We start from the raw sequence: 230,686 nt of genomic DNA on the forward strand, positions 1-230,686 counted from the left end.
TGGGCATGGTTTTAGAGAACTTACTCCAGATAATGTAAAGGATATACATGAGTTTGGAGGTACCATATTAGGTTCGTCCCGTGGTGCCCAAAGTGTGCCCGAAATGGTAGACACCCTAGTGAATAACAATATAAATATGCTTTTTACGATTGGAGGCGACGGTACCTTAAAAGGAGCGGAAGCCCTGGGTAGGGAAATTGAAAAAAGAGAACTGGCGATTGGTGTTATTGGAATACCAAAAACCATTGACAACGATGTAAACCTCATTGATAAGTCCTTTGGATTTGAGACCGCATTTGATGTGGCAACCCCAATACTTAGGGATGCCCATAATGAAGCAACTGGCGCCTATAACGGTATTTCCATCGTAAAATTGATGGGGCGCGATAGCGGTTTTATTGCAGCTTCGGCAGCACTTTCCATGCCCGTTGTAAACTTTGTATTGATCCCCGAAATGGATTTTGAACTCGATGGCCCTGACGGTTTTTTGGAAGCACTTAAGAGGCGTTTGGATACTAAACACCATGCAGTAATTGTAGTAGCGGAAGGAGCGGGGCAACACTTGTTTAAATCCAATAAGGAAATTAAGGATGCCTCCGGGAATGTATTGCATAAGGACATTGGACTACTGTTGAAGGAAAAAATAAGCCAGTATTTTAAAACCAACGAACAAAGCGTTACCATAAAATATATAGACCCAAGCTACATAATCCGCAGTGCCCCGGCTAATGCCAATGACAGTATTTTTTGCAGTCGACTGGCACATTTGGCGGTACACGGGGCCATGGCAGGTAAAACGAGGTTTGTGGTAGGTATGTTGAACGGGCAGTTTGTTAATCTACCCATCAGAGAAGTTACCCATGAACGCCGAAAGGTAGATATGGAAGGCGAATTCTGGTTCTCCGTGAGAGAAAGCACCGGGCAACTATTTACCATGTAGGTAGTTATCAATAAGAATGGATTACCAGAATGGTAGAAATAATAAGGGCCATAATGCAGGTAGCCAGTAAAAGAACAGCTAACACAGAGCCCACCCGAAAAGATGTTTTTGAACTGGTAGCAGCAGTGGTTATATAGTAATGGAATAGTTTGGCCAGATATAGGAAAATAAGCCAACTACTCAGATAAATATAGAATCGGTGATGCGTTTGGATACCAATACTACGTATAATATTTTCCGAAAACCTGGTAACTTCCGGAAAAATAAGGAACAAGGCGAGTGGGCAAATAACGCAGACGAGTGATCGTGATATTCTTTCCAAAGCTTGCATAATAACTACAAAAGGTATTAAGAGCGAAAATGTACTATAATAAAAGATACGAATATTCTTATAAATAAGACGTTAGAATTTTGTTAACCTTTCAAAAGGGCATAACTCTGTTGAGCCATTTCTAACTCTTCGTTGGTTGGGATTACCAGTATTTTTACTTTACTCAGATCATGATCTATTTCCAAAACATTGGCTGTGCGCCCTTTATTTTTTTTAAGATCGATTTTTAGACCCAAGGCATCCATATCGGTACAGACCATAGCACGCAATAAGCTGGAATTTTCGCCAATTCCGGCGGTAAATATTAGCGCGTCTACCCCGTTCATGGCCGCAACATATGCACCAATGTATTTTTTTATACGGTAGGCTGTCATTTCGAGTGCCAATTGGCAATCTAGGTTTCCTTCTTCCGCTTTTGCCTGTATATCCCTAAGATCGGAATACCCGGTAATGCCCAAAAGACCACTTTGTTTTTGTATCATGTTTTGGACGTCTGGGGATGGCAGCCCTAGCGTATCCATTAAATAGAATAGCACCGACTGATCTATATCACCACTACGTGTGCCCATAATTAATCCGTTGGAAGGTCCAAACCCAAGGGAGTGATCTATACTTTTACCTGCTTTAATGGCAGTAATACTGCACCCATTACCCAGGTGAATGCTTATTAGTTTCCCATGTTTAAGCTTTAAATGGTCCATAGCTACCTTGGAAACATACTCGTGGCTGGTTCCATGAAATCCATAAACCCGTATATGATGTTGCTCGGACAAGGTCTTAGGAATGGCGTATGTATACGCTTTTTCTGGTAGGGTGGTATGAAAAGCAGTATCGAAAATAGCTATTTGTACGGCTTTTGGAAAAATATCCGAAGCCACTTTAATCCCCTTGGCATTGGCCGGGTTGTGCAAAGGGGCCAGAGCGGATAAACGTTCAATTTCCGATAGCACCACCGCATCTATGATCGTAGGTTTATTAAAGGTGTTACCTCCATGCACCACCCTGTGGACTACTGCCTTAATATCCTCTGGATGGGAAATAAGTTTGTTTTCTGGGTTCTTCAATATCTTGGTAATGTGGTGCAGACCATCTTCATGATTGGATAAATGGACTGTTTCGGATACCGATTGGCCTTTAATTGTCCAGTGTACCTTTGTGTTGGGCGTCCCTATACGTTCTACCAGTCCCTTGCAGGCCACCTCGGCCGATGGCATGTGGATAAGTTGGAATTTAATGGAAGAACTTCCCGAATTTATGACCAGAATTTGCATGGTATGGGTTTGTATTAACTTTCCTGTGCCTGTATGGCGGTTACAATTACCGTATTAAAAATATCGTCTACCGTGCATCCCCTGCTTAAATCGTTTACCGGTTTATTGAGACCTTGCAACATGGGCCCAATGGCTATGGCTCCCGTCTCCCTTTGTACGGCCTTATAGGTATTGTTACCGGTATTTAGATCAGGGAAAATAAGTACGGATGCTTGTCCTGCTACTTGAGAATCTGGTAATTTACTTTTACCTACCAAGGGATCCACTGCGGCATCGTATTGTATTGGGCCCTCAATTTGCAGGTGAGGGCATTTTTCTTTTACCAATTTGGTAGCTGTCCTAACTTTATCCACATCTTCTCCTTTTCCAGAACTACCCGAGGAATAAGATAGCATGGCGATTTTTGGTTCTATACCAAATCGCTCTGCCGAAATTGCCGAAGAAATAGCTATTTCTGCAAGTTGTTCTGCCGAAGGGTTGGGGTTAATGGCACAATCCCCAAAAACAGATACCCGATCTTCCAGACACATAAAAAATACAGAGGACACTACAGAAGTGCCCGGTTTGGTCTTAACAAATTGCAAAGCAGGTCTAATGGTATGTTGTGTGGTGTGAATTGCTCCAGAAACCATACCGTCCGCATCTCCCTTGTAGACCATCATGGTTCCAAAATAGGACACATCTTGCATCATATCCTTCGCCATATCCATATTTACACCTTTATGTTTGCGAAGTTCAAAGAACGTATTTGCATAGGAATGAAACAGATCCGATTCGGTAGGGTTTATAATCTGTAATGCAGAAATGTCCAGACCCATTTTCATCGCTTTTTTTTCAATTCGTTCCCTGCTTCCAAGAAGGGTGATGTTCACGATACCCAAATTATTAAGCTCTGTAGCCGCTTCCAAAATACGATCGTCCTCACCTTCCGGAAGTACAATCCGTTTTTTTTCTTGGGCCGCACGCTGTACCAAATTGTATTGGAACATTCTAGGTGTAGTGCCTTTGCTTTCAAACGTCATTAGGCGTTCTAAAAGCTGTTCCGCATCCACATAGGTATTGAAAAGAGAAATGGAGGTTACTATTTTCTGTTTGCTTTTGGCATAAATTTTCGATTTTATATTGCCCACGGCATTAGTGGCATCAAAAGTTCCCTGAGTTACCGAAATTATCGGAATCCTGGTTTCAAAACCTTCCAACAATCTGATTATGGAAGGTTCGGGGAGAATACCCCCGGTAAGCACTATACCAGAAATTGAAGGATAGCTGTCGGACAAATTGGCCTGTAACGCCCCAAGGATAATATCCGAGCGATCACCTGGGGTAATAACGAGGCTATTTTCTCGTAAGTGGGTTAAATAATTGTGTAATTGCATGGCCCCCACACCGAAACTACCTGTTTGGTTGTCCAAATTTTCCTTTCCGAAAAGTACTTTGCCTCCTAGGGCCCGGAGTATTTCATTTAGGGTAGGGTGGGCCAGGTCTTTTACCCTGGGTATGGAAGAAACCAGGGTTTTGTCCTTAAGCTCCTTCACCAGCCTATCGTTCACCAAATTTACATTTTCTGGCCTTACCTTATTTGCTACTACCCCTAGGACTTCTATGCCTTTCTGCATATAGGTGTTTACCGCCGATTCCAAGTTACCACAAAACTCTTCCAAAGTTTTTCCTTTGGCATTATCTACCAAGATTACAGGAATACCCAAGTTTTTGGCAATATCTATGTTCAGATCAAATTCGATAATACTGCCATCGCTAGAGAAATCGCTGCCTTCTACCAAAATAAAATCGAACCGGGCTTCGAGCTTCTTGTACTTTGCTATAATGGCATCGAGGATATCGCCCTGTCTATCATCATTAAAAAGATCAACGACTTCACTTTGTGTAAGGGCAAAGGCTTCTTCTGGCCTTATATCAAGATCAAAATGTGAAATTACCGTATTGATATGATTATCAATTTCACCAACTTCCACGTCGTCTATAACCGGTCTAAAATAACCCACCTTTGCCATTTTCCCTAAAAGCAATTGCATAAGTCCTAGTACCACCAAAGATTTACCACTGTGCGATTCCAGTGTTGCGATGTAGAGCGATTTTGTCATATTGCGATAAGCATATTGTTGCGTCTGTATAGGCGTTTACCTATTGTTTGTTGTGGGTTTAAAAGTATTAAAAAATACCCGCAACGCTATGGGTAAAAGTCATAATTTAAAAAGAAAATAGTAGATGAAATGGTTACTCCAAAAACATGAATATGGTGGGGTTCAATACCTATGTGGCCCCTAGATTACGTTTAAAAGTACTAACGGATTTATAAATTGAACAGTGCCAATGAAATATCCATATTATATTTCCCAATACATCTTTAATGGTTAAATCAAAAAATACTTCATCATGAAAAAACACGTGTTAGTCTTAATCGGAATCCTTGGTTTTAGCTTTGCGAACAGTCAAACCATAAAAGATTTGGATTTTCTTATTGGTAGCTGGGAAGTTACCGAAACCGTTTTCCCTGGTACAGAAAAGGAATATGAAGAAAAAGGAACCAGGAACTGCGAATACTATCTAAACGGTAGTTTTATTAAATGCGAATCGAGTACGGTGGTGTCCAAAAGCGGTAAAGAACGTAAGTATGTATACTTAATTAATTATGATGAAAAAGAGAAATGGTATTGGGTAACCTCACTAGCTCACGATTTTCCATTACACGGTCAGCACAAATGGTTTTTGTTTCCCGAAAAGAAGATGATTCATGCCATATCACCTGTCAATGTAATTCCAGATAAGTTCTTTAGGGGTACTATTTCTTACAAGAATCCCAATCGATTGGTATGGGAAGGCTGGTCTAGTAAATATGATAGGGAGAAAGAGTGGCGACAGATATTTAGCGATGTCGCCGTGAGAACGAAGCAATAAATAGGGAAGTGATCACCATACTACAATAATTTAATAATTATGACTAACTTATAGCTGCCTAATATGCAGCATAATGAGAGATATCACAAAAAAATATACCAATGGAGAGCTTACCGTAGTATGGAAGCCAAAGACCTGTATCCATTCTACCATTTGTTTTCAGGGGCTACCTCAGGTATTCAACCCCAATAACAGGCCTTGGACAAATGTGGAAGGGGCCAGTACCAAAGAAATAGCCGATCAAATAGATAAATGCCCTTCGGGAGCGTTGAGTTACTATTACAATGATAAACCAGAGGCAGAAAAGGAAGTGGCTAGGGAAACCATAGTGGAAGTATCCCTGAATGGTCCACTGCTGGTTTTCGGTAATATTACCCTTAAGGATAGCGACGGAAACGAAACTAAAAAGAGTAAGGTAACGGCCCTTTGCCGATGTGGGGCCTCCGAAAACAAACCCTATTGCGACGGAAAGCATCAGAAAATCGGTTTTAAAGGATAAGAATGGACAAGGGAATGTTGCTCTTATACAAAACACTACAGATTTAAAAATATCCTTTGCTACTTGGAATACTCCAGATAAGAGCTGCTAACATTTTTATATTCAAATAATTGTGGGCCGCCGCTTCTTTTGGCCAAAACTTTTATTAAATTTAGTGTTTACACAAAAACCCACACATTGATGACTACAAAAACAAAGTATCTTATTTTAGGATTAGGATTGGTTTTATTTTTGGGAATAGCATGGACAAGTACTATTCCGGTTACTGAGGACCAGGACGAGTTTATTTTTGGCGACCTCTTACCTGATGCTCCCGAGCTTGCCAACCGGGGTGACTATGGCGTTGGTGTACAAACCCTAAACCTGGTACACAAAGATCAATTAGATATATTGAACATTAAAGAAGGAAAGGCCCCTGTTTATGATAGGCCACTGACCTTGGAAGTATGGTACCCCGCAACCATCCCTGAAGGGAAAGCGCAAATAGAAGTGTATACCCAGGTTTTGGGGAGAGCCGGACCAGAAGGAAGACCTTTGATTCCATTTACGTTTAAAGGGCGGTCTCTGCGCGATGCAGAAGTGCTTAAATCCGAAGCTAAGTACCCGTTGGTAATCTTATCGCACGGTTATTTGGGCTCTAGAATTTTGTTTACCTATTTGGCCGAAAATTTGGCCTCCAAAGGCTATGTGGTGGTTTCCATAGACCACACGGACTCTACCTATAAAGATGCTGCAAACTTTACCAGCACCTTGGTGAACCGATCTTTAGATCAGTTGTTTGTACTCAATGAGATAGATAGATTAGGCCAGGAGGGAAGCAACAGCTTTTTGTCTGGTATCGTGGATGCTTCCAATACAGGACTTGTAGGATATTCCATGGGGGGATATGGTGGACTAAATACTTGTGGGGCAGGATATAGTGCAGGGGCTACAGGATTTTTTAAATCGCTTACCGGAGGTAGTGATGCACTAGATCAACGCGGTAATGCCCATGCGAATTACAGAAGCACCGTAGATCCAAGGATAAAAGCCTTTGTAGCATTGGCGCCATGGGGGATGGCCAGACAGGTATGGGATGCTGAAGGCCTTGCGGGGTTAAAGACACCCACCCTATTCGTTTCTGGCAGCGAGGATGATATCTCCATGTATGAAACCGGTGTTAAGGCAATTTACGAAGGTGCCGTAAACAGTGATCGTTATTTACTTACCTATATCAATGCACGTCACAATGTAGCTCCAAACCCACCTGCTAACGCCACCATGCGCGACGGATTGGATATTGATGAATACCTTAGGTATGCCGATTCTGTTTGGGACATGAGAAGAATTAATAATATAAACCAGCATTTTATAACCGCTTTCTTTGGAATGCACCTTAAATCCTTGGATTACCTTCCGTATCTAGATGTAAAGGAAGATGCCATCACCGGGGAATGGAAAGGTTTTAAACCCAGAACCTCCATCGGAATGGAAATGAGGCATGCCAGTGCGGCAGAATAGCATAGCAATGATTAAAGTATAAGTTTAACACACTATGAAGAGAAGAGACTTTTTGGTAGGTACAGGCGCCGTAATGCTTTCCGCGGCATCCTATGGCCGTATTTTAGGTGCTAATGACAGATTGGGAATAGCCTTGGTAGGATCCGGAAGAAGGGGGAGATGGGTGTTGCATAAGATGTTGGCGACCGACCGGATAAACGCAGTTACCATGTGCGATGTGTGGGGTGAACAGATGCAGCGCACAAAAGACCAATTGGGTATTACCAAAATTAAAAAGTCTTACGATTTAGATGAAGTGTTGGAAGATAAAAACATAGATGCCGTAGTACTGGCCACTCCCGATCATCTGCACCAATCCTATGCCGCACGTATTTTGGCAGCCAACAAACATTTGTATTTAGAAAAACCGGTTACGCTGCACTATGAAGAAGGGGCACCTTTGAAAAAAGCGGTAAACGATAGCAAGGTTGTTTGCCAAACAGGCACGCAACAGCGAAGCGGAGAACTTTACCAACGTGTTAAAGAAGAGTTTTTTGGTAGTTCCAAAAGACTGGGCGATGTGATATTCGTTCGTGCCGTTTGGAGCGATTTTGGCTGGCAACGCCGTGCAATAACCCCTAGGTCTAAACCAAAGAATTTTGAATGGGACACTTTTTTAGGGCCAAGTGAAAAAATTCCTTACGATTGGGCCAGGTACGATGCTTGGCGAAACTACAAGGAATACGGTACCGGAATTTTATCGGACCTGCTAACACATTGGGGCGATGTGGCACAATGGATGATGGACGATGCCAACCCGTTGGATGCAGTAACCACAGGAGGTATTTATCATTTAAAGGATGGTAGGAGCAATCCCGATACCGTAAATTCGATTATTCGTTATAAAGGTGGATGGAACTTTACATTTGAATGCTCGGTAATGCCTGTTAAGAACACACACGATTCGGTCTTGTTCCACGGTACCGAAGGCAAGTTAGAACTATTTAGGGCCGGCTATATTTATACGCCACACAACGGAGAACCAGAAACGGTAACTACAACGGAGAGTTTGGATACGGCTCATGTAAACAACTTTTTTGACGCTATTACCCGCGGAAAGCCTACCACGGCACCCATTGAAATAGGATTGGAAGCTATTAGACCTTCGCATTTGGCAGCTTCGGCCTACTGGACCGGCAAGCGCGTAAAATTCAATGAAGACCATTCCAAAATAATACCCATGTAGCGGTTAGTCCCTAAGAAATTCAATGCCAAACTTTACTTTTTGGATATTTGGGATGTGCCTTTAAGTTTCTCAGTTGCTTAAGATGCCTGTCTGTATGGGCTATTCCCGTCAGTAGTAGTTGATGTAGATCCCTGACCTCTCCAATTTTCAGATTAGCGATGTCCTTATCCCCAACCGGACTTCTAAATGTAAATTGTTTTCTAAAATCTGTAGAAGTTAGCTCAACCAATTTGGTAAGCTCCGATCGTGCCTTAAAAAAAGCCTTTTCAGCATCGGTACCCGTGCAAAATTTACCCTTGGGTTGTAAAAACCATCGGGCAGTACCTGCAATGGTATCTGTGGCGTATTTGGTAAAATGTGCATCTTTTCCTTCGGTAATCGTCCTAAAATGAAGTAGTTGTGGTGTATTGGAGATTACGGAAATTTCCCGGTAATGAAGCTGGTTCTGCATCTCCAAATGTTCTATAATCTCTAGAATGGACCAACGGTCTGGACTTTCCCTAAAAGTCCATTGATCTTCCTTTAAATCCTTTAATTCTAGTCTTATGGCCTTGGTAGTCCTGTTCAATTCGGAAATAACAAGATCCCTGTCTTTGGATGTCCACCATGGAAGTGCAGTGGTTTCATCCTTTGATGGATTATGCCCGCAACCGTAAAAAATAATCAGGCAGATTCCAAATGCCATGATTACTCTTTTTACCTTACATTTTGCATGTGCCATATGCCAGTTATTTGGAATAAATTTAATCCAATAAATTGAGAATCAGTATCAAAATAAAATCCCCGAGGTTTAAGTCCGGTTATCGATAATGACCATTTCTGGCAAATAATATGATCTTTTTATCGAAATTTTGTGAAATTTATAGCCAGGAAGCCAAAAATAGGGCGCTGTCAGCAGAAAATTTAAAATGCAAATCCTATCTTTGTATTGGTTATTAGAAGTCTCCCCACCAAAAACATGGTTATTTGAGCACCTTAATAAATTCATAATATTGGTTCCAAGATCGATAAAATGGTTTTATTTTTCTAAAACCAACAAACAAAATAGTAATTAAAATTATCGAATGGCAAAATCCCAACAAACCTTCAATAAGAGTGAAAAAGAAAAGAAACGCTTAAAGAGACGGGAAGACAAACAAAAGAAAAAAGAGGCTCGTAAGGCCGAAGCAAAAGAAAAGGGTGGAGGAATACAGTTCGCCTATGTTGATCATGAAGGCAATTTAACCGATACCCCGCCAGACCCATCCAAGAAAATAAAAGTAGATGCAGAGAGCATAGTACTTGGTATTCCAAAAAAAGAGGAAGGCGACGTAGAGGAGTTTGATCCGGTACGAAAAGGTAAAGTTTCTTTTTTCGACCATTCCAAAGGTTTTGGATTCATCATTGATTCTGAAAATAACGAGAAGTATTTTACACACGTAAGCGGGCTTATCGATGAAATAGCTGAAAATGATAATGTGTCCTTTGAACTCGAAAAAGGCACACGCGGTATGAATGCTGTTCGTGTTAAGCAAATATAGCAGACTACATTTTTTCTGGTTTTTTATGTTTCGGCACCTAAAATCAAAGGTGCATAACTAAAGACCGTTGGGGGTTATTTTCTTTCTAGTTCCTTAATTTTCTCAATTTCAATTTACTTTTTATTTGACCGCATACCCGCGGCCTGTATTGGTATTGACCTAATTTCTCGTAGGCGATTATCAAAAAACTATTACATCGCACAAGTTTTTTAAGAAGCTCACATCTAAATAAAAAACAAAGCGAAGTATAGCATGGCAGATAACAAATTGAAAATACTCTTGTGCAGTGTTACCCTGGGGACCCTTATGTCTTGCAATATGCATGGACAATCCGGTAACAAGGACAAAGGCAAACAAAAACCGCGCAGTATTGCAGAACTTTTTGAACACATGGATACCGATGAGGACGGTAAACTTTCCAAAAAGGAAGTAAAAGGCCCTTTAAAAAGAGATTTTGCCAAGATAGATATCAATGAAGACGGATTTCTTTCCAAGGAGGAAATAAAGAAAGCACCAAAACCAGATCGAAAGGGGCATGGAAAACCTGGGCATAAATAAACAAATTGATAAATCATATCATGAAAAAGAATAGTATAGTAACCAGAACATTACCCGTGGGATTCTTGGGATGTGCAATACTTTTAGGCTTTATGGCCTGTAGCAATGATGAGGACGATGATTCGGCAATGGGCATAAACGATGATGACGTTGAGGTATCAGAATTACATTTGGCATTTGCCGCCTTTGATACCGAGAATACGGATATTTACTTGGATGGCGCCAATGTGGTTATAGAAACCAATGGATTGCCCAACCACACTACCCCTTACTGGGGAGAAGGTAATGCATTGTATGTTGCACCCACTGTAGCCACGGGGCTTACGCCTAGCCTTATTCCCAACTACGACGGATCTAATACCCTGTCTGTATCCGCAAATCCGGAACTTGCCAGTTCTTCCACAGCTACCAATCTGGGTGCTATTGGAATATCGGTAAGTGGAGCTGCAATTTTCAATGATCAGGAAGGCAACGGTGCGTTAGGTGATGCCATTGCTAGTTTGGATTATAGTGGCGGACATATTGGTCCGGCAGAGTATCATTACCATTTGGAACCCACTGCATTTTCTGAAGATGACGATATGCTAATAGGTATTTTGGCTGATGGTTTTTTTATCTATGGCAGAAAATGTAATTCCACAGGAACGTATCCTACGGATTTGGATGAGTCTGGCGGACATACCAGCACTACACAGTATACTACAGAAGCAGAATATCATTATCATATAGAAAATGAATTATATCTTAATGCCTATTACATTATTTTTCCGGGAGATTATCAAGGCACGCCTAGCAACATCAATTAAGTTGGTCCCGCTAATGCTGTTGTTTGTCTGCGGTTGTACAAACCTCCCTGATAACACATTGCGTGTAGCAAAAAAATCGCTAGTACTACATCCTACTGAGGGAAAATGGTACTACAATGAACTTCCTTTTAGCGGGGAGGCGGTTGTTTTTTATCCAAATGGCCTAATGGCAGAAATTGTACGCTATAAAGGAGGAAAAAAAGATGGGATGTCCCAAAAATGGTTCGAAGACGGATCTAAGCAGCGAGAGGCCACTTATTGTAGTAATAGGTTGCAAGGGGTGGTTAAATCCTGGTGGCCCAATTGTGTACTGAGTGCAAAATCTTACTATAGCAATGGGATTCGGCAGGGCATTCAGAGCAAATGGTACCCAAACGGGCAATTATCCAGACAAAACCGTATTGTAGACGGAAAGGAAGAAGGATTGCAGCAGGCTTGGCGAAGAAATGGAAAGCTTTACGCCAATTATGAAGCCAAAAATGGGAGGGTCTTTGGTTTAAAACGGTCTAATCTATGTTATGCCTTGAAAGATGAAATTGTACAACGTTAAGATTTGGATGCTGATACTTATTTGGGCCTTCATGGCCTTAAATTGCAAGCAATCTAGAGAACCGGTAAAGGAACGTACAAGTAGAACCGAGGTGCTTCCGTATTATAACGAGGCATCTTTTAGTCCTCATTGGTTTTCTAAAAATAGCGATTCCATAAACGCATTGCATCGTATTCCAAGATTTCGACTCATCAATCAGCTCGGGGATACTATCACTGAAGAGACCTTTGCCGACAAAATTTATGTTGTGGATTTCTTCTTTACATCTTGCCCGGGTATTTGTCCTAAAATGACTTCCAATATGGCATTGATACAGGAAGCCTTTAAGAAGGACAATGGTGTGCTGCTGCTGTCCCATTCAGTGACCCCGGAGATAGATTCCGTCCCTATATTAAGAAACTATGGAGAAGATAAAGGAGTGCAGCCCAATAAATGGCACTTGGCAACGGGAGAAAGAAAACAAATATATGATCTTGGTCGCTATGCCTATTTTGTTGAGGAAGATTTAGGCATTACAAAAGATGAGAACGATTTTTTGCATACTGAAAATTTTATATTGATAGATAAAAGTAAACACATTAGAGGTATTTACAATGGTCTTAACAAGACTGCCATTTCACAATTGATAGCAGATATAAAAACGTTGCAAAAGGAAACTACCCTAAAATAATCGCGTAAAAATTGTAGGCCCCAAATCTGTTCTTTATCCTTTCCGAAACGGAGCTGACCAAGCGATATGCGCATTTCTGCTGTTCAGCCCAAACCATCGATTTGTGTTTTAACATACCAAATGGGGTTCCAACTGTCGTCCCAAGTTTCGCCGTTGTTAGAAATTGGCTCATCACTTTCAAAACCATCATGCCTAGAAAAGACGATACCCAAGCCATGCTTTGTTGAAAAAAAAGCCATGGATTCGTATTATGTAATAGTATGCTATCAAAAAAGGGGATATTTTAGATACCTGAATAAAGATGATCAGTTAATATAGATTATGGCCTTAAAGGTGGTAGAATTATTTGCGGGAGTAGGGGGTTTTAGAATTGGGCTGGAAGGTTATCCCAGAAGAAAAGATTGTAATTACGAAGTAATCTGGAGCAACCAATGGGAGCCTAGTACCAAAAAGCAACAGGCAAGCCGGATATATAAAAACCGTTGGCCACAAGCCGAACATAGTGTAGAGAACATTGCTGATGTGGTAGAAAACAAATGGCATACCATTCCGGATCATGACCTGCTGGTAGGTGGGTTTCCATGTCAGGATTATTCCGTGGCCACAAGTCTAAAAAATTCCGAAGGACTAATCGGTAAAAAAGGCGTATTATGGTGGAGTATAGAGGCCATTCTAAGAAAAAAAGTGAACAAACCCAAGTATTTGCTTTTAGAAAATGTAGATCGCCTTTTAAAATCTCCATCTAAACAGCGTGGGCGCGACTTTGCCGTTATGCTGGCTTCCCTCAACAATTTGGGTTACGCCGTGGAATGGCGCGTAATAAATGCCGCTGAATATGGAATGCCACAACGCAGAAGACGGATTTTTATACTGGCCTACCACCAAGATTCCGGACTATACAATAGGATGGTCCAAACCACTGAGAAAGAAAATTGGTTGCAAACCGATGGGGTTTTTGCACATGCTTTTCAGATAAAGACTTTTAACGATAACAGTTACCAAGGTACCTTGGAAGAGGATCTTGCAGCGGTATCCGCTACTTTTAATCTGGGAGGTAAGGCAAGCCCTTTTTTAAATAGTGGTCTTATGTATAAGGGCACCTATGTAACCAACAAAAGTTTTCCCGATTATACCGGGCCGCGTACTACCTTAGGAGATATTTTGCTTGAGGAATCGTTGGTGCCGGAATCTTTTTTTATTCGGGATGAGGACATTCATAGTCCCAAAGGATGGAAATATCTTAAAGGTGCCAAAAACGAAGCCCGATACAACAAAAAGTTAGATTTCCACTACACTTACATAGAGGGTGGTATGGTGTTCCCTGAAGCGCTGGACAATGCATCGCGTACAATTATTACCAAGGAAGGGGGGAAGACCCCCACAAGATTTAAGCATGTGGTGCAGCAGGGAGGAAGGCTTAGACGATTAACCCCGATAGAGTTGGAACGTTTAAATATGTTTCCGGATAATCACACCGAATTAAATGGGGTATCGGCCACCAAAAGAGCCTTTCTAATGGGCAATGCCTTGGTTGTTGGCATAATAGATCGATTGGGAAAAATCCTTGATCAACAAATACATCAGAAAACACATACCCTTCATAGAGAAGATGGTTTGTAATGCATTCTATGCTAAGCAAGAGCAAGGACTAGGTACTTAAAACTTAAAAGGGACCTTAGTACAAAACTGGGTTTAATGGCGTGTTGATTACCTCTCCAATATTTGCGCCGGGGCACCAGGTATTCCAATCATTCATTTGACCATCATTGGAGGGTTCTTTTAGTTTCATGTCCCGATCCATATAAATGATGGTCATCACCTTTCGCATTTGTTCTGTGCTATTGGCACCGGCCCTATGAAATACCCACCCCGAGTGAAAACTGATTTCACCAATTTCAAAAGGTTCAATAACGTGGGTATAGTCGGTTACCTTCAATCGTTTTTGTATTTGCGCCTCACTTTCATCGCTAATGGCAAGTTCCCTGCCATCCATTATTTTGTGGCTCCCCGCACTAAACTCCAAAGGGCCCATATTTAAAGGGGTTGCCTGTAAGGGAATCCAAGCCGTTATAGTTTTGTCGGTTTCCAATGGCCAATAGTATTGATCGGCATGCCAGGGGGTAATACCACCTCCGGCTTCTTTAAAAAGGGCCTGGTCATGATAAAGTCGTACACCATCTACTTGCATTAAATCCGCAGCTATTTTGGCAATGCGTTTGCTGAACACAAACTCTTTAATAGCCTCATCTTTTGTCCATAAATTAAACAACTGCAAAAAGGCCTTCCCATAGGTATCGCGTTGCTCCATAGGCACTTCTTCGCTATTTAATTCGTTTACCTTGTCAGAAATTATGGTATTGTAATGGGCAAGAGTATCCTTATCCAAAACTTGTTTTAGTTTAATATACCTATTCTTTTGGTAGAATTTAATTTCTGCTTCGGAGACCGTATATTCTTGATCCAAATTTAAACCTTTCATGAAGTCTATAATTTAATTAGTACTAAACTACATGTGAAAATTGATTTACAATTACCCAATTTTAACCAAAAACATGCATATACTATCATGATAACATATTTTATGGTATATTTTGGGGTAAAATAAGATATTTTTGAAACCAGAATTAGAAATTATACCGCTATTACAACAAGATCATTCCTTTAATTTTTTTAAGGTCAATGAAGATCGGTTAGAGCCAAAATGGCATTACCATCCAGAATTGGAGCTTACTTTAATCAATAGAGGTACTGGTACTCGTTTTGTAGGTGATAGTATTGCGCAGTATTATGATATGGATTTAGTACTATTGGGCGAAAACCTACCACATCATTGGGTGTCTCATAATGATGGTGGAAACAATCCTCAGGAAGCTGCAGTTTTTCAGTTCAACAAACAAACCTTATATAGGCTGCCGGAGTGTAGGCAATTTTCAGATTTGTTCCAAAAGGCCAATTTTGGGTTGCAGTATTTGGCGCCCAAAAAAGAACTGTTAGATCTGATGCTCTCTTTTGATGAATACCAGGGCATAGAACAAGTTAGTGTTTTGCTCAAAATCTTACATGTGTTGATGTTCGATGAGAACTATCAGAAACTCTCCACTATCGATTACAATACAAAACAGATAAACAATCGGCATGAGACCAAAATATCCAGGACCACCAAATATGTACTGGAGAATTTGGATAAATCCCTGAGCGTTGAAAAAATGGCGCAGTATACCAATCTTACCCCGGAATCTTTTTGTAGGTGGTTTAAAAAATCTTTTGGGAATACCTTTGTTACTTTTTTAAATACGGCAAGGGTAGAAAAAGCTTGTCAGTACCTATTGCAAACTGATTGGAATATTTCTGAAATAGCATTTCTTACAGGTTTTGAAAGTGTAGGGCATTTTAACAGGACCTTTAAAAAAATTAAAGGGAGAAGTCCTAGGGAGTTTATCCAGGGATTTAATAAAATGAGCCATCTCTAATATTTGTACCGTCATGAAATGCTATAAAAAAACTTCCCTGGAGTTTTCCAAGGAAGTTTTGAAATTAATTAAACAATCCAATATCAGTGGCTAGGTGGACTCAGAAGATCTAATACTTCTTGTGGCAACAAAACCTTATCAATAATATGTACTATGCCGTTACTGGCTTCATTATCCGGGCCTACAATGTCGGCATTGTCGTTGGTTTTATCCTTTATACGAATTGGATGGCCCGGAATGGCTTCAAAGGATTCGCCCTGTAGGGTAAAAATCTCGGTATGACTGGTAAGATCTCCCGAAGCAACTGCAATACCGGGCACCACATGATAGCTAAGTACTTTGGCCAATAGTTCTTTTTCTGCTTGCGTATCAAAATCGGCCAGACTGTGGAAATCATCACCCAAGGCGTCCAACAATTCTACAAAAGCGTGGTTGGTAGGTGCAAAGACAGTAAAGGGTCCATTACCTCCCAAGGTTGCTACAAAGCCTGCGTCGGCTTGTATTAGGGCAGCCACCAAAAGATCCAAATCACTTACCGACTGTGCCAACTGCACAATATTCGGTGTTGGTGGATTAAGGATATCCAATACCTCTTGCGGCAACAGTACTTTGTTGATAATATGCACCACACCGTTGCTAGCTTCATTATCTGGGCCTACCACTTCGGCGGGTGTATGTGTGGCATCTTCAATAAAGACTCCTCCGCTTAGACTTACCGTAACATTTTCGCCTTGTTCCGTGGTAATTTGTTGTCCATTGCTTAAGTCGGTGGAAAAGGCTGCAATACCTGATACTACATGATAAGTGAGTACTTTTACCAAGAGCTCTTTTTCGGCCGGGGTATCAAAATCCGCTAGGCTATGAAAGTCATCTCCCAGAGCGTGTAGCAAATCTGTAAAGGCGGCATTGGTAGGTGCAAATACGGTAAAGGGCCCCATTCCGGATAGTGTTTCAACCAAACCGGCATCGGCCGTGCCCAATGCTTCTACCAAAAGGCTGAGATCGTCGGTGGCAACGGCAATATCCACAATTGTTCCCAGGCTCATCGCAGCCAAAAGATCTAATACCTCTTGTGGCAACAGTACTTTGTTGACAATATGCACCACACCGTTGCTAGCTTCATTATCTGGGCCTACCACTTCAGCGGGCATATCCGTAGCATCTTTAATAAAGACACCACCGGTAAGGGCAACGCTTACGTTTTCGCCCTGCTCTGTGGTTATCTCCTGACCTTCGCTCAGATCAGTAGAAAAAGCTGCAGTACCGGCCACAACATGATAGGTAAGTACTTTTACCAAAAGCTCTTTTTCGCCCGGGCTATCAAAGTCGGCCAGACTAGTGTAGTCATCGCCTAACGCATCTAAAAGCGCTACAAATGCTGCATTGGTAGGCGCAAAGACGGTAAATGGTCCGTCCCCACCCAACAGTTGTACAAGACCTGCATCTGCGGTACCCAATGCATCAACCAACAAACTAAGGTCGTCCGTAGCTACAGCCAGTTCCACAATATTTTTAAGAGCCAAACTGGCTACAAAGTCGATGGCAGATTGCGGTAATAGTACCTTATCAATTGTATGTGCTACCCCATTGGAAGCCATAATATCCGTACCTGTAATATTAGCATCTGTGTCGGAAGCATCACCGATGACAAACGTTTCTCCAGAAGCAATAACCTCCAAGGAGTTATCGGGTAGGGCAGTTGGTACCGTTCCGGCTCCTAAATCGGCTTCCAATACTTTAACCGGCAATACGTGGTAGAGAAGAATATCTTTCAATAGTTGTATTTCGGCTTCCTCATCAAAATCGTCTAAACTGTTGTAGTTATCTCCCAATACTCCGAGAAGGGCTATAAAAGCGTCGTCTGTGGGGGCAAAGACTGTAAACGGCCCTTCGCCCTTAAGTGTGTCTACAAGACCGGCCTTTATAACTGCAGCCTCTAGCAAGGATAGACTTTCTGTATTGATAACGACATCTACCAGGTCATCCCCATCGCTATCATTTAGGGCATCAATAATTTCTTGTGGCAATAATACTTTGTTTATGGCATGCACTACTCCGTTGCTGGTCTCTACATTGGCAAGTACTACTTCGGCATCAACATCGGTTGCATCTTGTATAAACACACCACCTTCTAAATTTACCGTTAGTTTTTCCCCTTGCACTGTAGTAAGTTCTTGCCCATCACTTAGATCGGAAGAAGTGGCTGCGATATCCGGAATAACATGATACTTAAGAATAGTGGCGAGTATGGCCCTATCTGCCTCATCGTCAAAATCTTCGAGAGTACTATAATCGTCCAGGGATGCCAAAAGGGCATTAAAGGCATCATTGGTAGGAGCAAATACTGTAAAAGGTCCTTCACCGCTTAGGGTGCCAATAAGGTTAGAGGCATCACTTACATCTGCAGCGGTAAGGGCTGCTACAAGACTAGAGAGCAAATCTGTATCCTGTGCCGTTTCTACAATGTTTTTCTGGGATTCTTTTGCTGATCCGGCATCGTCGTCATTGTTTTCGCAAGACAAAACGAAAAGCGAAAAAACACTTAAGAGCAAGACGCTCTTCATGTGGAGAATTTTTTTCATAGTGTTCAGTTTTAATGTTGAAAATTGTTTTATAAATAAAAGTATTAAATCAACAATAAAACAAACACCTCTTGATTTAAAATATATCCATTTTCATCAATATAGTAGGTTTTAATTGATTATTAGACTCTTTTATGACAATAAAGTCGAAATGTCAATGGTTTTGTTGACTTTTCATAAAAGATAAGTATAAAGTAAATTGGTTGCGTTTGTTTAATCTTTTTTAATAATATTTTAACAAAAGATTATTTGAATACACCTTAGAATGACAAACAAATTCTTGATATCTAGTATGAATTGTAAGTAAGAGTATGGAGTATTGACTACAGTTTTACCAAAGGTTGTACTTCTCCTTCCGTTAAACCTTTCAAAACTATATCCCCGATGCGTACCCGTACCAATCGGAGTGTAGGAAAACCAACGGCAGCCGTCATTTTGCGTACTTGTCTAAACTTGCCCTCTTTTAATGTAATACTAATCCAACTGTTAGGGCGATGGCGACCTAGGCGTAACTGCGGACTTGGTGGCGGTAGGGCAGGGGAAGTGGTCAATTTGGTCACAGTACAAGGTTTGGTCTTATATTTTTTGCCTTCAAAACCGATGGTCACCCCAGCGCTCAACAACCTTATGGCCTCGGGTGTAATAACCCCATCCAATTGTACATGGTACTCTTTTTCAGTACCGTTACGGTTTATGGCATCACTAAGTTTCCCGTCCGTGGTAAGTAATAATAATCCTTCAGATTTTTCATCTAGCCTACCTATGGGCATAGTTCCCGTGGGAAAGTTGTGCATAGTACTTAAAAACTTTTTTTTACGCACTTCTCTTGCATCGTTGGAACTTAACTGGCTGAGTACGCCGTAAGGTTTGTAACATTTAAAATGTAAGTGCACAATGGTCGTTTATGGACGCAAAGGTAAACAACCGCGTATTAATCTTTAATTATAACGCTATGGCGCGCTTTCCCTTTTGCCACTTATACAGTATACACTACCAATTATACATATTTTCTTACCATGCGGTTGGATATATCCTATTTTGGAAGTGTCAATCAATCAAAATGCGATCAGCTACCCCATAATCCTTTGCCATCCAAAGCAAATCGTTAACTCTAAATACCTTCCAGTATGTCTGTAATGCGAGTGCTAAAGCAGCTTTTACGTGCCCTATTGGCGCTGATCGTGCTTTTTTGTCTTGCACAGTGCAGAACTGGCAAGGAACCCAGTGCCTTTGACCAAAGTATAAGCTCTCATTTTGGTGACATGCATTTTTCCAAGGTAAATTTTAAGACAAATGGCAGTGTAAAATCTTTGGGGTATACTTACCATGAAGGACAGGGCAGTATACATGATAGGAAAGGCAAATCCTTTGGCTACAAGTGGGCTGCAGTAGGCCTAATTAAAAATGGTTTGCTGGCAGTGTATATTGGTACGGAACGTATGGAAAAAGGTACCGATGTGCTGCTTACCCAAGAGGAGGTGCGCAAGGTAATAGACCTGTGCACCGATAAGACAGACCGTGACGAAATCTGGGACTGCCTAGACCGTGTCATTGCCAAAGCAATTTCGGACTGCGAACTTAGTTTTGTTAAAGCCCCCTGTTTAGAAAACTGTTGGTGGGATAGCAATGCATGCAAAGATTTGCCAGATTGATCTTTAACAATTACAATTAGCAATTAGCAATGAACAATGAACAGTTGATTGTGAGCAGTTAACTATTACCTCAATGGAGATACTACTTAAGTGAAACGGGGCAGAAAGTAAACGAAAATTTTTAGGTGAAAATGGTAACAAACCAAAAAAAGGAATATCTTTTGGGTGCGGATGTTGCCTACAAAAATGCTACGATGAAATTGCTTAAGTCCATAAATTATTGGCGCCTTCTAGAACCTATTTTATTGGGCTCTGTAGCCAATATGGTTGTCAATTTTGTTTTTGACCCCTCCAATCCCGATTTCATTCTGAAAGAATTTTTAGTAGCCATTGCCTTTTCCGTTCCCATTACAGAACTGTATCGGCTTATAGATTTGCGGCTCGAAAAGAAATATAGTTGGACAATAAGCCCCAAAAAACGCTTTGGTTATAACCTGCTATATCTTACCCTTGCCCTCCTCTTTACCATTAATGTACTTGGCAATGCCTATATCGTAATCATTGGGGATGATTTCTACACCTGGCAAGAACTACTTACCATAAACCTGATCACTTTTTTTGTTGCCCTGCTACTTACCTTGGTAAAATGGACGACCCATTTCTATAAAAAATGGAAACTGACCGCTATGGATTTAGATAAATCCGACCAAAAGTTCAACGAGTTATCATCTAAACTGGACCCTAAATCGCATTCCATTAAACTTTTAAGGAAAAACGATGAGTACATTTCACAAGTAAAGGATATCCGCATGGCGAAAAGCGAGTTTGGGGTAGTAAAAGTATTTATGGTCAATGGCGAATTTTATATTTTTCACGGTACGCTCAGTAAATTGGCTTCGCTTTTACCAGAGGAATTATTTTTTCCGGTTACCCGTAGCCTTATTATACATCACCAAATAATAATTTCCATAGCATCTTCAACTTATGGAAAAGTATCCGTAAAGGTCGAAGAAATGGATATTGATATTTCCAATGTTACGGTCAGTAGACCCAAAGCTTCTACATTTCGGAAGTGGTATCATAGCACTTTAACCCTAAATTGATAGCAACTTACTGTTTTTGATCTCCCCTGGCTTTAAAAAATGAGGGATGTAAATTTTCTTTGTGGAACATCATTTAAAAATTGAACACATGAAAATTGCACACAAAAATTTTATCAAAATCACTTTATTGGTATTGTTGGGCGGTCAGTTCCCCCTTCTCGCTCAAGAAGCTCCACACCGCAAGTTGCGGACCATACAGAAGTTTATGGACGATGCCACGGCAAAAAACCTTACTGGTCTTGCGGTTTACATTAAAGGCCCAAAATATGGCGAATGGGTAGGCGTATCGGGTTATTCGGATCTGGAAAATAAGGTACCCCTTAAGCCCAATGATATTTTTGGTCTGGCCAGCATCGGTAAAACGTATAATGCGGTAGCCATACTTAAGATGGTTGACAAAGGCAAATTAAACCTGGATGATAGGATACGAAAATACTTGCCCAAGGAGATTATAGACAATATACCCAATGCCAATGTTGTAACCGTTAGGCACTTGTTAGGCCATACCAGTGGCTTTAAAAATTACAACCGCGACCCCAAGTTAAACGAACTTTACCTTACCGGAAACTTAAAGCTAGATACTTTAAGCCATATGAATGTACTCCGTAGATACGGATACGGACCTGCCCAGGAACCGGATGTACTGGGAGTGTACAATTATAGCAGTACCAATTACTTACTGTTGAGTATGATAATGGACAGCATAGTACCACAAGGGCATGCTACTTATCTACGCCAAAACATTATAGCCCAATATGGTTTAAAAGATACATACTACAAAGAAACCCCACCAAAGCGATTGGTAAATCATTATGGAGATATAAATCAGGATAATATCATTGAAAACCTGTCAGCTGAGACCATAGAGACCACAAATTGGTACAGTGGGGATGATGGCGTGTACGCTCCAATTTCAGAAGCAGCTCATTTTATGGAAAAACTGTTTGCCGGCGAAATTCTTAGCGAAGAAATTTTAAAGGAAATGACCACGCCAGACAATGATAAGGATCCGGACTATGGCTTAGGTATAATGATCGATAAATCGTTTCCATATAAATTGCTTATGGGCCACTCTGGCAGGGGTATAGGCATTACTACAGACCTCTATTATTTTCCAAAACAACAAATGACCATTGGTATTTTCTGCAATACCGGTCTCCGTTCTGCCGGACCGGCCTTTAAAAAGACTTATTATAAGATGCGTACGAAGCTTATCAAAAAATTGTTTTTGCTCTAGTTTAGTCGAAGCCGAAGGCTCATCGTTTTACTAAAACGTAAGGCGGTGGGCACTAGGCTATATAGTTGTGTTACCTAGTTTTACTAGGTTGATGGTAAATACTCGTTTAGAACAAACTACGGATACTACGAACTAAAATCCTCTTCGAAACTTGAAATAAAATCGTGGATATATTTTTTATTTCGATGTGCCTGTTTCACCACCAGGTAGTGCTTACGTTTAAGTCCGTGTTTCCCTATTCGTTTAAAAACCAGATCTTCGGACAACTTAAATGATTTTAACTGCCATTTGGGTGCACACATAATACCCATATTGGCAGCAACCATTTCCAATGTAATTTCGGTAAAGGGTATTGCTGAGATTTTTTTAGGGTTTATTTTATTGGGTCGAAGTAAATGCTCATAGACCGAAACACCTTCTAATGGAAAAGAATTGATCAGCAAATGAACCGAAGCAAAATGGCTGGCATCCAGATACTCCAGGTCGTTCAACTTATTTTCTCGATGCATTATAGCTAGTATTTCATCCTCAAAAACCTCTATGTCCGATAATTCCTCAGATGCCGGCTTCGTGGTCATTAAGGCAATATCTATATCGCCCGACAATACTTGGGAAATGGTCTGATGCGTTGCTCCAAGGCTAAGATCTATTTCAATTTCTGGATAGAGAATAGCCATCTTTTGGATAAAGGCGGGGATAGTATGGAAAAAAGACTGGCATTCTGCACTTAATTTTATGGTTCCCTTGGAACCCTCCTTTATATTCTTAATAGTGCTGAAGCCTTCATCTATGGTACTAAAGAGTTTGTTTGCCAGCTTATAAAGTTCGCTACCTTCCTGGGTAAGCTCCCATTTGTTCCTTGTTCTATGGAAAACCTTAAAACCCAACCGCTCCTCTAGCTCGCGTAGCTGGTGACTAAGTGCCGATTGCGTTAAAAACAAACGTTCGGAAGAGTTGGCTATGCTGCCCTCTTCGGCAATGGTCTTTATGAGCCTAAAATATTTTAATTCCATAAGGCAAAGATACAAACCAGACCCTAAGTTGTAGTTGAAGTTTTCTCAACTAAGCCCTCAATTTTTCGCATATATGTCGTTTTACCGTGTAAAACTGGGTCCTCCCAGCAATACGGATACCCAGTGTGAAATCTTCTCATAGAACAGCTCAAAGAAGCTCAATTTTAAAAATTGTGCAGGCCCTGGCCTCCCAATACATTTGTTCCCAGAATTCAAAATTTCAAAACTAATCATGCATTTAAGGAAGATAATAGTAGCAGTAGGATTTGCATTAATGAGCGTTCTAGGATACACCCAAGAATCTGTTGGTATTGTAAAAAGAGTCTATACAACCCAACAAATAGGTAACGGGGAACTTCCTGTCATTGACGGGAAATTGGATGAGGTTGTCTGGAATACTGGAGATTGGGCCACGGATTTTATACAACGCGAACCCGATGAAAATGCAAACCCGACCGAGCAAACCAAATTTAAGATTCTTTATGATGCCAAATTCCTGTATGTTGCCTTTAGCTGTTTAGATACCCAACCCAACGGCGTAGTACGTAGGATGAGCAGGAGGGACGGTTTTGAGGGTGACTTGGTAACTTTGATATTGGATAGTTTTCACGATCTACGATCGGCTTTTTCCCTTACCATAACGGCAGCGGGAGTAAAAGGCGATAAGGTACTTTCTCTTAATGGTACCGTGGAAGACCTTACTTGGAACCCCATATGGTATGCAAAAAGTAGCAGAAGTAAAGAAGGTTGGACGGGCGAAATGAAGGTTCCACTGAGTCAATTGCGTTTTGGAGCCGCTAAAGATCAGGTATGGGGCCTTCAAGTGGTTCGTAACTATTTTCGGAACAACGAAACTTCGGTATGGCAAAGGGTTCCCTTGGATGCCTCGGGTTGGATAAGTGAGTTTGGTCAGTTGCATGGACTTAAAAATCTTAGGGCACAAAAGCAATTTGAAATTCAACCTTTTGCGGTAACCGCTTTGGAAACTTTTGAGAAAGAACCCTTAAATTCCTATAAAAATGCAAATGTGACCACCATAAATGCCGGAATAGACGGTAAAATTGGGATCACCAACGACCTAACGTTGGATTTTACGGTAAATCCCGATTTTGGACAGGTGGAGGCCGACCCGGCCGCAATAGCGCTAGACGGATTTCAACTTTTTTTTGAGGAACAGCGGCCTTTCTTTGTAGAAAATAAAAACATCTTCGACTACCAATTTTCCGCACCAATAATAGGCGGACCGTTTAGTAGTGACAACCTCTTTTATTCTAGACGAATAGGTAGAACACCGCAAGGTTCCGTACAAGGCATGGAAGGCCAGTTCGTTGATATCCCCGAGCGTACCACCATTCTAGGTGCTGTAAAATTCAGCGGAAAAACAAAGAACGGTCTCTCGGTTGCGGTAATGGAGACCGTAACTTCTGCTGAACGCGCCAGAATATCCGTCGATGGAAATGAGCGCAAAGAAATAGTTGAACCGCTTACCAACTATTTTATTGGTAGGGTTCAACAAGACTTTAACAACAAGAATACCTTTTTTGGAGGAATTATTACATCAACAAATAGAAGGCTTACGGATAATGTTGACTTTTTACATAAATCTGCCCAAACTGCCGGTCTGGATTTTATGCATCAATGGCAAGGTCGCACTTGGTATCTGGGAGCCAATATGGTAGTGAGCCATGTAAAAGGCAGTGCCGAGGCTATTCTAAATACGCAAACATCCATTACCCATTTATTTCAGCGGGTAGATGCAGATCATGTAGACGTAGATGACGAAAGAACATCGCTTACCGGAACCGGGGGTGATGTAAGGTTTGGCAAGGCGGGGAAGGGACATATAAAATTTGAGACAGGCCTTACCTGGCGTTCCCCGGAATTGGAACTTAACGATGTGGGCTTTTTACGAGAAGCGGATGACATCCAAAACTACGCGGGAATAACTTATAATTCTGTAGGGCCCTTTGGAATTTTCAGAAAGGCATCAGTAGGGTATAAGCATTGGCGGGCGTGGGATTTTGAGGGTAACTTTAATTATTTTGATTGGGATATTGAGGCCAATGGCATCTTTAATAATAACTGGAGCGCTACCCTAGGATGGTTCTCCCAACCACATATCTATTCCAAATCGCTACTAAGGGGAGGTCCTAGATTGTATCTGCCCGAGCAATATGGAGCTTGGTGGGCACTGGGCTCAGATAGTACAAAAAGACTCTTTTTTAATTGGGATGGATGGACAAAAACCGGTGATACGGATAGTTATTTTCTATTGGAAAATGGTATTAGAGTTACCTGGCAACCTTTAGATCAATTACAGATTTCCCTAGCTCCCCGATATTCGGCAATTAGACATCGAATACAATACAACGAGACGGTAAACTTCAATAATGAACAGTTATATATTATGTCGCGTTTAGATCAGGATACCTTTAGCATGGCTTTCCGATTAAACTATACCATAAACCCAAACCTGTCCATACAGTATTATGCCGAACCCTTTGTTACTACGGCCAGATATACTGATTTTGGTAAGGTGGTTGAACCTTTGGCTACCGTACAAAATGAGCAATTGGCTTTCTATAACCAACAACAACTGGCTCGTACCAATGAACAGGATAGGTTTTTAGTAGACGAAAACCAAAATGGTTTGGTAGATTATAGTTTTAGCAATCCAGATTTTTCCTTCGCCCAGTTTCGGTCAAATTTGGTAGTACGTTTTGAGTACAAACCGGGCTCCGAAATATTTTTGGTATGGGCACAGGATGTCGCGGACTTTGGCATGCCAAACGGAGGGGTTATAAACAGTTTTAGGGAGCAAATTTTTAATAAGCAAGCACGTAATACATTTTTAATCAAAGCTACCTATCGTTTCTTTTGAACGTTTGTGGCCAAAAACAAAAAGACATGAAGACAATTGGATTAATAGGAGGAATGGGTTGGCAATCGTCCAAGCTTTATTATGAGTATATCAACCAACAGACCAATGCACTTTTAGGCAGATCGCATATTGCCAAAAGCATTATGGTAACTGTTGATTTTGATGAAATAGAACAATTGACCGTTAAAGGGGACTGGGAAGCCATTGGCGCAATAATGAAAAAATCCGCACAGCAATTGGAGCGCGCAGGGGCAGACATTGTAGTGCTTTGCACTAATCTTATCCATTTGGTAAGCGATTACATAAAAGAAAATGTAAACATTCCCTTTTTACATATTGCCGAGGCTACCGGAGAGAAAATACAAGCACAAGGACTTAAAAAAGTAGCCCTGTTAGGAACAAAGTTTACAATGGAAATGGATTTCTATACCAAGATACTTAAGGAAGTCTATGGGGTGGAGGTAGTGATACCCGAGGAAGCGGATAGACAGATTATCCATACCATGATCTACACCGAGTTATTGAAAGGCCAATTTTCGGAATCCTCAAAACAAACCATTAAGGATATCATAATCAAATTACAAAAACAAGGGGCACAAGGGGTGGTTATGGCCTGTACGGAACTTTCAATTTTGGTACCGGACGGTGAAGTTACCTTACCCACCTTTGATACCGGGAAGATCCACGCGCATAAGGCAGTGGCATGGGCCAATGAACGATGAACAATTAACAGTTATCAGTTAGCAATTAGCAATGGACAATTAGCAGTTAACAGTTAACAATAAACAATTAACAATTAACAATTAGCAGTTAACAATAAACAATAAGCAATGAACAATAAGCAGTCAGCAATTAACCAAGATTATGTTACAGACTAAATATATAAACAACAGCTACAAAATAATTTTGAGGTTTCTTAATTGGTACATTGGGTTATTTACTAGGTTACTTTTCCCAGAGGGCGCCAATGGGCACATAGTGTTTCACAAATAAGAAGGGAAGTAAATAGTGTTCAGTGCACGCTATAAACCAAACACTACCTACTTTCAACCAATAACTGGTACTACATCAACCTTTCCCCAGTAAATCCGTACTGATCCCATTTGGGCAGTGGATGAAAAGCAGCGGCCTGTACATCCCTGAACAAACGTTCCAATTCGTTCTTTTTATAAAAACTTTGACCACCCATTGTCTCCATGGCCAAACTTACGGTTTCCTTACACAGTTCCGCTACATTGGTCTTAAGACTTAATATATTTACGGAATTGTCCTTTTCTATGGAAAAATCGAAATTATTGGTAATGGTACACATGGCCTCCCATTGTGTTTGCGCAGCTAGCAAACGGTTGTATAACCGACCAATGCAATATTTTAGATGTCCTTGATCTCTTGATCCCTTTTTTGCCTTTGCTAGAGTAATTTCAACAGCACGTTCCGCAATACCTACGTAGACCGACATAATAAGCGGCATGGCGACCGTTAAGACTACGTTCCATACCGGATGAAATTCATCCCTATTGCGTTCTAAGGAAATAGCCGTTTGTGGAACAAAGACCTTGTCAAAAGAAAGTCCGTGGGAACCCGTTCCTCGCATGCCCAAAACGTCCCAGTCTTCCATTACCGACACTCCAGGAGTTTTTGTAGGTACAGAAAAATGCAAAACTTTCCATTCTCCCTTCTCGTTACAATAAGGCGCACTGGTAATGGCCACATCGCCGCCGATAGATTGACTGGCAAAATGCTTTTGAGCGCTTAAGAGGTAACCACCTTCCACTTGGCGCAGTTCCCCATTGGAGCCCAACCAATCCCTTGCGCCTGTACTTACCAGTACAAGTTGTTCATCTGCAACACGCATAAGCATTTCCATACCTACGCCTTTCTTCTTATACTTCCAAACCGCTGCGGCTACTAAATGCTGATGCATAGAAAATGCCAAGGCTGTAGAGCCACAGGCATGCGCCAGACTTTTTAGGAGTAGGCACATTTCTTCATAAGTCATACCCAAACCTCCCAATTCTTCCGGTACCATGGCCGAAAAAAGACGATGTTTTTTTAGGACGCTGTAGTTCTCAATTACAAAACTCCCAGACGCGTCATGTTGTGCGGCTCGCTTGCGAAAGGCTATTTGTAATTCTGTGATGGTTTTGTTCGAAATTTTTTTTGTCTGTTCTAAAACTTCCATACTGTTTATGATTTATTGGTTATGTATTTATTTATTAGGTTTATCTGTAATTACGTCTATGGTAATTGGCAGTGTTTTTATTAAGGTTTGATAGATGATGCAACTCTTTTTGGATCCTTGTATCAATGTATTCAGTACTTTTTTGTTAAGACCCTTCGCAGCTACTTCCAACTCAACATGCATGGATTGAAAACCTACCGGAGTAGTAAGATCTATCCTCAGTGTTCCCCGTACATCTACCAAGGCCGATACCCGCACCCTGGTATAGGTAAGGGTAATATCGAACCGATTGGCGATCATTCTTAGGGTACTTTCTAAACAAGATGCCAGTGTAGCACAGAGCATATCGCCAGGATTGGGATGGTCATGATCTCCGCCCACAGCGCTATGAACACCAACCCTAAAGGGTACCTGTAATTCTTTGTTTATAGTGACCGTGGTTCTAAAAGGGTCATGAAGGTCCTTACCCAATACCTCGGCACAATCCGTAATCATGGCCAATTTGGGATCTTTCAGATATTGCTCGTTCAGTTTGGACTGTCTTAAGTATACCGGTGTTCTGTTATGGAGGATATTTGCTTTTCTCAGCAACCTCTTGGTTAAAAATAGTGTATTGGACATATCGCTTGTTTTAAATCAACAAAGCAAAACTATAGCGATTGTTTTTGGGCGTATGTGTTCCCAGGACCAAAAAATGTGCTACTAGGTCCGAATGACTTTAGGTCTAGTGGTACTTATGAAAAGGATAAGTTAATTAGCGGAAGATTTAAACTGATTTGGGGTAAGTTTAAAATGATTTTTAAATGATTTGATGAAGTGAGAGCTATTTTTAAAACCGCTCTCATAACAAACCTGGTTTACATTTAGTTCCGTGCTTCTTAAAAGTGTTTTAGCATAGCTGAGCCTTTTATCAATTAGCCATTTAGCGGGGGTTGTACCGAAATGACTCTTAAAATCGCGTTTAAAACTAGAGAGGCTCCTTCCACAAAGTTTTGCAAAGGCAGATATGGGAAGATCGTACTGAAAATTCCTATCCATCACATATTGCATACTGCTCTTCACAGATTGCCCAATGTTTCTAATCATAGTTTGAAACTCTTTGTTCCGTGGATTAAGGGTAATATTAAAGAGAAGTTCCTTAAACTTAATTTCCACAAGGTTCTGGGGTATGGATTCACCCAATTTCAAATAATTGAAGATGCTGTTTACCAAAGTTTCGAAATAGTGATCGGTATGTATCAGCGTTACATTACTTTCGGTACTCACCGCAGACTCATTGTCCGTTCCCAATAGGTTTTCCGCAATGAAATCCTTAATGAAGTCGTCGTTCATAAAAAACAACATTACACAATAATCGTTGTCCATGTATTGTTTGGTGGTGTATACGCCCTTTTTTACAAAGATCGCTTTGCCTTCCGTTAAGCTATACGTCTTTCCTGGGGTGATCCAATCCTTTTTGCCACTGATTACGTAGGTGATTAAGTGCGATTCTGTCCATAGTTGAAACTCTTCAACATTTAGCGGGCATTTATATTCTACCAACAAGAAATTGTTTCCTATCCGCTTATTGAATTTAGGATGCCGTTTAAAGTATTCGTAGATGTCAACGATCATGCTCTGGTGTGATTTTACGAAACAGAATCCAAGGAACTATCTGGATATTCATTATATCAAATATAATAATCCTTTCTGTTAGATGGTGGTCACTACCATGCAAAGTTGCTTCTCAAATTAGGCAATTACCGGCGTCTGCCATATAGGTCCAAAGTGTACAATAAACCAAGGTTAACCGTGGTCCATGATCTTTGATCCAATTCTACCGTGGTATAAGAAAGATTTACTTCGGTAGTTGTACCGAACAAATAGCCGAGCAGCGGCCTATAGTAAAGCCCTCCGTCATTGCCATCATTAATACCAAATGCATAACCACCTTCTATCCCAATAGAAAATGAGTTGGAAGGCCATATCCTGGCCGAAGCGGCCGTTGGTGCAAACTGTACGTCGGGTAGATCAACCAATACTGTTCCTGTCTGAAACGTTTCATGGAATCCCTATATGTAACTGGCCATTACGCCTAGGTCCACAACTTCTCCCAAGGCCCACATATGACCTATTTCCACGCCTACAACTACACCAACTTCATCATTAAAGTCATTGAACGGTAGCCCTCCCTGAATACCGAACTTAAGCCCTTCTTGGGCAAATAAACCAGTAGCGAATACACTTAGGGCAATGGTTAAAATAATATGTCTCATGGGTATGGGGTTTGGTTTGGTAAGCCAAAACTAAAATCTTCCTTGAAATAGCGATCATTTTTGTTGCAAAACAGGGCAAAAAGGTTGTGGAAAGGCAAATTGGGTATTTTTTGTATGGATTATAAGTACGGTTTATAAACACTAATTAACGTGGCTTTAAGCTAATTTTCCATCCGTCCTTATTATTTTTGACCCGTTATTTAATCTTATAAAAACCCTAAAGCACATTAGTAATGGCTAAAATTGTACTCCTATTTTTATTTGCGATCATAAACCAAACCCTCCTATTTGGGCAAGATAATGTTTTGTGGAAGTTTAAAACCGATGGTCGTGTATACTCCTCCGCGCTTCTTGTAGACAACGTTGTATATTTTGGAAGCGCAGATCATAATTTTTACGCTTTGTCCAAAGATTCGGGCAAAGAGCTATGGCGATTTAAAACCGAAGGAGCACTACACTCTTCAGCCGCTAGCTATCAGAACATGGTCTATTTTGGCAGTGCTGATGGGCATTTGTACGCCTTGCATAAGAATACCGGTAAATTAATATGGAAGTTTAAATCCGAAGGAGAAAAAAACTATGACCTCTGGGATTATTACCTGTCCTCACCATCGGTGGCCAATGGTACGGTCTTTTGGGGTAGCGGTGACGGCAACCTATACGCTATTGATGCCACTAGCGGAAACCAAAAATGGAAATACCAAACCGGCGATGTTGTGCATGCATCCCCTACAATTAATGGCAATAGGGTATACTTTGGAAGTTTCGACGGGTTCTTTTATGCGTTCGATAAGGGCAACGGAGCTGTCATTTGGAAATTTAATACTATTGGTGACTTACTTTCCCAAAGGAGAGGTTCAGAAGGCGGCTTTAATAGATGATGGTATTGTTTATTTTGGGAGTAGGGATTACAATATTTATGCTTTGGATGCGACTACAGGTACAGGAAACTGGAATATGAAAGAGCCTGGCGGGTGGGTAATTGCTACACCAACGGTTTACAAAGAGAATGTATACTTTGGTACGTCCGATGGACACGCTTTTTATGCAATGAACAAAAAATCGGGGAAGTTGTTATGGAAGACTCCACTTGCCATGAGAGCTTATGGGGCCGCCACCGTGGATAACGATATCATTTACTTTGGAACGTTCGACGGAAAACTTCTGGGGCTGGATTACGCTTCGGGTAAAGTGAAATGGGAATTCCAAACCGATAAAAGCAAACAGAATTACCACACTATATATGACGAAACCGGTCATTTTAAAAAAGGATTTCAGCTCTATGGTCCTAATTATTTGGCCACTGAGAAAAAAATTCATGCTTTGGGATCCATTTTATCTACCCCGGTAATTAAGGAGAAGGTTGTTTATTTTGGAAGTTCCGATGGCAACTATTATGCGGTGAAACTGAATTAAAATCGAAGCTACCCTAATTCAGGATATCAAATCTGTGGGTATATTTTACCGTAAAAATTTGATTGTTAAGAGCATCAATGAGGTCATCGTCCTTTACCACATTAAATACTACAAAAAGACCTGTATTTGCGTTTTGCAGCCATCCGAAGCGAGCATTTACTGAAGTAATGTTAGATACGTTGTTCCGCTGAATAAGACTCTGTACAAACATTCTAGGGGTAAACGAATAGGAAAGTCTTAGACCACTTACAAAGGCGGTTAGGTCTCCTGTTGGTAGCTTTATATCGCTATGGCTAAAAGTAAGGGAAGTATTAAACCTGTCGCCAATTCTATATCTTGCTGTGCCGCTGTTGGTAATTCTGTCGCCATTAAAATAACCACCAATAATGGTACGGGTATCCAGGGAAAAAGCATTGTTGGGGTTGGTTATTAAGATAAACTGTAGTTCCTGGTTCTTATAGTTGCCAACGGGTACGGTTACATCAGAAATATCAAAGTCTTCCAATACGCGCTCTGTGGTAAAATTAATTCCGGTATGGATCTCAAAACCACTTTTAAATTCCCAATGGTTGTCTATATGTAAAAATCCGGTGATCAGTTCATCATCAAAATTCCAATAGCCCCTATAGGAAACATGGGGGCGAATTTCGAGCAGGTTGCCCATATTTTTTACCCGATGTGCCTTTAGAATTAGAAATTCGGGCTTTTTAAACTCGGTGCGTTGTAAAAAACCTACCTCGGGGTTAAACCCACCGCCAACTTCGGTATACCCGGCCCTAAGGTCCCAACCATTCCAATTGTAATTTCCTAAAATCTTAAAAGCATGGTCTTTTTCCTCAATGCCCGGCGTAACGCTCTTTGCTACAAAACCATTTACTTCTGCTTTGTTTCCTATACCCCAGGTACCATCCATGGCAAAAACCCTATTGTAATCGTCTTCGGTGTCCCCTAATCCGGCCCTATTGATGAACATGCCCCCCAATGAGGAACGGGTACCCTGAAAATCGTGATTGGCCCGCACTACGGAATAATTATTTTTTTCAATGCTGGCTTCTTCCACATCGTCCGTAAACATACTTAAAAGTCCAACATTGGTATTGCCCACCTTTCCGGAGAGGCGTGCCCCACCAATTATAGGTACAAGGTCTCCATCGTTACCAATACCTATTCGTCGACTAAAAAACAGATCCACTTCTCCCGGGCTGCCCACGCTAAACTGTCCGGCATTCTCTAAAAAGAAGGCTCTTTTCTCAGGAAAAAAAAGATTAAAACGATCTAGATTTACCTGCTGGTCATCTACTTCCACTTGTGCAAAATCTGTGTTATACGTAAGATCTAGGGTTAAACTAGGGGTAATGCTATATTTTATATCGGCACCCACTTCAACATTGGTGTCGGTATCTGTTGGGGAAACCGCCTTGTTGTTCACTACCTGGGTCAACGCATAGGGAATCAACTTTAAATTGCCCGGATTTTTAAGGTTCAGACCATTTAATTTCCCTGCTAACGACAGCCGTTTCATATCAAAACCCAGTGGGAGGGAAGTCCAATACGAAGTTTCAGTATTCTTACTTATGTTTCTCCTAAAATTAAGCCCCCATGTTTTGTTTTCACCAGCTGCAAAGCGCAAAGAGCGCAAGGGAATGGCAAACTCGGCACTCCAGCCATAATCACCCAGCTGGGTTCTTACCGTCCAGGAAGCATCCCAATTTAGATTGGTACCCCCAATAACCCCGCCTTGCTGACGGTTGGTGTTAAAATTTCCTTTCCCTTCATTATCAATTTGTGCATCGTATTCCATTCCCTGGGCATTGGTCCCAAAAAGAAACCCATTTTGCTGATCGTTATAGGTATCTATGATAAAGAGGAAGCTGTCCTCGTCATTTAAATCGGCATCGCGTCTAGAATCCGATACTACAATTTTCCCAGGTTCACTGTCATAGCACACAACGGCAACATAAAAAGTGGTTTTGGTATAGGCAACGCGGATTATTGTTTTTTCCGAAACTGCTTGTCCATAATTTGGTCTAATTTGCACTAAATTATCTACTGACGGTACCTTTTCCCATAGAGCTTCTTTCAATATCTCCCCATCGACCTTCGGGTTTTCCGAAAGCTCGGTTATTTGGTATTGAGGTTTAACATTAGTACTGTTGTCAGTGTCTGATACTTGTCCGTAAGCAATGGAATGGAAAACAAGGAGGGTCGGTAAAAATACTCCAATAATTCTGATGTTCATATAGAGGTCAGTCTAATTTTTATCCCATAAATATACGTATTTAGAAATTGCGTTTCCAAAGTATAATCCTTTTGTAAAGAAATCGGTTATGCAGCTATCAATACCCATTAATTTTGTGAATAATACGGTCTTGGGGCTCACCGGATTGGCATGCATGGTTGTGGCATTAAAAAAATAATTTATCTTCATGCCCATATAAGTCTAGAGGAACTAGCATGTAAATTGTTATAAAGGCAAGTAAAGGATAATGGATAGAAGAAATTTTGTGAAACAGTCTGGTTTGCTTATGGCCGGTACTTTAGTTCCCTTTTCGGGTTTTGCTATGAATCGTACAAATAAATATAAGATGGGATTGCAGCTCTTTACCATCCGGGACGCCATGGAGCGAGACCCGATAGGTAGTTTAAAGACTGTACGGGCATTGGGGTATGAAGATCTGGAAATCTATGGTTATGATGGGGAAAATGGTACCTATTATGGTTTTAAATCGGCAGAGTTCAAACAAATTTTGGATGATCATCAATTAACCACTTCTAGTGGGCATTACGGCCTTTTTGAGTATTTTGACAAGTCGGACGAAGCCCTGGAACGCTATGTGGACCAATGTATAGCAGGAGCAAAAATTTTGAATCAACGCTATATTACATGGCCCTGGCTGGCTCCTAACTTTAGAACACTGGAGAACTTTAAAATATTATCCCAAAAGCTGAATACTATAGGAGAGCAAGTAAACAAGGCGGGCCTTGGTTTTGCTTATCACAATCATGGCTTTGAGTTCGAAGATCTGGGTGGGGAAACCGGTTATGATATTATTCTGAGGGAAACAGACCCTTCTTTGGTTAAATTTCAAATCGATTTCTATTGGGTGATGCACTCGGCAAAACAAAGCCCGGCAAAATTTATAGCAGACCAACCGGGGCGTTATGTGATGTGGCATATAAAGGACATGGATAAAATTACAAGGGATTATACAGAATTGGGCAATGGATCTATTGACTATAATGATATTTTGCCCCACGCAGAACGTTCTGGTCTGGAATATTATTTTTTGGAACAAGGTGGTAATTTTGCCAAAGACTCTTTGCAGAGTATTACCGATAGCGCGGCCTATTTTAAAGAAAACCTTCAGAAGTATTTATAATAGGAGGTATGTGACTGCAATTTTATAATTAATTCCCCAAATGCAACATCATTTTTTTTAGCAAAGTAGCCAGTGTCTCGTTTTCCTCTTTATTAAATATTGCTATAGCCTCACTGGCCTCATTAAATCTTGTTTCAATCGCCTTATCTATTATCTTCAGGCCTTTTTTGGTTAATCCGGCGCGCTTTATGCGACCGTCGCTTGGATCCTGGGCGCGGTATATTAGACCTAACTTCATCAATCTGTCCAACAGGGCCGTCATGGCGCCCGAAGTAATTAAAACCGATTGCATTAGCTGGGTCGGTGTAAGTTCAAAAGGCTTCCCAGAGCGTCTTAAAGTGGCTAGGACATCTAGATCTGTATAATGGATATTACTGTCTTGTAAGGCTAAACTGGCCCGTTTTTCCAATATTTTGCCCATCTTTAGGATACGGCCCACTACCAACATGGGCGAAGCATTCAAATCTGGCCGCTCCTCTTTCCATTCAAGCACCAGGGTATCCAATAAATCCGTTGTTTCTTCTTTCATGCTAAATAGGAGATTTTAGAAAGCAAATAAAACTAGTAAAAATATCTTGATTTAAAGATAAGTTTGTATTATTGTACTATATATCTTTATGTAAAGATATATCAATCAATCAAAAATAATCAATATCATGTTCAGTCCAACATATCGGCGCAGCATAACCATAATCGGTATTACGATGCTGCTTCTGTTTACCGCCTGTTCCGGAAAACAAACACGGTCCAATCTTGTAAATACCACAGAATCTACTAGCCTTGCGGTAGAAAATGAAAAAGCCAAAACACTGGCTCGGGAGATTCTCAAAACATATATGCAATCGGAAAATAGCCCACCCGGACTTTCCATTGCAATAAGTAAGGGTGGCAATATAGTTTTTGCGGAGGGGTTTGGTTATGCCAATATGGCTCTAAAGGAACCTGTGACGGTTGATACCAAATTTCGTGCGGCATCGGTTTCAAAGCTAATGACCGCCACGGCCATTGCCAGACTGATGCAGGAAGATAAGATTAATTTGGATGTACCGATACAAGACTATGTACCGACTTTTCCGGAAAAAACCTACCCAATTACACCTCGTCAAATTGCTGGTCATATAGGGGGTATTCCGCATTATTCTCCTGGAGATCTTATAGAGGACAGGTTTTACGGTTCCATAAACGAATCGTTGAAAGTTTTTGCCCATCAAGACCTCCTCTTTGAACCGGGTACGGAATATAACTATTCCACTCATGGATACACCTTGCTCTCCGGTGCTGTAGAGGGTGTTGCTGGTATTTCTTTCTTGGATTATTTGGAAGGCCATATTTTTAAACCATTAAAAATGATAGCTACAGGCCCGGATCTAAGAAATGCCAAAGTTGAAAACATGACCGAGTTGTATGCCATAGACCAATCTGGCAATAAATCAAAAGTGGAAAAACCAGAAGACCCAAGTTACAAATGGGGTGCCGGGGGTATGGTATCTACCCCAACCGATCTTGTGCAACTGGGCAATGGCTATTTAAACGGTTTTATAGACAAGGAAACGGTAAAGGAAATGTTTCGAAGTCAGCAGCTAAAATCTGGGGAAGAAACGGGTGTTGGCATTGGGTGGCGGAGAAATTGGGATCCTTTTGGCAGGGAAATATTTGAGCATGCAGGTTGGATGCAAGGTACACGGAGTATAGTTAGTGTTTTTCCCCAACAGCAGTTGTCCATTGCCATTATGTGCAATACGCAACGCCCTTATCAGGTAGAGGAAATGGCCCATATTTTGGCTTTTCCCTTTATAAAAAACGATGTTGCCAACGTCCAACCGAGCGGTGAAGCACAAGTAATTGTTACTTACGAAAATGATGAAAATCAAACTAAAGGTAAAGGTACCCTTGTCCTAGATGGTAAAAAGGGCCATGTTGTTTTTAAAACTGAAGACTCCCAGACCGAAACCTATCCGCTGATTTATTTGGAAGCTGGTAATTTATATGCCATGATAACCCCTGATGGCATATTATTTACCCAAATAGATTTGAATGAAAATGGAATTATGGGGAAAGTGATACGATATGCCAGAAGTCCACAACTTACCCCACCTAAGTTTGACAATGCATTTATTACATTTGAAGGGCCGTTTAATGGCAATTAACAATCTAGGATAATGATACTTGGAAAAGCTATGAAAAACTGGTATGATATAGAGAATATAGAAGATGTAGATTCTCCTTCAATTGTGTTGTATGAAGAAAATCTAATGTACAACCTTCACGAAATACTAGCCATGGCAGGGGGAGAGGTTAGTATGCTGATGCCACACGTCAAAACCAATAAAATGCCCAAGGTAATTGGCCTTATGATATCGTTAGGTGTAAAGAATTTTAAGGCATCAACGATTGCCGAAGCGGAGATTGCAGCAAAAGAAGGCGCAGATGGTGTGCTGATAGCCCATCAGTTGGTTGGACCAAAAATTAAACGTTTTGGGGCCTTAACAAAACGTTTTCCAAATACCTGCTTCACCACAATAATAGATAATTTAGATTCGGCCAAAAGAATGAATGACGAGGCGATTGAGCAGAACGTCATCATAGGTATTTACATAGATATTAATAGTGGAATGAACCGATCCGGTATTGAACTTGGTTTACAATTGGATGAACTTATAATACAAATAAATAATCTTAACAATCTTAATTTAAGTGGGTTACATGTATATGATGGGCATTTGCGAGATCCTGATTTTCAAAAACGAAAAGATCAGATTGAAAGTGGTCTACAACCCATTACCGTTCTTTTCCAAACCTTGAAGAAGGCCAATCCAAACTTGCACTTAATTTGTGGTGGAACACCTTCGTTTACCTCACATATCCATGAAGCGGACCGTATCAGTAGTCCGGGTACCTGTTTGTTTTGGGATTGGGGTTATAACGAAAAGTTAACCGAACAAGACTTTAAATATGCAGCCTTGTTAATATGCAGGGTTATTTCTAAACCTACTGCGGGAATTGTTACCATAGATTTGGGCCACAAATCAGTAGCTTCAGAGAACCCCATTCACCAAAGGGTAAAGTTTTTAAATCTGGATGACTATCAATTACTTTCGCAAAGCGAAGAACATGGAGTCCTTAAAGTGGCCAATTGGGAGCAACTATCCGTAGGCGATGTGTTTTACGGGGTTCCCTATCATATTTGTCCTACCATTAATCTGCATGATGAAGTTTCCGTTATCCGTAACAACAAAAAAATGGATACTTGGAACATCACCGCTAGGAGAAGAAAAATATCGGTGTAGATATGCAACAAGGTGCTATAGTCGTTTGGTTGGAAGAATGAAGGCAAGTTTTCAACCTTACAAATCTATTCAAAACCAAAGGCCGTTAGCACCCCTAATAGCAATTTATCTTAAGTTCATTTTTAAATGGGGGAAAGGGCGTAGTGCTGAGTCCTAGCGACGAAAAATGCTCATTTTCTTTCTGTTTGATACGTTCAATTTCGGATAGGTCCTGGGTGCCAAGACCATCCCTAAAAATATACATGTCATGATTCTGACAGTTTAGCTTGTCCAATCTACCGTTCAATTTGATCCTCCAAAAATCCTTTAGCAATTCTCCATCGGAAATGCTAAAGTAGAATTGATGGATTTCCCCTAGGGCGCATACGGGTTTAAATATTTTTGTCAACTTTTCGGAATTGAACATGCGCACAACCCGATCTCGGGCAAATTTTGGATGATTAATGTCGAAAATATAATTGATACCCTTCCATGCTTCTCTTAGAGACAACCACCTTTTTCCTTTACTGTCGGACAAAGAATCGTATTTAGCTGTAATGGCATCGATTTCTGTATTGGTAATATCCGGAAGACGTAGGTTTGTATAATACCCCTTAGAGTTAAGTAAATTCAGTAATTTTCTTTTGTAAACTGCCTCCAGTCGTGCTAGTCCTATAGATGATTTTTCCTTTTCAAACTGCTCAATAATCCATTCATCCGACATTTCCGTAAGCATTTGCGTATTGGGATCTTTGTCTTCATTTTTGGATAGCATGGTGATAAGTTTCCAATCTTGGGATAAAGAGAAATAGGGAAATCTTACTTCATTTTCAGATGCGTAGCTTTTTACCCTCAACGGATTAATGGCCTTTACTTTATAGGCTCCATTGGGCCAGTTCATGAAAAGTCGAACCTCATAACTTCCCGCGTTGCTTGGTGCATACATCTTTGTATGCCCTTCGTTATCCATCCATTGGGCATCCAAATAGTCCGATGGAGATTGGTCGGGTCGTGCAAGCGCTACCCAAAAGTTTTTTGCCTGCGTCATATCCTTAATTGAAACGGTAATAGGCTCGTTAGACTCAAAATCAGCTTTGTTCAAGGCAAGACTTTGACTGTTACCCGCATTAAAAGTTAAAGTAAATAATAGCGATACTAAAAGTGGTGTGGTGTGGTTCATTATGTTATTCTGTATATCTATTGATTGAAACGGAGCGACCTTCATATAGCTGAAAACTTCCCTTAGACCCGCCATTTGGTATATTGCTAGAGAGAATTTCAAAGTAATACATCCCAGGTTGTAATTCCATAGTACTATTTTTTGTATGGGTAAGGCTATATCCTCCTATTTTTTCTCCTTTATCATTTAAGCGAAAAATCCGCACAGGAACATTAATAGTCTGCTCTTGGGCATTTGCAAGTCTCATTTGCAGACGTCCAAAACCATCAACGATAACATTGGTTTTTTTGCCTTCAAATACTTCAACAATTCTTTTTTCCCAAAAAGGTGTAGCAACGCTAATTGAATAGATACCGGGCCTCAAATTCATGATTCCCCCAGCTGAAAACAGCTCATATTTACCCTGTACCTCTCCATCAATCACCTGATTTACTCTGATAACAGGACGAATCTCTTCGTTGGTACTGTTTAATACTTTTATATGTAGCCCACCGAACCCTTCAAAAGTAACAGTAGTAGTTTTACCTTCTTGTAACACAAAGGAGCCCCATTCTGGAAAAGCTTTACGTAATTGATAATCATAGTTCCCAGGGGCGATGTCCTTATGACTATTTACAGACATTAAATCGTACCCTCGTTGTCTTTCCCCATTGTTCACTTTCATTAAATATATAATCTGTGAAATGGGCTCTCCATCATATCCATATGCTTCAACAAAAAGCCTACCCATTCCGGCAGCGATCTCATCAAGATTCTTTTCACTGTCATAATTCAGGGTAAAGGAGTAATTTTTGTCAAACCCACTTTGATATTTTTTCCATCCATCAATGCTTCCATCCGCTAACTGGTTTAAGGTGGTAACGGAGCTTGGATCCCCATCCAAGGTAGCTAGGCCATCGCTAAATGCAGCAAACCATAAATCAACTTTTTTGTTACCCTTGCCATTATCCGGGGCGAAATCGGTAGCGTTCAGTTTTGCAGTATACGTAGTCCCCTTTTGTTCAATACGATCAAAAGGCAGTTCTTTTCCATCCAATTTAAACTTGTATCCACCACCGACCACTGCTTTGTTAAAGCGAACCTGAGCACGAATCTGTTTGCTTTTTCCTTGAACAATGGGAATGGAAATGTTGTTCTTTTCGCCAAAGATGTTTTTAAATTCCCTATACCCTATATTGTTTCTCTCATCCAGCAATTTTATCAAGCCATCACGTAGGGCATTTATTTTTGCCTGTTCCATGATAATTTTAGTACGCAAATTTCTACGCATATTAATGACCCCGAGATAACGGATTTCAACAAATGCCTGATCGATGGCTGTCTGCAAACGTGCCTGGTCCATTGCGCTTAGCGTAACACTTTTTACCGCATTTACAGTTAAGGTTTCTAGAACTCCCGTTAATAGGTTATTGGTGTTTAAGTCTTTAATGGTCTTTACCTTGTCTGCTTTCATACTTTTAAAGACATTAAATCCATTATCAAAAAAACTCGGTGCCCCGTTTCTAATTAAAGACCTGTATTGATTCCGATTTTTTAGCAAATCGCCCCCATTAAAAGCGTAAATATCTAGCCATTGTGCTGGTTTCTTATGTATATTTTTAGCACTTCCCCATAAAAGTAAGTTTAAAAGACTTCGTGTACCCTTTTCTTTAGATAGTCTCACCAAGGTTTTTTGTATAGCGGTTTCTGCACAAATTCCGTAAAATATACTTACCGCTTCCTTAAGGGCATCACCCTTCATATTCTCGTACAATAAACTGCCTGCATTTCCATAATTTAGATAATGCATGTATCTGGCCCTATCTGTTAGCTGCGCCTTGCCAGTTTCTGCAGCTTGTGATCTAAGATCAATAAGCTCTTGCGGTAGTTTTGAATCGTGTACTTTCCTGTCTTCATAATTGTGCACAAATTCGCCTCCGGAAATTAGGGCTGTAAAATCCCTTACCCCATCCCACGCCTCGGGTGTGCGGTAAAGTGCCTCAAAAATAACGGTTGCTCCGGGGCTTGAAGAAGTAAATGAAGAAAGAAGTATATCTGCATACTCCATCAATGCTTCCGAAGCTAATTGTGCTACCTTAAGATCTAACCCATAAAGATTTAAGTCTTGCCACTCTTCCTCAACACCTTTTAACAAGCCTTCGCTTTCAATTAGCAAGCGCTCCATATCATCTATTGCGGCAATATGTTCATCAATGGCCTTTATACCCTGTTCAATTTGTACATCTGAACTTTTTAAATGCTCAAAGGGTTCCCATTTCCCATTAAAAATAAGTTCGTTCCCTTGGAATAATTTTACTTCTTCAATAAATGGGGGTTGAAAATGGGGTTCGTGTATTGCTCTAGATTGCTGGTGTTGGTTTAATAGTTTGGCAATAGTGTTTTCATTGCCAGATTTCCTATTCCACGCCTTGTTAACAGTGTCTTGCGCTACGCTCAATTTCGCTTTTTGTTTTAATGCAATGTCATTTAGAGGAAATAAACTTTTGGATATTTCTTGTATCTCCTTTTCCCGTGCTACCCGTTCAAATGCTGTTTCATTTTCTGGGACAAGGTCTAATGCTACCCTTTTATTAAAGACTTTTGCAAAAGCATTCCAGGCTTTAAGCTCTTCAATGGCAATTGGAGCCATTTTTAAAATTGCTTCTTTGTACTGCTGATTAAGGAGCGGCCGTTTACTTTTTAGTTCTTCAACCCGTTTTAACAGTAAATTTTGATCTTTGGCAAATTCGTTGAAGCTATTGTATGTTGGCCGATTGGAATATTGAGCAAAGGTAAACTGGCCAGCAAACAAAAATGCGATGCCCAGAAAACAGGATAGTCTGGTCATAATCCTATGCGTATAGTGATTAAAAGGTTTAGTGCTTAATTTAAGCATCTATCAAGATAATAAAAAGTAAACAATATTTCTTAAAAAAGATAATCCCGGCCGCTGATAGGTTTACAGATACCCATAAACAAAATTCAACTATGATAACTCTTTTTAAACTCCAAAGGCGTGCTATTCGTTTTTAGCTTAAACACTCTAGAGAAATAGGCATAATCTTCATAACCTAAAATTTCAGAAATACTGGCCAAAGAATTTTCAGAATGTACTATAAGTCGTTTTGCCTCCAGTAAAATACGTTCATTTATAAGCTCTGTAGTTGTTTTGTTCAAGGTTGTTCTTACAATTCTATTTAGATGTTTGGAAGTAACATTTAAGCTTTCTGCATAAAACTTCGCCGATTTCTCGGTCTTATAATATCTTTCGATTTTATTTTCCAATGCATCCAAAGTATTGAGGTAGGTAGAAGATAACATCTTTTTTTGTGGTTCAAAGCCAGCATAAAATCGTGTTAACTCAATGTATGCCAGATTAACAAGACTCGCCAATTTTTGTTTTTTATATACCAGACTTTCGTTATACTCCGTATTAATTTCCTTAAAACGAGACGCTACGGCCCGGAGGTTATCCGGCCCTAACAGAAGATTGGGCGGATTTTTATAAGAATAAAAAAATGGAAATTGAACAAGCTTTTTATTGGAGAAATACAGCTCGTAAAAATTTTGTGTATGAAAGAAAATATAACCTTCTGGGGTGCTATTAAAATTCCAAGAATGGGTTTGTCCTGGTTTTAAGAAAAATACACTTCCTGGTGTTACGGGATACGCGCTAAAATCTATTTCGTGTAAGCCCGAACCTTTAGTGAAAAGCACGCAGAGAAAGAAGTTATGCCTATGAGGCTTATGGACAATTTCTTTGTTTTTCGCCAAATGAGGAGCTAAGTTGTTGGAATAAAAGTCCGCTAGGGACTCCTCTTGCTCAAACTGCTCTATATTTAAAATAGGTATGCTCTTCATAAAACACATTAATGTCCTAAAAGTACAAAAAATGGAGAAAAATCTATAAGTAGACTACCCTTATAAAACACGTACTTTGCAATTAAACAATTGCCGCCCGTTTTATGGGAATGGTAGAGGAATAAAAGACGTGAATATTACAACTAAACTTAAAGTTGTTATTGAGTTTGTTTTTTGTTGACTACACCAATTGTACATAACTAAAAAGTGAATCATGAAATTTTTAAAGGGTTCTAAAATTTACAGCATATTTACAGGTCACTGTCCTGTTTGTCATACGGAAAGCATGTATTCGGAGGCCAATCCGTATAAAATTTCAAGCACTTTAAAAATGAACGAACGATGCAGTAATTGTAATACAAAATACAAAATAGAGCCCTCATTTTTTTATGGGGCCATGTACGTAAGCTACCCGGTTGGACTTTCATTTGCCATAGCCGCTTTCGTTATTTCTTACTTGCTTTTAGACCTAAGTTTAATAACCACCTATGGTATCATCGTTGTAGTAATGGTTATTGCACTACCCATAATTCTTAGAATTTCTAGAAATATTTGGATCAACTTTTTTATGAGCTATAGAAGTCCCGAATTGGAGAAGATGCCTGGCGCAATAAAGGAATAGGCCACACCATTTATTTGCTACCCTGCCAAACAGCTATATCCACAGTTTATTATTGTAAAAACTATTTCATGACGTAGTAGTCGCTATTGATGCGGATTCTTGTTATAGGACTATTTTGAATATATTTAGTGCCACTACGGTATTAGTAGCCTTAACAACACATCTTAATAGGAGTACTATGTTTGAATATTTGGAAAAGATAAACACACTTGTACACAAGTTGGCCACAACGCAACGAAAACAGCTATTGGAAGCTTCAAGATTGGTAGCCAATGTAATCGAGAATGATAAAATTGTGCATACCCTAGGTACAGGTCATTCCCAGATGGTAGCCATGGAATTGTTCGGTAGGGCTTCTAACATTGCCAATGTAAATGCTATAATGGACGATATGGTATTATTGGCAGGTGGTGCCAGAAAATCGGCAGAAGTGGAACAAATAAGCGGATTGGCAGAATTACTGTGGGACAAATATACATTTGATAGGTCGGACCTCATTATTATAATTTCCAATTCTGGCCGAAACGCAATACCCATAGAAATGGCCTTAAAAGCAAAAGAGATGGGCCTTACCGTAATTGCCATTACCTCCTTGGCCCAATCAAAAAAATATCCGTCGAGGCATGCCAGTGGTAAAAAGTTGTATGAGTTGGCAGACTTGGTCATAGACAATTGCGTACCCTCCGGTGATGGCGTACTTACCATAGGCAACAAACAGATTGGCCCGGCGTCTTCCATATTGGGAATCATGATTATGAACATGATCTCTGCAGAAGCCGTTAAGCTTAGCACGGAAAGTGGGGTAGACGCCCAGGTTTTCCAAAGTCAGAATATAGATGGTTCCGAAAACGAGGCCATTTACCAACGGTTTGAATCTCGTATTAAGCATTTTTAACTTAAGCATTAGTGCATGGTATCTTAAATAAACAATTGTTATTTTTGAAGTGCTATGGGCAGTTGATATCAATAAAATAATCGCTGTAAAACAAAATTGAAATGAAATTCATACATTATCTTATAGTAAGTCTCATAGTGGTATCATGTAATCCAATTGATAAAACCAAGGATTTGGACAAGGAAGCGATTATTGAAGAAGTAGGTGTTGTTTTAAATAAGTATCATAAAGATGTTGCCAAAGATGGACTAAGTGCAGAATTTAAGTACTTGGATAAATCTGTGGATTTCTTTTGGGTACCCCCGGGGTACAGCTCGGCCTTGTCCTACGATTCGGTTAGAACTATTCTGGAAAAAAATGCAAAAGCCTTTCAATCCGTTAAATTGCATTGGGATCACCTACAAGTAAATCCCCTGTCCAATGAAATAGTAAATTACTCCGGAATTGTGGGGGGTGTTATGATAGATACGGCCGGCACCTCATTAAATGTATCAATTTTAGAATCTGGCACTATTATAAAACGAAAGAATGGATGGAAGCTATTGAGTGGTCAGTCTAGGGTTCTAAACACAGATGCGGAAAATTAGACCATGGCCAAAACCTAAATTTGTACACTATGCGGAATTTTTTTAAGAACACAAACTTCAGAAAGGAGTTAAAGAATTTTTACCGCCGCGAGGTTCGGGGGTTTAACAAACTCTTAGGGGCAAAAGAAAAAGAGGGCCGTTGCGGGGAGGTATAAAATAGAAACAGCTAAGGCTGATATTTGATTTAAAAACACGCAAAGGACACTAAAACTACGTATTTTGAATACACCTAAAATTTTCCTTTCCATATTTTTGGTAGTGCTGTGGATTGGTAGTCTACAGTGCCAGACATCCATTATGTCTTTTAATATTAGATATGACAATCCCCAAGATGGCAAAAACGATTGGGACAGCAGAAAAGATGAAGTTGCTGGGTTGATAGCCAAATATAAGCCCGATTTTTTGGGAGTTCAAGAAGCATTAAAGAACCAAATGTTTTTTTTGGATAACAAGCTTGCTCATTACACCTATACGGGTGTTGGTAGGGACGATGGCAAGGAAAAAGGTGAATATGCGGCCATATTTTTTAACAATTCAAAGTTTGACCTGATTGAAACAAAAACCTATTGGTTATCGGAGACCCCAAATAAGCCTTCCATTGGTTGGGATGCCGCAATACCGAGAGTGGTGACCTTTGGTACGTTCTCCAGCAAAAATACCAACGAACTATTCTACGTACTCAATTGCCATTATGATCATATGGGTAAGGAGGCCCGTACCATGTCTTCCAAGCTTATAGTAAGTTTGCTGCAAGAACTGGATATAACCAGTAAAAAAATTATAGTAATGGGCGATTTCAACAGTAAGCCCAGCGGCAAACCAATACGGATTTTAAGATCAAAACTACACGATGCGTATAAGGACGCCAAACAAAACAGAAAAGGGCCAAAAGGAACTTTTAACGGTTTTGACCCTACCGTTACCCCAAAAAATAGAATAGATTACGTCTTCACTAAAAACCTAACTGTTTTGGAGTATACCGCTATTGAGGATAAGCGTAAGAATAGGCTTTGTGTGTCGGATCATTTGCCCGTTTTGGTAAAAGTGGGCGAAGAATAAGGACAATAGCCAAAAACCAATTATTTAATACCATATAAGATCGATGAGTTTGGAAAAGAACAAAGAAAGTGCAATTGCGTTTTACAAAATGGCCTATGAAGGAAACCCTAGAAAAGCAGTAGCGCAGTATATTGGGGAAGATTACATACAACACAATCCGGATGTAGCGGATGGTACCGAAGGGTTTATCACCTATTTTGATAGGATGCAAAAAGAGTACCCAAATAAATCCATTGCCTTCGTTAGATGTATTGCCGAGGGCGATTTAGTGGCCCTGCATACGCACCAGACATGGCCTGGAAATGATGAATATGTTACCATGGACTTTTTTCGGTTCGATGCGAATGGAAAAATATGCGAGCATTGGGATGCCATCCAACAAATCCCTAAAAAATCTGCAAATCCGAATACAATGTATTGATACCAAATTTTAAGGACCTACCGGAAAGTAAGTATCCCTACAATTATTGGTTTATAAATTCTCCTTTGTCATTGGCCACGGTCATTCCCCATTCGGCAAGGGATGTTAAGACCGCAGCTAAACTTTCCCCAAACGGGGTAAGGGCATATTCTACTTTCAGAGGTGGTTTTAGCGCGTATACTTTTCTGGAAATGAGCCCGTCTTTTTCTAATTGTTTAAGCTGTAAGCTTAGTGTACGCTCGGTAATTGTGGAAATCAACTTTCGAAGCTCATTGTATCGTTTTTTACCGTCTATCAAATAAACCAAAATTACGCTCTTCCATTTACCTCCAATTAATTCCATGGCTATACTTGTGGTGCAGGAAAACAACTTATCGTTATATCTTATCAGTCTTTTCTCGTGTTTTTTAGCCATACTATCATCTTATCTAAAAGCAAATTTAGCATACAAGCACATAGTATACAACTATACTTTTTATAGTTAATTTAACAATTTTTAATGATTTGATAATCAGATATATAACATTTATAACATGATTTTTTGTGCTACTATCCAATTTGACCGTTATTGCCTGTTGGTAAAACTCTAATTACTTTTGTTACTATACTTTTGATAGTTTATTGATAAAACTAAAATTAAAATCATGAAAGCGATATTATTAGAGCAGGCAGGTAGTGTTGAAAACCTCATTGCCAAAGAAATAGAAAAACCGATGCCGGGCGATAATGAAGTGTTGGTAGCCGTAAAAGCCATTAGCGTTAATCCGGTAGATTACAAGGTTAGGGCTAACGAAGATGTACTTAAGATGATATATGGCGAGCAAAAACCGGTTGTATTGGGTTGGGATATTGCCGGGACGGTAATTGCCGTGGGCAACAAGGTAACCCAATTTAAAATTGATGATCGTGTTTTTGGGATGGTTAACTTTCCGGGGGCGGCAAATGCCTATGCCGAATTGGTGGCTGCTCCCCAAGATCATCTAGCAAAAATACCATCCACGGTTTCATTTGAAGATGCAGCCGCCACTACCTTGGCAGCATTAACGGCCTTACAGGTACTGCAACCTAGAATTAAAAAAAATGATCGTGTGCTTATACATTCCGGCTCAGGAGGGGTTGGACATTTTGCCATTCAAATTGCCAAATCTATGGGCGCTTATGTAATTACCACCAGTTCGGCCAAAAACAAAGATTTTGTAATTGCTTTGGGTGCCAACGAGCATATAGACTATAGGGCGCAAGCGTTTCAAGATGTCGTTTCGGACGTAGATTTTGTTTTTGACATGTTCAATGGCGAGATATTGTTGCACTCTGTTAAAGTAGTAAAAGATGGTGGGTCAATTGTTTCAATACCCACGCCGGTATTTTCCAAGGAAGTCTTAGATTTGGCTAAAACCCGCAATGTGAGTATTTCAAACCTAATGGTACATTCAAATGGCAATGATATGAATACCCTTAAAGCACTATTGGAAAACGGTGCTGTGAAACCGCACGTTTCGCAAACCTTTCCATTTGATGAAATGGCCAAAGCCCATCAGCAGTTAGAAGGTGGTAGAACTATTGGAAAAGTAATCGTTACGCTATAATATAAAACTAAATAAATTTGAAAATCAGTATGAAAAACGATCAATTGACAATTGTAGCAAAAATTTTGGCAAAAGAAGAAAAAAGAGCGTTGGTAAAGTCGGAGCTCCTAAAACTAATAATGCCTACCAGGGCCGAAGAAGGCTGTATCAATTACGATCTTCATCAAGATAATGAGAACCCCAACCTATTCCTTTTCCATGAAAACTGGGAAAGCAGGGAACTCTGGCAAGCGCATATGAACAATCCCAACTTGGCGGCATACATGAAAGCTACAGACGGTGCTGTTGAGGAATTCTCCTTAAATGAGATGACCCCCATAGGTTAAAACATAGCTGCAGCACAGGGGGCGGTAAGGCTACAAACGTATTACATAGTAAGACGTACCGTCCTTTTCTCTCTGCATGTTTCCCTGGTTTATTGTTATATCATGAGTACTTGGGCAACTATCTGAAACACATCTATTTTCTTCACAATTTTTCCGCGTAATTAGCGGCAGATCAGCGCCGCATTTTTCTATATACCAAGAGATTATCCAGATTTTATAAAGTAAATCCTGTGCTGAATAGGCAAGATAACAGTTCAATACCCTTTAGCGACGATTGAACATAAAGTCGTTTCTTTTTCTACCTATGCACTGCATATTTGGTCAACAGTAATAAAATTAACCTATAAAATTAGACCAATATGACACCAACAGCTGTATTTTCCTTAGTCGGGATGATCACTATGCCCATGTGGATCTTAATGATCTTCTTGCCCAAATGGAAAGCCACCCGATTCTTAATAGATTTTAAAATAATCCCCTTACTACTATCTGCCGTATATGCCATTTACATTTTTATAGCAATGCAAATAGGAGGGGGGATGGATTTTGGTAGCCTTGCCTCGGTAATGGCATTGTTTACGGAAGAAAATGCGGTCTTGGCCGGTTGGGTGCATTACCTGGCCTTCGATTTACTCATTGGGATGTGGATTTTGGATGAAAATAAAAAGTTAGGCATCCACCAGTTATTGATCGCTCCCTGTCTTTTTGCAACGTTTATGCTTGGGCCAATTGGCTTTCTGCTCTTCATGATCATGAGAACCATCAAACAAAGACAATCATGAGATACGTAAAACACATATTTAGCACGGTAAAAGAAGAAAGCCCACAACTTTATTGGATTGTACTGCTCAATTTTATTGGTGCTCTTGCATGCATCATAGGGCTTTTTGTCGATGACAGAACCCTTATGGGGGTAAATGTTTGGATTAAACCCTTGAAATTTTTACTGTCAACGGGTATCTATATGCTAACGGTAGGCTATCTACTAAGCTTGTATCCATATTCTAGAAGAAAGAAAAAAATAATCTATAATATTGTGTCCTGGACGCTATTGGTAGAAGTAGGTATCATCGTATACCAAGCATCGCGGGGAGTGCATTCGCATTACAATATAACCACCCCTATGGATGCACTGCTCTATTTAATGATGGGAGTGCTCATAGGGATAAATGTAGTACTTATGGTTTTGTTTATCGTCGACACCATAAGACTGAAGTTAAATATCCCCAAATCCGTACAGTGGGCTATATTAATGGGTTGGCTGGTTGTACTTTTTGGTAGTTGGGTAGGCGGCCAGATGATTGGTCAGATGGCTCATAACGTAGGGGTGGCCGATGGTGGTGCGGGTCTACCCTTGGTAAATTGGAGTACCATTGCCGGAGATCTGCGGGTAGCACATTTTTTCGCATTGCATGGAATACAAATAATTCCGTTATTCGCTCTTGGGTTGTCTAAAAACTGGATTGCCAAACACCCCAAGCAGGTTCTTGTGGTAACTGTTTTTGGACTGTTATATGCCGCTTGGATAGGATTCACCTTCTATCAGGCGAAGCAAGGAATGCCACTTATTGAATTATAATTTAACCATAATGCTGATCAACAAGAAGAATCGTATTAAATATCTGGGTTTTGATGACTCTTGGTTCATTGTAATTGGCATTTTAATTCTAAGTTTTACTACCGACTATCTTTTCAATAACAATTCGTTTGCCCGCTATCCTTTTTTAATTGCGTTGCTCAACTGGAGCGTATCCTTGTTCTTTTCTATCTGCGATTGGTTTATAATACGCGCAATAATGATAAGGTTGCGGAAAAGGTATCCAACTTTTAAGGATGATGCAAAGCGTATTGTGTTGTTTTTCCTCACCATAGTGATTACTGTGGTCTTGGTAGATTTAGCCGGAGGTGCCTTACTGGCTTATATTTTTGGTGATGACTACAATCATGTTCAAAAAACCAAAATATTAGTACCTATTATTTTGATCAGTACCATGACCATGGCCATTTATGAAGCGGTTTATTATTACTCGCGACTTAAAAAATCGATCAGGGAAGAAGAACAGGCCAAGCAAATGATCGTACAAACACAATTGGATACGCTGAGAAACCAGGCCCAACCCCATTTTTTGTTCAATACCCTGAATACGCTGCGCGATATTATAGATCAGAATTCCAAGGAAGATGCCAAAGTTTTTGTAGACAAATTATCGGACGTATACCGTTTTATACTGGAGTCCGGAAACGCTAATCTAATAGCACTACGTGATGAATTGCGGTTTGCCAAGGCTTACGCCCACATACAATCGGAACGCTTTGGGGATAACCTAAAAATGGAATGGAACATTCCGGAAACTTCGCTAGACTCCATGATTGTACCGATGAGCCTACAACTCTTATTGGAAAATGCTATAAAGCACAATGTAATTTCCAAGGCAAAACCTTTGGTGATCACCGTTAGCGTAAAGAATAATAGCCTGGTAGTGGCTAACAAGATACAACCCAAATCTACACAGATACCCTCAACACAGGTAGGGTTAAAGAATATTGAAAAACGGTATACGCTTATTTCAAGTAAATCCGTTGATATACGCAATGACGGAAACCGATTTGTTGTTTCCCTACCCTTATTAAAATTATCCGATCAAAAGAACAACTATGCAGGTACTGATCATTGAAGATGAGTCGCGAGCGGCAAATCAGCTCCAAAAAATGTTAAAAACGTGTGGTTTTGAGTATCAATTATTAGGAATCATCGATACTGTGGAAGATGCGGTGCTTTGGTTTCAAAAAAATACGGCTCCTGATCTTGTGTTTATGGATATCCAATTGGCCGATGGACTCAGTTTTGAGATATTTCAAAAGATAGACGTTGAAGCACCCATTATTTTTACAACAGCCTTTGACACTTATGCCATCCAGGCTTTTAAAGTAAATAGTATCGATTATTTGCTAAAGCCGATTCAGCAAGAAGAATTATTAGGCGCCTTGGACAAGTTTGCCAAGTCTAATAAACCACCAATGGTAGCCCCGGAAGTTTTAAAACAACTGCTCAATAGCCTGCAACCAACCAGTAAACGCAACGGTGTATTGGTAAAAGAGGGTAGTGGTTTTGTTCAAGTCAAAATTTCAGATTTCCTATATTTTTATTCGGAGGAAAGTATCACTTTTGGGGTAACTGCCAGCAAACGCCATATTATTGATGAGACCATAGATCAATTATATAGTTCGCTAGATCAAGACCTGTTCTACAAAATTAATCGCGGACAGCTAATCGCCAAGAGTTCAATTCAAAAAATCGAACCTTATTTTAATCATCGGGTAAAACTTTCCGTCTCAAACCCGCGAGATCAAGATTTTGTAGTCAGCAGACAAAAGACCAGTGATTTTAAAGCATGGTTAAACAGCTAATGGTTAGGATTATGCCTGAGACAGATTAAACAAAATTGGGTTTCTATGGTATAATCTTTTAGCGTACTTTTAATACCATCATTATTGATTATACCCAGGAGTCCCACGGCTTGTTTTATTAAATTAGAAATCAAAGAACCCACATAGATGAATAAAATTGGAACAAGACTAGTTTTAGCCATAGCTATACTAGCCCTATTTTTCTCTTGTAAAGAAACTACCAAACAGGTTGAAAAAAAGGCCGTGAAACCAAATATCCTTATGGTAATGGTAGACCAAATGCGTTTCGATAGGTTTGGGGCCATGGGAGATACTATAGTAAAAACACCAAATATAGACGCTTTGCTACAAGACGGCCTGCTCTTTAAAAATACCTATTGCCCGTCTCCCGTTTGCGCGCCATCCCGCGCTTCGGTTAAAACCGGAATATTTCCACCAGGGAATGGTATGGTCACCAATTGGGTACCCTTTAAAGAAAAAGTAGCCGGCACAACCAGTATTGATCAATATTTGCTTACTGAGCGACTTAAATCACAGGGTTACAACACTGGCCTGGTAGGAAAGCTACACTTTGTCCCGGCAGCCGATGAATTTGGGTTTGACTTTAAGGCCCTCAATGATGCACCTTACTCGGTGTATGCGGATGATGATAAAAACTCGGACTATGTTAAATGGTTACAAACCAATCATTTTAAGCATAATGAAAAAGACATCGTAGCAACTTTTGACAGGGACGAAAACTATTACCCGGACAGCATCTATAAGTTTATTATGGGTAGCGGTTGGAGGACCAAGGAACAGCATGATATTCCTTGGACTGCACAAGAATCCATGGACTTTATTGAGAACAGTAGTCCAGACAAACCGTTTTTTCTGTTTACCTCTTTTTTTGGCCCCCATCAGCCATATTTGGCCCCTACACCATGGGATACCATGTACAACCCTGATGATATGGTGCTTGGACCAAGGTTTTATAGCGATATGGAAAGTAGCCCCATATTTACAATGAGTCCTTTTGGAAAGTTATCAAAAAAATTACGCACTTCATGGGACGAACGTAAGTACAAGGAAGTACTAGCGGCCTATTATGGTCAAATAAGTATGATAGATCATTATTTGGGAAAAATGTTCGATCAATTAAAAGAAAAAGGGCTTTGGGAAAACACTTGGATTGTTTTTCTAGCGGATCATGGCGATTTTAATACCGCTTATGGCACTTTTTTTAAGGGAGAGATGTACGACGTAAGTGCAAAAATCCCATTGCTTATAAAGCCTGCAGCAGGGTATGGAAAGAAAGGGATACGCGAAGAATTGGTAAATTCCCTCGATGTATATGGTACCCTTTTAGATGTAGCCGGAGATAAAGAATGGGCGGACCTTCCCCAAATGGAATCTAGAAGCCTCCTCCCCATAATTAGGGAAGGAAATACTGCTTCCGAATGGGAAAACAAGGTGTATTCCATTATTGGGGAAGACCCTAACAAAAACCTATGTATGTTACGGTTGGGCCCGTTAAAAATGATCCGTAAGGCCATATCCGAAGAGCAGGCCATATATGAACTGTACGATTTTGACCAAGATCCGCTCGAAACCCAAAATGTATTTGATGATCCAAACTATGCAGAAGTTCAGCAAAAACTAAAAACTGAACTGGACGCTTGGTGGAAAAAGCAAGGTGAACGGTACCCTAAAGAACTGGATAAATCTTTTCAGGTACAATAGATTTCCACTTATTCCAAAATGGATTGCACCCCATTTTCCAAGGCCGCAAGTGCTTTGATCTCTTCTTCGCCAAGACTTCTATTATAGATAGAAAGGTCATCCATAAGTCCGATGTAACTTAATCCCAAATAGATATTAGATTGATCCAATTGCCATGTAAGAGGATCGGTGATATTAGACCTAACCCCTTTCAGTTCCCCGTTCATATAAAGGGAAGCTTCGCCGTTCTCGGTATTCAATCCTGAAAAGTTAATAAGGATATGTGTCCATTCCCCTTTTGCGAATGGAGGTTCGCTTACGGGCGCCAATTGCGGAAGAATAAGATCGTTTTCATCCTCTAGCCCTTCGGGATTCCAGATATCTCGGTCCCCGATAACGCCCAATCTAAAATCTCTGGGGTTTTCCTGTGTAAAATCTACCCAAATAGACGCATCGTTATAGCTAACATCGGTAATCTGAATTGGGTCGCAATATCCGGGTTCTAGATCGGTAGCAGGATCTAGGCTTAACCAAAAAGAAATGGCACCGTTCCAATTGGTGGTACCATAGGCTATGTTTTTTTCACTCGGATAGTAAATGTATCCTTCACTACGTTCCGTAAACTGTAGCGCATGCCCGTATTTACCTTTTCCTTCTTGTCGGCTAATATCGGGTTTATGCAGGCCAACCTGCGCAGAATCGAGGACCTTTCTATCAGACACGGTATACATATGGGCATCGCCAAGAGCAAAATCGGCATCTATTCCCTTATCAAAAGAAGCATAGAACGTTAGCGCTTCTTTTAAATCGGTATTTACTGTAGGTGTTTCAACCACTTCCTTTTTAGGGGTTTTCTCTTTGCAAGAGATTATGGTAATTGCACATACGAGCAAGATAAAGGATATTACGTTTGGCTTAGACATGATTATTTGTTTTAGAGCAGTAGAAGGTACTAATTATAAGTTTGTTTTTTAAATGGTCATGAAATTTTAAGACCATTTTAGGAATCTCCAGGTGATGTATGGCAGCAGCGATCTAAAGTCTTTAAAAAATATTCTCCCAACCACGCTTGGAGCGGATGTTACCAATTTCACCCATATCACCACAGAAAATAGTGGTCATTACATTCAGGTAGAAGAACCGCAATTGGTTTTGGATGCCATTACCACTTTGTTGGATTGATTGTATAAAGCACTACGCTCTGGCAATTTGTTATAGCGTAGTGCTAAAAACCGATACCTTTTCTGTCCTCTTTTTGGATAACGGGAAAATGGGTCAATGCATTTAATATATCTTCTTGTTCTATGCGGATAAGCGATTCATTGCTGATATCCGTCAGGGTAGAAATACGATTTGCCTGGGACTCCACAACCTTTTCAAATACGTTTCTTACCGTTCTCCCATTGCCAAAATGTTTATCCCGGTTTAGATAGATTTGCTCAAAAAATGAGGATAATGTCGGAATTCCGGCCTCGCTAATTTGATAGTTGTTGTTGGAGCAAAATAGCTGGAATATTTGCATTAATTCGGTGGGAGAATAATCGCCAAAATCCATATAACGGTTAAAACGGGATTGAAGGCCCGAGTTGGATTTTATAAATTTGTCCATATCTTGCTTATAACCTGCTACCACTACTATGAGCCGATCTCTATCATCCTCCATTCTTTTTAAGAGGGTGGCAATGGCCTCACTACCAAAATCGTTACCTCCACCCGAGGAGTTTAAGGTATAGGCCTCATCTATAAAAAGTACGCCGTTTAGTGCAGAATCTATTACTTCATTGGTTTTCGGTGCAGTCTGCCCAACATACTGCCCTATAAGGTGAGATCGGTCAACTTCAATGACATGTCCTTTGCCTATGATGCCCATAGCCCTGAAAATTCTTCCCAGCAAGCGGGCCACGGTAGTCTTACCCGTACCCGGAGGGCCCTGAAATACTAAGTGCAAGGACAATTTGGTAGATGACATCCCTTGTTGGGACCTCATTTTCTCTACCTTGATGAAATTGATGAGCACATTTATTTCTTTTTTTATGTTATCGAGTCCAATAAGCTTTTCCAAATCGGCAAGTACGTCTTCCAAAGATTCCTCACTAGCTTCTTGAAAAACGTCGGCCAGGGCGTTATCAACATCTTTTAGGGTGAGACTAGAAAGCACATCATCCGGGATGTGCCCATAATCGGACAGTCTAATGGACTGGGCCTGTAAAATACGCTCAAAAGAGTTCCTAACCGTTCTGGCATTGCCGAAGGTATCGTCCTTGGTTTCGTATAGATATTTGTAATACCGAAACAATTTTTGTTCGGCATCGCCATGTACGTTCATGGAATTGTTGTTACAGAACAACTTAAATATTTCAAGCAGTTCATTGGGATTGTAATCGTGAAAGTTAAAATAACGATTGAATCGCGAGCGCAGCCCAGGATTGGCTTCCAAAAAGTTTTGCATGGGTTCTGGATATCCAGCTACGATGACCATTAACTTATCACGATCGTCCTCCATACGTTTCAAAAGAGTATCTATGGCTTCCGCTCCGTAATCACTACCATCCGATTTACTTAAGGTATACGCCTCATCTATAAAAAGTATTCCGCCAATGGCCTGATCTATCAGTTCATTGGTCTTTGGTGCGGTTTGACCAACAAATGAGGCCACCAATTGCGAACGGTCTACTTCTACTACGTGCCCGCTAGATAATATCCCTAGGGCATGATAAATTTTCCCTAACAACCGAGCTACGGTAGTTTTACCTGTCCCTGGGGGGCCTAAGAATACCGTATGCATGCTTATGGGGTTCTTGGTAAGGCCTTTTTCGCGTCTTAGTTTTTCAATTTTTGTGTATTTGGTAAGGGTTTCAATATCATTTTTAATATTGGCTAGACCAATCATGGCGTTTACCTCTTTCATCACCTCATCTAGGGAAGGTTTGTCGGACATATCTAGTTCATCCCCATGTTTTTCTTTTTCTGCTTGGGCGGCGGATAGGTTGCCGGTAAAGGTCTGATTGTTGGGGTTTAGGTCCACAGCTTTTTGAAAGTGGGAGACCGCTTTTGTAAAACCGTATAATTTGAAATAGCAGAAACCGAGTTGATTGTGGACTTCCTCTTCCTCTGGAACCAACTCCAACGCTTTTAGGTAATGACCAATGGCTTTCTTGTAATCTTCCTGCTTAAAATATAAAAACGCCAGATCCTTGTTTGCCGCAAAATGGGAAGCATTCATTTTCAACGCTTTTTCATAAGCGGACAAGGCATGTTTAAAATCTCCTTTGTCCCTGTACGAATTGCCCAGTGCATTTGCGGCATCCACATATTTTGGATCTAGCTCCAGAGCTTTTTGATAATATTCTATGGATGCGTCGTAGGCCCTTTGTGCATGATAAGCAGTAGCAAGGTTATAATTGCCCTTTGGATCGTTGGGTAGCTTTTCCAGGTATTTATTAAAAAAGGTAATGGCCGTACTGTAGTCTTGTTGGTTATAGGCGTTCATTGCCTGCTGGTTAAGTGCCATAGCTTCTTGGACCACTTCGGCGGACATGCCTTGATATACCTTCGCATTCGCCAAGGCTATTTGAACGTTGGTTTTATAGATTTCATTGTTGGGATCCAAATCACTGGCCTTTTGAAAAAACTCTGCGGCCAAAGCGTACTGATGATTTGCATAATAGCAACTGCCCAAGTTGTTACGGGTCTCCGCATCTTCTTTTAGGGCCAAAGCTTGTTCAAAAGCATCAATGGCTTCTTTGTAATGTTTGATCTGGGTATAGGCGTTGCCCAATAAATTTAGTGCCGAGGTATTGGTAGGATCCAACTCCAGTGCCCGTTTTATTTTGGGTATACACTCTTCATGGCGTCCAAGGTTAAAAAGCGCATTGCCCAGGTTAAAAGTAATAATGGCATCAGTGGGGTTCAATGCAACGGCCCTTTGATAGTATTCCAATGCTTCCTGATATTTGGATTGACTAAAAAAGTCGGTCCCTTTCTGGTTTAAATCATTGGCTTCCTTATGCGCGCCTATTTGTTCCGGGCTAAGTTGGTTCTGCGCTTTAGCGTAGTCAAGATTTTGTTTATAGAAGGTATTGGTAGGATCAATGGTCATGGCCCTTTCAAAGACCACCACCGCTTTATCGAAGATGTTTAGCCTTGTATAGCAACAACCAAGGTCGTTGAAGGTATTGGCATTGTTGGTATCTATTCCCAAGGCAAATGAATAGGCCTCCACGGCATCATTGTCATTGCCATTGGCTACATGGCTCCCAGCTAAATTTCTAAAAAAAACCGGATCCTTGGGGTTTTCTTGCGTAGCTTTTTGATAGTAGAAAATGGCCTGATCATACTCTTTGTTCCGGTGGTACGAATTCCCTTTTTCATTATATTGAAGCGATCGTAGTTTGGCGGGGTTCAAGGCAAAATTATCTTGAGACTCTTTGGTAGTCTTTAAGTTACTATGATAAAGGGGTTCTGCCGGATTCAGTTCCGCGGCCTTTGCAAAATATTCGGCCGCCTTGCCAAACTCGAATAATTTAAAATACGCATTTGCCAACTCATTGTATGTTTCTGGTTTGGGAGATAGCAGTGCTGCTTTTTCATAATACTCCACGCACTTGGTGTAAATCTGTTTTTTAGTATGTATAACACCCATATAATGATACGTATCCCCATCGCTTGGCTCTAAAGCAATACTTTTTTGGTAACACTCCAAGGCCTCATCGTCCTTATGGGTTTCAAAATATAAATTGCCCAAGGATTTAAGCGCGGAGACGTAATTTGGATTTAGCTCAAGAGCTTTTTGAAAATTACTAACTGCCTCGGGATATGCCTTTTTCATGTGGTAGCAAGAACCAAGATTGCTAAAACATGCCGGGTTGGAGGGGTCTTGGGCAGCAGCTTGGGAGAAGTACGTGATGGCCTCATCGTAATTCCCCGCATTAAAACTGCTAATGCCTTTGCTTATCAAATCGTTTGTCACTGGTGGGTAGTTTAGTTTTCAATGTACAAAATTTGAAGGTTTGATGGGAATCCTTAATAGATTTTTCTTGAAAAAAGGTAATGAAATTGGAGATGGGGTGGTAACGGATTTTTGATAATTATACTTATATTGGGAATATGATAACACGTAGGGCGTTTATGGGGGTTTGCACCTTGTCTTTGGTTTATTTGCCGGTTTTAGGATGTGTCAGCAAGGAGAATGATACGGATGTCGGTTGGTTCCTTTCCCAAACCGAAGTTATGGCCGTAGGACGGTCCTATCATCAAAATTTATTTTTATCCCTTGATAACGATACCGTACTCATCAATGGTTGGATATTGACCCTTGCCGAAGCGGAAGTATGTAAAAAAATATATCTTGAAAGTGCATAGGGATCTCGCCACCTTACCCGATCAGAATACCGTAACCTGCGACTTGTGTATTGTTGGGGCAGGGGCTGCGGGCATCAGCATGGCCATAGATTGGCTCAAGGCCGGAAAAAAAGTGATCCTGTTGGAAGCCGGAGGTTTTGAATTTGATGTAGAAACACAGGCGCTGAACAACGGTACCAACATAGGGCAACGTTACTATGCCCTACCTGCGACCCGACTTCGATTTTTCGGTGGAACTACCATGCATTGGGGCGGTTACTGCACCCCTTTGGATCCCATCGATTTTGAAACAAGACCGTATGTGCCCCATTCGGGATGGCCCATAAGCTATAAAGAATTCGCTTCCTTTTTACCGGCAGCCAGTAAAATGGTGGAAATTGATGATGAAACCTGGAATCTTGATACCTATATCGCCGACAAAGAAAATTATGTGCCGCTAGATTTGGACCCATCCGTGTTCTACTCCAAATTGTTCAAATTTTCGCCGCCTACGCGATTTGGGGAAAAGTACAGAAAGGCCCTTGTGGAGTCGACCTCCGTTACCGTCTATACACATGCGAACCTTACCGACATCGTATTAAACGAGGCGGGGCAGCAAGTAAAAAAAGTGCGGGCCAAAAGTCTAAACGGTAATACACTCACCGTAAATGCGGATCACTATGTGCTGGCCATGGGGGCCATTCAGAATGCACGTATGCTGTTGGCGAATAACAAACAGCATAAGCAGGGTATAGGTAATCATAACGATCTGGTAGGGCGTTACTTTATGGAGCACCCCGAAGTCAAGGCCGGACAAATCTTTCTAAAAAAGCCACAATCTATGAAATTGTATTTTTTCGATTATTTAAAGATCAAAATGTACAGCGAATTGGCCATAGCGGAAGAAGCGCAGCGGGCGCACGGTCTATTGAATGTAACTGCGGCGCTATCCCCAAAAGAACTTTCAGGGGACTGGGCATGGATCAACACCTTACCCAGAGAAGGAAAAAAGAGTTATGATTTCTGGATGAAATCCGAAAAAAAAGTGCTGGCAAGGCCTCCGAGCGATGTTGATACGAGAAAATACCGTACCTATCAGATGCAGATACGGATGGAACAATCCCCCAACCCCAATTCTAGGATTACCTTGGATAGTAAAAAAGATAGACTCGGTATTCCCGAACCTGTACTCAATTGGCAACTGACATCATTAGAGCGAAATTCCATAAAAGGTATGTATACCGTTTTGGGCAAAGAATTGATACGGTCCGGTATTGGTAGGCTACATGCTCCGGATTGGGTGTTTGATACCTCGCTGCAATGGCCCGATACCCTTGGTGGGGGGTGGCATCATATGGGGACCACCCGCATGCACAACGACCCTAAAAAAGGAGTTGTGGATGCCAATTGTACCGTACATGGCATAAACAACTTGCATATAGCGGGATCCTCTTGTTTTACCACCGCAGGATCTGCCAACCCTACCTTGTCACTAATTGCATTAACGTTACGACTAAGCAAACATCTAAAACAACATTTATAACTTAAAAGTCATTTATCAACTTAACCAATTTCTCAATAGTCTCATTAAAATGGGAAAAGCAATATAGATCTGCATCACCCGTAGTCCAATTGTCTAATCGTCACTTGCTTTAGCAGTATCTTCTGTTTCAACTGTTTTAGCCGTAAATATAATTTGCGCGCTAGCAGATACCGAAGAATTTGGAACTTTTTGGTTTCCCTTGTCCAAAAAAGAAGCCATTAATACATATTTACCCGCGCTATTGTCTTTAAGATGGTCTTTAAACGTAAGGGTTCCGGATAGCGGTAATAAATCTTCCTTCAACTGTTTATCTGGGTTCATTGCTAGGATGTAATCTATTATTTGTCCTATTTCCGCTATTTCCAATTGCGGGTGGGCAGACATCAATGATTCTCCCCATACCCCTGAGCCTCCTTTAATGACCCTATCAATCAGATAATCTTTGTCCTCTGTGGTATACCTTTCGGCAATCTCCAGATAACTGGGACCATTTACTTGTTCGTTAATTGCATGGCACGCCCTACAATCGGTTTCGTCCATGATCTTTTTTCCTTCTGGAACCACATTTTGTTGGTGTCCTATAGTAGCTTTTATAAGGTCTTCACCTTCGGGGATATAGCTAAAGGTAACTTTTACCCGATCATGGGCAATGGATCCGTTTTCAGAATCACCGTCTTCCGTATCGGTAACCCTAACCGTATAGGCCACCTTTTTATTATCAGTATACAGGGTGTCCTTGGGCTGTATTTCTATCCGAAGTTGTGGGGCGTTATTACCTGCCAATATTTTAGTATCGGTCACCGCCGTGTTCCCAAATTGGTCCATAACCTTTAATTGTACCGTGTAGGTACCGGCTTCCGTGAACGTATGGGTCATATCCAAGGTTCTGGATACCACTTCGGAACTGTTCGCCAGCGACCACTCGTATTTTAAGGGATCCCCATCATAATCTTCAGATGCTGCTCCGGAAAATTCCACAGTAAGCGGAACGGCCCCAATTTCTTTATCCACCGTTATTCTAGCAACGGGGTTGCGGTTTCCGGCTATATAGGAAATTTTGCTCAAGCGGGCATCCAAATTTCTGGAATTCCATTTTTGTCCGTATTCCAAAGTATACAAGTTGCCATCCGAGCCAAATATCATATCCATGGGATGCGAAAATTCGGTATTGGGCATAAAGGGATCTGCTTTTACATAGTTTTGATCTTCATCCAAAGTCACTACATAGATCCAATCGCGCATCCATTCATATACAAAAAGTTTGTTTTCGAAATATTGGGGAAATATGTTCTCACCGGCATCGGGAAATTCAGAAGAATGGAAAACCGGCCCACCCATTGGGTTAACGCCTCCCTCTCCCAACCAGGGAAATTCTTCGGAACGGTCGTAGGAATACCAAATAAGCGATTCTTGTGCTGGCGGGAGCTTTTTAATACCAGTGTTATTGGGTGAATCATTGATTATTTGATCTGGAATAAATTTTGGTCCTGATTTTTGGGTTACAAAATCATAATCGTTGTATTGTTGGTTATTGCCACGGAGGTAGGGCCATCCCCAGAATCCGGCCTTTCTCGCCTGATCGAACTCTCCCATGCCTTTAGGTCCACGATTGGGATCGCCTGTACCGGCATCGGGGCCTACATCGCCCCAATAGACATAACCCGTTTTATAATCAATGGAAAATCTAAAGGGATTGCGGCATCCCATAATATATATTTCAGGTCTGGTATTAGGAGTGCCAGCTGCAAATAGATTCCCTTCGGGTATGGAGTAGGTACCATCGTCCTTAGGTTTTATCCGTAATATTTTACCTCTTAGATCATTGGTGTTGGCCGCAGATTTCTGGGCATCCCATAACGCCCTTCCTTCACGTTCATCAATAGGGGCGAAGCCCTGCGACTCAAAGGGGTTGGTATTGTCACCGGTTGCAATGAACAAGTTGCCGTCCGGACCAAACTCCAAAGCACCACCACTATGGCAACATTCTCGTATCAAAGGAATTTTAACAAGGATCTTCTCCGAATTTAAATCCAGAGTATCGTCCTTAAGTGTAAACCTGGATATATATTGTTCTGCTACATCTCCTGGAGCGGAATAGAAAAGATATATCCAGTGGTTCTTTTCATAGTTGGGATCAACCGCTAGTCCCAATAATCCATCCTCATTCCCATAAAACAAATCCAATTTGGAAATTTCCTTAGTGGTAGAAGTTGAGAAATCATATAATTTGAGTCTCCCCCGTCTTTCTATGAACAAGATTCCCCTACCAGGCAATTCGGCCAATTCCATGGGTTCGTCCAGATTAAAATCCAATACTTTTTTAACGAATCTGTTTTCGGGAGGTACCCTATCTGTTTTTGCCCTTTTATAATTGCGCGGACCGTTGCCCATCGCATAATTGATTCCGGCCTCCAGATGGCCTAGAAATGTTGTATCGGCATAGGTCTCCTCTGTGTGCCCCATAGCGGTATAAAAAGACCTGCCACCATCATACTCATGATACCAAGAAATAGGGTGGAGCTCCCCATTTTTACCTCCTTCATAGGAGCTTTCATCAATTTCTATCAGTACGTTGATATCATTATTTATGCTTTTAAAATTATACCACTCATCTTCCTTTACCCAAACACTGTCTAGCATTTTTGTGGTAACATGGTCTCCATTAACTACATTTAGGGTAGCAGTTTGTATTTTGGGATGGTCTTCGAAATAGGCCCCCACCAATTTGTTGAACCATGGCCAATCGAACTCGGTATCCGTAGCCGCATGTACACCAACAAAACCACCACCCGCTTGTATATAGCGCTCAAAATCGGCCTGTTGTACAGCGTCCAGGATATCCCCTGTAGTATTTAAGAAGACCACGGCATCATAATTCTTCAAGGAATCCTCTACCATATAGGCCACATCTTCGGTAGCAACTACCTTAAAGCCGTTTTTGATACCCAAATTTTTAAGGGCCATCAACCCGGCCTCGATAGATCCATGCCTAAACCCAGCAGTTTTGCTCAGTACCAATACTTCTTTTTCGTTTTTACCACAGGAAATTAATACGGTGAATGCCAAGAGCGCCGCAACAAATTTTATTGAATTCATTCTAAAGATCAATTTTCTAATTGTTATTGTTTAAAGTGGGATATGTTTTATAGCTAAAATTATGCATTTATACCTTTCTATCTGTTTACAATTGACCAGTGAAATATTTTATACAAAACTGGTATTGATAAAGTATGCTATGGTAGCTATTCCTTAACTTGAAATCCAAATTATCATACCCCATATTTTGAAGGTAAAAGGGCAATATTGCATTAGGTTTGATGGAAGATATAAAATTAGTTACTTTTCACTTCCATTTCAACAAATAATTTCAATGAAACAGAGCATACAAGAAATTCAACCATACAGAGCGGGCGGAATAGTATATCACGCCGATAAATGTTTGCCTTTGGTAGATGCTGCAAATCGCAAGAAGATCAAAGCTAAAATGTTGTCTAGGCATACCTATCCGGGAGATAGGTTAGACGATAATACCTTAGGGCTAAACAGTATTGGTTACTGGGATGCGCACGAACCGCAAGATTGGGGATTGGATTGGCACAGAAATGAAGGCATTGAGTTCCATTTTTTAGAATCGGGTACCATGCCGTATTCCCAGGAAAACAGGGAAGAAATCTTAAAGCCAGATTATTTAACCATTACAAGGCCTTGGGAAGTACATAAGGTTGGTAACCCTTATGTTGGCATGGGTAAATTTTATTGGGTAATAATAGATTTGGGGGTGCGTAGGCCCCACCAAGCCTGGACATGGCCAGATTGGATTACATTAACACCCAACGATTTGCGTAGATTGACCACCATATTAAGACAAAACGAAAAGTCTATTTTAAAAACCAACAAAGAGGTCCGGAATTGTTTCATCAACATTGGTAAGGCCCTGGATCAGGATAAATTGGGCAGCAATACATCAAAAATAAGGGTACTTATCAATTATTTGCTGATATTGATACTCGATTTGTTGAATACAGACGATATTGTATTGAACGAGTCCCTTACAGAAAGTTCTAGAAGTGTAAACTTCTTTTTAAAAGAGCTGGAAAACAGCCTTGCGGAAAATTGGAACATAGACTTAATGTCGCATTCGGCAGGGGTAGGGGTGACCAGATTTACTTATCACTGCAAGCAGCTTACAAACCTAACACCTATGCGCTATTTGATGATGAGGCGCGTGGAAATGTCCAAAAAAATACTGTTGGAAAGCGGGGATTTCACCATAACGGAGGTAGCCTACCAATGTGGTTTTACTACAGGTCAATATTTTTCCTCGGTATTTAAAAAACACGAAAAATGTACCCCAAATCAGTATAGAAAAAAAAACTTAAATTAGGGTATTCGCAGTAGCGCTCACTATTTTTTGGCGATGTAATTCTCTTTTATAAAAGTAACATCCTCAATTTTTTTCCACTCCGTGGGTCTTTCAAAATCTTGACCGGATTTTAGCACTAATGCATTGGGATAGTGGTCTTTGATGTATTTCCAATTCACATCTTCCCATTTACTTTTATCCATTTCTAGTAGTTTAACATCTTTAAGAGGTCCAGATACCGCCTTTCCAATTAGTGGCCACCATAGGCTTTCCGTTTCTCTATCCCAAAACACAAAACCATCCAAGCCATTCCATACATCCTCATCATAGTAGGTATACCCACTTAGGGCAAATGTTAACTCAATGTCGCCATAATTACGTTCATAAATGGCACCTAAATCGGCCAGTATGCAATAAACGGCCATAATTGGCTGTCCGTTCAATACATCATTTACAATTTCGTGATGTGTAAGATCTTCTACAGAGTAGGCTTTAATGTCCTTCCCGGAATAAGCCAATAAAAAACGAGTGCTATCTGCCCATATTTTATCCGCTTCCCTAACGGAGGTGAATTCCGGTTTTAATAACGCTGGGAATTTCTCCCTACCAATGCCATAATGAAACTGTTCATCCTTAAGCGAATATCCGCTGATATCAAAATGTTGATTTTTATTTTCTCCTCCATAAAGCATTTTTTTACCATCACTTTCAAAGAATTTGCCATTTTCAAGTGCAACCGGACGTTTCTTTTTTACAATTTCCTTCTTAACCTTGGGCGCTTCTGCTTGCACGTTTTCACTTTTTTGCTGTTTGCATCCAAGGAATACTACTATTGCCAATAAAAAAAAGGGTGTTTTCATAATGTTATCTATTATGTTTGCCAATGACCTACTAAACGCAGTTCCATGATTTTTAAGGAAATATAGCGAAATCTTGTAACTATATGTCTATTGAAGTACTGCTTGTTTTGACGGATTTTCTCCAAGAAGGCGGTTTTATGGTCTGTATAAACTCTTATTAGGCAACTGTTCGTGGATAGTAAACTTCGCATGGTGTAGGAACATAAGATTCAATATATCCATTTCAATAAAAATGCAACATTATTGATTGCGATTTCAAACGAGTACCAAAATACGATTACACTTCACCTTTAAAAACATATCACTTTACCATTTTTTAATAAAAGTTTACCCGATCGTGGCTCAATTTGTTTGTTGCTTTGGCAAAAACAAAACCAGTTATGGAAAGTTCAACTTTTAAAATAAAACGAATGAAATTAACGAAATACATCCTTTTAATAATGGTGTTGGTTCTTAACTTTAGCTGTGACCCATACGATGATACTTATAAACCCGTACACCCCAATGCGGTAAACTTCCAAAATGTTTTGGATGAGTATACGTCTAATGGAATTCCAGGACTTTCGGCCGTAGTGGTTGCTCCAGATGGTATCTGGGCGGGTGCTTCTGGTTATTCCAATTTAGAGGACAACACTCCAATGTCTATCAATAATGAAGTGTATTCAGCCAGTATTGGAAAGACCTATTGCGCTGTTGCAACACTTTTGCTCGTTCAGGATGGATTGATAGCTTTGGACGACCCTATTTCAAATCATATCCCCAGTGCCATACTTCTGGGATTTGAAAATACCGATTCAATAACCGTAAGACAGTTACTAAATCATACGGGAGGTTTAACGAATTTTGATTGGAACGAAGCTTTTGTAAATGATGTCTTAACCGATCCTTTAAGCATAAAATCATCGGATCTATTAGATTACGAAAGAGGAAACGCCTTTTATGCTCCCCCCGGAACCGATTTTAACTATTCTTCTACCGGGTACGAATTGTTGACGGCATTAGTGGAGGAGGTGACAGGCGATCACTCCAAGTTTTATAGCGAAAGAATTTTTACACCATTAAACCTCCAACACACCTATTACAAAAATGAATCGGAATATCCGCAAACCAACAATTTGGTTCATTCCTATTTTGATCAATTTGATACGCTGCAAATAGAAGATGTGTCTGAAATTCAAAACCATCTTACCAATATTTTTACGGGATCCGATGGTATAATTGCAACGCCTAGGGACTATTATAAATTCTTAAAAGGAATTATGACCGGTTCTTTGTTATCTGACGAACTGAAAGCCGAAATGCTAGATTTTGTACCTCTTGGCGGTGACGACTATATCGGCTATGGCTTAGGGGTATGGCAAAGAGATGTTGGCTATGGTATTGCAATTGGACACGATGGTGATGCCATTGGCGCGGGAGCGGATATGTGGTATTTCCCTGATCATGACATTTACATTGTTACCGCTACAAATATTGGAACAGTTTTGCAGGATACCGAACTAGGTAGAATGTACAACGAGTCTTTTTTGATTGCAATGATTACGGCCATTTTCGAATAATGCATCAAGCTATCGATAAAATAAAAAATATGAATTCCTTAAAAAAGCAAACCTTGAAATCACCTATAAAAAATGCCTTACTATTATTCTTTATCTGTTCTAGTATTTTAGCACAAATGCAAGATAAGGAGCTAACAGATTTTCAAACCACCTTTCCTGATTTCGTCTCCAAAAAAATGAAAAAACATAATGTTATCGGGGCAAATGTTACGGTGGTTATGGAAAATGAGGTGATTATGGACAAAGGATTCGGTTTCTCCGATTTGGAGACCAGAACATCAGCTAATTCCAATACCCAATACCCCATTGGATCTGTCTCTAAAGTCGTTACATCAACAACAGTTCTTAAATTGTATTCTGAAGGTATTATTGATATTGATAAACCCTATGTTTATTATGTCACGGATTTTGAAATGAAAAAGCACTTTGCGGGTCCTATCGATTTTACGGTAAGGCATCTGCTGACACATTATGCCGGTATGCCCAGATTAAGGGCCAAAGGGTTCCTTAAAAAAGAATATCTGCCGCTGGACAGCCTTTTACACAATAGTCGTGATGAATATCTTATCGCCCCATCGGGTAAAGTATATCAGTATTCGGACTGGGGAGTAGATCTATTGGCTTTGTTGGTACAGCGGGTCACAAAAACACCCTATGAAGAATACGTGTTACACCATATATTTAAACCATTGGGCATGAACAATTCGGGCTTTGGCCCTACAACCACTAAAGGATATTTGAACGGAGAGATAAGAGAAACGTACAAATACAGTTACCCTGGCTCGGACGGGGTTTTGTCCACAACCTCCGATTTGGCCAAATTATGTCAACTCTATTTTCCTAATCACCAAGATGGTACTGCATCTTTCTTAAAACCGGAAATTGTAAAGGAAGCCCTGACACATCAATTTGTTAATGCCCCAATGGCCTACAATACAACTATTGGGATAATGTGGGAAATTCAGCCATTTGGTGGTTTTAATAGGGTAAAAAAAGCAGGAATCCACGAACCTTTTTACACATATGTATTTTTCATTCCGGAGAATGGCTCAGCGGTAATTGTCTGCAGTAATTCCAATTCTTCAAGCAAACTACATTGGGATGTTTGGTCCGAAACATTTGACTTTTTATCCAAAAGATATAAATGGAAAGGTAGTTTTCCCACCATAAAAAGAAGATCGGGCAGAACCACTTTGACCGCTACCCAGATGAAGGAATTGGAAGGTACCTATAGTACCAACATAGGGATTTTGAATTTGAAAGCCAATGGCAAAAAGTTTGATGTGGCGCTTAGTCAGGATAATCGAAAGGGAATTGCTACCACACGTGAAGAAAACGTCCTTAAATTGTCTGTCAAAGCGATGGGCATTAAAATTCATGCCATGGATATTTTTTGGGATAAAGTAGGTGATGAGCTTGTTTTAGGTGAGCAATATGAAAGTGGAGTAAGAAAGATTGCCGGATCAAAAATCGAAAGTAAACAGATTCCCGATACGTGGAAAAAAGCCGTTGGAGATTATGAGGTGGTCAACTATGACGAAACTGAATACAAAACAATAGATAAGGTAAAATTGCTTATTAATGCGTTTGGTGTTTTGGAAATTAAGGTACATACATCCTATCCAAGTGAAATAAATTTTCAACAAGGATTATCGCCCAAATCAGATACTATGGCAATAATCCCTGGGTATAATTTTGCCTTTTTTGGAGGGGAAACTGTTGAACTATTGAAAAAAAATGGAGCATATCGGTTAAAACTATCGGGTTACGAGCTTCAAAAAATAACAGATTAAACTAAAATGTCCATACATTTTTTTGATGATAAGAATAAAGGGAAGACGTTGGAGGCACAAGAGCTGCTTTTTAGAAAGCCCTATACCTGGCTCATTACCTTTTCAATAACCACCCTCAATTTTTTAATTACTTATAATCTAAAGAATATAGGTATCCAATATCTGTATTTCTATGTACTAGACATAATAACTACCTATATAATTATAGAGTTCTACGCCCTGGGAGTAAAGGTTTTAAACAAAAAGATTCCATTACACCAAGATTTTGTAAAAAGGGTCACCTATCAGCTTACCCTGCATACTTTAAGCGTAGTTATTTTCAGCATATTGCTTAATGAGTTGTTGGATTACATATTTTTTAATGGAGAAAGACTTTCCCTGTCCTTTAACTTTTATACACAAGATACGGTATTGGCCCTGGTGTTTATATTGTTTTTTCACTGCCTTTATCTGGGATTGTATTTGTTGTCGACAAAAAGAATAGCAAAGGAAGAAAAATCGCCAAAAGTTAAGGTAATCCAGGGAATGTCCTTTAAACTAATGGATTTGAAAGAGATTCTTTGTGTTTATACTTCTTTGGGAACTACTTATGTAGTAAATGATCACAATAAAAAGTTTGTCTTGGAAAAAACCTTGGGTGAATTTGAAGAGATGAGTTCAGGCCGTTTTTTTAGGGCCAATCGGCAATTTATAGTGTCCTTGGCCATTATCGATTCCTTTAAAAGTGCTGAGAACGGCAAAGTGGAAGTTTTTCTTAACGCCGGCACCGTGGCTGACCTATCGGGAAGTATTTTCGTAAGTAGAAGTAAAGCCTCTTCATTTAGAGCTTGGATTAACGCACATCGACAATAACATTATTGCAAGCAATCATTTCATTTGGGTACAACAACTAAAGGTATAAGTGGATGAATCGACGTTAGAGCTAGATAGCTCCAAACGGGAATTGCAACAAAGTCAAAAAATCATGATATATTATTGAAAGACATTAAATCAACACAATTAAATCACAATTAGCCAAAATTGAACAGAACAGACCCTGGAATACTTATATGCCCCCCGACTTGCCCAATGTCTTGTGGCATTATCTTAACCTAAAGTCTCCTTCACGTATTTTACGCTTTTAGCGATTAACTATTTTTCATTGATTCTTTTGCCTTCAACAAAGGTCCAATATCCATTGGGTGGTAGATAGTCTGCTCTGAAAATAGACTCGCATAAAAAATAATAAAACGAAAAATAAAGTTTATGCATATAATTTTATACATTTTGGCAATGGATATAAAATAGACGCTCTCGGTAATGAAACTAAAATAGTGTCGAAGATTATATTCGAAGTTGGAAATCCGTTAAAACAAAAACATACTAACAAACAACGAAGTTAAACCAAAGTTCAAATTAAGGATGAACAGAACAAATTCGAAACAATGAAAACTAAAGAGATCATTCAAAGAAAACACTTTATATCTGTTAGTAGATTCACGTTGGCATCAATTTTCATATTAATTGCATTATCGGTTAAAGCACAAGATAACATTGCAACTAAATTAGGTTATGCTGCTGATGCAAAACTGCTAATTATTCATGCCGATGACTTAGGTGTGTCTCATTCTGAAAACATGGCTTCTATCGAGGCCATAGAAAATGGTTCTGTAAATTCAGCAAGTGTTATGATGCCTACACCGTGGGTATTAGAAGTTGCGAACTACGCCAAAAAAAATGCCACAACACATGATTTTGGTTTGCACCTGGTTTTATCTTCAGAATGGAAAAATTATAGATGGGGACCTGTTAGTTCCATCGAAAAAGTCCCCAGTTTAATTAATGAATTTGGATATTTTCATGAAGGATGTATACCAACCCTGAATCTTGACGAAGTAGCGATCGAATTAAAGGCACAAATTGACAGGGCGTATTCCATGGGATTGGAACCTACTCACTTAGATAGCCATATGGGCTGCTTGTTTCAGTCCGAAGAACTACTAGAAGTTTATTTTAAAATGGGGAAACTATATAAGTTACCAGTTCTTGCAACCAAACAAGCTGTTCCTGAAGAGCTTCTTAAAAAGTATGATCTACCAATTTTATTGGACGAGGTTTTAACTATTAGGCCAGAAGAATACCTTAAGGGACCAGAAGATTATTATATTAATGCGATTAAAAATTTAAAACCCGGTTTGTCCACTTTCTTGATTCATACAGCTTATGATAATGATGAAATGAAAGGTATGAATATTGATCATCCCGACTGGGGTAATGAATGGAGACAGAAAGATTTTGATTTTTTTACAAGTGATACCTGTAAAAATACTCTTAAAGAGGAAAATATTATACTGGTTACTTGGCGACAAATTAAAGATGCGTTTTATTCAAAATAAGGAGTTCTTGACAGGCTAAACCTAAAACACAAAATGTTCTATAATAATTGCATTTTTTATAGGATTGCTACATAACACTTGATGGGTATAAAAGGATAGAAGCGGGTAATGATTTAAATCTTGACTCCGAAAAAATTGGTAAAATAGGACTATGGGCAGGATTGGGACGGAGGCGTATTTTTCAAATTTAAAGGCTAATGAAAGATAATTGGGGAATGCGATGAAGTTTCAAATATTCATATTCCTACTTATATTGTTTAAAGAATATCAAAATATAAATGCAACAAAATAGCACAAAACGCGGTGTTAGTAGAAATTACAATAAGGAAATAATGATGTCTTTTCAAAAAAAAAGCATAATAACTTCATTTCACTACCAATTTATTGTCCAGTCACTGCAAAATATAGTTTTAGCGGTATTTATATTTTGTTTTTCTTTATTTTGAATCTTGAAAATTTTGTATGCATAATCAAAGTTTAATAAATCTAATTATTAAAAAAAATGCAAAAAAGCATTAGGTTCCCAGCTACTATCTCCTTTGTTTATTCTCTTTTATTACTTGTTTTAATTCTAATTTCATGTAAGAGGATTGAGTACAAAGTAATAGATGATATTGCTATATCAAATGAAAACGAAGAATCTGATTGGCTTGCTTATGGAAGAACACATAGCGAAACACGTTTCAGTCCAATAGACCAAGTAAAAGTTGGGAATGTAAATAAGCTAAAAGTTGATTGGTACATGGATTTATCAGGGGATGTTGGATTAGTATCTACACCCTTGGTTGTCAATGGCGTAATGTATTTTACGGGCACAATGAATATAGTAAGAGCTGTGAATGCTGTTACAGGAGATTTAATTTGGAAATTTGATCCGGAAGTTGGAAAAGCAATTCGAGGGAAAAGACAAGCTGGGTGGATTCATAATAGAGGCCTTTCTTTTTATAAAGGAAAAGTCTTTGGAGCTACCTGGGATGGACGATTATTTGCTCTTGAAGCAGAAACAGGCAGGAAATTATGGATGGTTGAGACTTTCGACCCCAAGCGCCCTCTTTATATTACGGGAGCACCTAAAGCTTTTAAGGGGAAGGTTTTAATAGGTAATGGGGGAACGGAAGCTGGACCTTCAAGGGGGTTTGTAATAGCATTTGATGCCGAAACAGGAAAAGAAGCATGGAAATTTTATATAGTACCAGGTGATCCGAAAAAAGGATTTGAGAATGAAGCAATGGAAATGGCAGCCGAAACCTGGAAGGGTGAATGGTGGAAACATGGCGGAGGTGGAAATGCATGGCATGGTTTTACCTATGATCCTGATCTTGACGTATTGTATATTGGTACTGGAAACGGCTCGCCATGGAATCAAAAAATTAGAAGCCCTGGTGGAGGCGATAATCTTTTTCTTTGTTCTATTGTAGCCCTTAATCCTGATACGGGAAAATATTTGTGGCATTATCAGACTACACCAGGAGAAAGTTGGGATTACAATTCTACTCAGGATATTGTTTTAGCAGACTTAACTATTAATAATGAGAAAATAAAAGCAATCTTACATGCGCCCAAAAACGGTTTTTTTTATGTTATAAATCGAGCTAATGGAAAGTTAATTTCTGCGAAACCTTACGTTGAAACAAGTTGGGCTAGCCATATTGACTTAAATACCGGGAGACCTGTTGAAGCAGAAAATATTAGATATGAAAAAGGCCCTGCATATATAACTCCAGGAGCTAATGGCGCTCATATTTGGCAAGCAATGTCTTATAACCCAAAAACAGGATTGGTATATATACCTGCTCTACATGAAGGCTTTATATACTCAGATCACACTATTGATATTAAAAAGTGGCAATCAGTAGATTTTCGTGGTGGTACCGGAGTGAGATTATATCTGCCAGAAAACCCGCCAGGAGATTATCCACCAGTAAAACCACCAAAAGATTATCCAGCGTCATTAATTGCTTGGGATCCAATCAAACAGGAAGAAGCGTGGTCAATACCTCAAGATAAATTTTGGAACGGAGGAGCTTTAACCACTGCAGGAAATTTGGTTTTTCAGGGCAGATCCGATGGCATTTTACTTGCCTATAACGCTGAAAATGGTAATATTCTTTGGGAGTTTGACGCCGGATTAGGAATTTCTGCTCCTCCTATTACATATAAAATAGAAGGGAAACAATATATTTCGGTTTTAGTAGGTTGGGGCGGTGTATATGCAGGAGTAGGAGGGAAAGACGCCTATGACATGGGCTGGTCATATGGAGTACATACACGTAGATTAATTACTTTCTCACTTGAAGGTAAAGCGAAGATACCAAAGCAACCCAAACCTTTTTTTCCTAAACCATTGTCTATTCCAAGTTTTAGTGTAGATGAAGATCGTGCTGCTAAAGGAGCAAAATTATATTATGGTTATTCCTGTAGTGGATGCCACGGAGGTAGTGGTATATCAGGAGGTATGGCACCAGATCTTCGAGCGTCTCTTATTTGCATTGATTCAGTAGCTTTCAAATCAGTTGTAAAGCATGGCATAAAATTAGATGAAGGAATGCCCAATTATGAAAAATTGACCGATGAAGATTTACTCAATTTAAGGCACTATATAAGGCACATTGCAAATAATAGTATAATAGCAGAAAGTAAAACAACGGAATAACGTTTCTTAGGTTTGCTACTCCTTCTAACAATAAACGATTAAAACTTTTTTAAATGAAGCAAACAATGCTGCAAGCTGACAGGCAGGTGTAACTTGAGCTTTGGTACGGCCTAATGAAAAAGGTCTAGTAGACTTTTTGAAGTAGGGGAGAGGTGATGCGTTGGCATGTTTGTACCATAATTCCTAAAAAAATTCTCCTAAAGATATTCTCAAAAAAAGGTAATGGACCACGCTTAACCCGAAGCGACGTCCCGATAGCTATCGGTAGGAGGGAAGGCAATACCGTGCCTGCAGGCAGGTGTGTGGAATGGTTTTAACATCACTTTTAATACCCCATAGTAAACCAAAATTTGTATAATAAGTGCATTTTTTGTAGGATTGCTACATAACACTCGATGGGTACGAAACGATAGAAGCGGGTAATGATTTAACAAATGCTATCAAACCTTTGAAACAATGGTCGTTAAATTGGTCTAAAATTTTTATACAGGAGTAACAAAAGCATAGTAATGAACCTTATTTATAAAGTATGAAATATTTAAAATTACTGTTATTAGTATATGTCTTATTTACTTCTTGCAAGGATCGGATACATACAGAAGATCAATCATTAGATCTATTGGAAAAAAGCACTAAGGGTATAAACATTGTAAAAAAATCTTTGGAGTTACATGGCCACCTTACAGACTCCTTGCTTCAAATTGGGATTGCTATTGTAGCCGAAGATGGTATTCATAGAGGTCAATCATTAGTCTCTGAACCTCCATTTGAAAGATACAAACTAGAAACAGAATTTTACATAGATAGAAAAAATAAGCTCGAGGTAAGTATTAATAAAAACAGGTTTGCAGGATTTGATTTTATCTACATTGCAGTTTCAGATCAAGATTCTGTAATTGGGTATGATTATAATACTAAAACATATGAAAAAACATCTTCTGTAAGATTTAATCGATTTAGATATTTCCCTCAAAGCTATTTAACAGAATGTTTAAAAACCCCTTCAAGTATAACATACGATGGTATTGTTAATGAACAAGGGATTGAGTATCAAGTAATTTCGTCATATTTTAATGGTTATAAGAGAAATTTATATATAGATACAGAAACAGGACTGCTAAATAAAGTAGAAACACTTCGGAATTATGAACCTTATGGAGATGGAGTCCAAACAATCACTTTTAGTGATTACTTAGATGTTAAACAACTAAAATTACCCACTAAAGTGAGCTCCGGAGGTTATTATGGTGTATGGGAAGACGTTGTAAATCACTTTAATATTGTTATTAAAGACTTGGATGAAAACAACATAAAAGGACATAAGAGCATGGAAGACTATACTTCTTCAGATTACTCTTATAGATTATATTCGGAGGTTAAGAAAGTATCAAACAACATTTATTTAATTGAAAATATAACTGATTCTAAATCTCAATGGTCATATAATATACTTTTTGTAGAATTAGAAAACTCCGTGTTGGTTGCGGAAGCTCCTGTTAATAATGATATTAGTAAGGAGGCAATTGATAAGATAAAAGAAGTTATACCAAATAAACCTATAAAATACTTAATTCAAAGTCATCATCATAACGATCATTGGGGCGGAATTAGAGAGTATATGAGTTTAGGGGTCGAAATAATATCTACACCGTATAATTCGGATTTGCTAAAAAGAATAGCCAACACTCCATTTAATTTAAAACCTGATAGTCAATCTAAAAACAACAAAATACCTGACATTCAAATAGTTGACAACGAGTTAAAGATCAGCGATAAGAATTTAAATATTGAAATCTATAACATTGGCCCTACAGATCATTCCAATGAGATGTTAATAATGTATTTTCCAAATGAGAAAGTTTTATGGCAAGCCGATATGATTAATTTTGGAGAATGGTCTTTAGATAATACATTAAAAAAACAGCTAATGGATAAAATTAGTGCATTGAATTTAGAAGTAGAAACAATACTAGGGTTGCATGGGAAAATACTAAGTGATAAAGAATTAAATAAAATTATTGTTAACGACTAAATTATTACTATTTCAAGATTCATCACCTCATAAAACTTTAGTTCATTGCTTGTCTATTGATTTTTAAAGGAATTCATGAATCTTAAATGAAATTTCACTAACGCATAATCTCATTTTTCGATTTAGCTAAAACAATCCTCCTACGTTTTACTTGGGCGGACAGGCTAAATTTTTCTGTTTAAGTGCCGTACGTATACTTAAAACCCTCTATATTGGGATTCCAAATATTGATTGGCCTCTTCTTCGGCAAACCTTGCCTTTTCACTGTCCCAGTGTAGCGTTTTATTGGGAAAACGCCCCGCTATAACGCCTAAAAGAATGGTCTCGGTCAAACGTGCGGCATATTCAAAAGGAGCGGTACATTTGTCCTTGCCCAAACAGGCATCAATAAACTGGTGATAGTGCTTAGGTCCTTCACTGGTATAGTTTCTTACGGGATCTCCCAAATTCTGCTTGGCAATTTCTTTGGAAATATCCACATATTTGCCCCTTACAATTTTTCTTGGCAGCTGCATAAAATGAGGCAAAAGCAAGCGTCCTTTTGTCCCCACGAACATAGCGCCCTGCTCTGGTAATTGGCCCTCTGAAGCAACGCCAGCATCCAAGGAATTGTTGTTTTTTATAGTCTGTTTCTTAATGCCCGCGGTCTTTGCTCCTGGAAGCACCAAATCTTCATGGGCAGGGGGCATTCCTGGGCCATCGTACCAAATCCACTTTAATGATTTACCTGTGTGTTCGGTTCCTGGAAATTCGTATGTAACCGTATTGTTTTCCGGATACCCATAACCGTTCGGTTCACGGCATTTATTTATAATGGTCCTAGGGACATCCAGATTCAATGCATTATAAGGCGTGTCAAAAATATGAACGCCCATATCGCCCAAAGTACCACATCCATAATCCATCAGTTTTCTCCAGTTCCCTGGATGGTAGTATCCTTCCTTGTAAGGGCGCTTTGCCGAAGTACCCAACCAAAGGTTCCAGTCCAACTGTGCGGGTACAGGGTCTTCCCCTTCTGGCTCATCACCATTGTATCCCCATGATTTTGGGCTCCACGCATGAACCGTGTGTACTTTTCCGATGATACCATCCTGTATCAATAAGGTGGCTAATTTATAATCGTAGAAAGAATGTACCTGTATGCCCATTTGGGTGATTAGACCTTTATCTTGAGCCATTTTCTTCATGGCTCTGGATTCAGAAACATAATGGGTCAAGGGTTTTTGGCAATACACATGCTTATCCTTTTCCATGGCCATCAACGAGGCAGGGGCATGGGTATGGTCTGGTGTGGAAACGATTACCGCATCAATTTGATCGGCCATCTCATCCAACATCACGCGGTAGTCAAAAAACACTCGGGCCTTGGAATGTTTCTTTCGTGCCGAGGATAAGTTGATCGCGTCAACATCACAAAGCGCCACTACGTCAACTTGCGGGTGCGATGAAATATCATTAAGGTCCGCAGCTCCCATATTGGCCACCCCAATATGAGCTGTTCTTATTCTGCCTTCTGGCTTTATTGCTCTTAATTTTTCATTGGCACTAAGAACGGAAGGTGCGGCCAATAAACCGAGGGCGCCTACACCACTTTTCTTTAAAAAATCCCTCCTATCTTGATTTGACGTCTTCTTACTCATACTATTATGTTATAAATTATTTTTTCGAAGGTAATTCTTTGATTTTAATATTTCTAAACCAAATAGGACTTGCATGGTCTTGTAATGCAATAAAGCCCTTTTTGAATTTTCCATAATCGGGGGCATTGTCCCACTTTCCAGAGTTTTTCTTTTTGTTCCATTCCTCTGACCATGGTTGAAACTCCAACAACTTTTTACCATTGAGCCAATGCTCCACTTTTTCTGGGGTGAAGACAATTTTAGAGGAATTCCATTCCCCTACGGGATTCAATACCTTTTGGGATTCATCAGCAACGTGCATCGCATAGTCCGCACCGGTTTTCTGCCAGTCTTGCAACAATTCTGGATGTTCGGCCCCAAACTGGGAGTTATATTCGGTCAAATCATGAATTTTGGCATAGTTTTCATCATCGATAAGCTGATATTCCGGAGACACTACCGGCGGACCACCATAACCTTCCTTTACGTGGTAAAAGATGCCACTATTGCCACCTTCAGGCAATTTCCATTCTAGATAAAGCTCAAAATTATCGAACTCCTTAGCGCCATAAATAATATCCTTGCCTCCTTTATAATCCTGCTCCAGTCCCAACTCAGTATCAAAGGTCAACGTGCCATCCTTGATGGTCCATCCTGGGGGTAAAGTTTCACCACCATAGGCCCTCCAACCATCGGTGCTGGTCCCATCAAAAAGATAGATCCATTCTTCAGATTGTGGCTTTACTTCTTCCGCCGTGTCTTCTTGGGTTGCGGTCTTTTGCACTTTCTTGCAAGAACCGATGATTACAAACGATATCAGAATCGCGATTTTCTTCATAGTTTTTGTTATTCAATTGGTTATACTTATTTGTATGTTTTTCGTTAAAAGCTATTGCAGATAGGTTTTGAACATCTGCTTTTTGTTCAATTTCAGTTGAACGAATTTATAAATTAATTCTATTATCATCAATCACTGTTTATTTTATTGGCCAAAAGTTTATTGGTTCTTTTTGATTTTTGACGAGCAATTATTTTTAAAGAATTATTGTTAACAGCAAAATACTTTGGTTCATATTCATATAACCAATCTCGATCTACCTCGTCGGAGACAGGTTTTTTGGTTTTAAAATCTCTGTGTAAGTTTTTAGATTGAAGTTTAAAGAAATCCATAGTACTCATAATATAATCCTTTGTTTCAAAGATTATTATCCAAGAGATTGCGCGTTTGTATACTGTTGTCGGATAATAAGCCTTGAAGGTTTATATTATCAATTATGGTGGATGAAATCTTTGCACAAACGAGCAGGCATACCATAAACACCTGACTAAATTTAAACATTTTGTTCTAATTATTTCCGGACAGAATTTTTTTATCAACAACTAGAACGTTCTGCATAGAACAAGTGTATAGAAATTTTAAAGCGTGGATTTGCGCCAAGAGAAATTTTGTACTCTTGTGGCAAGCTGATGAGAATACTGTAGAAAAAAATTTTGCACACATTTCCTCAAATACTCAAATTTTGAATGAATCTAAAGGGCTAGCTTTTATATGGCGTTGGCCGAGCGGCTATTTTACTTACGGATTTCCGTAATTGATTACTTGTTAATTTTTCATATATTTAATTTCATTTAATCTCAGCTTGGTAGATGCTTGATTAGTCGTACCATGCGTAGATTATTTTTCAAAAAATAAACGTAAACATGCTCACGGAAATAATTAACGGACTTATTAAATTATTAGGGCCTATAGCTACGCTTTCAAAAGATAAACGAGAATTGAAAGACTCTGCTCTAAGAGCGATTTCTAATGCTCTAGATGAAACTTTTCTTTATTACAGAGATATTAATAATGGTAAAGCAAGAAACTTAGAGCGTGAAGCCTTATTAGTGAAATACTGGTCTGCTGCTTCAATTCCAATTAGACATCTAGATGAGGAACTTTCAATTATTTGTAACCAAAAGGCTGAGTATTGGCTAAATCCTGAGGAGTATAATAGAGAAGATATTGCGGAACTTGGAATAGGTTTGGACAGCGTAAGAGATGCATATAGGAAAATATTAGACCCATATTACTCAACTTTTAAAACGCGTAAAAAGAATTAAAACGAGGCAACAAAATGAATTAAAAATCTCATTGCGATTGTCAGTTCAAATCATATCTTTGGTTCTTAACAAAACCAACTAAATCAACTGCTTTTATTGTTGATTCATCGCAAATGAAAATAGCGTATAAGACCGAAAAAGGAATTTTTTACAATGGAACAATTGAAAAGGCTCTGGATTCTAAGAAATTTGACAAGTATAAAGGCAAGGTAAATTTGATTTTTACGAGCCCTCCGTTTCCATTAAATAGAAAGAAAAAATATGGTAATCTTCAAGGTGAAGAATACATCAAATGGCTGTCGGAATTAGCACCGTTATTTGGAGATTGTCTAGCTGAGGATGGCTCAATTGTTATGGAGGTCGGAAATTCATGGGAACCTGGGGTTCCTGTTATGTCCACGTTAGCTCTCAAATCTCTTTTGGAATTTCTTGAAAAAGGTGGGCTGCACCTTTGCCAGCAATTTGTTTGGAATAATCCTGCCAAACTACCAAGTCCAGCTCAATGGGTAAATGTCAAGAGAAATAGAGTAAAAGATTCGTTTACCTATTTCTGGTGGATGAGCAAAACGCCTTATCCAAAAGCAGATAATCGAAAGGTATTAGTTGAATATAGCAAGTCTATGAAGAATCTGTTAAAAAACAAAAAGTATAATTCAGGTAACAGACCTTCGGAACACAATATTGGTGAAAAATCGTTTTTGAAAAACAATAAGGGTGCTATACCTTCAAATGTAATTACAGCAGCCAATACACAATCAAACACCATGTATCAGAAATATTGTAAAAAGAATAATTTACAACCGCATCCAGCAAGAATGCCGGCTTCTTTGCCAGAGTTTTTTATTAAGTTTCTGACTGATGAAAATGATTTAATTCTCGACCCGTTTGGTGGCAGCAACACCACAGGCATGGTAGCTGAGGAGCTTAATAGGAACTGGATTTCAGTGGAACCAAATGAAGATTATATTCTAGGTTCAAAAGGACGATTTAAATCCTAATTCTTTTGTAATAAAAATGGGGAAAGTTTCAAAAATTTGGGCAACATCGGAAAACCTTTGGTATGAAGAGCTAAAAGTCATACACCCTTACAGGGAATATCAGTATGATAGAATGATTCAATTACATTTAAAAACTTTATTCCCAGAATACCATGCTGTGCCTTATAATAGAAAAATTACTCAAAAAGGATTTGCCAAAGGCAGTAAACCAGACTTCGCCTTAATTAGAAAAGATTTTAAAGAGTGGTGGATAATTGAAGTTGAACGAATTGAAGACAAACTTAGTCATGTTCACAAGCAGATTGTTGACTTCATAAATGGAGATTATAATTCCTTTTCGGAAGCTAAGTATCTCGCCGAGAACTGCAGCCTAAACTACAAAGATATCTACCAGGCCACTCAAAATAACCCTAAGGTTATGCTAATTGTGGATGACATGAATTCTAAATGGCACGATGCTTTCAAGGAGTTAGATACTACTAATTGTATTTTGAAAGTTTATAAAAACAACAAAGGTTTAGAGCTTTATAGTATTAGCGGGGATTATCCATACATTTATGAAGAAGAATCACATTGTCATTTTGCGGATGCAATGAACAATTTATTACAAGTAACAAATCCGAATGTTCTGACAATTGAAATTGAAGACAAACCTATGAGTGGGTTAAAGAATAAGCTAAAGAAAGCTATAAAGAAGGCTAAAGACTACTGGCAATCTGAAGAAAGTAGCGATGATGCTAATACTTTTTCCATAACTTATAAAGGGCAAAATAGTGAGTGGAAGAAGATAGAAGATACTGGCAAGGTATATTTGCAACCAATTGGTCCAATTGCAGCCAGAGCAAATGACAGTTTTATGTTGAAAAGACTAAGTAGAAAAAAATTCATACTAGAAGATAATTAAAAATGGAGGTAAAATTTGGATCCGAAATAATACAATCCTATAAGAGGTTATCTTATACGGCATGGTATGCATTAGCAGAATTTGTTGATAATTCTACAGAAGCTTATTTACGAAACGAGGATGTACTCAAGCCAATATTTGCTGAAGAAAATACAAGTCTCAAAATTTCGATTGTTTATGATTCCGGTAACGGTCAAATTGTTATTTCAGATAATTCGATTGGTATGTCAAAAACGGATCTGGAAACGGCACTAATAGTTGGGAAAAGACCTGCCTATGATAAAGGACGTTCACGATATGGTCTAGGTATGAAGACCGCTGCGTGTTGGTTAGGAAATGTATGGCATATAAAGACAAAGAAATTTGGTGAAACAGTCGAGCATAATGCAACAATAGATGTTGCTAAAATAGCTCAGGAGAATACGGACGTAAACTATGAGCCAATTGAAGGAAAGGATGCTAATGAGCATTATACGGTTATAGTTATTGAACAATTGAATAGGGGTCTAGGAGGTCGGACCAAAGGAAAGATTAAAAACTTTTTAAGGTCTATGTACAGAAAAGACTTTGCCAATTACGGTTTGAAAATAAGCTGGCAAAACGAGCTACTAGAATGGGACTCAGAGAAAATGATTTTCAGCAAGTTATATGAAAATCATGAAGGAGAGAAAATGAAAAAAGATATTAGTTTCAAAATTGGCGAAGACGAAAACGAAAAAGAAGTCACAGGATGGGTAGGTGTTTTTGCAAAAGGAAGTAGGAGAGATGCAGGATTTTCCATAATACAAAACAACAGAGTTATTAAGGGATGGCCAGATTCATATCGACCAGAAACTCTATATGGTGAAGGAGGAAGAAATGATTTAGTAAACCAGAGATTGGTCGGTGAAATTCATTTGGATGATTTTGCGGTAAGCCACACTAAAGATGAGATAATATTCTTGAACAATGAGCAAGAGGAATTAGAAGAGATTTTATTTGAAAAATGTGCAGATTATAAAAACTTTGCGCTGGAATACAGAAAATATTTGGATGATGAAAGAACCCCAACTGTTGACGATAGTACTAGAGCTCTAAATGAATTTGAAAAAGAAATTACATCAGGTGAATTTCAGGATAAAATCATTGGAATGGCAATTCCTGAAAAAAGTCTAATTCAAAAAGTGAAGCTTAATCTTGTTCAAGCCGTTACAAAAAGAATTCCTGCTTCGCTTAAAGCAAAAGTAGACGGCTTAGACATTCTTATATACATGGATTCTCAATTATCTGCAAATGACCCATATGTTTTAATTGAGTCAACGCAAAGTGATAAAAGAGTAATTATTATAATTAATGAGGCACATCCGCATTGGATGTACTTAAAAGGTTCGGACAGTATTCTAAATTTTATTAGACATTGTACATATGATGGTGTTTCTGAATGGAAAGCTAATTTTAAAGTTGGCAGATTAGACCCAGATACGATAAAGCACATTAAAGATGGTCTTTTAAGAGTTCCTCTCGAAATGGAAAAGCATCAAGAATAGTACTGTACTTATTACTGTCTTGATTGGCCTAAGAGGATTTTGGTAAAACAATAGGCGAGGGGAGCGGCCATATTTTAGGGGGCTGGTTACTATTTTTCTTTGTAATTGAAAAGGTGCTTTTACGTTAAAACAGTCTTAAGAGTTACAATGGATCCTAAAATATAGCGACTGAGCCGTACAACTTGTCCGCCATTTGGAGGATTGTTTCTAAAATTATCTACGTGACAAAAGAAATTACCTAGTGGGTGATTGCTTTTGGCGGCGAGATGAAGCGTCTGCCTTTATAGCGCCAACGTGCCGGCTCGCTCCTCGCTAAAAATGTACTTTGGGTATATTTTCTTTACGCTCGGCCGTGTTTCTTTTTTATCAAGAAAAAAGAAAGGAATATTCAATTCTTCATCAGTATTTTTTATCTAAAAGGTAACAATCAAATAAAACATCACCAAAAACACCCATTTCAAAGACTTGCTCGCAAATAGCCAATTTTGTCTCTGAGTCAAATCTCGTTTGATCCATTTTTTCTTCATCAGCAATGTAATCTATCCACATTCTTAAATCAATTATATCTTGATTTTCGTATAGAATTTTTACAATTTTCAAATCGGTCTCAGAAGCTTTAATTAAATCGGTCCACTTTCTAAACCCTGCCATTTGTGCAATCGCGTGTTGGGCTTTCATTAAAGTCAAGTTTTCTTCATCAAGATTGTAATCGTAAATAACTAATTCGATATCGAAATGCTTTGGCTCATATTCATATGACAATTCACCAAATTCATTGTTAATGATAAGTTTTCTAGTTTTAAAATCTCTGTGTAAGTTTTTAGATTGAAGTTTAAAGAAATCAATAGTATCCATAATATAATCCTTTGTTCCAAAGATTATTATCCAAGAGGTTGTGCATTCGTATACTTTTTTCGGATAATAAGCCTTGAGGGTTTATATTATCAATTATGGTGGATGAAATCTTTGCACGAATGAGCAGGCATACCATAAACACCTGATTAAATTTAAACATTTTGTTCTAATTATTTCCAGATGGAATTTTTTTTTTATCCACAACTAGAACGTTATGCATAGAACAAGTGTATAGAAATTTTGAAGCGTGGATTTGAGCTAGGGAAAGTTTTATACTCTTGCGGCAAGCTGACGAGAATCTCGTAGAAAAAAAATTTGCATACATTTCCTCGAATACGAGAATTTTGAATGAATCTAAAAGGCTAGCTTTTAAATGGCGTTGGCCGAGCAGCCATTTTACATAGCGACAAATTATGGTACAAATGCGTAGCATTCACGAACACCCGTAAAATAATTTGTACGTGAGTAAATGCAAACATGCGGCGAAGCCGATTTCTTAAGAAAGTTTGATGACCCCGTGCCATGGTTTTAATAAAAGCTACTAGTGAAGATGTATTTTCTGTCAACAAAACTTATTGTCAATATCCGTAATTTGTTTTTACATAATATCTGACGATATGGTTCTAAAGATTACATATCTGATATTATATAAAATAGCCATGACGGGGCTATACACAAATTACGGGTAGGTTTGTTCCATAATTTATATTATGTAAAATAGAAATTTTAAGAACCCACACAGCAGCCATCCTCTACCAATTAAACCAATGTGTAAATTTTAAGGTAAGCGACCAGTCCTTTCCCGTATTAGGATCTAACAATTGCGTATTGGTATACACCAAAAATAAATCCGAAGCGGGCTTATAACGCCATTGAAAACGCGAATTAAGGTTAAAGTTTTTAGACTGCTCGTTGTACTGAAATAAGTTGGCAAAAAACAGTTTATTGGTAAATGTAATATCCACTTCGGAACCAATCAGCCAAAATTCGGTAGTATTCCAAGGTGCCGGTAAACGGATATGGTTATAGCTTAGGTTTCCGCTGATACTTACATAGGGTTGAAACCGATACCCCAACTCACTGCTGATGTTTAGGCGTTCGCCATCGGAATAATACCCGCCATAGCGCCCACCCACCGTATAAGTAAACATACTTTGGGGTTTGGAGGCATATTCAAATCTAACCGCATTCCAATGGTGTTTTGTTCCCGTAGCTAGGGAATCCTTGCCCGATTGTGTAGGATCAAAAGGTGCCAATAGTTCTACATATTCGTCCGTTAACCCTACTTCAAAACTGCTCCTATTGCGGAAACTAAACAGGTATTCCAACGTACTTAGGTTATCGGTACGCTCTAGTTTTTCATTAAAAAAATAGGTAGTGGTCACTTTTGGGCCGTGGCTAAGCAGTTTACCGTCTTCCTGCTTTGGAAAAAAAGTGTGCCCTAAAAAGGAATTTACATTCACATAGGCATTTCGGGGTACAAAACCCACTTCTGCCCTGTACGACTCCCCTACGGACTGTTCTTGTACCCTCCAGTTCCATCTTCGGCTCTTATACTCCAAATGCGCCGCTTGGGTAACGCCATTATCACCAATACGACTGGGAGAAAAAGATTTAAGGAAAAAGGCCTTACCCGTCCATAGATTATTAAAAGAAGCCAAATTATACTCTATTCCTACGTTGCGATTGAACTTTGGGAATACGGTACGCAACGAATCCGCTTCTTGCGGATACCGTAACGATTCTTTATTAACGAACATTAGCCCTATACTAGATCGACTAAACATTTTACGTTGTAAGGAAAGCACGGCAAAATTCTGGTTGGGTAGCCCTATATCCTCTATACTTTCCGTTTGCATATCCATGAGTCCCACGCGCCATTTCTCGTTCAAATTACCGCTTAGTCGCGCCCCAGCACGTATGGGCACCCCCAGCCCTATGCGTCTAGAGAAAAATGGACGGATGGTAGGATATCCAAAATTGCCGAACAAATCCCCGTTTTCCAGGAAAAACTGCCGCCTTTCGGGAAAAAACAACTCAAATCGGTCTAAATTGGTAACCTGCCTATCTACTTCTACCTGAGAAAAATCGGGGTTTACCGTCAGGTCCAGGTTTAACGAAGAGCTAAGACTTACTTTAACATCGCCTCCCACTTTTTTCTGGGTGTCGGTTTCCTTTTCAGAGCCTCCGGTAACACCGCCCAATACATACGGAATTACAGAAATATTGGTCCTTGGTGCCGGTGGTGGTGCATCCCAGACCAATACCCCGGTATACGCCAAGGACGCCGTAGGGAATTGCCTGGGGATGGGTGTCCAACTCGATTTCTCACTCGATTTTAGGTCGAGCCGACTGAAATTTATCCCCCACTCCATAACACCTGCTTTGTAACGGATAGATTTAAAGGGAATGGCCATTTCAACCACCCATTTGTCCGGGTCGCGTTTCACCTTAGAAATCCATTTATTGTCCCAATTTAGGTCTACACGGCCCCCTTCAAACATGGTACCATCCCATTGCGCCCCAGCGGCATTGGAACCAAACGAAAAACCCGTGGTCTGGTTGTTGAAAGGATCCATAAAAAGTAAAAAGTTATCGTTCTTACCAAAGGAAAAATCGCGCCGTAACGATTCTACATAATACTTACCGGGCACACTGTTATAAAAAGTAGCGGCCAAATAGATGTTTTTGGTATCGTAAGTCATACGTATTTCGGAACGCTCCTCTGCCTTTCCGGTATCCATGGGCAATACCATAAAAAAATCATCGGCCACATCGGTTTGTTGCCAGGCCATCTCATCTACTATACCATCTATAACTACCGGATGCGCCGTTTTTCGGATATGGTATTGGAAGGCTTCGTTCTTTTTTTGGGCAGTGGCAGTAAAGATGCCTAGGCCGATGGCGAAAATTAAGATGCTGCTTTTTATCATTCCTCTTTCTCCCTTAAAGCAATAGAGAAACGGGCTTTACTATTTTGGTAATGACACATCAATATGGCATGGGTTTGTTTAAAAAGAAGGTTGAAAGTACAGTTTTAGCTCGTAATGTGCAATATCTGAACAAAATGTTGCCGTATCGTTGTAAAAAGAAGTTTCCGATACCACTTTTGTTACTTAACAGCAAGCAGCGTTATATCCGTACACGCATTCTTTACCAATAGATTACCTTCAAAATATAAAGTACATTGAATTTTTACCGTAGAATTGAAATTAGAATCATAGGTTTCTTCATAATTCTTGATACAAGGGCCGTTTAAAACTACCCTCCCCTGTTCTATATTTAGTTTGGTGCCCAAGGATTTTTCCAATACATAGGTCTCTACATCGCGACCCATATGAATTCTAAAATTACCGTCCTCTTTGGAAAAACCCAATATCCCTATATGCGCCCCTGCCGCAAATTCCCAGGCCGCACATACCGAGTCTACAGTAACCGTGCCTGCCTCATAGCTTTTTAGCAATGCCAGCCTTCTGGCATCTTCCTCTACAAATTGTTCCTTATTATCCATTTCCACGGCTTCTTCTTGCTGTGCCCCTACCCGTACACAAATCAATAGCAAGAAAAAACAGAATAGGCGATTAATATTGGTTATGTGCATATGTCTTTTTTATAATTATATCCATTTACAGGTGATTGCAGGTACTTTACCAAAACTCCCACCATTTTTTATTTTTTAGCGTAGCCCCTTGTATGGGCAAAAGGTTAAACTGTCCCCCATTTTTACGTACCTCCCACTCCCCCTTGGGGTTGTCGGATTCACTTGGTGCCCGGTTATTACTCAACATAAAAAAAGTACCCCCATCAAAGGCCACATTATTGGCAACTACGGTATACTCATTGGCCACGGTACGGTAATTCTGTTCCGCCATGGTCTTATACAATTTAGTTCCAAAACCCAATTTATTGGGATCATAACCCGCATTGGTAATCATGGAATTTTCCTTGGTAACGGCTGATTTTAATACGTTGCTAAGGTTGGGATCTACACTGGTTACCTTAGATACCCAAATGCCCGTGGGTTTGCTGTTAAAATTAAATATCCAAACGTATCTGGCATTGTTTACGGCACTCATGGCGGTTGGTTTATGTTTATCAATTTAGCCCATTATTGCCCATTTTGCAAGCAAAAGTTAAACAAAATACCAGATTAATTGGTTGTAAGTGATTTATTATGAGATAAATAACGTAGTGAAAGATATGGTCTACGTTCTTATGATGGCATTCATAGCTTCCAAGAAATCGTCCTTCCTAGTTCTGGAAATGCTCGCTGTATGATCGTTACTCATAAGAATATAACCGCCGTCCGATTTCACAAATTTCTTCACCTGTTTTAAATTGATCAGAAAGCTGTTGTGTACCCGCATAAAAAATTGCTCTAGCAAAAGACCCTCGTACTCCTTTAGATGTTTGCTTACCAGGAGTTGTGTCTTATCCTTAAGCACAAAATTGGTATAGGAACCATTGGCCTTGCAATAAACGATGTCAGCTACGTTTATAAATTCGAAGCCATCCGAAGTAGCAAGACAAATTTTGTTAAGTTTTGGTTTTTCTTGCCTTAGGTTCTGCATTAAAGTTTCTAACTGTTCCTTATAGACATCCTGGTTCTTTTTAACCCTAGCTTTTTCAACGGCACTTTGCAGTTCCTCCAAATCTATAGGTTTCAGCAAATAATCCAAAGAACTAAACTTTACCGCTTTTATGGCATATTGCTCAAAGGCCGTTGTAAATATTACTTCAAAATGTATATTGGGCAGTTGCATCAACACATCGAACCCTGTACCAGTTTGTAGCTCAATGTCTAAAAAAACAACATCCGGGTCGGTATTTGTTATGGTAGCTACGGCTTCATTTACGGTGGCTGCTGTTGCTACAACACTTACGTCGGTACAGAACTCCTCCAATAGGTTTTTTAGGGTTTCCCTGCTATGTTTTTCATCCTCTACAATAACGGCTCTTAAACTCATGTGCTACTAATTTATATCGGTATTCTAATCATTACCAGGGTGCCCAAAGACTGCCCCTTCGCGTCTATTTTATCTCGTATTTCTATGCTTTTATTGGTAGTATCTTCTGCAGGCTTCAATACCCTTAATCGTTCTTCGGTAACTTCTACCCCTCTAGATCGGTGTATGGAGGTATTTTTGTGGGTTACCTCCCGCCCTACTCCATTATCATCAACCTCACAGAGGATTTGGTCGCCCTCTTTTTTATAGCTTATCTTAAGTCTTTTGTCGTTCCCCGGTTTATTCAGGAGGCCATGTAAAATAGCGTTCTCTACGAAGGGCTGTACCAGTAGTGCTGGGACTTCTATCGCTTCTGGATCTATACTTTCGTCTACACTGAGCTCATAGTTGAAGACGCCATCGAACCGCAGCGATTCCAATTCCAAATAGTCGTTCAACATTTTAATCTCATCTGTCAGCAATACGTTGGTTTCTATGGATCCTTCCAAAATATTCCGGATCAGCCTACTAAATCTAGTTAAATATTTTAAGGCCGATACCTTATTGTCCGAGGTTATTAAATGTTGGATGGAACCTAAGGAGTTAAAAATAAAGTGCGGGTTGATCTGTGCTCGCAACGCTCTAGTTTTATTGGTAAAGGCTTCTTTCTGAAAGTGAAGTTTTTGGTTCTGCTCCAAGAAAATCTTATAGGCCAGTCCATAAGCAAAAACAATAATATCAATGGTACAGCCCACCATAAGATAATACCGACTCTTTAAATCTAACAAGCCCGATCCGGCGCTTAAATAAAAGTGGATAATGGTACCCAGTACAAAAAAAGAACCGCCAAAAATTATAAATTTCGGTAAAACATCCTTCCCGTAGATTGCCAAATAGATTAGTCCAAGGACCGATGATGATAACAATATCACCCGCTCTAAGTTTATGATATAGATATGTCCGATAAAGAAATTGTTATAGACGAATGTAGTATCCAATACCAAAATGATGATCTGTAGCAGTAGCATAAATTTTAGAAGCTTATGCAACAGCGGGTAATCTTTCTTTGTGCTGATATAATAGATTACAAATATGATATAGGCCGAATTTACAATCATTTGAACCCCCTCATAAAACCAATATTTCAAAAGCAGATTATTGCCCAGAAGAAGGTCGTATAAGCCTAATTCATAACCACTTAACAACACCAATAACCAAAATACATATATAGAATAGAAAAGGAATTCGAGCTTTTTTAAATAGAAGAAAATGGCTAACGTAAGTAAGGCCATAATGATACATATCCCTGCAAATATGTACATGGGCAGTGTGGCCCATGCATCTGCTTGTGAGGTATAGTTTTTGGCCAAGAGATGTCCCGTTTTGGACGTATAACCAAAGTTCCATTTTGTAGGGAGTTCCATGGAAATTACCCGTTGTACTTTCAGATATAGGAAACGATCGTTAAAGAGTGTTTTGGTAGCTATAGGTGTTTGTGATAGGCCTCCTATTAACTGAACCTCCTGGCTATCCTGAAATTGTCCTACAGTTTTTTCAACAATTTTATTGTTCTCGGTATAAAAAACGGAGGCAAAACCAAAATTGGAGAACTGAAGATACCAAAGACTGTCTTTTTTTAAGTGGTTATGTGCATCCTTAAAATCTAATCGCACCCAATAGGTATCTCTAGGATGGGTCTTGTCCTTCAAAGTGGTAGCACTCTTAAATAAAGAATCGGATCGCAATAGCGTATTAATAGAAAGGGTATCGCTTTTGCTCTTATAAACGGTAAAGGGAATGGCAGTGTCTTTAACCTCCAAGGGGCCTTGGGCACTGGCCATAAAAACTGTGGTTATGACCAAAAATAAAAGTAAGGGTATATTCTTTAAATAGGGAGACATATCTTAAAACAAGTTAGGTAAATTTAAGGATATGGTACCATCATTTTTATCCGGATGCTTTCCAAAGGTCACTTTCTTCGTTATACCATAGTTTTTTGCCTTGTTTAGCAGGCGTATTTGGTGCTGCCATTGCACAATACGCTCCCTATACTCTGGTAAATACATTGCGTTTTTCTTTATTGTGGATCCATAATTGTAAGCAATATCCACACGCACATTACAATCATTTACCTCAAAGAATGCTTTTATAAGATGATTTTTAGGCTGATGGTATATGGCATGTTCAATGATATTCTCAAATAATGTCTGAAGCACAAAGGCCGGAATTCTTGCCCCAGATTGTGCTGCCTTTTCATTAAAGTGGATCTGATAATCGAAGCGATGGTTATAGCGCAGTTTCTGGAGTTTTAAGTATCCCTGTAACATGGCCACTTCATCCTTTAGAAATACAGTATCTTTTTCTAGATGTTTTAGGTAAAACCGAATCAGTTTGCTAAAAATTGAAAAGTAATCCAAAGCCGATTTTTTGTTTCCCGTTGTAATAAAATATTGAATGGCATTAAGGGCATTAAAAACAAAATGGGGATTCATTTGCGACCGAAAAGCTTTTAGTTTTAGCGCTATGGCCTCTTGCTTTATTCTAAGCAAGTTTTCTTGTTCGTCTTTTAATAATCTATCGGCGCGTATGTTTTCTAGCTTAATGGAGCAAAGTGAAGCTATGGCGCTCAATATGCGTAAATGCTGATGGGTAAAGAAATCTTTTTCTGGATGCTCACAGTCAATTACACCATAAACCACACTGTCTGTGGCAATAGGAACCGCAATTTCCGATAACCTATTTTCATCATCAACCAGATAACGTCTGTCCTTGCTTGTATCTTTTACAATTTCGCTTTTCCCGTTTTGGGCAACATATCCTGTAATCCCCTCTCCTATCGGAATTTTCATGGGATTGACAATCTTATAGCTCTCAGGATTTTTAGTGCCAAAGGCTGCTTTTTGTATTAGAAATTCCTTTTCGTCATCCAATAAATACACCACGCAGTCTACAAAGCCCAATTTGGCAATACAGTTTTTAACCAAATCCCACAACAAACTGTCCTCATCTTTTTTGTTTAAAATCGATTTTGAAAAATAGATCAAAACTTCTTCAAAGGTATAATCGGTCGTTGTGTGTTCTAACATGATATATTTTTTTTATTTATAATTGAAAAACCACATTGCCGCAGAACAATACCGGTCAATGTGGTTTTCTACCCTACCAATTAACCTAACCCAAATCTGCTAGATTCGTAATCAATATTTCTATTCTAAGAAAGGAAAGTGCTCCTACAGTTTCGTGTGCCATAACCTGAAAGACACCAGTTCTGCCATCGTCTGTCTTAAAGAAGTATCGCACTCCCGGTGTTCCTATATTTATGGCTTTTTCCTCATTATCATTGTAGGTTAGCGCGTTAAACTTACTTTTTATGTTGTGGGCATCATAAATACCGTATTCAGAATCCAGGGCTAGTTCATAGGGAGCATCATTGGCCGGTTTAAATTTAGTACTGGATTTTTCTGTAAAGTCGGCCACCATTTCTTGTAAGAATACCGCATTGGGAGATGCCAGATTAAACCCGTCATCTTTGGTAAAACTAAAAACTGCGGCCAAAAGTTTGCCAGAATCCTTGGCTTGCGTATAGTTTACCGCTTCCACGGCTGTACCGTCTATATACAGGTAAAATGGTCTGGTTTCACTACCATCGTATGGGGTAATGCTTTCCAAAATAACCTCAGTTTTAAGCATAGGTACTTCAACCAATGCATTTGCAAAATCCAAAGTGGCCGTATTGTTGTTCTTATCGGTAACAACGGCATTAAAACTTATCTTATGGTCTACATCGGTATTATTAAGAATATAGTTTAGATTATAGGTATGGGCGGTACTGTTATCAACATAATCTGGATGCTGTGCATCTATAGTTTCATATTCCGCCAATACGCCGTCGGTGATCTTGTTAATTACCAATGATTTAAAACCATCCGGAGCGGTCGCTTTTACCGCATGGGTCAAAGCTCCGTTTTCAGGGTTGTCCACAATACCAAAAAAGGTATCCGAATTGCCATTTACCAAGGTAAGGGAAGGAGGATTTTCGGTTACTACCACTTCTAAGGGAACTTCGGTTGGGGAGTCGTCCTTACTACAGCTAAGGACCAACATAAAGAGAATAAAATAAATACTACTTTTTTTCATGATTTCTTGTTTTATAAAATTTGATAGGATAAACGTACGTCGTTATAGATGGGGAAGAATGCGCGGATTGATGGATGGTACAATAGAGTTTATGGATTGCAATTTGTGAGTGGATCAATACAGTATTGGCCGCTGAAGGTTGGTAGCCTACGGGCGAAACGATCGTATTAGGAGTATTTGCATAAACAGGCAAAAGGCATTTCTACAAATTAACCCAATACAACCATCTATGCCAAAAAGGGAACCAAATGTACATTGCTCGACTAAACTTTTTAAAGTATAAATACATTTACGAGCAGTTGGGGCATATACTCTTATTTAAACAATTGAGGTACCCCACAAAGCATTTAAAACTTTTAAACTTTAATAATCGTATGACGACAATTATCAGTATTACCTTAATCTTGAATCTTTTTTTCTGTGGAGCTACCATGTTATTCCTACTACACGGCATGTATTACGAAAAGATTAGAAATATCCTAAAATTTACCATGAGCAGGGAAAAACTTTAAGCGGTTTGGAAATGGTCCCAGCTATGGTTTTTTTATTGTTCTCCTAGAAAATAGCCATAAGAAGCAATAAAAGACCTGCTTGTCTTAAACCCTGACATTTGTCATGTTATTTAGCAAAGGTCCCTGCTACCTTTGTTCTCATGAAAAACTATGTAGTTCTTCTCGTTGCGCTCACCATGCTGATAAGGCCCCTATGGCCAGTAGCGGAATACGTAATGAACTATGACTACATTGTTAACGTACTCTGCGAGAACAAAGACAAGCCCCAATTGCAATGTGATGGTAAGTGTTATTTGGCCAAACAGTTGGCAAAAGCTTCCGAACATAACGAAGAAAATCCCTTTGGAGAAAAGCAATCCAAGACCGAGGTACAACACCCTGTCTTTTTTCAGTCGTTATTATCCATTCATTTTGAAGCTTCATTTTTGCATGATTCCCAAAACAATTACAATACCACTCCCCTCTTAATTTCCTCGCTTTTTAGCACAGATATTTCCGAACCACCCGAGTTGGGCTAATTCTATTTTTTGTACCCACTTTTCTGTAAGGATACCGTTGTATTCCGGAACGTGTGTACCCTAAAAACTTTTGAATTGGTCTAAAACAGAAACCGATGAAAACCAAATTTAAGGTTGGCTGCCGTTTTAAGAAAAAATGGTGCCTAAAAAAGAAGTCCCTTTTCTTTGTAGTATTATGCCTTGCACTACCCTACTGGTATGGGTATGGACAAGAGCTTAAGGTAGATCCTATAACCGATTCCATTCTTCCCGTACATCTCGAAGAGGTAATCGTTATTTCTTCCTTTAAAAATGTATTGGAACACAAATCCCATTACAAACCACTCTCTACCATAGATGAGTATTTGGAGTCCTCTAAAAAGGTGAATATGATTAAACGGGGTGCCTATGCGTGGGAACCCATTTTAAACGATATGACCGCGGAACGGTTGTCCATCACTATTGACGGTATGCGCATTTTTGGCGCTTGTACCGATAGAATGGACCCCATAACCTCCTACGTGGATGTATCCAACCTATCCGATATACATGTGGCATGCGGTCAGCAAGGGGCCGAACATGGTGCAACCATTGGCGGTGCCATCGACATGCGTTTGGAAAAGAGCAATTTTACACCCATGGGCTGGTTAGGTTCTTTTGAAACCGGAGGCGAAACCAATAATGCCACGACTATTGTTGGCGGTGAACTAAATTATTCGGACGAACATTTTTATTTGGACTCGGATATCATTTATCGCAAGGCCGAAAACTATGTTGCCGGAGGTGGTGAAGAGGTTGCCTTTTCGCAATTTGAAAAATATAACCTTTCTGTAAATGCTGGCCATAAAGTGTCCGATGGTCAGCAGCTACTGGCCAGTTTTATATTTGACGAAGCCCGGGACGTTGGGTATCCGGCTTTAACCATGGACGTATCCCTGGCCCGAGCATTCATAGGATCCGTAAGCTGGGTACAGGCAGATTTTTTGGGCGATTTTGAAAATTGGGAGACCAAAGTATATGCCAATTCCATTACCCATGTTATGGATGATAGCAAACGCCCTGATGTGCCCATTAGAATGGACATGCCAGGATGGAGCGATACCTATGGCTACTTTTCACAGGCGAAATTGAAGTGGAATAAGCATTCTTTTTTAGTGAAGCTGGACGGTTTTTACAACCGTTCCCTTGCTGAAATGACCATGTATCCGAACAACCCCAACGAACGGGAAATGTTTATGCTTACCTGGCCCGATGTGCGCACTTTAAATTCGGGATTCTTTGTTAAGGATGTAATCGATTTTAAAACAAGTTCCTTACAATTATCCACACGGATGGCGATACAAGCTTTTAATATAGCGGATGAATTTGGACTTAACAGTTTACGGATTTTTTATCCGGAAATGACCCAACGCCAAACTCGTTTTCTAAAAAGTGTTTCGGCACAGTACCATAAGAACCTGAAAACCATTCACTTTAAGGGCGGACTTTCTTATGGTGACCGTACCCCAACAGTATCCGAAGGTTTTGGTTTTTACCTCTTCAACAGCTTTGATAACCACAATTATATTGGTGATCCCGATCTAAAAAACGAAAAAGCCATAGAAGTCAATGCCAAGATAACCGTACCGTTTAAAAAGTTGAGTCTTGGTCTGGAAGGCAATTACTTCCATACCATGGATTATATCATAGGGGAAGTAAATCCGAACCTGAGTGTTATGACCATTGGGGCAGACGGGGTTAAGGTTTACCAAAATTTGGACTATGCCAATTTGTACAATATCAGCTTGGATGCCGAATATACCATTACCCCCGAGCTTAGTTGGACAGGACTTGTCTCCTATCATCGGGGTACCGATCAGGATAATCGTAACCTACCCTTCATAAGCCCCTTGGCCTACAATGCTGCCCTACAATATACCCAAAGTAGATTTTCGGGCACTTTGAGCTTAAGCGGTGCTGCGGATCAGGTGAATTTTAATCCGGTATTTGGCGAAGACCGTACCGATGCCTATACGGTACTCTCACTGTCTTTGGGAAAGACTTTTTCTTTCAATAACGATGACGTCTACGTAAAAGCGGGTGTTGAGAATATCTTCGACACCTACTACTCTACCTATTCCGATTGGAACAATATTCCCCGCATGGGCCGTAATTTTTACATGACCGTGTCCTATGCCATTAATTAAATCGATAAAACAACAAAAATCAATACAAATGAAAACTATAAAAATAATACTAGCAGCATGTATCCTAGCCTTTGGCTTTAGTTCGTGCAACGATGATTCGGACGACCCAATTATTATAGACGAAAACCCGCTTGCGGAGTTCGCTATGCTTGCCACGCTTACGGCCAACAACCATAGTGTAGAGGTATATTCGGAACAGCAGCAATTTACCATAGGGTATAATGAACTCTTTCTTCGTATTAAGGACGAGGTGACCGATAGTTACCTTACCAATGCCGATATAAGTTGGACACCAATTATGCACATGACCGAAATGATGCATTCTTGCCCAAAGTCGGCCCTTTCCAAGACCGAAGACGCAACGGTATACAAAGGATTTACGGTTTTTCAAATGCCAGGAAATACCGAAGAATATTGGGAATTGGGTTTAGAATATACGGTTGATGGACAGACTTACAATGTTAGCGAACGTATTGAGGTAAAGGCTCCGGCCGATGGAAAGAAACGTGTAAATGTGTTTACGGGCGCTGACGATATCCGTTATGTTTTGGCCATGATGCCCCTAAATGCAGAAGTTGCAGTAAACGATTATTCGGCCTTACTCTTTAGGATGGAAAACATGATGATGTTCCCCGAGGTAGCAAATTACAAGATCAAAATAGATCCGCGTATGCCCGGTATGGGTAACCATAGTTCACCAAGTAACGAAGATCTTACCTATGATACATCTTCCAAAACCTACACCGGTAAGTTATCCTTGACCATGACAGGCTATTGGAAAATCAACCTAAAAATTGAAAATGAAAATGGAGATGTATTAAAAGGAGAAGATGTAACCGAAGAAAACGAGAGCAGCAGTTTGTTTTTTGAAATTGAATTTTAAAAGTAAACTAAATTTTTATTCATTGTTTCCGAGGGGCCTCCTTTTAGGGGGCCTTTCCCATACTATAAGCCCGCCTCCCTCCTATAGATATCTTCCACTTTTTTAAGGTATTCCTTGGAGATAGACCCAAAAAGTAAGTAAGACACTTCTAGCACTAGCTTTTTTAGCAAGTTTCTTTTTTTCAAGGAGTTGATAATAGCTTCGGAGAGTATCTGCTGATCAAAGCCCTGCCACTCACCGGTAACCCGGAACAAATTGTAGCGGAGTACGGGGAAGAGTTCATATTTATTGATTCTTTTTACATCGTCCAATGTATAAGGGCTATTGCGAATTATGCGTGCGGCCAGCTTAAAATCGCGATCCTGGGGTTCTGTATCCAAATAAAAATCGGATAATATCCTCCAGATGGTTCTACGGTGTTTGTAGACATCGGCCTTGCCATTATTGGAATCTCTATTCTCTTTTAAGTCTATCATTTTACCCAATTGCAAATTATTTCGAAGAAACAATGTTTAAGATAGCGTCATTAAAAACAGCTTCGTTAATAGTATCGTAAGCCGAAAGCGTGTTATTTAGGGTGGGTTCCACTATTTTTTGACCATACCTAGAAGCCGTGCAACTGCACAAATAACAGGTAGCGAAAAGGAGGTAGGTAGGTAATAAGTAGGTTTTCATAACTAAGATTTGAGACGCATTGTAATTTTGGTAATACGTGGGTTATTTTCATTACCAACCATTACCAATTGTTAGGACACATATTTTCTGAAAAAGTCACATTGTATGGTAAGTTTTGAGTTATAGCTTACCTAGTATGAAGAATTTTAATCCACAAGAGGTGTCCTATCTGTCCGCATCCTGAAATTTAATTCCAGAGAGTCCCCTTTCTTTAAAGAAAAGGGTTCGGTAGTTATAACTTCGAGTCCGATATGTCTTGCCGAAAACTTATAGTTGCCCTCTTCCAACGAACAAATAAAACGGCCATTAGGACCAGTCCAATAAACAGAATCCCCTATTACAATAGCAGCATTGGGTAGCACGCTGTCTATGGAGGTGTCGTATACAACACCAGACACCACTATCTTTGATAAACTTCCAGACCTGAATTTTTTACTTGAATACTCTGCTGTTCTACAACTGGATATCATGCTTATTGTAAGGAACAAACCTATTAATACAAAATTAATTTTCATGTTTTGTTATTTGAATCAGCACCCTGCTTTTTTTCCTTTTTGTTTTCTACGAATACTATTTAAATCCTTCCCCGTAAGTTCAATGGCCAAACGGTTAAGAATCCTTTTTTTATCAACCTCTCTTAATTTTCTGAAGTAACTTGTCGAAGTGAGGCCTCCCCAAGCCAAATCTTTATAAACTTGTTTGTCATTTTTTAATCCTTTACTTCTAACGTATAGCTCTTTGACACATATTTTCTGAAAAAGTCACTTTATCATGCATATTTAAAATTCCTTCACAAAATTGTCATAAAACTATTATTGATGTACCACGGATCATAAAAAGGGGTTAATTTTGCGGGATGCTAAAAAAGAAACTTCGCCAGTTCGAGTTTGTGACCCTAATGGCATCCTTAATGTCGATCGTGGCACTTGCTATTGATGCCTTGCTGCCCGCTTTGGATATTATTGGCATTTCTGTTGGTTCTATAAGCGCCATAGACAATCAGATGCTTATTACCATGATCTTTTTGGGCTTGGGAATTGGACCCTTGGTCTTTGGGCCGATATCGGATAGCATAGGAAGAAAACCTGTGGTTTATATGGGTTTTGGACTCTTCATCGTGGCCAGTTTTATCTGTATCTATGCCAATAGCCTGGAGATGATGGTTGTAGGTCGCATTCTACAGGGCATTGGTCTTTCTGCGCCCCGTACCATCAGTATTGCAATGATCAGGGATATTTATGAGGGCGATTATATGGCCCGTATCATGTCTTTTGTAACCGTGGTCTTTATTTTGGTTCCGATTATTGCTCCTGCAGTGGGTAAGTTTATCTTGGATCAGTACAATTGGCAGGCTATTTTTTATGTGCAACTCTTTTTTGGGGTTTTGGTCTCCATATGGTTTTGGAAGCGACAACCGGAAACCCTTGCCTTGGAAAAGCGAGAGAAATTTACCTCGCACATTTTTATTGACGGCCTTAAAGAACTCATGAAATATAGAGTTACCATTGCATATACCCTTATATCTGGTTTTATCGTCGGATCTTTTTTGGTGTACCTGAGCACTTCGCAGCAGATCTTTGAACAACAATATAACTTAAAAGAAGAGTTTCCCTATATTTTTGCTGCCTTGGCTATTTCCATAGGCTCTGCAACTTTCTTGAATGGTACCTTGGTTTTAAAATACGGTATGGAGCGCTTAATTACCACCTCCCTATTCGCTTTCTTTGGTATTTCACTTCTATACATCATTTTATATTACAACAGTCCCAATCCAAGTATTTGGGTATTGCTTACCTTTTTTGGTCTCCAGTTTTTTGCCATAGGTTTCCTTTTTGGCAATTTGCGTGCCATGGCCATGCATCCCGTTGGTCACATTGCTGGCATCGCTGCGGCCATTACAGGTTTTGTATCTACCATTATGGCCGTACCAATAAGCACTTTTATTGGCCATTATGTTGTAGACAGTTCGCTTCCCCTATTTATTGGTTTCTTGGTCTGCGCTTCTATTTCCATAGGTATTTGGGCCTACCTTAAGCTATCGGTTAAGAAGGCACCGGTGCAAATGGTTTAGGTAACCGCTCTATATTGTACTTACTTTTTTGTTTGTTTAAGTAGTTTTTTCGTTCTCGCTACAGTTCGTATTTTTATGGTGCTAACCAAAACCAAGAAACATGCTTACCAAAAAAAGATACTCGATCAAGGATATGGCCCGATGGACCCGTTGGGAGTCGTTATTATTCTTTGCCTTTGCTACACTCGTTACCGTAGGCTATAACATTTTTGGGTTTACTTTCCTAAACGTACCCTGGACACCCGTTGCCCTTATTGGTACTGCTGTAGCCTTTATGATCGGTTTTCAGAACAATTCGGCCTATGGTCGTATTTGGGAAGCACGCAAGATTTGGGGCGGTATTGTAAATGCTTCGCGTAGTTGGGGAATGAAAACCAAAGATATGGTCACCAACGAGTATACAGAGATCCCCGTAGATAAAGAAGAACTGGAGGAACATAAAAAAGTATTGGTCCATAGGCACATTGCCTGGCTAACAGCTTTGAGGCATGCCATGCGGCAACCGCGTAAGTGGGAAGTATTTGAAGAGAGCCATACCAACCGGGAATGGGCAAATGTTATTCATATTCAGGAGAAAGAAAATACCTTATCCGATGAGTTAACGGAGCATATTAGCCCTTCTGAGAAGGCCTATGTACTGGAAAAGAAAAATGTGCCCGCTGCCCTACTCTATTTGCAGTCCACGCATTTACGAAGTTTAAAGGAACGTGGCCTGGTTTGGGAATTTTCGTTTTTGGAATTGGAAAACCTGTTGCAAGAATTTTTTACACTACAAGGGAAATCGGAACGTATTAAAAATTTCCCCTACCCACGGCAGTATGCCACATTATCATATGTTTTTGTTTGGATCTTCCTTATTTTGCTTCCGTTCGGGATTGTTCCGGAGTTTGCAAAGATCGCATTGAGCCTAAATGAAAGTTTTCCGGTGCTTGCCCCTTATTTTGGATGGGTCGCCATTCCATTTTGTGTATCTGTTTCCTGGGTTTTCCATACTATGGAGCGTATTGGACGAGTTGGCGAAAATCCGTTTGAAGGTTCTGCGAACGACGTGCCTATCTCCACTATTTCTCGCGGAATAGAAATTGATTTACGTCAGCTTATGGATGAAGACCCACAGACGATACCAGAGCCGTTTCCGGAACAGCACAACGTACAAATGTAAAGAGGTTTCTAGATTACCAACTATTTTATATTGGCTTCCAATACGGTAAAATCTATGGTAGCCCTAGCATCCGTTGCTTCCCAGAAATTAAGGGCATTGCCCCAACTGGCATCTGGTTCTGCTTGACGAGAAAAGTTTTCCAAATCGGAATGGGTGGCATCAATCTTGTCTTGTTCAATAGTTTCTGGGGAAATTAGAACGGTTAACGCTTTGAAGTTTTTTTGCGAGTTTTCCACGTTAGGCACTCGTGCCCCATGTTGTGCAACAATGTCCGCCGCCGTTATTGTTTCTATAGCATCTGCCGTAAACTCACCAAAAGTTGCTCCTGCAACCGGGTTTACTGCCAGCTGTACAGGTTCTATGTCGTCTGCTCCTATCAATCCCATAATGTATAATTCAACATTGCCATATGGTACCGTATTTCCACCATTGGCGAAAGTACCAAAACCATCACCACCATTTAACCTTCCTCTATAGGTATCGTTCCCCAGGGAAACAAGTTCATCAAACCCACCCAGTTGTCCACCCGTGCTAGCATACCCCCAGTGACCACCTACCGTGGTATCCAAAAAACCATGGTTACCCCATGAATGGGCAATTTCATGCAAAAAGGGACCTTGTCTAATGTATTCTGAACGTGGCATATAAATAATACTCTTTAATCTACCCGAAGAACCATAGGTAGCCGTATTATCAAAAATGGGTGCTCCAATACCCATCACGTCATTTTTAATAAAACTAGACCTACCAAAGAAAAGTCCATCCGGATGACTTGTTTCTACAGACAGGATGATGATAAGGTCGTAATCGTCCTCTATATATTGATATATCTTTTGGGTAACCAGGGCTAGATCGCCCTCCCCACCGATAAATTTGGAATACTCTTCCTGTGATAGTACCATACCCAGTGTTGTTCTGGCACCATCCAATATAAAGCCCGACTCAAACGTAACACCGGCAGCGGGTGGTTCGCCCATATCACCAGTTGTATCATCCATATCCGTTTCTTCAGATTGTGGAATACCGTTTTCAACTTCGGAAATGGCGTCCTTACTACAAGACAGTATAAGGGTGAATAGTAATAATAGAATAAATGGCGTATATAAAGAAGTACTTCTTATTAAAGCAGGTTTCATGGGGTTCTTTTTAGCAATGTGTACTTATATAACTCTTCGGGTTTCATTTTATTTTTAAATACTGTCAATATTCGATTATCGGTAGAATAGTGAAAAGATCTACCCCCTATTTTACCTTTTTTTCAACTAAGAAAAGGCTGAAAAATAAAGAGTGCCGAAGAAAATTTGAAAAAAAATGATTTTTTTTAAATTTTCTTGAGTTTCGTTTAAATATCTGATTATTAATATGTTACATTCATTTTTTACTTCTTTTATGGCCTCCAAATTGTTAAATATTGCTTAAAACGGTACTATTCATAACATAGTACTGTAACAAAATTATAACTGTGGCGTCTATTGAGTGTAGATAAGAAACAAAAGATGATACGACGAAACAAAAATCAGAGGAGCACAAACCACATTTTAGGTTTTGGTTGGAGCGTAACAGACAACTCCAGGACTCCAAGCCGTATTAAAAAATTACAAGAAACAAGAAACAGTTATCAGTTAGCAATTAACAACAACATTTAAAAACTTAGAAATCATGAGAGCATCAATCCTTGAAACACCGACAGAAACAAAGAAATTTTCATTCTTTTCAAGCTTTAAAAACAGCAAACGAATTCGCTGGGAAGCACACAGACATTACAGGTAAGCAATTAGCAATAAACAGTTAGCAATTAGCAATTAGCAATTAGCAATTAGCAATTAGCAATTTACAGTTATCAATAAACAATTAACAACATTTAAAACCAAGAAATCATGAGAGCAACGATCACAAAAACACCGACAGAGTCCAAAACATTTTCATTCTTTTCCAGTTTCAAGAGCAGTAAGCGCGTTAGCTGGTCCGGACATAGGAATTACAGGTAAGCAATTTACATTTGGCAATAAACAATTAGCAATTAACAGTTAGCAATAAACAATTAACAACAACATTTAAAAACCAAGAAATCATGAGAGCAACGATCACAAAAACACCGACAGAGTCCAAAACATTTTCATTCTTTTCCAGCTTCAAGAGCAGTAAGCGCGTTAGCTGGTCCGGACATAGGAATTACAGGTAAGCAATTTACAGTTAGCAATTAGCAATTAACAGTTAGCAATAAACAATTTACAGTTATCAATAAACACTTAACAACAACATTTAAAAACCAAGAAATCATGAGAGCAACGATCACAAAAACACCGACAGAGTCCAAAACATTTTCATTCTTTTCCAGTTTCAAGAGCAGTAAGCGCGTTAGCTGGTCCGGACATAGGAATTACAGGTAAGTAATTTACAGTTGGCAATTAACAATTAGCAATTAACAGTTAGCAATAAACAATTAACAACAACATTTAAAAACCAAGAAATTATGAGAGCAACGATCACAAAAACACCGACAGAGTCCAAAACATTTTCATTCTTTTCCAGCTTCAAGAGCAGTAAGCGCGTTAGCTGGTCCGGACATAGGAATTACAGGTAAGCAATTTACAGAGTAAGCAATTTACAGAGTAAGCAATTTACAGAGTAAGCAATTAGCAATTTACAGTTGGCAATAAACAATTAGCAATAAACAATCCCACCAGTCACGTTAATCTTCATCAATCATCAATCATCAATCAAAAAGGGAGATAGGCTTCAAAAGCTTGTCTCCTTTTTTTTCGGACTTTTAGGTTACTCCAAATCTTCCGGGGGTCCAATTTCCCCCATATAGGTTATGCTACTTCTACTGCTACTTGTAAGGGAAATTGTGGTATTGCCCCCTCCGCTAATAGTAAGGATTAAATCATAATGTTCTTGCTTGTTTTCCGCATTGAATTTTATGATAATCCTGCGTTTTTTATCATCTTCTACTACCTCGTAATTTTTAGGTGCTCCCATAAACTTTACTCCTCCACTTTCACCAAAACCCCCACCGGTAAATCGGACCCCAAAATAAGGCAAATAAGCATCTACCCTACCCTCGGAAATTTTTAGATGGTTGGGGTTACCAATTAAAGTTATCCTTGGACCGGAGATAGGGTTGGCCCATTCCCCTACAAAGGTAAAGACCCCTGAGGCCACTAGTTCCTTAACTTCTTCATAAGCTTTTAATGCTTTTTCTTCCCGGAGTGCTTTTCTCTCGGCCTTGCTTTGGGCGGTCAATGTATTGGCCCCTACAAGGAGCAACACAAAAATAACGGCTAATTTTTTCATGTGATCGAGTTTTAATAGTGTGCAAAATCCAACACGCTTTTGGTTTTTAACTGTTGGGTGCAACAGCTACAAGAATCCACATTTTTTTATTTTTCTCGTGGTTCCATATTCCAAAATCTTTAACTTCTTGGTCTATTGAAAAACCTGCTTCTTTCAATTCCCTTTTTACGTACTTCATGGATAGGGTATGGGCACCTACTTGCTGACTCCGAGGCTTACCGGCCATATGAGCCTTCAGTTTCTCCAGGATAAGAATACGGCCATTGGGTTTAAGCGATTTTTTAATATGTCCCAATATTTGCATATAATCATCCATCTCGTGATACGTATCCATCACAATAACAACATCCAAAGATTTAGCTGGCAGTTTTGGATTGTCATAATCTCCATGGATTACGTTTACATTATTTATATCCGATGAGGAAAGGTGTTCTTTTAGTCTTTTGAGTCGGTCTTCCCGAACGTCCACGGCGTATACTTTGCCAGTTTCACCCACCTGCTCTGAAAGACGCAGGCTAAGATATCCCTCATGGCAACCTACATCGGCGACCTGACTTCCCTTTTCCACTCCGGCCAGATCGTAAATTTTAGCAAGATGCATCCATTGGTCCCTATCTGCCCAATCTACTTTTGTGTATTGCGCTGTTCCAAAAAAAGGAAGTGCTATAAAAACGGCAAATAGGGAGTAATGTAGCATTAGCTTCATACTCCCTAAGTTATTAAAATAGCCGTTATGTATACCTTAAAGTTCTCTTAAACTATTTTTAGTCCATAAGTCCTTGGCCTTCTATCCACGGTGCACCCGCTGCCCTTAAATCGCTTTCCAATTTTGGCAGCACAGATTTAACAACAGTACTAAGCCTACCCTTTATTTCTTCGAGCTGTGCTTTGGCCCGCGCAAAGGCGGCCTTATGAGTAGCCGTAGGACCGTAAGTAGATGACGTAAGTGCACTTGTTGCAATAAAGGAACCATCTTGTGGCGAAAGATCATTGCGTTCGCCTATTTCATTTTTCGCATGGTTACCATTGAGTTCCTTATCTATATCCAATAATTGTTCCCTGGCACTATGAATGCTATTAGATAGCGCATTGGTAGGATTGGATGCTTTGTCCAAGGCCCGTTGCATAGCGGCAACTTCCAATAGTTTTTGTGCAACCACACTGTTAGATGCTGTAAGATCTTGCTGAAAGGCCTGAAATTCTTCCCGGAAACGATCAATTTCGTCATGAGGCGCTCCTTCCAAAGCTCCTTTGGCCAAGGGTACTACCTTAAAAGGTTTTGGTTGTCCAAGCTGGGTAATTTGTCCGTTTACTCTCTTGGAAAGTGTTACGGTATAATCGCCAGGAGTTGCCAACAGATCGGTGCTAAAATAGCTATCCTCATTTACGGGTTCTAATTTTTCGCCGCTTCTATCGGGGTGATTAAGTTTCCAATTAACCCTATTGAAACCTTTTTTATTGGTTCCCAAAATGGTATTCACCACCTGACCCTTACTATTCCTTATGGTAAGCAAAACGGCGGAAGAATCTTGTCTTGTCTCCGCTTCCAGGGCCTCCCATCCAGGAAATGGTACCTGACTGTTTTGTTTCACCAAGTTCTTTTCTTTGTCTTGTCTTACATCCTTCAGGGATTTTAGCTTTTCCGATAAAAAATATGTAAAAACAGCTCCATAAGGAGGATTCTTTGCTTTGTAGTCATTATCGCCCTGTCCGTATACTCCGCCCTTCTGCACATACCAATAAGCAGGTTTAACGTTAAAAAGTGTAGCTTCGGACTTAAGCATATCCGATGTAAATTCCCGGATAGGCGTCATATCGTCCAAAACATAAAAACCTCTGCCAAAAGAGGCGGCTACCAAGTCGTTTTCCCTGCGCTGAATGGTAATGTCCCTTATCGCAATTGTTGGCATACCACCTTTGAGTTGTATCCAATTACTACCACCGTTATTGGTAAAATAAACACCAAATTCCGTTGCTGCAAAAAGGAGGTTTTTTTTAACATGATCTTGTACCAACCTCCATGTAAGCAAGCGTGTAGGTAGGTTACCATTAATGGAAGACCATGTTCTGCCTTTGTCATTACTTTTTATAAGATATGGTTTAAAGTCTCCATATTTATGATTGTCCAGAGCTGCATATACCGTATTGGCATCAAACAAATCGGCACGGATATCATTGACAAAGGCCGTGGAAGGAATCCCTTTTATACTGCCTACTTCCAATTTTCTCCATGTATTTCCGCCATCTTCTGTAGTTTGGATAATACCGTCATCGGTACCGGCATATATTAGACCTTCTTGTTTTGGAGATTCTGCCAAGGAAGTTATGGTATTGTACACGGACATCGCCACAACGTCCCATGCATTGTCCCAACTTTGTTGCTGCCCCATTATAGGTAAGGCCAAGCGTTCCTGATTTCTGGTAAGGTCGTTGGAAATAGCGGTCCAAGCATCACCTCTATTCTCCGATTTCCAAACTCGGTAAGAAGCAAAATACAATCTTTTGGGGTTATGTGGGCTAACCAAAATGGGTGCATCCCAATTGAACCTTTCGTGAGGATCCCCTGCTTTTGGTTGCGGTTGTATAAATACGGTTTCACCTGTGGTCTGATCCACTCTCCATAGCCATCCTTGTTGAAATTCGCCATAAGTAATATCAGGATTACCGGGTTCTACGGCCGATTGGTGACCATCTGCTCCCAAGGTTATCCACCAATCGGAATTGCGGATACCCACTTCACTTCTGGTACGGGAAGGCCCACCATGGGAACCATTGTCCTGCGTACCTCCATAGATGTTATAAAAAGGTGCAGAATCGTCCACAGCAACTTTATAGTACTGGGTTAAGGGCAAATTGGACACATAACGCCATTTTTTTGTAAGATCGAAAGTTTCATAGATACCTCCATCCGTACCAAACATCATATAGTTGGGATCGTTCTTTTTAAAAGCTAAGGCATGACTATCCACGTGCTTATTCTCCTCATTCATAAAAACAAATGTCTTACCGTGGTCATCCGAAATCTGTACGGTATTGCTCATCAAAATCAGTTTTCCATCGTGGTGAGGTGAGGCGTATAGTTCTTGATAATAATGTGGTCCTGTACCCCCTGAAACGGCATCGGACTGCTTTTTCCACGAGATACCGCCATTGGTGGACATAAAAACGCCCCCTTTTGTTCTATCCAATTCAATGGCTGCGTAAATTACTTCAGGATTAAAATGTGAGATGGCCAGACCAGTTTTTCCAAGGTTGGATTTTGGAATGCCCTCGGTAAGTTTTTGCCAGGTTTCCCCTCCATCTGTACTTTTATGCAAGCCAGATCCAGGTCCACCACCTAAATAGGCCGCTACTGTTCGGTGTCTTTGCCAAGTTGCCGCATAGAGGACATCTGGGTTTTTTGGATTGATAACCAGATCGGTAACACCCGTCCACTGGTTATCCCCAAGGGTTTTATTCCAAGTGTTACCTCCATCTGTGGATTTGTATAGGCCACGTTCGCCGCCTTTGCTCCATAACGGTCCTTGTACTGCCGCCCAAATGATATTGGAGTTTTCTGGATGTATTATTATTTTGGAAATATGTTCGGATTTTTTAAGACCCTTGTTTTTCCAGGTTTTTCCATCGTCATAACTAACATAGATGCCATCTCCAAAGCCTACGTGCCTTCCTCCTACATTTTCGCCCGTCCCCACCCAAATGGTATGGGAATCGTTTGGATCTATTGTAATACAACCAATGGAGTAACTGGTTTCTTTGTCAAAAATGGGTTCCCATGTGGTACCTGCATTAACGGTTTTCCATACACCACCCGATCCTACGGCGACGTACCATATGCTTTCGTTTTCGGGATGAATGGCAATATCCGCAATTCTTCCGGAGGTAAGTGCCGGGCCTAAATTTCGGAATTCGAGTCCTTTAAAAGTGTCTGTTGTTAATTGTTGTGCATCTAGGGGGGTAGAAATTCCGATAGCGCACAAGAGGGTAAGAAAAATCAGCGTAGTTCTGTTCATTTTGGTTTGAAATTATGTCAGTATTAATAAATATAAAAAGTCGCACCAATTTATGGAAATTCTAGAAAACCAAGTGCCTCTTTTTCAAAAGTATGGCAACAATTAACATATAATACAGGTATAATCCACAGTTTATCCCAACATATAGGTATTTCAATGAATTTGAAAGGCTTCCTACAAATTATTTCCTACCTTATTCAATAGAAAACTATGAAAAGATGAAAAAAATAATGCTGTTATTGCTGCTAGTAATGATGAAGGTACACGCACAGCAAAAACCCATCAAAGTGATAACAAAGGACATTCCTAACCGCTTGGCATTCTATGCGGTGAACGAGACGGAGCAAGATTATGATGTGCAGATAACCATTAAAGGAACTAATTTTAGGCAAAGTGCGGCACGGCCACGTCTTGTGCGCGTACCCGGGGCTTCCAAAGTACATTTAAAAACAATAATCCTTACACGAGGCAAAAAACCACAGTATACTTATGATCTTATGGTTAACGACAGTCTATCCAGAAGGGCCCTAAAAAAGGAGTTTACCAAAATTAAGATAAAGCCCAGAAAACCGATTGTAGTTTATATTACGGAAAAATGTATTGGCTGTGATAGCCTGATAATGCCTTTGGACGCTAGTAATTACAAGTTTACGGTACATCGATTAAACGAAGAGATCCAAATTAAAGATCAGTTAAAACGGTTCTTTACCAGGCCATTGGATTCCATAGAAACACCCATTGTAAATTTAGGAGGCAAACTGTTTACCGGTATAGAAACCTATGAGCAGTTACTGGAGGAGTTAAACAAATAGGGCCCCCACCTCCCCTATTTTTTGATGTAATTGGTCAAAACATAAAAAAGCAACCAAATAGTTGCGTATTTAAATTTATGTTTTATATTTGCAACCATATAGTTGCATTTAATTTTAAATATTTATAAACATGAAAGACGTAATTACAAAAGAACAATTCTTAAACCACTCTATTGATAAAGTATGGAGTGCAATTTCTAAAGCCGAAGAGATCTCTACTTGGTTTATTGACGCCGATTTTAAAGCCGAAGTTGGCTATGCCTACACTTTTAAAGCCAGTGAGGAGCACGGTTGTACGCAAATTAAGGGTGTGGTAAAAAATGCGGATCCCTATACTCTGGTCTACACCTGGGTGGTAGAAAACACCGATGTGGAAACTACCGTAAAATGGGTGTTGGAGCCGGCTAAAGAGGGCACAAAATTATATTTGGAGCATTCCGGAATTTCCAATTACCCAAAGGAAACCGCCGTTTCCATGTACACTAATTATGATGGAGGTTGGGATAATTGTTTTACCGAACTGACTTCTTACTTAACAAAAGAGGTCCATGCAGGATAGAATAACCAAAATATTTAAGGCCATTGCGGACCCTACAAGGCGTGAAATCTTTCACGCCTTGGTCATTGGTGCCGTGGCACTACCGATCAATCAGGTTTCCAACCAGTTTCAAATCAGTAGACAAGGTGTTACCAAACATTTGAAGACACTGGAAGATGCAGGGTTGGTAACGATTAGTACCCAAGGTAGGGAACGATTTTGTTTTGCAAATACCCAACCCTTGGCGGAGGTTAATCAATGGCTTAAATTTTACGAAAAGTTTTGGGATGGTGCTTTGGGTAATCTGGATAATTACTTGGATAGCAAAGGGTAGCCTTTACGTCTGGTTTTGGCTAACAAACGCATGCAAATTTTGCATGGAAGACCTTGTGTTTTTCTGAAATGTTCGTTTACCAATAAGCGCTATAAAAAGTTTTTTTAAGGGAGATCTGGCCTCCCAAAAAATCTCCACACCCAACTTACAAGAATTATCCGTCAGTGGGGTAAATGTATAAAACTGATACAATTTATCCACTATTGGGGGACTTGTGGTAAGCTCACCATAAATAAGTTGATCTGGGCCTACGGTTTTGGTTACGGTTACAAAATTTAGGTGTTTTCCATTGATAACGCAGATATGCTCGGACCCCAATCGGGTTACTTCTTTATCATTGTATTCAAAACTATCCACTCCCTTTACCCAAAGGTGTCGGTATTTGTAATTTGTGATGTATTCCATTAGCGCATTGGCAGAAACGGGGTAGTCCAATTTTAGGGCAATAGGTGCTTCACAATCAAAGTCTATACTCCTGGGTTGTTCAAAAGCCCTAAGGTTTAGTTTATTTTGATCGATGAGCGTGTATATATAGGGCACTTCTTGCCCATCATAAGAATCGGACCCTTGCAAAAATCGAAAGACCTTGCTGTAGTAATAATCGGAAAGTTCTATTGTCTGGGCGAGATCTTTACTTACCAAGGCGTAGTTATCGCTATCCACAGAATTTTTTAAAAGTCGATGTGCTCTAATCACCTCTTCCCCAAAGGGTTTGCGGTTACCTTGTACCTCTATATGCTGCAATACCCCACAATGTGCTATTATTTTCAATTCTAGGTCGGGCGCAGTAGCACAGGCGTTACACGGGCATATTCTGTTCTTTTCGAGCATTTTTAAGTGGCTGTAAAAAGCTGTGAACATCAATTCTATTTGCGCCAATAAATTTTCTTGGGACGGAATTTCCTCTTCTTTATAAAAGAAAAGGGCGTCTCCCTCAATTTCTGCAAGTTTTAAATCTTGAGTATTAGCACTGATCAGTACTTCCAACAGCTCGGAAATTACGTGCTGACTATGTTCTACTTCGGTGGTTTGAATGAATTTAGTATATCCGGAAATATCCGGAATAAAGAGTAATGATTTTTGCATATTATAAAAATAGCGAATCCCTTCCATGGATTCGCTATTTTAACGTAAGCTTTGGATTATACTGTTCTGGTTTCTATTCTTCTTCCATGGTATTAAGCAGGTGCCTGAAGCCTAGGGCAACCCCGTTTGTCCAACCAAAACCATCCTGTGTCTCGTATTCCCCTCCTCCAGAAAGTAGGCTTACGTCTTCAACGTTATACTTTTCCATCATTTTACCGGTATTTTTGTAGACCCTCTCATTGAGCGACAACCAACGTTGCATAATTTCTTTGGCATCGTCCTCATACCCATAATTTAGGAGTCCGTTTACGGCAATCCATTGCAGCGGTGCCCATCCGTTTGGGGCATCCCATTGTTGTCCGGTTTTTTTAAGTGTGGTAACCAATCCCCCGTCCTTTAAAAAATCTACGAGCAACTTTTCTTCTATGGCTTCGGCCTGTTCTTCGGTGGCGGTATTAAAGAATAAAGGATATGCCCCGGCCATGGTAAGTTCATCGGTACTGGTTTTTTCTTTAAAATCATAATCCATAAAATATTGTATCTCCTCATTCCACAGATACCGTTGCATGGCTTGGTTACGCGCACTTGCTTTTTGTGCATATTCTTTCTCCTTTTCCGCATCACCGTCTAACTTATATGCTTTGGCGATATGGGTTTCCATAAAATGCAAAAGGCAATTTAGGTCTATGGGGACAATGGATGTGGTGGTGGTAGAGCCAAAATCCCCATCGGTAGCAAACCATCTACTACTATAGTCCCAGCCCGAGGCCGCCCCAGCCCTGAGGTTGGCATATAGTGCTTCCTTTTCTTTAGCGCTGGCCAAGTCTGCGGCCAAATGAATATCTTCCTTATATGCTTCTTGGCGTGGCGTTTTTTCGCTATCCCAATATCTGTTAAGTATTAACCCGTCCTCTAAAAGTACCACATGCCTTTCTGCAGTAAAAGGCGTGTTCAACTTATCGGAACCAGCCATCCAAAATTCATATTCTTTAACCATTTGTGGCAGATAGTTCAATAGCACTTTTTCATCCTTACGTGCCAGTGCGGCCACCATTGGAGCATAGAAAGGTGGCTGCGACCTAGTTAAAAAATAATCGCGCGTACCATTGGGGATAAAGCCCACAGAATCTATTAAAAAGGAAAAGTTATCTACCATATTGCGGGCCAATTCTTCTTGGTTGTCTACCAATAATCCCTCTAATGTAAAATAACTGTCCCAGTAATAAATTTCTTGGAACCGTCCGCCCGGAACTACATATTTATGGGGCAAGGAAATTCTTGAGGAGTATGGAATTACAGCATCGGGTCCTCTGGTAAGCTTACTCCAGATACTACTTATGTGTTCGTACATGGTCTTTGTGGTATCTGTGGCAAAAGATAATGTAGCCATAGATTTATCGCTAAAATTGGCTTCCACAAAAGTGTTAAGATCAAAACCAGCTTTATTCTTTTCTTCCTCGTACAGCACAACAAGTTCCTCGTAGGAAAGTTTAGGCACCAAATCCACTAAGGTTTTGGAATCTTTGAATACTGCATTCAATTGTATATCCTTAAAAAGCTGGGTCTCATAGAAATTATCCCCAACTTTTGGCAAAGAGGCTTCTTGCTTACAAGAAAATGAGAGGAACAAGCTTAGCAATAATGTAAATCTGATAATTTTCATAGTTTGGTTGGTTTATATCTGGCAATACCAAAATATTGACATTAAAATTTTTAAGGTGATGAATTTAACCGTAAGATCGTCATTTTAAGTCAAGTTCTAAAAATACTTCTTTTAATAATTCTTGTACGAGTTGAAATCTCAGTAATGGCCCATTTTCCGATCTACTTTGATTGTTTAGCATACTTATACTTAATCTACTTATAGGATCGTATAACATATATGATCCGTAACCTCGCATACCACCTGTATGTCCCCACATAGTGCGCCCTTCAAAATGAAACCTTCGTACCCCTAGCCCATAGCCACTCCAATAAGGATCGCCAGAATCTACGGTAATAAAGTTAAGCATCTTCTCCCTGGATTCTTGGGAAAGCACATTTCCTGCATATAGATGATAAGACCATAAGGAAAGATCTTCTGCTGTTGAAAAGATATCGGCCGCTGTAAAAAAAACGCTGTGATAGGCATCTCTAAACTGGGAGGATATATCGGTAAGGGCGGTTTCCCCATCAAGAGGTCGCCATGGCGCAGCTACAGGCCCGTTTGGGGTTTCATCCGTTCCAAAATAGATACTGTTTAAGCCCAAGGGATCCCAAAACCTAGTTCTCATAGCCTCCCCTACGGTTTTCCCTGTAACCGCTTTGATAATTAGACCCAAAATTAAATAATTGGAGTTGGAATATTCAAATCGCTCACCAGCAGAAAATATGGGATCGCCTATATAAGCAGTTAGTTCTTCCGATGGGATAGCAGAATCCAAATTAGCCTCTACCCGAGGCCAAATATCGCGGTGTTGAAAATAGCCTTTTAAACCGCTAAGGTGATTTAGCAACTGAAAAATAGTAATGGATCCATCAATATTTTCAGAATTTAGTGATAACCATTTGTTTATAGGGTCTTTTAGACTAAGCCTTCCCTCCTCTTCCAACCTTAGTATTGTAGCGGCCACTGCGGTTTTGGTAATACTTGCGATGCCAAATCGCATCTCTGGGCGCATAGCTTCCTCAGCGCTTGATATTCCCTTGGCGAAACTCCAGCGTTGCTCTGCCCCGATGCGTATAGATACTGTAACGCCTTGCAATTGTCCGGGTCCTACCTTAGAATCGGCAATAGCCTCCAAGCGTTGCGTTAGGCTACTTTCCTCTGCCGGTAATTCCTTTTCCTCTTGTTGCCGCACATCAGCCGTTGACATGTCATCACCGCTGCTACAGCTGTATATGAAAACTACGACAAAAGCACAAAATGCAAAGTACGGCGCAAAACGCTTCATGACAAATATTCTATTTTTGAAGTAATACACTTTAAAGATAGAATAAAAACAAAACGCTGCTATGAAATTTACTTGTAAAGCGGGGGTATCTTAAAGGAAAGCACAACATTATAATTGATTGTACGTTTATTTTGAAAACAAAGAATACCATGCAGTACTTGTCCAAGGAAATAGAGGCACTAGTAAAGTCTAATAACAAAAAGTCTTTGGTAAAGAAACAGGAATCTTGTGGTATTTTTCAGGATTATGGCAAATCAAGACGTAGTCCGCCCTCCATGAAGACAAAAGCTCAGAATAGTTAGAATTCAGCGTTTTCGTTCCTGTATAAATTCCCTTACTATTTCAGGTAAATTGTGTTCATCAAAAACGGCAGAATAAGTATGCTCTTGCCAGAAGAGTTTTATATGGTATAGGTGACCGTCCTTAATGTCGTGAGAAGTATTTGTTTGCGCCTCCAAAACCTTAAGCAGTCTTTTTTCCAAGTTTTCATCCATGGCTATTTCCCCCTTGTATACTGTGGGTATGCCCGTAAATCCACCTTCGATTAGAATTTCATATTTCATACGGAAACGGTACTTAATCCTACGGCTTCAAAACTTTGGGCAATGATTTCACCTGCACCTTTACAGACCTTACCTTTATCTTCTAAGTTCTCGGTGTTTTTAAGTATTTGTTGTAGCATATCATTAAAATCAGCGGTACGCCACAAGGTCTTTAAGGTTTCGAACCAAATGAGCGCACATTCATCCAATCCAATTTCTAGACAACTAAGGTAAAAGGCTTTGTTTGGTATGCCAGAATTGATATGTACTCCTTGGTTATCAGCGTTTCCAGAATAGTAGTTGTCCATATGATCGGGTTGATTGTCAAAATCATTGGCTGTCCCAGGTGCTTTTAGGGAACGTATTGCTTTACCCGGAAAACGCTCGGTTACCACAGTATCGCCAATTAGCCAATCTGCCTCTGAAATATCTTGCTTCAAATATTTTTGTTTGATGACCGTCCCAAAAACATCCGAAAAGTGCTCGTTCAGCGCACCTGACTGGGATCTATATTCCAGATTGGCCAAAAATTGGGTAACACCATGAGCGAGCTCATGGGCTACAACATCAATGGCCTCGGCAAAATTACTGAACTCTTTCTGATCCCCATCACCATAGGTCATTTCGTCTCCATCCCAAAACGCATTATTATAGTCTACTCCATAATGTACGTTAGAGATAACCGATAGCCCTGCCCCATCGATGGAGTTAAGGCCGAAGGTTTTCTTAAAATAATCGCGGACAAACCCAGAAGTATCATAGGCAGCGTTAACTGTTTGATCTTCCACTGCTGCTGCACCTTCCTCTCTTACCAAGGTAACTTGCTGTGAATACTGATTTTCGCTATCGTAAACAAAGCGTTCTCCGGTTCCGTCTTCCAGGGGATTAAGAAGTAGGTTGTTGAGTGCAATATTGCGATTATGAAGTATCCTATGGGTATCGTTAAGGGTTTTTTTGCAGCTGATACTGCCGCGTCTTGCCAATTCCTCCAGAATATGCGGAGGCACTATATGGCACGTATGTTTGTGGCACATGGGGTAAAGATTAAGGGGTTATCCCTTAAAATTACACACCTTTTGTTACATAGAACGACTAATTACCGTTAAGATATTCTAAATATGGGCAGGTACAGGCATTCCTTTCTAATCTTCTCTTTTATTCAAATTGACTTAATTCTAGCCCGGGAATCAGTTTTACCGCATTCTTATAATAAACTTTTTTTAATACATCATCTGGGAGGTCTAGACCGTACATAGCCCAAAAGGCATGGTATTTTTTGTAATAGGGAAAGTATTCGTCGTCCGTTTCCAATACCCTGAAATAGGTTGGGAATTCTTTGGGTTTCCAACTATCCTTACCAAAAAGGATACGGTCTTGGTATTTAATGAAAAACGCTTTGGCAAACCTTGGTTGCCTACCCAATTCTGCAATTACAGCACCTATACCCACATACATATTGGGAAGTTCTTCCATGAGTTCTGCCAATTTCCCCAGATTATTGGCATACCAACCCATGTGGGCGTTTATGAATTTGGTATTGGGATGCTTTCTAAAAATATTGTGCTGTTCATCAATGATCTGTTGCCATGGTGCCGGATTAGTGGTGGAGCGCTTCCTTCCCGGTTTGGTCTTTAATTCTAGCCAACGCTCATTTTTACTATCCACATCATCCCAAAACGATTTTGGATCGGCGGCATGTATTAACACCGGAATTCCCAGTTCTCCACACTTTGCCCAAATTGGATCCAAGCGTTTATCATCTATTGCCAGACGTTTGCCATTGGTATCCTTATACCTAAGTCCAAGGCTCTTATATATTTTTAATCCACGGGCACCGTTGTTACAATCTTGCTCTAACCGAGCTACGGCTTTCTCTGTCCAACCCGGACTCCCTACCCCTTCAAAATCTACATTGGCGAATATCACAAACCTATCCGGGTAATTTTTATTTACATTTTCCAACATTTTTTGTAAACCCGTTCCAGATCCTCCACTAAGGTTTACCATTACCCTAAGGTTTATGCCATCCATTTCGGAAACCAAGGCGGAGAGGTCTTGGCTAGCCATCCTAAACTGGTGACTATGCACATCAACAAAGGGGAATTTTGCTTGCATTACCTCATTTTCCGGAACCACCAGGGTAGAAATGGGGTTGTATTCTTCAAAGCTCATATCTTGGGCCAACAACGATTGTGAAAAGATGATTGAGAATAATACTAATAAACATAAATATCTCATAAACAATATATTAAATTGTATTTTATAATTAATTACTTTAACTTATTATAATCCGCCATAGTATCAATATCAACGGTCTTTCCCTGGGGATCTACGGCAATGACATCATTTAGATGGCGCGCAAGCAATTCCTTGGCTCCTTCCGCACCGCTTAAACCTTTCAATTCTTTATAATAAGCTTTTCCAAAAACAGCAGGAACACCATATTTTTCTGCGTATGTGGTGGCCACAATGCCCTTTTTGTGCGTGCTAAAATCGTCCATCATCTTGTTTAAGTAAGCACTATCCAGTAAGGGTTGATCCGCAAGCATAATCAATATTCCGTTGTATTGTTTCTTATGGTTTAGAAAATACTCCGTTCCCGTGGCAATGGAACTTCCCATACCCTGTTTCCAGTTTTTATTTTCAATAAATCTATGCCCATTAAGGGCCATTGCGGCTTTTATCCGCTGAGCGTTTGCACCCAACACGGTAACTATTTCTTCAGCATTGGAAGCCCTGGCGGTGGCTATAGCACTGCCTAAAAGTGTAGTGTTTTTCCATGGCAATAATTGTTTAATATGGGGTGACATTCTTACTGATGCCCCAGCAGCAAGTACCATAATGGCGATGTTACTGTCTTTTCTCATTAGTTATGGATACCTCCCTCTTTGTCTTTAAGCATCATAGGCTCTTTTTGGCGCTTTACAGATAAAATTTCCGACAAGATCGCAATCGCAATCTCTTGCGGTGTCTCGGCTCCTATGTTGAGTCCGGCAGGTCCATGAATACGATCCAAAAAGGAATCGGAAACCTCCGGGCAATGGTCTAAAAACTCATTGAAAAGTTTTTCACGCCTTTTGTAGGGGCCTAGCATTCCAAGATAGAACGGTTTTTGATCCTTAAGTGCAATTAAGTATTTGAGGTCTTTTACATAACTGTGAGACATTAGTATCACGGCAGTCTGCGGGTCAATAAAATTTAAATCCAGTTCTTCCGCCGTTTTGCTAACAAGATCTTGCGCTCCAGGAAAGTTCCTTACCGATTTTTCTTCGGAAGGTGTTGCTATAATTGTTACTTCCCAGCCGTTTAGGGAGGCAAAGGAACATAATTGTACGGCATCGTGTTCTGCACCAAAGATAATCAGCCTAAGGCAAGGTGCCATTAGTTCCTCAAAACATAAAATATCCGCTTTCGGCTTGTCTAGATGAACCTTGTTCCCTTTTCTTAACGGTATCTTTTGGTCCCCAAATTGAAACACGGATCCGAAAGCCTCATCCGATCCATCGGCTTTTTTAAATAATGAAATCACTTTAAAAGCTGCCCTATCTTCTATGGCCTTATCAAATGCTTCTAAAAAAAGGGTGTTGGGCCTAAAAGGTTCTATCAAAATATACAAAATACCCTCACAACCAAGGCGATAACGCCCATCATAGGTCATGATTTTAGGAATATTGGTTTTAAAGACCTGCTCTGCCTGTCTAAGCACCTCTTTCTCCACACATCCTCCACTTACCGCGCCCACCATACTGCCATTTTCAAAAATGAGCATGCGTACACCGGGTCTACGATAAGAAGATCCGTCTAGGGCAACAACAGTGGCAAGTACCGCACCAAGATTTTTTTGGCGGGCAGAATTGTATGACTGTATTATCTTTTTTAACTCGTGCGTCATACCATAATATTTCTAGTAGGGATAAAGGGTACCCACTCGCCCTTTTCATATGGGGTTTCCTTGGGGGATAATAGCACAAAACCATCGCTTTTTGCTAAACTAGTTAGGTCACCGGAACCGTTACCGGTCACAAACACGGCAGTTACCCTACCCTGATTTACATGTACTTTCACTCTTAAAAATCGGGTTAATGTTCCCTTTATTTCAATATCCTCCGCTAAAATTACCTCTATTTTAATTACTGGGAGTCCCAGGGATTTGTTAAACCAAGGCTTAAAATAAATATGATAGTTGGCAAAGGTAGATACCGGATTTCCCGGAAAGGAAAATATAAGGGTATCCGATAGTTTGTGCTTTCCAAACCAAAATGGTTTTCCGGGCCTTTGCAACACCCTGTGGAATACCTTTTGTACTCCCAATTTATCCATTACCTCGGGTATAAAATCAAATTTCCCTTTGGAGACACCGCCGCTAAGCAATAAAACATTGTTTTGTTCCATGGCTTTAAGCAGCCCCGTTTCTATGGCGGCTTTGTCGTCTTCCAAATGAAATTGTTCTGGTTGTATGTGAAGGTCCGCCAAGGCGGCATGTAAAGAATGTGTATTCGATTTTCTAATTTGATGTGGTAAAGGGGTATCCGCTACCGCTACCAATTCGTTACCTGTAGCGATGACACCAATTTTTGGTAGACATTTTACCAAAACGGTAGCTTTGCCAACGGCGGCCAGTACCCCAATTTCCGCAGCAGAAATTAGGCAACCTTGCTCCAACACTTTTGCCCCTTTCTTTTCATCATCTCCCTTAATATGTATATTCTGCCCTCTTTTGGGGACTTGGGAAATCTTGGCCATTCCGTTTTGTATCACTACCTCTTCATACATGATAACGGTATCTCCGCCTTCTGGGATTACCGCCCCGGTCATTATTTCCATGCAACCACCAATATCCTTTAAATGGCTTTGCTGCGTGCCGGCAGCAATTACGTGCGTAATCCGGAACTCGGTAATACCGCTCGCAATATCGTTATAGTTGATTACGATGCCGTCTTTGGTAGATCTATTGAAAGGTGGAAAATCACGATCTGCTAAGACCGATTCTGCCAAAACCCTTCCTGTAGCCTCTTTAAGCAAAACAGTTTCCGTACCATAATCTTGCGAATGGGCCAACACTTTTTCATAGGCCTCCTGAAATGTAATCATAGGCATATTTGGTTCGTTAGGAGCATGTGGCCAGGAATCTATTCATCCCGCCAAGGATATGATAAAATCTCGATTTTGGATAAACGTCCTGCAATAGTTTTAAGGCTATTTCGCTGCGCTTCCCGGACTGGCAGATAAGATACGTGGGTTGAGTTAAATCTATTTGAGGGAGGCTTTGCGCTAACTCATCCAACGGAATATTTTTGGCTTTGGGCAAACTATGATCGTTAAACTCTTGCTTGGTCCTAACATCTATTAATTGAAGGTTTTTGTTAGATTGTAATAGTTCTTGTAGCTGCATCACATCAATAGTTCCATCCAAAGAACAGCCCTCGGCTCCATAGGAATTTTGTAGCTGCAGAAAATTTAGGTTTTCTGGCCGAAGTTTAAATACTATTTTTTGATAAGATTGATTTAAACCATTGAATAATAATAATTTACCGGACAATACCTCACCAACCCCAGTAATTACCTTTATTACTTCCAGGGCTTGAAGGTTACCTACTATACCCGGCAGTACACCGAGTACTCCGTTTTCGTTACAATTGGGAACCTCGGATGGTAATGGCATTTTGGGAAACAAGCATCTGTAGGTAGGACCTCCTTGGTAATTAAAAACACTCACCTGCCCCTCAAACCCGTGTAAGGCACCATATACAAAAGGTTTTTTGAGTATTACACAGGCATCGTTTACCAAGTATCGGGTTGCAAAATTGTCCGATGCATCTACCACAATATCAAAATCAGCAATAATGGCCAGGGCATTATCTTTGGTTAAAAAAGTATCATAGCTTTTAAAATGCGTATCGGAATTCTGTGCTTTTAGCCTTTCCAAGGCCACAGATATCTTAGGTTTGCCCACATCACCTTCTTCATAAAGCACTTGGCGTTGTAAGTTGGTAAGTTCAATTACATCTTGCTCTACCAGGCCCAAGGTGCCTACTCCCATAGCATTTAAATATTGCAATACTGGAATTCCAAGGCCGCCTACGCCCACAACAAGAACACTGGCCTCTGCCAGCTTCTGTTGAGCCCGAGGTCCAAATTCACTAAGGCTTATTTGGCGTTGGTATCGATGTATATTCATATCACCATTAGGCGTTGCTTTCTTCTATCTGTATATTTAACCGTAACAAGGCTTCCTTATATTCCGACTCGGAATTGGCATTTAACAGTACCTCTTCCCTATCCGGATATACCAAGGCAATGTCCGAGTTTATCAAAAACTTCCTAGGACAAGTGCCTACTCCTTCTTTAAGGTAATCTATGGAACGCTGCAGCCCTTTGGCTTCCCAAATAGCACACAGCGGTTCTGGCAGTGGATCTGCACGCAAGGCAAAAGCAGTTGCCAACTTGCTGTTATCCCTAGCTCTCAAAAGCTGCGCTAAAGCGTTTTCATCCATTAAGGGTAGGTCGCATGCCAAAACCAACCACGCTACATGTGGGTGCTGTTTGTGCGCACTTAATAAACCGTTGTATGGACCCTTGTATTCATTCCTATCCACAATATACTCCATATCCTTAGGTAGTTCTCCTTGTTGGTCTTCCCGTATACTTAGGAAGGTTTTATCGCAAACTTGCGCCAACAACTTATAAAGATGTTCGCGTTGCGGAATACCATGATACATTATTGCTCCCTTATCAGTACCCATGCGGGTACTCTTCCCGCCAGACAATACCAAACCATATATCTTATTTATCATCCTGTTATAAACTTTGATTACCCTCCTATGGAGGTCATGGAACTATTAAAAACCGAGCTGTGTTGCGCTTGAGCTTCAAAGCCCGTCTTTTCTCTATTGCCCACAGCATCCAGAATGTGTTTTTTAATTGCTTCCTCGGCATTATTTCCACGCATTACCGAGAGCAGATTCATTTTTGGTTTACCGTATAAACATGTAATAACGTCTCCGGAAGCCGAGATGCGCAACCTATTGCAACTGCCACAAAAAGTACGGCTAAACGAAGGTATTAAGCCAAATGTACCGGTATGTCCTTTTATTTTATAATTGATGGAAGTTGATGTGGGCGGCGACTTTAATTTCTCGGTATCGGGATATGCGGTGGTAATATGTTCCAATATCTTTTTATAATCCCAACGTATGGCATTAAAAGTTTTACTTCCTCCATTAAAGGGCATTTCTTCTAAAAACCTTACAGAAACCTTATAATGTTTCATTAGTTCCAAAATGGACAGCACATCTTGGGTATTCTGATTTTCCAATACAATAAAATTGATTCGCACGTTAAACCCTTCAGCAATAAGTCGCACTAGATTACCATATACCGTATCATACTGGTCGCGTCTGGTAATGCGTTCAAAAGTAGCCTTGTTAATGGCGTCTAAACTTACATTGATGTTCTTAATGCCCAAACGCTTTAGCTCATCAATATATGGGCCTATCAAAGTGGCGTTGGTAGTAATGGATATATCGTTAAGTCCATCGAGCTCTGTCAATGCCCGCAACAAGACCATTAAATCTTTTCTAACGAATGGTTCGCCCCCTGTAATCCTAATTTTATCGATTCCTTGGTCCACCATTATTCTACTCAGTTTAATGAGTTCATCAATACTGAATAGCTTGTTGTTTTCAACAAAATTGATGCCTTCTGAGGGCATACAATAGTTACACCTAAGATTGCACCGATCGGTTACCGCTAAGCGGAGGTAGTTTATTTTTCTATTATGATTGTCTATCAACATTATACGCTTTAGTATTTATCCGCCACTAACGGGTGGAATAAGGGCTATTTCGTCAAAATTATCAATTTTGGTACTATCTTCGGCATAGGCATTGTTGACCGCCACGGCCAAGGAAGATAATTTATTAAGATCTGGGTAGGCATTGCCCAGGTATTCTTTGAGGCCCGCCACCGTTTTGGTCTTTTTGATACCAAATTCACTGGAGGTGGGTATGGACAATGACGAACTGCCCACAATATCCTTGGTTACTCCAAACAATAATACAGTCATGTTTATCCTATGATTTCCTTTTTCGGAACTCGTAGCAATTCCGGGCTATTAATAAAAGGTTGTTTATATATCCTATTGCCCGTGGCTGCTTTAATGGCATTGGCTACGGCACCCCCTGCTGGTGGTAAGGTAGGTTCTCCCAAACCGGTGGGCGAAAGTCCGTTTTCCATAAAGTGGGTCTCCACTATAGGTGCTTCCTTCATACGGATCAGTCGGTATGTATCAAAATTAGTACTCTCGGGTGCGCCATCCTTAAAGGTGAAATTACTGTACATGGAATGTCCAATACCATCTATTACCCCGCCTTCGATCTGGTTTAGGGCACCCAAAGGATTCACTACAATACCGCAGTCTACCACACAGGTAATTTTTTTAACAACGGGTTTTCCATTTTCAATTTCCACATCGGCAACTTCCGCAACATGGGAATTGTGGCAGTAATAGTTAACAAACCCCTGATAGACACCTTCTGGTTTTGTTCCCCAGCCCGATTTCTCAACGGCGGTCTTAATTACCTTTTCCATACGTTCGGCATCATACTGGATACGCTCATCCGTAGTGCCCTTTACGTTTTGTAGCATATCCAATCGAAGTTTTATTTTATCGACTTCCATCAGTTCGGCCAGCTCATCAAAAAAGCTCTGTTCCGCATAGGCCAAGAAATTGGTATACGGTGCTCTCCAGGCCCCTGTTGTAATATTACTTTCATACTTGGCTACGTCTACCTGATAGTTTTCTACGGCCCCGGCAGGAAAGAAATTTGGTATCAATCCGTACATATTGGAATTAACCGCTGCCTCCTTTAAATGGTAACCTGTTACCTTGCCATCCTTTACGGCAGCTTTTATACGGTATTTGATGGACATGCGGTAAATACCCGTGCTCATATCGTCTTCTCTTGTCGAAACCATTTTTACCGGTTTTTTAATGGCATCCGAAATTTCAACGGCTTCCAAGGCAAAATCGCCATATAACCGTCTGCCGAACCCACCTCCCATCCGGGTCATTTCCAAATGAACGTCGCTAGGCTCACGCCCAAACATCTTTGCTGCAAAATTGGCAGTCCCTTCGGGAGTTTGTATGGGCCCCACCATATGTATTTTCTCTGCGGTAACATTGGCAAAGAAATTCATGGGTTCCATACAGTTATGGGGCAAAAATGGAGATTCATAGGTGCGTTCCAGTACTTGGTCCGCTTGTGCAAAGGCCTTTTTTACATTACCGTCTGCACGGAGGGTCTCAAATTTATTTCCATCTAACAGCTCCATTAATTTTTGATCATGGAATTCAGTGCTTTCCATTGGGGTGCCATCTGTCCAAACTGCCTTCAACGCTTCCTTTCCTTTCATGGCTTCCCAAGTGGTCTTTGCAATAACGGCTACCTTATCGCTGGGTCCTATAATAGCTTTTAACCTAGGTGTTTCCTCTAGTAGGCTTTTGGCCTTTTCCCCTATTCGGACAACATCTATTACCCCAGGTATGGCCTTGGCGGCGGAATCGTCGTATGATTCAAGTACTTTTCCAAATGCCGGTGGCCTAAGAACACAGGCATAGACCATGCCCTCTTCCTTGTAGTCCAGGCCAAACAACGGTTTCCCCGTAATAATTTTATCAATGTCCACATTGCCCCTATCGGTACCAATGATCTTATAATCCTTTGGTTCTTTTAAAGCAACATCTTCCGGAACTTCCAAGGCGGCTGCCTCGTTTACCACATCACCATAACCCAGAGTCTCTCCTTTTGAATTGGTAATGACTCCTTCGCTCGCTGTACATTCTGAAGGATCTACGCCCCATTTGGCCGCGGCTGCATTTACTAACATTTGCCTTGCCGTAGCTCCCGTTTGCCGTAGGGCGTCCCATCCAAATCGTATAGATTGGCTGCCCCCTGCTACTTGGCGTGTATAATTGTTGGTGTCCAAGATACCCTGGGCAACATAAACGTTTTCCCAAGCGACATCCAATTCCTCGGCTATAATCATGGGCATTGAGGTCTTAACGCCCTGCCCTATCTCGGGATTTGGGGAAAAGATGGTCACCGCCCCATTGTCCGCTATTTTTATAAAAGCATTAAAATCGTTGAAATTTAATTGGGAAATATCAATAGGTGGTGCTGCCTGCGGCTTACAGGCATTGAATAGGTTAAAACCTATGAGCAGTCCTCCGCCTGCAAGGGAGGAAGTGCGGATAAAAGATCTTCTGCTAAATTTTATTGTTGAAGGTGTAGTTGACATGTTTTTAGATTTTTGATTCTCGTCTTGCTGTAATTACCATAGAGTTGCGCAAAGCACTGTACCCTTAAGTTAAGTCTATATACCGTAAGGCATTATTTCCCCATATTTGTTGCCGCGGTCTCCACCGCACGTTGAATGCGATTATACGAAGCACAACGACAAATATTGCCGTGCATGGCATCCTTAATTTGATCTGTGCTAGGGTTGGGGTTCTTTGCTAAAAAGGCCGATGCCGTCATAATTTGTCCGGCTTGGCAATACCCACATTGGGGTACATCAACTTCTTTCCATGCCTCTTGCACGGGATGGGATCCATCTTCGGAAAGTCCTTCTATGGTAGTGATCGATTTACCTTCTACCTGGGCCATGGTAAGGGAGCAGCTTCGAACTGCATTTCCGTCTACATGAACGGTACAGGCACCACATTGGGCAATACCACAACCGTATTTGGTTCCCACCAAATCCAAGTGATCTCGTAAGACCCATAATACGGGGCTATCTTCACTGGCTTCAACGGAATGGGTTTCCCCATTTACTTTTAATTGATACGTTGGCATAACGATTTCTTTTAGGTTTATCTGTTAGTTGTTTCTACTTGCTTCAACAAGTTACCAAAAATAAAAGTTCAGCGTTTTTTATTTAACAGAAAGGGTTTCCATTTTAACAATACTTTATAGTTAAGCCCAAAATCCTCCTTTAACAATGTTTAACAGTAATTTTAATGGGCCGTAATAATTTAAGCAGTATTTGGTCGTTTTCCTTGGTGAACATTAAAAACTTTGAAAATGAAACCATACCCTAAAATTCTTGGTGTTTTTTGTAGTGCCCTACTCGCCTTCTCTTGTGGAAATGCGGACGATGATGTTAGTTTTGATTTTAACCAGGGCGGATTGGGCCTAGGTACCAATGTTGATGCATGTCTTAACCTGGCGGAAAGCGATTTGGTGCTTTCCATACAAGATCAGTTTACCACACTTCCTGGAAAAGTTTCAATTTTATTTAAGGTCTCGGATACTGATGGCAGCCCGGTTTCCGGACTTACGGCCAATCAATTTACCATTTACGAACAAGGTAGGAATGATGACTGTTTTAATACCATATCCACATCGGAATCCCTCGCCCGCATATCTCCCAATTCCCAGGTATTCAACAACAATACATTGCTTGTACTGGATTTGAGCAATAGCGTGCTTAGCAGCAGTCTTAATGAGCTTAAAAGCGCATCGGTAAGCTTCGTAAACAATGTAATGCCAGCAGATGAGGCCGAGTCTTTTAAAATGGCCATTTATTGGTTTGATGGTGAAGACGTGCTTCACGAATTAAACCCATTGACCTCTTCTAAACAAGAATTGGTAGCTGCTATTGATGGTATTACCGCGGATATAAGCAATGATCCTTCCACGGACTTGTACGGCGCAGTCATTAAAGCCACTAATATTGCCGAGGACCTGTTACAACAAAGCAGCAATAATAAAATTATTGGGGCAGCTTCCGTTGTAGTATTCACGGACGGCACCGACCAGGCATCTCGTTTTACGGAGGCCGATGCACTTAATAAGGTAGCAAGGGCCAATTCCAATATTTCATTTTTCACAATCGGACTTGGAGGCGAAATAGATACCGATATATTGACGGATATTGGAAAGACCTTTAGCGTATTTGCCGGTAACGAAGCAGAATTGGAAGCCACCTTTAATGCCATTTCATTACGCGTATCCGAACAGGCAAACAGCTTCTATCTCTTTGAATATTGCAGCCCTAAGAGGGATGGCAGTGGCATCAACAATTTGGCGATACAAGTCATCCAGGGAAATACACAAGGTGCGGTACAGACCAAATTTGATGCAAAAGGGTTCATTGGTGGTTGTGAATAAATGTGCTAGGGGTACTTGCCTCTAAAACCATGTCCATCATAATAATTTTAATACTACCGTGTTGGTTTTAAAGCGCTTATAAAAGAAAATACACATATGACATCTTTTCTGTGGTTATACTCGTATAATCTACGTAACCTAATCATTAGTTTAATTTAAAGTAAAGAGAAAATGAAAAGATTATCAGTAATGAGCGTTGTACTATTAGTTGCGCTAGCCTCTTGTGTATCCAAAAAGAAGTATGTAGCCTTGGAAGGTAACCTGGCAGATACTCAGAGTCAATTAACCAAGACCCAAGTAGAGAAAGAGGAGTTGGAAGCCAAGGTTTCCAAGATCGAAGCCCGTGTTGCGGAATACAACGAAAAAATCAATTCCTTAAAAGAGATCAACGATGATCAGATGACCGCGGTCGATGATATCACTGTAATGAGCAACAATACCAAGGAAAAAATGAGAGCCACCTTGGCAAAGGTAGATCCTTCAGCTTTGGCAGAAGCCAAAACCTTGGAAGATTCTATCAACGTGGCAGTAGCCTATAACCTTAAAAAAACAATCGCTGACGAAGAGGGTGATGTTGATATAAATATTGACAAAACGGTAGTGATGATCAATATTTCCGATAAGTTGTTATTCAATAGCGGCAGCTATAGAGTAAGCAAGAATGCCGAAACCATTTTAAGCAAGTTGGCAGAAGTAATCAACTCCGAGCCAAGCATGGAAGTAATGGTGGAAGGGCATACCGATTCTAAGACTATTAGCACGGAATTGTTCCAAGACAATTGGGACCTAAGTGTAAAACGTGCCACTTCTATAGTACGTATTTTACAAAACGATTACAATGTTGACCCGGCCAAGATGATCGCAGCCGGAAGAAGCAGCTATATTCCATTGGTAGAGAACGACACTAAAGATAATATGGCAAAGAACAGAAGAACAAGAATTGTTATCATTCCAAATTTGGACAAGTTCTTCGCTTTGTTAGACTCAGAGAGTCTATAAAAACAATCACCCCACACATATAATCAAGGGTCAGATAGATATCTGGCCCTTTTTTTATTGCCATAAATCGCCCTGAGTCCAGCGGGCCGACATAAAATAACCACTGAACGAGTTTTGACACCAAAGATTTTGGAAAGTAGGGTTTTTGGCTCGAAAATTGTTTTATAGATGACAACCCCAATTTATCTGTTGCAACTTATAACGCATCCTAAAGACTATGTATATGTTTAATTTAAAAGAAAGAAATTATGGATGTAATCAACGAAATTATCCGTCAGAGCGCAATAGGTCCTTTATCAAAATGGTATAAGAGTCTGGTACTCTTGCTATTTTCCTCTATCGTTACAACTTTAATGACCATGCTGATCTTACTGATCAAAAATGGCTCCCATATGAGTATCCAATTTGGATATTAAACAGTTATCTAAAGATCATGGCATTGCCAAATTTACCTTCACCATTTTCGAGGTCGATTAAAAAGCCATTAATAACAGCGTAACGGATTGCCCCTTCTTTTTCTAGAAAAAAGGTTGGGTTTATACCCACTTTTAATCGAAGTTCCGGAACCTCATGGCCTTTGGAGATTAGGTGTATGGGTTTTACAGATTCTAGAAGACTTTTTGGAATTTTATTTAGGCGGATATAGGCATAGCCCAATTTTAATAGAGAAGTTACATTGATCTTGGCCAGTTCTTCAACAGAATCCAATGTATCGGGATAGACGGCCCCAGCCCTAATTTTATATCCCGTGGCGTCTAGTGTCTGATAGCCATAATAGGTAGATAGGTCTCCCTGATCTATAATACGGCTACTATAGTAAAAATTGTTATGTTCCTCATAATCTACTTCCAAACGATTGATCCCCAAGTCTAGCACGTAGTCGTTCCCAAGCAGCGGATAGATGACCGCTTTAATCTTTAGGTCAAAGAGTTTCCTGTCGTTATGCGGAATCTTTTCATAGTCTTCAATGGGTATCTCCAGATAGCTTCTATTGGCTATGGTATAAATGGCAGAAAGTATGGATACATAATTTAATTTTCTAATTTCTTGTTTTTCCACATCATTGGCGTACCCTCCAGATTCGATAAGGATGGTACTTGTACCCCACTTCTGAATGTTATCTCCAAAAGCGCGCGACTCAAAATCATCGTTATACCTGCCCACCTGTCCGGGTGCATAGTTTTGGATGATATTATTCATAAAAACAATTATTTTCATTGCGTTGCCACGACTCTCGTTTATGTCTTTTTCATAGTTATATGGGGGTGCCAGATAGGAAATGGTAGCCGGTTTTTCAGTAAGCTCGGCGTTGTAGTAGGTGCTTTGGTCGTGTAGGTTAAACCCAAAATCGGCTTCTAGGCTATCCCTCACTCTTTTTAAAGTCTGCCCTTCGGGAGATTGTAGTCTTAGGGCGTCTCTATTGATATCTATCCCCAGGGTATTTCTTCTTTGGTACACCTCTGCCCCATCCGGATTGAGCATAGGTAAAAAATGAAGGGTAAGATTTTCTAAAATGGCCTCCTTTTCCTTTTTGAACGAATCGCTATCCAGAAATTTAAAAATATCAAAAATTGCCTGCGTAGCTGTAGGTTCATTTCCATGCATCTGAGACCATAGAAATACGTTGACAGAACCAGAACCGATGCTTATTAAATTTAAATCCCTGCCTTCTATGGAAGTACCCACTTTCTTTACGGTAAACTTGGGATTGCTCCGATAGGCAACCAACAGTTCTAGAATTTCACTGTGCTTTACGCGCCGATGGTCTAACTTCCCTTCCTTGTATGTTTCATAGGTCTCATAGAGCGCAGAGGTAATGTCTTTGGGCTGTGCCGTACAATGCAAGGCAAGGAATAACGAAAATAAGACAGTCAGTGTTTTAGATGTCATTGGAATTCTTTTTTGGTGGCGTTGGTTTAAAATTAAGGTCTTTGGTCGCTTTTTTAACTTTTGATAAAAACAGTTCTCCGGGGTCTTCTTTTTTGGTACGGTATCCCGAATCTTTTTCTAGCCAAAGCTCATGGCCTTCAAAATTACGGTATTCGTAATGCCCAATTACATAATCGATGTCGTATTTTGATTTAAGATACCTAACCAGCCAAATATTAGATTTTAGTTGTGCTTTGGTCAGCGGTAAGTTCTCCGTACCTCCTACATTTTCTATCCCAATAGCACAATGGTTTAATCCAATTACGTGGCGGGCCATGGTCGTTTCCGGGAGTAAACTGTAAATGGTACCGTCTTGATCTACAAGAAACTGGGAAGAAACATTTAAGGCTCCTGCCCCTTGTATTTTGGAACGCGAATCGGGAAGTGTTGGTTGTTCAAACGCTTCAAAAGTTTCTTCCATAGTAGGTATTACGGTCCAATGCAGCACCACCATTTTTGGGACTATGCTAGGTGAATCTTGTTGCAGACCGTAGCGTTCGGAAAGGTATTCCAAGGTTAGTTGCTTCCTTTCCTCATTAAAGATTATAGGTTTGTCCACAATTTCGCGAGAAACACTGCAAGAAGCAAGGATTAGGAAACTTGCCAGGACACATAAGTTTTTCATAGTATAAATCCAGTATGCTAAAAGTACAAATATTGCAGTATTTATGGCTACTGAACACTGTCTTTTTTAACCGCATACTGAAGGGTTAACTTCCTTTTTCCCCATTGTTTGGCTGCCCCTTTATTAATACCCATATAAATATCAATTCTTTTCTTCCAACGTCTGTGCATTTTATCCTTTACCAAATAGATCCCTGGAAAGGTATCTAGTTTAATCATGGTATTGTGCTTTAAACCTAAAGCAATGAGGTCTCTAGAAACCGCAATACATTTCATACCCGGACTAAGGGTATCTCCCCAAGCGGCAATGTTGGGGGTACGATCGGTTTGGGCAGACAACGAATTATAAGCGGTAGCGGTAACATTTATAGTATTCCAGAGGTACACTTCTTCTTTAACCTTCTCGTTTTCTTCACATGAGCAGAGGGCAAATAAGCCAACCAATACTATACAAAATCCTACAGGTCTCATTGCGATTGGGTTTTTAACTTGTTTTCCAAAAACATAATATCAATATTCTTTTCCTTCCATAATTTAGACATATGTTCTGGTACCGGCGTAAAAGCATAGGTAAAAGAACTCAAAAGAATATCCGTATCCCCATCTTCATCTACATCTGCGGCATCCATTAGCAACCATCTTCCATGTGTAGAAGCTTCAAAGGTATGGGGAACAAAGGAATATTGCTCGGCATTCTTGTTTTCAAGGTAAACAAAAGAGAACTCAGGTTTATTGTAGTCAGGAAATGTAGAAAGCAAGCCAAAATCAAAATCCCCATCATCGTCAAAGTCCCCTGCAACCACTCTAGTGGCTCCATTTAACGCATAGAAATACTTTTCTTCGAAATTGTTCTGACCATCATTGATGAAAATTCGCATCCCATGATAGGGTTTGTGCACATAGGATTTATCGGCATTATCACCATTTGCAATTACGATATCCTGATCTCCGTCCCCGTCGTAATCAATCATTTCAAACCAGCTAATACCATATAAAGGGCTTAGTTGTATTACTTTAACTGGGTTAAACTGCAAATCATCTTCTTGGTACAGTATCGATATCCCTTCGTCTCCCTGCGCAGTAAGTACAATAAGATCGTCCTTACCGTCGGCGTCCATATCCTCCGCAAGTACCCTAATGGTCCCGGGAACGGTGAGCAATGATTTTTTTTGATAGGTTAGGCTATCGCCTTTATAGAGTAAGGACAGCTTGCCGGTAAGATTTCCAAATTCACTCACTACCAGTTCCATAGTTCCGTTTTTATCAAAATCATGGGCCAAAGTATGTACCGGCCTATGGAAAATTTGCGAAAGCCCAATGGTGTCCTGATCTTCAGCAACAAAAATTCGACCCGAAGAAATATCCGAGGGGTTTAGATGGCCAATAGCCGTAATCACGGATAATGTTCCCGTATTGGTATAATCGCTTAGGGCATTCCCAAATTTGGCCAGATGTTCTTTTTCTTCGGTTATAAAACTATAGTGCATTAGGTTTCCCGAAATATCCCCGATCATCACCGATCTTTTAGATTCATCGTATTTTAAACAAGTGATCAGTGCCCCTTGGTCGCTATCCAAGGAAATTGGTTTTGGCGCAAACTGCGAAAGTTCCGAAGTAGCAATGAATTGGGGGTTTTTACGTAGCGAATCTGGGGCAAGGGACAATACGTAATTTTTTAATAGTGCCCAATCTTCCAATGAGATAATTGGGGTGTGGGGATAAATACCGGTTTTTAAGATAACCTCTTGCTCCCTAAACGATTTGCCCTCCAAAGGGTCGTAGCCTGGTTCACGGATTCCCATTCTAGCAGCCATATCGGGTAATATTTCCTTCTCCCAAATAGCTTTTGGGAGATCCTCAATAGAAGGGGCCAGATGACAACTAGCACAATAACTGCCGTAGAGTTGTTCCGCAGTTCTTTTTTTTGGCGATGTACAGGCAACACAAAATGCAGCACAAAAAAGTGTGATAACATTTTTTCTAAACGAAATTGATTTCCTGGGCATAGTACACTGTCAATTGGTTTTCTGTAGGAAGATAACCATACCCCAAGTGGCATCCAAAAGAAATTATGACGCAAAATTATCAAGTTGGCACCTTAATTTGTCAACTCTATATAAATCTAGAAGCCAGGTAACGGAACATAGGTGTTGTCGTTTTCCATCATAGGGAAGGTCTTGTCTTTCCAAGCTGCTTTTGCCTTTTCTATCCTTGCCTTACTTGTTGCCACAAAATTCCAATAAATATGTCGTTCTTCCGGAAAAGTATCTCCCCCAAAGAGCAAAATATGCGAATTAGGTGCCAATTCCACACTACAGGAATCTTCTACTTTGGAAACCAGAATATTTCCTTTTTCAATAGTTTGTCCGCAGGCAAGTATAGACCCTTCAACAACACAGATACCCAATTCTCCCTTTAAATTGTCTCGTGTATTTAGCTTGTAGACCTCCTTGTTCCTTATTTCTACCATGAAGAGTGGTGAATGCACCGGTACTGGTGATTTTTTGCCGTACCCCTCCCCTGCCACCAATTTAAAAGTCGCAGAACCATCTACCCAGTTAGGAAGCCTATCCGCCGGTATGTGGTGAAACTCTGGTTCCATTTCTTCCAATTCACGGGGTAAGGCCACCCATATTTGATACCCATGAGCGGTAAATTCCTGGCCATCTCTTAATTCTTTTGGTGTACGCTCGGTATGCGAAACCCCCTTACCAGCTACCATCCAATTTACTGAACCGGGTGTTATCCGCTGATACGTGCCTATCCCGTCTTCATGGATAATTTCTCCTTGCAGCATAAAGGTAAGTGTAGCCAAACCAATATGGGGATGCTGATCTACATCCATGTATTTTTGGGGCCCGAGAATTGTAGGACCCATATGATCTATAAAAATAAAAGGACCGATCATTCGCTTTTTACGAAAGGGAATTAACCTTCCTACCAAAAAATCTCCGATATCCCTGCTCCTTTCTTCTATGATAAGACCAATATTGGACATATATTTATCGTATTAAATTAGTATCCTAAAACTACGATAATCCGTTACCTAATGAAAATTTTTAAAAGAGTACTTGTCTTACTTATTGTATTGCTAGTTGCGGCAGTGGCCTACAACTATCCCAAACTAAATATTATTTCGGGCTTTGCAGCCAAAAATATGGCATCGAGTATCTTTATTGCCAATCGTACCGAGCAATCTATCGCCAAGAATGACAATAATTTTCCTTTAATCAAATTAGCAACTGCAAACTATGACCCTAAAGGAACATCTGCCAACGTATTTGGACTTAAGGAACGAACCGCTATCTGTAGGGATGGTCTAGGGTGTGCCTTAGCACAAAACGGTTACCAAAACAAAGGTTCTTATCAAAGTCCTTCCAGGGCAAATCTAAAGAACAACCTGCCATTTCCATATGGTAATAATGGTACTAAGGATACCGTGTTTGCAGAGATAAACTATAACCAGTTACAAGAAGCGGTGGATTATGCTTTTTCCGTACCGGAAGCGAGAACGCGGACCGTATTGGTGGCTTATAAAAATAGGATTATCTCAGAAAAATATATCGACGGGTTTGGCCCGGATACCAAAATTCTGGGTTGGTCCATGACCAAAAGTGTGTTGGCCACCCTTTATGGTATTTTGGAATATCAGGGAAAATTGGATATAAACAACAATTACCCCTTTAAAACCTCTAATGACGAAGGTAAAGCAAAGATAACCTTAAACCATTTGCTCCGCATGCAAAGCGGGTTGGAATGGGATGAAGATTATGGTTCCATGTCCGATGTTAACCGAATGTTGTTTCTAGAAGACGACATGACTAAACCACAGGCCGAGAAAGATCTTATTGCCGCTCCGGGAGAAGTTTGGTACTACTCTTCCGGAACCTCAAATTTGTTATCGGGTATTCTAAGAAAGCATTTTGTAACGTATCAGGAGTATTTGGATTTTCCTTATACCGCTTTGATCGATAAAATAGGAATGCAATCCATGCTGATAGAAACAGACTTGGCGGGTAATTTTGTAGGGTCTTCCTATGCTTGGGCCAATACGCGTGACTGGGCAAAGTTTGGGCTTCTATATCTAAACAATGGCCTCTGGAATGGAGAACAACTGTTTGACGAAAGATGGGTAGATTATGTTACTTCGCCAACACCCGGATCCGCAGGGACTTACGGTGGCCACTTTTGGCTTAATGCACACGGAAAATACCCAGATGTTCCGCGCGATCTTTTCTCCGCAAACGGCTTTCAGGGACAGCGTGTATTTATTATTCCTTCCAAGGAGCTTGTAGTAGTCCGTACGGGTTTGGCAGAGGGAGCCAACTTTGACGTAAACTCTTTTCTTGCCAATATCATCGCCTCTATAAACTAATCGATATCCTTTTGTCTGGTATTTCAAACGTTTGGTCGTTCATCGATGAGGTCAAATAACACAATACCTGCCACTGACAACAAAACTAAGCATGTTCACAACAATAATTTCTTTTGGAGCTGGTTTGACAGTACTTTAGTAGTGTAATTAAAAAGGAGTTAATTTTTTCATTTTCATATAGTGTTCTCGTAAAAGGGCCTTGTCTTAACTGATAAGGCTCTTTTTAGTTGAAGTTGCTTTCTTGCACACTTCCCCACGCTAAAGAAACACTAGGGTACAACTCCTTAAGGAATCCATTTATTTTCCCCAAAGTTGGGTCTTCGTTTTTCAAGAAAGGCATTTCTACCCTCTTTTGCTTCATCCGTCATATATGCCAAACGGGTAGCTTCACCCGCAAAAACCTGTTGACCTACCATGCCGTCGTCGGTAAGGTTCATGGCAAACTTCAGCATTTTAATGGACGTTGGTGATTTTGCCAAAATTTCTTGGGCCCATTCATAAGCAGTGTCCTCTAGTTCCTCATGCGGAATTACGGCATTTACCATCCCCATTTCATAAGCAGCTTGGGCGGTATAGCTCCTTCCCAAAAAGAAAATTTCCCTGGCCTTCTTCTGACCTATCATTTTTGCCAGATACGCTGAGCCATAGCCACCGTCAAAACTAGTGACATCCGCATCCGTTTGTTTAAAAATAGCGTGTTCTTTGCTAGCCAAAGTGAGGTCGCACACCACATGCAAGCTATGTCCCCCACCAACCGCCCATCCGGGAACTACGGCGATAACCACTTTAGGCATAAAACGTATAAGACGTTGTACTTCGAGGATATTTAGGCGGTGCATACCATCCTCACCAACATATCCTTGATGTCCCCTTGCTTTTTGGTCTCCGCCACTACAAAAGGAGTATACCCCATCTTTTGTGGAGGGACCTTCGGCGGAAAGTAACACCACCCCAATTGAAGTATCTTCCTGGGCATCATAGAAAGCCTGGTACAGCTCACTTGTTGTTTTGGGCCGGAATGCGTTTCTAACATTGGGCCTATTAAAGGCTATGCGTGCCACCCCATCAGATTTTTTATAGGTTATATCTTCAAATTCCTTAACTACCTTCCAGTTTATGTCTTTCATTTTAATCTAAAAAATTGAACACCGTAAAGATAGGGTATACACGGCAAAATTGTGCAAAGCCAAATGAAGCTGATTCAAAGATTTACTTAGAGAGCGAAATAACGTTGTTGGAAGATACTTGTAGAAAGTTATAATTTACGTTCTTGTGATCTAGTTTAAGGATTTTAATGGTTTCCTCTGAGGTATTGTTATTTCTAATCGTTGTCTTTAGGTACGTAGGTGTATTTTCTTGGTTGCCGTTATAGGTGATGTTTACCAACCATTGTCCTTTGTCGATATCCTGAATTGAAAAAAAACGAGAAGAATACCCGCTAAATTTTTCGTCTAACAACAGCTCCCTATTTTGGTCATAAGAATGTTTCCAAGTGTAAAATCGTTTTTCCGGGTTTACAAATTGGATTTCGAACTCTGCATTGGGATTATTCCATTCCAATACCATGGAAATATCATCTTCCTTGGAATTTAAGGAATAACTTGCTGCGGCCAGTCCCAGCTTTTTCCCATGGTCTCCCATGAGCTGCAACATTTCCTCTTTTATGATTTTATCTACCCCTTCATTGGCGAGCTGGCTACCTCTCTTGTTAAGGTAATACCGATACAGGTACCACGCCCTTTTGTGTTCCCCAATTTGCACATAACTATTGGCGAAATCCCTTATAGCTTGATACTGAAAAGGCTTGAGGGTAATTATCATTCTGTATATGGCGTGCGATTCTTTAAAATGAGCACGCTCTTCCAACAAATAAGCCAATATCCTAAGTGCGCTTATATCTTCCTTAAAGGTTTCTTTCATATCCTCAAGAACCTTATTGGCCGTTCTTTTGTCTTTATAATCGCTCAGAAAAAAATGGTGGACGTCCGCAAAAAAATGGGGCATACCACCATATATATTCTTTTGTTCTAGGTAAACCTCATACGCCAACCTTGGACTACCAGCTACCTGTAAGCGTTGTATATATTTGGGTGCTACCCCTAAACCACTATTTCGGGTTGTTGCTTCGTTATTGTATATATTGCCCTGTACTTGGGCGGCATCAAAATTTTGGAAACCTTCTGTATTTGAATATTGAAGGGACTGACCCACCGTACGTACAATAATTATTCCCCAGGGTGCCACTAACCCATATCTGGCTTGCGACCAGCTTCCGGGCATTACGGTAATACTTTTTACATCATTTATATTTATATGGTTAGGAGGATTACTGGGTGAATACAAAAGACCATCCACATCCCATGACAAGGGTTTTCCGCGCAATGTAGCAGACGCATCATTGCCAAAGCCCACCACGGTTACCCCAGCAAATCTTCCGTTAATGGCGTCCAAAATTGAACCAGATATATTACTGATTTGGTCGTCCTTGATCTGCTTTACCCCAAAACCGATTTTTTCAGGATCTAATGTTCCAAAAAAGATGCCCGATAAGCGCGTTTTACGGTTCTTATCTTGTTTACGCTTGCTATCTTCTTCATTTTCCAAAACAATTTCATCCAGGTTGCTTGTAGCGATGGGCATGGTAATATTGAGGTAAGACGTTCTGCTATTTATTACCGAAGCTGCCCCGTTCCTACCTTTATACGAAAAAACCAAAACCTCATCATTCTTTGCCCAAATGACAAAATTGCCCAAAGCATCGGTACGTGTTTTTCGTTCCGTATCTTTTACGGTTACCGTCACTCCTGCAATGGGATCCCCATAATCCGATACACCGCCACGAATCTCACGAAGTTTTACATTACTATTTTGTGAAAACAATGGAGAGGCCACCAAAAGAAATAAAAAGCACCAAATGTTCTTTCTCATAAAACACGGATTAATAAAAATCGTACTTCCTACTAAATTACTAAATATCAGTGAATTCTGCGATAAAATTTATTCGGGGCTTCTTTTGTTCTTGGCTTCGATCCATTTGGCCATGTATTTTGTACTGGCAGTAGTATGGTGCTGCAATAAGGAACCAATGAAGTTTTTGGTTCTATGTTCTGCTAATTTGTTTTGCAATTCTTCTATACCACGCAACAGCATATCGCCTAGCTTTTTTGCACTATACAAGCTATTGATTATTTCAATACCATTTTGTTGTACAGTATGCCAATTTGCTTCATCCGTATACAAACTTATTGCGGCTTTGGCAAAAGCTTTGGTATTCTCTGCAATTTCTCCGGCCCAAGGAAGATTTCCGTGCATTCCTTCCGCTCCTATTGGGGTTGTAATACTTGGAGTACCTGTTATCATAGCATCTGTTAGTTTACCTTTTATACCAGCCCCAAAGCGCAAAGGGGCCAGACTTACACGAGCGCTCCCTATAACTTCCATGGCATTTTGTGCCCTGCCCATAATGTGAAAGCCTTCGCTTGGCCGATGCAGTTGTGTTATATTTAGTGGTAGGTAAGCGCCATAAACAAACAGGTTTTCATTGGGCAACTCTGAGCGGATCAGGGGCCAAATTTCCTCTTTTAACCAAAGGATAGCATCAATATTAGGGGTGTGCTTTCCATTTCCTATACACACAAAACCTGTTCTCTGGGCAAAAGAGGTCCATTTTTTTGTTTGGACGGTGGTAATCTCCTTCAGCATAAATGGGAGGTGCAAGAGTAAGGAATCATCAATTTTTAACTCGCGCTGCAGTAATTTCAGTTCGTAGGAGGAAATAATTAACGAAAGGTCCGAGCGGTAAATACTGGCTACTTCTCTTTTTGTAATTTCTGCATGCAACCAATCTTTGATACTAAAAGGATTGCCTGCTCTGTATGCTTTTTCCCTAACATACCTTAACGAGTGTAAATCTTCGGTATCCAAAATCCGAATTGTATCGGGTAAATGCTGGGCTACGCGCCAACCAAATTGCTCTTCCGTCATAAACCTATCGAATAGCACAATCTGGGGCTTCAGTTTTTTAATAAACACGTCAAAACCAATATCGTTTAATATTATTTTCGCCTTGTTTACCCCTAGGGCTTCCAAATCCAATGTAAATGCCGTTTCCAGTGCAGTGCTGGCAAAGGTTACTTGGTAGTTTTGTTGTACAAAGAATTGGATAAGCTGTAGCACTCTACCACCCGCGGCCGTTGAGCTGGGCTCTGGCCAAACAAAACCAATGATTAGAAGTTTTTTATGGGTTTGTGCCACCAAAACGCTACATCTTGGCCGCAAACTTTTGAGAAATGTTCAGACGAAGTTTACGCTCGTAGTCTTCTTCTAACCACTCTTTATAGTTTTTGGTATTGTTCATTATGCAATAGGAATATTGGCGTACCCTATAGGCAATTTCTTCCTTAAGTTCTTTTGCAAGTAGCCTGGCATCGAAAACATCTTCGCTATTTTCCACACATATTTTTGCATGTTGCTCTATGCTCCTTTCTAAAACTGTTTTTGATTTAAGGCCTTGGGCAAATACTTTTTTATATTCTTCTTTGATATCAAAACCAATAACGTCCGATTTGCTGAACTTGGCCTTTAAATCTACAGGCATCTCATAAACAAATTCGCGCTCTATATCTTCGTCATTCTTAATATTTTCTAGAAAGAAATCCGGGAAGTGGAATATTTCTTGCCAATCCATTGGAGCATCCCACATACCAAATCTTGCCACGTTATTGCCAAGATCCAATACGGTAAATTCTTTCTTATTGGCCAATATCCTAGATCCCCTACCGATCATTTGGAAATATAGTGTAAGTGATCTGGTAGCTCTATTCAACATAATGGTCTCTACGGTGGGCTCATCAAAACCCGTTGTAAGAATACTGACCGATGATAATATGGCATCGGGTGTTTCCGAAAACCACTGAAGAATTTCTCGTCTTTCCGACACGGTGTTCTTATTATCTAGGTGGCGTATGTTATACCCCGCTTTTTTAAAGACGTCATAGACGTATTTGGACGTATTGATACCGTTGTTGAATATCAGTGTTTTTGTGCCCTTGGCCACTTCCTCATAGGCGCTTAGGAGTTTCCCCAACATACTCTGGTTACCATAGAGCTCATCGGAAGATTTAACGGTATAATCCCCATTGATCCCTAATTTTAAACCACGCAGACTCACATCGTGACTATACATGTTGGCCTTGGCCAAAAACTTCTTTTTGATCAATGCCGAAATAGACTCGCCCACTATAAGCTTTTGATAATTGTCCTTCATCGGTAATTTGATGTTAGAACTTAAAGGTGTGGCGGTAACCCCAAGGATGATAGAGTTTTCGAAATATTTGAACAGCTTACGGAAAGAATTGTAATGTGCCTCATCTATAATAACAAGGCCTATATTATTGATTTCTACTTTTTCTTCTTGCAGCCTATTGTTAAGTGTTTCCACCATGGCCACAAAACACATATAGTCGTCCTGATCCTTGAGTTCTTTTACATCACTATTGATGATCTTGTTGTTTACCCCAAAGCCATGGAGCATTTTGGAAGTTTGAGAGCTTAGTTCTATCCGATGTGTAAGGACTACAACTTTCTTTTTTGTCTCTTTGATATATCTGCGGACTATCTCAGAAAAAACCACGGTTTTACCTCCGCCCGTGGGGAGTTGATATAGTAAATTGACATCTGATGGAGATTCTTTAAAATACTTGAAAATAGTATTTAAGTCCTCCATCTGATAATCATAGAGGGTCTTTTCAATCTTGTCTGTTTGTACTTCCAAATGCGTAGGCCGTTTTTATTTTTAATTCGATGGGTAACGAGGTGTTTGGCGAAACATCAATTTTGCAAAACTAGCGGATTTTTATACTTAAACGAAATATTACAGCAGAAATTGAAAATTAATTACAGGTATCAATCCAGAATATCCAGTGTTCGAGAAAAGCGCTCTGCATGGGACCACCCCTGTTCTTGGGTAGTTAGATAAATTTTAACGATTCTTTCCTTAAAACCAGTTAATAGCCCATTAACGGATATGTAATGTACTGCTTCATCAAAAGAATTCAACATACTTTTGTAAAATGCTTCTGGAACATTTTTGTTCATGGAATACGATTGCGCTATTTCCATATTGTACAACATAATATCAGCGACCAAATGAGGCTCAACCCCGAGCTTGGCAAAATGTTTAATATACTTTTGGGCCACAGAACGCCTAGCTTTGGGTTTCCTTCGCTTTACCGGAAAATACTCGTTTGAAATTTTAATTTTCGCTTCCTGTATCAGTTTTTCCTCTTTGGGGTTAAAAACAAAGTTGTAATACTCCTTAACCACAGGAAACCGCTCATAAAGATCCATTAACTGGATTTCCAACTCTTTTTTCTTTAATTCCGAAACATATTTCTTCAAAGCTCTTTTGCTCATACACCATTCTGATTGATTATAAACGGATATCGCTTTTGGGATTACCAAATACCCTTACCAAAAATACTATATGTAAGTGTAATACTTATGGGATTTTAAGCCCATTTTTGAAAAGATTTTCCTCTTAATAAAATGGGTATAAGTATGTCTTAGGTTATTTGGATAATCCATAATAAAGATGTATAATGAGAGTTTATACAACAACTAAATCCAAGCGTAATATATGAGGCAATTAAAGATTATCAAGCAGGTGACCAATAGGGAGTCCAAATCGTTGGATAAGTATTTGCAAGATATCAGTAAAATAGAATTAATTACCGCCAATGAGGAAGTTGAATTGGCACAAAAAATAAGAACAGGAGACCAAGCGGCACTGGAAAAACTTACAAACGCAAATCTTAGGTTTGTAGTATCCGTTGCCAAACAATATCAAAACCAAGGCTTAAAGCTTCCGGATTTGATCAATGAAGGAAACGTAGGTTTGGTAAAAGCTGCCAAACGTTTCGATGAGACTAGAGGTTTTAAATTCATTTCCTATGCCGTTTGGTGGATTCGTCAGTCCATTCTCCAGGCATTGGCAGAACAATCGCGTGTGGTACGCTTGCCGTTGAATAAAATTGGTTCTATCAATAAGATAAAGAAAACCTTCTCCTATCTAGAACAAGCTCATGAACGACCTCCTTCTGCCGAAGAAATTGCCAAGGAATTGGAAATGACGGTTTCCGAGGTAAAACAGTCCATTAAAAACTCGGGAAGGCACGTTTCTATGGATGCCCCATTAAAAGAGGGGGAAGATTCCAATTTGTATGACGTTATGAGGGCAGGCGAATCTCCCAAGCCAGATATGCAGTTAATGCAGCAGTCATTGAATACGGAGATCAACAGGGCATTGGAAACGCTATCGCCTAGAGAGGCAGATGTGGTAAAGCTTTATTATGGCATTGGGGATCAACAGTCCATGACCCTTGCCGAAATTGGGCAGACATTTGATCTTACCAGGGAGCGGGTTCGGCAAATTCGGGAGAAAGCCATCCGTAAGCTTAGACATAACTCGCGCAGTAAATTACTAAAGACCTATTTGGGATAATTATTGCGATTATTAAAAATTACAAATACAAAAAAGGAACTTACTAGCCGTAAGCTCCTTTTTCATTTTAGTTTATTTGCCTTTGTAACTATGAATAGTTCAATCTACTAATATCATAGTCCACTAGGATTTCATTTAAATCTTCGATAAAATTCAAATAAGCTACATTGTCGTGATTATGTCTTGCCATAGTTTGGGGGGTTTTATAAAAGCAGCCAGACCGGACTAAATATAGTCCAGTTCAGCTAACTCATTTAAACTTAAAATTTCATTTAATTCTTGAAGGAACGTTAGGTATTCCTCTCCGTAGGTATCATATAACATGGTAAGCTTTGGTTTTAATTGTTGAGACTTGGGATCCAATAATTATATAGTAAACATATTCAATCTCTTTAGCTATAACAACAAAATGTGGTGTATATTGTCTTTTTTGTTGTAAACCTATCCAATTGTAGAGGTCAACGACCTAAATCAGAACTTGGTCTGATAGTTTATTCCGGCCGTTACAGCCCAGAAAAAGGTACCTTCATCGAATACCAGTTCTTGCCGGTTAAGCCCCAAATGAGCTCTATATATGTTGGGCCTGTCCTTTGGGGTAAATTGATACTCCAAAAGTATTTGTTGCGATTCTATATACAGCAAACTTTCCGCAAGAAGTACGTCATCTACAAGTAGTTGTTTTAACTCCGGGGCATTGCCATAAACCAGATTTATTCCAAAGTAGTTCTCCCCATCCCTTAGATATTTTCGTGCCAAGAGGCTACCCGAGAAACTGGTTGGGTTGTCCGATCTTGGAGTGATATAGGGCCGCATCGAAAAATAGTAATTGCCCCTGTACAACCCCAAAGAACCCGTGAATATAGTAGCCTTACTGTCCGTAAAATCCAAATACCTTGCACCTAGGGAAGCTTCGATGGATTTGGGTAGATTGGCGTATAACTCTGCCCCTATCCTATGATTTGGAAAAATTGATGCATCGGAATATCCGTAGTTAAGATAACCATAGAAGGTCTTTGAAAATTTGGGATATAGATCTACCTCGTATTGCAAACCATTTAAATCAAATCGGTTGCTATAGTTTATACGCGGTATAGCACTGCCATAGCGAGTATCTCGTCTATATTCCAAACTAGAATTGAACATAGGTTCATATACTATATCAAAAACCTCAAATGCATTTGTTAAGCCTACCCTGTTTTTAAACGTCTTTATTTCTAAGGAATCCCTGATGGCTAGGGACAGGGCAGCTTGCCCCTTATCAATTTCCAATAGTACCTTATTTCTTAGCTGAAGCAGATCCGTATCTCCCTGCAGGTATTTTAGCCCTTTATTTACCAGACCTAAAGCCGTTGGATAGTTCTTTGCGTATATTTCGTTTTTCACTGCCGCAATCCATACCGCTTTATTATCCCTTACCGTTGATGTAATCTTGTTGAACTCTTTTCTAGCTTCCGTATATTCCCCGTCCCAGCTGTAGGTTTTTGCAAGCAATTCCCTGACATCTGTATAATTGGGATATGTGGTTAAAATGTGTTTAAGGGTATCCCTGGCCTTAATGCGATTATTATCGAACGCCAAATCCCTTGCGATTAAAAAGGAAGCATCGGGATCACCTGCATATGCCACCTCCTGAGCAAGCAAAGGGGCTGTCATTAACCAAAGTAGTAAACCAATAAGCAACTTATCTATCTTCATTTTAAAGATCGGACTCCAATAGAGTCGCTGTTTTTTGATTTTCTCCTGAATCTATTTTATTAAAGGGAGCATCCTTACCTAGTTTTAGGTACACCCTATCCATTTTATTTTTTATATCCCGATTGTCCATGCCGTTACGCCTAATGAGGTCGTATAAAACGAGGGCCTGACTATGCTTGTCCGACCAAAAGTAAACATCGAGCAAGGCGCTATAGCAGTCTGAATACATAGGATATTTCCGAACCGTTTCCTTTAAAATGGTAATGGCTTCCCCATAATTACCTTGCCAGGCGTGCACTCTACCCATTAGCACTTCTGTATCGGCATGGCCCGGGATCTTGGAAAGAACATATCTACAAAGTAACAACGCGCGGTCCGGATCATTGTCCAAGGCCAAACTCCTAGCTGTTTTATAGGCATTATCAAAATCCTCACCGTTAAACACACTATTTATCCATATCATTTCCTGTTTGCTAAAACTATCGTCCAACTTGGTGAAGGAGCTAAGGGCCTTAGGAATAATCTTATTATTTGTGGTTGCATATTTGTTGGCGCCTTTGAAATATTTAAAGTTTTTCTTTATTTCCTCTGTTGGGACATTGTCATCGGTTTCTAAAAGTTCTAGCTGTTTGTTTAGGGTAAAAAGCTTGCCGCTAGATAAGAAGTAACTACCCTGTATATAATCTCTTATATTATTTTTACCTCGAAATAATGGAATCTCTTTTTTCGGCTCAAAAATAGGGTTGTTTGTTAGTCCGGTACCCAACCACGACACCTTTGAAGGTAGTTTAAGTCTGTATTTTTGGTGAAGCAGGGCAATTACGGAAGGCATTATATCTAAATGCGAGGCCAATGTGTAAATTTGTTTTGGGGACTTCACCAAAGGGCTGTAAACTAAAAGTGGCACACGGTAACGGCCTAATTCATTGTCGTGGGGAAGATCGTTTAAACTATGACTCCCGGTAATCACGAAAATGGTATTCTTAAATCTTGGCCTTTTCTTATAACTTCCCAAAAAGCTTTTTATGGATTCATCGGCGTACAATACACTTGCAAATATTTCTTTGTTCCGATCTATTAGTTTTAATGAACGCTTGGTTAACCGAGCCTTGGAGGTAATATCTTCTACTTTTTTGATATAACTTTTCTGATTGGGTATTAAAAATGGCCTTTTGGTACTTTGCGTAAGAAACACTTCCAATTTTGGACCCTGATCTAAACCGGGTAAATTTTGCCACTTTCTAAACAACTCCATATCTGGATAACCAAGGGAAATGCCGGCGGCATCTTCTTCTTGTATTTTAAAATGTGGCCCAAAGCCTTTTCTGTCCAGGACCTGATCTACCCTTTCCTCGTTCAAGAATTTATCCAAATGCCCTAGGGAGCTATTTCCCCCATAATTAAAGGCGGTGCTGTAACCATTGTTTTTTAGAAGCCCAAATAGCGTGTGCCTATTGGGAAGCTTATCCAATTCTGTAAAGCCGTTCTTACCAAAGGGTAAAGAACCCAATATGGTTGGAATGGAGGCCGTACTTTCGCCAGTGTTGCCCACGAAATTGCTCCAATAAAGTGACTCTTGCATCAAACTATCCATAAAAGGGGTAAATCCTTTATAAGTTGCTTTTTTACCCAAGAACTGGGCACCAAGACCATCTATTACCAAGACCACAATATCTGGTTTTTCGGTTTTCAGCTGTAGCAACTCCCCAAGACTGTCGTTGGGTTCAAAAGCCTTTAAAAATGGATACTCCGCTTTTCCTTCATATTTATTGAAATCAAAAACATCATCTACGATACTCGTTATTAAGTGTTGGGTCTTGTTCTCATTAATGGGCCTTCTATTAGAGTTTAAAGTGGCTAAGAAAAGGCTGAATAAAATAATGGTAAACGGATACATTTTGCTAATAAGATTATATGCCGCTGCTGTAATCTTATGGAAAAAATAGAATAATGGCGCTATAAGTAGCAAGGCCAAGGCCAGAGTTAGCAGCACGTAAAAGGCATTTAAATTTGCACCGGCCAAGGTATAAGCGCTTAATATCTCATAGCGTTGCACATAGTATTCCGTTAAAAGTGCCTCTATTAGCAAAAGCAACAAAAGGGCACCGCTGATTATATTAAAACCCCTACCGGCTTTTTTGTTTTCGAGAAAATTAAAACCAAAAGCGAGGAAAAGAGCCAATAGTGCGGTAAAACCGATATGGTGCAATATGAGGATAAAAAAACTCTTGTTTATAAAACTATCCAGAACACCACTGCTGTAAAGTCTAAGCTGCTGATATAGTGCAAGGATCGTTAGGCTGAGAAAAAATGCAAATACCAACCTAATGAAATCCTTCAAAGGTTTTCTGGGCTTATGGGTCGATATTTTGTTATCTGCTTGCATACTCATTTAAGCTTTGGCAAATCCTTTCCTAGTGATGGTTCCCCAGCCAGATTTTACCTTAAACAGTTTTTTATAATTTCCCCTAACGGCGGCCCATACAATTATGGGATGAAATACAATAGGTTCTATAATTGCACATAACATAAGGGTTAGAATATCTTTGGTTTTGTTGTATTCGTTGTAAGAATACACATCCCAGAGGATGGCATAAAAAGAGAACATTATAGAAAAGGAGTATACCGTAAAAGTTATGGCCACAAAAAATTCCCAGTTTAAGATCCCTAAATAATAGAATAACAAAATGGAGAAAAAACCAAAAAACTCTAACAATGGAGCCATCCATTCATAAAAAAACCAGTAGGGATAGCTAAGCATGCCCAATCTACCATATTTGGGGTTAAAAAACATATCCTTGTGTTTGTGCAAGGTTTCCAAATTACCCCTAGACCAACGATCTCGTTGATTGACAAGTATTTTTAGGCTTTCCGGAACCTCTGTCCAGCATAAGGGATCCGGAATATATTCTACGGTATAAGGCAGTTTACGCTCGTGCATATAGCGGCGCATCTTAAAAACAATTTCCATGTCCTCCCCAACGGTATTTGTATCGTATCCGCCTACGGCTAAGGCTATTTCCCTATCAAAAAAGCCAAAGGCACCAGAAATTATCAAAAGGCTGTCTATGCGGCCCCAGGCCATTCTGCCAAGGATAAAGGACCTTGTGTATTCTAACAATTGAAACTTTGCCAGCCAATTTTTAGGCAAACGGATCTCCTCTAAAGTGCCTCCCCCAATTATACAGGAGTTGGCAACGCGGATAACTCCCCCTACCGCCACCACACGCTTTTTACTTCTTTGGTAAAACGATTTCACCACATGTAAAAGCGCATCGGGCAACAAAAGACAGTCCACATCTATACAACCTACATATTTGTTCTCTGAAAGTTGAATCCCAGTATTTAAAGCATCGGATTTACCACCATTTTCTTTGTCGATCACAGTCAATTTTGAAAAAGACGCCTGTGTGGATTTGTAAATACCTCGTATAGGCTTGGATTTCCAGTCTGGATCTATTTTACGTTCAATCTTTACTAGATCATACGCCAAGATCATTTTCTCTAGGGTATCGTCCTTACTTCCATCATTTACCACCATAACTTCGTAGTTGACATATTTTAAGGAAAGTAGGGAACGTATATTCTCTACAATGTTCATCCCTTCATTATATGCCGGCGCTATTATTGTGATGCCTGGTGCCAAGGGCGATGCCATTATTTTGGAAAGGTCACCAAAACTGTTCTTGTTTTTGTAGTGAATGGAGTTCCGTGTTGACAGATAACCCATGAAACTGAACATGGAAAACAAGACTACGGTAAACATCAAAAAAACAATGTTTATGTATTCCAAAATGATATCGAAAACGCCGCTACCCATTTATTTTACTTAAGATTTTTGTAGGGAGGGCAAGTAGTTGTTCCAGAAATGTATTTTCTGTAGTGACGATCTCTTCTAAGTTGTCCTTAGTTTCGTCGGATGCAGCCGAAAGTTCAAAATCGATATCAAAAACGCCAGATGGTATGGAAGGTTTTATCTCTAGTTCGTCTAACAGAAAGGATACTTCCAATGGCATAAACGCCATATCCACATCATTTTCAGAAGGGGAGCCTTGTTTTTCTGTGTTTGTAGTTTTGGACTGTGACGCTAGGTCCATATCAATGAGCCACGGCATTAAATCGTGCTCATCATCGGACTTGGTCGTAGGTATTTTCGAGTCTACCACGGGTTTTTCGCCCGTAATCTTTTCATATAATATTTGCTTTACTTCAGAGGCTTTATCCCTGATCTGTTCATCGGGATCTTGAAGCAGGCTATCCAAAAATATCATTTCCTTCTGATCTCCCAGTTCGGCAATCTGATCTAACAACATAAGTCTGGAGTTGTTGTCACCCACCATGAACAAAGGTTTAAATACGCTGCAACTCTTTAAATCTTCTAAATTAAGTAAGGTATCTTCCGTTGTTAATCTATATTTTTCTCCCGTTATTTTGTTCAATACTTCCATGGCATTATCTCTTAACGGTATATTTTTCTCATGGGCAATTATTTCCTTTAACAAAGGCACTTCCCTTTTGTCTCCTGCATCGCCAATAGTGTCTAGCAATAATATTTTATTGGTTAGGTCTTTATCAAAGTATAATTTCCTAAAGACACTTTTGGTCTCGGGATAGTCGTTGCCGTTTGTAGCTATGGGAAGATTTGGTTCTTGCTCATCATCGACTTCGGTTGCTGGTGAAAAATCGAACTCAGGACATGTTATTTCATCATAATTTTGCGAGGTACCTATTTCATCGTGTTCCAATGCATGCACTTCTTTAAAAGCTACTTCAAAATTTGGTAGGTTATCCGTTGCTGAATCAAAACTCTCGCAAGTCTGTTCATCCATACAATCCACAACTAGGGGCAGAAAATCTAGTTCAATAGCTACCTCTTCATCATTTTCCATTTCTGGCAGCATTTCAAATTCCATGATGATTTCATCCATGGTTTGTTTAACGGAAGTATCCAATACCTCTTCTGCGAAGACTTCTAAATGGGTAATGGTATCCGTTGTTTCTATTTCTGCTGCGGATTCTTCTTGGTAGCTTACTTCGGGTTCCTCTTCTTTCGAGTCTGAAAGTATTATGGACTCCTGATTCACTGTTTCAACTACCATCGGTGACTCGTCTTCCACAAGAATAGATGCTTCTTCAGATTCCGTGTTATTTTCTGTGGAGGTGGCTTCTAGAGTTAAAGCTTCTTCTTCCCAAGAAACTGTATCCAAATGCCTATCCATTCCTTCCACGGGCATCACATGTTCTGGTGAAATACTATTAATTGAGCCTAAAGCTTTACTTTTAATTATGAAGTTCGTTTCTTTCTTTTCAACCAATTGTAGAAAAGTTAAGTCTTGTTCATCTCCCAATGCGGCCACCGTATCCAAAATGAGTAGTTTTATATCTACCCGGCATTTCCAAAACACATTTTTTAGGGTATCCAAGGCTTCCTTAACGCAAAATTCCTTAATACAATTGATGGCCTCCGTCTTTATTTGATCATTTTTATGTTTTACCAGTTGGGTAATGGACGCGTTGGCATCGTTTTGCTTGTAATATTTTATTAACCTAAGGGCGAACAATACTACATCCCTGTTTTTAGAGGTTAGCCATACTTTAAACCTGGGAGGATTAAAATCCTCAAAATTTCTAATAACATCGAGCAATTTTAATTGTTGCCATTCCGAAATTCTATAGCGCGTAGAGTCTAAAAAAAAGTTGATCCCTTCGTGCTTAAGGGTAACTGTTGCAATTTCTGCCTGTTTGCGAATAGTGCTACGTTTGTCGTTAAGGAACCGAGTAATAAAGGGATAAGAATCTAGTACTTGCATTTTGGTTAGTTCCAAGATACCTTTGGAGACCACCTCCCAACGCCAACTTCTAAGTTTTAGATAGGCATCCTGATGTAATCCTAGATCTTGGTACAGCTTAAAAAGTCTTTTCAGGGTATCTCCAGACACATCTTTTTGGAGATCTAACAGTATCTCGGCTAAAAGACGTCGTGTAAAAGCGTCCCTAATAAGTTCCCTCACTTCTACCTTAAGGTTTATATAATTGCTTTTTTCCTGTTTGGAGGCATTCTCTTCATAGAAGAGGAAATCGCCCAGCATAAAGGCCAACGCTTTCTTTTTTTCGATCGTTTTCTTAGAATTCCTAAAAAACCTGTTTCTGAAGAAAAAAACAAAAAGTAGGTAAACCCCGGCCAAGCCTACAAACAAGGAAGTAAGATCCCAAAGAAGATCGGTGTTTATCCTTGGGGCGTCCAATAAGGCATATCCCTTATATGTAAGGCTTGTTATTTTCACAGTTTACACTTTGTTTAACTCGCGCTCTACCCGTACTATCAGTTCAGAGGGACTTACGGGTTTGGATACAAAATCATTGGCACCAAGTTTAAAAGCACTCAATACATTTTCTTCATTACCGGCGGTAGACAAAATGATTATAGGTATTTGGCTGTTTAGTTCATTTCTAACAAAATCAATGAGCTCAATTCCCGAGAAATAGGGCATCATAATATCGCTCACAATAATATCGGGTACATTGGACGCTAAGTATTCCTTTACTTCCTTACCGTCATGGGCATGGCTTACTTTGTAACCGCCCTTTTCCAATCTATAGTGAAGCAAAGAAGCCAAGAGCTCATCGTCTTCCGCCAACAAAAGCGTTTTTTTGTCCATTATTTCTTAATTCTTCCCCAATTTCTCTAATTCGGCATTAATGGCCGTTTCCACTATAGGATACTCTTCCAGAAAGCAACCGTATAAAAATTCCAAATGCCTTGCGTCCTTGTCCGTGCGACTTACGTTATATATTTCTGCGGCCAATTTGTGCAAACTAAATGCGCCCATCATAGCCAAGCCGGATTTTACTTTATGTGCGGCAAATTCTATCTCCTCCATGTTTTTATTGTTGAGATGGAGCCTAACTTTACCTATAAACTCCAATACATTTTGCTTGTATAACACTACCAACTCTTCTAAAAGGATCATTTCTCCCTGACATTCTTTTAAAATGTTGGCGAGGTTTACTTTTGAGGTCTTATGGGCATCAACAACAGGTTGTTCCATAGGTTCGGCTTCAATGGCATAGATGGAATCCATGTCCTTTTTACTCTTGATCAGTTTTTGAAGCAATTCCTCCGGACTGTAAGGTTTTAAAATGTAATCGTTTATTCCGCTAACCGCGAACTGCTCCTCGTCCCTAATTGTAAAATCGGCCGTGAGCGCTATTATCGGGACGTTTTTAACGGATTTATTGGTACTATGCCTTATGCGTTCGGAGACTTCAAATCCGTTCATAACGGGCATGCGCAAATCCATAAGAACCATATCTATTTTATGGTTTTCCAATACATTCAAGCCGTACAGGGCATTGTCCGTAATATGCACCCTACATCCCCAGGTTCTGAGTCTCTGCTCAATAAGCCTTTGGTTTAAAAGGTTGTCCTCAAAAACCAAGATTCGCATGCCCTTTACCAAAGCCTTATTGGCTTCCATGGTAACGGCAGGCTTATTTTGTTCTGGTTTATACGAACCAGAACCTTGCTCAAAGGGCAGTACAAACTTAAATGTGGTTCCCACGCCCAATTTGCTGGAAACGCTAATATTTCCGTTTAGGTTTTCTATAATTTGCTTAACGATACTGAGACCCAATCCGGATCCTCCGTACTTTTTATGTGTAGTAAATTCGGCTTGCCTAAAAGATTCGAAAATGTTCTTCAAGTTATCTTCCGAAATACCTATTCCGGTATCGCTTATCTCAAATTCCAAAAGAAAATTTCCTGCGGGTTGGCCTTTCTTTCTTACCCGAAGGCTAATGCTTCCCTCTTCAACAAATTTTATCGCATTACCCAAAAGATTTAGCAATACCTGAGATAATTTGGACGGATCTCCTTTCAAAACTTCGGGTATGTCCTCTTCCATATCTACCTTAAGCGTTACATTTTTGTCCACTATAAGCGTATTGCACAGGTACATTACATCTTTAACGATGCGATAAAAATTGAAATCAACAGATTCGAAATGCTCTAAACCGATCCTAAGTTTGGAATATTCCAAAAGCTCGTTAATAATTTCCAAGAGTGTACGGGAAGCGGACTGTATGGCATCTACCTGATTCTTCTGCGCACCACTGAGCTGACTTTCCTTCAAAAGGTCCGTAAACCCTATGATACCGTTTAGGGGAGTACGCATTTCATGGCTTACTGTTGCAATAAGCATACCACTGGTCTTATCTAATTTCGCCTTATTGTGATCATCGGTTTCTTTATCGGTACGGATCGGTTCTCTTCCTATCGTGCTTTTATGGATAGTTGAAATTTGAACAGGTTCTCCGAAAACTTTTCCTTCTAGATTTGTTTTAAAGGCGTGAAAAGAATTTTTAAGACTAGAAGCCTCATCAGTGGTCAGTTCTTCAAAGGAAAAATCATTGAGTTTGGCTTCCAAATGGGATAAGTGAACGAGTAGGTCTTTGGGTTTCAATTGGCTTTAGATTTGAGTCGATTTATAAAACAGAAAATAAACTATTGCTTAGTTTCCTTAACATTCTGGTTGTTATAGGATTAAAACTCCTCATTTCAAGCCCCCTATGCAATTAAATGTTACCTACCCTTCGTTTTATGTTGTCAAAATGCTTTATTTGTAGGTATAATTAGAACCACTATGAAACGAGCTACCCTTTTTTTATCTACGCTAATCCTATTGTCCTGTGGAGAGCAGGCAAAAAAAGACAATGAAACCATGGAACAGAAAGCGCAACGAATTCATGAAAAGGTGATTACTTTGGACACCCATAACGATATAAATGTTAAAAATTTTACGGATAGTATAAACTATTCCCAAAACCTGGATACCCAAGTAAATCTTCCCAAGATGAAGGCGGGAGGTTTGGATGTTAGCTGGCTTATTGTTTATACCGGACAGGATTCTTTAAACGCTGAAGGATATGCAAAGGCCAAAGAGAATGCCATGGCCAAATTTAAGGCCATTCATCGCCTTTGTGAGGAATTTGCACCTAACGAGATGGCATTGGCCCTTACCTCCGATGATGTACGCAATATTCATGCTCAGGGCAAGAAGGTAGCCATGATCGGGGTGGAGAATGCCTATCCAATTGGATTGGATATTTCCAATTTTGAAAAATACCACGAAATGGGCGCTCGTTATGTTTCTTTGTCCCATAACGGCCACAGCCAATTTAGCGATTCCAACACTGGGGAAGAAGATGATATTTGGTTACATAATGGTTTAAGTGAACTAGGCAAAGATGCTGTAAAAGAGATGAATAGACTTGGAATAATGATTGATATTTCTCATCCGTCCAAGGAGGCAATATTACAAACGATAGCACTTTCCAAAGCACCTGTAATAGCATCGCATTCATCTGCACGCGCCCTTTGTGATCATAGCAGAAACCTGGATGATGAGATGCTATTGCTCTTAAAGGAAAATGGCGGCGTGGTACAGACGGTAGCATTTAGTGCTTATTTGAACACGGAGAAGCATAATCAACGGGCCGCTTATATGAAGACAGTGCACCAAAAGGTGGCAGATTCCCTAAACATTGAATGGCACGAACGTTCTGCCCTTGGCACACTTAATGATCAGCAGAAAGAAGCTTATTTGGAGAATTACCCCAAAGTACTCAGCATTGCCGAGGATTTGATAAAGAACCGCGAGGATGTGCCTGCCGCTGTAAATGTTAGCGATTTTGTAGACCATATCGATTATATGGTAAAACTCATAGGGCTGGAACATGTGGGTATAAGCTCGGACTTTGACGGTGGTGGTGGCATTGAAGGCTGGTCCGATGCTTCCGAAACGTTCAATGTAACCTTAGAATTGGTTAAAAGAGGGTATTCAGAAGAGGAAATTGCGAAACTATGGGGAGGCAATTTATTACGTGTCCTAGACGAAGTTCAGGCCTTTGCCGCCTCTTCCTCGGGGTCCTAACCCCTAAACTAAACACTTTTCTTGATGCAACTTAGCTATATGGATTTCAGAAATTTAATGACTGCTTCCCAATAGCCCTCATGGTCCCCAAATTTTTCCCATAAAGCCCTTGAACCATGGTTGCCTGGGGTTTTCGGTAAGTAATATTGCTTGCCGGGAGCTGATATGACTTTAAAAATTGATTCCCAGTTTTTATGTTCGTTTTTGGCCGAAGTGATAAAAACCGGAGCCGTAATGTTCTTGGCACTTTGGGTTATGAAATCTTTGGACTCAAAATATTCTCCGGGTGCAAAAGATAAGACCCCGTTAATTGAATCTGGATGATCACCCGCGAATTTCAAAACAAGGGCAGAGGAATAAGAACTTCCCCAAAGAATTATCTTTTTAGGTTTAAACGCAGTTTTTACATAGTCCACCGACGCTTCAATATCTGGAAATGCGTTGGCATATTTTGTAGATTTGCCTTCTGTTTCGGCCTGCTCGTGGGTTTCATTTTTAACTCCGTTTACCGCTCCGCCAGATCTAAGGTCAACAGCCAAACAACTGTAGCCCATAGCATTTAGTTTTGGAGCTATTTCGGTATACTCTCCCCTGCTCCAACCTGCTTGGTGAAATAATAGGATATAGGTGCTTGCCCCATCTTTTTTATAATGATCTGCAGTTATTTTCAACCCATCGCCCGATTCAAATTTTATTGTTTCCTGGGCTTGAGCCGAAATGTAGGCAAAGGTAGCTATAGCCATTGACACCATTAATCTCATAATCGATATGTTTAGAAAATAAAAGTAACCATTAAAGGAATGGCAACCGCAGTGGTAGATAATTTAACATAAAATTAAAACTCTTTCGCAAAATATGTTAAGTTTTAAATAAACTTTTCTTAATTCCTTTTTAGGTAAAGCCTTAAAAAAATACATTTAGGAAACCTAACTCAACTTCGCATGCAAACTATCGTTAAATATTTCATTGCTTTCCTCCTATCCATTTTTTCGCATATTATTCTTGCACAGTCGTCAGATGAACAGGCCATTAGACAGGCTGCGGTAGATTATATGGAAAGTTACTATAGCAGTAACCAATCGCAAATGGAAAATGCCATTCACCATGAAGTTGCCAAAAGGCACGTTGTTGAGCGCGAAGGCTTTCAGCTTTTACAAAATATGGGGTATACGGAATTGGTGTCGCTTACCAAATTGGATGGTAAAAAATATGCCCAACTACCCGATGAACCACTGAAAGTAAATGTTGAAATTTTAGATATAGATGGTAAAATAGCTAGTATAAAAGCAGGTACAAATCAATACGACTTCTACGACTATATGCATCTGGCCAAAATGGACGGTCAGTGGAAAATTGTAAATGTTTTGTGGGACCAAAAGCAAAAGAACTAGCATATTATGGAGACAACTTACCAAACTTCTACCCGTTCCGATTCTTATTTCACCGTATTCAAGGTTCCCGAATGGCGAGCTAACTTATACAAATTCTTATCGGTTAGTATATGGGGCAATCTACCAAGTAACATACAAAAGAAGATTTCCGCTTCTTATGCATCTGCCTATGAAAAACCATATTCTAAGTGGATGATAAGACCTTACATAAAAGTCAACTATCGGGATAAGGACTATTTAAGTAGGTTTAAGCCACCACATGGGAAAAAAACTTTTGATTGCTTCCAAGATTTTTTTATTAGGGAGTTTAAGGCCACCCCAGAGAATAGCAGTCCGCATGTATGGCCATGCGAGGGCCTACTTTGCGATGAAGGCAAGGTAGGGCAAATAGCTACCAGCAAAGTAAAATCTGATGAACGTACGGTTGCAACCATTTTTGGAGTAGATGAAGCCGTAATCCCCGATAACTATAGTTTCACCAATGTTTTTTTACATAACAAGAATTACCATCGAATACATGCGCCTATTTCCGGGTATATTTCCCGTATTCAACATGTCCCAGGGGATTTAGTTGTGCTAAGGCCCTGGATATATAAGCAGAACCCATCCTTACCGGCTTTTAGGAACGAGCGATATAATATTGATATCACCGACGAAGAGGGCAAGGTATGGTATTTGTCCATAGTAGGTGGCCCGGCCGTTGGTACAATAGCTTTGCCCAAAAAGATTGCCCTAGGGGAGCATGTAGAGAAATTACAGGAAATAGCACTTTTTTATTTAGGATCTACCTGCTGTATGGCAGCACCGAAAAGTCCAAAATTCCATTCCAAAAATACATTTGTAGAAGTAGGCGATAGTTATTAGAAAAGCTCTTTTGGTTTTACCAGCGTCTTAGGAATCACCAAATCAACGGGTAATACATCATTTATTTTTTCAATGAAGTAAGCCGATAACAAGGGGGATTCCAATTCTAGATTTTGGTGAACAAAAAAATGAATGTTCCGAAGTCCTTGATCGTACCAAATCTTTAATCGTTTGCACCAATCATCCAATCGGTCATAATCACTTTCGTGGTTTGCACCAACATAACGGACAAAGGCTTCATTGTTGCTGAGTCTCATATGCATAAGATCTCTTCTCCCTGCTGTATCTACTAAAACATTGGCAATGGAATTGCTTTCTAAAAGATGATATAACTCTTGGGAAACAACCGGATCACTGAACCATTCCGCATGCCTAAATTCCATGGCCAGCGAAAACTCCTTAGGCCAATATTCCACAAATCGTACTACCCTATCCCAATTCTTAGGGCCAAAATTTCCATGGAGCTGCAAGAAAATAGTGCCCAGTTTTTCCTTTAAATTGGCGGTAACCTCCAAATACCTATCCACTGTGGGGTATACCTGATCGTTAAGCCTACGTAAATGGCTAATTTCGTTGGCGATCTTTGGAAAAAATTTAAAATGAGGAGGCGTTTTCTCATACCACTTTTGATATTGCTCAGCAGGAAAAATTCTATAGAAGGTAGCATTTAACTCTATGCTGTTGAATTGGGATGCGTAATAGACAAGTTCATCTTTAGTTCCTCTGGGATAAAAGTTTTTTAGATCTTGCCTGTTCCATTTGGCGCATCCGATATATACCTGTAAGGGCTGGTCTTTCGCGTTATGTTTTGTAAGTACCACCTCGGTATCGGGGTGATCTGGTGGAATGGTAAAATCTATTAATTCCGGATGTTCTACTTTTCCAAATTTCATAGGTTTCTATCTCTCGTTACGTATAATTTATAAAATTAGGCATTATGTTCCATAAGACCATTTTTGGTTGAAATTATATGTTCATAACCACGTTAAAAACTAATTTACAACCATTGAAGGCCCGTTTCGGAAACATTTATCTTTATATAAACCAGTATGCAATGAACGACAGGTCTCGAAACCTGCTGCAAATTAGGCCGCAGATTCCTTCCGCAAGGGTTAGTGACGATATGAGCGATGATGAACAATTTCAGAACAGAACGCTCCGTCCGGTAATTAAACTTCAAAATTTTTTATTGATCGCAGCCTTTCGCAATTATATTGTGAAACATAAAAACGCCTTTCACGAGATGTCTCTGGAGAAGCGGATGGAGTACGTGGAAAATGCCATCCAGAAAGACATCAAATTCCGTAATTCATTAAAAGGAATGATTATAGGCCAGTTTACCGTAGAGGAATACGAGGCCTACATCACAAATTCGTCTTCGCTAAACAAGCGCATGATGAATATGGTAATTGACCGTGTAAAAGATCAGATCCTATTGTTAGAAAAACCAATGCTAGTCTAATAAGGACTCTCCGTTAAGGTTTGTGGTAAGTACATCGCTCATTAGATCAAAATACGGGCGTATTGCTTTAAAAGATTGATCCAATTCGTCTATAAAATCTGGCGATAATACCTCCTTATCCGAAAAATTACGAACAAAAATAAATTGCTTCTTTTTTATAAGATCTATATTGGGATGTTCTTTATCGAATCCCTTGGGTGCCGTTTTTACTTCATCACCCTCCATATTGCCCCAAATCTGTTTAAAGGATTTAGCATTGATTATCCCTCGGATTTCGGAAGCGTCCAATTCAAATTCTTTTCTAATCCTAAAAAGATCTTCTTTGTTTGGTTCCCAAAACCCGGTAGCTATAAAAGTTTCCTTGGGTTTAACTCGAAGGTAATATCCACCCCGTAACCTGGCCCCTGCCCTAGAAAAAGACCCGGCAAAATGTGGCTTGTAAGGTGTTTTATCGTTAGAAAAACGAACATCCCTATAAATACGGAACATCTTCATCTTCTCAATATCATCGTGGATTTTAAGATTTTCCATTACCTGCTGAAAAAACATTTTTACTTCAGATTCATAAGCCTTAAATTCTTTCTTATGGTCTGTAAACCATTCCCTGGTATTGTTGTTTTTAAGGTCGGTTAAAAAAGCGAATATCTCCTTGGTGATCACTGATTGCTGCATATTCTCTATTAATGGGTCAATTTTAAGCTAAAGTTAACCATTTTGGATAATGGCCTTCTAAATTATTGGTTAATTTTGAGTCTTTAAGTCAAATTACAATGGACAAAGAAACTATTATAAAAAAAATAAAACAGCATAAAAAACAACCCAACCTTAGATTTCAACTAAAGGAAAAGGTAGAGCTGTTTACCAATAAGCTTTTTTATACGCTTTTTGATATAGAAACTCCAGTAGAGGAAAATTTGGACCGTTTGGCAGAAGAATTTGATGCCTTAACCAACCTGGCCTGCTGGGAAATGGAGAAACCTTGTAATAAAGTTTGGGAAAATTATGTTTCTAAATTACCGTCGGTATTGGAGAAACTAAACTTAGATGCCGAGGCCATTGTTAATTGCGATCCTGCTTCGCTTTCCATTGAGGAGGTTTATATGGCCTATCCTGGTTTCTATGCCATTGCCATTTACCGCTTGGCACATGAATTATACCAGGAAGGTTTTCCTATGGTACCAAGGTTAATGACGGAGTATGCACATAGGCAGACCGGGGTTGATATAAATCCGGGTGCGCGTATCGGAAAATCTTTTTTCATCGATCATGCCACGGGTGTTGTTATCGGTGAGACAGCGGTTATAAAGGATAATGTAAAACTATACCAAGGGGTAACCTTGGGTGCGCTTTATGTGGCAAAAAGCCTTCAGCGTGTAAAAAGGCACCCCACTATAGAGGATAACGTTACCATTTATGCCAATGCAACTATTTTAGGTGGTGATACCGTTATTGGGGAAAATTCGGTGATTGGTGGTAATGCATGGTTAACAGCATCAGTCCCTGCAAACTCTACCGTGTTCCATACTCCGGAAATAAAAATTAAAACCCTCCCGCATGTCTCATAGCATTTTGGACCTGGTTGGTAATACACCCATGGTACGTTGCAAGGTTTTGAATACAAACCCGAACGTGAAACTATTTTTTAAGTTAGAAGGTCATAACCCTGGAGGCAGCGTTAAAGATAGGGCGGCCTTGAACATGATAAAAAATGGTTTGGAAAGAGGCGACATCAATACAAGCTCTAAATTAATTGAGGCAACAAGCGGTAATACAGGTATCGCTTTAGCCATGATTGCAGGTATTTATGGACTGGATATTGAGCTGGTGATGCCAGAGAATTCCACTAAGGAAAGGGTACAGACCATGAGGGCCTATGGTGCCAAGGTAACCCTTACTTCTTCGGATATAGGGATTGAGGGCGCCCGCGATTATGCCGAGGCCAAAGTAAAGAATGAAGGGTATGTAATGCTCAACCAATTTGCCAATAATGATAATTGGGGAGCACACTACAAGAGTACAGCTCCTGAAATTTGGAGAGATACCGATCAATCCATAACCCATTTTGTTTCCTCCATGGGCACCACGGGGACCATTATGGGGACATCTACGTTTTTGAAAGAAAAGAATAAAGAGATACAGATTGTTGGAGTGCAACCCACAGAAGGGTCACGGATTCCTGGTATCCGAAAATGGCCAGAAGAATACCTTCCCAAAATATTTGATGCCTCCAAAGTTGATCAAATCTTTGAGGTTAGTGAAGCTGAGGCAAAAACCATGGCCAAAAAACTGGCAACAGAAGAAGGAATATTTTCTGGGATGAGCAGCGGAGGGGCCGCCGTGGTAGCACTACGCTTGGCCAATACTCTAAAAGAAGGGGTCATTGTGTCTATTGTATGCGACCGCGGAGATAGGTACTTATCTTCGGACCTATTTGACTAGTTGGTTTTCAATATCTCATCGATACCATTTAAATAGGTGTCAAACTGTATGAGGTTATTATGTTCACCCCCCTTGATAGTGAACATTTTCTTTTGGTTATTTGAAATGGAATCAAAAAGACGTTTTCCGGAGTCGTAGGGTACCACATTATCATCAGTGCCATGAAAGATAGTGATCGGGCAAGTTACTCTAGTGACAAAATCATAGGACGGTATCTTGTATTTCAGCAACCACGATACCGGTAAAAAGGGAAATCGATCTTTGGCCACATCCAACAGACTGTAGTATGGGGTTTCCATAATAAGTTGTGCCGGTACATTTTTAGAGGCCAATTGTGCGGCGATTCCACTTCCCAAAGACCTCCCATATAAGATAATTTGGTCTTCCCCGTAGTTTTCCAAAACGTAGTCGTAAAAAAGTTGGGCGTCGGTATATAAAGCTTTTTCACTAAGCTTGCCCGTACTTTTTCCATAGGTACGGTAGTCCATAACTACCACATCGTAATTCTTGTCAACAAAGAAACCGGCAATGTCCCCCCAACGCGAAAGATCACCGGCGTTTCCATGAAAGTACAAAAGAACACCTTTGGGGTGGTTATTCTGAAAATGGATGGCATTGAGTTTTGCACCATCGGAACCGGACAAAAAGACCTCTTTAAAAGGTTGAGGAAAATCATAACTGTGATTGCTGGACAATTGTGTAGGTAAAAAAATCAGTTTTTCTTGGAAAAAATATAGCATAGTGATTATGGATGCAAAAAAAAGAATCGTAAATGCAATCGTTTTCTTAAGCCTTTGCATTGCTTCTTTTTGACGAATGTTTTACGTTGATGCTAGACCCCTCCAAACTAATTGCCTTTGGTTTTGTGGTAATGATTTCGTTTAGCATCTTATGGTAAGCCTCAAAGGTATTCAAATTTTTATGTCCTCCTCCAATTACAGTGTAAAGTCTGGTGGTCTTAGGTTTTATTTTTGAGAGTTTTACACTTGTTTTATAAGGAATGAGCTTGTCATCCGTGCCATGAATGATGTGTATGGGACAGTTTACATATTTTAACCATTTATAGGTGGGCATGGGAAATTTTATAAGCAATGATAAAGGCATGAAGGGTATATACTTTTTTGCCACTTTACTTAAACTGTAATACGGGGCATCCAAAATAAGCATCCTAGGATTATTCATAGATGCAAGTTTGGCAGCAAAACCAGATCCAAGAGAACGCCCATAAAGAATTATGTATTTTTCGGCCACACTCTCCCTTAATTTATTATAAACTACCTGCAAATCCCTTTTAATTGCCTTTTGGGTTCTTCTACCCGTACTCTTGCCAAACCCCCTATAATCTATCATAAGGACATCATAACCATGGCGGGTAAAATCTACGGCAAATTTACCCCATCCTTTTATACTCTTGGAATTTCCCTTCAGATAGAATACCACACCCCTGGGGTTCTTCGCCTTAAATCTAAGGCCATTGATTGTGGCGCCATCCCTTGTCTCAATATTATACTCCTCTATTTCCTGATTGTCATAATGGAACTGAAAGTCCTTGGGTAATTTTTCGGGTTTAAACATCAGAAAGTCCTGCAAAAAGTATAGCAGTAAACTAATTGCAAGGTATACACCAAATACTAAGAGCAAAATATAGAGCCAATATTGCATTCCGGTACATTTATTTCCAATGTACAAAAAATAATAGTATGCATCGTTATCGGAAATCTACACGGTTCAACAGTAAGCCCGATCCGGGTGCTACAAATGTCATTTCAATATTGGAATTTGGCAATAGGGACGCTTCAATATCGGAGAAACCAAGTATTCCTTGCCCTACTTGGATTAGGGCGCCCATAATCATTCTAATTTGATAGCGCATAAACCCCGTGCCTTCCACATGAAGGGCGTAGCTGGTTTCCGGAAAAAAATTGGCCTTTAGCAAATCGTTCTTCAAAATTTCACAACGATTTATAGTTCTTACATTGTTTACCTGCGCTCGTACTCTAGAGGTATATGCCTTAAAATCATGGGTACCAACAAACAAATTAGTTGCTTCCATCATGGCTTCCAAATCTAGAACATCTATAATATTGGCCAAGAAAGGTGCGCAGAACGGATGGTTCTTTTCCCCAAACGAAAAAAGATATATGTACTCTTTTAATTTGCTATGCTGTATTACATTAAAATCCTCATTTACGGTCTTAATTGCGGTAACCCTAATATCTGGTGGTAAATTTCTGTTGAACAAGGCAAGAAAATCAGTTGGATCGGAAATTTGGTGCCCTTCCAAAAACAGCTCAAATGCCGTATCCAAGGCAGATACCTTTGCATCTGTTCTACCCGAGCCTAAAATTTTATAAACAGATTCATCGGGCAATATAAAGCCCAACGTTTTAGAAAGCATGCCCTCTATTGTTTTTAGGCCAGGTTGCTTTTGCCATCCGCTATATCTGAAACCCAAAAACTGAACCCTGATTAAATAGTAATAACGCTGTACTTGCACAAAAGTGTTTTATTTGGTAAAAGTAATGGAGGATTCCCGCTCCACAAAATAATAACCTGTCCACTAATCCAAAACTACAATTGACAACCCAGAAATAACAATCAGTTCCATGAATACCACGGTTCATATAAAAAACTTCTATTTCCGTAACAACTAAACTTAAATTGCGTCTAGTCTTATATCAATCAAAAAACCATATACCATGTCAGCTACCGTCCAAGAGTCTCTAAAAAACCCAAGAATCGAAATTGTAGATGCCCTAAGAGGTTTTGCCCTGGCAGGAATCGTAATTGTTCATATGGTAGAGAATTATCTGGGAGCTCCCGCTCCGGAAAACGCTATGCAAGCCACGCAGATGGGGCTAGGTGACACTATTGTAGAGGCCTTTATCACCATATTTCTGAGGGGTAAGTTCTTTGCTCTTTTCTCCTTTCTATTTGGACTTAGTTTTTTTATACAGATGGATAAGGCCCATATGCAAGGAAGGGATTTTAAAGGGCGATTCCTATGGCGATTGATAATTCTCTTGGTAATTGGATACCTGCATCACTTATTTTATAGGGGGGATATCCTCACCATCTATGCCATATTGGGAATTTTTCTAATACCGTTCTATACCATAAACAACAAGGTTATTTTAGGTTTTGTTGTACTGCTCTTTTTTGGAATGGGAAGATATCTGGGTTTTTTGATGACCCAAGGCGATAGCTTTTTCTTTAACGAGCCAGTATTACCACAAAGCGCGGATGTAATCGCTTATTTCGATATCATTAAAAACGGTACCCTAAAAGAGGTAATTGTCTCCAACGCCACCCAGGGTCATTTAATGAAGGCCGATTTTCAATTAGGAGTCTTCGGTCGTGGTTATCTCACTTTCGGTTTCTTTCTGTTGGGCTTATTGGTGGGCAGAACACATTTTTTTCAAAACTTTATGGACAAGAGAAAACTGGTTCGTAAAATATTGTGGTGGTCATTATTGCTATTCGTTGTTTCCATAGGGTTAACGGCCTTTATTTTTATACAATTGGGAGAAAACGCACGTTTTGACAATTGGCTTGCAATGTTTGGATTAACGGCATTCGACCTTAATAATATAGCCATGACGTTTGTAATAACCTGCCTTTTCGTCTTGGCATACGGCACGGTAAGAGGAGGCGCATTTTTAAGGAAGTTCAACGCCTACGGTAGAATGGCGCTCACCAATTATGTCTTCCAAAGCCTTATAGGTACTTTCATATTATTTGGTTGGGGCTTAGACTATTTGGGAGAGTTGCGCAGTGTGTATACATTGCTCATAGCTGTAGTACTTATTCTTGTGCAAATGGGCTTAAGTAATTGGTGGTTGCGCAAATTTTACTACGGTCCGTTAGAATGGCTATGGAGAAGTCTTACCTATTTTAAGTGGTATCCCATAAAAAAAGTGTAAGACCAAGGATGGTACTGGTATTTTTCCCTGGTCTTTCACCACACAAAACAGGCCGTTCCCAACATTGAATTCCGTTCATCGAATTTTTTGAAATAAACGATATAGGGTAGCGTTCTTAAACACGAACCGGGATTCCCAAAGCCCCGAAACCTACTTTTATGGCATTATTGTTACGCATTTTTACTTGGAACAGAAATCTATGGTTTTCTGTTTTAAGTTTGGTATTGCTGAGCACACTAAATTTCTATGGACTCTATACCAACAAATTCTACTTTTTTAAGGTCGATAATTACATTTTTCCAGTATTATCCATAGTTCACCTTATTTATCTATATGCCCTATGGTTTAAAATAAGGGAGGAAGAACCCGCAGATATGCAAATGAGAAATTTGGAATACGCGTTGTACGTAATTCTCTTGGTCTATGTTTTTAAAACCGTTGATACCTTCGCTATATTATTAAGTTATGGCGAATTTGATGACCATCTAATACCACTTACGTTTTTACCTATTGGCATATTGATGCTCCTAATGCATCTAATGCTCATTATCCTCACCTTTATATCGTTCAAATACCGCTTACAAAAAGTTGGCAGTTATAAATTTGACAACCTAAATGACAAAATAGATTCTTGGTAGAAAAAATGCTGTCTGCACAGCATACTGTACCCTACTACATGATCATTTCTTGCCCGTTTCCCTGTTTAACAATAATATCTTGATGAAAACTTTGGTAGCAACTTTGTAAGGATGCAATCAATTATCCGCCTATTATAAGGATAAATCGATTCCTAACGAGTAGATGCCATCAAAATTAATATCAAACTAAATCCATTACCCCTTGTGATATCTGTGTGATATAATTTAATTTTTTTTGTCTTATAGATTTATGAAACACATCCTAATCATAGAAGATGATCCAGAGATAATAAAACTTCTGGAGATACACTTGGCAGACCTTATCTATAAAACTTCCAAAGCCATGGATGGTGAAAGGGGTTTGCAATTGGCGTTGGAAAATGATTATGATCTTATACTGTTGGATTTAACCTTACCTATATTGGATGGGGTTGAGGTCTGTAAAAAGCTAAGGGCAAAAAAGAACACTCCGGTTATTATGCTTACCGCCAAATCAGAGGAAATAGATAGGGTATTAGGATTAGAGATTGGCGCAGACGATTACATTACCAAACCGTTTAGCATTAGGGAACTATTGGCAAGGATTAAGGCAGTGCTCAGAAGAACCGATTTACAACAACAAGAGGATCACAATTCCGCTGCGCTTGCTTTTGAGAATATGCATATAGATATAGAAAAGCGTAAAGTTGTATTAGATCAAAAGAAAATTGAACTTTCCCCAAAAGAGTTTGAGCTATTGGTCTTAATGGCCTCCAATCCGGGAAGAAATTATTCTAGAACCGAATTATTGAACATTATTTGGGGTTATAATTTTGAAGGGTACGAGCATACGGTTAATTCCCATATCAATAGGTTAAGGGCCAAAATAGAGTCGGACATGGCAAACCCAACCTATATTCTTACAAGTTGGGGTGTTGGCTATAAATTTAACGAGGACCTGGTATTATGAAAGAACCCGAAAAGGCATTGACACCCAGGCTGGTTAAAAAAATGTGGTTAACTTTTATCTTCATCATTGTTTTAATGGGTGCCTCGTACATTTTTATCACCGGGTATTTTGCCAATATGTACAATCAGGCCACAGCGCAGCGTGTAAATGCGGATATCGCCAACCATCTTATAGAGGAAAAATTTCAGAATACTTCCCCTTTTTTGGAAGATGGCAGCGTAAACAAAGCGTTGTTCGGTGATCTTATGCACGATATGATGGCGGTTAACCGCAGTATAGAAGTATACTTATTGAATAACGCCGGCCAAATTCTGTATTCGGTTGTTTTGGACCATAGCGACAATGCTCCGGCGAAAAGAGTATCCCTCGCTCCCATTAAGCAATTCATTGAAAACAAAGGAGAGGCCTATGTATTGGGCGATGATCCAAGAAACCCTGGAGAACAGAAAATTTTTTCGGTGGCATCTTTTGAGGCAGATGGGCAGGCCGGTTACGTATATATTATTCTTGCAGGAAAGGAATTTCAACTTATAAGTGAAAATTTACTGGCGCAGTATTTTATTAAATTGGGTATTGGCGCCACATTGCTTACCATGCTTTTTGCGGCCTTCATAGGTTTTATAAGCATTTGGTTTCTAACAAAGAACCTTAGGCTCATTACAAGGACCATACGCCGCTTCCAAGAAGGAGATTTAGATGCAAGAATCGAAAATCCGGAGAAATCCAATATTGAAGTTTTTGCACATTCCTTTAACGATATGGCCGATACCATTGTTGGAAATTTGGATAAAATGAAATCTGTAGACCTCTTGCGAAGAGAACTTATCGCCAATGTTTCGCACGACCTAAGAACTCCCTTGGCAATTTTAAAGGGGTATATTGAAACCTTGCAGATCAAAAAAGACACACTTTCCGAAAGTGAAAAAGAAGAATACCTGCAAATTACCCATGACAATGTGGATAAATTATCCAAGCTTATCCATCAATTGTTCGAATATTCGAAACTTGAAGCCGAACAGATAACTCCCATAAAAGAACCTTTTTCAATTACCGAGCTATCGTACGATCTTATCGCAAAATTTCAGGTAATCGCGGATAAGAAGGAAATTGGCCTGCATCTCAACAATCCGGAGGAGAACAGTATGGTCTTTGCCGATGTAAGCCTGGTAGAACGGGCTTTGCAAAACTTAATCGAAAACGCTATAAAATACACGGAACCCCAAGGTAAGGTTACCCTGTCCATAAAGCGGAAGGAAAACAATGTGGAAATAAACATTACCGATACGGGTACCGGTATACCTGTATCAGAACAACCCTTTATTTTTGACCGCTATAAACAAGTTGATAAAAACCAAAAGAAGATGGGATCCGGATTAGGGCTCGCTATCGTAAAAAAGATAATGGATCTGCACGACACTACCATTACAGTGTTGAGTAGACCTAAAGAAGGAAGTTCTTTTATTTTTAATTTGCCTGCTTATCAGTCTTAGTGGGAAAACAGTTGCTATGTGAATGGATGGTCCCTTTTAAGAAGGGGCCATTTTTTTTACAATTCGCTTATATAACTGCCATACATATCTTTAAACTGATACCCTTGTGTAAATCGATATCGACTCAATTTTTTATGAGAAGCCAGCCCCCACAACAATAGTTCTTTAAGGAAGTAACGATCCTGTTTGGGCACATCCGTTCCATAGGTGTCGATTAGACGGTTCAATGGCGGAATACTATCCAATTTAGCTCTATAATCGTCTTCTTGGGCATCGTCCAACAGTTCAAAACCTTCGCTATCAAAGAACCAGCTCACCAGCTCATCATAGGGCGTGGTAGCGTCTTTGCGTTCTAACTTGTTAATTTTGGGAAAATAGGTAGGAAAAAGTGATTTAATGGCGTCATCTATCAAAATACTTGCCACGGCATCCGCTCCTTCCTGTTCACCCTCATAAACCAACTCTATTTTTCCAGTAATTGCAGGAATTACGCCGGTAAAATCACTTAACCTAATTGTAGTAGATTCCGTGCCGTTTCTTAGACTGCGCCTTTCAGCGGTACTTAATAAGTTTTCAAAAGCAGTGATACTGGTACGGGCACTTACACCACTTTTAATGTCTACATATTCGCTTTTTCTTGCCTCAAAACTGATCTGCTCCAAAAGATCTTTTGCAATGTTGGGCACATGGGCTAGTTTGGTCTGGCGCTCATCCAATTGCGCCTCTTGCTCTGTAATTCTCCGAGCCGTTTCTATATTTTCCGGATAGTGGGTTAAAATCTGTGATCCTATCCTGTCTTTCAAGGGTGTAACAATGCTTCCCCTATTGGTATAATCTTCGGGGTTTGCCGTAAACACAAACTGTAAATCCAAAGGCAAACGTAATTTAAAGCCTCTAATTTGAATATCGCCTTCTTGCAGAATATTAAACAATGAGACCTGTATACGTGCCTGCAGATCTGGTAGTTCATTGATTACAAAAATACAACGGTTTGCCCTAGGTATCATCCCAAAATGGATAACCCTGTCATCTGCATATGAAAGCTTTAAGTTAGCTGCCTTTATGGGGTCTACATCTCCGATTAGATCGGCCACGGTAACATCTGGCGTGGCCAATTTTTCATAGAAACGTTCATCACGATGTAACCAACTTATTGGGGTATCGTCACCTTTTTCATTAATGGTTTCCAAGGCAAAGCGAGAGAGAGGGTTTAAAGGGTCGTCATTAATTTCAGAGCCCGCAATTACAGGAATCCATTCGTCCAACAACGCTATCATTAACCTTGCCAATCGTGTTTTGGCCTGCCCTCTTAGTCCTAAAAGATTAATATTATGCCTAGATAAAATTGCCCTTTCCAATTCCGGGATCACCGAGTTTTCAAAACCCCATACACCGGGAAAGGTTTCTTCGTTGTTTTTAATTTTTTCACGTAGATTATTCCTAAGCTCATCTTTAATGCTCCTAGGCTCATAACCTGCTTTTTTTAGCTCGCCTAAATTGACGATTTTCTTGTGGTTCAATTTCATAGTATTTCCTTCGTATGGGCCTCCGAAATCACGGAAAACTTTGTTAGCCCTTTAATCTTTTTCTTCGGTTTTGTTCGTAGTCCTCAAAAATCATTTCACCAAGTCCTTTCAACCCAGTAAAGAATGCCTTCCCCTTATTGGCTTCGGTAAAATGTCTTACAAACTGCTTTAGGTAGGGGTCTTGTGCAATCATAAAAGTGGTAATGGGAATATGCAATTTCCTAGCTTGTCTTGCCATATTATAGCATTTTTCAACAATATGATCATCCAAGCCAACGCTGTTTTTATAATACGAACCGTCTGCCAATCGTAAGCAACTTGGTTTTCCGTCCGTAATCATAAATATCTGTTTGTTGGTATTCCGTTTTCTCCTTAACATGTCCATGGCCAACTGCAGCCCGGCCACTGTATTTGTATGGTATGGCCCTACCTTTAGATACGGCAGGTCTTTAATGGGTATGGGCCAGGCATCATTGCCAAAAACCAAAATATCCAAGGTGTCCTTGGGGTATCTTGTGGTAATCAGCTCGGCAAGGGCCATGGCCACTTTCTTGGCAGGTGTAATCCGGTCTTCACCGTACAGAATCATACTGTGGCTAATGTCAATCATAAGTATGGTACTCATCTGGGCCTTATGCTGGGTATCCTCCACAACCAAATCGTCCTCACTGAGCGAAAAACTGTCCAGACCATGATTGATCTGTGCGTTTTTTAAACTCTCAGTAATGGAAATATGCTCTAACCCATCGCCATATCTGTACTCTCTAAATTCTCCGGTATGCTCGTCTCCCTGACCAGATTTACCCGTTCTATGATTTCCGGCACCGCTTCGTTTTAGTTTTCCAAAAATCTGATCTAAGGCCTTTTGCCGTATAATCCGTTCCATCTTTGCGGTTATGGACAGGTTCCCTTCGCCATCTTCACCAGTACCTTCTCCCCCGCCTTCTTCAAATTCTTCGCGTAGAAATCCTTTGGCCTTCAGGTCTTCAATAAAATCGTCAATAGTGTAATCATCGTCGGTAAGCTCATATTCCGAATCCAATTCGCGAAGCCAATCCAAGGCCTCATCCACATCACCGGAAGTGTGTACGATCAGTTCTTGGAAAATTTCGAAAAGTTTTTCGAAAGGTGTCTTCTCGGGTGCTTCATATTTAACAAAACGAAACCCCTTTCTTAAATTCATAGCCATTATATAAAAATACTACATTTCCCAAAACGACTCGCTTTTTTAATGAAAACTTAACGAAGCAAGAATCGCTATTTGTGCCGTTTTTGGAGTACTTCTACAATATCGCCCAGAGAATATCCTTTTGCCTGCAATAGTATCAAATAATGGAACAGAAGATCGGCACTTTCATCTAAAAACAGTTCTTCGTTATTGTCCTTTGCCTCAATGACCATTTCCACAGCTTCCTCCCCTACTTTTTGCGCCACTTTGTTTATTCCCTTGTTAAATAGGGAAGCTATATAACTGGCGTCATTTTCGGGATTCTCCCTACGATTTTGAATAATGGCCTCCAATTTGGAAATAAACCCAAAAGTCTGGTCATTGGGCTGATTCCAACATGTATCACTCCCAGTATGGCATGTTGGTCCAGTAGGGATTACAGATATTAATAAGGTATCGTTATCACAATCGATTTGTATATCGGTCATCGTAAGAAAGTTTCCACTTTCTTCACCCTTGGTCCAAAGTCTTTTTTTGGTGCGACTATAAAACGTAACCTTTTTGGTCTCTTGGGTTTTCTCCAAGGATTCCTTGTTCATATAACCAAGCATTAATACATTCTTGGTACTTGTATCTTGAATAATGGCCGGGACCAATCCGTCACCATTTTTATCGAAGTTTATTTTCATATCCAAATTTTTAGGTCATCCAAAAACAACCATTACCAAAGTTTGTTGCATCACTTTATTTATAATCTCATGGGTATTCCCTTGTCTTGCAGCTCTTTTTTTAAATCTTTAATTTCTATTTCTTTAAAATGGAAGACGCTGGCCGCCAAGGCGGCATCGGCCTTCCCCAGATCGAAGGTATCGGCAAAATGCTGCGTATTACCTGCCCCTCCCGATGCAATAATGGGAATATTCAGTTCCGTTGACAATCTTGCAAGTGCGGTATTTGCAAAACCATCTTTGGTACCATCATGATCCATAGATGTAAACAGAATCTCTCCTGCCCCCCGCTCCTCAACTTCCTTAGCCCAAGCAAACAGATTTAGTTCGGTGGGCACTTTGCCACCCACTAAATGTACTTTCCATTCCCCACCGATCTGTTTGGCATCTATGGCAACCACAATGCATTGCGACCCAAATTTAGCGACCAGATCGTTGATCAAATTAGGGTTCTTCACCGCCGAGGAATTAATAGAGACCTTATCCGCCCCATTCTGAAGCAATACATCTACATCCGCAACCGTGGCTATACCACCCCCTACGGTAAAGGGAATATTAACACGTTCGGCCACTTTTAAAACAAGATCGGCCAAGGTTTTTCTACGTTCTTCCGTGGCGGAGATGTCTAGAAAAACCAACTCATCTGCCCCCGTACGTGCATAAATCTCCGCCAACTCCACAGGGTCTCCGGCATCTCGTAAATCCAAGAAATTAATCCCTTTTACGGTACGTCCATTTTTTATATCCAAACATGGGATAATTCTTTTCGTTACCATGTGTTACTTTCAATTAATATTTCAGGTTCGGTTATTTCTTAGGTTTGTTTTTTATCGTAAGGTCTAAGCCATCATAAAAACCTAAATCCTTATCTTTTACTATCTTGGTCCAAAACGCAATTTGCCCTGTATGGTAGGAATAGTGTTCAACCACGTGCATTATTACACCTATTCCAGAAAAATTAAAGCCCTGTACTTCTCTTTTTTCCAACAACTGTTCTAAAGAAGCAGCCTCCATCGTTGAGCAGGCCTTATTAACAGTATCTTGTAATTTGGCCCACAGTTGCTCTTTGGAAAAGCCTGAAGTCTGCGCAAATTCGGCCTCCCGTTCCCTGGTATCCTTAAGCTCTCCCAGAGAGGCTATGGCATATTGCGTTATATTTCCACAAAGGTGTAAGATCAAATTACCAACACTGTTAGAAGCGCTATTGGGCCTTTTCCAAACATCCTCTTCGGACAACTGCTCTAGGCTAATACCTACCATACGTGTGCTCTCGCGCATACGAAAAACCGCATTGGAAATAACTTCTTGTGCTATATCTTTTTCCATATTATTGGGATAAAATAAATTGTTCCAATTGTTTTAACGTTATACGGTTTTCATAAATGGCCTTTCCTATAATGGTACCCGAACAACCCATTTTAGATAGCCGTGGCAGCTCTTCAAAGGCCGAAATTCCACCGCTGGCAATTAAATTCAACCCCGGTACTTGGATATCCTCTACCCCGCTAGGACCTATTAGCGTTTCATTGACGGATGTCTGGGACAGAATCTTTTTGTAAAGTTCAAACGAGGGTCCTTCTAGCATGCCATCTTTACTGATATCTGTACAGATTACGTCTTTAATACCCCTAGCCAAATATCGTTTTATAAAAGGGATAAGTTCTTCTTCCGACTCCTCTAACCATCCACTAATAGCAACTTTTTCGTTGTTGGCATCGGCACCAAGTATAATTTTATCCGAACCATATTTCATTATCCAACCAATGAAAACCTCTTTATTTTTTACCGCAATGCTACCTCCCGTAATTTGATTGGCCCCGCTTTCAAAAGCAATGTGTAAATCCTCATCGGTTTTAAGTCCGCCCCCAAAATCTATTTTCAGACTTGTTTTACCGGCTATACGCTCCAAAACTTTCTGATTAACGATATGTTTAGATTTTGCCCCGTCCAAATCTACAAGGTGTAGGTATTCAATACCATGTGCTTCAAAGGCTTTGGCCACTTCCAAAGGGTTTTCATTGTAAATTTTCTGGGTGTTGTAATCCCCTTTGGCGAGTCTAACACACTTTCCTTCTATAATGTCTATGGCAGGTATAATCCGCATATTATTCATTTTTCTTTAGCATCCATGTTTCGGGGTCGTCGATTTCGTTGAACCCAAATTTCTTGTATAGCCCATGGGCATCGTTGGTCCTAAGTCCAATACCCTTTACCGTCTTTAAACTTGGATGACGAAGGATGTATTCCATGAGTAATTTTCCAATGCCCTTACCTTGATAAGTATCGTCTACAAAAACATCCATTAACCAAGCAAATACCACTTCATCGGTCACTATGCGGGCAAACGCAATTTGTTGCCGGTCCTGGTTGTAGACCGCAAAACATATTGAATGCTCCATAGATTGCTTCACCTTTTGCAAATCCCTATTCTTTGCCCAATAAGACTTATTGGATAAATAATCGTGGATGTAAGCTATATCCATTTTGGATTGATCCGTATCTATGTAAAACTCTTCATTCATGTTTACAAGGCCAAAAAATTATTTAAGATCGTTGATCCGATTAGGCTACTTTTTTCTGGGTGAAACTGCGTGCCATAAAAATTATCCTTTCCTAGGGCCGCACTATAGGTAACATTGTAATCTGACTCTGCAATGGTCTCAGCGCAGACAGGGGCATAAAAACTATGCACCATATAGATGTATTCCTTTTCGGGTACGGTATGGAAGATATCGGTTTTTAAATTCGATATTTGGTTCCACCCTATCTGAGGAACTTTAAGGACATTGGAAAATTTAACCACGTCCACATCAAAAATCCCCATACCAATGGTATTTCCTTCTTCGGATGAATTACACATCAGTTGCATACCAAGACAAATGCCCAATACGGGTTGGGAGAGTTTAGGGATAATGGTGTCTAACCCACTATCCACTAGCTTCTTCATTGCACTACTGGCTTCCCCTACCCCAGGAAAGATCACTTTATCAGCCGATAAGATTTCCTCGGCATCATGGCTCAGAACAGCATTATAACCCAATCTGTTTATAGCAAATTTAATGCTCTGAATATTACCTGCACCGTAATTGATAATTACTATTTTCATTTTTTACCAGACCTATCCCTGTTCATGATTCATCAAAACAGGATTATTAGTTTAGATTACAATACCCCTTTGGTACTTGGCAAGACCATTTTATCCGGATCTCGCCTCACCGCCATTTTAATGGCTTTGGCAAATGCCTTAAATATGGCTTCTATCTTATGGTGTTCATTGTTGCCTTCGGCTTTAATATTAAGATTGGCTTTGGCGCCATCCGTAAAGGATTTAAAGAAGTGATAAAACATCTCGGTAGGCATTTTACCAATCATTTCCCTTTTAAATTCAGTTTCCCAGACAAGCCAGTTTCGTCCTCCAAAATCTATGGCCACTTGTGCAAGACAATCATCCATAGGCAAACAGAACCCGTAACGTTCCATCCCCAATTTATCTCCCAGCGCTATATGGAAAACTTCACCAAGGGCAATGGCCGTATCTTCTATGGTATGGTGCTCGTCTACCTCCAAATCTCCCTTCACATTTATTTCCAGATCCATTTGTCCGTGGCGGGCCAGTTGGTCTAACATGTGGTCAAAAAAAGCAATTCCTGTTGCAATATCACTTTTACCCGTTCCATCTAGGTTTAGACCAATTTGAATATCCGTTTCATTAGTTTTTCTGTTAACGGAGGCGGTTCTGTTAGACAGTTTTAAGAAATTATATATTTCTTCCCAGTCATTGGTCTCTAAGGCTATGACCTGGCTTAAATCTGCCTTTTTTACCGTTATTTCTTCCGTACCCAGATTGGTATTGTCATTAATAAATATTCCTTTGGAGCCTAGGTTCTTTGCCAATTCTATATCGGTTAGGCGATCTCCGATTACAAAGGACTGTTCCAGATCATAACCATCCGAGAAATATTCGGTCAGTAGTCCGGTACCTGGCTTGCGCGTATCTGCATTTTCGTGGGGGAAAGTGCGATCTAAAAACACTTTGTGGAAGGTTACCCCTTCGTTCTCGAAGGATTTTAATATAAAATTGTGTACGGGCCAAAATGTTTCCTCCGGAAAACTGGATGTGCCCAAACCATCCTGATTGGTGATCATAACCAACTCATAATCCAATTCCTTTGCAATTTTACCCAGATAGGTAAATGCTTTGGGGTAGAATATCATTTTTTCAAAAGCATCGATCTGTTCGTCTGCAGTTTCTTTGATTATGGTTCCGTCCCTATCTATGAACAATACCTTTTTTTTGCGCTCAGCCGTTTTCATTGTAGCATTTTTAAAGCGGTTATCAATTTGTTGTTTTCTTCTTTGGTCCCCACGGTAAACCTAAGTGTATTAGCACATAAAGGTTGTGAGCTACGGTTTCTTACTACGATACCCATTTCCAAAAGTTGCCGGTATCTAGTATTGGCATCATCTATCCGTACCAGCATAAAATTTGCATCACTAGGAAAGATTTGGAGTACAAAATTCAGTTTTTGGAGTTCCATAAGCAACCGATCTCGTTCTTTTAATAGGTAGTCAACTTCGGTTTTAAGGGATTCTTTGTCCAAGATCTTCTCTAAAGCTTTTTGCTGCGTGAGTTCATTTACGTTATAAGGGGGTTTAATTTTGTTTAAAACACTTATTATTTCCTCAGATGCAAAGCAAAGCCCTAGACGTATCCCTGCCATTCCATACGCTTTGGACAAAGTTTGGGTTACAATGAGGTTGGGATATAGGTTCATTTTTGCTATCCAACTTTCTTTTTCGGAAAAATCTAGATAGGCTTCATCGATTACCACTAGACCACTAAAATTTTCGAGTAATTTAGTAACCTTTGCCGTTGTAAAACTGTTTCCTGTGGGATTGTTGGGGGAACATATAAAAATTAACTTAGTGTTATTGTCTATTGTCTTAAGAATCTCCTCAACATTGGGCTGAAATTTATCCGTTAGTAAAACCTCTCTATTTTCTATATTGTTAATACCCGCCAGTACCTTATACATACCGTAGGTAGGAGGTAAACTAATTATATTATCCAATTTGGGTTCGCAAAAGGCTCTGAATATTAGATCTAGGACTTCATCGCTGCCATTGCCCACAAGGATGTTACCCACCTCTAGCTGTTCCTGTTCTGCCAATACCTTTTTAAGGTTTCGTTGCTGCGGATCGGGATAGCGGTTGAGGCCATTGTTAAAAGGGCTTTCGTTAGCATCCAAAAACACCATATCAGAGCCATCGGACACATATTCATCTCTTGCCGAAGAATATGGTGCCACCCCTTTTATATTTTCCCGTATCAAATTATTTAGGTCAAAGGCTTTCATAAGTTACTTCTTTTCCAAACTTTTAAGACGCAAGGTCACTGCGTTTTTATGGGCCTGCAAGCCTTCTGCTTCTGCCATTAATTCTATGGTCTTTCCAATTTGTTGAATGCCCTTTTTAGATATTTTTTGAAAAGTGATATTTTTCATATAGCTATCCAGATTAACTCCGCTATATTGTTTGGCATATCCATTTGTGGGTAAGGTATGGTTGGTGCCAGACGCATAGTCTCCTGCACTTTCGGGGGTATAGTTACCCACAAATACCGACCCGGCATTGGCAACATTGTCCAAATAAAAATCTTCATTCTTAACGCAAACAATGTAATGTTCCGGGGCATATTCATTTATTAATGCTACCGCAGTATTGTCATTTTCCACATAAATAAGCTTGCTATTGGCAATGGCCTTTTTGGCGATGTCTTTTCTTGGCAATTCTTCAATTTGCAAGGCGATCTGTTCCGATACCTCGTCTATTAATTTCTTGGAAGTACTTACCAATACCACTTGGCTATCTGTTCCGTGTTCTGCCTGACTTAGTAAGTCCGAAGCAACAAAGGATGCTTCGGCAGTATCATCGGCCATAACCAATAATTCACTTGGTCCGGCAGGCATATCAATCGCTACACCGTATTTGGTAGCAATTTGCTTGGCCACGGTAACGTATTGATTACCCGGTCCAAATATCTTATACACCATGGGAACGCTTTCCGTACCAAAGGTCATAGCCGCAATGGCCTGTATGCCCCCTACTTTGTAGATTCGGGTAATACCGCATAAATTGGCCGTAAAAAGTATGGCCGGGTGTATCTTGCCTTCCGTGTTTGGTGGGGAACACAAAACAATCTCCTTACATCCTGCGATTATAGCAGGGACGGCCAGCATTAAAGTAGTAGAAAAAAGAGGAGCGGTACCGCCGGGTATATAAAGACCTATCTTTTGTATTGGTCTTTTCTCTTGCCAGCAGCTAACGCCTTCCATAGTCTCTACCGCTACCTTGGCGGTTAGTTGTGCACGGTGAAATTTTTCTATATTTCCCTTGGCTACCCCAATGGCTTTTTTCAAATCTGCGGATACCAGGTTTGTTGCATCCCTTATTTCTTGTTGGGTAACCTGCAACCCATCCACTAGAACATTATCAAACTTATACGTGTATTTGGCAAGTGCCGCATCGCCATCTTGCTTAACTTCCCTGAATATTGTGCTTACCTGACCTTCAATATCACCAACAGTCTGGGTAGGCCGCTTCAATAAAGTGTCCCAATCTTCTTTTTGTGGTTTGTTGATCTTCTTCATAGTGTAACTTACAATACCATTTTTTCAATGGGGCAAACAAGGATACCCTCGGCCCCTGCCCTTTTTAGTTCATCGATTACTTCCCAAAATTTGTCTTTTTTGATCACAGTATGCACGGAGCTCCACCCTTCCTCTGCCAATGGCAGTACCGTTGGGCTTCGCATACCTGGTAATATTTGAATAATGTTTTTTAGTTTTTCATTGGGAGCGTTCAGGAGTACATATTTTGATTGACGGGCTTGTAACACCGATTTTATTCGAAACCGCAATTTTTCTAGGATTTCTTTACGCGCTGCGGAAATATTGGTAGATTCTGCCAATACGGCCTCGCTCTTCAACATTACCTCCACTTCCTTCAGATTGTTCTTAAATAAGGTGCTGCCACTGGACACGATATCACAGATGGCATCTGCCAACCCAATATTAGGTGCAATCTCTACCGATCCATTAATAATGTGTAAATCCGCGTTTACGCCTCTTTCTTTCAAATAATTCTTAACCGTATTTGGATAGGAAGTGGCAATACGTTTGCCCTCAAAATCGTTTACAGAATTGTACTCCATGGCTTTGGGCACGGCCAAGGACACCCTACATTTGGAGAAGCCCAGTTTTTCTACGATACCTATATCCTCCCCTTTTTCTATGAGTACGTTTTCTCCAATAATGGCAATGTCTACCACCCCGTCCCTTAGGTACTGGGGTATATCCCCATTACGTAGGTAGAACACTTCCATCGGAAAATTACGTGCATCCGCCTTTAGTTGGTCCTTACCATTATCTATGGATATTCCGCAATCTTTGAGCATGCTAAGGGAGTCATTGTTTAATCTTCCCGATTTTTGAATGGCTATTCTAATTTTTGTCATTTCCTTGTTTTTATGTCCGGAAACCAAACACGGTTAAAAAACAAAAACCCGTTTGATTTCTCAAACGGGTTTCTTATATCTTGTAATACTACAATACATTTCTACCTCGCCTGAGCGCAAGTGTAAAAATGATGATGTGTATTATTATTTCTCATTACAAGGGTAAAATTAAAATTTATTTCCAATCAAAAAAAGTTATTGGAAAATATTTTTAATTATTTCCGAGAATTATGGGCATCCCGGAATCACCGCTTCCGATTACGATAATCTTGGAATTGGGAGATTCCGCCAACTTCATGGTAGCTTCAATACCTTTATCCGTAAGGATTTTATCGGTTAACGAAGCACTTAATATCCTGTTGGCGTCTGCCTTACCTTGTGCTTCAATACGAACCTTCTGTGCTTCCTTGTCCGCTGTTACTAAACGAAATTCATATTCCAACGACTCTTGTTCCTGTTTTAACTTACGTTCTATGGCCTCCTTGATTGTAGGCGGTAGTGTAACATCGCGTACCAAGACTTCGTTCAACTGAATGTACTGTCCGTCAACTATTTTTTTGGTCTCCTCATAAATTTCTGCCTGGATGGCGTCCCTTTTGCTAGAGTACAATTGCTCTGGCGTATACCTGCCCACCACGCTCCTAGCTGCCGATCTTATTGTTGGTAATAGCACCCGTTGCACGTAAGCTTCGCCTTTTTCTTGATGTAGTTTTCCCAAATCCTCACGCTTTGGTTCAAACCAGGCCGATGCATCCAACTTTATCTCCAACCCATTGGAGGATAGAACCTGCATTTTTTCAAATACTTCTTGCTGTCTCACCTCATAGATAAAGACTTTGTTCCATGGGGCAACGATATGAAAACCTTCTCCCAGCGGTGGCGCATCTGTTACTACACCGTCGCCAAAGGTTTTATATAGTACTCCTGCTTGCCCTGAACCGATCGTCACGGCCGATTTGGAAATTAAAATAACCAATAGAATAAGAATAAATATTGCAGGTAGTGCAATTTTGGGTAATTTGTCCATTACTTTGTTTTTAGATTAATCCGTTATATTTTCTGATAAACCATTCCGCAGCCAACGCAGCTGCAATAAGCCCTAAAAGGAATTGAAAATCTATCAAAGATACGACATTTTGCTTGCTTTTTTGAATGGGTACAAACTGTTCTTCTGCCATTAATTGGGCAACCAAATCTTTGGTTTCGGCGGGGAAGAACAATTTTCCTTGGGTACGTTCCGCCAAACGCCCCAATTTTATATAATCACTGGATAAAAACTGCTGCTCCACATCAAAATCTAAAATTGTAAACCCCCCGGATCTAGATAGGTTCTTGTCCTTTACCGTTGCAGTAAAGGTATAGTCTCCAGATGGTAAATCCGTAAGGTCTGCCTCGTAATAACCGCCCTTCATTAGCATTGGGATTTCCTTTATTATTTGATCTTCGCCATTTTTTAGTGCCAGGATTATGCTTGCATTTGGATCAAAAACAAATGTTTCATCAAAATAACCTGCCGTAATCTTGGCCTCGTTGTTGCCGGGGTATAAAGATTTGTAATCTATAACAAACCTACTTCTGGGCTTGGTAGAAGTAAGATAAAGAACAACTTTTCCCAAAAATTCATCAAAGTCGCCAAAATTTTTATTTTCCTTATACACCTGCATTCGCCATTTCCAAATGTTTTCGCCAAAAAGTACCGCTTCGCGTTCGGTATCATCACCAATAACAGCAAACAACGGTTCGTTCAATTCTACGCCCTTTACTCGCTTTCCTAGGAGTATCTCGTGTTTTTTGGAAATTATGAGCTCCCCCAAATTACTGTTAAGCGGCGGAAAACTAGAAGTCGAAAAATCGGAAATATTGAATGTGGTGAAGCCGGTGTTTAAGATAGGCGTGGTTTCTTCAGTTTGATTATAGCTGTTTTTTTCATAATTATTTTGAATCCGATTTAAAAAGTTCCAATCGGTTTGGGGTCCTGTAATGGTAAATTTATTGGCTTTTTTAAGTTTAATGAATTCGTAAATACCCCTGAAGGATGTATTTGGCTGGTACATAATAAACAAATCAACATCTTCTAACTGACTAGGTGGGGTATTCGGTCTTATGATATTTACTGAGCGCTGTTCATTACTTTCTATCGCCTTTTTTAATGCACCTATATCTGGATGAAGTATATCGCTCACAATGACAATATTCGTTTTTTCATCGATCACTTCCACTGCAATATCCTTGCGATTGTTAGCCAGATTACGCTCGTTAGGTAATTTTTGGAGTTGTACACCAATGGTCTTAACTCCAACCGAATTAGCCTTTAAAACGGTATTTATTATTTTGTTGTTGGCGGTATTGGATAGGGTAATATTTTCCTTAAACTTGGTTTTTCCATTTACAGAAATTGTAAGTACAGTTTCAACCCTTCCTTTTCCCTCATAGGAAACATAGGCTTCTATGGGGTACTGATTATCCAAGAATGCATAGCTATTGCTATTCACCTGGGTTATCCTAATATCTTCATACCTCGTGGTATCCCCTATCACTATCGGATAAACAGGAAAAGATTTCTCATTTCCAAAGAATTCATAATCTTTACCTAGTGTTTGATTTCCATCGGTTAGCAGCAGTATTGCGGTATTGGTATTGGCGTAAACATCACTAACCGTGCTCATGGCCTTTGCAATATTGGTGTTTTTATCAAGAAAATTAAGGGTGTCATATTCTTCAATACCGGGCCCAAAACGATAGTTTGCAAGATTGAATTTATCCGACAAGCCCGATTCTTGCGATAATTCCGTAATAATTTCTGTTAGCTGTTGCCTACCTCCAACACTTTGTATGGAAACTGAGTTGTCCGCAAGTACAACAAGGCCGGCTTTTTCCAAAGTATATTCTCTTTTGGTAAACTTCGGATTGATAAGTAGTACTAAAGCGCTATAAAGTGCTATAAAGCGAAGGAAAGAGAGCAGTAAGGCAACCCTGCCCTTACGTTTGCTCTTATAATGATAATGGAACACCACGATGGCCAGTGCCAAAAAAGCTGCCACAATAAGTAAAACCAATGTTCCTATCTGCATATATATCTAGCCTTTTATTGATAGTACATTTTGTCTATCAAAAAGTGCGGAAACTAAAATCTGCGGTATCAATTAGGTCAACATACCTCCATCAACATTAAGCACCTGACCAGTAACGTAGGCGGACAGGTCAGAAGCTAAAAACAAGCAGGCATTTGCAACATCTTCTGGTGAACCACCACGTTTTAATGGTATTGCATCTCGCCATCCCTGAACTACTTCTTCGTTCAACTTACCGGTCATCTCAGTCTCTATAAACCCTGGTGCAATAGCATTGCAACGGATATTTCTTGATCCCAATTCCAAGGCAACAGATTTTGTAAAGCCAATCATCCCAGCTTTTGAAGCGGCATAATTGCTCTGTCCAGCATTCCCTTTTACCCCAACTACACTACTCATATTTATAATGGAACCCTTGCGTTGTTTTAATAAGGTGCGCTGTACCGCTTTGGTCATATTAAAGACCGATTTTAAATTTATTTCTATGACGCTATCAAAGTCTTCTTCCCTCATACGAATCAATAGGTTATCTCTAGTAACCCCTGCATTATTGATAAGGACATCTATGCCGCCAAAATCTTCCAATATTTGGGAAACCAACGTTTCAGAAGCTGCAAAGTCCGCTGCATTACTTTTATAGGCCTTAGCCTTTACCCCTTGGGCCTTTAATTCTTTCTCAAGTTCCAAGGCCGGGGCCTCACTAGAACTATATGTAAAGGCAACATTGGCCCCATGGGCTGCAAAAACTTCGGCAATACCCTTGCCAATACCTCTACTGGCCCCGGTTATAATTACATTTTTTCCTTCTAAGAGTTTCATAGTCAAATGCGATTTGTTTGGTTGTTGTTCAAATATAGGTTTTGTTTGAGATAAAGCCGAAAAAAAACCCCAATCTCGAGGTTTCGTGACGGGATTTATGAAAGAATTAACGATTGATTATCCCATTACTTCTTTTACTTTTAGACCAATCTCCGCAGGAGAGTCCACCACGTGTATTCCACATTCGCGCATTATTCTTTTCTTGGCCTGGGCCGTATCATCGCTACCACCCACTATAGCACCGGCATGCCCCATGGTACGTCCGGCAGGAGCAGTTTCTCCGGCAATAAACCCAACAATTGGTTTTTTACTTCCACTGGCTTTATACCATTGTGCGGCATCGGCTTCTAGCTGTCCGCCTATTTCACCGATCATTACTACGCAATGCGTTTCATCATCACCAATCAATAGCTCAACAGCTTCTTTTGTGGTTGTTCCTATAATTGGGTCTCCCCCAATACCAATAGCGGTGGTAATTCCAAGACCTTGCCGTACCACCTGATCGGCAGCCTCATAGGTTAAGGTACCGGATTTGGAAACCACACCTACGTTTCCTTTCTTAAATACAAAACCGGGCATAATACCCACTTTGGCTTCACCCGGTGTAATTACCCCTGGGCAATTAGGCCCTACAAGACGGCAATCCATTCCTTTTATGTAATCGTAGGCCTTTACCATATCGGCAACAGGTATGCCTTCGGTGATGGTAATGATTACTTTAATCCCAGCGTTTGCGGCTTCCATAATGGCATCAGCGGCAAAAGCAGGCGGTACAAAAATAATTGTGGTATCGGCACCCACTTTTTGAACAGCTTCTTCAACGGTATTGAACACGGGCTTCCCCAAATGTTCTTGTCCTCCTTTGCCGGGAGTTACACCACCGACCAAATTGGTACCATATTCTATCATTTGTTCGGCATGGAAAGTACCCTCACTACCTGTAAAACCTTGTACAATTATTTTAGAATCTTTATTTACTAGAACGCTCATGCTATATCTCGTTTGGTTTCGCTCCACAAAAATATGTGTTTGAAAGCGATTTCTAAATTATTCTTTAGCCTATTTCTTATTGTATTTCCTAATTAGATCGGGAACTTCTTTGGCATAAGCCATTTGCCGAATCATTTCACGTGCTTCGATAGCCGGACTTCCCAAGTAGCTTTTGCCCCCTTCCAGGGATTTACCTACTCCGGACTGCGCCATGATGACGGCTTTTTTTCCTATTGTAATACCGCTAATAATACCTACTTGTCCCCATATAGTTACCTCGTCTTCAATAACCACACAGCCTGCAATCCCCGTTTGGGAGGCGATTAAACATTTTTTTCCTATTACGGTATCATGACCTACCTGTATCTGATTGTCTAGTTTTGTACCTTCCTTAATGGTGGTATCTCCAGTAACTCCTTTATCAATGGAGCATAGCGTTCCAATCTCTACATGGTCTTCTATGACTACACGTCCTCCGGACAGTAGTTTATCAAAACCTTCGGGTCTATTTTTATAATAAAACGCATCGCCGCCCAATGCGCAACCTGCATGGATAATAACATTGTTACCTATAATGCTATTATCATAAATGGCCGTGTTGGAATGTATAACGCAATTATCGCCTATTATTACGTTGTTTCCTATGAATACATTGGGTTGTATTATGGTGTTTGTACCAATCTTGGCCGAGTTTGCAACCAGCGTATCGGCTTTTTCAAAAGGTTTAAAAAAATGGGTAAGTACATTAAAATCCCGGAATGGATCGTCAGAAATTAAGAGGGCCTTGCCTTCAGGGCAGCTAACCTCTTTATTGATAAGTACAACACTGGCGTTGCACTGTAGTGCTTTGTCGTAGTATTTGGGATGATCCACAAAAACAATATCTCCCTGCTCCACCACATGAATTTCATTCATTCCCAGCACCTTAAAATCATCGGGGCCAACATATTTGGCCGAAATGATGTCAGCTATTTGCTTAAGACTAAATGGGGTAGGAAATTTCATTTATGGTTTTTCAACATTTGTGGGGTTAGGTAAGTTTTAATCGAGAAAAGCAATTAGTCCTTCGCCCGCTCCATATAGGCTCCCTTCTCGGTATCTATTTTAATACGATCTCCTTCATTTATAAAAAGTGGTACGTTAACCCGGGCTCCGGTTTCAACCGTAGCGGGCTTTGTTGCATTGGTTGCGGTATTTCCTTTTACACCTGGTTCTGCATGGGTTACTTCCAAAATAACACTTGCCGGCATTTCTACGGACAAGGGCATGCTGTCTTCGGTATTAAAAAGGATGGTTACAACGGTTCCTTCTTTTAAAAGTCCGGGAGCATCCAAGGAACTCTCTTGCAAACTTATCTGGTTGTAGTCATCAGTATTCATAAAATGATAAGTCTCCCCTTCGGCATATAAAAACTGATAAGACCTGGTCTCTACCCGAACATCGTCAATTTTGTGTCCGGCAGAAAAAGTATTGTCTATCACTTTGCCCGTGGTAACGCTTTTAAGTTTTGTTCTTACGAATGCCGGTCCTTTCCCAGGTTTTACATGCAGAAACTCTATTATTTTAAAAATATCGTGGTTGTACTTTATGCACAAGCCTTTTCTTATGTCTGATGTTGATGCCATATTGTAGTTAGTTAGTACTGAAATATCCTTTCATGATACCTCGTTGCGAATCTCTTATAAACTGAAGAATTTCATCTCTCTCCGGGGTGGCTTCCATTTCGGCCTCTATGATCTGAACCGCTTGGGTATTGTTGTAATTTCTTTGATAGAGTAGCCTATAAATATTCTGTATCTCCCGGATTTTGTCCGAAGTGAACCCCCTTCTACGAAGACCCACGGAATTAATACCAACGTAAGACATAGGTTCTCTGGCCCCCTTTACATAAGGCGGTACATCTTTACGTACCAAGGAACCTCCGGTAACGAAGGCGTGATTGCCAATGGATACAAACTGATGCACAGCCACCAGCCCGGCAAGTACTACGTTGTCCCCTATAGTGACATGGCCTGCCAAGGTAGAATTGTTGGAAAAAATACAGTTATCGCCAATAAAACAATCATGTGCTATATGGCAATAGGCCATAATAAGACAATTCTTCCCTATTTTGGATTTCATTCTATCTGCGGTACCCTTATTTATAGTGGCACATTCGCGGACCGTAGTATTGTTGCCAATTTCCACGGTGGTCTCCTCGCCATTGTATTTTAGATCTTGAGGAGGTGCCGATATTACAGAACCGGGGAAAATATTACAATTCTTTCCTATCCTTGCCCCTTCCATAATTGTGACATTGGATCCTATCCAGGTTCCTTGTCCAATGGTAACATTGTTATGTATGGTGGTGAAGGGTTCTACCACAACATTCTTAGCTATTTTTGCTCCGGGATGGATATACGCAAGAGGCTGATTCATTCTAAATTTCTTTGTTTTTTACGATTTGGGCCATCAGTTCCGCCTCAGAAGCAAGTTTTCCATTTACATAGGTATAGGCCTGCATATGGCATATGCCTCTTCGAATCGGGGATATAAGATCGCACTTAAATATAAGGGTGTCTCCAGGAACTACTTGTTTCTTAAACTTCACATTATCGATCTTCATAAAAAAGGTCAGGTAGTTTTCCGGATCGGGAACGGTGCTCAGTACCAAAATACCTCCGGTCTGCGCCATGGCTTCTACCTGAAGAACCCCTGGCATCACGGGCGTGCCCGGGAAATGACCTACAAAAAAGGGTTCGTTCATGGTAACGTTCTTTAATCCAACTACATGAGAATCAGAAAGTTCCAATATTTTATCTACCAAGAGAAAAGGAGGTCGGTGCGGCAACATATTCATTATTTTGGTAACATCCATTATGGGTGGTACACTCAAATCAACATGTGGCACTTTGTTCCGTTTCTCTAGTTTTATGATTTTGGCCAATTTTTTGGCAAATTGGGTATTTACATAATGTCCAGGTTTATTTGCAATTACCTTACCTCTAATTCTAGTTCCGGCCAAGGCAAGATCCCCAATAACATCTAAAAGTTTATGCCTAGCCGCTTCATTGGGTTGATGTAGGGTAAGGTTGTCCAATATTCCATTGGGTTTTACTGAAAGTTTCTCCTTTTTAAAAGCCTTCTCCAGCTTTTTCATGGTCTCCTGTGAAATCTCTTTATCCACATAGACAATGGCATTGTTTAGATCCCCACCTTTTATGAGTCCATGTTCTAGAAGCATTTCCAGTTCGTGTAAAAAACTAAAAGTCCTTGCATCGGCTACTTCTGTTTTAAAATCCGATAGGTGCTCTAGGGTAGCATTCTGTGTTCCCAAAACCTTGGTGCCAAAATCTACCATTGTGGTAACTTGGTAATTATCGGCAGGAATTATAGTAATTTCACTACCAGTGGCCTCATCTTTATAGGATATAACATCTTTCACTATGTACTCCTCCCGATCGGCATCTTGTTCCACTACCCCAGCCTTTTCCAACGCTTCCACAAAAAATTTGGAAGAGCCGTCCATTATTGGAGGTTCGGGAGAATCTAGTTCTATTAGAACATTATCGATCTCTAATCCTACCAATGCAGCCAACACATGCTCGGAAGTTTGTATTTTAACCCCTCTCTTTTCTAAATTGGTACCTCTTTGCGTATTTACTACAAAATTGGCGTCTGCCTCTATAATGGGCTCACCTTCAAGATCAACCCGTTTAAAGGCGTACCCATGGTTTACCGGCGCGGGTAAAAACCGCATGGTAACATTCTCCCCCGTATGCAATCCAACACCCTTTAGGGTGCTTTCTTTCGCAATTGTCCTTTGTTTTGTAATCGTATTACTCACCGTCTATTCTTTTTTCAATTTCGTCCACTTTTTGAATAAGCTTCGGTAAATTTTTAAAATGTACATATGATTTGTTATAGTCGCCATAAGTTAATGCAGGTGATCCTTGCAATACCTCATCGTCCTTTACATTTCTTCCAATGCCAGATTGCGCTTGTATCTTTACCCTATCGCCTATGGTGATATGGCCAACAATCCCTACTTGCCCCCCTATCATACAATGCTTGCCTATCTTAGTAGAACCCGCAATACCCGTTTGGGCAGCAATTGCGGTATGTTCCCCAATTTCTACATTGTGGGCAATTTGTATTTGGTTGTCTAGTTTTACGCCTTTTCTAAGCACGGTAGAACCTAAAGTGGCCCTGTCTATGGTTGTACCGGCCCCTACATCCACATTTTCTTCCAAAATTACATTTCCGGTCTGTGGTACTTTAGTAAACTCACCTTTTTCATTTGGTGTAAACCCAAAACCATCTGCTCCTATTATTACACCACTATGAATAACACAGTTTTTCCCTATAATCGATTCCGAATAAATCTTTGCCCCGGCATATACAATTACATTATCGGCAATATTAACATTATCGCCAATATATACGTTTGGATGTATTTTTACATTGTTCCCAATAATTACATTGTTTCCCAGATAAGAGAATGCTCCTAAATAGAAATCACTTCCATAACTGGCAGTTTCAGATAGGAATACCGGCTCCTCTATCCCTGTCTTGTTATTCTTTACCTCGTTGTAGTATTCCAAAAGTTTGGAGAAAGACTTGTAAGCGTCTTCTACCTTAATAAGGGTAGTAGCTATGGATTGCTCGGGAATAAAATCCTTGTTTACTATGGTAATGGAAGCCTTGGTCGTATATATATAAGAGGTATACTTTGGGTTGGCCAAAAATGTTAAAGATCCTGTTTCCCCTTCTTCAATTTTGGCAAGCTTATGTACGGCAATCTCGGGGTTTCCATCAACCTCGCCTTCTAATATACCCGCAATCTGACCCGCCGTAAACTTCACTGATAATTATTTAGGGATTTTCCTTTAATGGACACAAAAGTAAGAAAAATTGTTAAACGGCATCCTTGGGGTAACACATATAATATTTGGTAACCGTTTTAGAAAGTGCTTTTAAATTTAGCTGGTCCGAGGCCTTTGCAACATCCGTTATTTTTCCGTTCTGCCTTAGGATGTTGATGTTTTGCTTTATATCGTCATAAGCCCTATTTTCTATGTGGCCAGAAAAAACGAAATAAGATGCTTCCTCTTCCGTTAAGTTATGTTTTTGCATTAACGCATCCTTATGTACTTTCTCTTTATCTGGGTCTAAGGGTTTGTTCTTCATTTTTACATCTAGCAATTTGCGATTAACTACCATTTTACATAATTCGGATAAGACAAAATCCGGATGGTCTTGCCAGGTTTTAATGGCCATAAGTAGATCTACATCATCTAATTGCGCAAACATATCCAAGGCTTTTGTGTCAAAATTTCTCTTGTCTATCTTACCACCCATAAAGAACAGTAAGGGTTTGCTTGCCTTCAGATCAATAGTATTGTTTAATAAATGTTTGGCCCTAGTCAGTATTTTTATCAATAACTGTTCGGCTACTATCCCTGTTTTGTGTAAATATACCTGCCAATACATGAAGCGGCGGGCCATTAAAAATTTCTCTACAGAATAGATACCTTTTTCTTCCACCACCAATTCCCCATCCAAGACATTGAGCATGGTAATGAGTCGCTCCGCATTAATGTTCCCTTCGGCAACACCGGTATAAAAACTATCGCGTTTAAGGTAATCCAAACGGTCCATATCCAACTGGCTAGAGACCAATTGATTTAGGAACTTTTTATGGTAGCTGCCCTTAAATATTTCTATGGCCATCGTTAAACTTCCGTTAAACTTCCGGTTAAGCGATTCCATAAAAAACAAGGAAATGGCTTCATGGCCAACACCCGAAACCAAGCTATGTTCTAGGGCATGCGAAAAAGGTCCGTGCCCTATATCATGTAAAAGTATTGCACTTAACAAGCCTTGCTCTTCCTCTTTTGAAATGTCAACCCCCTTATATCGAAGCACTTGCAATACCTGTTGCATTAAATGCATACTTCCCAAGGCATGATGAAAACGAGTATGATGAGCCCCGGGGTATACCAAATAGGACATACCCATTTGAGATATTCTTCGAAGGCGTTGAAAGTAGGGTTCTTCTATAAGGTTAGAAACAAGCGTATTGGGTATTCTAATAAATCCGTAAATTGGATCGTTTAAAATTTTGAGTTTCCTGGTCTTGGTCAAAATCGATCGGTTTAAATTCCAATTAAGAAACCAAAGTTATACAATTGAACCGATACTCCTAGGGTAAGGATGTAATCTAAGGGACTTGAAGTTAACTGAAGAAACAAGGAGCATCGGTTAAACAATAACCTCAGAAATAAAGATTTCAATGAACAAAATAACAATCCTTTGGGTGGATGATGAAATAGATCTGTTAAAACCCCATATTATTTTTCTCGAAAAAAAGAACTACGAGGTAGTAACCTGTAAAAGTGGTCAGGAAGCACTGGAAGAGATTACCAATACGCAGTTCGATATTGTTTTCCTGGATGAGAACATGCCGGGGATTTCCGGTTTGGAAACCTTAAATGAAATTAAGATTATAGACGCCACCCTTCCGGTAGTGATGATCACAAAAAGTGAAGAGGAATATATAATGGAGGAAGCCATAGGATCTAAAATAGCCGATTACCTTATTAAGCCGGTGAATCCGAACCAGATTTTACTTTCGTTAAAAAAGAATCTCGACAATTCTCGTTTGGTATCCGAAAAGACCACCGCCAATTACCAGCAAGAGTTCCGTAAGATTTCCTTAGACCTTTCCATGGTAAATTCATATGAAGAATGGGCAGATCTTTACAAAAAACTAATTTACTGGGAACTTCAATTGGAAGAGATAGAAGACTCTGGCATGTTCGAGATATTGGAGTCGCAAAAGGCCGAAGCCAATAGCCACTTCGGTAAATTTGTGGATAACAACTACACGGATTGGTTTAATGATGGTGATGGTCCGGTAATGTCCCATACACTTTTTAGAAACTTAATAGAACCCGAGCTAAAGGACAAGCCTACACTACTGGTGGTAATAGATAATTTAAGGTACGACCAATGGTTCGCTTTTGAGGATACCCTAAATACATTTTATAGAAAACAAAAGGAAGTACCCTACTACAGTATTTTGCCTACCGCAACGCAATATGCCCGTAATGCCATTTTCTCTGGCCTTACCCCTTTGGATATGGAAAAAAAATATTCGGATTGGTGGAAAAACGACACAGATGATGGTGGCAAGAACCTATTTGAGGATAAATTTTTAGGAGCGCAATTAAAGCGACTTGGATTAGACCTCAAATGGGAATATCATAAGATTAGCAGTCTAAAACAGGGAAGACATCTGTGCCAAAATTTTAAAACCCAAAAAGAAAACGACCTTACCGTAATAGTATACAATTTTGTGGACATGTTATCCCACGCCAGAACAGAAATGGAAGTAATAAAGGAGTTGGCATCCAACGATAAGGCCTATCGATCTTTAACAAAGAGCTGGTTTAAAAATTCGCCCTTATTGGATATCATTCAGCAGGCGCAACAAATGGGTCTAAAACTTATTATTACCACAGATCATGGTACCATAAACGTAAAACAACCTTCTAAAGTAATTGGAGATAAGCAAACCAGTCTTAACCTAAGATATAAGACAGGCAGAAGCCTCACCTACGAGGACAAGGACGTTTTGGCAGCTACCGATCCTTCCAAAATTCACTTGCCAAGTATTAACATGAGCAGTTCGTTTATTTTTGCGAAGAACGACCTCTTTTTTGCCTATCCGAACAACTATAATCATTATGCAAGCTACTACCGAAATACCTACCAACATGGCGGCGTATCATTAGAGGAAATGATTATTCCTTTTGTAGTTTTGGAACCTCGGTAAAACTACCATTGTATTATGGAGATCATATTTAAGCAAGAGGAAATTCATCAGGTAGCCCAGCAAATAATAAGACATTGTAAAGAAAAATTACTATGTTTTTATGGCGATATGGGTGCCGGGAAAACTACACTTATTAAAGCCTTGGTAAACGAATTGGGCGGAAAGGACCATGCAAACAGCCCAACCTTCGGCATTGTAAACGAGTACCACACCAAAAAAGGGTCGTTATTGGGGCATCATTTTGACTTTTATAGATTGAATAACGAAATGGAAGCCTTGGATATTGGATGGGAACATTATCTAGATATCGATGGCTGGATTTTTATTGAATGGCCCGAAAAAATTGAGTCCTTACTTCCGCAAGAAAGAAGTAATCTATACCTGCAAGTAGTGGACACGGATACAAGAAAGCTGACCCTAAAATGTTAAATTTTTAAATCGGTGTAAAGACAATATTTCTACAATTTCTTCTCGGTTTGGGTAACCAATTGTAACGATTTTACTTTTTTTAAGGTCCTTCTAGCAGTGTTTAAATTGGCACAAACTCTCACATCTGGAGCTTCCCAAACTTTGCATTTTCAACAGCTAAAAGCGGTGACAATCATCGTAAAACGCCAATTTTTATTGTTTTTGAATCGACGAAATGCACATTTTTCGTTGAAATGGTTGTTTTTTACGATAAAGTGTCATATTTTGCGGATTAAATACCAAATCTTAGACGTTTTTTTCCTACATTTATTGTGAAAATGAATCAAATCTTAAACTAAAACTTTAAATTATGAACGCTAAGAAAATTTTATTCGGAATCCTGGCCTGTGGAGTACTGATGGCGGCATCTTGTGAATCTAGTAACACAGCGGATGATGAATTGTACGAGCAAGGTGTGGACAAAAGTAAAGTAAGAACATCCAATAAAGCTTAATAACATTTGCAATAGTTACGTTGCATTAATTTTAAAATTATTCCAAGGGCAATCAATAAATTGCCCTTTTTTTCGTTACTGATTTTATATTATGATATTTTTCTGTAGTAATGAAAAAAAAATCGGAAAAGGAAAAAAAGGCTAGAAAAAGATTTTTCATAGAATCTATTGCTTTACTATTTATAATTCTTTGTCCCTTTATCTTTAAGATACATGAGTACCTTCCTACCGAACCCGGTAAGACCATTGAGTTTTTTGGAATGGTGATAGATAGCAATGGATTTATAAACCTCAATACCTATGCCTGGTTCCTATTGGGTAAATTTATTCCCCTTTATTTATTGACCATTTGGTTCTTCACCTGTAAACATTGGTGGTATCATATTCTACTGATACCTATTTGTATGTATGCGTTTCAGATTTTTGAGGTAATATATTCCGAAGACCTTTACGTAGACACCGAAAATATACTATGGTTACTTCCGGTTTGTATGATCGTAATTCCTTTCGTTTATTTTATTCGGATTAAACTCTACGACAAACACGTACACGGAATTGACTTAGAAGCTATGGATGAGGAGCTTAAGGCCTACAAGGAAAAGGAACAACTAGAGATAAAAAAAAACGAAGACGAAATAACTGGTAAGAGAGCTTCCTAGTACTTTTCGTTCTTATCCTCTGATATAACCACCCTCCTATTCCGCTCAACATTAGCTTTCATTAGAGACCATTTCATTAAAAAAATTGTAAATTTGATATTGACTCTATTCGAGTCGATTCATTTGCCATTTCTATGAACCAACCATCCTCTCCCTTTAGCAAACAACAGCTGTTACCTCAAGAAGAAACCCTAGAAGTTTTAAAACAAAAAGGTGAGCTTTTCATTGGGATCCCAAAGGAAAACCAGTACCAGGAAAAGCGTATTTGTCTTACACCCGATGCTATAAACGCAATTACTTCGCATGGCCACAGGGTGCTAATGGAGGCAGGTGCCGGACAAGGCTCTCACTTTTCGGACCTGGACTACACAAATGCCGGAGCCGAAATTACCAAGGATACCAAAAAAGTATTTTCTTGCCCATTATTGCTAAAGGTAGAACCACCAACACTAAGCGAAATTCAGTTATTAAACCCGCAGTCCACTGTAATTTCTGCTTTGCAAATAAAAACGCAAACCAAGCAATACTTTGAGGAACTTGCCAAAAGACGCATTACCGCCATTGCTTTTGAATATATCCGTGATGAAGACGGAAAATACCCGGCAGTAAGATCATTAAGTGAAATTGCAGGTATATCCTCGGTGCTGATCGCTTCGGAGATTATGGCGGCCACCAATAACGGAAATGGTCTTATGTTTGGGAATATAAGCGGAGTACCCCCAGTTGAGGTGGTAATCATAGGTGCCGGAACAGTAGGTGAATTTGCCGCGCGCTCGGCAATAGGCCTTGGTGCCAACGTAAAGGTTTTTGACAATTCGATCACCAAATTACGCAACATTCAAACCCATTTAAATCAGACACTTTACACGTCTACCATACAACCCAAAAACCTTTTGAAAGCGCTTAAGCGATGCGATGTTGCCATTGGTGCCGCAAGGGGAAAAGATCGGTCTCCTGTAGTAGTATCTAGCACCATGGTGGAGAATATGAAAAAAGGTGCTGTAATTATTGATGTAAGTATTGACATGGGCGGATGTTTTGAAACGAGCGAAATAACCACACATGCCAAACCCACCAAAGAAAAATATGGGGTAATACATTATGGCGTTCCCAATATTCCGTCGCGCTATCCAAAGACATCTTCCATCTCCATAAGTAATATTTTTACTCCATACCTATTAAAAATTGGTGAGGACGGAGGGCTCGAAAACTCCCTTAGGTTTGATAAGGGATTGCGCAATGGCCTCTATATGTACCATGGTATTTTAACCAACAAATCTGTAGGCGAATGGTACGATCTCTCCTATAGCGACATCAACTTTCTTATCTTTTAATGTATGGCTTTTTTAAAGCGCTTAGGCTTTTATCTTTTTGGACTGGCAATAGGACTTATTTTTCTAGCTTTCTTTTTTAAAAAAAAATCGGAAGAGACCGGTGTGGAATTCTGTTATCTACCCAACTGCAGGGTACTTAAGGATCTTCGCTCCAAACCATGGGAATACTCCAAGACCGTTGAGCAACTTTTAAATGCACAAACCTTGGATTCTACTGACATTGCCTACTTCCTTAAAGAGGGTGATATCGATTTTAATCTAAGCGATACGGAAGCAAAGCCTTGCAAAACCTATATTATTGAAAGTGAAATAGGCGATAAAAATGCTGTTTTGCAAGTAAAAAATTGTTTGGAAAACATCGTAATCGAAGAAGTTTCCTTTCCCAATTAGTAACGTGGTATAAGGTTCTACATTTATATTTTTCGGCGCTTACGCTCCTTTTTCAAAAGCCCTAACTCCCTACTGGTCTGCCCGGCAACGGATGTATTCTCCTCCGCTCTTCGTATAAGATATGGCATAACATCCCGTACTGGTCCAAAAGGCAGGTATTTGGCCACGTTGTATCCTCTGGCCGCCAGATTGAAGGAGATATGATCGCTCATTCCGTACAATTGCCCAAACCAAATACGTTGGTCATTGTTGGCGATGTCATTTTTTTTCATCAGTTCTAGAAGACGATAACTACTTTCTTCGTTATGGGTACCCGCAAAGATCGAAATAGTATCGAGATGGGCTACCAAATAATCCATTAAGGCATTAAAATTATCATCGGTTGCCTGTTTGGATTTACAGATGGGGCTAGGGTAACCCAGTTCTTCGGCCCTTTCATTTTCTTTTTCCATGTAGGCGCCCCGCACTAATTTTACGCCTATCTTAAATTTATCTTTCTGGGCCTTGCGGTGTAGCTCTCTTAGATAATCCATACGGTCCCAACGGTACATTTGTAGCGTATTGAAAACAATGGCCTTGTCCTTATTGTATTTGCGCATCATTTCCTCTACAAGATCATCGGCCGCATCTTGCATCCAACTTTCCTCAGCATCTATTAGAAGAGGAACATCTAAATCATAGGCCTTTTTGCAAGTGGCGTCAAACCGTTCAACAACGCGGCTCCACTCTTTCTGGTCTTTGGCATTTAGGGATTTTCCTTCCCCTATTTTCTGGAAAAGTGCAAACCTTCCATATCCGGTAGGTTTAAATACGGCAAAAGGTATGGCATCCTTCTCTTTTACAAAATCAAGAATCTTCAGATTCATGCCCAAGGAGTTGTCCAATGGATCTTCGTCTTCTTTCCCTTCCACAGAATAATCCAAAACGGAACATACTTTTTTTTGCCACATTTTATCTACCACCGGCATACAGTCTTCTTTGTTGACTCCGCCACAGAAGTGATCAAAAACTGTTGCACGTATCAATCCTTCTACCGGAAGATGTGCTTTTATGGCGAAATTGGTAACCGCAGTTCCCATTCTTACCAGGGGTTCGTTGGCAATCATTTTAAAAAGAAAATAGGCACGCTCCAGTTCGGAGTCGGTTTTTAACGCAAACGCTGTTGCGGTATCCTCAAAAAAATCGGGCATTTTTGTCAATTTTCAAACGAATCAAATATAATAACAGTATTTGTATTCTTATGACTAAAAATAAGCTTTATTTTGTGCTACTAAATATTTATTTATTATGTTCATTTACCTTTGCCAATCGCAAATTTCAATGATCGTATAACCTATATTATGGATTCTATTACTACCACTTCTTATGCCGTACACTTTAACGAAAATGCGTATCGTTCATTGAATCTTCATTTGGAGAGCACGGACTATTCCAAGGTCTTTGTTTTGGTAGACGAAAATACACATGAGTATTGCTTATCAAAATTTTTGGGAGCAATAACCGCTGATTTTAGTTTTGAGGTCATTGAGATTGAAGCTGGGGAGGTCCACAAAACCATTGATACATGCACTGGTGTATGGGAAGCCCTGTCCGAATTGGATGCCGACCGTAAAAGCCTCTTGATAAACCTAGGCGGTGGTGTTGTAACCGATCTTGGCGGTTTTGTTGCCTCTACCTATAAAAGAGGTATACAGTTTATTAATGTACCCACTACCCTGCTGGCCATGGTAGATGCCTCCGTGGGCGGAAAGACGGGAGTTGATTTGGGTGCTTTAAAAAATCAGATCGGTGTAATTAACCAACCCATGATGGTACTGGTTATTGCCGATTTTCTACATACTTTGGAACAGCGGCAGGTGCAAAGCGGTTTTGCGGAAATGCTAAAACATGGACTGATCAGAAATGGAGAATATTGGAAGACCATGAAGACCATTGCTACTTTGGAAAACCTGGGTACTTCCATATACGATTCCGTATCGTTAAAAAACGACATTGTATTGCAAGATCCTACGGAGCAGCACCTAAGAAAAATTTTAAATTTTGGACATACCCTGGGGCATGCCATTGAGTCTTACTTTTTAGAAAGTCCGGATCACGAACTTTTACTCCATGGGGAAGCCATATCCATCGGGATGATTTTGGAAGCCTATTTATCACATCAAATAACAGGCCTCCCAAAAAATGAATTGGAGGATATAAAGACTACTTTTTTATCGAGATACGAGAAAATAACTTTTAGTGATGCCGATATTTCGAAAATTTTAGCGCTTTTAAAATTTGATAAGAAAAATTCCCACGGAAACATTAACTTTGTATTGCTGAAAAACATCGGTGAAACGGTAATAGATGTGCAAGTACCCCAAGAATTGTTCTCCCAGGCATTTGCATACTACAAAGAATAGGAATTACATGTACTTAAATGTGTGTTTTGACAACTATTTAAAATAGGTAACCAGAAAAATTTATAGTTTAGGATTGTAATTAAAACCCATTTAACGGGGACAAATAACTAAACCATGAAACGCATATTAGTAGATTACAAAAAATTGAGTCATGAGGTAGCTGCCTTATTGATTGAGACCTATCCACACGGGTATGGCGATGGCGACATTATTGCTTTCAAGAATGCGCAGGGAGAGATCATAGAAACTGTAGAATTAAGAACTGAAGACACGCTGTATCTTGTTAAGATCAGTAAAAACCTTTCCAATTTCATTGCCAATTTTGAGGATGCTATTGAAAAGGAACTGGAAACCAAATCACCCGGTATTTTAGAAGAGGTAAATTCGGAAGATGTTGATGCCGCTTTGAATGCCGACCAAGATTTTGACGAGGAAACGGATATGGACTAAGCCAGATAGCGCTCCTTCAGTATTTGCACGTGGTGCTCCTGATGCCCGCAAATTACAAAACCCAAACCAGCTACACTCCATTTAAGATTACTGGCAACTCCTTCTCGAGATAGCTTTGCATCGTCCATCTCCCCAAAAAGGGTTATGCTACAATTTCTTACCTGCACGTACTCCTTCAGCAGCTCTTCCTTACTCTTTTCATTGGCATTAGATTCCAAAACGTACCCATCTTGCTCAAAACCCGGCAAGGGCGTAGTATCATTTCTAGAAAACCGAAAGGCCCTGAATTGAAAAACACGCTCGGCATCTATGATATGGCTTATTACCTCTGCAAGGGTCCATTTGCCTTCATTATAAGCATATTTTAATTTTTCGTCGGGGGTCTCTTCAATAAGCTTTACAAAATTGTCCTTCCCATTTTTTAAGGTTTCCATAAGGTCTACATCCCCTAGGACATTAAGGTAAGTGTTGTAGAAAGGCTTCTCGCCAAGATCTTTTAGTTCCGATTTTCTCATAGGTGTAAAAATAAAAAATCCCGCACAATAGGTACGGGATTCGTCAGTTGTATTTTGAAATACTTACATTTCGTTGAATATGGTATGCATAAGCCGCTTTTTATCGTTTATGCTTTCCTCCAAGGAAATCATGGTCTCTGTTCTACTAATGCCATCTATATCATCTATCTTAAAAATGATATTCTTGGCATGATTGGTATCCTTGGCCCTTATTTTACAAAATATGTTGAATTTACCAGTAGTAATATGGGCCACAGTAACGTAGGGTATTTGGTTCAACCTTTCCAAAACAAATTTGGTCTGATGTGTTTTTTCAAGAAAAATCCCAACATAAGCGATGAACGCGTAACCCAGTTTTACATAATCCAACGTTAGCGAAGACCCTCTGATAATACCAGCTTCTTCCATTTTTTTTACACGTACATGTACGGTTCCTGCGGATATTAAAAGTTTCTTGGCTATATCTGTAAAAGGTGTTCTGGTATTATCGATTAGCATGTCCAGAATCTGGTGATCAATCTCGTCTAATTTTACTTTAGTCATTTTTCATATTATTTTGAACAAAAATAAAAAATTAAGAAATTAAATGTAATAAATATTGCTTTTTTTTATCAAAAATGTAAAGAATTAATATTTTAGGCGAATATTAACCAGTTTGCATTAACAATTTTTTAAGTGCACTATTGGCCAACAGCTCATCTAATTCATTGTTATTTAAACAGTTATATGTTTTATGACCATAAAAGTCTGTCAAATTCCCTATTTTTTCAATTTTTGGGTCTAGTATTATGTCGGAATTGCGCAGTACTTCTTTGTACAGAATACCAATACTACTGCCTTTACTATAATCCATATTGAGGGCTTCCGCATTGTGTATAAGGATATCAAAAAACTGTTTACTATTTTCGGGAATATTAAAATAGGTCTCCAACTTGTACGACGCAACTTGGTCCGTGGCTATAACTTCCAAAGCGGTTATTAGGGCTGTAAAGATATATTCCCTTGTTTGTTCTCGTTCATAATCAGAAGGAAAGTGGCCTGCCTCAAAAAGAATGGTTGGGGTGTTCAACATCTGAAAGGTATCTCCAACGCAATTGCTATTAAAGGCATCATCATACCTACCCACTTGCCCGGAAATGCGCTTTTGCAGCACTTGGTTCATGGCAACGATCAATTGCATGCTTTGTCCTCTGGTAGCGGAGACGCTTCGTTCTTTATTATACGCAGGGGCCAAAAAGGAAACTGTAGCCGGGTTTGGACTATCTCCGGTATTAAAGATGGTTCTCTGATCGTGAAGATTAAAACAGTAATGGGGTCTAAAAGTGTCGAAAACCTTTCTGAGAAGGTTACTCTCTGGTTGGGTTCTGTGTTGCGCATCCCTATTAAGATCAACGGCATTGGCATTTACCCGTGTATAAGCAGCCGCTCCATCTGGGTTGAGCATAGGAATAATCATAAGCGTGCATTGGTCCAAGATATTCTTGCCCACCGGGGAGGTTCCCTGTACAAAGTTTAGCATATCCAAAACGGCTTTAGTGGTGGTAGCCTCGTTACCATGCATCTGAGACCACATCAGCACTTTTCTATCACCTTTCCCAATGGTAACAGAATTAATGGGGGCACCCAAGACCGACTTTCCTTCTTCCTTAACCAAAAAAGCCTTGGGTAACTTTTCAAGGAATTTAAGAATATCATGGTTTATCACGTAACGTCCGTGTACCGACTTTTCCTTAATTACCGAATAATCCACTCCTTGTGGTTCCATAAACATCGCTATAAATCAACGGTAAAAATAACGCCTATTTAGGTTACAATTGTAGTCAATAAATTTACATATGTATACAGTTAAATAAAAATAACCGCTATCGTAAACTACATTTGTATACATTGGCGTTCAAAATATAAGTAAAAGTTATCATTATAGTTTAATAGATTAATAAACAATAGGTTATATCATTTTATATAAAGTGATACTCTTATCTATTTTAAAATAATAATGTTTTGAAAAGTCTTAACGGTTTACTTTTTAATACATTTGCATAGAGATTGATTACAATGGTAAACACTGAAGAATTTGTGGGAAGGTTAGAGCAGATAATCCAATACCATGGACTTTCTGCTTCCGCATTTGCCGATAAAATCCGAGTACAACGTTCTAGCATCTCCCATGTCCTTACCGGAAGGAATAAACCTAGCCTAGAATTTGTAATGAAGGTTGTGCAAGCTTTTCCAGAAGTAAACCTTTACTGGCTTCTAAATGGTAAGGGTGTATTTCCCAGTGAGTCAACGAAACCCTCCTCCCCGTCCGCCCAACGGGCAACAAAAAATATCTCCAAAAAGATAGTGGCCACATCGGCCGCTCCTACCGCAAAAGAAGAAAAGACCATTGAAAAAATCATAATCTTCTACGATGACGGCAGCTTTGAGCCCTATGTGCCAAGAAGGTAGGTTATTTTGGATTCTTGTAATTTTTGCCATGGCGGATAAGCGCTAATTTCTTAATTTGCGGGCATGAAGCTGCAGTTTTTTTTGGGGTACCTCTCGGTACTTTTATTTTTCAGTGCCTGTTATAGCCCCACTCGGGAATGCGATAATTTTAAAGTTGGGACTTTTACCTTTGATTATGAGATTGAGGGGGAAAAAAAGTCGGGCTCTTTTACCAGAACAGACACGCATAGCGTTGAGTTCTATGATAGTAAGACCGATAGCGCCACTGTTCGGTGGATAAACGACTGCGAGTTTGTATTGCGCCCTTTGGACAATAGGGCCGCAATTCATTATAAGATAATAGCTACTACTGAAAATAGTTATACGTTCGAATACAAACGAGCTGTTAAGGACCCTAAAAAAAAGTTGATCGTAAAACGCGGAACCGCCTTTAAAACCGAATAATTATGTTTGAAATTTTTGCTAGTCCAGATGCATGGATCGCTTTACTGACCTTAACGTTTTTAGAAATTGTTTTGGGAATAGATAACATTATCTTTATTTCCATAGCGGCTGGAAAACTTGAGAAAGGTCAGCGTGCAAAAGCAACCAACATAGGATTGGTCCTGGCAATGGCCATGAGAATCATATTACTTTTTGGAATTACATTGCTGACATCAATGAAAAAACCTTTTTATGTCTTAGATACCGATTGGGTGACCGGTGGTATTAGTGGACAAGGGTTAATTCTATTCGGTGGTGGATTGTTCCTGCTCTACAAAAGTACCAGGGAAATACACGAGAAAATAGAAGATCGCGGACACGATGAACGAGAAGTAAAGAGTCAGCGCTCCTCATCTATGGCAAATGCCATATTACAGATTACGGTTATTAATATTGTTTTTTCCTTCGATTCCATCCTTACGGCAATAGGTATGACCAATGGTATTTCCCCAAATCCTAATGATGCGCTGGTATTGATGATCGTTGCCGTTGTAATTTCGGTAATCATCATGATGTTATTTGCCAATCCGGTAGGTGAATTTGTAAACAAACACCCATCCATACAGGTGTTAGGGCTTTCTTTCTTAATTCTGATCGGATTTATGCTGATAGCCGAATCGGCTCACATAAGCCATTTGATTGTGTTCGGAAACGAGGTGGGCACTATCCCAAAAGGATACCTATACTTCTCCATTGCATTTTCCTTAATGGTAGAATTCTTTGATATGCGGATGCGAAAAAACCGAAAGCCGGCTACGGAGAAAATTGAAGATTGAAGACTTTTGATACACCTATTAATTAGGTCTGTTAAAAGCTATTTTTGGGTTTAACTGCTTTTGTTTCTTAAAGGCCCTTTGTTGTTGTTTTACAGTAAGTGTACTGCCATCGGGGCTCCAACCGGGAGGCCCAAAAATGTACATAAGGACATGTGAAAATTTCTTTGCCTTTTTTACATCGTTATAAATGTCTTTAAACTCGTGCGTAAGTATCACAACGGGGTTATGCGAATCTGGGGCATGGATTACTCCATACTTAACATCTATGTCATCATCCAATTCTTTCCAGGTACCAAACATCTTATCAAAAATATTCAGGAATCCCCCATGGTTCTTATCCAAATATTCCACATTCTGGGCATGATGCACCTGATGCATAGTATGGGTATTGAATATCTTTTCTATGAAACCCATTTTGGGTATGTATACGGAATGCAACTGAAACTGCCAAAGGGCCTCTATCCCTAGACAGACCACTACCATTTCTGGTGGAAACCCAATCGCGGGCATCCACATATAAAACAAGGGCTTGTATAAAATGGTAAACCACCCGTTTCTTACAGCGGTTCCCAAGTTAAAATTATCCGACGAGTGGTGTACTATATGGGCGGCCCAAAGTATGCGCACCTCATGGTTTGCCCTATGGAACCAATAATATGTAAAATCGTCCGCTAGTTGACATAGCAACCAAATGTACCAGACATAGCCAAAGGACTCATAGCCCATAATGTTAGTGCGGACGCCATTGACTTCCGGATTGAAAAATTCGAAGGTGAAGTTAAATATAACGATGGCCGAAACTACCTTTATCAATGGGGCGATAATGGCAGACCCCAGGCCCATAAATCCACTGGCAAATAGGTCTTTCCATTCGTAAAGATCCTCGTCTCCATGCGTTTTACTATAAGTAAGCTCTAAAAGAATAAAGGCAATGAAACAGGGTACTCCGTACACCAGGGGGTTAGTGAAATCCATTTACAGGGAATTTTGGCGAATATAGTTATATTTAATCAAGATACGACGATTCAAGAAACACATAATCATTAAAATAAGGTAGGTTGATCGGCATCTTCCCCGTTAGAAACTTCTTTCCGGTCTTCTGGGGTTACATTTTCCTCATCAACCACTTCGATGTCTTCTGGTTGGTGCATTTCGGGTTCTTCATAAGGCAAAGGCTCCAAAGCATTAATGTTCTTTACCTTTTCGCTCGTTAGCTGATTACCTAAAGCTTTAATTCCCTTTATGGATATAAAACCCTCTAAGTCAACTATTTGATTTTGTTTTGCATCCTTGCCGCGTGGTTTTACAAATTCTATTTCGGCCACGGGCCGCCAGTCTGTTGAAACAAGCTCTAAAAACGATTTTGGATGCTCGGAAATGAAAAGTTCTTCTTTGTTTTCGTTTTCGATCAAAAATCTTTTAATATAATAACGGTCCTTTTCTCCATCATAGTATATAGCGGACAGAGGTTTATTGGGATTCCATTTTTCCAATACGATCATATCTTCATCAAAACGCGAAGATAGGTCTGGCGGTACCGTTTTTACCACTCCTTTTTGAGTAACTACCAGCAAGAGGTCGCTTCCCCTAAAATCACCCAGCAGATCGCCTCTACCGTCAACATTAAGACGTCTCACAACATCATCGAACCATATTTTTCTAGGTTTCAGGGTAGACACTCCCTTTTCCTTAAGTTCTATCCTTTTTACGGAATATTTGGTAACCAAATTGCCCTTGGAGGCCCTTCCTTTAATTAAGACATCGGCAAAATCCAAATCCCATTTTAATTTTTTAATACTACCTACCTGTCGGAGGTTTACGGTTATAACCTCCGCCTCTCCATTTGGATTGGCCGAAAAATAAAACACATCTGTAAGGGGTTTACCATTGGCCAGATCATAGGGCTTGTCTCTTGTAATTGCGGTTACATTAAAACGTTTTATGTAACTGGGGCCTCCCTTACCATCCTTATAGATCATATTGTATATGGTACGCTTATCCTTTTTCTTGAATACCGCAACATGGATAATATTTTTACCTACAAAGGTTTTAGAGTCCACTTTGGTGACCATCATTTTGGCGTCTTTTGTGAATACGATGATATCATCTATATCACTGCAATCCGTAACATATTCATCTCGCCTTAGCGAGGTACCCACAAAGCCCTCTTCCCTATTTACATAAAGTTTTGTGTTTCGGATAACTACCTTGGTGGCCTCAATATCATCAAAGACCCTAATTTCGGATTTTCTTTCCCTTCCTTTCCCGTACTTCTTTTTTAATTCTTTAAAGTAGTCAATAGCAAAGTCTATAAGATGCTCCAAATTATTCTTTACCTCGGCAATTTTTTCCTCCAAGTTGTCTAGATGCTGCTGTGCCTTGTCCAAGTCAAATTTGGAAATACGCTTTATCCTAATTTCGGTAAGCCGGGTAATATCCTCTTGGGTAACGGCTCTTCTTAAGTGCTTGGTGTAAGGTTTTAGGCCTTTGTCTATAGCATTGATGACGCCTTCCCAAGTCTCTTCCTCCTCAATGTCCCTATATATTCTATTTTCAATAAAAATACGTTCCAAGGAAGCAAAATGCCATTGTTCTTCCAACTCCTGGAGCAGTATTTCCAATTCTGCCTTTAAAAGTTGTACCGTAAGATCTGCTGAACGCGAAAGCATTTCGGTAACCCCAATAAATAGCGGCTTGTTATCTTCTATTATACAGCCAAGTGGCGATATGGAAGATTCACAAGCTGTAAATGCATATAGTGCATCTATAGTTTTGTCTGGTGACAAGCCAGAAGGTAAATGCACCAATATTTCTACTTCCGCTGCGGTGTTGTCCTCTATCTTTTTGATTTTGATCTTGCCCTTGTCATTGGCCTTAAGGATAGAATCTATTAAGGAGGAGGTATTTGTGCCATAAGGTATTTCATTGATCACCAAGGTGTTTTTATCCAACTGGGATATTCTGGCCCTAACCCTAATCTTACCTCCGCGTAGACCATCGTTATAATTGCTTACATCAATTATTCCCGAGGTAGGGAAATCTGGGTATATTTTAAATCGCTGTCCCCTAAGGTGTTTAATGGAAGCATCTATAAGCTCGTTAAAATTATGCGGCAATATTTTAGTAGAGAGTCCAACAGCGATTCCTTCCGCTCCTTGTGCCAAAAGCAAGGGAAATTTTACAGGAAGGTTTACGGGTTCTTTTTTTCTTCCGTCATAAGACTGCTGCCATTCGGTAATCTTGGGGCTAAATGTAACTTCGAGTGCAAATTTCGACAGTCGGGCCTCTATGTATCTAGATGCCGCCGCCCTATCACCGGTGAGTATGTTGCCCCAGTTACCCTGGGTATCTATCAAAAGGTCTTTTTGACCAATCTGTACCATGGCATCCGCAATACTGGCATCGCCATGAGGGTGGTATTGCATGGTATGCCCTACTACGTTTGCCACTTTGTTATACCGACCATCATCCAATTCCTTAAGGGCATGCATAATTCTTCGTTGTACGGGCTTAAAACCGTCTTCGATAGCGGGTACGGCACGTTCCAATATTACATAGGAGGCATAATCCAAAAACCAATCCTTGTACATTCCGGTAACCTTGGTAAGGGTTTCTTGGGAACTATCGTGGTCCTGGTTTAGTGCGTCGTTCAGATCTTCATTCTCTTCCATAAAGAAAGATTCGTATTTATTTGGTTTACAATTGATTTTCTTCTATTAAATCAATTTCTACTTTAAGGTTGTTTATTATAAATTCTTGTCGGTCCGGGGTATTTTTTCCCATGTAAAATTTCAGTAATTGTTCTATGGACATGGCCTTGTCCAACATTACCGGCTCTAAACGGATATCATCTCCTATGAAATGTTTAAACTCATCCGGGGAAATTTCTCCCAATCCCTTAAATCTTGTAATCTCTGGTTTCCCAGATAATTTGGCAATCGCGTCATTTCTTTCGGCCTCGCTATAGCAATATATCGTTTCTTTCTTATTTCGTACTCGGAACAAAGGTGTTTGTAGAATGTACAAATGGTTTTCCTTGATCAGTTCCGGAAAGAATTGTAAAAAGAAGGTAATGAGCAATAAGCGTATATGCATACCATCTACATCGGCATCGGTAGCGATTACAATATTATTGTACCTAAGGTTCTCCATGGACTCCTCAATGTTGAGTGCCGCCTGCAGTAGATTGAACTCCTCGTTCTCATAAACGATCTTCTTTGTCATTCCGTACGAGTTCAGCGGTTTCCCCCTTAGGCTAAAAACAGCTTGGGTGTTTACATCACGTGATTTTGTAATGGATCCCGAAGCAGAATCTCCCTCTGTAATGAACAGTGTGGTCTCTAGATTGCGATCGTTCTTCATATCGCCCAAATGTACTCGGCAATCCCGAAGCTTTTTATTGTGCAAGCTTGCCTTTTTGGCTCTTTCCCGTGCCAATTTTCGAATGCCCGAAAGATCTTTTCGTTCTCTTTCGGCCTGCATTATCTTTTGTTGCAGTTTTTCTGCCGTGGCCGGATTTTTATGCAGGTAATTATCTAAATACCTACCTACAAAATCATTGATATAGGTCCGTACGGTTGGCATATTACCGCCCATATCCGTGGAGCCAAGTTTGGTCTTGGTCTGGCTCTCAAAAACAGGTTCCATCACTTTAATGGAAATGGCCGAAATGATGGATTTACGAATGTCCGAAGCTTCGTAATTCTTACCATAGAAGTCTCGTATGGTCTTTACCAAAGCCTCCCTAAATGCCGCCTGATGGGTACCTCCCTGGGTAGTATGCTGCCCGTTTACAAAGGAATGATATTCTTCGCTGTACTGGGTTTTGCTGTGGGTAAGTGCAATTTCAATATCATTTCCCTTTAAATGAATGATAGGATAAAGCATATCCTCTGCACTGTTGTTATCTTCCAAAAGATCTTTTAAGCCGTTCTCAGAAAAAAACTTTTCGCCGTTAAAGACTATGGTAAGGCCAGGATTTAGGTATACGTAATTTTTGAGCATGCGTGCTACATACTCATTACGATACCTATATTTTTTAAAAATGGTTTCGTCCGGTACAAAAGAGACCTTGGTACCTTTTCGTTTAGAACTGTCCATGGGACCTTCCTCCAACACTAGGTTACCCTGATTAAATTCGGCAGTCTTCAGTTTACTGTCCCTTGAGGATTCTACTTTGAAAAAGGATGAAAGTGCATTTACGGCCTTTGTTCCAACGCCGTTGAGACCTACCGATTTTTTAAAGGCTCGGGTATCGTACTTTCCTCCAGTGTTCATTTTAGAAACCACATCAACCACTTTTCCAAGCGGTATGCCCCTACCATAATCGCGTACGTTAACCGTATTGTCCTTTATTACAATTTCAATGGTTTTTCCTGCACCCATCACAAACTCATCGATACAGTTATCTATCACTTCTTTCAAAAGAATATAGATTCCGTCATCTGCAGAAGAGCCATCTCCCAACTTACCAATATACATCCCTGGACGCATGCGAATATGCTCCTTCCAATCTAGCGATCGGATGTTATCTTCGGTATATTGGGTGTTTGTTGCCATAATCAGGGGCTTAAAAGCTAATGAACGCTAATATAGCAAGTGTTCCAAAAAGATAAAACCTATCCCTGTTAAAGTAATTAACAAAGAAAAAACGGTTTTGTTGATATAGTAGGTACTGTATTTGGTTTGAGTACCTATACATTAAACCTAAAATGCATAACATCGCCGTCCTTTACGATATACTCCTTGCCTTCTACCCGCATTTTTCCGGCCTCCTTAACTTTTGCTTCACTTCCAAAGTGGATGTAATCGGCATAAGAGATAACTTCGGCCCTTATAAAACCTTTTTCAAAATCCGTATGTATTACCCCTGCCGCCTGCGGTGCGGTTGCTCCAATGGGGATGGTCCAGGCACGTACTTCCTTTACTCCGGCAGTAAAATAGGTTTCTAAATTTAGGAGTTTATAGGCACCTCGGATCAACACTGCCGATCCCGGTTCTGATAATCCCAGGTCTTCCAAGAACATTTGGCGTTCTTCATAGGTATCCAATTCTGTAATATCGGCTTCTGTACCCACGGCCAAGAAAATTACTTCGGCATTCTCATTGGCCACGGCCGCCCTTACCTGTTCAACATAAGTATTTCCACTTGTGGCTGCTGCTTCATCTACATTACACACATACATTACCGGCTTGTCCGTAATAAACTGTAGCGGTTTTACAAACTCTTTTCTAGAATCGTCATCAATACTTATGGCCCTAACGGAAGTACCGGCTTCCAAACCATTTTTTAAACTAAGAAGTACGGCTTCTTCTTTTTGGGCTTCTTTATTACCGGTTTTGGCAGCGCGCTTTACTTTATCCAATTTCTTTTCCACGGTTTCCAAGTCCTTCAATTGCAATTCCATATCAATGGTCTCCTTATCCCTTATAGGATCTATGGAACCGTCTACGTGTACAATATTATCATCATCAAAGCAACGTAGTACGTGCAAAATGGCATCGGTTTCCCGGATGTTTCCCAAAAACTGGTTTCCCAATCCCTCTCCCTTACTAGCGCCCTTCACCAAACCAGCAATATCAACAATTTCTACAGTAGCGGGCAGTACTCGTTCCGGGTTTACAAGTTCTTCCAGTTTTTCCAAACGCGAATCGGGCACGTTAACCACACCTATATTGGGTTCTATGGTACAAAATGGAAAGTTGGCGCTCTGCGCTTTCGCATTGGATAAACAATTAAAAAGGGTAGATTTGCCAACGTTAGGTAGCCCTACAATACCTGCTTTCATGCTCTAGGTTTATAATTTGGGTGCAAATATAGTTTTTACCATGGTAAATGGAATCATTAACCAAAAACTAGTTGTTAATCTTTGTTTTCTAAATCGGTATGGCACTTCAAAAAATTGGAAAGTAATTTTGTAACAAAACCGTTTATTGTTCGTCTACCTTATCAACACAAAGTACATGGACATAAAACCTACTTTTACCTTGCTGGCGTTTTTTTTTATATTCAGCGCCTTTTCTCAGGATTTTAGCGGTAAAATCATTGATAAAGTTACCCGTAAGCCTGTACCCTATGCCACGATTCAGCTTAATGAGCATAGCGGAACCATCTCTAATGAAGAGGGGTTTTTTCTTATTAATTTAAACAATCAGCCCATAGATGCCCTTACCATTTCTTGTTTGGGTTACACCAAAAAAACCATTACCATATCGGACATCCAAAAAAGTAAAGGTGTAATTGTATTGGAGGAAGCTGCATTACAGCTCAATGAGGTATTTGTAAGCAATAAAACACCAAATGCGGATGCCATAATAGCCAAGGTAAATGCAAATCTCGGCAGAAATTACAAATCGGATCTCATAAAAAATTCTATTTTCTACAGAGAAACATCTTATGTAGATTTTGATAAGTTAGAGGTAGAAGTAGAAAGGGCATCGCATGTAAAAAAGTCGCAATTGGCAAGTGCCAATAGTAGTTTGGATTCGCTTTCGCGGGTAATTGTAAGGAGCAAACCCATACAGTTTACCGAGTTCAAAGGAAACTTATGGAAGAAAGATAACGAAAATCAAAAACTGACCGTGGCGAAGGCTACTATGTTGGTAGATAGCGAAAAGGATTTTTCCATAGAAAATGTTCAGGAGAAAGCGCAACATATAATGCTGCGTTATTTGGATACTACCATATCCTATAAAATAAAAACCGGAATCATAAAATTAACAGATTCGCTATCCCTAGGCGAAGAAATGAATAAGGATAACGAAGAGGAGTATACCGTGGAGGGGTTAAGATCTAGTGCCAATGGAATTCTAAAGACCTCTGCTTTTTATGATGAGTCCTTACTGCGTACTATTTTAAATCCTAAGTATTACGATTATCTATTCTTGGATGCCACTTTTTTAAATGAGGAGCTGGTCTATATTATTCAGTTTACACCTTCACGTGGAAAATCGAAATTCTCTGGTAGATTATATGTTTCAGACGACTCCTATGCCGTGCTAAAGGCCGACTACAGTTATGCCAAGGGCAAACGGGGCGAAAAATTTAATCTAAAATTTCTGTTGGGGGTTAAGTATATCGAAAATGCCCGAAGGGGAACCATCATTTACAAAAAAGGAACGGACAATTTCTATTTTCCACAGTACATTATGCAAGAAGAAGGGAGTTATTTTTATGTAAGCAGACCCATCAAATTTATTGAAAATACCGAGGAACGGAATAAAGTGGCCTTCGATTTTACCGTGGAAGGCAACGGTCGTAATAAAACGGAATTATTGTTTACCGAAATTGCAAAGATAAATACCGGTGAATACGAAGCCCTAACGGAAAAAGAAAAAGTACCGTATCAGGAGCTAAAAAAATACGAGCCCAGTATATGGCAAAATAATGAGGTGCTGGCCCCTCTGGAAGAAATGAAAAATTTTAATAGCGGGGATTAATTCTTAATCTTCGGGATGCATAAAACGCTGCTTGCCCAATAGTACTTCCTCCGATTCTACCCGATCATCATCGGGTACACAACAATCCACAGGACATACGGCCGCACATTGAGGTTCTTCATGGAAGCCCATACATTCGGTACATTTATCTGGGGAAATATAATAAATCTCGTCACTTATTGGTTCCTGAACTTCGTCCGCATTTACAGATTTACCGTCGGGAAGAACAACATCGCCCTTTAATGATGTGCCATCACTATAGCGCCACTCATCTGCTCCTTCATAAATAGCGGTGTTTGGACACTCGGGTTCACATGCCCCACAATTTATACACTCGTCCGTTATAATAATCGCCATAATTTTCTTTTTCTAATGCTTACTTTTGTGCAAAGGTAAACCCTAATAAAATCTTGTACAAATATAATGGCCCACCTGCAACATAGATTGAAAGCTTTTGTTAAACTTGGGGATTTCTTTCGAGAATTTTGTGACTATTCCAACAATTCGCAAATAAATTCCGAAAGTAATAATTGGTTTGATCGATTCGATGAAAAAATTGCCCTTGCAGGGCATACAAACGGCTGGTTTACAAAAGAGAACATACTTTACGGAATAGCCCAATGGGGAGAGCTCCTTACCCATGATAATCTACAGACCTGGCTTTCTAAATATACCATGGACAATAGTACCCCAAAAAACGTAGCCATAATTATGGCCGGTAACATTCCCTTGGTAGGCTTTCACGATTTTTTATCCACATTAATTACCGGTAACAAAGTACAGGTTAAGTTGTCCTCCAACGATACGGTACTCTTACCGTTTATTACAGAATACCTTATTGCTATAGAACCGTCGTTTACAGGGCAAATATCATTTGTTACGGGTAAACTTGAGGACTTTGATGCCGTTATCGCCACCGGAAGTGATAATACCGCACGGTACTTTGAGTATTATTTTGGAAAAAAACCGAATATCATCAGAAAGAACAGAAGTTCGGTGGCGGTGCTTACAGGAAATGAAACGCCAATACAACTTCAGAAGCTTGGCGATGATATTTTTAGATATTATGGCCTAGGTTGCCGCAGCGTTTCTAAATTGTTTGTACCCAAGGATTATGATTTTGATACTTTCTTCACTGCCATATTCCCTTTTAAGTATTTAATGGATCAGGCCAAATACGCCAATAACTATGATTACAACAAGGCCGTATATCTTATGAGCGAATTTAAGATTTTGGAGAACGGGTTTGTAATGTTAAAAGAAGATACCGGCTATTCCTCCCCTATAGCTACCGTGTTTTACGAACACTACGGTACGCTCCAAGAACTTAAGGAGCAATTAAATGCCGACAAAAACAACTTGCAATGCATCGTTGCCGAAAATGTTTTGCCTGGGGAAATCGCTTTTGGAAAAACGCAATGTCCAAGTCTATGGGACTATGCGGATGATTTGGATACTGTTGAATTCTTGTTAAAAACATAACAGAATATTTCAATTTCAATAGTAATCTTTCCATTGTTTTTTATGACCTTTAGGGCCTAATTTTTACAACCCAAAAATGAAAAAACATAATTTTAGTGCAGGGCCTTGTATACTTCCACAGGAAGTAATGCAAAAAGCTTCGGAAGCCGTGTTGGATTTTAATGGATTGGGGCTTTCGCTCATCGAAATTTCCCATCGTAGTAAAGATTTCGTCGCCGTAATGGAAAAGGCAAGATCCCTGGCCTTGGAGTTATTGGGTCTGGAAGGCAAAGGATATAAGGCACTCTTTTTACAAGGCGGTGCCAGTACCGAGTTTTTAATGGTGGCCTATAATCTTTTGGAAAACAAGGCAGGATATATAAATACAGGCGCTTGGAGCGATAAAGCCATTAAGGAAGCCAAACTTTTTGGGGAAGTGGTTGAGGTGGCCTCTTCCAAGGACAAGAACTTTAACTACATTCCCAAAAACTACACCGTGCCCAGTGGTTTGGATTATTTGCATATTACCTCCAACAATACCATTTTTGGTACCCAAGTAAAGGAATTTCCAAAAACCGATGCCATGCTGGTTTGTGATATGAGCTCGGATATTTTTTCTAGGCAGTTGGATTTTTCCCAATTTGATTTAATTTATGCCGGGGCACAAAAAAATATGGGTCCGGCTGGTACTACTTTGGTGGTGGTTAAGGAATCCGTTTTAGGAAAGGTTTCTAGAAAGATACCCTCTATGCTAAATTACCAAGTACATATAGACAAGGACAGTATGTTCAATACTCCCGCGGTTTTTCCCGTTTACGTTTCCATGCTTACCTTGGAATGGTTAAAAGATCTGGGTGGTATACCTGCCATTGAGGAAATCAATGATAAAAAAGCGCAACTGCTTTATTCGGAAATTGAACTTAACCCCATGTTTACAGGTTTTGCAGAAAAGGCCGACCGATCTAATATGAACGCTACCTTTAACCTTACGGATGATGCCTTAAAGGAAACTTTTGACGCCATGTGCAAGGAAGCCGGAATAAATGGTCTTAACGGACACCGCTCCGTAGGTGGTTACCGGGCCTCTATGTACAACGCACTTTCCTTGGAAAGTGTAGGAACCTTGGTAGATGTTATGAGCGAACTTGAACGCAAGGGATAATACGAAACCCAAGCAAACAAAAGGGTAAAACTAATAAGCGATGAAAAAAATACTTGCCAACGACGGTATATCACAAAGTGGTATCGATGCCTTGGAAAATAAAGGCTACGAGGTTATTACCACTACGGTGGCCCAGGAACAACTGGTTAATTATATCAATGAGAACAAAATTGTTGGTCTTTTGGTGCGAAGTGCCACCCAGGTGCGCAAAGAGCTTATTGATAGTTGCGAAAGTTTAAAACTTATTGGGCGCGGCGGTGTTGGTATGGACAATATTGATGTTGCCTATGCCAGGGAACAGGGGCTGCATGTAATAAACACCCCTGCCGCTTCTTCTGGATCTGTGGCCGAATTGGTCTTTGCCCATTTGTATGGTGGAGTACGGTTTTTGTTCGATGCCAACCGCAATATGCCCTTGGAAGGCGATAGCAATTTTAAAAAACTAAAGAAATCCTATGCCGGAGGCGTGGAACTCAGGGGAAAAACCCTTGGGGTCATCGGTTTTGGAAGAATAGGGCAAGCTACGGCAAAAATAGCATTGGGTGCCGGGATGAAAGTAATTTATTTTGATCCGTTTATTGAAACGGCTACGGTAAAAGTTCCTTTTTTTGATGGACAGTCCGTTACCTTTAACTTTAAGTCCCTTTCCAAGGAAGAAGTTATAAAAGAGGCCGATTTTATATCGCTTCATGTTCCGGCACAAAAGGAATACGTTATCGGTAAACCCGAATTTGAAATGATGAAACAGGGTGTGGGTATCGTAAATGCCGCACGTGGCGGTGTTCTAGATGAGGTTGCCCTTATAGACGCTTTGGAAAGTGGTAAGCTATCCTTTGCTGCATTGGACGTTTTCGAATCTGAACCCAATCCGGAAATAAAAATACTAATGCATCCCAACATCTCCTTAACCCCACATATCGGTGCTGCTACCAAAGAAGCCCAAGATAGAATCGGGGAAGAATTGGCGTCGCAGATCATAGACCTTCTTGCATAAAACCATTTTAATTTTCCAACAACTTTCTTTTACATAGATTTTTGTACATTGGGGAAAACTATAAATCAATAAACACATGTCAGGAATACTAGATCTATTAAGCGGCCCTATGGGTCAACAACTCATTAAAGGAGTAGCACAACAAGCAGGGCAACCCGCGGATAAAACAAGCAGCGTATTAAGTATGGCCTTGCCGGTTTTAATGGGAGCCATGAAAAGAAATGCGGCAACACCCGAAGGAGCGCAAGGATTAATGAGCGCCCTATCCAATAAACACGACGGTGGAATTTTAAACGATTTGGGAGGTTTATTCGGTGGTGGCGTTGACCAATCCGTTATGGACGATGGTGCTGGTATTCTAGGACATATTTTAGGAGGAAAACAACCACAGGTGCAAAACGCACTTAGCCAAAAATCCGGATTGGACGCTGGTTCGGTGGCAACGATATTAAAAGTGGCCGCTCCAATATTATTAGGCTTCTTGGGACAACAGACCCGAAAACAGAACGTAAACGATTCCAATGCTTTAGGCGGTCTGTTGGGAGATATGCTGGGTGGTGGAAGTAGCGGCGGACAACAGCAATCTTTAATAGAATCTTTCTTGGATTCCGACGGTGATGGAAGTATTTTGGATGATGTAGCCGGAATGGTTCTTAATGGAGGAGGTAAAAAGAAAAGTGGTTTGGGAGGCCTTCTGGGTGGCCTATTCGGAAAATAGATCCGGTATAATTAACTTTATTTAACAAGACCATTCGCCCAACCCGAATGGTTTTTTTGTATCTTATTGTATAATTGCAGACCCTGTAACCCATTACATAGGACCCGTGCTTAAATATATTGAAATGAAAAAGATACTACTTCCATTAACTGCTATTGCCTTTATTTTTATGTTGGCTCTTGCCAGTTGTAAGAGTACCAAAGAAAGTATAGATATTTCGGATAAGGAAAAAATGGCTTTCAACCAAAAAGAAGGAGATACCATAACTATAAAAAGCGAGGTAACCGAATATGAAATAATCATCATAGAACCGGGCTTTAATGTGTGGTTGCAAAGTATAGCACGGCCAGAAGGGTATTATTCCAAGCATTTTTTGGAAAGTAGAAACCAATTAATGGTCATGGAATGGAATCGCAGGGTAATGGAACCACAACGTTTTAATCCAAGGCTGTACGAACTGCGAATAGATTATAGCAACCAGATAGATTATGGATACGAGGTAAACTATAAACTCTACAACTACTTTGTGTATTTTCAACGGAAATATGGGCAACGTTTAGGGCCTTTTATCCCTCGAATTTAAGAAGTATCTTTGCGTTCTAATTTTTTCAATACATGAAAAGACTAAAGGAGCGCTGGGGTATTCACTCCAATTTTCAAATCGTAATCATATTTATTGTCTTTGCCATTACCGGGTCTTCCTCGGTCTATGTGGCCAAACCCGTTTTAGAATGGATGGGTCTCACCAGGGAGAGTTTTCCCGACGGCTTTTGGTGGGGTGGATTGGTATATGCAACGTTGCGCTTGATTCTTATTTTTCCGATATATCAGGTCTTACTTGTGCTCATTGGGTGGTTATTTGGACAGTTTCGTTTTTTCTGGAATTTTGAAAAGAAAATGCTGAGCCGCATGGGTTTAGGATTTCTCATAAAATAATTACCATTTTCTTTACATAAGCCATAACCGGTATTTGCTCAGCTTTGTTAAGAGGAGAAGATGTGCAAAAAATACTTTTACGTTAGGTTTCCCTACTGCTGTGGTATGTATCCCAATTACATCGCAAGGGTCATTTGCAAGGTGATTAAGGTTTTATTTCATTTCTATCACTTTTCCTTTACCCAATTTGCTAAAGACATAAGTATACAACCACATAATGGTAAAGCTGGGTATAATATCCAATCCTGGGATTATTTCTTCAATAAAAGTAACGATCCCCGCTGCCTGTCCTATTTTGCCTTTATACATTCTTGTCATTAACCATCCGGCCACCGGGGCCCAGATAATATCGGAGAATTCGCCTATTCCCGGGATAATGAAAGAGACCATTCCCAATGCATCGAATAGTAATCCTAAGAAAAGGTTCCTTGTTTTATGCTCTGCTTTTTTCGACATATTTAAAATTAGCTAATCCAACCAAAGTAATCAAAGTATATGCCAAAATTTGTATTGAGGAAAATGACTTAGTTTACACCTGCGGCCCGTGATATTCTTCCACCCTCGTCCGTACTGCTAACCAAGTTTCTCGTAGATCTATATATAACCTTTCCGCCAGTGGTAGCGTTTGCCACAAGATTTTTAAAATCTATATTGGACAGGTCCACGGTGGCATCCCCTACGGCCGAAACCACAAAACTTTCAATCTGGGAAAAAGCTGTGTCCATAGTCAATATTCCACCATCTGCTACCCCAACAACACTTATTGAAGGTGTATAGATCGTAATGATGGTCTGACTAAAATCTATATTTGAATTATCGGATTTAAGTTTTAGGGTCTCGTCCGAAACTTCCCAACCAATAGCGTCCAAATTACCTCTATCATCTGCTAACGCTATTCCATAATCCGGTGATTTAACAATGCGTATAGTAGCTCCTACATTGCTGTCCAGTGCTTCAAACTTATTGATATTGATTTTATTTTGGGAAAAACCAAGTGAAACGGTAAGTATGGTCAATACAATAAAAAACTTCTTCATGGTCATAAGTTTAGAAGGTATCCTATTATATAGACGTAAAAAATGGCGAAATGTTACATTTGTGTTAAAAAAATATAGGAAAATATTTCACTTTTCTGTTTCCAAGTCCTGGGAAAAATCTACGAAATAGCCCGAAACACCAATAAAAATAAGGGTTAAGAGAGGTTTGAACTAATTAATTTCAAAAACTCGTTACGTGTCTCTATTTTTTCAAATTGTCCTCTAAATCCGGAGGTTGTGGTAACCGAATTTTGTTTTTGCACCCCCCGCATCATCATACACATATGGGATGCCTCTATTACTACGGCCACTCCTTTCGGTTTTAGGGTATTGTTAATGCATTCCAAGATATCATGGGTTAGCCGTTCTTGCACTTGCAGGCGCCTGGCAAATACATCTACCACACGGGGAATTTTACTTAAGCCAACTATATGTCCATTGGGAATATAGGCGATATGGGCTTTCCCAAAAAACGGGAGCATATGATGTTCGCACAAGGAATAAAGTTCTATATCCTTTATAATGACCATATCGTCATAATCTTCTTTAAACATAGCGCTTTTAAGGATGTCCACGGCATCTTGTTTGTATCCCTGGGTAAGGAACAACATGGCCTTGGCAGCCCGCTCCGGGGTTTTAATAAGACCTTCTCTATCTACATCCTCCCCGATCTCATTGATGATCTTGGAGAACCGGTCCTTTACATCGTTCGTAATTTTTATGTTGTACTCCTCTAAGTTTTGATATGGCGACATTTAACTTGTTGTTTTAGTTCAATTTTTCGGTATAATATTCTTTTAGCTTATCAATTTTAGGATTTATTATAACCTGACAGTAAGGCTGTGCCCTGTGGTCGTTATAATAATTTTGATGGTCTTCTTCCGCATTGTAAAAAATTTGGGCTTCGGACACTTTGGTAACCACGGGAGCTTCAAATACATTTTTCTCTCCCAAAAACTTGATGAATTTCTCTGCTTTCTCTTTTTGTAAATTAGTGTGATAAAAAATTTCGCTCCTATATTGTGTGCCTACGTCATTTCCCTGACGGTCCTTGGTTGTAGGATCATGGGTAGCAAAAAAAACTTCCAATAATTCTTCATAAGTGATAACTGCTGAATCGAAAGTAATTTGAATGGCTTCGGCATGGCCCGTCCTACCCGTACAGATTTCGCGGTAGCTAGGATTCTTTATTGTACCACCCGTATAACCAGAGATTACTTGCGTTACGCCCTTAAGACGTTGAAAAACAGCTTCTGTACACCAAAAGCAGCCTCCAGCAAAAGTAGCCGTTTCATATGTTGTTATTGTTGTTGACATTGTCCTTGTTCTTTATGTTTCTAAAAATACCTATTTCCCCGATACTTGAAGGTATAATTGATTCGATTAGTCTTACTGAGGTATAGAAAATTACTATAGTCTACCATAAACTATTAAAAACACGGATTTGATTTTTTTATTTTTGCCATGTGTGCGCTAATGTTTACTTTCATCCCGTAAATTTCCTTTAATGATCCAAGCCAACAATATTCAAAAATTCTACGGAGACCTTCAAGTATTAAAAGGAGTGGCCCTGCATATAAAAAAGGGCGAAATTGTTTCCATTGTGGGTGCTTCCGGAGCAGGAAAAACCACGCTGCTACAAATTTTGGGCACCTTGGACGGACAGTCCAATAAAAAAGATAGTCAGTTAATTATCAACGGTGTGGATGTTAATGCACTTAACGATAAATCGATGGCCAAATTTAGGAACCAACATATCGGTTTCATATTTCAATTTCATCAGTTACTCCCAGAATTTACGGCCCTAGAGAACGTATGTATACCTGCTTTTATAAAAAAAACACCTAGAAACCAAGCTGAGGCCAAGGCAAGGGAACTGTTAGATTTTCTTGGGCTATCCCACAGAATAGATCACAAACCAAACGCTCTTTCTGGCGGTGAACAACAACGCGTAGCGGTTGCTAGGGCACTGGTAAACGACCCCTCAATAATTTTTGCCGACGAGCCTAGTGGTAACTTGGATTCAGAAAGTGCGGACACCTTACATAAATTGTTTTTTGAGCTACGCGATAAACTAGGGCAAACCTTTGTTATAGTAACCCACAATCAGGGTTTGGCTAATATGGCCGATAGAAAATTGACAATGGTGGACGGATTGATAACTAAGTAATTTTTAAGTTCAAAATCCTGGAATCCAAATTACATCGCCTGAAAATTTTGACAGACTTAAATACATGCTAAACAACACTTTAAAGGAGAAAATTATTGCAGTTTGCAATGCCAAAATTGCCGCAAAAGGCTCCAATGTAGGGTTATCGTTTTATGCCTTCTTTTCCAATAAGAACAGCGATCCGGAATTATTAATGGAAATGGCCACATGGTGGATTTTGGAACATAAGTTAGACCATTTTGAAAAAGCTGTGAAAATTAAAAATCTAGTTCAGTAAACGGCAGATCCAAAACACCAATGATACATCCAAAAACAAAGAACCTCCAAACTCTCCTTTAATGAACAAATCGGAACTAAAGGAGTTTTTGGACGCCAAGGCCGCCCAGTATGATCATCCCAAATTTTTGGAAACAGACCCTATTAAGATTCCGCATCTATTTTCCAAAAAAGAGGACATTGAGATCGGCGCTTTTCTAACTGCCACCATAGCATGGGGTAATCGCAAGAGCATTATTAAAAATGCAACCACCCTCATGGAGCTTTTGGATTATGCTCCACATAATTTTGTGATGCAACACCAAAAGGGCGATTTGGAAAAACTTTCCAATTTTGTGCACCGTACCTTCCAAGGAGAAGACCTTATTTATTTCATACAAAGCCTACACAATATCTATAGCAACCATGGTGGCTTGGAAGACTGCTTTTCCAAAAATGCCACTCCCCTTTCGCTGCAGCCGGCCATTAGCAATTTTAAGAAGGTATTTTTTGAAATACCACATCCCAAAAGAACTACAAAACACGTTTCGGATCCTGAGAGGGGTTCTGCCGCCAAGCGCATCAATATGTTTCTGCGCTGGATGGTACGTCCCAATACCACAGGTGTAGACTTTGGCCTTTGGAAAACGATTCGGCCGGCCCAATTGTCCTGTCCCTTAGACGTGCATTCGGGAAACGTTGCCAGAAAACTGGGACTCTTAAAGCGATCACAGAATGATGCAAGGGCCCTTGGGCTGCTCGATACCGAACTGAGAAAATTAGACCCCTTAGACCCTGTAAAATACGACTTTGCCCTTTTTGGTCTTGGGGTTTTTGAAAAATTTTAATTCCAAGATCGCTGTAGCACCTTGTGGGTAAACAGTACCTTACCTATTTAATTTAAAAACAATTGAGGCGCTATAATCGCTAAGGATAAGATAGCTTCATGGAAACCAATTGCATTAGCTAGAGAAAAATCATTCACCAAACCCATACATCGGGGCAAATTCTAGGGGTATTTTTACGTTGCCTTCTGCAATGGATTTGTAAATGGCCTCTACAATAATCATATCGCGTTTACCCATGGCCCCTGGGACCTTATTAGGTGTCCCCGATAAGATGTGGCTTGCAAAGTCGTCCATCTGTAATTTTTGTTGACGCTCGTGCGGAAATTCTATCGTCCTACCAGAGGAGGTACTTCCTCGCAAAGGGCCGTAGTGATTTGCCGGATTTAGTTCAAACCACCCCCTATCGCATGATGCATATAAGCGGTTTGCATTCACATTGTGTGATGTAAAAATGTTGGCTACCGCTCCACTTGGAAATTCGAACTGGGCCGTTACGGTCTCATCGGTATCTTTGAAGTATTCCGGTCGAGTGCTGAATTCCTGAGCTGTAACGGAGGTTGGATTTTCTCCGGTTCCGTATATTGCGCTCTGAATGGCGTAAACTCCCATGTTCATTAATGCTCCCCCACCGGAAAGCGCCTTGTTAAGTCGCCATTGATCCGGATTACCCCTAGAGTTGTATGCCGCATCGGCAGAGAGGTATTTTACATTGCCAAAAGTCTTTTCGCTTACCATGCGCTTCACTTCCTGGGTATACGGTTCGGAATGTAACCGATAACCCACACTAAGTTTTACCCCTGCCTCTTGGCACGCATCAATTATCGCATCGCATTCTGCAACATTCATGGCCATAGGTTTTTCGCAGATAACATGCTTACCAGCCTTTGCGGCGCGTATACAAAAATCCGCATGCATACTATTGGGAAGCACTACATAAACAATATCTATGGTGTCGTTATTAGCAATGTCATCAAAATTATCATAATTATAAACGCTTTCTTTTGGAATACCATACTGCTGCATCCATTGTACTTCCTTTTTTGGAGTACCGGTAACAATTCCACTTAACTTACAAAATTGGGTGTCCTGTAAAGCAGGTGCCAATTGGTAAGTACTATAGCTACCAAGCCCTACAAGAGCCATGCCCAATTTTTTCTGACTCTTGTGTGTGTTGGGACTTCCATATGCCCAGGTCAAAGGAGTCATAAGTGCCGCTGCACCTATGCCTTTGCCAACCGTAGTATTAAAAGCTCTGCGGGATAGTTTTTTCATATCTAAAAGGGTTTAGTATTCAACTACAAATTGTCTTCAAAAATTACAATTTTTACATCAAGATTCAGAAAGACAACTAAAGATACAAAACCTATCTATTTTCAATCTAAATTCCTATTTTTAAACGAATTTCAAAAAGCAACATCCAAATGAAGCAAAACGTCTTATTTTCATTATTCTCTCTTCTATTTATTTCACAATCGGGTTTGGCCCAAGACCGAAAATTGCCCTTGGACACTACGGTGGTAACACAACACAATGTAACCGTAAACGGCACTTCCTTTGCATATACCGCCACAACAGGCACACAACCGGTCTGGGACGATATGGGGGAGCCCATTGCCTCCTTACATTATACCTACTATACAAGAAATAATGTAAAAGACCGTGCTAGCCGACCTTTATTGATGTCTTTTAATGGCGGGCCAGGATCTGGTTCTGTTTGGATGCACTTGGCCTACACTGGCCCTCGTGTCCTAAAGATCGATGATGAAGGCTATCCGGTGCAACCCTATGGTGTAAAGCAAAATCCTTATTCCATTTTGGATGTTTGTGACATTGTTTATATAAACCCTGCCAATACAGGATATTCCCGAACCATTCCAGAAAAAGGGGAAAAGGTAGATCGGGAAAAGTTTTTTGGCATTAATGCCGATGTTAAATATTTGGCAGAATGGCTAAACACCTTTGTAACGCGCAACAACAGATGGCGTTCTCCCAAATATATTATTGGGGAAAGCTATGGGGGTACCCGAGTAATGGGCTTGTCCCTGGCTTTACAAAATCAGCAGTGGATGTATCTTAATGGAGTAATTATGGTATCGCCGGCAGACTATAATGTAATTACCAAAAATGGTCCGGTATCCGGTGCGCTTAACCTTCCGTACTATACCGCGGCCGCTTGGCACCATAAAGCCTTGCCTTCGGACTTACAGCAAAAGGATCTGTTGGATATACTACCAGAATCTGAGTCCTATACCATCAACACACTTATTCCGGCACTTGCCAAAGGTGGTTTCATAAGTGCTACCGAGAAAAATGAGGTTGCAAAAAAAATAGCCCATTATTCAGGGCTATCAGAAAAAGAAATTTTACAACATAACCTGGAAATTCCCACGGATTACTTTTGGAAAGCCCTTATGAGGGATCGTGGCGGTTATAATATTGGTAGGCTAGATAGCCGGTATTTGGGTATAGACAAACAATTGGCCGGAAGCGGACCCGATTATAGTGCAGAACTCACCTCTTGGTTGCACAGCTTTACACCGGCCATTAATTATTATCTGCAGGAAGAGTTAAAATTTAAGACCGATATTAAATACAATATGTTTGGACCCGTACATCCGTGGAACAACGAAGATGACAATACCCGTGATAATTTGCGGCAGGCAATGGCCCAAAATCCCTATCTCAACGTCTTGGTACAATCCGGGTATTATGATGGGGCAACTACCTATTTTAATGCAAAATACACCATGTGGCAAATAGACCCCAGTGGACGTATGAAAGATCGTTTTAGCTTTAAAGGGTATCGCAGCGGACATATGATGTATCTAAGAAGGGAAGATTTAAAAAACGCCAATGACGACATACGAGCGTTTATCTTAAAAACAATGGCCAATGGCAAATCGGCTAAATATTAAACCGTTAAATCCATCACAATGAAAAATACTAAAATAGGAATACTGGTTTTACTATTACATGTAATCTCTTTGGGCTTCAGTCAGGAAGTACCCTCAAAAGAATGGCAGATAAAAACTGCTGTTTTGGCCGCACCGGCAGAATTTCAGGAAGGCGCCCTAGTCTATGGTTATAATTCCGCCGGAGATTTTGTAGTACTGCGTGAAGGCACCAACGCCTATGTATGCTTGGCGGACGACCCTAAGAAAGAAGGATTCTCCACTGCGGCTTATCATAAGAGTCTCGATGAGTTTATGGCACGTGGCAGAGCCCTAAAGGCAGAAGGAAAAGAATTTAAGGAAATCTTTGATATAAGGGAGAAAGAAGTAAAATCCGGTGCCTTAAAAATGCCCGATAAGGCCACGCTTTGCGTTTTTTCCGGCACTGTAAACGAAGAGACCAAGGAAATTGAAAACCCATATGTACGCTACGTGTTTTATATGCCATTTGCCACGGGGGAAACAACGGGGCTACCCACTACGCCAATGCCTCCCGGACATGCTTGGCTTATGGACGCTGGCACCTACAGGGCACATATAATGATTACGCCCCCCAAAAAGGAATAAAACCCGGTGAAAAAGGGCAGGTGGCACCTTTTAATAACCCATGATAGCGATTTAAAAAATTTATGTACCAACTATGAAAAAATTAATTTTAAGCCTTTTTATTTTTACACTTTTTATGATAGATGAACTAGAAGCGCAGGATTGGGCAAACCTCGCCCAGTTTAAAGATGCCAACGTCGAATTGGGAGCACCAAAGATAGATGAGGAACGTGTAGTGTTTATGGGCAATTCCATTACTATTGGTTGGTTACAGCTCCTGCCGAGTTTTTTTGATGGCAAACCCTATGTAAACAGGGGAATCAGTGGTCAGACAACGCCCCAGATGCTATTGCGTTTTAGACAAGATGTAATTTCGTTAGATCCGAAAGTAGTGGTTATACTTGCCGGTACCAACGATATAGCGGGAAACACTGGCCCAATTACACTAGAAATGATTCTCGATAATATTAAATCCATGACGGAATTGGCGGAAGCAAACGATATCAGTGTTGTAATTTCGTCCGTATTACCCGCTTTTGATTATCCTTGGAGAACGGGTAAAGAACCTAATAAAAAAATTCCCGCGTTGAATGCCATGCTAAAAGATTATGCTGAGAAAAAGGGTGTTGTGTATCTAGACTACTTTTCGGCCATGGAGGATGGGAACAATGGTATGATTGAAGCCTATGGTTCTGATGGTGTGCATCCCAATGCAAAAGGATATGAGGTTATGTCGCCCTTGGTAGAAAAGGCCATACAACAGGCTCTCAACAAAAAATAAATGAAAACCGGTGCTTTGCTCAGCATTATGGCATTGCTATCTTTTACAGATCAGCAAGCTCAGGAATCGGGGACCGTACAACCAGCACTCCCCATACTTTCCGAATTTTCGAAAGTGCGCGATTTTACCCTGTCGGCCAATACCCGGGAGGCATATGTCACCGTACAAAGTGCTGCTGAAGAAGTATCCGTTATAGTGCGCCTTGAAAAAGAAAACGATGTATGGACCCCACCTCAATTAGTCAGTTTCTCGGGTAAATACAAAGATTTGGAACCCTTTCTTTCACCGGATGGATTACGTCTGTATTTTGTTTCCAACAGGCCACTGACCACAGATGACACCCAAACAAAGGATTTTGATATTTGGTTTGTAACGAGGAACGGCGAGGGAGATCCATGGTCTGAACCACAGAATTTGGGTTCCCCGATTAATACCGAACATAACGAGTTTTATCCTAGTCTTGCCAACAATGGAAATTTGTATTATACAAGCGACTCCCCTACTGCACTTGGAAAGGACGATATTTTTTTTAGTGAGTTTAAAGATGGGAAGTACAACCAACCTATCGGTTTAGGGGCTACAGTAAATACCGAAGGTTACGAATACAATGCATATATAGCGCCTAACGAATCTTTTCTGATTTTTGGCGGTTACAATCGAGAAGATGGGCTGGGAAGCGGTGATCTCTATATCAGTTTTCAGAAGGAGGACGACAGTTGGGAGAAGGCTGTAAACATGGGTGAAGCGGTTAATTCTGCGTATATGGACTACTGTCCGTTTGTAGCTATGGATTCGTACATTTTGTATTTCACCAGTCGAAGAAGTACAATAAAATCAGAAGGTTTTAAATCCATTGGTGCACTTCAATCTGCCTTAAACACCTACGCCAACGGTAACAGCCGAATTTATAAAGTATCTATTAAAGACCTTATCGATAAGAAATAGCTGACCATATTTATCTTTTTGGTACATCTAGTTATGCTATTTTACTAACTTGCCCTGATGGAAGATCCTTTAATAAGCATATTGATTCCGGTAAAGAATACGGCCGTTTTTCTACCGGAGTGTTTGGCTTCCATCCAAAACCAAAGTTATACCAATTGGGAGGTATTGGCCATTGATGATCATTCTACAGACCTTAGCGCCACAATACTCCATTCTTTTGCAAAAGACGATGACCGGATCAAAGTGTTTAAAAACGAGGGTACCGGTATCATAAACGCTTTGCGAAAAGCCTATTCCCTATCTTCCGGGGAGCTCATTACCAGAATGGATTCTGACGATATTATGACAAGGGACAAATTGGAGATCATGGCTGCCAAACTTAAAGAAAAAGGAAAGGGCCATGTTGCCATAGGACAGGTAAAATATTTTTCTGATAGAGGGATCAGCAACGGTTATGAACGTTATGAATCTTGGTTAAACCTGCTTACCCAAACCGGAAACAACTATGCTGAAATCTACAAGGAATGTGTTATTCCATCTCCCTGTTGGATGGTGTTTAAAGAAGATCTGGATCATTGTGGTGCGTTTGATCATGATCGATATCCCGAAGACTATGATCTTACCTTTCGGTTTTATGAAACAGGTCTTAAATGCCTACCCTGCGATCGAGTTTTACATCTGTGGCGCGATTACGATACAAGAACTTCGCGGACCAGTGAACATTATGCCCAAAACTATTTTTTAGATATTAAACTGTTTTACTTTTTAAGGTTAGAATTTGATAACACTAGGCCCTTGGCACTCTGGGGCGCAGGGAACAAGGGCAAAACAATTGCGCAAGGCCTTATAAAAGAAAAACTTCCTTTTTATTGGCTGTGCGATAATCCAAAAAAAATAGGTAAAAAAATATACGATCAAGAAATGTTACATTACTCGGATTTGGTAGGACTGAACGACCCGCAAAGTATTATTACTGTGGCCAATGAAGAAGCACAGAGCATGATACGAGAGTACTTTACTTCCTTAAATAAACATCCAAAAAACGATTATTTTTTCTTCTGTTAGCACAGGAGCAATTGAGGCCCGAAGGTTAATTTTTTCTAAAAGCTGCTTTTTTCCATCCTTAGCATAAAACATTAAACGGTGAAATCATTATATTTGCCAAATCAAAATCAGGAATGCAGTTTAAATATCCAGAATTACTTTGGGCCTTATTTCTACTACTGATTCCTATCATTATCCACCTCTTTCAGCTTCGTAGGTTTAAGAAAACGCCGTTCACCAACGTAAAAATGTTACAAAAGGTGATTGCCCAATCGCGCAAAAGTAGCCGTCTAAAAAAATGGCTCTTGCTCGCTACCAGACTATTGATGTTGGCAGCCTTTGTTATGGCCTTTGCAAGACCGTTTTTCGCCGAGAAATCAGCCTTAAAAACAAGGGAAACGGTAATATTCTTGGATAACTCCTTTAGCATGCAGGCCAAAACGGACAATGGTACTTTACGGGATGCCGCCATCCAAGAACTTCTCAAAAGAATTCCGAGAGACTATAATTTTAGCCTTTTTACCAATGAGCAGGTCTTTAGGAATGTCTCTATAAAAGATATCCAAAACGATTTACTTACACTTCCCTATACCTCTAAGCAGCTGGGATTACGGGAGGTGGAATTGAAAGCCGCTACTTTTTTCAGTGACTCCAAGACTAATATAAAGGACTTTATAGTCATATCCGACTTTCAAAGTAATATGGTCTCCTACTCGCAAGATACGATCAGCCCGTTTCAAAGGCATCTTGTGCAACTGTCCACAGACAAATTACAAAACATAGCGATAGACACCGCTTATGTAAACACCGTATTTGGCGAAAATGTGGAGCTAACTGCTGTCTTATCAAGTAATACGGATTCCGAGACCATGGCGGTTTCTCTTTTTAATAATGACAAACTTATTGCCAAGACCGCGGCAGACTTCGCCAATGGTAAAAAGGCAGCCGTAGTCTTTTCATTGCCGGGTAATTCGGTCATAAATGGTAAAATAGAAATTTCGGACGACGGTCTAACTTATGATAATCTGTTTTTCTTCAATATCAATAATAAAGAAAAAATAAAGGTTTTAAGTATTGGAGAAGGGGCTAGTGATTATTTAAACCGCATTTTTGAAAAAGAACAGTTTCAGTTTGCCTCATTCAGTCTTAGCGATTTAAATTACAGTCTTTTAGAAACGCAGAACCTAATTATATTAAACGAACCAAAATCAATACCGAATGCCTTGGTAATGGCGCTAAGGTCTTTTTATTCAAATGATGGAACCTTAGCGATCATTCCTTCCACTGAGGCCGATATTTCTGCTTACAATGCCTTGGTGGCCGGTTTGGGCACGGTGTTCACCGATAGATCGGATATTGAACAGAACATTACCGATATTGTTTTTGACCACCCCCTGTACCAAAACGTTTTTGAGAAGAAAGTGACCAATTTTCAATATCCAAAAGTCAATAGCTATTACAAGATAAATACAAGGGCACCCCATATTCTTTCATTTCAGGACAACCGTCCTTTCCTGATCGGCAACCGTAATCTTTACATTTTCACCTCCTCAATCGGGGAAGCCAATTCCAATTTTAAAAACTCGCCCTTAATAGTACCCACGTTCTATAACATGGGCATCAATAGCTTACAGATGCCCAAACTATACAACCTCCTGGGTACCACCATAAACGTTGATATACCCACCTCCCTGTCCAAAGACAATATTCTTAAAGTTGCTGGCTATGGGGGCGAATTTATACCACAACAACGGTCGCTCCCCAATAAGGTAATATTAACTTTCTTTGAAAATCCTGAGACCAGCGGTATTTATAGTATTAAGGATAATGATAGTATTATTAAAAATTTGAGTTTTAACTACAGTACGGAAGAGAGCAAGCTTAATTATTTAGATATAAACAATCTTAGCGCCAGCAGCAAACAAGGTTCCATAGCCGATCTGTTTGAAACTATCGAAAAAGATAGCAGCCTTACAGAGCTTTGGAAATGGTTTGTTACTTTAGCAATACTGCTAATGTTGGTAGAGATGCTGATTCAAAAATATTATAAATGAGTTTAAGGATGAAACAAATTTACCTGAGCTCCACTGCTATAATCGAATGAAATGAAGGTACTATTAAAGTCTGTAAAAATCATAGATGTCGCCAACAAAGGGCTTCATCTTAAAAAACGGGATATTTTAATAAACGATGGAACCATTGAGAAAATTGGGGTTAATCTGCCTACTACCAAAAACACCAAAACAATCACCTTTAAGAATTTGCATGTATCCATAGGATGGTTCGATAGTAGTGTCTGCTTTGGAGAACCCGGCTATGAGGAGCGAGAAACGATTTCCAACGGCCTTACCGTTGCTGCAAAAAGTGGCTTTACGGATATTGTACTAAACCCCAATATAAACCCCCTTCCCGACTCTAGTTCCGACATTGTATTCCTTAAGAACATGGCCAATGGGAGTGCTACAAACTTATACCCTTTAGGAACTTTGACGGTTAATGGCGAAGGACAAAAACTGGCAGAGCTTTATGATATGGGAAATGCCGGAGCCGTTGGGTTTTACGACTTTAAGAAGTCCGTTGAAAATTCTAACCTAATGAAAATAAGCCTTCAATATGCCCGCAATTTGGATGGGTTGGTACATTCCTTTCCAATGGATATGTCCATTGCTGGCAAAGGGTTGGTGCACGAAGGGGAGACTTCTACCAGGCTTGGACTTAAAGGTATTCCGGCGCTGGCAGAAGAGCTTAGAATTGCCCGCGATCTTTTTATCTTGGAATACACAGGAGGAAAATTACATATACCAACAATTTCTACGGCCAATGCCGTTAGGCTTATCTCCGATGCCAAAAAGAAAGGTTTAGACGTAAGTTGCAGTGTAGCGCTACATAACCTCTGGTTTACGGAAGAGGTATTGACCGATTTTGACTCCAATCATAAAGTAATGCCTCCATTACGTACTAAAAAGGATAGTAAAGCCCTTTTAAAGGGTTTAAAAGATGGTGTAATCGATTTTGTAACCAGTGATCATACCCCCATGAACATAGAAGAAAAAAGGGTAGAATTCGATAATGCCGCATATGGAACCATAGGTATTGAAAGCGCTTTCGGAATCCTGAACCAATTGGTACCTACAGAAATGGCCGTGACTTTACTTACTAAAGGCAGAGAACGCTACGGAATAGAGGAGCCACTATTAAAAGAAGGCAACAAAGCGTGTTTAACGCTTTTTGATCCTGACGCCACATTCCAATTTGGGGAAAACGATATCCTTTCCACCTCAAAGAATACCATGTTCCTGGGACAGCCTATTAAAGGTAAGGTCTACGGGGTAATATGCAACGGTAAAACAATAATTTAAGTATCTTTAAAGACAAATTACCAACCCTTAAATAATATAATAATGGATGAAAAAACGATCAACGAAGGAAAAACAATGGCAATTATAAGCTATATCACCCTTATTGGAGTGCTTATTGCCTACCTCATGAACAACGATAAAAAAAATGCCTTTGCCAAATTTCATATTGGACAAGCCTTACGAGTATGGCTTTTAGGTGTTGTATTGGCCATTGGTGGAACCATGTTGGTAATATTTACGGGCATTGGGGCTTTTGGCTATCTAAGTTGGGTAGCATGGATCCTTGCCGTGCTGGGGCTTGTTAATGCAGTAAACGGTAAGACAGAGAAAGTACCGTTGGTAGGTTCTATAGGTGAATAAAACCCAAAACCTTTTTAAGATTGTAGTTTCTGGAAGTAACCAGACCCCCAATTGAATATAATGAACGAAGCAAAAGAAGGTAAGACTACGGCAATTATTGCGTATATGACCATGGTTGGCGCTTTGATAGCCATTACCATGAATCTGGAACCCAAAAATGAATTTGCCCGTTTCCATACACGGCAAGCATTTGGACTACATCTCATTTTTTTGGCGGTTGCGCTTTTTTTAAGCCAATGGTACAATACCTATGCCTGGTACGGATTGTACGTTTTCTACATTGTCCTTTGGTTTTACGGTTTTATAGGGGCCTTAAACAATAAAAAACAATCGGTCCCCGTCTTA

The 230,686-nt window shown here is 39.9% G+C and carries 215 protein-coding genes (2 of these 215 running past the window's edge); 102 read left to right on the plus strand and 113 right to left on the minus strand.

From position 1 onward, the window contains the following. On the plus strand, nucleotides 1-940 hold the 3' portion of the coding sequence (locus ACEQ81_RS09650) for an ATP-dependent 6-phosphofructokinase (RefSeq protein WP_411030675.1). 380 nt of this gene lie to the left of the window's left edge; only the last 940 of its 1,320 coding nucleotides appear in the window; its start codon lies beyond the left edge, outside the window; its stop codon occupies nucleotides 938-940. Nucleotides 941-1,354: 414 nt separating this feature from the next. On the opposite strand, the gene ACEQ81_RS09655 is transcribed toward ACEQ81_RS09650, so the two are convergent. Beyond that, on the minus strand, nucleotides 1,355-2,542 hold the full coding sequence (locus ACEQ81_RS09655) for an acetate/propionate family kinase (protein WP_411030676.1): 1,188 nt from the start codon (nucleotides 2,540-2,542) through the stop codon (nucleotides 1,355-1,357). Nucleotides 2,543-2,556: 14 nt separating this feature from the next. Next, nucleotides 2,557-4,644, minus strand: a complete 2,088-nt coding sequence (gene pta, locus ACEQ81_RS09660) for a phosphate acetyltransferase (protein WP_411030677.1) — start codon at nucleotides 4,642-4,644, stop codon at nucleotides 2,557-2,559. A gap of 292 nt (nucleotides 4,645-4,936) precedes the next feature. Between pta and ACEQ81_RS09665 the strand changes: the two genes are divergently transcribed. From ACEQ81_RS09665 to ACEQ81_RS09680, 4 genes are all read left to right on the plus strand, one after another. Next, nucleotides 4,937-5,458, plus strand: coding sequence for a hypothetical protein (locus ACEQ81_RS09665; RefSeq protein ID WP_411030678.1), 522 nt, complete (start codon nucleotides 4,937-4,939; stop codon nucleotides 5,456-5,458). A gap of 73 nt (nucleotides 5,459-5,531) precedes the next feature. After that, nucleotides 5,532-5,957: a (4Fe-4S)-binding protein gene (locus ACEQ81_RS09670; protein WP_411030679.1), complete on the plus strand. Its 426-nt coding sequence runs from the start codon at nucleotides 5,532-5,534 to the stop codon at nucleotides 5,955-5,957. A gap of 180 nt (nucleotides 5,958-6,137) precedes the next feature. After that, on the plus strand, nucleotides 6,138-7,457 hold the full coding sequence (locus ACEQ81_RS09675) for an alpha/beta hydrolase family protein (protein ID WP_411030680.1): 1,320 nt from the start codon (nucleotides 6,138-6,140) through the stop codon (nucleotides 7,455-7,457). A 34-nt stretch (nucleotides 7,458-7,491) separates the two neighbouring features. Beyond that, nucleotides 7,492-8,682 (plus strand): Gfo/Idh/MocA family protein, encoded by a 1,191-nt coding sequence (locus ACEQ81_RS09680; RefSeq protein ID WP_411030681.1) that lies wholly within the window; start codon nucleotides 7,492-7,494, stop codon nucleotides 8,680-8,682. A gap of 19 nt (nucleotides 8,683-8,701) precedes the next feature. On the opposite strand, the gene ACEQ81_RS09685 is transcribed toward ACEQ81_RS09680, so the two are convergent. After that, nucleotides 8,702-9,403, minus strand: a complete 702-nt coding sequence (locus ACEQ81_RS09685) for a DinB family protein (protein WP_411030682.1) — start codon at nucleotides 9,401-9,403, stop codon at nucleotides 8,702-8,704. 343 nt (nucleotides 9,404-9,746) lie between these two features. Here ACEQ81_RS09685 and ACEQ81_RS09690 point away from each other — a divergent pair, with 343 nt between their 5' ends. The 5 genes from ACEQ81_RS09690 (at nucleotide 9,747) to ACEQ81_RS09710 (ending at nucleotide 12,786) form a co-directional block, all read left to right on the plus strand. Then, complete coding sequence (locus ACEQ81_RS09690) at nucleotides 9,747-10,202, plus strand: cold-shock protein (protein WP_411030683.1); 456 nt, start codon at nucleotides 9,747-9,749, stop codon at nucleotides 10,200-10,202. Between the two features lie 252 nt (nucleotides 10,203-10,454). Further along, nucleotides 10,455-10,760, plus strand: coding sequence for an EF-hand domain-containing protein (locus tag ACEQ81_RS09695; RefSeq protein ID WP_411030684.1), 306 nt, complete (start codon nucleotides 10,455-10,457; stop codon nucleotides 10,758-10,760). Between the two features lie 20 nt (nucleotides 10,761-10,780). Beyond that, on the plus strand, nucleotides 10,781-11,566 hold the full coding sequence (locus ACEQ81_RS09700) for a YHYH protein (RefSeq protein WP_411030685.1): 786 nt from the start codon (nucleotides 10,781-10,783) through the stop codon (nucleotides 11,564-11,566). Between the two features lie 58 nt (nucleotides 11,567-11,624). Continuing rightward, nucleotides 11,625-12,116, plus strand: coding sequence for a toxin-antitoxin system YwqK family antitoxin (locus ACEQ81_RS09705; protein ID WP_411030686.1), 492 nt, complete (start codon nucleotides 11,625-11,627; stop codon nucleotides 12,114-12,116). Further along, nucleotides 12,097-12,786 (plus strand): SCO family protein, encoded by a 690-nt coding sequence (locus tag ACEQ81_RS09710; protein WP_411030687.1) that lies wholly within the window; start codon nucleotides 12,097-12,099, stop codon nucleotides 12,784-12,786. Before ACEQ81_RS09705 ends, ACEQ81_RS09710 begins: the two co-directional genes overlap by 20 nt. 83 nt (nucleotides 12,787-12,869) lie before the next feature. Here the strand turns inward: ACEQ81_RS09710 and ACEQ81_RS09715 are convergent, their stop codons facing one another. After that, nucleotides 12,870-13,025, minus strand: a complete 156-nt coding sequence (locus tag ACEQ81_RS09715) for a hypothetical protein (RefSeq protein ID WP_411030688.1) — start codon at nucleotides 13,023-13,025, stop codon at nucleotides 12,870-12,872. Nucleotides 13,026-13,107: 82 nt separating this feature from the next. Here ACEQ81_RS09715 and dcm point away from each other — a divergent pair, with 82 nt between their 5' ends. Beyond that, nucleotides 13,108-14,406 (plus strand): DNA (cytosine-5-)-methyltransferase, encoded by a 1,299-nt coding sequence (gene dcm, locus ACEQ81_RS09720; protein WP_411030689.1) that lies wholly within the window; start codon nucleotides 13,108-13,110, stop codon nucleotides 14,404-14,406. 55 nt (nucleotides 14,407-14,461) lie between these two features. Here dcm and ACEQ81_RS09725 read toward each other — a convergent pair whose 3' ends face one another. Continuing rightward, nucleotides 14,462-15,265: a phytanoyl-CoA dioxygenase family protein gene (locus ACEQ81_RS09725; protein WP_411030690.1), complete on the minus strand. Its 804-nt coding sequence runs from the start codon at nucleotides 15,263-15,265 to the stop codon at nucleotides 14,462-14,464. A 133-nt stretch (nucleotides 15,266-15,398) separates the two neighbouring features. Here ACEQ81_RS09725 and ACEQ81_RS09730 point away from each other — a divergent pair, with 133 nt between their 5' ends. Continuing rightward, the gene (locus ACEQ81_RS09730; protein ID WP_411030691.1) at nucleotides 15,399-16,256 is read left to right on the plus strand and encodes an AraC family transcriptional regulator; all 858 of its coding nucleotides are present in this window, start codon (nucleotides 15,399-15,401) and stop codon (nucleotides 16,254-16,256) included. A gap of 83 nt (nucleotides 16,257-16,339) precedes the next feature. Here ACEQ81_RS09730 and ACEQ81_RS09735 read toward each other — a convergent pair whose 3' ends face one another. Next, nucleotides 16,340-18,838: a fasciclin domain-containing protein gene (locus ACEQ81_RS09735; protein ID WP_411030692.1), complete on the minus strand. Its 2,499-nt coding sequence runs from the start codon at nucleotides 18,836-18,838 to the stop codon at nucleotides 16,340-16,342. 323 nt (nucleotides 18,839-19,161) lie between these two features. Next, the gene (locus ACEQ81_RS09740) at nucleotides 19,162-19,734 is read right to left on the minus strand and encodes a pseudouridine synthase (RefSeq protein ID WP_411031041.1); all 573 of its coding nucleotides are present in this window, start codon (nucleotides 19,732-19,734) and stop codon (nucleotides 19,162-19,164) included. 231 nt (nucleotides 19,735-19,965) lie between these two features. Here ACEQ81_RS09740 and ACEQ81_RS09745 point away from each other — a divergent pair, with 231 nt between their 5' ends. The 3 genes from ACEQ81_RS09745 (at nucleotide 19,966) to ACEQ81_RS09755 (ending at nucleotide 22,770) form a co-directional block, all read left to right on the plus strand. After that, nucleotides 19,966-20,490: a hypothetical protein gene (locus ACEQ81_RS09745; protein ID WP_411030693.1), complete on the plus strand. Its 525-nt coding sequence runs from the start codon at nucleotides 19,966-19,968 to the stop codon at nucleotides 20,488-20,490. Nucleotides 20,491-20,621: 131 nt separating this feature from the next. Then, nucleotides 20,622-21,533, plus strand: a complete 912-nt coding sequence (locus ACEQ81_RS09750) for a LytTR family transcriptional regulator DNA-binding domain-containing protein (protein ID WP_411030694.1) — start codon at nucleotides 20,622-20,624, stop codon at nucleotides 21,531-21,533. An 88-nt stretch (nucleotides 21,534-21,621) separates the two neighbouring features. Next, the gene (locus ACEQ81_RS09755) at nucleotides 21,622-22,770 is read left to right on the plus strand and encodes a serine hydrolase domain-containing protein (RefSeq protein WP_411030695.1); all 1,149 of its coding nucleotides are present in this window, start codon (nucleotides 21,622-21,624) and stop codon (nucleotides 22,768-22,770) included. 125 nt (nucleotides 22,771-22,895) lie between these two features. Here the strand turns inward: ACEQ81_RS09755 and ACEQ81_RS09760 are convergent, their stop codons facing one another. After that, nucleotides 22,896-23,783, minus strand: coding sequence for a LysR family transcriptional regulator (locus ACEQ81_RS09760; RefSeq protein ID WP_411030696.1), 888 nt, complete (start codon nucleotides 23,781-23,783; stop codon nucleotides 22,896-22,898). A 232-nt stretch (nucleotides 23,784-24,015) separates the two neighbouring features. Here ACEQ81_RS09760 and ACEQ81_RS09765 point away from each other — a divergent pair, with 232 nt between their 5' ends. Together ACEQ81_RS09765 and ACEQ81_RS09770 are read left to right on the plus strand one after the other, a co-directional pair. Further along, nucleotides 24,016-26,664: a DUF5916 domain-containing protein gene (locus ACEQ81_RS09765; RefSeq protein WP_411030697.1), complete on the plus strand. Its 2,649-nt coding sequence runs from the start codon at nucleotides 24,016-24,018 to the stop codon at nucleotides 26,662-26,664. A 26-nt stretch (nucleotides 26,665-26,690) separates the two neighbouring features. Then, nucleotides 26,691-27,386: an aspartate/glutamate racemase family protein gene (locus tag ACEQ81_RS09770; protein WP_411030698.1), complete on the plus strand. Its 696-nt coding sequence runs from the start codon at nucleotides 26,691-26,693 to the stop codon at nucleotides 27,384-27,386. 341 nt (nucleotides 27,387-27,727) lie between these two features. On the opposite strand, the gene ACEQ81_RS09775 is transcribed toward ACEQ81_RS09770, so the two are convergent. From ACEQ81_RS09775 to ACEQ81_RS09795, 5 genes are all read right to left on the minus strand, one after another. Further along, nucleotides 27,728-28,846 carry an acyl-CoA dehydrogenase family protein gene (locus ACEQ81_RS09775; protein ID WP_411030699.1) on the minus strand — a complete coding sequence of 373 codons (1,119 nt, stop codon included), beginning with the start codon at nucleotides 28,844-28,846 and terminating at the stop codon, nucleotides 27,728-27,730. 27 nt (nucleotides 28,847-28,873) lie between these two features. Continuing rightward, on the minus strand, nucleotides 28,874-29,467 hold the full coding sequence (locus ACEQ81_RS09780; protein ID WP_411030700.1) for an OsmC family protein: 594 nt from the start codon (nucleotides 29,465-29,467) through the stop codon (nucleotides 28,874-28,876). Between the two features lie 129 nt (nucleotides 29,468-29,596). Further along, complete coding sequence (locus tag ACEQ81_RS09785; protein WP_411030701.1) at nucleotides 29,597-30,460, minus strand: helix-turn-helix domain-containing protein; 864 nt, start codon at nucleotides 30,458-30,460, stop codon at nucleotides 29,597-29,599. A 125-nt stretch (nucleotides 30,461-30,585) separates the two neighbouring features. Continuing rightward, on the minus strand, nucleotides 30,586-30,864 hold the full coding sequence (locus tag ACEQ81_RS09790; protein ID WP_411030702.1) for a hypothetical protein: 279 nt from the start codon (nucleotides 30,862-30,864) through the stop codon (nucleotides 30,586-30,588). 33 nt (nucleotides 30,865-30,897) lie between these two features. Continuing rightward, on the minus strand, nucleotides 30,898-31,101 hold the full coding sequence (locus ACEQ81_RS09795; protein ID WP_411030703.1) for a hypothetical protein: 204 nt from the start codon (nucleotides 31,099-31,101) through the stop codon (nucleotides 30,898-30,900). Between the two features lie 233 nt (nucleotides 31,102-31,334). On the opposite strand from ACEQ81_RS09795, the gene ACEQ81_RS09800 reads away from it, so the two are divergent. Next, nucleotides 31,335-31,982 carry a PQQ-binding-like beta-propeller repeat protein gene (locus ACEQ81_RS09800; protein WP_411030704.1) on the plus strand — a complete coding sequence of 216 codons (648 nt, stop codon included), beginning with the start codon at nucleotides 31,335-31,337 and terminating at the stop codon, nucleotides 31,980-31,982. Continuing rightward, the gene (locus tag ACEQ81_RS09805; protein ID WP_411030705.1) at nucleotides 31,933-32,517 is read left to right on the plus strand and encodes a PQQ-binding-like beta-propeller repeat protein; all 585 of its coding nucleotides are present in this window, start codon (nucleotides 31,933-31,935) and stop codon (nucleotides 32,515-32,517) included. Before ACEQ81_RS09800 ends, ACEQ81_RS09805 begins: the two co-directional genes overlap by 50 nt. 13 nt (nucleotides 32,518-32,530) lie before the next feature. Here ACEQ81_RS09805 and ACEQ81_RS09810 read toward each other — a convergent pair whose 3' ends face one another. Further along, complete coding sequence (locus ACEQ81_RS09810; RefSeq protein ID WP_411030706.1) at nucleotides 32,531-34,756, minus strand: DUF5916 domain-containing protein; 2,226 nt, start codon at nucleotides 34,754-34,756, stop codon at nucleotides 32,531-32,533. 247 nt (nucleotides 34,757-35,003) lie between these two features. Between ACEQ81_RS09810 and ACEQ81_RS09815 the strand changes: the two genes are divergently transcribed. Further along, complete coding sequence (locus ACEQ81_RS09815; RefSeq protein WP_411030707.1) at nucleotides 35,004-35,897, plus strand: sugar phosphate isomerase/epimerase family protein; 894 nt, start codon at nucleotides 35,004-35,006, stop codon at nucleotides 35,895-35,897. Nucleotides 35,898-35,925: 28 nt separating this feature from the next. Here ACEQ81_RS09815 and ACEQ81_RS09820 read toward each other — a convergent pair whose 3' ends face one another. Further along, nucleotides 35,926-36,426: a MarR family winged helix-turn-helix transcriptional regulator gene (locus tag ACEQ81_RS09820; protein ID WP_411030708.1), complete on the minus strand. Its 501-nt coding sequence runs from the start codon at nucleotides 36,424-36,426 to the stop codon at nucleotides 35,926-35,928. A 127-nt stretch (nucleotides 36,427-36,553) separates the two neighbouring features. Between ACEQ81_RS09820 and ACEQ81_RS09825 the strand changes: the two genes are divergently transcribed. Together ACEQ81_RS09825 and ACEQ81_RS09830 are read left to right on the plus strand one after the other, a co-directional pair. After that, nucleotides 36,554-38,044, plus strand: coding sequence for a serine hydrolase domain-containing protein (locus ACEQ81_RS09825; RefSeq protein WP_411030709.1), 1,491 nt, complete (start codon nucleotides 36,554-36,556; stop codon nucleotides 38,042-38,044). A 30-nt stretch (nucleotides 38,045-38,074) separates the two neighbouring features. After that, on the plus strand, nucleotides 38,075-39,184 hold the full coding sequence (locus tag ACEQ81_RS09830; protein ID WP_411030710.1) for an alanine racemase: 1,110 nt from the start codon (nucleotides 38,075-38,077) through the stop codon (nucleotides 39,182-39,184). Nucleotides 39,185-39,278: 94 nt separating this feature from the next. Here the strand turns inward: ACEQ81_RS09830 and ACEQ81_RS09835 are convergent, their stop codons facing one another. The 3 genes from ACEQ81_RS09835 to ACEQ81_RS09845 form a co-directional block, all read right to left on the minus strand. Then, nucleotides 39,279-40,343, minus strand: a complete 1,065-nt coding sequence (locus ACEQ81_RS09835) for a hypothetical protein (protein ID WP_411030711.1) — start codon at nucleotides 40,341-40,343, stop codon at nucleotides 39,279-39,281. Between the two features lie 4 nt (nucleotides 40,344-40,347). Continuing rightward, a complete protein-coding gene (locus ACEQ81_RS09840; protein ID WP_411030712.1) occupies nucleotides 40,348-43,170 on the minus strand; it encodes a hypothetical protein in 2,823 nt (940 codons plus the stop codon). 134 nt (nucleotides 43,171-43,304) lie between these two features. Continuing rightward, complete coding sequence (locus ACEQ81_RS09845; protein ID WP_411030713.1) at nucleotides 43,305-44,183, minus strand: AraC family transcriptional regulator; 879 nt, start codon at nucleotides 44,181-44,183, stop codon at nucleotides 43,305-43,307. Between the two features lie 214 nt (nucleotides 44,184-44,397). On the opposite strand from ACEQ81_RS09845, the gene ACEQ81_RS09850 reads away from it, so the two are divergent. From ACEQ81_RS09850 to ACEQ81_RS09870, 5 genes are all read left to right on the plus strand, one after another. Continuing rightward, on the plus strand, nucleotides 44,398-44,805 hold the full coding sequence (locus ACEQ81_RS09850; protein ID WP_411030714.1) for a DUF983 domain-containing protein: 408 nt from the start codon (nucleotides 44,398-44,400) through the stop codon (nucleotides 44,803-44,805). A 178-nt stretch (nucleotides 44,806-44,983) separates the two neighbouring features. Continuing rightward, a complete protein-coding gene (locus ACEQ81_RS09855; RefSeq protein ID WP_411030715.1) occupies nucleotides 44,984-45,700 on the plus strand; it encodes a sugar isomerase domain-containing protein in 717 nt (238 codons plus the stop codon). A gap of 101 nt (nucleotides 45,701-45,801) precedes the next feature. Next, nucleotides 45,802-46,287 carry a hypothetical protein gene (locus ACEQ81_RS09860; protein WP_411030716.1) on the plus strand — a complete coding sequence of 162 codons (486 nt, stop codon included), beginning with the start codon at nucleotides 45,802-45,804 and terminating at the stop codon, nucleotides 46,285-46,287. 219 nt (nucleotides 46,288-46,506) lie between these two features. Then, entirely contained in the window at nucleotides 46,507-47,346 is an 840-nt protein-coding gene (locus ACEQ81_RS09865) for an endonuclease/exonuclease/phosphatase family protein (protein WP_411030717.1), read from the plus strand. Nucleotides 47,347-47,389: 43 nt separating this feature from the next. After that, nucleotides 47,390-47,767: a nuclear transport factor 2 family protein gene (locus ACEQ81_RS09870; RefSeq protein WP_411030718.1), complete on the plus strand. Its 378-nt coding sequence runs from the start codon at nucleotides 47,390-47,392 to the stop codon at nucleotides 47,765-47,767. Between the two features lie 43 nt (nucleotides 47,768-47,810). On the opposite strand, the gene ACEQ81_RS09875 is transcribed toward ACEQ81_RS09870, so the two are convergent. Further along, entirely contained in the window at nucleotides 47,811-48,182 is a 372-nt protein-coding gene (locus tag ACEQ81_RS09875) for a winged helix-turn-helix transcriptional regulator (RefSeq protein ID WP_411030719.1), read from the minus strand. Nucleotides 48,183-48,411: 229 nt separating this feature from the next. Here ACEQ81_RS09875 and ACEQ81_RS09880 point away from each other — a divergent pair, with 229 nt between their 5' ends. The 7 genes from ACEQ81_RS09880 to ACEQ81_RS09910 all read left to right on the plus strand — a co-directional run bounded on the left by ACEQ81_RS09880 (nucleotide 48,412) and on the right by ACEQ81_RS09910 (nucleotide 54,809). Beyond that, a complete protein-coding gene (locus tag ACEQ81_RS09880) occupies nucleotides 48,412-49,353 on the plus strand; it encodes an NADP-dependent oxidoreductase (RefSeq protein WP_411030720.1) in 942 nt (313 codons plus the stop codon). Between the two features lie 29 nt (nucleotides 49,354-49,382). Continuing rightward, nucleotides 49,383-49,679, plus strand: a complete 297-nt coding sequence (locus tag ACEQ81_RS09885; RefSeq protein ID WP_411030721.1) for a putative quinol monooxygenase — start codon at nucleotides 49,383-49,385, stop codon at nucleotides 49,677-49,679. 359 nt (nucleotides 49,680-50,038) lie between these two features. Further along, complete coding sequence (locus ACEQ81_RS09890) at nucleotides 50,039-50,461, plus strand: ABA4-like family protein (protein ID WP_411030722.1); 423 nt, start codon at nucleotides 50,039-50,041, stop codon at nucleotides 50,459-50,461. Beyond that, a complete protein-coding gene (locus ACEQ81_RS09895; RefSeq protein ID WP_411030723.1) occupies nucleotides 50,458-51,258 on the plus strand; it encodes a hypothetical protein in 801 nt (266 codons plus the stop codon). Before ACEQ81_RS09890 ends, ACEQ81_RS09895 begins: the two co-directional genes overlap by 4 nt. A gap of 10 nt (nucleotides 51,259-51,268) precedes the next feature. Further along, a complete protein-coding gene (locus tag ACEQ81_RS09900; protein WP_411030724.1) occupies nucleotides 51,269-52,354 on the plus strand; it encodes a sensor histidine kinase in 1,086 nt (361 codons plus the stop codon). Next, complete coding sequence (locus ACEQ81_RS09905; RefSeq protein WP_411030725.1) at nucleotides 52,335-53,087, plus strand: LytR/AlgR family response regulator transcription factor; 753 nt, start codon at nucleotides 52,335-52,337, stop codon at nucleotides 53,085-53,087. The genes ACEQ81_RS09900 and ACEQ81_RS09905 overlap by 20 nt, the downstream gene beginning before the upstream one ends. 147 nt (nucleotides 53,088-53,234) lie before the next feature. Continuing rightward, nucleotides 53,235-54,809, plus strand: coding sequence for a sulfatase-like hydrolase/transferase (locus tag ACEQ81_RS09910; RefSeq protein WP_411030726.1), 1,575 nt, complete (start codon nucleotides 53,235-53,237; stop codon nucleotides 54,807-54,809). Between the two features lie 8 nt (nucleotides 54,810-54,817). Here ACEQ81_RS09910 and ACEQ81_RS09915 read toward each other — a convergent pair whose 3' ends face one another. Continuing rightward, complete coding sequence (locus ACEQ81_RS09915; RefSeq protein WP_411030727.1) at nucleotides 54,818-55,711, minus strand: LamG-like jellyroll fold domain-containing protein; 894 nt, start codon at nucleotides 55,709-55,711, stop codon at nucleotides 54,818-54,820. Between the two features lie 94 nt (nucleotides 55,712-55,805). Here ACEQ81_RS09915 and ACEQ81_RS09920 point away from each other — a divergent pair, with 94 nt between their 5' ends. Next, entirely contained in the window at nucleotides 55,806-55,970 is a 165-nt protein-coding gene (locus tag ACEQ81_RS09920; protein ID WP_411030728.1) for a hypothetical protein, read from the plus strand. Between the two features lie 43 nt (nucleotides 55,971-56,013). On the opposite strand, the gene ACEQ81_RS09925 is transcribed toward ACEQ81_RS09920, so the two are convergent. Next, a complete protein-coding gene (locus ACEQ81_RS09925; RefSeq protein ID WP_411030729.1) occupies nucleotides 56,014-59,757 on the minus strand; it encodes a tetratricopeptide repeat protein in 3,744 nt (1,247 codons plus the stop codon). A gap of 137 nt (nucleotides 59,758-59,894) precedes the next feature. On the opposite strand from ACEQ81_RS09925, the gene ACEQ81_RS09930 reads away from it, so the two are divergent. Both ACEQ81_RS09930 and ACEQ81_RS09935 read left to right on the plus strand, forming a co-directional pair. Then, on the plus strand, nucleotides 59,895-60,149 hold the full coding sequence (locus ACEQ81_RS09930; protein ID WP_411030730.1) for a hypothetical protein: 255 nt from the start codon (nucleotides 59,895-59,897) through the stop codon (nucleotides 60,147-60,149). Beyond that, entirely contained in the window at nucleotides 60,142-61,671 is a 1,530-nt protein-coding gene (locus ACEQ81_RS09935; RefSeq protein ID WP_411031042.1) for an FAD-dependent oxidoreductase, read from the plus strand. Before ACEQ81_RS09930 ends, ACEQ81_RS09935 begins: the two co-directional genes overlap by 8 nt. Before the next feature lie 93 nt (nucleotides 61,672-61,764). On the opposite strand, the gene ACEQ81_RS09940 is transcribed toward ACEQ81_RS09935, so the two are convergent. Further along, nucleotides 61,765-64,767 (minus strand): ThuA domain-containing protein, encoded by a 3,003-nt coding sequence (locus tag ACEQ81_RS09940; protein ID WP_411030731.1) that lies wholly within the window; start codon nucleotides 64,765-64,767, stop codon nucleotides 61,765-61,767. A gap of 274 nt (nucleotides 64,768-65,041) precedes the next feature. Here ACEQ81_RS09940 and ACEQ81_RS09945 point away from each other — a divergent pair, with 274 nt between their 5' ends. Further along, entirely contained in the window at nucleotides 65,042-66,055 is a 1,014-nt protein-coding gene (locus tag ACEQ81_RS09945) for a helix-turn-helix domain-containing protein (RefSeq protein ID WP_411030732.1), read from the plus strand. A gap of 20 nt (nucleotides 66,056-66,075) precedes the next feature. On the opposite strand, the gene ACEQ81_RS09950 is transcribed toward ACEQ81_RS09945, so the two are convergent. Beyond that, nucleotides 66,076-66,894: a DUF3179 domain-containing (seleno)protein gene (locus ACEQ81_RS09950; protein ID WP_411030733.1), complete on the minus strand. Its 819-nt coding sequence runs from the start codon at nucleotides 66,892-66,894 to the stop codon at nucleotides 66,076-66,078. Nucleotides 66,895-67,304: 410 nt separating this feature from the next. On the opposite strand from ACEQ81_RS09950, the gene ACEQ81_RS09955 reads away from it, so the two are divergent. The 6 genes from ACEQ81_RS09955 (at nucleotide 67,305) to ACEQ81_RS09980 (ending at nucleotide 77,306) form a co-directional block, all read left to right on the plus strand. Then, complete coding sequence (locus ACEQ81_RS09955; RefSeq protein WP_411030734.1) at nucleotides 67,305-68,453, plus strand: serine hydrolase domain-containing protein; 1,149 nt, start codon at nucleotides 67,305-67,307, stop codon at nucleotides 68,451-68,453. Between the two features lie 29 nt (nucleotides 68,454-68,482). Next, nucleotides 68,483-70,246 (plus strand): serine hydrolase domain-containing protein, encoded by a 1,764-nt coding sequence (locus tag ACEQ81_RS09960; RefSeq protein WP_411030735.1) that lies wholly within the window; start codon nucleotides 68,483-68,485, stop codon nucleotides 70,244-70,246. 6 nt (nucleotides 70,247-70,252) lie between these two features. After that, nucleotides 70,253-71,098 (plus strand): LytTR family DNA-binding domain-containing protein, encoded by an 846-nt coding sequence (locus tag ACEQ81_RS09965; protein WP_411030736.1) that lies wholly within the window; start codon nucleotides 70,253-70,255, stop codon nucleotides 71,096-71,098. A gap of 572 nt (nucleotides 71,099-71,670) precedes the next feature. Continuing rightward, a complete protein-coding gene (locus ACEQ81_RS09970) occupies nucleotides 71,671-72,621 on the plus strand; it encodes a polysaccharide deacetylase family protein (RefSeq protein ID WP_411030737.1) in 951 nt (316 codons plus the stop codon). Between the two features lie 502 nt (nucleotides 72,622-73,123). Continuing rightward, the gene (locus tag ACEQ81_RS09975) at nucleotides 73,124-75,274 is read left to right on the plus strand and encodes a PQQ-dependent dehydrogenase, methanol/ethanol family (protein WP_411030738.1); all 2,151 of its coding nucleotides are present in this window, start codon (nucleotides 73,124-73,126) and stop codon (nucleotides 75,272-75,274) included. A 529-nt stretch (nucleotides 75,275-75,803) separates the two neighbouring features. Then, entirely contained in the window at nucleotides 75,804-77,306 is a 1,503-nt protein-coding gene (locus ACEQ81_RS09980) for an MBL fold metallo-hydrolase (RefSeq protein ID WP_411030739.1), read from the plus strand. 197 nt (nucleotides 77,307-77,503) lie between these two features. Here the strand turns inward: ACEQ81_RS09980 and ACEQ81_RS09985 are convergent, their stop codons facing one another. Beyond that, nucleotides 77,504-78,946, minus strand: coding sequence for a Gfo/Idh/MocA family protein (locus ACEQ81_RS09985; protein WP_411030740.1), 1,443 nt, complete (start codon nucleotides 78,944-78,946; stop codon nucleotides 77,504-77,506). 16 nt (nucleotides 78,947-78,962) lie between these two features. After that, entirely contained in the window at nucleotides 78,963-79,763 is an 801-nt protein-coding gene (locus ACEQ81_RS09990) for a DUF1080 domain-containing protein (protein WP_411030741.1), read from the minus strand. 863 nt (nucleotides 79,764-80,626) lie between these two features. On the opposite strand from ACEQ81_RS09990, the gene ACEQ81_RS09995 reads away from it, so the two are divergent. The 4 genes from ACEQ81_RS09995 (at nucleotide 80,627) to ACEQ81_RS10010 (ending at nucleotide 84,456) form a co-directional block, all read left to right on the plus strand. Further along, nucleotides 80,627-81,028: a hypothetical protein gene (locus ACEQ81_RS09995; RefSeq protein ID WP_411030742.1), complete on the plus strand. Its 402-nt coding sequence runs from the start codon at nucleotides 80,627-80,629 to the stop codon at nucleotides 81,026-81,028. A 113-nt stretch (nucleotides 81,029-81,141) separates the two neighbouring features. Beyond that, on the plus strand, nucleotides 81,142-82,026 hold the full coding sequence (locus ACEQ81_RS10000) for a DNA-methyltransferase (RefSeq protein ID WP_411030743.1): 885 nt from the start codon (nucleotides 81,142-81,144) through the stop codon (nucleotides 82,024-82,026). A gap of 16 nt (nucleotides 82,027-82,042) precedes the next feature. Beyond that, nucleotides 82,043-82,930, plus strand: a complete 888-nt coding sequence (locus ACEQ81_RS10005) for a hypothetical protein (protein ID WP_411030744.1) — start codon at nucleotides 82,043-82,045, stop codon at nucleotides 82,928-82,930. A 2-nt stretch (nucleotides 82,931-82,932) separates the two neighbouring features. Next, on the plus strand, nucleotides 82,933-84,456 hold the full coding sequence (locus ACEQ81_RS10010; protein ID WP_411030745.1) for an ATP-binding protein: 1,524 nt from the start codon (nucleotides 82,933-82,935) through the stop codon (nucleotides 84,454-84,456). Nucleotides 84,457-84,855: 399 nt separating this feature from the next. Here the strand turns inward: ACEQ81_RS10010 and ACEQ81_RS10015 are convergent, their stop codons facing one another. The 8 genes from ACEQ81_RS10015 to ACEQ81_RS10050 all read right to left on the minus strand — a co-directional run bounded on the left by ACEQ81_RS10015 (nucleotide 84,856) and on the right by ACEQ81_RS10050 (nucleotide 94,394). After that, entirely contained in the window at nucleotides 84,856-85,311 is a 456-nt protein-coding gene (locus ACEQ81_RS10015; protein WP_411030746.1) for a hypothetical protein, read from the minus strand. A gap of 752 nt (nucleotides 85,312-86,063) precedes the next feature. Further along, nucleotides 86,064-88,244: a DUF5916 domain-containing protein gene (locus ACEQ81_RS10020; RefSeq protein WP_411030747.1), complete on the minus strand. Its 2,181-nt coding sequence runs from the start codon at nucleotides 88,242-88,244 to the stop codon at nucleotides 86,064-86,066. 179 nt (nucleotides 88,245-88,423) lie between these two features. Continuing rightward, nucleotides 88,424-88,912, minus strand: coding sequence for a hypothetical protein (locus ACEQ81_RS10025; RefSeq protein WP_411030748.1), 489 nt, complete (start codon nucleotides 88,910-88,912; stop codon nucleotides 88,424-88,426). Nucleotides 88,913-88,958: 46 nt separating this feature from the next. Further along, entirely contained in the window at nucleotides 88,959-89,387 is a 429-nt protein-coding gene (locus ACEQ81_RS10030) for a hypothetical protein (RefSeq protein WP_411030749.1), read from the minus strand. Between the two features lie 129 nt (nucleotides 89,388-89,516). Continuing rightward, entirely contained in the window at nucleotides 89,517-90,278 is a 762-nt protein-coding gene (locus ACEQ81_RS10035; protein ID WP_411030750.1) for a LytR/AlgR family response regulator transcription factor, read from the minus strand. 11 nt (nucleotides 90,279-90,289) lie between these two features. Then, complete coding sequence (locus tag ACEQ81_RS10040; protein WP_411030751.1) at nucleotides 90,290-92,098, minus strand: sensor histidine kinase; 1,809 nt, start codon at nucleotides 92,096-92,098, stop codon at nucleotides 90,290-90,292. 63 nt (nucleotides 92,099-92,161) lie between these two features. Then, the gene (locus tag ACEQ81_RS10045; RefSeq protein ID WP_411030752.1) at nucleotides 92,162-93,343 is read right to left on the minus strand and encodes a histidine kinase; all 1,182 of its coding nucleotides are present in this window, start codon (nucleotides 93,341-93,343) and stop codon (nucleotides 92,162-92,164) included. A gap of 85 nt (nucleotides 93,344-93,428) precedes the next feature. After that, nucleotides 93,429-94,394 (minus strand): hypothetical protein, encoded by a 966-nt coding sequence (locus ACEQ81_RS10050; RefSeq protein ID WP_411030753.1) that lies wholly within the window; start codon nucleotides 94,392-94,394, stop codon nucleotides 93,429-93,431. Nucleotides 94,395-95,046: 652 nt separating this feature from the next. Between ACEQ81_RS10050 and ACEQ81_RS10055 the strand changes: the two genes are divergently transcribed. The 3 genes from ACEQ81_RS10055 to ACEQ81_RS10065 all read left to right on the plus strand — a co-directional run bounded on the left by ACEQ81_RS10055 (nucleotide 95,047) and on the right by ACEQ81_RS10065 (nucleotide 98,472). Continuing rightward, nucleotides 95,047-95,424 carry a hypothetical protein gene (locus ACEQ81_RS10055; protein ID WP_411030754.1) on the plus strand — a complete coding sequence of 126 codons (378 nt, stop codon included), beginning with the start codon at nucleotides 95,047-95,049 and terminating at the stop codon, nucleotides 95,422-95,424. Nucleotides 95,425-95,519: 95 nt separating this feature from the next. Further along, nucleotides 95,520-97,589, plus strand: a complete 2,070-nt coding sequence (locus ACEQ81_RS10060; RefSeq protein ID WP_411030755.1) for a TonB-dependent receptor — start codon at nucleotides 95,520-95,522, stop codon at nucleotides 97,587-97,589. Between the two features lie 28 nt (nucleotides 97,590-97,617). After that, complete coding sequence (locus ACEQ81_RS10065; RefSeq protein WP_411030756.1) at nucleotides 97,618-98,472, plus strand: hypothetical protein; 855 nt, start codon at nucleotides 97,618-97,620, stop codon at nucleotides 98,470-98,472. 62 nt (nucleotides 98,473-98,534) lie between these two features. Here ACEQ81_RS10065 and ACEQ81_RS10070 read toward each other — a convergent pair whose 3' ends face one another. The 3 genes from ACEQ81_RS10070 to ACEQ81_RS10080 form a co-directional block, all read right to left on the minus strand. Beyond that, nucleotides 98,535-98,948, minus strand: a complete 414-nt coding sequence (locus tag ACEQ81_RS10070) for a hypothetical protein (protein WP_411030757.1) — start codon at nucleotides 98,946-98,948, stop codon at nucleotides 98,535-98,537. Between the two features lie 16 nt (nucleotides 98,949-98,964). Beyond that, nucleotides 98,965-99,147 carry a hypothetical protein gene (locus tag ACEQ81_RS10075; protein ID WP_411030758.1) on the minus strand — a complete coding sequence of 61 codons (183 nt, stop codon included), beginning with the start codon at nucleotides 99,145-99,147 and terminating at the stop codon, nucleotides 98,965-98,967. A gap of 146 nt (nucleotides 99,148-99,293) precedes the next feature. Further along, nucleotides 99,294-99,617, minus strand: a complete 324-nt coding sequence (locus ACEQ81_RS10080; protein WP_411030759.1) for a carboxypeptidase-like regulatory domain-containing protein — start codon at nucleotides 99,615-99,617, stop codon at nucleotides 99,294-99,296. A gap of 386 nt (nucleotides 99,618-100,003) precedes the next feature. Between ACEQ81_RS10080 and ACEQ81_RS10085 the strand changes: the two genes are divergently transcribed. Both ACEQ81_RS10085 and ACEQ81_RS10090 read left to right on the plus strand, forming a co-directional pair. Continuing rightward, the gene (locus tag ACEQ81_RS10085) at nucleotides 100,004-101,218 is read left to right on the plus strand and encodes a multidrug effflux MFS transporter (RefSeq protein WP_411030760.1); all 1,215 of its coding nucleotides are present in this window, start codon (nucleotides 100,004-100,006) and stop codon (nucleotides 101,216-101,218) included. A 100-nt stretch (nucleotides 101,219-101,318) separates the two neighbouring features. Continuing rightward, the gene (locus tag ACEQ81_RS10090; RefSeq protein ID WP_411030761.1) at nucleotides 101,319-102,380 is read left to right on the plus strand and encodes a bestrophin family protein; all 1,062 of its coding nucleotides are present in this window, start codon (nucleotides 101,319-101,321) and stop codon (nucleotides 102,378-102,380) included. Between the two features lie 20 nt (nucleotides 102,381-102,400). On the opposite strand, the gene ACEQ81_RS10095 is transcribed toward ACEQ81_RS10090, so the two are convergent. From ACEQ81_RS10095 to ACEQ81_RS10110, 4 genes are all read right to left on the minus strand, one after another. After that, nucleotides 102,401-103,516 (minus strand): hypothetical protein, encoded by a 1,116-nt coding sequence (locus tag ACEQ81_RS10095; protein ID WP_411030762.1) that lies wholly within the window; start codon nucleotides 103,514-103,516, stop codon nucleotides 102,401-102,403. Nucleotides 103,517-105,155: 1,639 nt separating this feature from the next. Continuing rightward, entirely contained in the window at nucleotides 105,156-105,677 is a 522-nt protein-coding gene (locus tag ACEQ81_RS10100) for a DUF4251 domain-containing protein (RefSeq protein ID WP_411030763.1), read from the minus strand. Between the two features lie 46 nt (nucleotides 105,678-105,723). Further along, nucleotides 105,724-106,383: a class I SAM-dependent methyltransferase gene (locus ACEQ81_RS10105; protein WP_411030764.1), complete on the minus strand. Its 660-nt coding sequence runs from the start codon at nucleotides 106,381-106,383 to the stop codon at nucleotides 105,724-105,726. 58 nt (nucleotides 106,384-106,441) lie between these two features. After that, nucleotides 106,442-109,690 (minus strand): VPS10 domain-containing protein, encoded by a 3,249-nt coding sequence (locus ACEQ81_RS10110; protein WP_411030765.1) that lies wholly within the window; start codon nucleotides 109,688-109,690, stop codon nucleotides 106,442-106,444. 218 nt (nucleotides 109,691-109,908) lie between these two features. On the opposite strand from ACEQ81_RS10110, the gene ACEQ81_RS10115 reads away from it, so the two are divergent. The 3 genes from ACEQ81_RS10115 (at nucleotide 109,909) to ACEQ81_RS10125 (ending at nucleotide 111,374) form a co-directional block, all read left to right on the plus strand. Further along, nucleotides 109,909-110,502, plus strand: a complete 594-nt coding sequence (locus ACEQ81_RS10115; protein WP_411030766.1) for a hypothetical protein — start codon at nucleotides 109,909-109,911, stop codon at nucleotides 110,500-110,502. A gap of 130 nt (nucleotides 110,503-110,632) precedes the next feature. Continuing rightward, the gene (locus ACEQ81_RS10120) at nucleotides 110,633-111,061 is read left to right on the plus strand and encodes an SRPBCC family protein (RefSeq protein WP_411030767.1); all 429 of its coding nucleotides are present in this window, start codon (nucleotides 110,633-110,635) and stop codon (nucleotides 111,059-111,061) included. Next, nucleotides 111,051-111,374, plus strand: a complete 324-nt coding sequence (locus ACEQ81_RS10125) for an ArsR/SmtB family transcription factor (RefSeq protein ID WP_411030768.1) — start codon at nucleotides 111,051-111,053, stop codon at nucleotides 111,372-111,374. Before ACEQ81_RS10120 ends, ACEQ81_RS10125 begins: the two co-directional genes overlap by 11 nt. A gap of 3 nt (nucleotides 111,375-111,377) precedes the next feature. On the opposite strand, the gene ACEQ81_RS10130 is transcribed toward ACEQ81_RS10125, so the two are convergent. From ACEQ81_RS10130 to ACEQ81_RS10140, 3 genes are all read right to left on the minus strand, one after another. After that, nucleotides 111,378-112,460 (minus strand): DUF2652 domain-containing protein, encoded by a 1,083-nt coding sequence (locus ACEQ81_RS10130; protein ID WP_411030769.1) that lies wholly within the window; start codon nucleotides 112,458-112,460, stop codon nucleotides 111,378-111,380. 73 nt (nucleotides 112,461-112,533) lie between these two features. After that, nucleotides 112,534-114,123, minus strand: coding sequence for an alpha,alpha-trehalase TreF (gene treF, locus ACEQ81_RS10135; RefSeq protein WP_411030770.1), 1,590 nt, complete (start codon nucleotides 114,121-114,123; stop codon nucleotides 112,534-112,536). Between the two features lie 79 nt (nucleotides 114,124-114,202). After that, entirely contained in the window at nucleotides 114,203-115,393 is a 1,191-nt protein-coding gene (locus tag ACEQ81_RS10140; protein ID WP_411030771.1) for a serine hydrolase domain-containing protein, read from the minus strand. Nucleotides 115,394-115,542: 149 nt separating this feature from the next. Between ACEQ81_RS10140 and ACEQ81_RS10145 the strand changes: the two genes are divergently transcribed. Then, nucleotides 115,543-115,695, plus strand: coding sequence for a hypothetical protein (locus ACEQ81_RS10145; protein WP_411030772.1), 153 nt, complete (start codon nucleotides 115,543-115,545; stop codon nucleotides 115,693-115,695). 3 nt (nucleotides 115,696-115,698) lie between these two features. On the opposite strand, the gene ACEQ81_RS10150 is transcribed toward ACEQ81_RS10145, so the two are convergent. The 12 genes from ACEQ81_RS10150 to ACEQ81_RS10205 all read right to left on the minus strand — a co-directional run bounded on the left by ACEQ81_RS10150 (nucleotide 115,699) and on the right by ACEQ81_RS10205 (nucleotide 126,791). After that, on the minus strand, nucleotides 115,699-115,956 hold the full coding sequence (locus tag ACEQ81_RS10150; protein WP_411030773.1) for a hypothetical protein: 258 nt from the start codon (nucleotides 115,954-115,956) through the stop codon (nucleotides 115,699-115,701). Then, nucleotides 115,953-116,969 (minus strand): M4 family metallopeptidase, encoded by a 1,017-nt coding sequence (locus tag ACEQ81_RS10155; RefSeq protein WP_411030774.1) that lies wholly within the window; start codon nucleotides 116,967-116,969, stop codon nucleotides 115,953-115,955. Before ACEQ81_RS10155 ends, ACEQ81_RS10150 begins: the two co-directional genes overlap by 4 nt. A 121-nt stretch (nucleotides 116,970-117,090) precedes the next feature. Continuing rightward, nucleotides 117,091-118,173, minus strand: a complete 1,083-nt coding sequence (locus ACEQ81_RS10160) for an amidohydrolase family protein (protein WP_411030775.1) — start codon at nucleotides 118,171-118,173, stop codon at nucleotides 117,091-117,093. 32 nt (nucleotides 118,174-118,205) lie between these two features. Then, complete coding sequence (locus ACEQ81_RS10165; RefSeq protein ID WP_411030776.1) at nucleotides 118,206-118,802, minus strand: nucleotidyltransferase family protein; 597 nt, start codon at nucleotides 118,800-118,802, stop codon at nucleotides 118,206-118,208. Beyond that, nucleotides 118,802-119,827, minus strand: a complete 1,026-nt coding sequence (locus tag ACEQ81_RS10170) for an XdhC family protein (protein ID WP_411030777.1) — start codon at nucleotides 119,825-119,827, stop codon at nucleotides 118,802-118,804. The genes ACEQ81_RS10165 and ACEQ81_RS10170 overlap by 1 nt, the downstream gene beginning before the upstream one ends. Beyond that, entirely contained in the window at nucleotides 119,824-121,026 is a 1,203-nt protein-coding gene (locus tag ACEQ81_RS10175) for a molybdopterin molybdotransferase MoeA (protein ID WP_411030778.1), read from the minus strand. Before ACEQ81_RS10175 ends, ACEQ81_RS10170 begins: the two co-directional genes overlap by 4 nt. Nucleotides 121,027-121,042: 16 nt before the next feature. After that, nucleotides 121,043-122,113: a ThiF family adenylyltransferase gene (locus ACEQ81_RS10180; RefSeq protein WP_411030779.1), complete on the minus strand. Its 1,071-nt coding sequence runs from the start codon at nucleotides 122,111-122,113 to the stop codon at nucleotides 121,043-121,045. A 7-nt stretch (nucleotides 122,114-122,120) separates the two neighbouring features. Continuing rightward, nucleotides 122,121-122,729 carry an NTP transferase domain-containing protein gene (locus ACEQ81_RS10185; RefSeq protein WP_411030780.1) on the minus strand — a complete coding sequence of 203 codons (609 nt, stop codon included), beginning with the start codon at nucleotides 122,727-122,729 and terminating at the stop codon, nucleotides 122,121-122,123. A gap of 17 nt (nucleotides 122,730-122,746) precedes the next feature. After that, the gene (gene moaA, locus ACEQ81_RS10190) at nucleotides 122,747-123,730 is read right to left on the minus strand and encodes a GTP 3',8-cyclase MoaA (RefSeq protein ID WP_411030781.1); all 984 of its coding nucleotides are present in this window, start codon (nucleotides 123,728-123,730) and stop codon (nucleotides 122,747-122,749) included. Between the two features lie 15 nt (nucleotides 123,731-123,745). Beyond that, a complete protein-coding gene (locus ACEQ81_RS10195) occupies nucleotides 123,746-124,000 on the minus strand; it encodes a MoaD/ThiS family protein (RefSeq protein ID WP_411030782.1) in 255 nt (84 codons plus the stop codon). Nucleotides 124,001-124,002: 2 nt separating this feature from the next. Next, nucleotides 124,003-126,234, minus strand: a complete 2,232-nt coding sequence (locus ACEQ81_RS10200; protein WP_411030783.1) for a molybdopterin cofactor-binding domain-containing protein — start codon at nucleotides 126,232-126,234, stop codon at nucleotides 124,003-124,005. Nucleotides 126,235-126,326: 92 nt separating this feature from the next. Then, the gene (locus ACEQ81_RS10205) at nucleotides 126,327-126,791 is read right to left on the minus strand and encodes a (2Fe-2S)-binding protein (RefSeq protein WP_411030784.1); all 465 of its coding nucleotides are present in this window, start codon (nucleotides 126,789-126,791) and stop codon (nucleotides 126,327-126,329) included. Between the two features lie 228 nt (nucleotides 126,792-127,019). Between ACEQ81_RS10205 and ACEQ81_RS10210 the strand changes: the two genes are divergently transcribed. The 3 genes from ACEQ81_RS10210 (at nucleotide 127,020) to ACEQ81_RS10220 (ending at nucleotide 129,523) form a co-directional block, all read left to right on the plus strand. Then, nucleotides 127,020-128,108, plus strand: coding sequence for a vWA domain-containing protein (locus ACEQ81_RS10210; protein ID WP_411030785.1), 1,089 nt, complete (start codon nucleotides 127,020-127,022; stop codon nucleotides 128,106-128,108). Between the two features lie 171 nt (nucleotides 128,109-128,279). Next, complete coding sequence (locus ACEQ81_RS10215; protein ID WP_411030786.1) at nucleotides 128,280-129,107, plus strand: flagellar motor protein MotB; 828 nt, start codon at nucleotides 128,280-128,282, stop codon at nucleotides 129,105-129,107. A gap of 248 nt (nucleotides 129,108-129,355) precedes the next feature. Further along, complete coding sequence (locus ACEQ81_RS10220; protein WP_411030787.1) at nucleotides 129,356-129,523, plus strand: hypothetical protein; 168 nt, start codon at nucleotides 129,356-129,358, stop codon at nucleotides 129,521-129,523. Nucleotides 129,524-129,527: 4 nt separating this feature from the next. Here ACEQ81_RS10220 and ACEQ81_RS10225 read toward each other — a convergent pair whose 3' ends face one another. The 5 genes from ACEQ81_RS10225 to ACEQ81_RS10245 all read right to left on the minus strand — a co-directional run bounded on the left by ACEQ81_RS10225 (nucleotide 129,528) and on the right by ACEQ81_RS10245 (nucleotide 134,658). Continuing rightward, nucleotides 129,528-130,997, minus strand: a complete 1,470-nt coding sequence (locus ACEQ81_RS10225) for a M14 family zinc carboxypeptidase (RefSeq protein ID WP_411030788.1) — start codon at nucleotides 130,995-130,997, stop codon at nucleotides 129,528-129,530. Further along, the gene (locus ACEQ81_RS10230; protein ID WP_411030789.1) at nucleotides 130,987-131,661 is read right to left on the minus strand and encodes an N-acetylmuramoyl-L-alanine amidase; all 675 of its coding nucleotides are present in this window, start codon (nucleotides 131,659-131,661) and stop codon (nucleotides 130,987-130,989) included. Before ACEQ81_RS10230 ends, ACEQ81_RS10225 begins: the two co-directional genes overlap by 11 nt. 47 nt (nucleotides 131,662-131,708) lie before the next feature. After that, nucleotides 131,709-132,131 (minus strand): 3D domain-containing protein, encoded by a 423-nt coding sequence (locus ACEQ81_RS10235; protein ID WP_411030790.1) that lies wholly within the window; start codon nucleotides 132,129-132,131, stop codon nucleotides 131,709-131,711. Then, the gene (locus ACEQ81_RS10240) at nucleotides 132,128-133,666 is read right to left on the minus strand and encodes an FG-GAP repeat domain-containing protein (protein WP_411030791.1); all 1,539 of its coding nucleotides are present in this window, start codon (nucleotides 133,664-133,666) and stop codon (nucleotides 132,128-132,130) included. The genes ACEQ81_RS10235 and ACEQ81_RS10240 overlap by 4 nt, the downstream gene beginning before the upstream one ends. Before the next feature lie 116 nt (nucleotides 133,667-133,782). Next, complete coding sequence (locus ACEQ81_RS10245; RefSeq protein WP_411030792.1) at nucleotides 133,783-134,658, minus strand: pirin family protein; 876 nt, start codon at nucleotides 134,656-134,658, stop codon at nucleotides 133,783-133,785. Nucleotides 134,659-134,709: 51 nt separating this feature from the next. Here ACEQ81_RS10245 and ACEQ81_RS10250 point away from each other — a divergent pair, with 51 nt between their 5' ends. Further along, a complete protein-coding gene (locus ACEQ81_RS10250; protein ID WP_411030793.1) occupies nucleotides 134,710-136,035 on the plus strand; it encodes a serine hydrolase domain-containing protein in 1,326 nt (441 codons plus the stop codon). Nucleotides 136,036-136,319: 284 nt separating this feature from the next. Here ACEQ81_RS10250 and ACEQ81_RS10255 read toward each other — a convergent pair whose 3' ends face one another. From ACEQ81_RS10255 to ACEQ81_RS10275, 5 genes are all read right to left on the minus strand, one after another. Continuing rightward, a complete protein-coding gene (locus tag ACEQ81_RS10255; RefSeq protein ID WP_411030794.1) occupies nucleotides 136,320-137,162 on the minus strand; it encodes a 1,4-dihydroxy-2-naphthoyl-CoA synthase in 843 nt (280 codons plus the stop codon). Nucleotides 137,163-137,244: 82 nt separating this feature from the next. Next, nucleotides 137,245-138,963 (minus strand): carboxypeptidase-like regulatory domain-containing protein, encoded by a 1,719-nt coding sequence (locus tag ACEQ81_RS10260; protein WP_411030795.1) that lies wholly within the window; start codon nucleotides 138,961-138,963, stop codon nucleotides 137,245-137,247. Between the two features lie 69 nt (nucleotides 138,964-139,032). Continuing rightward, the gene (locus tag ACEQ81_RS10265; protein ID WP_411030796.1) at nucleotides 139,033-140,289 is read right to left on the minus strand and encodes a glycosyltransferase; all 1,257 of its coding nucleotides are present in this window, start codon (nucleotides 140,287-140,289) and stop codon (nucleotides 139,033-139,035) included. 7 nt (nucleotides 140,290-140,296) lie between these two features. After that, entirely contained in the window at nucleotides 140,297-141,808 is a 1,512-nt protein-coding gene (locus ACEQ81_RS10270; protein ID WP_411030797.1) for a DEAD/DEAH box helicase, read from the minus strand. 131 nt (nucleotides 141,809-141,939) lie between these two features. Further along, nucleotides 141,940-142,449, minus strand: a complete 510-nt coding sequence (locus ACEQ81_RS10275) for a DUF6155 family protein (RefSeq protein WP_411030798.1) — start codon at nucleotides 142,447-142,449, stop codon at nucleotides 141,940-141,942. A 223-nt stretch (nucleotides 142,450-142,672) separates the two neighbouring features. Between ACEQ81_RS10275 and ACEQ81_RS10280 the strand changes: the two genes are divergently transcribed. Further along, nucleotides 142,673-143,536, plus strand: coding sequence for an RNA polymerase sigma factor RpoD/SigA (locus ACEQ81_RS10280; RefSeq protein WP_411030799.1), 864 nt, complete (start codon nucleotides 142,673-142,675; stop codon nucleotides 143,534-143,536). A gap of 471 nt (nucleotides 143,537-144,007) precedes the next feature. Here ACEQ81_RS10280 and ACEQ81_RS10285 read toward each other — a convergent pair whose 3' ends face one another. The 6 genes from ACEQ81_RS10285 to ACEQ81_RS10310 are packed head-to-tail and all read right to left on the minus strand — an operon-like array spanning nucleotide 144,008 to nucleotide 153,693. Continuing rightward, complete coding sequence (locus ACEQ81_RS10285; protein ID WP_411030800.1) at nucleotides 144,008-145,189, minus strand: YaiO family outer membrane beta-barrel protein; 1,182 nt, start codon at nucleotides 145,187-145,189, stop codon at nucleotides 144,008-144,010. A gap of 43 nt (nucleotides 145,190-145,232) precedes the next feature. After that, nucleotides 145,233-147,617, minus strand: a complete 2,385-nt coding sequence (locus ACEQ81_RS10290) for a sulfatase-like hydrolase/transferase (protein ID WP_411030801.1) — start codon at nucleotides 147,615-147,617, stop codon at nucleotides 145,233-145,235. Between the two features lie 6 nt (nucleotides 147,618-147,623). Beyond that, the gene (locus tag ACEQ81_RS10295; protein WP_411030802.1) at nucleotides 147,624-149,051 is read right to left on the minus strand and encodes a glycosyltransferase family 2 protein; all 1,428 of its coding nucleotides are present in this window, start codon (nucleotides 149,049-149,051) and stop codon (nucleotides 147,624-147,626) included. Continuing rightward, complete coding sequence (locus ACEQ81_RS10300) at nucleotides 149,044-151,515, minus strand: hypothetical protein (RefSeq protein WP_411030803.1); 2,472 nt, start codon at nucleotides 151,513-151,515, stop codon at nucleotides 149,044-149,046. The genes ACEQ81_RS10295 and ACEQ81_RS10300 overlap by 8 nt, the downstream gene beginning before the upstream one ends. A 3-nt stretch (nucleotides 151,516-151,518) precedes the next feature. Further along, nucleotides 151,519-151,890 (minus strand): response regulator transcription factor, encoded by a 372-nt coding sequence (locus ACEQ81_RS10305; protein ID WP_411030804.1) that lies wholly within the window; start codon nucleotides 151,888-151,890, stop codon nucleotides 151,519-151,521. Between the two features lie 6 nt (nucleotides 151,891-151,896). Beyond that, nucleotides 151,897-153,693 carry an ATP-binding protein gene (locus ACEQ81_RS10310; RefSeq protein ID WP_411030805.1) on the minus strand — a complete coding sequence of 599 codons (1,797 nt, stop codon included), beginning with the start codon at nucleotides 153,691-153,693 and terminating at the stop codon, nucleotides 151,897-151,899. Nucleotides 153,694-153,873: 180 nt separating this feature from the next. Between ACEQ81_RS10310 and ACEQ81_RS10315 the strand changes: the two genes are divergently transcribed. After that, nucleotides 153,874-155,163, plus strand: coding sequence for a dipeptidase (locus tag ACEQ81_RS10315; RefSeq protein ID WP_411030806.1), 1,290 nt, complete (start codon nucleotides 153,874-153,876; stop codon nucleotides 155,161-155,163). Between the two features lie 35 nt (nucleotides 155,164-155,198). Here ACEQ81_RS10315 and ACEQ81_RS10320 read toward each other — a convergent pair whose 3' ends face one another. Continuing rightward, nucleotides 155,199-155,924, minus strand: a complete 726-nt coding sequence (locus tag ACEQ81_RS10320) for an alpha/beta hydrolase (RefSeq protein WP_411030807.1) — start codon at nucleotides 155,922-155,924, stop codon at nucleotides 155,199-155,201. Between the two features lie 180 nt (nucleotides 155,925-156,104). On the opposite strand from ACEQ81_RS10320, the gene ACEQ81_RS10325 reads away from it, so the two are divergent. Together ACEQ81_RS10325 and ACEQ81_RS10330 are read left to right on the plus strand one after the other, a co-directional pair. After that, nucleotides 156,105-156,554: a nuclear transport factor 2 family protein gene (locus tag ACEQ81_RS10325; RefSeq protein WP_411030808.1), complete on the plus strand. Its 450-nt coding sequence runs from the start codon at nucleotides 156,105-156,107 to the stop codon at nucleotides 156,552-156,554. 6 nt (nucleotides 156,555-156,560) lie between these two features. Next, nucleotides 156,561-157,418, plus strand: coding sequence for a phosphatidylserine decarboxylase (locus ACEQ81_RS10330; protein WP_411030809.1), 858 nt, complete (start codon nucleotides 156,561-156,563; stop codon nucleotides 157,416-157,418). On the opposite strand, the gene ACEQ81_RS10335 is transcribed toward ACEQ81_RS10330, so the two are convergent. Then, entirely contained in the window at nucleotides 157,415-158,311 is an 897-nt protein-coding gene (locus ACEQ81_RS10335; protein WP_411030810.1) for a DUF72 domain-containing protein, read from the minus strand. The two genes, ACEQ81_RS10330 and ACEQ81_RS10335, sit on opposite strands and share 4 nt — an antisense overlap. 161 nt (nucleotides 158,312-158,472) lie before the next feature. Here ACEQ81_RS10335 and ACEQ81_RS10340 point away from each other — a divergent pair, with 161 nt between their 5' ends. After that, nucleotides 158,473-158,880 carry a glyoxalase gene (locus tag ACEQ81_RS10340; RefSeq protein WP_411030811.1) on the plus strand — a complete coding sequence of 136 codons (408 nt, stop codon included), beginning with the start codon at nucleotides 158,473-158,475 and terminating at the stop codon, nucleotides 158,878-158,880. On the opposite strand, the gene ACEQ81_RS10345 is transcribed toward ACEQ81_RS10340, so the two are convergent. Further along, nucleotides 158,872-159,552, minus strand: coding sequence for a DUF2461 domain-containing protein (locus ACEQ81_RS10345; protein ID WP_411030812.1), 681 nt, complete (start codon nucleotides 159,550-159,552; stop codon nucleotides 158,872-158,874). The genes ACEQ81_RS10340 and ACEQ81_RS10345 overlap by 9 nt on opposite strands. Nucleotides 159,553-159,650: 98 nt before the next feature. Between ACEQ81_RS10345 and epsC the strand changes: the two genes are divergently transcribed. Next, the gene (gene epsC / locus ACEQ81_RS10350; protein ID WP_411030813.1) at nucleotides 159,651-160,445 is read left to right on the plus strand and encodes a serine O-acetyltransferase EpsC; all 795 of its coding nucleotides are present in this window, start codon (nucleotides 159,651-159,653) and stop codon (nucleotides 160,443-160,445) included. Next, nucleotides 160,435-161,319 carry a cysteine synthase CysM gene (cysM, locus tag ACEQ81_RS10355; protein ID WP_411030814.1) on the plus strand — a complete coding sequence of 295 codons (885 nt, stop codon included), beginning with the start codon at nucleotides 160,435-160,437 and terminating at the stop codon, nucleotides 161,317-161,319. The genes epsC and cysM overlap by 11 nt, the downstream gene beginning before the upstream one ends. On the opposite strand, the gene ACEQ81_RS10360 is transcribed toward cysM, so the two are convergent. The 3 genes from ACEQ81_RS10360 to ACEQ81_RS10370 form a co-directional block, all read right to left on the minus strand. Continuing rightward, the gene (locus ACEQ81_RS10360) at nucleotides 161,316-162,014 is read right to left on the minus strand and encodes an alpha/beta hydrolase (RefSeq protein ID WP_411030815.1); all 699 of its coding nucleotides are present in this window, start codon (nucleotides 162,012-162,014) and stop codon (nucleotides 161,316-161,318) included. The two genes, cysM and ACEQ81_RS10360, sit on opposite strands and share 4 nt — an antisense overlap. Before the next feature lie 91 nt (nucleotides 162,015-162,105). Further along, nucleotides 162,106-162,981, minus strand: coding sequence for an alpha/beta hydrolase (locus ACEQ81_RS10365; RefSeq protein WP_411030816.1), 876 nt, complete (start codon nucleotides 162,979-162,981; stop codon nucleotides 162,106-162,108). A gap of 46 nt (nucleotides 162,982-163,027) precedes the next feature. Further along, nucleotides 163,028-163,717: a tRNA pseudouridine(38-40) synthase TruA gene (locus ACEQ81_RS10370; protein WP_411030817.1), complete on the minus strand. Its 690-nt coding sequence runs from the start codon at nucleotides 163,715-163,717 to the stop codon at nucleotides 163,028-163,030. Nucleotides 163,718-164,018: 301 nt separating this feature from the next. On the opposite strand from ACEQ81_RS10370, the gene ACEQ81_RS10375 reads away from it, so the two are divergent. The 4 genes from ACEQ81_RS10375 (at nucleotide 164,019) to ACEQ81_RS10390 (ending at nucleotide 168,319) form a co-directional block, all read left to right on the plus strand. After that, complete coding sequence (locus ACEQ81_RS10375) at nucleotides 164,019-165,242, plus strand: DUF418 domain-containing protein (RefSeq protein WP_411030818.1); 1,224 nt, start codon at nucleotides 164,019-164,021, stop codon at nucleotides 165,240-165,242. A gap of 158 nt (nucleotides 165,243-165,400) precedes the next feature. Next, nucleotides 165,401-165,880, plus strand: coding sequence for a hypothetical protein (locus tag ACEQ81_RS10380; protein ID WP_411030819.1), 480 nt, complete (start codon nucleotides 165,401-165,403; stop codon nucleotides 165,878-165,880). A gap of 250 nt (nucleotides 165,881-166,130) precedes the next feature. Further along, a complete protein-coding gene (locus ACEQ81_RS10385) occupies nucleotides 166,131-166,829 on the plus strand; it encodes a response regulator transcription factor (protein ID WP_411030820.1) in 699 nt (232 codons plus the stop codon). Then, complete coding sequence (locus ACEQ81_RS10390; RefSeq protein ID WP_411030821.1) at nucleotides 166,826-168,319, plus strand: ATP-binding protein; 1,494 nt, start codon at nucleotides 166,826-166,828, stop codon at nucleotides 168,317-168,319. Before ACEQ81_RS10385 ends, ACEQ81_RS10390 begins: the two co-directional genes overlap by 4 nt. Nucleotides 168,320-168,375: 56 nt before the next feature. Here the strand turns inward: ACEQ81_RS10390 and ACEQ81_RS10395 are convergent, their stop codons facing one another. The 22 genes from ACEQ81_RS10395 to ACEQ81_RS10500 form a co-directional block, all read right to left on the minus strand. Further along, on the minus strand, nucleotides 168,376-169,845 hold the full coding sequence (locus ACEQ81_RS10395) for a magnesium chelatase (protein ID WP_411030822.1): 1,470 nt from the start codon (nucleotides 169,843-169,845) through the stop codon (nucleotides 168,376-168,378). A 43-nt stretch (nucleotides 169,846-169,888) separates the two neighbouring features. Next, the gene (locus ACEQ81_RS10400; protein WP_411030823.1) at nucleotides 169,889-171,034 is read right to left on the minus strand and encodes a vWA domain-containing protein; all 1,146 of its coding nucleotides are present in this window, start codon (nucleotides 171,032-171,034) and stop codon (nucleotides 169,889-169,891) included. Nucleotides 171,035-171,102: 68 nt separating this feature from the next. Further along, nucleotides 171,103-171,702, minus strand: a complete 600-nt coding sequence (hisIE, locus tag ACEQ81_RS10405; protein WP_411030824.1) for a bifunctional phosphoribosyl-AMP cyclohydrolase/phosphoribosyl-ATP diphosphatase HisIE — start codon at nucleotides 171,700-171,702, stop codon at nucleotides 171,103-171,105. 59 nt (nucleotides 171,703-171,761) lie between these two features. Then, entirely contained in the window at nucleotides 171,762-172,517 is a 756-nt protein-coding gene (hisF, locus tag ACEQ81_RS10410) for an imidazole glycerol phosphate synthase subunit HisF (protein WP_411030825.1), read from the minus strand. A 31-nt stretch (nucleotides 172,518-172,548) separates the two neighbouring features. After that, a complete protein-coding gene (locus tag ACEQ81_RS10415; protein ID WP_411030826.1) occupies nucleotides 172,549-173,067 on the minus strand; it encodes a DinB family protein in 519 nt (172 codons plus the stop codon). 1 nt (nucleotide 173,068) lies between these two features. Continuing rightward, nucleotides 173,069-173,845: a 1-(5-phosphoribosyl)-5-[(5-phosphoribosylamino)methylideneamino]imidazole-4-carboxamide isomerase gene (gene hisA / locus ACEQ81_RS10420; RefSeq protein WP_411030827.1), complete on the minus strand. Its 777-nt coding sequence runs from the start codon at nucleotides 173,843-173,845 to the stop codon at nucleotides 173,069-173,071. Between the two features lies 1 nt (nucleotide 173,846). Next, entirely contained in the window at nucleotides 173,847-174,263 is a 417-nt protein-coding gene (locus tag ACEQ81_RS10425) for a GNAT family N-acetyltransferase (protein WP_411030828.1), read from the minus strand. Between the two features lie 2 nt (nucleotides 174,264-174,265). Further along, nucleotides 174,266-174,847 carry an imidazole glycerol phosphate synthase subunit HisH gene (gene hisH, locus ACEQ81_RS10430; RefSeq protein WP_411030829.1) on the minus strand — a complete coding sequence of 194 codons (582 nt, stop codon included), beginning with the start codon at nucleotides 174,845-174,847 and terminating at the stop codon, nucleotides 174,266-174,268. Between the two features lie 56 nt (nucleotides 174,848-174,903). Next, nucleotides 174,904-176,055 (minus strand): bifunctional histidinol-phosphatase/imidazoleglycerol-phosphate dehydratase HisB, encoded by a 1,152-nt coding sequence (gene hisB / locus ACEQ81_RS10435; RefSeq protein WP_411030830.1) that lies wholly within the window; start codon nucleotides 176,053-176,055, stop codon nucleotides 174,904-174,906. Beyond that, nucleotides 176,052-177,098 carry a histidinol-phosphate transaminase gene (gene hisC / locus ACEQ81_RS10440; RefSeq protein ID WP_411030831.1) on the minus strand — a complete coding sequence of 349 codons (1,047 nt, stop codon included), beginning with the start codon at nucleotides 177,096-177,098 and terminating at the stop codon, nucleotides 176,052-176,054. Before hisC ends, hisB begins: the two co-directional genes overlap by 4 nt. Nucleotides 177,099-177,101: 3 nt before the next feature. Then, a complete protein-coding gene (hisD, locus tag ACEQ81_RS10445; protein ID WP_411030832.1) occupies nucleotides 177,102-178,391 on the minus strand; it encodes a histidinol dehydrogenase in 1,290 nt (429 codons plus the stop codon). Nucleotides 178,392-178,399: 8 nt separating this feature from the next. After that, nucleotides 178,400-179,257, minus strand: a complete 858-nt coding sequence (gene hisG / locus ACEQ81_RS10450; RefSeq protein WP_411030833.1) for an ATP phosphoribosyltransferase — start codon at nucleotides 179,255-179,257, stop codon at nucleotides 178,400-178,402. A gap of 211 nt (nucleotides 179,258-179,468) precedes the next feature. Next, nucleotides 179,469-180,284 carry a prohibitin family protein gene (locus tag ACEQ81_RS10455; RefSeq protein WP_411030834.1) on the minus strand — a complete coding sequence of 272 codons (816 nt, stop codon included), beginning with the start codon at nucleotides 180,282-180,284 and terminating at the stop codon, nucleotides 179,469-179,471. Between the two features lie 10 nt (nucleotides 180,285-180,294). Continuing rightward, nucleotides 180,295-182,328 (minus strand): VWA domain-containing protein, encoded by a 2,034-nt coding sequence (locus ACEQ81_RS10460; RefSeq protein WP_411030835.1) that lies wholly within the window; start codon nucleotides 182,326-182,328, stop codon nucleotides 180,295-180,297. Nucleotides 182,329-182,400: 72 nt separating this feature from the next. After that, a complete protein-coding gene (fabG, locus tag ACEQ81_RS10465) occupies nucleotides 182,401-183,147 on the minus strand; it encodes a 3-oxoacyl-[acyl-carrier-protein] reductase (protein ID WP_411030836.1) in 747 nt (248 codons plus the stop codon). A 117-nt stretch (nucleotides 183,148-183,264) separates the two neighbouring features. Next, entirely contained in the window at nucleotides 183,265-184,137 is an 873-nt protein-coding gene (gene sucD, locus ACEQ81_RS10470; RefSeq protein WP_411030837.1) for a succinate--CoA ligase subunit alpha, read from the minus strand. 69 nt (nucleotides 184,138-184,206) lie between these two features. Beyond that, nucleotides 184,207-185,142: a UDP-3-O-(3-hydroxymyristoyl)glucosamine N-acyltransferase gene (locus ACEQ81_RS10475; RefSeq protein ID WP_411030838.1), complete on the minus strand. Its 936-nt coding sequence runs from the start codon at nucleotides 185,140-185,142 to the stop codon at nucleotides 184,207-184,209. A gap of 53 nt (nucleotides 185,143-185,195) precedes the next feature. After that, the gene (gene efp, locus ACEQ81_RS10480) at nucleotides 185,196-185,762 is read right to left on the minus strand and encodes an elongation factor P (RefSeq protein WP_411030839.1); all 567 of its coding nucleotides are present in this window, start codon (nucleotides 185,760-185,762) and stop codon (nucleotides 185,196-185,198) included. A gap of 7 nt (nucleotides 185,763-185,769) precedes the next feature. Next, entirely contained in the window at nucleotides 185,770-186,555 is a 786-nt protein-coding gene (lpxA, locus tag ACEQ81_RS10485; RefSeq protein ID WP_411030840.1) for an acyl-ACP--UDP-N-acetylglucosamine O-acyltransferase, read from the minus strand. A 1-nt stretch (nucleotide 186,556) separates the two neighbouring features. Continuing rightward, nucleotides 186,557-187,963 carry a bifunctional UDP-3-O-[3-hydroxymyristoyl] N-acetylglucosamine deacetylase/3-hydroxyacyl-ACP dehydratase gene (locus ACEQ81_RS10490; protein WP_411030841.1) on the minus strand — a complete coding sequence of 469 codons (1,407 nt, stop codon included), beginning with the start codon at nucleotides 187,961-187,963 and terminating at the stop codon, nucleotides 186,557-186,559. Beyond that, nucleotides 187,956-188,981 (minus strand): UDP-3-O-(3-hydroxymyristoyl)glucosamine N-acyltransferase, encoded by a 1,026-nt coding sequence (gene lpxD, locus ACEQ81_RS10495; RefSeq protein ID WP_411030842.1) that lies wholly within the window; start codon nucleotides 188,979-188,981, stop codon nucleotides 187,956-187,958. The genes ACEQ81_RS10490 and lpxD overlap by 8 nt, the downstream gene beginning before the upstream one ends. Before the next feature lie 52 nt (nucleotides 188,982-189,033). Next, nucleotides 189,034-190,263, minus strand: a complete 1,230-nt coding sequence (locus ACEQ81_RS10500) for an HD domain-containing protein (RefSeq protein ID WP_411030843.1) — start codon at nucleotides 190,261-190,263, stop codon at nucleotides 189,034-189,036. Between the two features lie 148 nt (nucleotides 190,264-190,411). On the opposite strand from ACEQ81_RS10500, the gene ACEQ81_RS10505 reads away from it, so the two are divergent. From ACEQ81_RS10505 to ACEQ81_RS10530, 6 genes are all read left to right on the plus strand, one after another. Continuing rightward, nucleotides 190,412-191,956, plus strand: coding sequence for a PglZ domain-containing protein (locus ACEQ81_RS10505; protein ID WP_411030844.1), 1,545 nt, complete (start codon nucleotides 190,412-190,414; stop codon nucleotides 191,954-191,956). Nucleotides 191,957-191,971: 15 nt separating this feature from the next. Further along, complete coding sequence (gene tsaE, locus ACEQ81_RS10510) at nucleotides 191,972-192,385, plus strand: tRNA (adenosine(37)-N6)-threonylcarbamoyltransferase complex ATPase subunit type 1 TsaE (RefSeq protein WP_411030845.1); 414 nt, start codon at nucleotides 191,972-191,974, stop codon at nucleotides 192,383-192,385. Nucleotides 192,386-192,734: 349 nt separating this feature from the next. Beyond that, complete coding sequence (locus ACEQ81_RS10515) at nucleotides 192,735-192,878, plus strand: hypothetical protein (protein ID WP_411030846.1); 144 nt, start codon at nucleotides 192,735-192,737, stop codon at nucleotides 192,876-192,878. Between the two features lie 110 nt (nucleotides 192,879-192,988). Continuing rightward, entirely contained in the window at nucleotides 192,989-193,537 is a 549-nt protein-coding gene (locus ACEQ81_RS10520) for a hypothetical protein (protein WP_411030847.1), read from the plus strand. Nucleotides 193,538-193,671: 134 nt separating this feature from the next. After that, a complete protein-coding gene (locus tag ACEQ81_RS10525; protein ID WP_411030848.1) occupies nucleotides 193,672-194,871 on the plus strand; it encodes an alanine dehydrogenase in 1,200 nt (399 codons plus the stop codon). A 3-nt stretch (nucleotides 194,872-194,874) separates the two neighbouring features. Beyond that, nucleotides 194,875-195,261, plus strand: a complete 387-nt coding sequence (locus tag ACEQ81_RS10530) for a DUF4258 domain-containing protein (RefSeq protein ID WP_411030849.1) — start codon at nucleotides 194,875-194,877, stop codon at nucleotides 195,259-195,261. Between the two features lie 23 nt (nucleotides 195,262-195,284). On the opposite strand, the gene ACEQ81_RS10535 is transcribed toward ACEQ81_RS10530, so the two are convergent. Further along, nucleotides 195,285-196,451 carry a proline dehydrogenase family protein gene (locus tag ACEQ81_RS10535; protein ID WP_411030850.1) on the minus strand — a complete coding sequence of 389 codons (1,167 nt, stop codon included), beginning with the start codon at nucleotides 196,449-196,451 and terminating at the stop codon, nucleotides 195,285-195,287. A 150-nt stretch (nucleotides 196,452-196,601) separates the two neighbouring features. Here ACEQ81_RS10535 and aroB point away from each other — a divergent pair, with 150 nt between their 5' ends. Beyond that, complete coding sequence (gene aroB / locus ACEQ81_RS10540) at nucleotides 196,602-197,663, plus strand: 3-dehydroquinate synthase (RefSeq protein WP_411030851.1); 1,062 nt, start codon at nucleotides 196,602-196,604, stop codon at nucleotides 197,661-197,663. A 114-nt stretch (nucleotides 197,664-197,777) separates the two neighbouring features. After that, a complete protein-coding gene (locus ACEQ81_RS10545; protein ID WP_411030852.1) occupies nucleotides 197,778-198,113 on the plus strand; it encodes a hypothetical protein in 336 nt (111 codons plus the stop codon). Here ACEQ81_RS10545 and ACEQ81_RS10550 read toward each other — a convergent pair. The 3 genes from ACEQ81_RS10550 to ACEQ81_RS10560 form a co-directional block, all read right to left on the minus strand. Then, the gene (locus ACEQ81_RS10550; RefSeq protein WP_411030853.1) at nucleotides 198,110-198,628 is read right to left on the minus strand and encodes a DinB family protein; all 519 of its coding nucleotides are present in this window, start codon (nucleotides 198,626-198,628) and stop codon (nucleotides 198,110-198,112) included. The two genes, ACEQ81_RS10545 and ACEQ81_RS10550, sit on opposite strands and share 4 nt — an antisense overlap. A 63-nt stretch (nucleotides 198,629-198,691) precedes the next feature. Further along, on the minus strand, nucleotides 198,692-199,171 hold the full coding sequence (locus tag ACEQ81_RS10555) for an Lrp/AsnC family transcriptional regulator (protein WP_411030854.1): 480 nt from the start codon (nucleotides 199,169-199,171) through the stop codon (nucleotides 198,692-198,694). Between the two features lie 103 nt (nucleotides 199,172-199,274). After that, on the minus strand, nucleotides 199,275-200,393 hold the full coding sequence (locus tag ACEQ81_RS10560; protein ID WP_411030855.1) for a M14 metallopeptidase family protein: 1,119 nt from the start codon (nucleotides 200,391-200,393) through the stop codon (nucleotides 199,275-199,277). Between the two features lie 290 nt (nucleotides 200,394-200,683). Between ACEQ81_RS10560 and ACEQ81_RS10565 the strand changes: the two genes are divergently transcribed. The 3 genes from ACEQ81_RS10565 to ACEQ81_RS10575 all read left to right on the plus strand — a co-directional run bounded on the left by ACEQ81_RS10565 (nucleotide 200,684) and on the right by ACEQ81_RS10575 (nucleotide 202,335). After that, on the plus strand, nucleotides 200,684-201,076 hold the full coding sequence (locus ACEQ81_RS10565) for a helix-turn-helix domain-containing protein (protein ID WP_411030856.1): 393 nt from the start codon (nucleotides 200,684-200,686) through the stop codon (nucleotides 201,074-201,076). A 63-nt stretch (nucleotides 201,077-201,139) separates the two neighbouring features. After that, nucleotides 201,140-201,520, plus strand: a complete 381-nt coding sequence (locus tag ACEQ81_RS10570) for a hypothetical protein (RefSeq protein ID WP_411030857.1) — start codon at nucleotides 201,140-201,142, stop codon at nucleotides 201,518-201,520. A 2-nt stretch (nucleotides 201,521-201,522) separates the two neighbouring features. After that, the gene (locus ACEQ81_RS10575) at nucleotides 201,523-202,335 is read left to right on the plus strand and encodes a TerC family protein (protein ID WP_411030858.1); all 813 of its coding nucleotides are present in this window, start codon (nucleotides 201,523-201,525) and stop codon (nucleotides 202,333-202,335) included. Between the two features lie 18 nt (nucleotides 202,336-202,353). On the opposite strand, the gene ACEQ81_RS10580 is transcribed toward ACEQ81_RS10575, so the two are convergent. The 4 genes from ACEQ81_RS10580 to ychF all read right to left on the minus strand — a co-directional run bounded on the left by ACEQ81_RS10580 (nucleotide 202,354) and on the right by ychF (nucleotide 209,123). Further along, nucleotides 202,354-203,310: a sterol desaturase family protein gene (locus tag ACEQ81_RS10580; protein WP_411030859.1), complete on the minus strand. Its 957-nt coding sequence runs from the start codon at nucleotides 203,308-203,310 to the stop codon at nucleotides 202,354-202,356. Nucleotides 203,311-203,378: 68 nt separating this feature from the next. Beyond that, on the minus strand, nucleotides 203,379-206,006 hold the full coding sequence (locus tag ACEQ81_RS10585; RefSeq protein WP_411030860.1) for a DNA gyrase/topoisomerase IV subunit A: 2,628 nt from the start codon (nucleotides 206,004-206,006) through the stop codon (nucleotides 203,379-203,381). Between the two features lie 25 nt (nucleotides 206,007-206,031). Then, nucleotides 206,032-207,894: a DNA topoisomerase IV subunit B gene (locus ACEQ81_RS10590; protein WP_411030861.1), complete on the minus strand. Its 1,863-nt coding sequence runs from the start codon at nucleotides 207,892-207,894 to the stop codon at nucleotides 206,032-206,034. A gap of 134 nt (nucleotides 207,895-208,028) precedes the next feature. After that, nucleotides 208,029-209,123 carry a redox-regulated ATPase YchF gene (gene ychF / locus ACEQ81_RS10595; RefSeq protein WP_411030862.1) on the minus strand — a complete coding sequence of 365 codons (1,095 nt, stop codon included), beginning with the start codon at nucleotides 209,121-209,123 and terminating at the stop codon, nucleotides 208,029-208,031. A 175-nt stretch (nucleotides 209,124-209,298) separates the two neighbouring features. Here ychF and ACEQ81_RS10600 point away from each other — a divergent pair, with 175 nt between their 5' ends. After that, nucleotides 209,299-210,774, plus strand: a complete 1,476-nt coding sequence (locus ACEQ81_RS10600; protein WP_411030863.1) for a carboxypeptidase-like regulatory domain-containing protein — start codon at nucleotides 209,299-209,301, stop codon at nucleotides 210,772-210,774. 3 nt (nucleotides 210,775-210,777) lie between these two features. Here ACEQ81_RS10600 and ACEQ81_RS10605 read toward each other — a convergent pair whose 3' ends face one another. Further along, entirely contained in the window at nucleotides 210,778-211,131 is a 354-nt protein-coding gene (locus ACEQ81_RS10605; RefSeq protein ID WP_411030864.1) for a 4Fe-4S dicluster domain-containing protein, read from the minus strand. Nucleotides 211,132-211,197: 66 nt separating this feature from the next. Here ACEQ81_RS10605 and ACEQ81_RS10610 point away from each other — a divergent pair, with 66 nt between their 5' ends. The 6 genes from ACEQ81_RS10610 (at nucleotide 211,198) to ACEQ81_RS10635 (ending at nucleotide 216,045) form a co-directional block, all read left to right on the plus strand. After that, nucleotides 211,198-212,256: an acyl-CoA reductase gene (locus ACEQ81_RS10610; RefSeq protein ID WP_411030865.1), complete on the plus strand. Its 1,059-nt coding sequence runs from the start codon at nucleotides 211,198-211,200 to the stop codon at nucleotides 212,254-212,256. A gap of 76 nt (nucleotides 212,257-212,332) precedes the next feature. Next, nucleotides 212,333-213,397, plus strand: a complete 1,065-nt coding sequence (gene serC / locus ACEQ81_RS10615) for a 3-phosphoserine/phosphohydroxythreonine transaminase (protein ID WP_411030866.1) — start codon at nucleotides 212,333-212,335, stop codon at nucleotides 213,395-213,397. A gap of 40 nt (nucleotides 213,398-213,437) precedes the next feature. Next, on the plus strand, nucleotides 213,438-214,391 hold the full coding sequence (locus ACEQ81_RS10620) for a D-2-hydroxyacid dehydrogenase (RefSeq protein ID WP_411030867.1): 954 nt from the start codon (nucleotides 213,438-213,440) through the stop codon (nucleotides 214,389-214,391). 76 nt (nucleotides 214,392-214,467) lie between these two features. Further along, nucleotides 214,468-215,109, plus strand: a complete 642-nt coding sequence (locus ACEQ81_RS10625; RefSeq protein WP_411030868.1) for a DUF937 domain-containing protein — start codon at nucleotides 214,468-214,470, stop codon at nucleotides 215,107-215,109. A 124-nt stretch (nucleotides 215,110-215,233) separates the two neighbouring features. Then, entirely contained in the window at nucleotides 215,234-215,692 is a 459-nt protein-coding gene (locus ACEQ81_RS10630) for a DUF6146 family protein (protein WP_411030869.1), read from the plus strand. A gap of 32 nt (nucleotides 215,693-215,724) precedes the next feature. Next, on the plus strand, nucleotides 215,725-216,045 hold the full coding sequence (locus ACEQ81_RS10635; protein WP_411030870.1) for a DUF6787 family protein: 321 nt from the start codon (nucleotides 215,725-215,727) through the stop codon (nucleotides 216,043-216,045). 153 nt (nucleotides 216,046-216,198) lie between these two features. On the opposite strand, the gene ACEQ81_RS10640 is transcribed toward ACEQ81_RS10635, so the two are convergent. The 4 genes from ACEQ81_RS10640 to msrA all read right to left on the minus strand — a co-directional run bounded on the left by ACEQ81_RS10640 (nucleotide 216,199) and on the right by msrA (nucleotide 218,399). Continuing rightward, a complete protein-coding gene (locus ACEQ81_RS10640) occupies nucleotides 216,199-216,501 on the minus strand; it encodes a hypothetical protein (RefSeq protein WP_411030871.1) in 303 nt (100 codons plus the stop codon). Between the two features lie 68 nt (nucleotides 216,502-216,569). Next, nucleotides 216,570-217,082, minus strand: a complete 513-nt coding sequence (locus ACEQ81_RS10645) for a GIN domain-containing protein (RefSeq protein ID WP_411030872.1) — start codon at nucleotides 217,080-217,082, stop codon at nucleotides 216,570-216,572. A gap of 155 nt (nucleotides 217,083-217,237) precedes the next feature. Next, nucleotides 217,238-217,837, minus strand: coding sequence for a GTP cyclohydrolase I FolE (gene folE, locus ACEQ81_RS10650; RefSeq protein WP_411030873.1), 600 nt, complete (start codon nucleotides 217,835-217,837; stop codon nucleotides 217,238-217,240). A gap of 13 nt (nucleotides 217,838-217,850) precedes the next feature. Further along, entirely contained in the window at nucleotides 217,851-218,399 is a 549-nt protein-coding gene (msrA, locus tag ACEQ81_RS10655; protein ID WP_411030874.1) for a peptide-methionine (S)-S-oxide reductase MsrA, read from the minus strand. 190 nt (nucleotides 218,400-218,589) lie between these two features. On the opposite strand from msrA, the gene ACEQ81_RS10660 reads away from it, so the two are divergent. From ACEQ81_RS10660 to ACEQ81_RS10670, 3 genes are all read left to right on the plus strand, one after another. Then, the gene (locus tag ACEQ81_RS10660; RefSeq protein WP_411030875.1) at nucleotides 218,590-219,252 is read left to right on the plus strand and encodes an ABC transporter ATP-binding protein; all 663 of its coding nucleotides are present in this window, start codon (nucleotides 218,590-218,592) and stop codon (nucleotides 219,250-219,252) included. Between the two features lie 64 nt (nucleotides 219,253-219,316). Continuing rightward, nucleotides 219,317-219,529 (plus strand): DUF6500 family protein, encoded by a 213-nt coding sequence (locus tag ACEQ81_RS10665; RefSeq protein WP_411030876.1) that lies wholly within the window; start codon nucleotides 219,317-219,319, stop codon nucleotides 219,527-219,529. 61 nt (nucleotides 219,530-219,590) lie between these two features. Then, on the plus strand, nucleotides 219,591-220,355 hold the full coding sequence (locus ACEQ81_RS10670; protein WP_411030877.1) for a TIGR02757 family protein: 765 nt from the start codon (nucleotides 219,591-219,593) through the stop codon (nucleotides 220,353-220,355). A gap of 129 nt (nucleotides 220,356-220,484) precedes the next feature. On the opposite strand, the gene ACEQ81_RS10675 is transcribed toward ACEQ81_RS10670, so the two are convergent. Then, nucleotides 220,485-221,627, minus strand: a complete 1,143-nt coding sequence (locus tag ACEQ81_RS10675; protein WP_411030878.1) for a Gfo/Idh/MocA family protein — start codon at nucleotides 221,625-221,627, stop codon at nucleotides 220,485-220,487. A 149-nt stretch (nucleotides 221,628-221,776) separates the two neighbouring features. Here ACEQ81_RS10675 and ACEQ81_RS10680 point away from each other — a divergent pair, with 149 nt between their 5' ends. The 9 genes from ACEQ81_RS10680 to ACEQ81_RS10720 all read left to right on the plus strand — a co-directional run. Further along, nucleotides 221,777-223,270: a S10 family peptidase gene (locus ACEQ81_RS10680; protein ID WP_411030879.1), complete on the plus strand. Its 1,494-nt coding sequence runs from the start codon at nucleotides 221,777-221,779 to the stop codon at nucleotides 223,268-223,270. Between the two features lie 18 nt (nucleotides 223,271-223,288). Further along, nucleotides 223,289-223,873 (plus strand): hypothetical protein, encoded by a 585-nt coding sequence (locus ACEQ81_RS10685; RefSeq protein ID WP_411030880.1) that lies wholly within the window; start codon nucleotides 223,289-223,291, stop codon nucleotides 223,871-223,873. 73 nt (nucleotides 223,874-223,946) lie between these two features. Further along, on the plus strand, nucleotides 223,947-224,633 hold the full coding sequence (locus ACEQ81_RS10690) for an SGNH/GDSL hydrolase family protein (RefSeq protein ID WP_411030881.1): 687 nt from the start codon (nucleotides 223,947-223,949) through the stop codon (nucleotides 224,631-224,633). Beyond that, nucleotides 224,634-225,578 (plus strand): hypothetical protein, encoded by a 945-nt coding sequence (locus tag ACEQ81_RS10695; RefSeq protein WP_411030882.1) that lies wholly within the window; start codon nucleotides 224,634-224,636, stop codon nucleotides 225,576-225,578. A 57-nt stretch (nucleotides 225,579-225,635) separates the two neighbouring features. Then, entirely contained in the window at nucleotides 225,636-226,643 is a 1,008-nt protein-coding gene (locus tag ACEQ81_RS10700; RefSeq protein WP_411030883.1) for a glycosyltransferase, read from the plus strand. 113 nt (nucleotides 226,644-226,756) lie between these two features. Next, a complete protein-coding gene (locus ACEQ81_RS10705) occupies nucleotides 226,757-228,676 on the plus strand; it encodes a BatA domain-containing protein (protein ID WP_411030884.1) in 1,920 nt (639 codons plus the stop codon). A 51-nt stretch (nucleotides 228,677-228,727) separates the two neighbouring features. After that, on the plus strand, nucleotides 228,728-229,981 hold the full coding sequence (locus ACEQ81_RS10710) for a dihydroorotase (protein WP_411030885.1): 1,254 nt from the start codon (nucleotides 228,728-228,730) through the stop codon (nucleotides 229,979-229,981). Nucleotides 229,982-230,023: 42 nt separating this feature from the next. Next, nucleotides 230,024-230,341, plus strand: a complete 318-nt coding sequence (locus ACEQ81_RS10715; protein WP_411030886.1) for a DUF4870 domain-containing protein — start codon at nucleotides 230,024-230,026, stop codon at nucleotides 230,339-230,341. A gap of 60 nt (nucleotides 230,342-230,401) precedes the next feature. Further along, nucleotides 230,402-230,686, plus strand: the 5' portion of a protein-coding gene (locus tag ACEQ81_RS10720; protein ID WP_411030887.1) for a hypothetical protein. It continues 39 nt past the right edge of the window; the window shows 285 of its 324 coding nt (coding positions 1-285); the start codon lies at nucleotides 230,402-230,404; the stop codon falls past the right edge of the window.

Source organism: Spongiimicrobium sp. 3-5, assembly GCF_046557915.1.
Taxonomy (GTDB): domain Bacteria; phylum Bacteroidota; class Bacteroidia; order Flavobacteriales; family Flavobacteriaceae; genus JBHEBG01.

Excerpts from the sequence above, each read along its gene's own strand:
- ACEQ81_RS10605 (WP_411030864.1), bottom strand. The coding sequence starts at position 211,131 with ATGGCGATTATTATAACGGACGAGTGTATAAATTGTGGGGCATGTGAA.
- ACEQ81_RS09895 (WP_411030723.1), top strand. The coding sequence starts at position 50,458 with ATGAGATACGTAAAACACATATTTAGCACGGTAAAAGAAGAAAGCCCA.
- ACEQ81_RS09745 (WP_411030693.1), top strand. The coding sequence starts at position 19,966 with ATGTCTGTAATGCGAGTGCTAAAGCAGCTTTTACGTGCCCTATTGGCG.
- ACEQ81_RS10425 (WP_411030828.1), bottom strand. The coding sequence starts at position 174,263 with ATGAATGAAGAGTTTTACATAGATACGGATCAATCCAAAATGGATATA.
- ACEQ81_RS10105 (WP_411030764.1), bottom strand. The coding sequence starts at position 106,383 with ATGAAGCTAATGCTACATTACTCCCTATTTGCCGTTTTTATAGCACTT.
- ACEQ81_RS09735 (WP_411030692.1), bottom strand. The coding sequence starts at position 18,838 with ATGAAAAAAATTCTCCACATGAAGAGCGTCTTGCTCTTAAGTGTTTTT.
- ACEQ81_RS09815 (WP_411030707.1), top strand. The coding sequence starts at position 35,004 with ATGGATAGAAGAAATTTTGTGAAACAGTCTGGTTTGCTTATGGCCGGT.
- ACEQ81_RS09970 (WP_411030737.1), top strand. The coding sequence starts at position 71,671 with ATGAAAACTAAAGAGATCATTCAAAGAAAACACTTTATATCTGTTAGT.
- ACEQ81_RS10150 (WP_411030773.1), bottom strand. The coding sequence starts at position 115,956 with ATGAAATATGAAATTCTAATCGAAGGTGGATTTACGGGCATACCCACA.
- ACEQ81_RS09940 (WP_411030731.1), bottom strand. The coding sequence starts at position 64,767 with ATGAATTCAATAAAATTTGTTGCGGCGCTCTTGGCATTCACCGTATTA.
- ACEQ81_RS10235 (WP_411030790.1), bottom strand. The coding sequence starts at position 132,131 with ATGAGACCTGTAGGATTTTGTATAGTATTGGTTGGCTTATTTGCCCTC.
- ACEQ81_RS10010 (WP_411030745.1), top strand. The coding sequence starts at position 82,933 with ATGGAGGTAAAATTTGGATCCGAAATAATACAATCCTATAAGAGGTTA.
- ACEQ81_RS10570 (WP_411030857.1), top strand. The coding sequence starts at position 201,140 with ATGAAGCTGCAGTTTTTTTTGGGGTACCTCTCGGTACTTTTATTTTTC.
- ACEQ81_RS10705 (WP_411030884.1), top strand. The coding sequence starts at position 226,757 with ATGCAGTTTAAATATCCAGAATTACTTTGGGCCTTATTTCTACTACTG.
- ACEQ81_RS10305 (WP_411030804.1), bottom strand. The coding sequence starts at position 151,890 with ATGGACAAAAAAACGCTTTTGTTGGCGGAAGACGATGAGCTCTTGGCT.
- ACEQ81_RS10170 (WP_411030777.1), bottom strand. The coding sequence starts at position 119,827 with ATGACGCACGAGTTAAAAAAGATAATACAGTCATACAATTCTGCCCGC.
- ACEQ81_RS09770 (WP_411030698.1), top strand. The coding sequence starts at position 26,691 with ATGAAGACAATTGGATTAATAGGAGGAATGGGTTGGCAATCGTCCAAG.
- ACEQ81_RS09920 (WP_411030728.1), top strand. The coding sequence starts at position 55,806 with ATGTATGGCAGCAGCGATCTAAAGTCTTTAAAAAATATTCTCCCAACC.
- ACEQ81_RS10160 (WP_411030775.1), bottom strand. The coding sequence starts at position 118,173 with ATGAGATATTTATGTTTATTAGTATTATTCTCAATCATCTTTTCACAA.
- ACEQ81_RS09945 (WP_411030732.1), top strand. The coding sequence starts at position 65,042 with ATGAAACAGAGCATACAAGAAATTCAACCATACAGAGCGGGCGGAATA.
- ACEQ81_RS09905 (WP_411030725.1), top strand. The coding sequence starts at position 52,335 with ATGCAGGTACTGATCATTGAAGATGAGTCGCGAGCGGCAAATCAGCTC.
- hisC (WP_411030831.1), bottom strand. The coding sequence starts at position 177,098 with ATGAAAGCCTTTGACCTAAATAATTTGATACGGGAAAATATAAAAGGG.
- ACEQ81_RS10525 (WP_411030848.1), top strand. The coding sequence starts at position 193,672 with ATGAACCAACCATCCTCTCCCTTTAGCAAACAACAGCTGTTACCTCAA.
- ACEQ81_RS09715 (WP_411030688.1), bottom strand. The coding sequence starts at position 13,025 with ATGGCTTTTTTTTCAACAAAGCATGGCTTGGGTATCGTCTTTTCTAGG.
- ACEQ81_RS09675 (WP_411030680.1), top strand. The coding sequence starts at position 6,138 with ATGACTACAAAAACAAAGTATCTTATTTTAGGATTAGGATTGGTTTTA.
- folE (WP_411030873.1), bottom strand. The coding sequence starts at position 217,837 with ATGTCGCCATATCAAAACTTAGAGGAGTACAACATAAAAATTACGAAC.
- ACEQ81_RS09680 (WP_411030681.1), top strand. The coding sequence starts at position 7,492 with ATGAAGAGAAGAGACTTTTTGGTAGGTACAGGCGCCGTAATGCTTTCC.
- ACEQ81_RS10645 (WP_411030872.1), bottom strand. The coding sequence starts at position 217,082 with ATGAAGAAGTTTTTTATTGTATTGACCATACTTACCGTTTCACTTGGT.
- ACEQ81_RS10225 (WP_411030788.1), bottom strand. The coding sequence starts at position 130,997 with ATGACATCTAAAACACTGACTGTCTTATTTTCGTTATTCCTTGCCTTG.
- ACEQ81_RS09960 (WP_411030735.1), top strand. The coding sequence starts at position 68,483 with ATGAATTCCTTAAAAAAGCAAACCTTGAAATCACCTATAAAAAATGCC.
- ACEQ81_RS10100 (WP_411030763.1), bottom strand. The coding sequence starts at position 105,677 with ATGAAAAAATTAGCCGTTATTTTTGTGTTGCTCCTTGTAGGGGCCAAT.
- ychF (WP_411030862.1), bottom strand. The coding sequence starts at position 209,123 with ATGAAAGCAGGTATTGTAGGGCTACCTAACGTTGGCAAATCTACCCTT.
- ACEQ81_RS09685 (WP_411030682.1), bottom strand. The coding sequence starts at position 9,403 with ATGGCACATGCAAAATGTAAGGTAAAAAGAGTAATCATGGCATTTGGA.
- ACEQ81_RS10575 (WP_411030858.1), top strand. The coding sequence starts at position 201,523 with ATGTTTGAAATTTTTGCTAGTCCAGATGCATGGATCGCTTTACTGACC.
- ACEQ81_RS10065 (WP_411030756.1), top strand. The coding sequence starts at position 97,618 with ATGAAAACTATAAAAATAATACTAGCAGCATGTATCCTAGCCTTTGGC.
- ACEQ81_RS10230 (WP_411030789.1), bottom strand. The coding sequence starts at position 131,661 with ATGAAAAACTTATGTGTCCTGGCAAGTTTCCTAATCCTTGCTTCTTGC.
- ACEQ81_RS09835 (WP_411030711.1), bottom strand. The coding sequence starts at position 40,343 with ATGAACCACACCACACCACTTTTAGTATCGCTATTATTTACTTTAACT.
- cysM (WP_411030814.1), top strand. The coding sequence starts at position 160,435 with ATGTCTCATAGCATTTTGGACCTGGTTGGTAATACACCCATGGTACGT.
- ACEQ81_RS09760 (WP_411030696.1), bottom strand. The coding sequence starts at position 23,783 with ATGGAATTAAAATATTTTAGGCTCATAAAGACCATTGCCGAAGAGGGC.
- ACEQ81_RS09710 (WP_411030687.1), top strand. The coding sequence starts at position 12,097 with ATGAAATTGTACAACGTTAAGATTTGGATGCTGATACTTATTTGGGCC.
- ACEQ81_RS10700 (WP_411030883.1), top strand. The coding sequence starts at position 225,636 with ATGGAAGATCCTTTAATAAGCATATTGATTCCGGTAAAGAATACGGCC.
- ACEQ81_RS09700 (WP_411030685.1), top strand. The coding sequence starts at position 10,781 with ATGAAAAAGAATAGTATAGTAACCAGAACATTACCCGTGGGATTCTTG.
- ACEQ81_RS09880 (WP_411030720.1), top strand. The coding sequence starts at position 48,412 with ATGAAAGCGATATTATTAGAGCAGGCAGGTAGTGTTGAAAACCTCATT.
- msrA (WP_411030874.1), bottom strand. The coding sequence starts at position 218,399 with ATGTCAACAACAATAACAACATATGAAACGGCTACTTTTGCTGGAGGC.
- ACEQ81_RS10550 (WP_411030853.1), bottom strand. The coding sequence starts at position 198,628 with ATGAGAAAATCGGAACTAAAAGATCTTGGCGAGAAGCCTTTCTACAAC.
- ACEQ81_RS09915 (WP_411030727.1), bottom strand. The coding sequence starts at position 55,711 with ATGTCTAAGCCAAACGTAATATCCTTTATCTTGCTCGTATGTGCAATT.
- tsaE (WP_411030845.1), top strand. The coding sequence starts at position 191,972 with ATGGAGATCATATTTAAGCAAGAGGAAATTCATCAGGTAGCCCAGCAA.
- ACEQ81_RS09890 (WP_411030722.1), top strand. The coding sequence starts at position 50,039 with ATGACACCAACAGCTGTATTTTCCTTAGTCGGGATGATCACTATGCCC.
- ACEQ81_RS10075 (WP_411030758.1), bottom strand. The coding sequence starts at position 99,147 with ATGAAAACCTACTTATTACCTACCTACCTCCTTTTCGCTACCTGTTAT.
- ACEQ81_RS10260 (WP_411030795.1), bottom strand. The coding sequence starts at position 138,963 with ATGAGAAAGAACATTTGGTGCTTTTTATTTCTTTTGGTGGCCTCTCCA.
- ACEQ81_RS09755 (WP_411030695.1), top strand. The coding sequence starts at position 21,622 with ATGAAAATTGCACACAAAAATTTTATCAAAATCACTTTATTGGTATTG.
- hisIE (WP_411030824.1), bottom strand. The coding sequence starts at position 171,702 with ATGAAAATAAACTTCGATAAAAATGGTGACGGATTGGTCCCGGCCATT.
- ACEQ81_RS09750 (WP_411030694.1), top strand. The coding sequence starts at position 20,622 with ATGGTAACAAACCAAAAAAAGGAATATCTTTTGGGTGCGGATGTTGCC.
- ACEQ81_RS09995 (WP_411030742.1), top strand. The coding sequence starts at position 80,627 with ATGCTCACGGAAATAATTAACGGACTTATTAAATTATTAGGGCCTATA.
- ACEQ81_RS10145 (WP_411030772.1), top strand. The coding sequence starts at position 115,543 with ATGCAGTACTTGTCCAAGGAAATAGAGGCACTAGTAAAGTCTAATAAC.
- ACEQ81_RS10460 (WP_411030835.1), bottom strand. The coding sequence starts at position 182,328 with ATGCAGATAGGAACATTGGTTTTACTTATTGTGGCAGCTTTTTTGGCA.
- ACEQ81_RS10220 (WP_411030787.1), top strand. The coding sequence starts at position 129,356 with ATGGATGTAATCAACGAAATTATCCGTCAGAGCGCAATAGGTCCTTTA.
- ACEQ81_RS10670 (WP_411030877.1), top strand. The coding sequence starts at position 219,591 with ATGAACAAATCGGAACTAAAGGAGTTTTTGGACGCCAAGGCCGCCCAG.
- ACEQ81_RS09765 (WP_411030697.1), top strand. The coding sequence starts at position 24,016 with ATGCATTTAAGGAAGATAATAGTAGCAGTAGGATTTGCATTAATGAGC.
- ACEQ81_RS10070 (WP_411030757.1), bottom strand. The coding sequence starts at position 98,948 with ATGATAGACTTAAAAGAGAATAGAGATTCCAATAATGGCAAGGCCGAT.
- sucD (WP_411030837.1), bottom strand. The coding sequence starts at position 184,137 with ATGAGCGTTCTAGTAAATAAAGATTCTAAAATAATTGTACAAGGTTTT.
- fabG (WP_411030836.1), bottom strand. The coding sequence starts at position 183,147 with ATGAAACTCTTAGAAGGAAAAAATGTAATTATAACCGGGGCCAGTAGA.
- ACEQ81_RS10675 (WP_411030878.1), bottom strand. The coding sequence starts at position 221,627 with ATGAAAAAACTATCCCGCAGAGCTTTTAATACTACGGTTGGCAAAGGC.
- ACEQ81_RS10005 (WP_411030744.1), top strand. The coding sequence starts at position 82,043 with ATGGGGAAAGTTTCAAAAATTTGGGCAACATCGGAAAACCTTTGGTAT.
- ACEQ81_RS10715 (WP_411030886.1), top strand. The coding sequence starts at position 230,024 with ATGGATGAAAAAACGATCAACGAAGGAAAAACAATGGCAATTATAAGC.
- ACEQ81_RS10320 (WP_411030807.1), bottom strand. The coding sequence starts at position 155,924 with ATGAGATTAATGGTGTCAATGGCTATAGCTACCTTTGCCTACATTTCG.
- ACEQ81_RS10385 (WP_411030820.1), top strand. The coding sequence starts at position 166,131 with ATGAAACACATCCTAATCATAGAAGATGATCCAGAGATAATAAAACTT.
- ACEQ81_RS10155 (WP_411030774.1), bottom strand. The coding sequence starts at position 116,969 with ATGTGCCACAAACATACGTGCCATATAGTGCCTCCGCATATTCTGGAG.
- ACEQ81_RS10040 (WP_411030751.1), bottom strand. The coding sequence starts at position 92,098 with ATGGCCAGTGCCCAAGGCCCCTTGGAGGTTAAAGACACTGCCATTCCC.
- ACEQ81_RS10690 (WP_411030881.1), top strand. The coding sequence starts at position 223,947 with ATGAAAAAATTAATTTTAAGCCTTTTTATTTTTACACTTTTTATGATA.
- ACEQ81_RS10640 (WP_411030871.1), bottom strand. The coding sequence starts at position 216,501 with ATGTCGAAAAAAGCAGAGCATAAAACAAGGAACCTTTTCTTAGGATTA.
- ACEQ81_RS09665 (WP_411030678.1), top strand. The coding sequence starts at position 4,937 with ATGAAAAAACACGTGTTAGTCTTAATCGGAATCCTTGGTTTTAGCTTT.
- ACEQ81_RS10590 (WP_411030861.1), bottom strand. The coding sequence starts at position 207,894 with ATGGCAACAAACACCCAATATACCGAAGATAACATCCGATCGCTAGAT.
- ACEQ81_RS10055 (WP_411030754.1), top strand. The coding sequence starts at position 95,047 with ATGAAAAACTATGTAGTTCTTCTCGTTGCGCTCACCATGCTGATAAGG.
- ACEQ81_RS09870 (WP_411030718.1), top strand. The coding sequence starts at position 47,390 with ATGAGTTTGGAAAAGAACAAAGAAAGTGCAATTGCGTTTTACAAAATG.
- epsC (WP_411030813.1), top strand. The coding sequence starts at position 159,651 with ATGGACAAAGAAACTATTATAAAAAAAATAAAACAGCATAAAAAACAA.
- ACEQ81_RS10095 (WP_411030762.1), bottom strand. The coding sequence starts at position 103,516 with ATGAAACCTGCTTTAATAAGAAGTACTTCTTTATATACGCCATTTATT.
- ACEQ81_RS10545 (WP_411030852.1), top strand. The coding sequence starts at position 197,778 with ATGAAACGCATATTAGTAGATTACAAAAAATTGAGTCATGAGGTAGCT.
- ACEQ81_RS10195 (WP_411030782.1), bottom strand. The coding sequence starts at position 124,000 with ATGACTGTATTATTGTTTGGAGTAACCAAGGATATTGTGGGCAGTTCG.
- hisA (WP_411030827.1), bottom strand. The coding sequence starts at position 173,845 with ATGCGGATTATACCTGCCATAGACATTATAGAAGGAAAGTGTGTTAGA.
- ACEQ81_RS09725 (WP_411030690.1), bottom strand. The coding sequence starts at position 15,265 with ATGAAAGGTTTAAATTTGGATCAAGAATATACGGTCTCCGAAGCAGAA.
- ACEQ81_RS10080 (WP_411030759.1), bottom strand. The coding sequence starts at position 99,617 with ATGATATCCAGTTGTAGAACAGCAGAGTATTCAAGTAAAAAATTCAGG.
- ACEQ81_RS09785 (WP_411030701.1), bottom strand. The coding sequence starts at position 30,460 with ATGATCGTTGACATCTACGAATACTTTAAACGGCATCCTAAATTCAAT.
- ACEQ81_RS09845 (WP_411030713.1), bottom strand. The coding sequence starts at position 44,183 with ATGAAGAGCATACCTATTTTAAATATAGAGCAGTTTGAGCAAGAGGAG.
- ACEQ81_RS09855 (WP_411030715.1), top strand. The coding sequence starts at position 44,984 with ATGTTTGAATATTTGGAAAAGATAAACACACTTGTACACAAGTTGGCC.
- ACEQ81_RS10585 (WP_411030860.1), bottom strand. The coding sequence starts at position 206,006 with ATGGAAGAGAATGAAGATCTGAACGACGCACTAAACCAGGACCACGAT.
- ACEQ81_RS10580 (WP_411030859.1), bottom strand. The coding sequence starts at position 203,310 with ATGGATTTCACTAACCCCCTGGTGTACGGAGTACCCTGTTTCATTGCC.
- ACEQ81_RS10240 (WP_411030791.1), bottom strand. The coding sequence starts at position 133,666 with ATGCCCAGGAAATCAATTTCGTTTAGAAAAAATGTTATCACACTTTTT.
- ACEQ81_RS10660 (WP_411030875.1), top strand. The coding sequence starts at position 218,590 with ATGATCCAAGCCAACAATATTCAAAAATTCTACGGAGACCTTCAAGTA.
- pta (WP_411030677.1), bottom strand. The coding sequence starts at position 4,644 with ATGACAAAATCGCTCTACATCGCAACACTGGAATCGCACAGTGGTAAA.
- aroB (WP_411030851.1), top strand. The coding sequence starts at position 196,602 with ATGGATTCTATTACTACCACTTCTTATGCCGTACACTTTAACGAAAAT.
- ACEQ81_RS09655 (WP_411030676.1), bottom strand. The coding sequence starts at position 2,542 with ATGCAAATTCTGGTCATAAATTCGGGAAGTTCTTCCATTAAATTCCAA.
- ACEQ81_RS10085 (WP_411030760.1), top strand. The coding sequence starts at position 100,004 with ATGCTAAAAAAGAAACTTCGCCAGTTCGAGTTTGTGACCCTAATGGCA.
- ACEQ81_RS09795 (WP_411030703.1), bottom strand. The coding sequence starts at position 31,101 with ATGAGACATATTATTTTAACCATTGCCCTAAGTGTATTCGCTACTGGT.
- ACEQ81_RS09930 (WP_411030730.1), top strand. The coding sequence starts at position 59,895 with ATGATAACACGTAGGGCGTTTATGGGGGTTTGCACCTTGTCTTTGGTT.
- ACEQ81_RS10335 (WP_411030810.1), bottom strand. The coding sequence starts at position 158,311 with ATGAAATTTGGAAAAGTAGAACATCCGGAATTAATAGATTTTACCATT.
- ACEQ81_RS10120 (WP_411030767.1), top strand. The coding sequence starts at position 110,633 with ATGAAAGACGTAATTACAAAAGAACAATTCTTAAACCACTCTATTGAT.
- ACEQ81_RS09980 (WP_411030739.1), top strand. The coding sequence starts at position 75,804 with ATGAAATATTTAAAATTACTGTTATTAGTATATGTCTTATTTACTTCT.
- ACEQ81_RS09780 (WP_411030700.1), bottom strand. The coding sequence starts at position 29,467 with ATGTCCAATACACTATTTTTAACCAAGAGGTTGCTGAGAAAAGCAAAT.
- ACEQ81_RS10020 (WP_411030747.1), bottom strand. The coding sequence starts at position 88,244 with ATGATAAAAAGCAGCATCTTAATTTTCGCCATCGGCCTAGGCATCTTT.
- hisB (WP_411030830.1), bottom strand. The coding sequence starts at position 176,055 with ATGAAAACGGCTGAGCGCAAAAAAAAGGTATTGTTCATAGATAGGGAC.
- ACEQ81_RS10115 (WP_411030766.1), top strand. The coding sequence starts at position 109,909 with ATGAAAAAAATAATGCTGTTATTGCTGCTAGTAATGATGAAGGTACAC.
- ACEQ81_RS10250 (WP_411030793.1), top strand. The coding sequence starts at position 134,710 with ATGAAAATTTTTAAAAGAGTACTTGTCTTACTTATTGTATTGCTAGTT.
- ACEQ81_RS10505 (WP_411030844.1), top strand. The coding sequence starts at position 190,412 with ATGAACAAAATAACAATCCTTTGGGTGGATGATGAAATAGATCTGTTA.
- ACEQ81_RS09950 (WP_411030733.1), bottom strand. The coding sequence starts at position 66,894 with ATGAAAACACCCTTTTTTTTATTGGCAATAGTAGTATTCCTTGGATGC.
- ACEQ81_RS10555 (WP_411030854.1), bottom strand. The coding sequence starts at position 199,171 with ATGACTAAAGTAAAATTAGACGAGATTGATCACCAGATTCTGGACATG.
- ACEQ81_RS09825 (WP_411030709.1), top strand. The coding sequence starts at position 36,554 with ATGTTCAGTCCAACATATCGGCGCAGCATAACCATAATCGGTATTACG.
- ACEQ81_RS09860 (WP_411030716.1), top strand. The coding sequence starts at position 45,802 with ATGAAATTCATACATTATCTTATAGTAAGTCTCATAGTGGTATCATGT.
- hisH (WP_411030829.1), bottom strand. The coding sequence starts at position 174,847 with ATGAAAATAGTAATTATCAATTACGGTGCAGGTAATATTCAGAGCATT.
- ACEQ81_RS10610 (WP_411030865.1), top strand. The coding sequence starts at position 211,198 with ATGGCCCACCTGCAACATAGATTGAAAGCTTTTGTTAAACTTGGGGAT.
- ACEQ81_RS10455 (WP_411030834.1), bottom strand. The coding sequence starts at position 180,284 with ATGGACAAATTACCCAAAATTGCACTACCTGCAATATTTATTCTTATT.
- ACEQ81_RS10390 (WP_411030821.1), top strand. The coding sequence starts at position 166,826 with ATGAAAGAACCCGAAAAGGCATTGACACCCAGGCTGGTTAAAAAAATG.
- ACEQ81_RS10630 (WP_411030869.1), top strand. The coding sequence starts at position 215,234 with ATGAAAAAGATACTACTTCCATTAACTGCTATTGCCTTTATTTTTATG.
- ACEQ81_RS10400 (WP_411030823.1), bottom strand. The coding sequence starts at position 171,034 with ATGGCTATGAATTTAAGAAAGGGGTTTCGTTTTGTTAAATATGAAGCA.
- ACEQ81_RS10290 (WP_411030801.1), bottom strand. The coding sequence starts at position 147,617 with ATGCAAGCAGATAACAAAATATCGACCCATAAGCCCAGAAAACCTTTG.
- ACEQ81_RS10475 (WP_411030838.1), bottom strand. The coding sequence starts at position 185,142 with ATGAAATTTCCTACCCCATTTAGTCTTAAGCAAATAGCTGACATCATT.
- ACEQ81_RS10515 (WP_411030846.1), top strand. The coding sequence starts at position 192,735 with ATGAACGCTAAGAAAATTTTATTCGGAATCCTGGCCTGTGGAGTACTG.
- ACEQ81_RS10175 (WP_411030778.1), bottom strand. The coding sequence starts at position 121,026 with ATGATTACATTTCAGGAGGCCTATGAAAAAGTGTTGGCCCATTCGCAA.
- ACEQ81_RS09985 (WP_411030740.1), bottom strand. The coding sequence starts at position 78,946 with ATGAGTAAGAAGACGTCAAATCAAGATAGGAGGGATTTTTTAAAGAAA.
- ACEQ81_RS10345 (WP_411030812.1), bottom strand. The coding sequence starts at position 159,552 with ATGCAGCAATCAGTGATCACCAAGGAGATATTCGCTTTTTTAACCGAC.
- ACEQ81_RS10280 (WP_411030799.1), top strand. The coding sequence starts at position 142,673 with ATGAGGCAATTAAAGATTATCAAGCAGGTGACCAATAGGGAGTCCAAA.
- hisG (WP_411030833.1), bottom strand. The coding sequence starts at position 179,257 with ATGACAAAAATTAGAATAGCCATTCAAAAATCGGGAAGATTAAACAAT.
- ACEQ81_RS09910 (WP_411030726.1), top strand. The coding sequence starts at position 53,235 with ATGAATAAAATTGGAACAAGACTAGTTTTAGCCATAGCTATACTAGCC.
- ACEQ81_RS10000 (WP_411030743.1), top strand. The coding sequence starts at position 81,142 with ATGAAAATAGCGTATAAGACCGAAAAAGGAATTTTTTACAATGGAACA.
- ACEQ81_RS10210 (WP_411030785.1), top strand. The coding sequence starts at position 127,020 with ATGAAACCATACCCTAAAATTCTTGGTGTTTTTTGTAGTGCCCTACTC.
- ACEQ81_RS10205 (WP_411030784.1), bottom strand. The coding sequence starts at position 126,791 with ATGCCAACGTATCAATTAAAAGTAAATGGGGAAACCCATTCCGTTGAA.
- ACEQ81_RS10710 (WP_411030885.1), top strand. The coding sequence starts at position 228,728 with ATGAAGGTACTATTAAAGTCTGTAAAAATCATAGATGTCGCCAACAAA.
- ACEQ81_RS10370 (WP_411030817.1), bottom strand. The coding sequence starts at position 163,717 with ATGCTTTCTAAAACGTTGGGCTTTATATTGCCCGATGAATCTGTTTAT.
- ACEQ81_RS09955 (WP_411030734.1), top strand. The coding sequence starts at position 67,305 with ATGAAATTAACGAAATACATCCTTTTAATAATGGTGTTGGTTCTTAAC.
- ACEQ81_RS10295 (WP_411030802.1), bottom strand. The coding sequence starts at position 149,051 with ATGGGTAGCGGCGTTTTCGATATCATTTTGGAATACATAAACATTGTT.
- ACEQ81_RS09670 (WP_411030679.1), top strand. The coding sequence starts at position 5,532 with ATGAGAGATATCACAAAAAAATATACCAATGGAGAGCTTACCGTAGTA.
- ACEQ81_RS10140 (WP_411030771.1), bottom strand. The coding sequence starts at position 115,393 with ATGAAGCGTTTTGCGCCGTACTTTGCATTTTGTGCTTTTGTCGTAGTT.
- ACEQ81_RS10245 (WP_411030792.1), bottom strand. The coding sequence starts at position 134,658 with ATGTCCAATATTGGTCTTATCATAGAAGAAAGGAGCAGGGATATCGGA.
- ACEQ81_RS10060 (WP_411030755.1), top strand. The coding sequence starts at position 95,520 with ATGAAAACCAAATTTAAGGTTGGCTGCCGTTTTAAGAAAAAATGGTGC.
- ACEQ81_RS10520 (WP_411030847.1), top strand. The coding sequence starts at position 192,989 with ATGAAAAAAAAATCGGAAAAGGAAAAAAAGGCTAGAAAAAGATTTTTC.
- ACEQ81_RS09690 (WP_411030683.1), top strand. The coding sequence starts at position 9,747 with ATGGCAAAATCCCAACAAACCTTCAATAAGAGTGAAAAAGAAAAGAAA.
- ACEQ81_RS10165 (WP_411030776.1), bottom strand. The coding sequence starts at position 118,802 with ATGAGAAAAGACAGTAACATCGCCATTATGGTACTTGCTGCTGGGGCA.
- ACEQ81_RS09885 (WP_411030721.1), top strand. The coding sequence starts at position 49,383 with ATGAAAAACGATCAATTGACAATTGTAGCAAAAATTTTGGCAAAAGAA.
- ACEQ81_RS10025 (WP_411030748.1), bottom strand. The coding sequence starts at position 88,912 with ATGCACATAACCAATATTAATCGCCTATTCTGTTTTTTCTTGCTATTG.
- dcm (WP_411030689.1), top strand. The coding sequence starts at position 13,108 with ATGGCCTTAAAGGTGGTAGAATTATTTGCGGGAGTAGGGGGTTTTAGA.
- ACEQ81_RS10315 (WP_411030806.1), top strand. The coding sequence starts at position 153,874 with ATGAAACGAGCTACCCTTTTTTTATCTACGCTAATCCTATTGTCCTGT.
- ACEQ81_RS10395 (WP_411030822.1), bottom strand. The coding sequence starts at position 169,845 with ATGAAATTGAACCACAAGAAAATCGTCAATTTAGGCGAGCTAAAAAAA.
- ACEQ81_RS10125 (WP_411030768.1), top strand. The coding sequence starts at position 111,051 with ATGCAGGATAGAATAACCAAAATATTTAAGGCCATTGCGGACCCTACA.
- ACEQ81_RS10090 (WP_411030761.1), top strand. The coding sequence starts at position 101,319 with ATGCTTACCAAAAAAAGATACTCGATCAAGGATATGGCCCGATGGACC.
- ACEQ81_RS10380 (WP_411030819.1), top strand. The coding sequence starts at position 165,401 with ATGGCATTATTGTTACGCATTTTTACTTGGAACAGAAATCTATGGTTT.
- ACEQ81_RS10635 (WP_411030870.1), top strand. The coding sequence starts at position 215,725 with ATGAAAAGACTAAAGGAGCGCTGGGGTATTCACTCCAATTTTCAAATC.
- ACEQ81_RS10035 (WP_411030750.1), bottom strand. The coding sequence starts at position 90,278 with ATGAGTTTAAGAGCCGTTATTGTAGAGGATGAAAAACATAGCAGGGAA.
- lpxA (WP_411030840.1), bottom strand. The coding sequence starts at position 186,555 with ATGAATCAGCCTCTTGCGTATATCCATCCCGGAGCAAAAATAGCTAAG.
- ACEQ81_RS10685 (WP_411030880.1), top strand. The coding sequence starts at position 223,289 with ATGAAAAATACTAAAATAGGAATACTGGTTTTACTATTACATGTAATC.
- ACEQ81_RS10045 (WP_411030752.1), bottom strand. The coding sequence starts at position 93,343 with ATGTTAGAACACACAACGACCGATTATACCTTTGAAGAAGTTTTGATC.
- ACEQ81_RS10110 (WP_411030765.1), bottom strand. The coding sequence starts at position 109,690 with ATGAACAGAACTACGCTGATTTTTCTTACCCTCTTGTGCGCTATCGGA.
- ACEQ81_RS09830 (WP_411030710.1), top strand. The coding sequence starts at position 38,075 with ATGAAAAACTGGTATGATATAGAGAATATAGAAGATGTAGATTCTCCT.
- ACEQ81_RS10625 (WP_411030868.1), top strand. The coding sequence starts at position 214,468 with ATGTCAGGAATACTAGATCTATTAAGCGGCCCTATGGGTCAACAACTC.
- ACEQ81_RS10215 (WP_411030786.1), top strand. The coding sequence starts at position 128,280 with ATGAAAAGATTATCAGTAATGAGCGTTGTACTATTAGTTGCGCTAGCC.
- serC (WP_411030866.1), top strand. The coding sequence starts at position 212,333 with ATGAAAAAACATAATTTTAGTGCAGGGCCTTGTATACTTCCACAGGAA.
- ACEQ81_RS10620 (WP_411030867.1), top strand. The coding sequence starts at position 213,438 with ATGAAAAAAATACTTGCCAACGACGGTATATCACAAAGTGGTATCGAT.
- ACEQ81_RS10535 (WP_411030850.1), bottom strand. The coding sequence starts at position 196,451 with ATGCCCGATTTTTTTGAGGATACCGCAACAGCGTTTGCGTTAAAAACC.
- efp (WP_411030839.1), bottom strand. The coding sequence starts at position 185,762 with ATGGCATCAACATCAGACATAAGAAAAGGCTTGTGCATAAAGTACAAC.
- ACEQ81_RS10695 (WP_411030882.1), top strand. The coding sequence starts at position 224,634 with ATGAAAACCGGTGCTTTGCTCAGCATTATGGCATTGCTATCTTTTACA.
- ACEQ81_RS10180 (WP_411030779.1), bottom strand. The coding sequence starts at position 122,113 with ATGAATATACATCGATACCAACGCCAAATAAGCCTTAGTGAATTTGGA.
- ACEQ81_RS09850 (WP_411030714.1), top strand. The coding sequence starts at position 44,398 with ATGAAATTTTTAAAGGGTTCTAAAATTTACAGCATATTTACAGGTCAC.
- ACEQ81_RS10565 (WP_411030856.1), top strand. The coding sequence starts at position 200,684 with ATGGTAAACACTGAAGAATTTGTGGGAAGGTTAGAGCAGATAATCCAA.
- ACEQ81_RS10340 (WP_411030811.1), top strand. The coding sequence starts at position 158,473 with ATGAACGACAGGTCTCGAAACCTGCTGCAAATTAGGCCGCAGATTCCT.
- ACEQ81_RS10130 (WP_411030769.1), bottom strand. The coding sequence starts at position 112,460 with ATGCAAAAATCATTACTCTTTATTCCGGATATTTCCGGATATACTAAA.
- ACEQ81_RS09810 (WP_411030706.1), bottom strand. The coding sequence starts at position 34,756 with ATGAACATCAGAATTATTGGAGTATTTTTACCGACCCTCCTTGTTTTC.
- ACEQ81_RS10415 (WP_411030826.1), bottom strand. The coding sequence starts at position 173,067 with ATGGAAAAAGATATAGCACAAGAAGTTATTTCCAATGCGGTTTTTCGT.
- ACEQ81_RS10680 (WP_411030879.1), top strand. The coding sequence starts at position 221,777 with ATGAAGCAAAACGTCTTATTTTCATTATTCTCTCTTCTATTTATTTCA.
- ACEQ81_RS09820 (WP_411030708.1), bottom strand. The coding sequence starts at position 36,426 with ATGAAAGAAGAAACAACGGATTTATTGGATACCCTGGTGCTTGAATGG.
- ACEQ81_RS09775 (WP_411030699.1), bottom strand. The coding sequence starts at position 28,846 with ATGGAAGTTTTAGAACAGACAAAAAAAATTTCGAACAAAACCATCACA.
- ACEQ81_RS10255 (WP_411030794.1), bottom strand. The coding sequence starts at position 137,162 with ATGAAAGACATAAACTGGAAGGTAGTTAAGGAATTTGAAGATATAACC.
- hisF (WP_411030825.1), bottom strand. The coding sequence starts at position 172,517 with ATGGTAACGAAAAGAATTATCCCATGTTTGGATATAAAAAATGGACGT.
- ACEQ81_RS10015 (WP_411030746.1), bottom strand. The coding sequence starts at position 85,311 with ATGGATACTATTGATTTCTTTAAACTTCAATCTAAAAACTTACACAGA.
- ACEQ81_RS10030 (WP_411030749.1), bottom strand. The coding sequence starts at position 89,387 with ATGAGTGCCGTAAACAATGCCAGATACGTTTGGATATTTAATTTTAAC.
- treF (WP_411030770.1), bottom strand. The coding sequence starts at position 114,123 with ATGAAAATTATCAGATTTACATTATTGCTAAGCTTGTTCCTCTCATTT.
- ACEQ81_RS10600 (WP_411030863.1), top strand. The coding sequence starts at position 209,299 with ATGGACATAAAACCTACTTTTACCTTGCTGGCGTTTTTTTTTATATTC.
- ACEQ81_RS09875 (WP_411030719.1), bottom strand. The coding sequence starts at position 48,182 with ATGGCTAAAAAACACGAGAAAAGACTGATAAGATATAACGATAAGTTG.
- ACEQ81_RS10665 (WP_411030876.1), top strand. The coding sequence starts at position 219,317 with ATGCTAAACAACACTTTAAAGGAGAAAATTATTGCAGTTTGCAATGCC.
- ACEQ81_RS10375 (WP_411030818.1), top strand. The coding sequence starts at position 164,019 with ATGTCAGCTACCGTCCAAGAGTCTCTAAAAAACCCAAGAATCGAAATT.
- ACEQ81_RS10285 (WP_411030800.1), bottom strand. The coding sequence starts at position 145,189 with ATGACAGCCCCTTTGCTTGCTCAGGAGGTGGCATATGCAGGTGATCCC.
- ACEQ81_RS09800 (WP_411030704.1), top strand. The coding sequence starts at position 31,335 with ATGGCTAAAATTGTACTCCTATTTTTATTTGCGATCATAAACCAAACC.
- ACEQ81_RS10560 (WP_411030855.1), bottom strand. The coding sequence starts at position 200,393 with ATGGAACCACAAGGAGTGGATTATTCGGTAATTAAGGAAAAGTCGGTA.
- ACEQ81_RS10050 (WP_411030753.1), bottom strand. The coding sequence starts at position 94,394 with ATGAAAAAAAGTAGTATTTATTTTATTCTCTTTATGTTGGTCCTTAGC.
- ACEQ81_RS10200 (WP_411030783.1), bottom strand. The coding sequence starts at position 126,234 with ATGTCAACTACACCTTCAACAATAAAATTTAGCAGAAGATCTTTTATC.
- ACEQ81_RS09840 (WP_411030712.1), bottom strand. The coding sequence starts at position 43,170 with ATGACCAGACTATCCTGTTTTCTGGGCATCGCATTTTTGTTTGCTGGC.
- hisD (WP_411030832.1), bottom strand. The coding sequence starts at position 178,391 with ATGAAGAAGATCAACAAACCACAAAAAGAAGATTGGGACACTTTATTG.
- ACEQ81_RS09975 (WP_411030738.1), top strand. The coding sequence starts at position 73,124 with ATGCAAAAAAGCATTAGGTTCCCAGCTACTATCTCCTTTGTTTATTCT.
- ACEQ81_RS09695 (WP_411030684.1), top strand. The coding sequence starts at position 10,455 with ATGGCAGATAACAAATTGAAAATACTCTTGTGCAGTGTTACCCTGGGG.
- ACEQ81_RS09900 (WP_411030724.1), top strand. The coding sequence starts at position 51,269 with ATGCTGATCAACAAGAAGAATCGTATTAAATATCTGGGTTTTGATGAC.
- moaA (WP_411030781.1), bottom strand. The coding sequence starts at position 123,730 with ATGTTGATAGACAATCATAATAGAAAAATAAACTACCTCCGCTTAGCG.
- ACEQ81_RS09990 (WP_411030741.1), bottom strand. The coding sequence starts at position 79,763 with ATGAAGAAAATCGCGATTCTGATATCGTTTGTAATCATCGGTTCTTGC.
- ACEQ81_RS10275 (WP_411030798.1), bottom strand. The coding sequence starts at position 142,449 with ATGAGCAAAAGAGCTTTGAAGAAATATGTTTCGGAATTAAAGAAAAAA.
- ACEQ81_RS10330 (WP_411030809.1), top strand. The coding sequence starts at position 156,561 with ATGGAGACAACTTACCAAACTTCTACCCGTTCCGATTCTTATTTCACC.
- ACEQ81_RS10365 (WP_411030816.1), bottom strand. The coding sequence starts at position 162,981 with ATGCAATATTGGCTCTATATTTTGCTCTTAGTATTTGGTGTATACCTT.
- ACEQ81_RS09965 (WP_411030736.1), top strand. The coding sequence starts at position 70,253 with ATGTCCATACATTTTTTTGATGATAAGAATAAAGGGAAGACGTTGGAG.
- ACEQ81_RS10530 (WP_411030849.1), top strand. The coding sequence starts at position 194,875 with ATGGCTTTTTTAAAGCGCTTAGGCTTTTATCTTTTTGGACTGGCAATA.
- ACEQ81_RS10185 (WP_411030780.1), bottom strand. The coding sequence starts at position 122,729 with ATGATAAATAAGATATATGGTTTGGTATTGTCTGGCGGGAAGAGTACC.
- ACEQ81_RS10325 (WP_411030808.1), top strand. The coding sequence starts at position 156,105 with ATGCAAACTATCGTTAAATATTTCATTGCTTTCCTCCTATCCATTTTT.